Raw genomic sequence first — 230,686 nt, 5'->3', positions numbered from 1 at the left:
TTCAGATGGATGTGGAAAGTTTTTTCAAATTGTTTTTTGCGCATGCGAAAGGCCATGGTATGGGGAATACCATGGCCTTCCATAACGCTTATAAAAGGAAAGAGTATCTTCACCTCGCGGACAAGCAAGATGAAGAGTAGTAAATAACTAAGTCAGATTATCCCTTTACACCACCGAGCGTAACACCGCCGACAATGTGTCTGGATAATAAAAGATAAACAACTATAACAGGGAAGATAGAGAATGAAATCATTACATATACCTGTCCCATGTCAAACTTAAGCCAGTCTGCACTTCTGAGCTGAGCTATAAGTATAGGAAGTGTCTTCTTTGTGTCTGTGTGAAGCACAAGTGCAGGAGTAAAGTAGTTATTCCAGCTTGTTACGAAACTGAAGATTGCCTGAACAGCAACAGCAGGTTTCATAAGCGGTACTACAATCTTGTTGAATGTGCCCCACTCTGTAGATCCGTCGATTCTGGCAGCTTCCACAAGAGAAAGAGGAAGTGTAGAATCCATGTACTGCTTCATAAAGAAAAATACTGCAGGTGAAGCAATAGCCGGAACAATAAGTGGTGTAAACTTATCATCCAATCCCATCTTTCCGATAAGCTGCAAGAAACCAAGTGCAGTTACCTGAGTAGGGATCATCATAACCATCAAAATAAATGTAAAAATGAACTTCTTAAGCTTAAAGTCATAAGCGTGTATTGCATACGCTGTCATCGTAGAAAAATATGTAGCAAATACCGCTGTTAGTGTAGCAACAATAAGCGAATTAATCAAGCCATTAAATATCGGCAAAGTTCCATGTACCAGATTATCCCAGTTTGTTCCAAGGAATTTTCCCGGATAAGGCTGGAATCCTCTTGTAAGATCTGCATTTGATCTGGTTGAATTTATAAACAAAACATAGAACCAGAAAAGGCAGATAAATGTTATCAATATAAGCACTATATACGCTATCACGCGTCTAGCGTGAACCGATGCTCCGGTATCACTCTGTCCGGCCATCGCAATTCTTTTTTCTTCCATTGTTAAGCCTCCAAAATCAATCCTTATCCTCGCCTGTCGTGAACTTAAATACGATCAAGCTGAGTATACCGGTAATAATAAACATAAATACCGAAAGAGCACCACCAAGACCAAAGTTCTTACTGAAAAGATGCTTGTTAAGATACATGATCAAGGTCATTGAAGATCTCATAGGATCGCCTGTACCGTTTGTCAAAATCTGAGGTACATCAAACATCTGGAGTCCACCGATCAATGATGTAATCATAACATAAATAAGAATCGGTTTTAACAAAGGCAATGTAACTTTATAAAAAATTTGAGTGGCTGTAGCACCATCAACCTGTGCTGCTTCGAAAAGTGAAGGGTCAATACCCATCATTCCGGCCATCAAAAGAATTGTCGTATTTCCAAACCACATAAGGCAGTTCATAAAAGCAACCAAGCCGCGAACTGACCAAATATGGGACATGAACTGATAAGGTTCTTTTAAAAATCCAATCTGTACCAAAATCGAATTGATAGGGCCTGAATTTGAGAACAATGTGAAAAACAACATTGCAAATGCTGAGGCCATGATCAGATTAGGAAGATAAATAACTGTCTTAAAAAAGCCTTGTGCCTTTAATCTCAATGACGGATCAGTAAACCATGCTCCCAACAAAAGTGAGAGAAGAATCTGCGGAACAAATCCTAAAATCCACATTATCAAAGTGTTCTTTAAATATGTAGGAAGATCTCCGTTTGTAATTATTGTTGCAAAATTCTGTAATCCGACAAAATTCGGACCGATCTGTTTTAATCCCGAGCGATAATTCTCAAAGAATGAATTATAAATTGTTGAAAAAAGCGGTATCATCTGAAATACCAGATAAATTACCACGAACGGAATAAGGAAAATGTAGCCCCATTTATTATAACTGACTACTTTACTCTTCTTTTTCATACCCGTTACCCTTCTAATAAATATTTGTGGAACGCATTGCGAACAATACGTTCCACAATGATAAATCTAAAAACTACAAATTACTTACTGATTACTCAGTCTTTAATTCAGGATACTTCTCAACGATAGCTGAATTGAACATATCAAGAGCCTGGTCGAGAGTAGCGTTGCCGTCGAAGTAGTTCTTCATAGCTTTCTGGAACTCTTCGTTACAACCCTGATCGTATTCGCACTGGTTAGAAAGATCGCACTTCTCAGCACCGTTGCAGAACATTGCAAGAGGATTCTGTCCACCAAGAGGAGCAAATGCATACTCATCCTTAGTTGCTGCTTCTTCCATAGCAGGCTTGTTGTTTACGAAATCGCTATCCTTAGCAACGATATCAAGCATGATATCCTTGTTTGTTGTGAGCTGCTTCATGATATCTGCAACAAGAGATACATTGTCTGTTCCCTGAGCTGCGCAGATCCATGTTCCGCCCCAGAAGAATCCCTGAGGGCCCTCTGTTGCACCCCAACCACCGTCGTGAGCGATTGAGCCTTCTGTATCAGCAGCCATTGAGAAGTTGATCATCCAAGCGGGTCCAAAGTAGCAGAATGTCTTTCCGTCAGGATAGAATCCCTTGCTCCAGTCATCGCTCCAAAGATCTGATGTAGAACCAACCTCTTTAGCGTCAACCATCTTCTTTGTCATCTCAACCCATTTCATGATGCTGGGATCAACTTTAACTACACCATCCTGTACCCACTTAGAAGAAACGTTGTTAGAGAATACACGATAAGCATCGTTAGTTGTTGATGTCATGCTGTAGCCCTTAGCCTTCATCTGCTCAGCTGTCTTAAGGAATGTATCCCAATCAGCTACAGACTTCTGAACTTCAGCAGGATCGTCTGATCCAAGAACTTCTTTAGCAGCCGCACGGTTGTAAATAAGAACACCGGGGCAGCCCTGCCATGAAAGACCCTTGAGCTTTCCGTTAGAATCTGTCATAACATCCTGTGTATATTTGTACTGGTTAGCAATGTCAGCGTCTGCGATACCAAGATCTGCAACAGGCATTGAAACGTCAGCATCTACATATTTAAGTGCGTAGTCAGCCTCTACAAGGAAAATATCAATCTTATCATCAGCAGCTGCATCAGCCTGCTTAAGAAGTGCCTCATCGAGGTTGTTCTGATAAGCATTGTTCTCGTTAGGTGTGATGTTCCACTTTACAGTAACATCACCGATTTTTCCTGAAGTAGCATCTGTCTCTGTATATCCAGGATAGTGATCTGCAACTCTGCTCTTGAACTCTTCGTTCCAGCAGTAAATATTGAGGACTTTACCCTCATCTCCAGCAGCTGCAGGTGCATCTGCTGCAGTTGCATCTGCTGCGTTTCCGTCAGCTGATGCTCCGGTTGAAGCAGCAGTGTTTGCATTTCCGCCACAAGCAGTAAGCATTCCTGCTACCATAGTCATAGAAAGAAGTAACCCAAGTACTCTTTTCTTCATAACCGTACCTCCCATTCTTTTGCGTTAAATAATTGTTGTGTGTATTTAAAATGGCTCAGCCATCTCAAATCTTATTGAATCTTTTTAACGGATTCCCCTTTTTCCAATGTACCTTCAACTACAATCTGCTCAACCAGTGTCCCCTTAGGATTGTTTATAAGGTCGATCAATTTGGTTGCCGCTATTCCACCGATTTTCTCAGAATTCTGCACCACTGTGGTAAGTCTCGGAGAAAGACGCTTTGCAAGTTCAAGTCCATCATATCCTGCAATTGAAATATCTTCCGGTATTCTGAGATTTCTCTGTCTTATAGCATTTATTCCGCCAAGTGCCGCAAAATCATCGGGATAAAGAATGCATGTAGGCGGTTCCGGAAGATCCAAAAGCTTGTTAGTCGCCTCATATGCGGCATCAGTATCTCTATAAGGAGATACAACTACATATTCATCCGGAATCTCTACTCCCAATTCCTGAAGTGTCTTGTAAAAACTTGTAAGTCTGTTCTGTGTAACGGATGAACCCGCACCGTGAACATATGCCACTTTCCTGTGCCCCTGCCCGTAAACATAATTTACAAGCTCTCTCATCCCTTTTACATTGTCAGACACGACTGAAGTCCTGTTAAAAAAGATATGGTCGATCGTGACGACCGGTATATTGCTCTTAATAAGTTCCTCAACTTCCGGATCGGAGAAATCAACACATGCTATAACCACTCCATCAAAGCCTCTGTATATCGCATGTGACAGATAGGACATATTGTTGATCTTCGCCTTACCTCCATTGATGAAGGTTATATCAAAACCGTTCTCCTCCGCAGTCTTCTTAAAACTGTTAAGCACATGATTGAAATAGTCATGTGTGAGACCGCTGTTGGCTTCATCCACAAACAAGACACCGATATTGTTGGTCCTGTTCGTCTTAAGAGCCTGCGCAGCCGCATTCGGATGATATCCGAGCTTATCAGCAACTGCCCGTATATGTTCCTTAGTTTCCTGCCCTATGTCGCTATGATCGTTTAGTGCCTTAGACACTGTAGCTATGGACACTCCACAAGCAACGGCAATATCCTTTAATGAAACATTACGCTTAGCCATAACAATAAATACCTTTGAACTTAATCGTTTTCGCACGATAAATATACATCATAATGACTTTGGAAGCAATAAAAAAATCACTTTTTTTGTGCAAATTATATATCTTTGTTTGTTTTTTACAAAATCTACTCTCTTTTTTCATATATAATTCTGATTTTGGTTACGATTAGTTAATGATTTAGTAAAACGTTTTCGGAATATCATTTATCCCCAGTATCCATCTGCGGTTTTATGCGTGTTATCTCTGAAACGCGCACAGGGCAACGGTTTAAGGGTAATAATATTTGTGATATTTTGTGTTGCAATATAGTGCCTTCCCATATATAATGTCTCTAGTAATTATCTTAAACGTTTAAGTGAACGGAGGTTATATTTATGAAATTCGGCTACTTTGATGACAATGCATGTGAATACGTCATCACTACACCAAAGACTCCTCTTCCCTGGATCAACTACCTCGGAAACAAGGAATTTTTCTCATTAATATCGAATACTTGTGGCGGATATACTTTTTATAAGGATGCTAAGCTTTTAAGACTTACAAGATATCGTTATAACAATGTGCCTTATGATAACAACGGCAAATATTTCTATATTAAGGATGAAACAGATAAAGCAAATGAAGTTATCTGGAATCCCGGATGGCAGCCTGTAAAGACAACTCTTGACAGCTACGAGTGCCGTCACGGATTAGGTTATAGCAAGTTTTCATCATCAAAATCAGATATCAAAGCCGATGTGTTAACTTTCGTTCCTATGAATGACAATTGTGAAGTTTCCAAGATCACAATCACGAATAATAAGAAAGAAGATGCTAAGCTCGTTCTTTTTTCATATGTAGAATGGTGTCTGTGGAATGCAGATGACGATATGAAGAACTTCCAGCGTAACCTCAGCACAGGTGAAGTTGAAGTAACAAACGACGGAGCAACTCTTTTCCACAAGACAGAGTACAGAGAGCGTAGAAATCACTATGCAGTTTACGGCGTAAATACAAAGGTTGACGGCTTTGATACAAGCAGAGACGCATTCCTCGGAGCATACAACGGACCTGACAGCCCGGATGCCGTTGCTGCCGGAAAGTGCACAGGTTCTGTTGCAAGCGGATGGTCTCCTATCGCCGCTCACCAGATCAACATCAATCTTAAGCCCGGCGAATCCAAGACATTCATCTTCACACTCGGATACATCGAGAACCCTGAAGATGACAAGTGGGAATCACACGGTGTTATCAACAAGAAGCCTGCATACGCACTTCTTGATGCTTACAAGACTGAAGAAGCTTTCGACAAGGCACTTGCCGAGCTTAACGATTACTGGAAGAATCTTCTCGGAATCTATCATGTATCTTCTTCAAATGAGAAGGTTGACCGCATGGTAAATATCTGGAACCAGTATCAGTGTATGGTTACATTCAACATGTCCAGATCTGCTTCTTATTATGAGTCAGGTATCGGCCGTGGAATGGGATTCAGAGATTCTTGTCAGGATCTTCTCGGATTCGTTCACCTTATTCCCGACAGAGCAAGACAGCGTATCATCGATATCGCTTCTACTCAGTTCCAGGACGGAAGCGCTTACCATCAGTACCAGCCCCTTACAAAGAAGGGTAACTCAGACATCGGATCAGGATTCAACGACGATCCGCTCTGGCTCATCGCAGGTACAAGCGCATATGTAAGAGAAACAGGCGACCTTTCTATCTTGAAAGAAATGGTTCCTTTCGATAATGATATGAGCGTTGCAAAGACACTTATGGATCACCTTAAGTGCTCATTCAACTTCACTGCTACTCACAAGGGTCCTCACGGCCTTCCTCTTATCGGACGTGCGGACTGGAACGACTGCCTCAACCTTAACTGCTTCTCAGAGCATCCGGGTGAGTCATTCCAGACATTCGGTCCTTCGGAAGGTCCTGTTGCCGAGTCTGTATTCATCGCAGGTATGTTCGTAAAATACGGCGAAGAATATGCACAGCTTGCTGAGCTCCTCGGCGATGATGCTGAAGCAAAGAGAGCAAGAGAAGAAATCAAGAAAGTTTACGATGCAGCTTGCACAGCAGGTTGGGACGGCGAATGGTTCGTAAGAGCTTACGATGCTAATTCCAACAAGGTTGGTTCAAAAGAATGTGAAGAAGGTCAGATTTTCATCGAGCCTCAGGGCTTCTGCGTTCTTGCAGGAATCGGCGTAAAAGAAGGTCTTGCAGAGAAAGCTCTTAAGAGCGTTGAAGAAAGACTTGATACAAAGTACGGCGTAATGATCTTACAGCCTGCTTACACAAAATATCATCTCGAACTTGGTGAAGTTAGTTCATATCCACCTGGATACAAGGAGAACGGCGGTATCTTCTGCCACAACAATCCTTGGGTATCTATCGCCGAGACAGTTCTCGGACACGGCGACAGAGCTTTCGAGATCTACAAGAAGACATGTCCTGCTTACATCGAGGATATCAGCGAAGTTCACTGCACCGAGCCTTATGTATACTCTCAGATGGTTGCAGGAAGAGACGCTAAGTTCTTTGGTCAGGGCAAGAACAGCTGGCTTACAGGAACAGCTGCATGGACATTTGTAAATATCTCCCAGTACATCCTGGGTGTATATCCTACACACAACGGTCTTTCAATCGATCCTTGTGTGCCCGCAGATTTCGGTGACTTCACTCTCACCAGAAAATACCGCGGTGCTACTTACAACATCAGCGTTAAGCAGAACGGTGCTCAGAAGGGTATCAAGAAACTTACCGTAAACGGAAAAGAAATAAGCGGAAATATCATCCCATACGAAGAAGGCGTAAAAGAATACACAGTAGAAGCTGTTATGGGTTGATCATAATTATACTCCTATTCTTCAGGGCCTGCGAAAGCGCTATTTATCTGCGTTTTCGCGGGCCCTATTCATGTAAAGTTGCACGATTGACCGATTATATGTTAAAATACAGTGTCTAAGTCGGAGGTGAATATGAGTACTATTAGTAAGCCCAGACAGCAAAGGTACCACAGAAAACACAGACACAAGCGAAGTTATACATTTATGGTTATTTCCGGAGACTCTGACGGTGTAACGAAGCGTCTCCATCTGAATCATTCCCAAACACAATGGTTGGCATACTCAATTTTTGCTTTTGCATTATTTTTAGGATGCTACATTATCTATAGTATTATGACCATTTCTAATTTGAAGGCTATACAAGCCGAACAGAAGCAAGAAATCTCAGATCTTCAAGAAGAAAACAGTAGTCTCGCAGCGTCATACGAGAGCGCAAGTTCCAATTCGGAACATATTCAGGCTGCCCTCAGTGAAAGACTTAAGAACGAGCGTCAGGCTAGTGAAGAGGCTGAAAAGTTGGCAGTTCCTTCAGGCTTTCCTTTGACAGGAACCACACCGCTTCCCACCCAGGCAGTGGATGATCCGAATGCCACCAATATAACCAAGCTTACCGACAAGAACAAGGATACCGCAACAGGAAATCCTCTGGTTCTATTTACAGCAGCTTCCGGAAGTAATATTATAGCTACCGGAAACGGAAAAATTATGACCGTAACTTCAGACGCGAAGTTTGGACACATTGTTTCCATCGATCATGGAAACGGATATATTTCAATTTACCGAAACGAAGGCACACCTGTTGTTTCGGAAGGCGATACCGTTGACAGGGGCGACCTGTTATACGTTGTAGGCAGCCAGAACAAAACTTTAGGATATCAGATACAGAAGGATGAGAAATACGTAAATCCTGAAGATGTAATGGATATCAAGGGTTAAATGGAGGATTCATTATGTTTGGAAACACTAAAAAAGATTCTACCAATGCAACTGACAATGAAATACTTGAGCAGGTAGGAACTATTATCGGTCCCGGTGCCGTAATCGACGGCCCACTTACTACAAAAGATTCAACAAGGATCGATGGCACTATCAAAGGCAACGTTAATATTAGCGGTGCTCTCATTGTAGGTCAGGAAGGTAAAATTTTTGGAACTGCTTCCGGCGTAAATATTTATGTAGCCGGCGAAGTAAACGGAAATCTCTCTGCTCCGCAGGGAAAAGTTGAGATCAGCGATACCGGAAAAGTTGTCGGCGACGTCATCTGCAAAGGTATTATTATCGATGAAAATGCTATTTTCCAGGGCAGATGCGAAATGACAGGTCTTGAGAGAAATTCGGCGGATATCGCAAAAGAAAGAGCTGCTGCCGTAACAAGTGATGCAGAAAACGATTCTGAATCAGAAACTAACGAATCTGACGAGAAGAAAGTAATTTAAGTAAATATTTAGATTAAATAAGCGCTTCGGTTCAAGCCGAAGCGCTTATATTTTTTTGACTCAATTTTAATTTCGAAATTACTCTTGCAATCTATCGAATACGAGCTCATATCCATCATCGCCATAATTCAGTGAGCGATTTACTCTGCTGATGGTCGCTGTTGATGCTCCTGTCTTCTCTGCAATCTCAAGGTATGTCTTGTGCTCTTTAAGCATTGAAGCCACCTCAAATCTCTGAGAAAGAGATAAAAGTTCGTTCACGGTACAAAGATCATCGAAAAAACTATAACATTCATCTTTATTCTGAAGGCATAGAATTGCGTCAAACAGATGGTCTACAGCATCTGTTCTAATCTTTTTGTTCATTTCGCCATCCCTCCGATTTTTCTAACACAAAAAGGTAAACTATATTTCGTTAACAAAAAACCTCTGTGCTTATATATTTTATCACTTTAAAATCTTAAAGTAAATAGGAAGATCTACTTTACTTTTTTAGCTATTTATGCTATTGTTAGTTTGTTGTCATGGACAACAGAACGATTATTTTTTTATTTTTTAGTGGAGGTATTACAATGAACAAAGGTACTGTTAAGTGGTTCAACAACCAGAAAGGTTATGGCTTTATCTCTGATGAGGCTGGAAACGATGTATTCGTACATTATTCAGGACTTAACATGGAGGGCTTCAAGTCTCTCGACGAAGGCGCTTCAGTTGAGTACGATGTAATCCAGGGCGAAAAAGGACCTCAGGCCGTAAACGTAAACAAGCTTTAATTAATCAAAAAGTTGAAGCTAATTAATCAGACTACATGTCGACTTATTCTTAAATATAAAAATAAATATTTAGAATTTGCAATATTGTATAGATGATTAATCAACAGAGCCATCCAACATTTGTTGGATGGCTTTTTTGTTTATCATTCACATATATCAACTATATCTTTTATCTTAAGATTACCGCCGAAAATCTCAAGGGCACTTCCTATCGTAACGTCCACTCTTCCCTTTCCGATTTCCTTAAGCTCTTTTACATCATCAAGGCTTCCTGCTCCTCCGGCATAGGTAACGGGTATCTTTCCCCAGTCTCCGAGGATCTTTGCCACGTTCTTCTCTATACCTTTTTGCTTGCCTTCTACATCGGCAGCATGAACAAGAAATTCATCGCAGTACCCGGAAAGCAGATCAAGCGTTTCCTCATTTAGCTCAACATCAGTAAGCTTCTGCCACCTGTCTGTTACTATGTAATACTTTCCGTCTACATTTTTGCATGAAAGATCAAGAACAACCTTCTCTTTTCCAACTGCCTCTTTAAGCTTCTGCAGATTGGCGTAATTGATCTCTCCGTCTTTAAATACATAAGAAGTGACAATAACGTGAGAAGCACCCGCATTTATAAATTCTGAGGCATTTTCAGCCGTTATTCCGCCACCGACCTGCATGAGTCCGGGACAAGCCAAAAGAGCCTCTATAGCCTGTTTTTTCGTCTTCTCATACAAGGGGCTTGTTATAGGATTAAGCAATATTATATGCCCGCCCGAAAGTCCCATCTCTCTGTACATTCTGGCGTAGAATACAGCATCCTGTGAAGCAACATAGTTTTCTTTTGCCTCATCGTTCTTATCACGAAGGCTGCTCCCCACTATCTGCTTCACTTTGCCGTTATGAATATCAATACAAGGTCTGAATCTCATACACTTCTCCTCAGGTGCCGATTCCGATCAGTCAGGCAAGAACATCCGACATGTCATACAATCCCGCAGACTTACCGGCAAGGAACTTAGCTGCCTCAATGGCGCCCTTTCCAAAAATCGCTCTTGAATAAGCTCTGTGCGAAAGAGTTACAACCTCGTCGTGACCTGCAAAGATAACATCATGGTCACCTACAATTGTTCCTCCGCGTACAGCAGAGATTCCGATTTCCTTCTGAGGTCTCTTTTCTCTTCTTGTGCTTCTGTCGTATACATAATCCATCTCATTATTAAGAGATTCGTTAATGCTGTCGGCAAGTGCGATTGCTGTTCCACTGGGTGAATCAAGCTTCTGATTATGATGCTTTTCAACTATCTCGATATCAAATCCCGCAGCCGCAAACATGGGAGAAACTTCCTTCAGCACCTTAATAAGTGCATTTACACCAACCGACATATTTGCCGACTTAAGAACCGCTACCTTTGAAGAAGCTTCTTTTACCATCTTAAGCTGATTCTCAGAAAGTCCTGTTGAGCAAAGAACAACCGGAACATTCTTAGCCGTGCAGTAATTAAGGAGTCCCTCTACTGCTGATGCATTCGAGAAATCAACGATAACATCGGCATCTGTAGTACATTCATCAAGACTTCTGTACACGGGAAAATCGTAGTTGTTATCGCCAAAAGCATCTACGCCCGCTACTACTTCTATATCATTATCTTCCTTTACAAGGTCGATGATAACCTTGCCCATACGGCCGTTACAGCCGTGCATGATCATTTTTGTCATCTGTGTTTCCTTTCCAAATCTGTGTAATCCTAGCTATTTAATCTAAGAAACATCGTTTTTGCCAAGTATCCGTCAGATAAGTCCGAACTTCTTCATCTCTTCCTTAAGCTTAGCGCAGTTCTCGGGTTCCATCTCTGTAAGAGGAAGGCGAAGCGGACCTGCTGCAAAACCGATCATCTTAAGCGCGCTCTTAACGGGAATAGGATTAACCTCTGAGAAAAGAGCTTTTACAAGAGGATATGCCTTGAACTGAAGCTTTCTTGCAGTCTCATAATCTCCCTCAAGACACTTCCGGCAGATCTCATGTGTCTGAGCCGGAGCAACGTTTGCAAGAACCGAAATTACTCCGAGGCCGCCGACTGACATAAGAGGTACGATCTGATCGTCATCTCCCGAATAAAGATCTATACATCCGTCTGCAAGCTGCATCATCTTGATAGTCTGTGACATGTTTCCTGTAGCATCCTTGATGGCAACAATATTCTTTTTCTCCTTGCAGAGCTTAACAGCTGTCTCAGGAAGAATGTTACATCCTGTTCTGCTCGGTACATTGTAAAGAATGATAGGAATATTTACTGCGTCAGCAATTGCAGAAAAGTGTGCAAAAAGACCGCCCTGTGTTGCCTTATTGTAATATGGTGTTACGCACAAAAGCGCATCCGCACCGTAGCTTTCAGCAAGCTTAGAGAGCTTAATTGCTGTCTCTGTGCAATTTGATCCTGTTCCTGCAATAACGGGAATTCTTTTTGCAACTTTATCTATACAGAACTTAACAACATCCATGTGCTCTTCTTCTGTCATGGTTGCTGCTTCGCCTGTTGTTCCGCAAACGATGATCGCGTCTGTTCCGTTCTCGATCTGGAACTCGATAAGACGTTCGAACTCCTCGTAATTAACCTCTCCGTTTTCCTTAAATGGTGTTGCGATTGCAACTCCCGCTCCTTTAAAAATTGCCATTTTTTCCTCCTTAATAAATCGCGCCGGTTGAAGCATCTTTCATCGAATGGAATTTGTGTCCAACAAAAAACCGACTCCATAATGGGAGCCGGTAACATAATCTTTTCACTATAAAAAGAATAATGTTGATAGCGCCCCATCCTTAGATGACAGTCATACGGTTCTTAACCGTATGCCCAAGCAATTGACCTTCAGGGGGTCAACCCTTTCGGCGTATTTCCCTTTCATGCCGCTTCATCTGTGCCTGTCACATCTGCGACGTTACTTATTAAATACGCAACCTCTATCCAACTGTTTCTTATACTGATACTACACCAGCGTCAATAGGCTGTCAACACACAAGCATTTTTTACCATAAACTAAGCATTATCTAAAAAAGCTTTAAGCCCCAGCAATTGTGACGTTTTCAATCTTTATAACGCTGGGTACGAGATAATTGTCATACTGACGAAGTTCCTTTGAAAGCTTAACATCGCTGATGAGCTCGGTAAGAGTTCCCGTTACGGATCCTCCGCACACAGGTGTAACCTTATCTCCCTCATGCCAGTAAGCAAGTCTGATCTCTCCTGCGATCTCTCCGGTGAAAATATCTACACTGAAGTCCGAAAACTCAACAGGCTCAAGATATGTGCCTGTTCTTATCTCGCTCTCCGAAAGCCTGCCGCCCTCAACCTTAAAGTTTGTTGCAATGAAGGAATCCTCAACTCCGAGATAATGACGGAACTGAACGCCGCCCCAATAGCTTACGGGAACATTGTCCTTAATAATAGCCATATCCCTGACCTCTGCACCTTCAGCATCAACAGGAAAGTTCTTGGAGGAATTGGCAAGCTCTTTTACCGCACTGATCGTGAAGGTGTCGCCCTTAACATCATTGCAGATTGCCTTGCCGATCTCCCAATCAGACATTTCACGGTACTTCATGGATGCCATCATCTTATCAACGATCCACTCGTAGATCTGAACACAGTCCTGTGTAGGAAAAAGAACTGCTGCCTTATAGGCGGCTGGTGTCGGTTTTGCCACAAGTCTGTCCTTACCATACTTAAGAGTATCCGAAATTTCTTTTATCAGATTCTCTCTGTCACATGTTCCTGCAGTATACATGCGGTAAAGCTCGATCTCATGCTCATCGTTTCTTGCATTGACAACAACTTCCACGGTTGAACTCGGGTAAGAGATCGTAACATCAATGCCCTCAGAGTTGACGTATCTTCTCTTGCAGTTCTCAGCAAAGATCTCATAGGAATTGATGTCCTCGCCTGAAGTCTCGGGAATATGCTGCATAGCTTCGATATAATCCTTTGCCATCTGCTGTGGATCAAAGTTCTCATCCACTCCCTTAACAGGCTTCTTATTGAGCTCGTAGTATGGATTCTTAACATAGGAAGCTCTCTCATAAAGGTCGTCGATAATCTTTTTAGCCTCGGCTTCCGTTGCTGTCGGCGCTATCTCCTGCGATGCGCTTCCAAGGAACTTGCCGTCATCCAGCTTTCTGTGAACAATTACCTCTATGTGCTCAACGTCGCGAACTCTGTTCTGATCAAGCCTGTGTCCGATGAAATAGAACTCCCAGCCCTCTGTACATGTATCTGTAACTTCCCAGGCATCTGCGCCTGAGTTTTTCAAAAGTTCAATTATCTTATCTGTCATCTTCTCATCCCCTTTATCCAAGTCTTGCCACCGCCTTCAGGTATGGGCCGCCGTCCGAAACCTTAACCCATTCCTTATGGCCTTTTCCGCAGGCTCCGTCTCCGAATGATATATAGTCGTTGCTGGCCATGGAAATGGATCCAAGAAGATCGGGCACATAGCCCGTGAGAACAACAGGAGAAACCACCTTTCCGGTGAGTTTTCCGTCGATGATCTCGTAGCCCCTTGCTATGATGCACTGGATTCCCCAGTGCTTTGGATCCTCCATTCCGGCATCAATTCCGTCTAAAAGATATCCCTTCTTAACCGAAGCGATCATCTCTTCTTTTGTGGATGTTCCCTTATCAAACATTGTATTTGTCATTCTTGTATAAACCTTGTGCTCGAAGTTCTCTCTCTTACCGTTACCGGTTGGCTTTGTTCCGAGTCTGAGAGCTGCCAGGGCATCGCATATACCTGCCTTAAGGATACCCTTTTCAATCTCGATAACATCGCCCGCCAGAGTTCCTTCATCGTCAAATGCATAGCTGGATACGTCTTTTACGCAGTTTGCACCTTCATGCATGGTAACAAGATCCGATCCAACCCTCTTATCAATATAATCTGCTCCGAGAGCTCTTTTCTTAACGAACATATCCATCTCAATGCCGTGACCGAATGCCTCGTGAGCGATAAGTCCCGAAACGTCGGGAGCAGTGATGATCTCGTACTCTCCGGGAATCACGTGCTCAGAACCAAGGCTGTCCTGAAGTTCCTTGAAACTCTTATTGACGAGGTCTCCGAGTCTGTCAAAGATTTCCGGACCTTCTCTGTCAGAAATTCCGTTGATAGCCTGATTGCTATTACCATCACGGTCACCGATCATGTACACGAAACCTTCTGAAATTACATAGCTCTGTCGAAGGTCCTTATTTGGTGTAAGGAACATCTTGCAAATGTGGGTTGACTGAGCCGCACAGGTGCAATCAATGACTTCATCAGAAAGAGCTGCTCCCTCGTCGCTGAGCTTCTGAAGCTTACCGACAAGAGCCGAAAGATCTGTCTCTTCAGGAAGTTCGCCCGTCTCCATCTCCACAAAGAGCTCCTGCTTCTCATCCTCGAGCTTTGGCGTATTGTAGATTTCTGAATTTGTCTCTTTTAACACTGCAAGCTGACGATCAAGAACTCCCTTAGCCTTGGCTGCCATAGCTACGGTATCGCCCTCAAATCTGTTAAAAGAATATTCGCTGTACAGACCGTCTTTGTAAACCCTTATAACGTTTCCTCTCTCTGTTGTAAGTGTTGATCCGGCAATAGTCTTAACGTGCTGAGATACTCTGACATTGAAACCTACAGAGTCAGTTGAAAGAACGCTGACATAGTCATAGCTTTTTGCAAGCTCTGCTATCATCTCTTTCAATTTCAACGCTATGTCGTTTAAATATATAGAAAATTTAGCTTTCATTATTATCTCCTTTCATAACTTTATTTGGGTCATATCTTCGCAGCTACGCTCTATTCTAACACAGAAGGTCAGTTTTTCTGTGAAATTTTATGGTTGAACATTAAAAATACGCGTGCTATAATTCCTTAGTTTGAAATGGATGTGTTTTTTAAGGAGACAAAAGATTTATGAAGCAGACAAGAAATGATGTTAGAAACGTTGCGATAATTGCACACGTTGACCATGGTAAAACAACTCTGGTTGACGGACTTTTGAGACAGAGCGGTGTATTCCGTGAAGGTCAGGAAGTTGTAGAGCGCGTAATGGATTCCGGCGATATCGAAAAAGAGCGTGGAATCACGATCATGTCTAAAAATACGGCTATTACTTATAAAGATATCAAGATCAATATCATTGACACTCCCGGTCACGCTGATTTCGGCGGCGAGGTTGAGCGTGTTCTTAAGATGGTTAACGGCGTTATCCTTGTTGTTGACGCTTTCGAAGGTCCCATGCCCCAGACCAAGTTCGTTCTTGGAAAGGCTATGTCTCTCGGTCTTCCCGTTATCGTATGTGTCAACAAGATTGACAGACCCGAAGCAAGACCTAACGAAGTTATCGATGAAGTTCTTGAACTTCTCATCGACCTTGGCGCAGATGACAACCAGCTTGACTGCCCGTTCGTATTCGCTTCCGCAAAAGCAGGAACATCATCTCTTTCACTTGATGAAGCAGGCAAGGATATGAAGCCTCTTCTTGATACGATCATTAATTATATACCCGCTCCCGTCGGAGATCCCGATGCGAGCACACAGGTTCTTATCAGCACTATCGACTACAATGAGTACGTAGGACGTATCGGTGTAGGTAAGGTTGATAACGGTGTTGTTAAAGTAAACCAGGAAGTTATCGTAGTAAACCACCACGAGCCTGAAAGACGCGTTAAGACCAAGATCAGCAAGCTCTATGAGTATGACGGTCTCGGAAGAGTTGAGGTTCAGGAGGCAAAGATCGGTTCAATCGTTGCCATCTCAGGAATCGAAGATCTTAAGATCGGTGATACAATCTGTTCCGTTGATGAGCAGGTTGCAATTCCTTTCCAGAAGATCTCAGAGCCAACAATCTCCATGAACTTCATTGTAAACGACTCTCCTCTCGCAGGTCAGGAAGGTAAGTATGTTACTTCACGTCACCTCAGAGACAGACTTTACAAAGAGCTCAACACAGACGTTTCTCTTCGTGTAGAAGATACAGATACAACAGAGACCTTCAAGGTTTCAGGTCGAGGCGAGCTTCACCTCTCAGTTCTTATCGAGACAATGCGTCGTGAAGGATTTGAGTTTGCGGTAAGTAAAGCTGAGGTTATCTATCATACAGATGAAAACGGCCAGAAACTTGAGCCTATGGAAAAATGCTACATCGACGTTCCCGACGAATTCTCAGGAAGCGTTATCCAGAAGCTTGGCGAAAGAAAAGGTGAGCTTGTAAACATGGGTGCCGGAAACGGCGGATATACACGTATTGAGTTTAACATCCCTTCACGTGGACTTATCGGTTACAGAGGTGAGTTCATGACTGATACAAAGGGTAACGGAATCATCAATACAATCTTTGACGGATATGCTCCTTACAAGGGAGATATGAACTATAGAAAGACCGGTTCCGTAATCGCATTTGAGACAGGTGAAGCTACAGCTTACGGTCTCTTCAATGCTCAGGACAGAGGTCAGCTCTTCATTAAGACAGGTGACAAGGTTTATTCAGGAATGGTAATCGGAACCAGTGGAAAGAGCGAAGACGTTGAAGTTAACGTATGTAAGACAAAGCACCTTACAAACACAAGAACTTCATCTTCAGACGAAGCATTGAGACTTGTTCCTCCGAGAATCATGTCTCTTGAGCAGGCAATCGAATTCATCGATAACGATGAGCTTCTTGAGGTTACACCTACAAGCCTTCGTATCAGAAAGAGAATTCTCGATCCTACACTTCGTAAGAGAGCCGGATTTAAAAAGTAAAAATCATAGTTCAATATAAAAAGCAGATATATGATGCATCGCTCCGATTGTGCGCAAAAAACGCGCACAAAATCGCGATTCATTCATATATCTGCCTTTTTATATAGTATGACTCCTGAACTTCATGTTCAAGAATGCATGATTTTTTTCCTTAAGCTCTTACATTCCTACTCTTCTTACATGAGGTAGTATCCCGCATCGCCTTCGGTGATGGTGATCTTTCCTTCACACTTCTGGATGAGGCCTTCGGTGATTTTTTCTTTATCTTCTTCTTTTACGCAAATATCGTATTGAACGTTTTCTGTATACCTTGGATCGCTTATAGAAATTTTATTTTGCTCAAGGAAATATTTTACGTTATTTATCATATTATATGCGACTTCTATCGTGAGCTGTCTGGCATATACCATCTCTCCCGTTTCGGAAGCTGCAATAGCGGCCTGGGCGGCCTGTGTATAGGCTCTCACAAGGCCTCCGGTACCAAGAAGAACTCCTCCGAAATACCTTGTAACTATCACAAGTGTATTGGTAAGTCCCGCCCCCGTGATCACCTCAAGTATGGGCTTTCCTGCAGTTCCCGACGGTTCTCCGTTATCGCTGCATCTGGTATTCTCGCTGTTTTTACCTATTACATAGGCATAGCAATTGTGGCGAGCATCCCAGTACTTTTTTGACACCTCTGCGATCTTCTTTTCTGCATCTTCTACGGACTCGACTATATAGGAACCACCTATAAATCTGGACTTTTTCTCGACAATCTCGCCCGTTCCCTCTTTTGTTACTACTTTGTACGTTTTAATCTCACTCATAAAGCCATAATAACACACTTTCTTTATAATATCTTCAATTAGTGGTATACTAACATACATTATAAAAGGAATAAAAAGAGAGGTTGATATATGAATTATGGTAAACGAGGTATCGTGTCTCAAGCCCGAGTGCTAAGTTCCGGTACCGATAAGTGGGGGAAAAAATTTGGACTGTTAGGTTTTTACTCTCTGATATCAGGAGTTTTAGCCGTAGCGATAATAGGTGCCAGCGCCGGACTCGGCGTTTTTATGGGTGTAAAAGATCAGGCGAATGATTATGCAAGTAAGTTGGAGACTCTTGCTACTCCCAAGGGCTTTTCTACATTTGTATACGATCAGGATGGTAATCAGATTGCAAAACTTGATGCTGCTGATTCAAACCGTGTAGTTGTAACCAAAGATAAGATTCCGGAGAATATGTCAAACGCTTTTGTCGCCGTAGAGGATGAACGTTTCTACGACCACAACGGAATTGATATTCACGGTATTATCCGTGCCGGATTCAAAGCACTTTCATCAGGTGATATGTCACAGGGTGCGAGTACAATTACACAGCAGCTTATTAAGAACACTGTATTTAGCGAAACCTGGACAAACGAATCCAAGCTTGAAAAAATTAAGCGTAAGATTCAGGAGCAGTTCCTTGCGGTTGAACTTGAAAAACAACAGAGCAAGGAAGATATTCTTGTAAACTACATGAACACAATCGCCTTGGGACAGAGTGTCTACGGCGTTCAGGCAGCTGCCAAAACTTATTTCGGAAAAAATGTCGAGGACCTCGACCTCTCAGAATGTGCCGTAATTGCCGGAATCACTCAGAACCCCAGCAAATACGACCCTCGTAGACATCCTGAGAACAATAAAGAGAAAAGAAATATCGTCCTTGATAAAATGCTCGCTCAGGGCTATATCAAACAGGATGAATATGACATTGCAAAATCAGATGATATATATGACCGCATCAAATCTGTGAATGAAGAAACAGAAGAAAACAAAAAAGTTAACTCTTACTTTGTTGATGCCCTTATTGAAGATCTTATTAACTCACTTATGGATGAAGAAATAATGGGTGATAAAGTCATGACCAAACAGGAGGCGATAAACGAAGTTTATTCCGGCGGTCTTAAGGTTTATTCATCACAGAATACAAAAATACAGAGTATCTGTGATGAAATATACAGTAATCCCGATAATTATCCTAAGGGAACAAAGATATATCCTCAGTATCTTTTGACTGTTCATCACAAAGACGGTTCGGTTGATAACTATAACAGTATTCACCTGGATAAATTCATGGGCGGCAAAGAAAAAATGATCTTCAAATCTCAGGAAGATGTAGATGCAGCCATTGCAAAATTCAAAGAATCTGTTATTAAAGAAGGTGATGAAGTAAATGAGAATGACGAATCTCTTGAATACGTTCCTCAGCCTCAGATTTCATTAACAGTTGCAGATCAAAAAACCGGTCAGATTGTTGCACTTATAGGTGGACGCGGCGAAAAGAAGCAAAACAGATCACTTAACAGAGCAACAGGGGCTAAAAGACAGCCCGGTTCAACATTTAAGGTTATTGCGTGCTTTGCACCCGGAATAGACCATGGAGACCTCACCCTTGCTACTACCTTCAAGGATGCAGAATTCCGCTATGACAACGGACGAGGCCGAGCTGTTAAGAACCACTGGGGTGCCGAATACAGAGGTCTTCAGTCTGTACGATACGCTATAATCAAATCTGCCAACGTTCTTACAGTTGAAGCATACACATACATAACTCCTGCAGTTGGTGCAGATTACCTTAAGAATAAATTCCATTTCACAACACTTACAAAAACTGACCTTGAACAGCAGGCAACCTGCCTTGGTGGTGTTGAACATGGTGTATATTGCAACGAGCTTAATGCAGCATATGCCACTATAGCAAATGGCGGTATATATTATAAACCACATCTTTTCCAGAGAGTTGAAGACTGCAAAGGAGAGACGCTTATCGACAATACAGCGCCTGAAGGCGAACGTGCCCTCAAAGAAACCAGCGCTTATCTTCTTAAGAGCGCAATGAAAGACGTTGTAACAAAAGGTACAGCTACATCAGTCAACTTCGACAAGAGCAGAGATATTGCAGGTAAAACAGGTACAACAACCGGTAACGTAGATGTATGGTTTGCAGGTTTTACAAACAACTACACCGCAACATCCTGGGCAGGTTACGACAACAATTATCCTTTGCCCGGCAGCGGCGCTGAACATGATCTTGCAAAATCCATGTGGAAAAAAGTAATGCAACAGATACATGCCGACTTAGAGCTTCCTGCAGAGCAATTCGAAGTTCCGGACGGCATTGTAAAGATGGATGTATGTTCCAAGTCAGGTCTTCGTCCGACAGGTGGATGCGGAGACCAAGTAATAAATGAAATTTTCGATAAAGATAATGTTCCCGGCGAAAGCGAAATGTGTGATGTGCATACCGGCGGAATGGGGCCAATGTGTCTTATCGATCATAAGCCCGCATGCCCGACTTGTCCTTTCCAGATAAACGGCGAAAGAGACCCTATGAGACTTGAAAAGATCAAGGACGGCTTTGCTCAGCCACTTAATTTGGGCGGCGACAACACCGGCGGCGGTGGCGGTGGTTTTTTTGATGGCTTTTTTGGCGATCACTGTCATCATGACGCAGGATTTATGGCGCAGGGAAATATAGCTGAAATACTCACGAATGAATTGGTACAAAGCGGAAATCAGGATAAGGTTGAAGCATACCAGCAAAGCTGGCAGAACAATAACGTTTTCGAACAATGGTTCAATGGATTTATGGGAGATCACGACGGTGGTGACCAGAATGGTGACAACCACGATGGCGACGATCACGGCGGTGATAATCATGGCGAAGACAATGGCGGTGACCAGAATCACGATTGGCAGAACAGCCAGGATAACACGCCACAGCCACAGCCACAACCTCAACCGGACCCGCAGCCTGCACCGCAACCCGATGACAACCAAGGCGGTGACAATCAGAATAACTGATACTAAAGGAGAGGTCATTTTATGGACTTTGGAAGAAGGGGTATTGTAGCGCAAGCAAAGTCACTTAGCGCACGTGCCGACAGATGGGGAAAGAAATTCAGTCTTTTCGGCTTCTACTCTCTCATCTCAGCAATTTTAGGTTCTATCATAATAACTGCAAGCGCCGGAATCGGCGTGTTTATGGGAATCAAGGATCAGGTCAACGAAAAAACCGATCAGCTTGAGAACCTCGCTAAACCCACAGGATTTTCTTCTTTCGTTTATGACATAGAGGGAAATAAGATTAAGAAGATCGACTCAGCTGATTCAAACAGACAGACCATAGCCAAAGAAAACAGGGATAAGATTCCCGAAAATCTGACAAACGCTTTTATTGCTGTAGAAGACGAGCGTTTCTACGAGCATAACGGAATTGATATTCACGGTATGATCCGTGCCGGATTCAAAGCTTTTTCATCAGGAGATCTGTCTCAGGGTGCAAGTACAATAACCCAGCAGCTCATTAAGAACACGGTATTCAGAGAGACCTGGACAAAAGAATCCAAGCTCGACAGAATTAAACGTAAGATTCAGGAGCAGTTCCTTGCAGTAGAACTTGAGAAAAAGATCAGCAAGGAAGATATTCTTTTAAACTACATGAATACCATCGCCTTAGGTCAGAGTATCTATGGCGTTCAGGCTGCAGCAAACGATTATTTCGGCAAAAAAGTAGAAGAACTTGACCTCTCGGAATGTGCAGTAATTGCCGGAATTACTCAGAACCCAAGTAAATACGATCCAAGAAGGCATCCTGACAACAATAAGGAAAAAAGAAATATCGTCCTTGATAAGATGCTCACGCAAGGATACATCACACAGGAAGAATACGATATTGCCAAAACCGATGCAGTATATGACCGCATCAAAGCAATCAATGAAGAAGCAGGAACCAAAAAGCCCAACTCTTATTTTATCGATGCACTTATTGATGACGTAATTGCCTCACTTATGGATGAAAAACTTATGAGTCAGACCGGTAATAAGCCGATGACCAAATATGAGGCTGAACAGGCAGTATATTCCGGAGGACTTCAGATTTATTCCTCTCAGGACAGTCATATTCAGAGTATCTGCGACGAAGTTTTCAGAAACCCCGATAACTTTCCTAAAAATACAAAGTTATTTCCTCAGCTTGCCATCACTGTTCGTAATGCCGACGGTTCGGTAAAGCAAAACTATGACAGCTATTCAATGGATAAATTTGTAGGTGGCAAAAACAATATGATCTTTAAGTCAAAGGAAGACGTTGATGCCGCTGTTGAGAAATTTAAAGAATCTCTTATCGATAAAGAAAAAGGTGAATATGTAGGCGAGAAAGATATTTTCCTTGATTACGTTCCTCAGCCTCAGGTATCAATAACAATCTGCGACCAGCGGAACGGCCAGATAGTTGCGCTTATCGGTGGACGAGGCGATAAGAAATTCAACCGTTCACTTAACAGAGCCACAAAGTCTCCCAGACAGCCCGGTTCTACATTTAAGGTTCTTTCAACCTTTGCACCGGGAATCGACCACGGTGACCTCACCCTTGCAACAACATTCAAGGATGCAGAATTTCATTATGATACCGGTCGACCTGTAAAAAAACCACTGGGGTGCTGAATACAGAGGCCTTCAATCAGTAAGATATGCAATAATCAAATCAGCTAACGTTTTGACAGTTGAGGCATTTACTTATATAACCCGTATAACTCCGGAAATTGCTTCCGATTATCTTAGAGATAGGTTTCATTTTTCTACACTTACTGACAATGACTGTCATCAGCAGGCTACTGCCCTTGGAGGTATTGCAAAAGGTGTATATTGCTCGGAACTTAATGCCGCATATGCCTCTATAGCAAGCGGCGGCATGTATTATAAGCCACACTTGTATGTGCAGGTTCTTGACCATGACGGAAATGTTCTTCTTGATAACATTGCTCCCGAAGGCGAGCGTGCTCTTAAAGAGACAAGCGCTTATCTTCTTACAAGCGCAATGAAAGATGTTGTGACAAAAGGTACCGCTACATCTGTAAACTTCGGTAAAACAGATATCGCAGGTAAGACCGGTACAACAACCAGCAACGTAGATGTTTGGTTTGCCGGATATACCAACTATTATACCGCAACAACATGGGCCGGTTATGATAATAACGTACATTTGCCCGGTAGCGGTGATGAGCATAACCTCGCAAAATCCCTGTGGAGAAAGACCATGGAGAAGATACATGAAGATCTCGATCCGATGCACTTTGAGCAACCTGCAGGTATTGTTACCGAAAATGTATGTGCGCTTTCGGGTCTTCTCCCCTTCGAAGGATGTGGTGGAGGAATAAGTGAGATTTTTGATAAAGACAATGTTCCAAGTGAAATATGTGACGTTCACAGTCTGGGAGAAATATGTCAGCTCGATCACAAATCCGCATCACCTGAATGTCCTTTCAAGACTATCGGTTACGGCGGAAGAGATCCAAAGAGACTTGAGATAATTGCAGATGGCTTCTCGGGCGGCGTAAGCACCGGCGGTATGTCAGGCTCATGCCATCACACCGCAGAATTTATGTCTCAGCCGGGTATTGAAGGCATACTCGCAGCCGAAAGAGCTCAGATCGCTGCAGGCGGTTGGGGAGGCGGAGGCCAGCCACAACCACAGCCTCAAGACGGTCAGAATCAGGGCGACCAGCCACAACCTCAACCTGATCCGCAACCACAACCTCAGCCCGAGCCGCAACCTCAGCCGCAGCCGGAACCTCAACCACAACCTGAGGGAAACAATGAAGGTGGCTAATTACGTGATCATCGTAGCAACAACTGGTATATAAATCATGAATATAAATGGAGCGCAGCCCGATACATTTACGGACTGCGTTTTCTTTTTTCTCTTGCAAAGCCATTACAACATATGTATAATCATTTTGTTGTCGTATTTGACACGTGCGGATATGGCGGAATTGGCAGACGCGCTAGATTTAGGTTCTAGTGTCTTCGACGTAAGGGTTCAAGTCCCTTTATCCGCAGGCAGTTTTTAAGGCTTTTCATGTGTATGCATGAAGAGTCTTTTTTATTGAATCGGAAACTTCTGTTCAACAGAAATGCTCACGTCTCATTGTTCTTTGTAATATTTTTCCCCAGCAAATATTACAGTTCTATGCTTCGGATGTACGATTTTATCTATATAATCACGATTTAATTATTTTACAACTCCTGCTATAATATCTGCTGTAAATATTTTTATGAGGGACTTTTTTCTATGAACAAAAAGATTGATAATTCGATCATTACAGGGCCTATTCTGGGAAGTATGCTTATGTACTTCCTTACTCTTCTTTTGGGCTCTTTTTTCCAGCAACTCTACAATATATCCGATACTCTGATAGTAGGTAACGTACTGGGTCCGGAGGGTCTTGCGTCCGTCGGTGGATCTTCTGCGATCATCGTAAATATCTTTGTGGGAATCTTTATGGGACTATCGTCCGGTGCAACGGTCATTATTGCGCAATTTTACGGTGCTAAGAGGCACGAAGAAGTGTCCAAGGCAGTTCATACCGCAATCGCTCTTGCAATCGTCGGTGGGCTTATTATTACGTATTTGGGGTATACCTTTTCAAGACGCATAATCATCCTTATGGATACAGCTCCCGATATCATAGATTCTTCCGTTACATATCTTCGCATATTCTTTATGGGAATGGTATTTAACTTTGTCTACAATATCGGAGCCGGCATATTAAGAGCTGTCGGTGATTCCAAGAGACCGCTCTATGTCTTGATCGTAAGCTGCTTTATAAATATCTTTCTCGATATTCTCTTTGTGGTTCATTTCAAGATGGGTGTTGCAGGTGCCGCTATCGCAACAATAATCTGTCAGTTTATAAGCGCCTGTATCATTATCTTTTTGCTTACTAAGGCAACCGATTCATATAAGCTTATACTCAGCAAGATACGCTTTGATGTGCTCATTTTACTTAAGATTATCAGCATCGGTTTTCCCGCTGCAATTCAGTCCACAATGTACACATTCTCAAACCTGCTCATACAGACATCTATAAACGGTTTCGGACTTAATTACATCGCAGCATGGGCAGCGTATGGAAAGCTTGATTCAATATTCTGGATGGGCATAAATTCGCTCGGAATTGCCGTTACAACGTTCTCAGGACAGAACTACGGTGCAGGAAAACTTGACAGGGTAAAAGAAAGCACAAAGTGCGCCTTTGGAATCGCGCTTTCGATCACGATTCCCATAACACTGATCTTCTACATCTGGGCTGCACAGCTGCTGTCATTCTTCACACCTGACAGTCCCGAGACAATTGCTATCGGTGTTCAGATGATGCACTTCCTTGCCCCGTTCTACTTCACATTCCTTGGTGTTGAGATTTTCTCAGGAACGCTTCGCGGAATGGGAACCGCTATTATTCCAATGATCATTACGCTCTGCGGAATCTGTGCTCTTCGAATCGTATGGATAAAGGGAGTATTTCCTTTCTACCCTCAGATTGAGACAATAGAAGCAAGCTACCCGATAACATGGATAACCACTACTATTCTGTTCCTATTCTATTACACGTATTACATGAAATTTAAAGCGACGGGCTTATCCCGTTGATAGCTTGATCTATATATTGGACGCCCAGCATCTCTCGAGTGTGTTTCACTTTAATATAGGGCGTCCGACATCTCTTGATTTTATTCTTTACTATTATCAGTAACTTAGATTCAACATTTTTTGAATATTGCGCTGTTGAGCGAACAAATACCACACAGATTGTTCTCTTCACTACCTGTACGGTGCTGAAATTATAATATGCACCGCACAGATTATTCTCTTCGCTACCCGTACGGTGCTGAAGCAAAAATATGCACCACACAGATTATTCTCTTCACTACCTGTACGGTGCTGAAGTCAAAATATGCACCACACAGATTATTCTCTTCACTACCTGTACGGTGCTGAAGCAAAAATATGCACCACACAGATTGTTCTCTTTGCTCCCTGTACGGTGCACTTTACTTTCTAATACCATACACGTTTCAAAGTATGACACGCGTATAAAAAAGATCGCTCAAACGTACTGTTTAAGCGATCTTCAATAATGAGACATGGGGGATTCGAACCCCCGACAACTTGATTAAAAGTCAAGTGCTCTACCACCTGAGCTAATATCCCATGTAAATATTATGTAATTTTGCGACGAAACATCTCACCGCTAACTGGGCTAGCCGGATTCGAACCGTCGTATGCAGCAGTCAAAGTGCTGTGCCTTACCGCTTGGCGATAGCCCAAGATTGTAAGAGCTTAACGCTATACTCCGCTGTAGCAATTACAAAAGTTTGTTCCGAACTCACACTATGTGTTTGTCAGAACTAAGTAATACACAAAAGTAATTAAGTGATTACTTAGGGTGGCTAGAGGGACTCGAACCCTCGGTCTCCAGAACCACAATCTGGCGCGTTAACCAACTACGCTATAGCCACCATATAAAAATGTGCCCGAAGGGATTCGAACCCCCGACCCACGGCTTAGAAGGCCGTTGCTCTATCCAGCTGAGCTACGGACACATGTTTTAGAAGCAGTGCACTGATTTGCCGAACTTGACGTTAATAAAAAGGAACTTCCGCTCTCGCATTCGCTCGCCGGAAGACGTTCGAACTAGCTTCGGTAAAACCTCAGCAAGTTCTCTCAGCTCGCCAAGTGTTCTGCTCAAAGCGGGTGATGGGAATCGAACCCACGTATCTAGCTTGGAAGGCTAGTGTTCTACCATTGAACTACACCCGCACATATACAATATTCAGATAATGTTTAGCTTGTCCCCTGATCGGGGTGACAGGATTCGAACCTGCGACCCCCTGCTCCCAAAGCAGGTGCTCTAGCCAAGCTGAGCCACACCCCGTCTTGTTCGCATTAAGGTCTAAGCCGTAACGCGAGATTTATTATATAATAGTCTTTCGGGGCTTGTCAACATTATTTTTTCTTATTTTTTAAATATTTTTATGTTGCAAAATCCCGTATTTACAGGTATTTTATTTCATATTTTATATCATCTTTTTCGATGGTCAAAATGAGGTAACTTGGCCGTCTTCCTTCCTGTCTGGGATATGCGAGACTTCCGGGGTTGAAGATGTAGACACCGCCCATAGTTTTCGCAACAGGCTTGTGTGTATGTCCGTAAAAAATAAGCTCTGCGCCTCTCGAAATTCCTTCACTTCGAAGATTCTCAAGATCCATACTCACAAGATACTGATGTCCGTGCGTAAGAAACGCCTTATGCCCGTCAAGTGTAAATGTCAGCTCTCTTCCAAGCGATGAAAAGAAGTCGTTATTTCCCGCAACAAAGTACACGGGACAATCGGCAGCCAGCGCAAATTTCCCTTCAGAGCCTTCAAAATCTCCGCAGTGGATTATTCCGTCAACCGCTCCTTCTATGTCAAGAACTTTATAAAAGTTGTCATCTCTCCCGTGAGTATCACTCACCACCAAATATCTGTGCATCAATCAGTCTCCCGTACCAAATATGTATAGCGCATTATTCGAAATAACAGGAAATCATCCTATCCTGCCATCAAATGACAATTATGCCAATTCTTCTTTCAGAAGTTTAGCCATCTCTCTGAGCGCTTTTCCTCTGTGACTAATTGCATTCTTTTCATCCGCCGATATCTCAGCACTTGTCTTCTTGTATTCGGGAAGATAAAAGATCGGATCGTAACCAAAACCGTTTGCTCCGGCAATCTCGTAGCCTATTATGCCTTCCATTGTTCCGACTGTAGAAAGTTTTTTTCCGTCAGGGAGAACAGCTGAAATGGCACATACAAATCTCGCGGTACGCTCGCTGTCGGGAACTCCGTTTAATCTCTCTATGAGATTGTTGTTCTTCTCGGTATATGATGTTTCTTTTCCCATATATCTTGCCGAATATACACCCGGCTCGCCGTTTAGATAGTCAATCTCAAGTCCCGAATCATCAGCAAGAACTATCGTCTCTTCCGCTTCTTTCGGGAACTTATCCTTAATGATCTGTGCAATCGCAGATGCCTTGATCATTGAGTTTTCCGCAAACGTCTTACCGTTTTCTTCCACGTCTTCAAAAAACGCCTGCTTCTTTCATCGAGATGATCTCTATATTCAGAGTATCCAAAATCTCGCGTATTTCCTTCAATTTGTCGTTATTTCCGGTTGCAAATACTATTCTCATTCCATCTCCTTATAGCCGTCTAAAATCGCCTGATAGATGCCCTCAGCGGCCTTTTGCCTGTAAGAGCCCGTAGCAAGCTTCTCCGCATCCTTATTTCCCGTCAGATATCCCAATGAAATCTTGGCGGAAGGAACTCCGGAGTTTTTGATAAGAGCCTCGCTCTCGTCACATTCATATATTCCAAGCGCCGTGTTTCCCGTATTGTCTGCGCAGCTACGCTCCACAATATCGGCAAATCTCACGTTGCTAAGATCTCTTATAAAATAAGTTCCGTTGTAATATGTTTCTATTCCGTTGTTGTCTTTGTCTTCAGAATCGGACGTAGCTATCTTGACAGCCATATCGGCGCAAGATTCTTTGATCAGCAGCTCTTTACTCTCATCCGAAATATCGGTATCCGTCATATGGGTAAAAAAGAACTTGACCTTGTTCTCCACATCTTTTTCCGCGATACTGCGAAGTCTCTGCGCAACATCAAGCGTGACCTCATTTTCGGACAGACCTGCTGCCGACAAAATTCCGCCAAACGTCGTGTTTATCTCAGGATCAATAAGGACAACTTTGTCATATCTTTCCTTTGGTTTAAAAAACTCGACCTCAATCGTACTGTGATCGGTAAGCGCGCTCTCATTTGCATAAAAGCCGTCAAGTTTAAAATCAAGGCACACTCTGCCCGCATCGTTTTCTGTATGGCAAACGGCGCTCTCCAGAATATCGTTATCCGAAACAATCGCATTGTCGCCGTAAAACCCCTCTTCTCTACAGTCAACGTAGATAAGAAGTTCATGGTCGGAATACCTGTCTTCAAGCTTGATATCCTCAGAACTTACGCTCTTTGCAAGAGGAATGATAAGTTTCATCTTTCCGTCTTCCGACTCTCCTTTTTGGATCAGCAGGTCAAAAGATTTTCCCGAATTAACACTACTCACGGGCATTTCTGCGGCATCCGTTATAAGTATATGTTTGGTTGCGGATCTGTGAAGCATAAGCGTGATAGAAACAACGCCGAATACTGCTGTCAGAACCGCTGCTTTTCTCATTTCCTCTTTTTTCATGACAATGGCTCACTCGCTTCTTCTTGGAGGCTTGGGTCCCATAAACTGATAAAAGTAAGTCTTGATCATTCCGTTATAAATTTTTCTGTTCTTATCAGCTTTTTTGCCTATATATTTTTCAGCCTGCTCATAGCCTGTTATAAGGTACATCGACCACGCGTCAAGGCTCTTGTATCTTTCTCCTATTGTCTTGTAAAGCTGCGGAAGGATTTCTTTTTCACCGATTCTCTCACCGTACGGAGGGTTCGTGATAATAAATCCGTATTTCTTCCTGTGGCTTAAATCCGCTATATCTCTGGTCTGGAAGTGGATCATGTTCTCAACACCCGCTTTTTTGGCGTTGATCCTTGCAATCTCAACCATCTCGGGATCAAGATCGTAGCCCTGAATATCGACATCAATATCTGTGATTATCTCTTCCTGAGCCTCTTCTCTTACATCCTTCCAGTTCTGAGGTGTAATAAGATGTGTCCAGCTCTCCGCGGTAAAGTTCCTGTTCATTCCGGGAGCTATATTTGCCGCCATCATCGCAGCTTCAATAGGGATAGTTCCGCTTCCGCAAAAAGGATCCACAAGTATTCTGCTGCCATTCCAAGGTGTCAGCATAATAAGCGCAGCCGCAAGATTCTCGGCGATAGGTGCCTTGGATTCAAGCTTTCTGTAGCCTCTTTTGTGAAGGGAATCACCTGTCGTATCAAGCGCCACAGTGACTTCGTCCTTCATAATAAAAACTCTGATCGGATAGCTCTCCGCATCCTCCTTAAACCAGTCTGTGTGATAACTGAGTTTAAGCTTTTCAACTATAGCTTTTTTAGTAATTGATTGAATATCTGAAGGGCTAAAGAGTTTGCTCTTAACGCTTGATGCTTTTTTTACCCAGAACTTTCCTCGCTCGGGGATAAACTCTTCCCAAGGAAGTTCCTTGACTCCCTGGTACAGCTCTTCGAAAGACTCTGCGCGGAATGCTCCTACTTTTATGAGTATTCTCTCCGCAGTTCTAAGACCAATATTGGCACGGCATACTGCATCCGCATCGCCCGCGAAAGTTATCCTGCCGTCCGAGACCTCAGTTATATCGTAGCCAAGATCTATTATTTCTTTTTTGAGTACCGCCTCCAGGCCAAAGTGGCAAGGGGCTATCAATTCCATCTTTTTCATACCAAATTAGTATACCAAAAAGAAAAAAGCGTATCAATCCGATACGCTTTTAAGTAGTAATGTGAGTGACAAGATTCGAACTCGCGACCTTCTGGTCCGTAGCCAGACGCTCTATCCAGCTGAGCTACACTCACATAGTGTCGCCTGCGGCAACAAACTATATTATATGTACCGCAGGCGTCTTTGTCAATAATATTTTTTTCAACTTCCGTAAGGCGAATAGCTGTTTTTCTCTGCCGCTTCGGCGGCTTTGGTCTGAGCAACAAGCTTTTCCATATCGGGTCTCGCAAATTCGAAACAAGCAAGAAGCTTGGGTGAGAACACACCGCATTCGCCGTCCTTGATCATCTCATAGGCTTTATCCACAGGGTATGCGGATTTGTATACACGATCGCTCACAAGCGCGTCATATACGTCTGCAATGGCTGTGAGCTGAGCTCCTATAGAGTTCTCTTCGCCCTTGAGTCCGTCGGGATAGCCTCTTCCATCATATCTTTCGTGGTGGTGTCTGCAGATATCAAGGCATGCTTCATAGTATTCTTTATCCTGAATATCTTTGAGCTTCTCGATTATCTCGCACCCTCTTGTCGTGTGAGACTTCATTACTTCAAACTCTTCCGAAGTAAGTCTTCCGGGTTTAAGAAGGATTGAATCGGGAACCGAGATCTTACCTACATCATGCATGGCGGAAGCCTGTGTTATTACCTCTATCATGTGAGGTGTAAGACCGAGCTCCGGATAATTGTTCATCGCCGTAAGAGCAAGTATTCGCACGAATCCTTTTATTCTCTTAAGGTGATAGCCCGATTCCATATTTCTGAACTCAATGATCGTTGCTATTGTATCTATGACTTTTTCGTTACTGTAACGAAGTTTTTCTTCCTGTTTCTTAAGGTAGATGAACTGCTTTTTCAAGACTCTCGTCTGATCGTCCACCTTGGTCTCAAGATTGTTCTTATGATCGTATAACTCAATCGCTTTCGAAACGCGCCTGTCTACGATGACAGGATCGAAAGGCTTATGGATCACATCCGCCGCGCCTTTCTCATAGCTGGTCCTTTCTGCCTCGGTAGACGTATCCGCAGTGATCATGAGCACGGGAATTTTCTCGTTTAAGTTATCCTGGCTTACCATAGATTCCAGAACAGCATAACCGTCCATTCCCGGCATGATAACATCAAGCAATATGGCAGCAAGCTTTGAGCGCTCCTGATTGATAAGTCTCACAGCTTCACTTCCGTCACTCGCCTCTATGATGTTGTACTTATCTTTAAAAATCTCTGCAAGGATACCTCTGTTAATGTCATTATCATCAACAAGCATAATTGAACGATCAGCCATCAAAAGCCTCCATGAGTTTTAAGTCATTTATCGCTCTACAATTGCAGCGCAGCCCATTCCACCGCCAACACAAAGAGTTGCAAGTCCCTTATGAACATCTCTTCTCTGCATCTCATACAGAAGTGAAACAAGAATTCTGTTTCCGGAGCATCCAACGGGATGTCCGAGTGCAATTGCTCCACCGTTTACGTTAAGTACATCTTTGCTGAATCCGAGGTCATGCTGAACAGCCACTGACTGTGCGGCAAAAGCCTCATTTGCTTCGATAAGATCAAAATCACCGATTGAATATCCGGCTTTTTTCATAACTTTCTGAGTTGCTGCTACAGGTCCGATTCCCATGATGCTGGGCTCTACACCTGCAAGCTCTCCGGCAATCCATGTTCCGAGAGGCTTAACACCAAGCTCTTTTGCCTTCTCTTCACTCATAACGATTATTGCCGATGCGGCATCGTTGATTCCTGAAGAATTCGCTGCTGTAACCACGCCGTCTTTCTTGAATGCGGGCTTAAGATGTGCGATACCCTCTGCTGTAACGCCCTTTCTTGGACCTTCGTCCGTGTCAAAAATGATTGTCTCTTTCTTTTTCTTTATCTCTACAGGAACGATCTCTTCCTTGAATTTTCCGTCTGCGATTGCTTTCTCAGCCTTGTTCTGAGACCATGCTGCAAACTCATCAAGCTGCTCTCTTGTAAGATGCCACTGTTCTGCGATATTCTCAGCTGTGATACCCATGTGATATCCGCCAAAAGCATCTGTAAGTGCGTCTTTAATCATAGCATCCTGAAGTTCTCCGGATCCCATACGATATCCGTATCTTCCCTGCTGCATAAGATAAGGAGCCATCGACATGTTCTCCATTCCGCCTGCTACGATGATATCAGCATCTCCCATTCCGATAAGTTTTGCTGCAAGGTTAACGCAGTGAAGACCCGATCCGCACAATACGTTGATTGTTGTAGCGGGAACCTCAACAGGAATACCTGCGTTTAATGCTGCCTGTCTTGCGGGATTCTGCCCAAGTCCTGCCTGGATAACACATCCCATATATACTTCATCAACCTGTTCAGGTTTAACTCCTGCACGGTTAAGTGCCTCTTTGATAACAATAGTTCCAAGTGCCGGAGCAGGTGTTGTGCTAAGTGCTCCCCCCATTGTTCCGATTGCTGTTCTGCATGCTCCTGCAAGTACTACTTTTCTCATGTGTCTACCTCCAAAATATACACTGTATCAATTATTATTTTATCACTTTAATGATAAGCTCTCAACGCATTAATGTATACACTTTTTCTCATTAAAGTCCATGTTCCTCTAACAGCTTTTCGTCTCCGAGAACATCTTCCGTTCTTCCGTCGGCAACTATTGTTCCCTCGTCCAAAAGAATCGTTCTCTCACAGGTATTTCTCACAAAATCAAGGTCGTGCGAAGCTATGATCTTAAGCCCGCCGATTCCCGTGAGCACCTTGATAAGATTTTTCCTGTTCCTCGGATCCAAGGCTATCGAAGGTTCATCCATAATTATTATATCGGGTTTCATCGAAAGAATCGTTGCTATCGCCGCAAGTTTTTTTTTCACCGCCCGACAATTTGTATGTCTTATTATTTCTAAGCCGCTCTATTCCCACAAGTCTAAGCGCCTCTGATACCCTTTCTTCAACTTCTTTCTCAGAAAGCCCGTAGTTACGAGGGCCGAATGCCACATCGTCTTCGACCGTTGACAAAAAGAGCTGGCTGTCCGAATCCTGAAAAACATAGCCGATATGCTCTCTTATATGGTCGAGATTTTTTTTGCACATCTTATGTCCCGCAACGGTTATGTCACCCGTGTAGTTCATATACAGCCCGACCATGAGCTTCATTAGCGTCGATTTGCCGATTCCGTTCGCACCGACAAGCGCGATACTCTCACCGTAGCATGCCTTAAAAGAAATGTCTTTTAAGACCACATTGTCTTTTTCATACGAAAAGCTCAAGTTCTCTATATTCAAAAGTTCACCGTTTACTCCGGTTTTCATAACGCACCTCACTCAAACCATTTTTACCCATCATATTCACAAAGCTTATGCGCCAAACACATGAAACCTTATGAGCAAAAGAACTGTTGCCCAGACAAGCGGATATATCACATCAAGTTTTTTTTACCCCCTTTTTCTTAGGGATAAAATCGCCCCTAAATCCGCGAAGGAGCATACTCTCATATACAATCTGCGCCTTGTCCATGCTGCGAAGAAGCCACTGTCCGACCAGAGTGCCCCAGGATCTGTATTCGATGCCTTTTTGCCCCGGCGCCCTTAACCTGTACGCAGTGTATATCCTGTCCGCTTCGCCCGCCATAACATCAATATATCTGTATATCAGCATTATGACAATAACGATTATCTTGGGCACCTTGATGCTCCTAAGCGCGTAACAGATATCATCTATGGAAGTCGTCGCAACAAGAGCATAGACCGCAAACACCGTGTACAGTCCTTTGATGACAAGCGTGACCATTGATACTATCCCGCCGCGCACCGCAAAGCCCGCGACCGGCACGCTGCTTTTGTCAAAAAAAGGATTGAACACTCCCACAAACATTACAAGCGGCAAGATCAGTCTCATTCTGTAGATTCCCTCTTTTACCGAGAGTTCGCCAATGATAAAGGTAAAGATAACGTACACCGACATAAGAATAAGCGTGACCAAATCGTACTTTCCAACCGACGTCACCAAAAAAATGTACATAATGCTAATAAGCAGCTTTCCCAAAGGATGAAGGTTATTCATCCAATGAGAACGCTGCTGAATGTCTTGTAGTCTGTTCAGTTCTAAGATTTTTTTTCTCAATACTGTCCATTAAGCTGTCTGAGTCTCAGTCTTTCTTCTAAAGAATCTGAATGCATAGCAGCAAGCTGCTGAAAGTCCGGCAACGATAAGCGCTCCGACAATTCCCGAAAAGCTTGTTCCCGCTGCCGCTTCGCTGTCGGGGAATGCATAATCGGGCAAAAGAGATGTCGTCTCTTGGATTGCTTCCGCTGTCTCGTAAGCCTGTCCCTGAGCTTCAAGCTCTGTTGTTCCTGCAACCTGCTCCATGGACCACTCAAGTCCGTCAGGGAATGCAGATGCAAAAAGTGAAACAACGCCGCCGCAAAGTGCTGCTGCTACCGCTATCGTAATGATTGTTTTCTTAAATGAAAGCTTAGCATCCCTTTTCTCTGTGCTCTCGCCGATTCCCCAGAGAAGTTCAGGTCTTGCTTCATGTATAAATATAAGAACCGCAGATGTGATAAGCCCTTCCACGAATCCTATTGCAAGGTGGATTGGCTGCATTGTTGCAACAAAAGTCGAAAAAGGAAGTTCAGTGATTCCCGATATCAATGTCTCCATAGTAACCGAGAATGCTCCAAGCTGCAATGTCAGAACACATCCAAGTATCGATGCAAGTGCAATTTTTATTTTCGTAGCGCCTTTCTTCATGATGGGACGCCATATCAAAAAAGATCCGATAAAGCACCCGTAGAACGCCATATTCCAGATATTACATCCAAGCGCCATCAGTCCGCCGTCTGCAAACAACAGGCACTGAACCAGCAGCACTCCTATCATTGTAAGAAATCCCGCGAATGGTCCGAGCATCGCTGAGAGCATCATACCTCCGCAAAGATGTCCCGATGAACCTGTACCGGGGATTGTGAAATTAAGCATCTGTGTAGCAAATACGAATGCTCCCATAACTCCCATTACCGGGATCTTGGATTCATCACTTTCCTCTCTTACCTTCTTTACAGAAACTCCGGCTGCTCCTGTAGATAATACATACATCGTTCCGGCAACCGCCGGAGCAACCAATGCGTCCGCCATATGCATAGCCATATCCTCCAATACTGTTATTTTTTTAACACCATAAATGAGTATACGGCAGAATAAAAACGCTCCACAAGCCCCCTAGGGGGTTCGTGGAGCACTTTTTTACTTGTTTGCAAGAGCTTCCTTAATCTTCTTTGTGAGTACAGGAAGGATCTTGTTAAGATCTCCTACTACACCGTAATCAGCTACGTCAAAGATAGGAGCATTCTCATCTTTGTTGATAGCGATGATGATGTCTGACTCTTCCATACCTGCAACGTGCTGGATAGCACCTGAAATACCAATTGCAAAGTAAAGTGCGGGACGAACAGTCTTACCTGTCTGTCCAACCTGAAGATCCTTGGGCTTCCAGCCTGAATCTACAACGGCACGTGAACATGATACTGTTCCGTTAAGAACCTCTGCAAGGTCATCAAGAAGCTTGAAGTTCTCTGCAGAACCAACTCCACGACCACCTGATACGAGGATCTTAGCAGCCTGGATATCAGCTACGCTTGTAGCTTCCTTTACGATCTTAACGATCTCTGTATAGCAATTGTTCTCTTCGAATCCGGGATTGAATTCAACAACTTCTGCCTTAGCACCCTTGATAGGATCAATCTTCTGCATAACGCCCGGACGTACTGTAGCCATCTGAGGGCGGAAGTCAGGACATGCGATTGTAGCGATTGTGTTTCCACCGAATGCAGGACGTGTCATAAGAAGCTGTTTGTGCTTCTGCTCCTGATTCGGAACAGGATTGATCGGGAAATCACCGATCTCAAGACTTGTACAGTCAGCTGTAAGTCCTGTATGTACTCTTGATGATACTCTGGGACCAAGATCTCTACCGATTGCTGTAGCACCAACAAGGAGGATCTCAGGCTTGAACTCATCGATAACAGATGCAAGAGCGTGTGTGTAAGGCTCTGTTCTGTAATCCTTAAGAGCAGGATCGTCAACAACGATAACTCTGTCAGCACCGTACTGTGCAAGCTCGTCAACAAGACCCTTTACTCCACTTCCAAGTAATACTGCAGTAACTTTCTTCTCATCAAGATCTTCTGCAAGATTCTTTGCTTTGCCCAGAAGCTCAAGTGCAATGCTTGAAATTTCATTGTCAACCTGCTGAGCAAAGATAAATACACCTTTATATTCTTCTAAAGACATGACGCTTCTCCTTTTCCTATGTTAATTAAACGATATGCTTCTCTACAAGCTTACCCATCAGATATTCAACTGCTTCATCAGCAGAGTCAAGAACAACCTTCTCTCCCTGACCCTTCTTAACCTTGTCAGAAGCCTTTGCAATCTGTGTAGGTGATCCCTTAAGTCCAAGGTTAGAATCATCAACGTCCTTAAGATCTGCTCTGCCCCAAACTGTTACTTCCTTCTCGAAAGCATCGAAAATTCCGCCGGGAGTCATATATCTGGGCTCGTTGAGCTCTGAAAGAGCAGTTACAAGGCAAGGCATCTTAGCCTTTACAATGTGATATCTGTCTTCGAACTGTCTCTTAACTTCTACAGTCTTAGCCTTCTCATCAACTTTGATCTCTTCTGCGTAAGAGATAACAGGAAGGTTAAGGTGCTCAGAGATCTGAGGTCCAACCTGAGCTGTATCTCCATCGATAGCCTGACGGCCTGTGATGATGAGATCATACTCAAGGTTTCTGATAGCACCTGCGATAGTTGAAGATGTTGCCCATGTGTCAGCACCGCCGAGTACTCTGTCTGTTACAAGGATTCCCTTGTCAGCGCCCATAGCAAATGCTTCTCTAAGTACAGCCTCAGCCTTGGGAAGTCCCATTGTAAGAACTGTAACCTCTGCGCCGTACTGATCTTTTAATCTAAGTGCTGCTTCAAGTCCTGCCTTATCATCAGGGTTCATGATTGCAAGCATAGCACCTCTATCCAATGTTCCATCGGGTTTGAATTTAACGCCGCCCTTTGTATCGGGAACCTGCTTAACGCAAACTACAATTTTCATTATTTTTTCTCCTTATTTATTTTGTCACAATACCATATCAAGGAAGTTATACCTCGTTTTCACTCGGTATAACACGTTCGAACCAGACTCAAAAACACTTCGTCAGGTTCTCACAGCCGATAATACCTCACCAAGTGATTACTTAAGTAAATCGCCAGAGATAACCATTCTCTGAACTTCTGATGTTCCTTCGTAGATCTCAGTGATCTTAGCATCACGCATCATGCGCTCAACTTCGTACTCTCTGATATATCCGTAACCACCGTGAAGCTGTACAGCCTTTGTTGTAACATCCATAGCAACTTCAGCAGCATAAAGCTTAGCCTTAGCAGCTTCTACGCCGTAGTAAGACTTATTCTTCTTTGCATCAGCTGCCTGATATACAAGAAGTCTTGCAGCTTCGCACTGTGTAGCCATGTTAGCAAGCTGGAACTGTGTGTTCTGGAAAGCGCCGATTGATCTGCCGAACTGCTTTCTCTCCTTAACGTACTCAACTGTTCTGTCAAGTGCGCCTTCAGCAATACCAAGAGCCTGAGCAGCGATACCGATACGTCCGCCGTCAAGAGTGTGCATTGCGATAGGGAATCCTTTTCCGCGAGCACCAAGAAGGTTCTCTGCAGGAATATGGCAATCCTGGAAGATAAGCTCGTATGTAGAAGAACCACGGATACCCATCTTGTTCTCTTTTGTTCCGAATGTGAATCCGGGAGTTCCCTTCTCAACGATGAATGCTGAGAACTTCTTCTGCTTTCTTCCCTTCTTATCTTCTACGATATCTGTGTAAGCGATGATGATGTAAACATCAGCAACCTCACCGTTTGTGATAAAGCACTTAGAACCGTTAAGGATCCACTCTTTACCATCTTCTGTAAGAACAGCCTTAGTCTGAACACCCTGAGCATCTGTTCCTGCCATGGGCTCTGTAAGACCGAAAGCACCAAGTTTCTCACCCTTTGCAAGGGGAACAAGGTACTTCTGCTTCTGCTCTTCTGTACCATATGTCATGATAGGGTCACAGCAAAGTGATGTGTGAGCTGATACGATAACTGCTGTAGTACCGCATACTTTAGCAAGCTCCTCTACACACATAGCGTATGTAAGGGGATCACATCCCTGTCCGCCGTACTCCTTGGGAATCGGAATACCCATGAAACCGAATTTCTGCATTTTCTTTACAGTTTCGATAGGGAATTCCTCTGTCTCATCAACGTCTATTGCATGTGGCTTAACTTCTTTTTCTGCGAATTCTTTGAAAAGAGCTCTCGCCATTTCATGTTGCTGATCAAGCTGAAAATCCATTATAATTTCCTCCAAATTTTTTCTTTAAATAATAATTATTTTTCATAATGAGGTTCTGCTCTCGTGCTTACAAAAGCAGAGGTTCTGCTCTCATACTTAAAAAGCAGAGGTTCTGCTCTCGTGCTTCGCACTCGCCAGAACAATAATACTCACTAGCTTCGAAAAAACCTCAGCAAGTGATTATTATTTATCAGTAGGAACCTTGTTTCCGTCTGCATAGTTGTAGAAGCCGATTCCTGTCTTAACACCGAGCTGCTTACCACGAACCATCTTACGAAGAAGAGGGCAAGCACGATACTTAGAATCGCCTGTCTCTGAGTAAAGAACATCCATGATAGCAAGAACGATATCAAGTCCGATGTAGTCACCAAGCTCAAGGGGTCCCATAGGATGGTTACATCCAAGCTTCATAGCTGTGTCGATACCCTGGATATCTGAAACACCTTCTGAATATACGAAGATACCTTCGTTGATCATAGGAACAAGAATTCTGTTAACAACGAATCCTGCTGCCTCGTTAACCTGTACAGGAGTCTTTCCGAGATCCTCAGAAATCTTCTTGATCTTATCAACCATATCTGCAGGTGTGTTTGCACCCTGGATAACTTCAACAAGCTTCATAACAGGAGCGGGATTGAAGAAGTGCATACCGATGATAGGCTTTGTAAGTCCCGATCCGATCTCTGTGATTGAAAGCGATGATGTGTTTGATGCAAAGATGCAATCAGGATTCTTAACGATGTTATCCTGAAGCTCTTTGAAAAGGTTCTTCTTGATATCCATAACCTCAAGAGCAGCCTCAACTACAAGATCAGCATCAGCACAGATGTCGTTAAGACCTGTCTGAATCTTTCCTGTGATCTTGTCAGCCTCTTCCTGAGTCTTCTTTCCCTTAGCAACCTGCTTATCAAGTCCCTTCTTGATCTTAGCAAATCCGCCTTCTGCAAACTCAGTCTTGATATCGCAAAGATATACTTTCTCTACGCTCTCAGCCTGAGCAAATGTCTGAGCAATTCCTGAGCCCATTGTACCTGCGCCAATAACAGCTACTTTCATTATAAAATCCTCCTATATATAAATTATTATGTGTGTATACTATTTCCCTATCGGAAGTTCCGCTCTCGCTTCGCTCGCCGGAACAAAGTAGTACACTAGGCTCGATAAAACCTCGCCAAGTGATTACTTTATGCATTTTTAAAATCTACAACTTTAACCTTCTTCGGATCGTCTTTCTTTCTGAGGAAGTTAGCCATTCCCTCTTTCTGATCCTCTGTCTCGAAGCAAGAACCAAAGAGCTTCTCTTCGATTACAAGTGCAGCATCGATATCTGTCTGAAGTCCATCATTGATAGCCTTCTTGCAAGCACGAACAGCGATAGGTGCATTTGCAGCGATCTGTGATGCCATCTTCTCAGCAGCTGCAAGGAGCTCTTCCTGAGGATATACAGCATTAACAAGACCGATTCTGTAAGCCTCGTCTGCCTTGATGTTACGTGCTGTGTAGATAAGCTGCTTAGCCATTCCTGCACCGATAAGACGTGCAAGTCTCTGTGTTCCGCCAAATCCGGGTGTGATTCCGAGACCAACCTCAGGCTGACCAAACATAGCATTCTCTGAGCAGATACGAATATCGCAGCTCATTGAGATCTCACATCCGCCGCCAAGTGCAAATCCGTTGACTGCAGCGATAACAGGAAGAGGGAACTCTTCGATCTTACGGAATACGTCGTTACCCTTCTTACCGAAAGCTTCACCCTCAGCCTTTGTGAGGGTGCTCATCTCTCCGATATCGGCACCTGCAACAAAAGACTTTTCGCCTGCACCTGTAAGAACAACAGCTCTTACAACATTAACGTCGATGCTGTCAAAAGCAGCATTAAGGTCATCAAGTACCTGTGAGTTAAGTGCATTGAGTGCTTCAGGACGATTGATTGTAATAACAGCGATCTTGTCTTTAACTTCGCAATTTACAAAACTCATGTCTTTATCTCCTTTGAATATTCAATTTATATTTTTTCGTGATATACGCGGTCATCAAATGTATAACGACTGCTCTGTGCAAGCACAGCAGTCGTCACACATTTTCTTCCCTAATATTACTCGTACTTTTCAACTATTGTAGCGCAACCCATTCCGCCACCGATGCAAAGAGTTGCAAGACCCTTCTTAGCATCTGCTCTTCTGCCCATCTCGTGAAGAAGAGTTACAAGGATACGGCATCCTGAAGCTCCTACGGGATGTCCGAGTGCGATAGCGCCACCGTTTACATTAACCTTGTTCATATCGAATCCAAGGTCCTTAGCTACTGCAACAGACTGTGCTGCAAATGCCTCGTTAGCCTCGATAAGATCGATATTGTCAAGTGAAAGTCCTGTCTTCTTAAGAACTTTGTTTGTAGCTGCAACAGGTCCGATACCCATAACCTCGGGCTCAACACCTGCAAGTGCTCCGCCAACCCATGTAGCCATAGGCTTGATTCCGAGCTCTTTAGCCTTCTCTTCGCTCATAACAACGATTGCTGCTGCACCGTCGTTGATACCTGAAGCGTTACCTGCTGTTACAAGTCCGCCTTCCTTACCTGAGCAGCATTTAAGCTTTGCAAGAGACTCAGCAGTTGTTCCGGCACGAGGGCCCTCATCAACCTTGAAGTCTACGATTTCTTTTTTAACCTTAACGGGAACGGGAACGATCTCGTCGTTGAACTTGCCTTCAGCCATAGCCTTCTCGCACTTCTGCTGAGAATTTGCTGAAAATGCGTCAAGCTCTTCTCTTGTAAGGTTCCATCTGTCGCAGATATTCTCTGCTGTTATCATCATGTGATAGTGATTGAATGCATCTGTAAGAGCATCGTTTACCATTGTATCTACAACTGTTCCGTTGTTCATACGATATCCGAAACGTGCATTGGGAAGTGCGTAAGGAGCCATAGACATGTTCTCCATTCCGCCTGCTACTACTATATCAGCCTCACCTGCCTTGATAAGGTCAGCTGCCATATTGACACAGTTAAGACCCGATCCGCAAACTACGTTAAGAGTTACAGCAGGAGTCTCGATAGGAAGTCCGGCTTTGATTGAAGCCTGTCTTGCTACGTTCTGTCCAAGACCTGCCTGGATTACGCAACCCATAAGAACTTCATCAACCTGTTCAGGCTTAACACCTGCACGGTTAAGTGCTTCCTTGATAACTATAGAACCAAGCTCTGCTGCCGGTGTGCCGCTGAGTGCTCCACCCATCTTGCCGATAGCTGTTCTACACGCGCCCGCTAATACTACTTTCTGTGCCATAACGTATTACCTCCATTTTTTGAAAAAATTATCTGTCCGTTATTCGATTTTTCTTAATAAAACCCTTGATTGACAAATTTTTGTCAGAACAGGTTTATTGTAGCATACCCCCTTGTCAAATGCAATAAAAAGAAACTTCCCACAAACGTTTTTATTTAGCAAATTGCCAAACCGTCGCAGGAAGTTTCCTTCATGATTTTTAATTCTCTTTTATATCTTTTTCAAGCATTTTAAGGACATATTCTTTTCGGTTTTTAAAAAATGAGTCAAGCGCCGCAAGATCTTTCTCATACTCCTTTTCAGAGTATCCGTCCTCTTCAAACCTTCTTATCGTCTCGATGTTCTGCTCGCGGTATATCTTGTCCCACTCAGCAAGCTTCTTACTCAGATGCTCGTAGGACAGCTCATTCTCAGTAAGCTCAACCATCCTGTTGTAAAAGAGCTCCTTAAATCCAGGTCTTTCATAGAAAAATCCCGGCATAAACATCTTTTCATCAAGTTCCCTGTAATATGAAACCGTATCCGCTTCCACATCCTCACAGGTAATATCAAGATCGTACGCAGCAAAGCGCCACTTGCCGTCACCGTAACCGCCGTATCCCGGCTCTTTTGACCTAAACATAAATCTGTTATGCTCGCCGTCGATGTCGGTATCGTTAAAGAATAAGAGCATGCAATAATAATCGATCATATTGTCTATATCAATCTCGCTCTCAACTTGCGAATAAACCGCATCATCACTCATATCGCCATTCATCATCACATCATACAGCGCCTTGTAATTCTCATCCGTCTCCGGATCTCCGCACTCGACTGCGCTGTTTTTCTCAGTCCATAACATATCTTTCGGAATGCCGTAGCGCTCGGCAAAATAGTTATCATCGTACTGTTCTCTGAGATTGTAAATTCCCCAATACTCGCCGTTTATAAAGACAACTTCAGGGACGGAATTCTGGAAAGGAATTCCCGTTTCTCCTATCACGGACTGAATGAACGGCTCCTGATATATTATCCTGCCATCGCCTTTTCGAAGTCGCACTTTCTTTTCATTGTTACAGACAAAACTCTTAGCAAAGTTTTTTTGCCCATCATAAATATCTCTCGCAAACAGGTTGAGCGCTTTCTGATACACGAACCTCGTCGACTCGCCCGATATCCTGACACCTATATCCTGGGAAAAGAAATCCTTATGAGCGGAATCAAACGCAGTCATATGCGCTTTTCTCTCCCACTCTTTTCCCGAGAACTCCGAATTAGTGAAGTAACTTCTATAATACACTTCTCCGTTATCATCCGTGAAACTTCCCGGAACTTCATCTTCAGGCAAATCCGTAAATCCCCCGAGTTCCTTGTACTCATCATATTTCTTGCCCAGAGTATAGATTCCTCTGTCATGGTCAAAAAGATCCGCAGGGTCAAAGACAAGGGACATTATCTGTTTATCCTTGTATTTTTCCTTCTTATCATATCCGACAAAATACGTGTGCGTCACAACTTTGCTCTTCTTGCCCGTAAGCTTATTTATCGCCACGGCACTGATCACATTCGCCTTGTCAATCTTGTAGCCGGGCGGATTGTAGGTCGGGTACATTATCTCATTCGCATACACATTTTCTTTTGCGGACGCGTCGGTAAGAGTAATCTCGCCCTTGTATTTCTGTGAATTCTCATCGGGAACACTTCCGTCGTCGGTGTAAAAAATATTCACCCACGGCGAAGACGAGATCTTTAATTTGGTTCCCTCGTCATAGAATCCGTCTTCTATAGAAAAAAACAGGTCCTTCGATATAAGAATTATCAATATGGGAAGCACCGCTGTTTGTCTCTCCGGGAGTTGCCGAAAGAGATGCGAACTTACCTTTACCGTCTTCTTCCCTAGAATAAGTCACATCATAGGAAAGTCTCGGAAGAGTCACGGCATCAAGCATATTGCCGTCCTCATCACTTAGATAGATCGTTTCTCCGTCTTTGCTAATGCCAAAGCCGTTCTCCGCATCTTTGGAGATGCTTGCCACAAAAAATCCGTTTGCAGGAATCGCCTCTTCTATTCTGAATTTCTTCAGGTCCTTTCTACTATCGGAAATATATAATCCTGAAACTTCCGAACCGGACATGTTGTAGAGCTCCACATAATCCGTGTACTCTCCGGCATCATTTCTGTATGCGCCGAAATTATCCGCACACACTTCATTTATAACGACCGTTCTGCTGTCTTTTACAAGCCCGCAACAAAAAAGGGTTGCTGCGCTGACAGCCAGCAACCCTGTAAATACTATGGTATATTTAGTTTTGCCAAAAAAGAATTCTCGTATCATACTTCAGGCTCTATCAATCCGTATGTATTTCCCTTTCTCTTATAAACTACATTAACCATGTCTGTTTCTGCATTAACAAATACAAAGAAGTTGTGTCCCAAAAGTTCCATCTGAACGCATGCGTCTTCTGCATACATAGGCTTGGGATCGAATTTCTTGATCCTCTCGATGCGGATAGTCTCCTCATCCATGTAATCAGCCTCAAGATATTCTTTCTTGAAGTTGCTGACTTCAGCCTGCTGCTTATCAACGATCTTACTTCTGTATTTCTTAAGTTGTCTCTCAATAACCTCCTCTACCAAGTCAATCGATACATACATGTCATTGCTGACCTGCTCTGCACGGATAATTTTGCCCTTAACGGGAATGGTAACCTCGATCTTATGTCTATCCTTATCAACGCTGAGGGTAACATTGGCATCTGTATCAGAGGTGAAATACTTCTCGAGTTTTCCGATCTTCTCTTCTACCGCTGCCTTAAGTCCGGGTGTTACATCAATGTTCTTGCCTACAATAGTAAATTTCATGCAATCATCCCCTTTGCTTCGACCCGTGTAATGTTTCATCAATATTAAGATTTGACGCTCACTGCACCTTGGCCGTTATTTATATATGTACAGTATACCATTTTGAGCCCGATAAGTACATTTTATAAGCGAAAATTGACCCACCTCTTTTGAAATTTTCGCTTTTTTTGTGAATGATGCACAAAATTATTTCATGATTTTTAACGTGGAAAAATCAATTAATCCTTCATATTTTCGTGGATAATGTGGATAACTTCGTGTATAAGTCCATTTTTTAGACAATTTTTCTCACATCCTGTGGATAACTTATTAATCTTTTGTTCTCAAAAAATAATCTTTTTGTTATTGACTTTTGTTATTATGTGCACTTTATTGAAAACATGAACAAGGAGCTGAATAATCAGCTCCTTGCTAAAGTCTAATTCAATATTCAATTACAAGATTCTTCTTACTGCGAGTACCTTACGGTAATCAGCGTTAGAAATCTTAATACCTGTCTTAGCTGTTGAAGCATGTACAATCTGTCCGCCACCAATATAGATAGCAACGTGACCTGAGTAGCATACGATATCACCGGGCTGTGCATTTGCAAGTCCATCGACTGCAGCTCCCTGTGTTCTATCAGCAGATGAACTGTGAGGAAGACTTACACCGAAGTTCTGATATACACTCATTACGAATCCTGAGCAGTCAGCACCGTTTGTCAAACTTGTTCCGCCGTAAACATACGGGTTACCAACGAACTGTTTAGCGAACTCTGCAACCGCAGATCCGATTGAGCTTGTCTCTGTTGTATAAGAAGCAGCTGACTTATAGTCCTTACCTACAGCCTTATCGGATGTATTCTTACTAGCAGCTTTCTTATTGGCATCAGTCTTAGCTTTTTCTTCTGCGAGACGTTTCTTCTCAGCGTCATTAGATTCAGCCACTTTATAATCGAGCCAAGGTTTAACGTATTCAGCACAAATGTATACGTCACCTTCCTCCATACTTATCTTATACCATTTCTGGCCTGAGCTGTCTTCTTCTTCAGCAAGAATAATAACCTGTTCATCAGGAGCAACATAACCCATTACGTCAGCATCTGTGCCGGGTTCTTTTCTGGTCTTAAGAACACCTTCCTGTGTATTAACAGTACCCATCTGGGTAGCAACATCTTCTGCATACTCGGCAGCTTCCTGGCCAACGATACAGTACTGAGCCTTAACCCAACCTGTTACATCGCCTGATTTAATCTTATACCAGCCGTCTTTTTCCTCTAAAAGAGTACCAAGGGCTTTATTAGGCAGTTTACCAATTTTTTCAGTGTTAGTTTCACTCGGGTTATCACGAATGTTTACATAACCTTCAACTTTGGCAACTACGAAATTGTCAACATTCTGTTTTTCTGAATCATCCTGGGATTGTTCATCACTACCTGACTCGTCTCCGCTTGCGGATCCGGTCGCATTCAAAATATCACGCAGAAGACTTTCTGTAATATTTGAAGCATTTGGTGTCGCATCGGTAACGGCAGAACTTAATTCGATCTTATCAGCAACAGATTTGCTGATAGTTGAAGAATCCCCATGATTCCCCGACTTCCCCGATTTCTTGCTCGATCCTTTACCTGAACTACTCTCTTCTTCGTCGATACTGTTCTGAAGAGTTGAAAGTGATACTTGATTATCCCCTAGAGCGTATGTAAAACCTGCCTGAGGCAAAACGCTCGTTACTCTCCTTGAAGGTGCAGCATGTACTAAAACACTATTCATGTTGGAAATTGTTATTGCAGCTACAACACTAGCGGTCATAATCTGTTTAGCAGTTTTTTTCAAAAGAAACCTCCGGTTTGTTACATTTTTGTTACGCATATACAAATATACGCTATTTGCTTCCGTTTGTCAACTTTTGCAACACGTTCACCAAAATTTCAATATTCCCAGAGTATTACTGAAAAAAATATACAACAAACAAATTTTGACCAAATTTTTTGTATATATTTTTCACAAAAAATTCGTATTCCGGTTATTATTAGGATATAACGCATTTATTTACACTATAAGGTAATCTTGTGCCGCAGTTACGGCATTTGCACCATCTGCCACCGAAGTAACAATTTGACGAAGCCTCTTCTTCCTGCAATCCCCCGCAGCAAAGATTCCGGGTACATTTGTTACACAATCTTCTCCGGCAATCACATATCCGTTTTCGTCACATTCGACAATATCTGCAAAGATTTCTGTAGACGGATGTATACCGATTGCCACAAAAATACCGTCAACATTAAGGTCAGAGACTTTATTTTCTTTAATATTCTTAACTCTTAAATTTGTAACTTTGCCCTCTCCCTGTATTTCCTGAACTACGCTGTCCCAGATAACTTCTACATTCGGAAGGCCAAAGAGCTCATCCTGCAAGATCTTCGCAGCACGAAGCTCGTCTCTTCTGTGAATGAGATAAACTTTCTCACAGAACCTTGCAAGGAATATCGCATCTTCAACAGCTACGTCTCCGCCACCATTAACCGCAGCTACCTTTCCCTTATAAAAAGCCCCGTCGCAAGTTGCACAATATGAAACTCCCTTTCCGATATATTCCTCTTCTCCGGGAATCCCGAGCTTGGAATGATGTGCACCTGCAGCTATAAGAACTGTGCGCGTCTCATAGCTCTCATTCTCTGTATTTACTTTAAATATAGGTTTTCCTTTTTCATCCGTAGAACTCTTCTCGATTCCCGTAACTATTCCGTCAGCAAACTCTGCACCCAACTTATCGGCATGCTCCCTGAATTTCATTGCAAGATCAAATCCGTTAACACCGGGAATTCCAAGATAATTGTCCACTTCATAAGTGTCGATTATCTGTCCTCCGCTCACAGGATTTTTTTCTATAACAAGCATATTAAGTCCGGCTCTCTTTGCATATACCGCAGCCGAAAGCCCTGCAGGGCCGGAACCGATTATTATAATATCAAACATTTGTATTTCCTCCTAAACTATAAAACTCAAAAGCACTCCTCTATATCCGCATAAAAAGAAAGAGGATTAGATTGTGCACAACCTAATCCTATCACTATTTCGAATATTTTAAAAGTAAAATTTTTATAACCAATTAAACCGACTATACAAGCTCATACTTTTTAAGCGCATTCCAAATTCCGTCATCCTCAAGATGAGTTGTGACAAAGTCCGCTATATCCGCGATCTCATCAGCGCATCTTCCCATTGCAATAGCCGTTCCTGCAGTCTGCATCATTTCCATATCATTTACGCTGTCACCAAAAGCGAAAGTGTTTTTTACATCTTCAGATAAGAGTTCACAGACTTTCTCAATTCCCGTACCCTTATTAAAGCCCTTGGGAACCATCTCTACAACATGCTCGTTGTGGATCATGTAATCATAAAGATCTTCAAGCTCAGCAAAACAGCTCTTGGTATCACATCCCGTCGTCGCGCATGACAATTTGTTGATCTGCCAGTTTCCCCAATTATCATTGATACCGCGAAGTCTGTCTCCCATATCTGCCATAACTTTTCTGCCGTACATATCATTTTCAAAATCTTTTCTTTCCATATAGAGATATTCCGGGCCTTCAAGGATTGGTCTGAATCCATATCTTTGAACCGTTTCCACAGTTCTTATCGCATCATCTTTATCCATAATTCTGTTGTAAATAGTCTTTCCGTCGTATTCGATCATACATCCGCACGCCGAAACGATACCGTCAAAACCCATTCCCAATAGTTCTTGATTGCTTACAAAAGATCTTGATCTTCCTGTATTTATAAAGCACTTATGCCCGTTCTTCTTTGCCTTCCTTATTCCTTCTTTTGTGCTCTCCGGGATGTAATTCTTGTAGTCCCAAAGCGTTCCGTCAATATCAAAAAATAGAATCATTAATCTTTTCCACCCTAAATCCATCCTCCATCGAGGGTTATTATCTGTCCGGTCATATATTCGGGCGAGTCCGCAAGCATGACCGCAAGCTTGGCAACTTCTGTAGCTTCGCCCATTCTTCCCGCGGGTATCTCATCTTCAAGGGCACTCAGGTCCTCCTCCGTCAGATGCTCTCTGTTCATCGCGGTGTCAATGACTCCGCACGCAATGGCATTTACCTGAATGTTGCTGGGCGCAAGCTCTTTTGCCAGCGCTTTGGTAAAAGCATTCACGCCGCCCTTAGATGCGGAATACGCAACTTCACAGGATGCTCCGACGGAACCCCACACTGAAGTTATGTTTATTATCTTACCACAATGTTTCCTCAACATGACAGCAGCAGCTGATTTGCATGTAAAAAAAACTGAATCAAGATTAGTGCTCATTACCTTTCGCCAATCAGCGACACTCATATCGGTAAGGAGCCCTATATGCGCTATTCCCGCATTGTTTATGACAACATCAATGTCTTTTATCTTCCTTGCAAAAAGATCCGTCACCGAATCATAATCAGCGGCATCGCAAGTGAAACTGCTGCATTTTATACCGTACTCATTTCGAAGATACTCGGCAAAACCGGCCAACTGCTTTTCGCTCTGCTTACAGGTCAAAAAAAGTTCATCTCCCATTGCAGCGAAAGCTTCCGCAATAGCCTTTCCTATTCCTCTTGATGCACCGGTTATAAGGACTTTTCTGTTCACTTCGCGCCTCCTTTATATTAAATCAAAATGCGCTGCCCCCATAAAAGAGCAGCGCACATATTCTGTCTTGTATTAAACGATCAGCCTTGCAGATCACATACAGCCATTAGCAGCAATGTGAAAGTGCATCGATAACAGTTTCTTCAACAAAAGGCTTTGCAACAAATTCTGCTGCTCCGAGCTTAACCGCTTCCATCATCTTATGCTTCTGTCCTGCAGCTGTAATCATAACAACCTTTGCATTGGGATCAGCTTCTCTGATAAGCTTGAGTGAATCAATACCGTCAAGTACAGGCATAGTGATATCCATGGTAACAATGTCGGGCTTAAGTTTCATGTACTCATCAAAACCTTCCTGGCCGTTAACAGCTTCACCTACAATTGAATAGCCGGCTCTTTCCAATATATCTCTCAAAACTTTTCTTGAAGTTCTGGAATCATCTACTATTAAAACGTTCTTCATTTTCTATATTCCTCCAACCTATTACATGGTCGTTATTTTTGTGTCTTTTGATACTGCAATGAGATATTTAACCTCACCACCACAGATGTAAACAGGCATTACCATGATCTCATCACAGCTAGCTTCTGTTTCTGAAACAGAGAATGCAGGGGGCTCAAGCTCAATGAACTTTGATTCCTTACTCTGTTCTGTTACATATAAACCGTTGATACAATTTATAAGTTCGCAAACCGCGTCAAGCGCGTCTTCTCTTGTTTCAATAAATTCTTCCTTAGTGTACGCTTTAGCCATTCTCTGCACATCTTCAAACTTGCCTGAAATGCCTACAAACGCATTCTGATCTCCATGGAATTTCTGATAGCCAAGGACTTCATCCTTGATATTTTTTGTCGTATATGCCTTTCCGACAAATACATGACTATCCACGAGTCTGTACATATTCTTAATACCCATGGAAAACATTCCTCTGTACATCTGGTCTTCAGTCTCAAGGAAAATAGGCACGATCTTTTCAACATCACCGGACTTAAGTGTTGCCATATCCGACTCTGTGAAACCGTGAAGTTTCTGATATTCTTCCTCCACCTCTGCCAACTTACTCATGGAAATAGCTCCCATATCCGTAAGTGCCTGAATAAATGCGAGATACGGATTTCCCTGCAACTCCACAAGACGGCTTACCTGGGTATCTGTCAAGTACCCACGCTCGATGGCAATATCACCAAAACGCTTATCCATAGATGCCTGCATGGCATTTACCTGTTCAGCCTGTGCTATAGTCATAAGCTTCTCTGCAACAGCTATAACACCAAGCTTAGCGCAATTGGATTCTTGTATCTGATATGCCTTCTCAAGCTGACTCTTGTCGAGCAAGCCTTTCTCAACCAAATATACACCAATTAGACGATCGAACATTGCTGTAGCTCCTATACATAAAAATTTGTTTATAACTTACAGTACCATTTTAGACCATTATCCGTATATAAACAAGACTATTTATTTCGCTACATAACAATAAATTGTACACCAAGGAGACGCTGAATCATTCATCGTTCACCCGGCATACAATTTCCCGGAACGTTTTATTATATTTTTCTTAATTATTTTCCATATGCGCCATCGCGCCATTCACAGCCCTCTTTACAGCGTTGTCGTCATCAGCTCTTCTGTTCTGCTGTGCCTTTGTCTCTCTGTAAGCTCTGTTGGCGCTGTCTATCGCAATTATCTGTTCCTTCGGCATGAAAATCCTGTGTCCCGCAGGATTGATCGCTACGCCGTCCTTATCTCGGATAAATCTTGCAATGTCGCTAAAAGAAAATACTGCGGCATTCCACTCATGTCCGAGCTTCATTTTCCCAAACTCGAATCCGTCGGTGAATACCGGCATAAAGATCTTATCATCGGCAGTCTTTACCATGAAGAATGTGAACTTTGTATCTTTTCCCATTCTCACTCTGCCGCTCTCTGTCTTTTCAGCATGTCCCTCATACTGCATGGGAACTATATATTTTCCGTTAAAGAGATTTCCGATCATTCTCTTTTCTTTAAGAGCAAGTATCTCATCTCTCTTCTCATATTTTACGGGCCATCTGCGCTCTTCAAGCATATCGAGCATTGAGAAGCAAAGCTGCGGATTTACGGGAGCATCTTTTATAACTCTGTTCCACTCGCCGGGAGCAGCTGAGATCTCGTCTCTCTTAAACTTCACTCTGTAAGCGCCGTTGTCTATTATCAGATCCTCAAGGCCGATGCAGTAAAGGAAATCAAAATATCCTTTTCTTGCCGCACCTTGTTCTTCCTGCTGCGGTTCAACCTCTATCTCTTTTACCATAACCTGACGGTACTGCTTCTTATAAAGTTCTGCAGCTTCTTCCGCCATCTCTTTTCCAAAATACAAAAGACCGTATCCATGATCGATAAACGGATATCCCGTCGACTTATCATAGATCACATATAGAATTTCAGCGTCTCTGACCCTGCGGATTATTTCGTTGTAAACTTTTCTGCGATTTCTCTCGTAGTCGGGAATCGGAACCTCTCTGTCAAACTCATCAAAAGTCGTAAGAACAAACAAAAGCTCCTGATCGTTAAGCTCCCTAAGTTCATCTATCGAAATGTCATCCTCATATATTATCTGTCCGATATCATCCTTGCGTTCCTCGGATACAGTCTCAGCAAGACAGCACTCGACACCCGGAAGATTCACATGATTTAACTTCGGTATTGTCGGCCAGTCAAGGGCTGCATGAGCTTCTCTTACTTCCTCAAGTTCCCTCTCTCTTGCTATTCTGATTTCTTCATCAAGTTGTCCGGGCCGGAGCGCCTTCTCTTTTTTTCCCCCCAACAAACTAAATAATCCCATCTATATCCCTCTTTCGTCTGATGCTGTAGTCAGCTCTCGTAAAATGTTTTTGATACCCCTGCAAGATACTCGGGGTCACGGCTTCCCGCGGATTCATAGGGCGAATGCATTGCAAGCTGGGCAAGTCCTATGTCCACCGTGTTAACAGAAACCTGCGATGTTGAGATATTACCGAGCGTTGAACCTCCGGCAATATCCGAGCGATTGGTAAATGTCTGATAGGGAACATTCGCCTTCTCGCAAATAAGTTTAAATGTGGCTGCGGATACCGCATCCGTCGTATATTTTTGATTTGCGTTATATTTAATAACGATTCCGCCGTTCATAAGCGGTCTGTTTACAGGATCCGCCTTTTCCTTGTAATTGGGATGTACGGCATGTGCGTTGTCGGCGGAGATCATGAAACTGTTTGCAACAGCTGTGAAATACTGCTGTTGCGTTCTTCCAAGGCCTTCATTTATCCTGATAAGCGTATCCTTCAAAAATGTCGAATCCGCTCCCTGCTTGGTTCCGCTTCCGACTTCTTCATTGTCGAAAACGCAGTGCAAAACAACATTCTCAGATTCTTTTGCTGTAATAAATCCCTCGAATGTGGCATATACGCACTCCTGATCGTCAAGTCTCGAACTTGCGATGTACTCATTGTTTGCGCCCCAAAATGTGGGTTTCACCCTGTTGTACAAAAAGAGATCATGGCTTAAGATGTCTTCTTTTTTCACCCCTGCAGCCTCTGCAACCACTTCAAAAAAAACTGCCCTTGGAGCTTAAATCTCCAAAAAGCGGTATGCAATCGGTCTGAGGATTGTACTTGGCTGAGCTGTTTGCATCTCTGTTCATATGGATAGCAAGTGAAGGTATCATCAAAAGATCTCTGTCCACATTTACGAGTTTTGATACAAATCCGCCTTTTCCATCTCGCACGATAAGTCTTCCCGCAACCGAAAGCGGTCTGTCAAACCAAGGTGCGCAGAGCATTCCGCCGTACTTCTCGGTATTTAATTTTACATATGCCGAAACTTCCTCCATCTCAGGATTCTCTTTTATCTTAAAAGAAGGAGAATCACTGTGACTTGCGATCACATAAAAACCTTTGAACTTCTTATCGGGTATCCTGAAAGAAATCACAGAAGAATCGTTTCTTGTAACAAAAAACTTTCCGGGCTTAAGTTCCCACTCCTCAGATTCCTTCAGTTCCACGTACCCCCTGTCGTCAAGCTCTTTCCTAAGATTGTCGACCACGTGAAAACATGTAGGTGATGCGTCAATAAACTCAAGCATTTTTTCTGTTATATTCTTCATATTACTTTTCCGCCTTTTATCATATTCATTGCAGTTTATGTAAACTACAACCAAATATAATTATAGCCTAAATTTGTTTTCAAAGATATGCGATCATCCTGTTATCGTCATATTAATTATATAAATAAAGCATTAACATTCTAGCACGCACAGGCTCAATATATCAAGCAGTTTTCATAGAACTATATGTAAATTTTTTTTGAACTTTTCTATTCCTCTTAAACCGCATAAAAAGAGGGCTCCGACTCTTTGGATAGTCGAAAGCCCTCATGGTCACTACATTTTTATCATATTAGATTTACGCATATACAAACCAAATGAAAAGATATCCCACTAACACTGCAGTTAATGTAAACGGAACTCCTATCTTCATGAAATCACCGAAAGAAACTTCGTAACCTTCTTTTCTAAGCATTCCCACACCGGCGATATTGGCGGAAGCACCGATAGGTGTAAGGTTTCCGCCAAGTGTTGCACCGATCAAAAGTCCGAAGTACAAAAGAAGCGGACTTGCCGACATCACGGCAGACAGACTTCCAAGTACCGGAAGCATGGTCGCAACATACGGGATGTTATCGATAAACGCCGAGATTGCAACAGAACCGAAAACTATAACCGTGTACAGCATAAAGACATTTCCTTTTCCCGCATCGGCTATGATATTTGCAAGTTCGTCAATGATGCCGACATTGGTAATTCCGCTGATAACGCAGAACAGACCTGCAAGAAGGAGCATAGTATCGTAGTCGATTGCTTTGAGCGAATGCCACATGCTATCTGTTCCCTTTGAAAGAAAAATCTCCCAGATGATATTGATGATTCCGCATACCATGCATATCACACCGTTTGTGATCTCAGGCTTATTCTGGAAAAAGGATGCGATAACAAGAAGCACAACGTGCCCAAGCATCATTATCGTAGGAACATAATCGGTTACAACAGTCTTCTCATCTGAGCTTACGGGTTCTTTGTCTTTTCTGAAAAGAACCATCATGATAGGAACCGTAGCAAGCGCTCCGAGCTCAACAGCAAAGAAAATTCCAAGCTTTCCGTCCATCCAGAAGAAATCGTTAAAGTCCATCCCTGCAGCTCCTGCGAGCATGATGGATGTCGTATCTCCAACAAGTGTCGCAGCTCCCTGAAGGTTTGATGAAACCGCGATACAGATTATCATCGCAACCGGCGAGATCTTGAGTTTTTTGCAGATAGCAAGTCCGACAGGTGCAACCATAAGAACCGTCGCAACGTTATCGATAAATGCAGAAATGATTCCCGAGAAAAGAGACATCGATATCGTAACCCACAACACATTCGGCGCAACATTAAGAATCTTGTCCGCAATGTAATTGGGCATCTTGGATTCTATGAAGTAATCAACGATTACCATAGTTCCAAAGATCATCATAAGGACGTTCCAGTCTATTGCCGAAAACACCTGATTAAACGGAAGAATTCCCGTGATCACAAAAATAAGCGCCGTAGAAAGCGCAACGTATGCTCTTTTCTTAGGCAGAACCACCATAAGAACATACATTATTACAAATAAAACAATGGCTAAAGTTTTCAAGTTTCTTTACTCCTTCTGTTGAAAAACTTTTATCACATATAAAACCTGATCTTCAGGTCATGCACATCTTCCGCCGCTTCCCTGCAAAGCCTGCAAAGCGCATCAAAATATTTTCCGAGCCTGTACTGTGCAAATTTGGCATTGTAAAAAATAATATTCCAGCCGTCGCCGCTCTCCGTAAGAACATCATAGAGCGCGTCAAGATTTTGGCCGTAATAATCCGGAAGAGGGAGCTCTTTTACAAGCTCTGCCTGTAGTCCCTCCGGCGTTGCAACTTCTGCTAAATCAATATAAAAAACCTTATCCATAGTTTAATACACCTGCTCAAAGTTTTCATAATGATCGTCTGTATAATACACACTTCCGTCGTCTGAGTAAACTATACGCTTTGCTCCTCTTGAATCGGCACCCAGCGTATCTATATCACATTCTTTGTACTTCTTTCCATCGGGGAGCTTTCCCTCGTTGTTGCCAAATCTGTCTCCGCCTATGCACTTTCCTTTGGCGAATTCATCGAGCCCTCCGCCTGTCCAGCCAAGCTTTTTGGCCTCATTCTTAGTGATGAAATTGGAAGGAAGTTTGCCGTAAGTGTGGATATAAAGAGCCACATCATCTTTTGATGTATACGTTCCGTCTTCAGAAACCGCAGATGCCTTCTCATTATCACCTGCTGCCGCTGCATCGGAACCCGCAGCATTTGAAGCTTCTTCTCCTGAATTACCGCTCTCCGACACTTCACTTACAATATCGGACGCAAGCGCATCACCGTCCAAAGTTATCGCGTTGCCCGCTCCGTCAGTAAAAAGAATCGACAGATCCTCGGCAGAAATATCGCTTATTCCTGAGTTATCATATGAGGATGCATCCTCGCCGTCCGTTATACCGCGCGCTGCGAATATTCCGGAACCAACCGTCGTCAAAACCATAAACAACAGCATTATAAACGCAACTATCCTAACGCTGTTCTTACCTTTTTTCTTAAAAAAATTCACTTGTATACCTCTTTTTAATTCAATAACTTTTCATCCGATCGTCAAATATACATGTTCTCGGCAAGTTCTTCCCTTGAAAGGAAAGGCGCAAGATCTTCAAGCGGAGGACTTGAAAGACTTCCGTCCGGCTCTCTTCGCGCCGAGCTCTTGGGTGCCCAAACCTGCTCAGTATCGGTATAAACTTCAACGAACACTGGACTCTTGGCATCTACCGCCGTCTTCATCGCATCTTCAAGCTCATTTCCCGTGATCACTCTGCTGTAGTGATAACCGAACGCTTCCGCAATCTTTTCAAAAGACGGGAATGCGAGATCTCCGCTCTCGGGGCCGATTCCGACTTTTGAATACTCTTTGAACAGATTGTTCTGAGTAAGTCTGATTGAATGATAGCCATCATTGTTTATGAGAAATACCTTGATAGGGAGCTTGTTTGTGATAACAGTCTGAAGCTCCTGAAGGTTCATCATTATACTTCCGTCGCCCTCAAGACATATTGTTTCTTTTCTTCCTGCCGCGATGCAAAGACCTATCGCTGCGGGAAGACCATATCCCATGCTGGCTACCGCGTTGTTTATTATAAATCTCGTGCCTTCTTTTACTACCCAGCTCTGGTGGCCCGCTACGCAGCACGCGCCGTTACTTACTGCAGTAAGACTTCCCTTAGGAAGTGCCGCAGAAAGAGCTTTGATAAATCCGTATACATTAACCTTGTTATCGCCTGTATGGAGCTGACTTTCCGATACAACGGGATATTTTTCTTTCCATGCCACGCACTGTTTTCTCCATGCATCGGCAGGAGAAACGTAAGTCTCGCCACACTTATCTGCTGCCGCATAGAGCTTTTCAAGAAACTCTTTTGCGTCAGCGTGAATCTTCATATCAACATGAACAGTGTGTTTCTCCATCTCGGCAGGTTCAATGTCGACCATTACGACCTTGGCAGCTCTTGCCCATGTTCCCCATGTATAGCCTACCTGTCTGATTGAAAGCCTGCTGCCTATGACGATGACAAGATCCGCATTCTGTATCGCAAAGTTCCCCGGTCTGTCACCCATATTACCGCCGCGGCCGCAGTAAAGCGGATTGTCTGTTTCTATAACATCGATTGAATTCCAGTATGTACAAACGGGAACTCCGAGTTTATCCACAACTTTTCTGAACGCGTCAAAACCACCTGAAATACGCACTCCGCCGCCTGCATAGATGACGGGACGCTCAGCTTTTTTGACCATCTCTATTACTTCGTTTATTGTTTCATCAGAAACTTCCGGAGTCTCTTTTTCATAAGAAGCTGCTTCTTCCTCGCTGTAGCCTCTGAGCGAATCGGGATCGATCTCAGCGCCCTGGAAATTAACGGGAACATCGATCCACACAGGTCCCGGTCTTCCGACGTTCATAAGATGCCAAGCTTTTTCCATGTGATATCTTATGTCTGCGGGATCTTCAAGCATAACTGCGTACTTGCACATGTGCTCAGTCATGCGGGTTATATCGTACTCCTGATCTCCGAGAGAACGAAGTCCCTTGCGATCATACTCTTTTCCCATGAGCTTATGCTCATATCTGACTGTTGTGTCATAACGAACCTGCCCGCTCACTACGAACATAGGAAGCGAATCAAGCCAGCCTCCGAGCACTCCCGTTATCGCGTTGGTTCCGCCGGGGCCCGAAGTCACGCAAAGAGCCGCAACTCTTCCGTCATATCTTGAGTAGCTCTCAGCAGCTATGGCCGCGCCCTGCTCATGATGGAAGTGCGTGCATGTCATTCCTGTGGTATGGCCAAAAGAATTATTCAAATACATAGCGCCACCGCCTACTACAGTGAAACAGTCGGTGACGCCCTTTTTTACCAAAAATTCTGCTATATAATCAGAAACTCTCATATTTACCACCTTATCCAAGGTGCTCTACCTGTTTCAACAAGTTCCGTAAGTTCATCTCTTTCTCTTGCTGTATCCATGCACTTCCAGAAGCCGTCATACTTGTATGCGACCATCTCGCCGTCTTTTACGAGGTTGTGCATAGGTTCTTTTTCAAAGAATGTCGCATCGCCCTCGATATAATCAAAAACTCCGGGCTCAAGAACCATGTAACCGCCATTAATTCTGGCGCCGTCCATGCTTGCTTTTTCTCTGAAATCTTTAATGGTAGAACCATCACCTTTATCAATGTCAAACACACCAAAGCGCTGTCCTGCAAGAATCGCAGTCACGGTCGCAAGTTTGCCGTTTTCCTTGTGGAACTCAAGGAGCTTTGTCATGTCTATGTCACACACGCCGTCACCGTAGGTCATGAAGAACGCCTCGTTTCCGACATGCTCTCTTATCCTCTTGATACGTCCACCCGTCATGGTGCTGTATCCTGTGTCGACAACGGTTACTTTCCAGGGCTCCGCCTTCTGTGAGTGGAACGTTGTCTTATTCTCGTTTGCAAAATCGAAAGTCACATCGCAGTTGTGGAGATAGTAATTTGCGAAATACTCTTTTATAACTTCCTGCTTGTATCCCGCGCATATAATAAACTCATTAAATCCGTAATGTGAATATTCTTTCATGATGTGCCAAAGGATCGGCTTACCCCCGATCTCGATCATTGGCTTTGGGCGAAGATGGCTCTCTTCACTGATTCTTGTTCCGAAACCTCCCGCTAAAATTACAACTTTCATCTAATCTCTCTTTCCTTCCCGTTGGGTTACATAGTGCCACCAAATTGATACTCAGTAATATACTACTTTTTGAAATTTTTTTGTAGTCCATTCTAACCAAGTGCCTTTAGCCTGTCGTTTGCAGGCCTATATCCGGCGCACTTTTTATAAAAATCTTTTGCCTTTAAAATATTTCCTCTGACTTCCTCTATAACTCCAATATTATAATATGCTTTAAAACTGTTAACACCCTCTACCGAATAAATCTTTGCTTTTGTCGCTTTCAAAAAAGCTGCTGTCGCATCGTCGAAAAGAGCATTATTCATATAGATAAGTCCCATCATAAACATATAATCCGCGTTGCCTTCAAAAAGATCCGTAACCCCTTCAAGACACAGTGCATCCGGAAATCTTTTCTGCGCCATTAACCCATATCCGTATGAAACCATCATGTCTTGAATATAGGAAAGCTCTGGATTTATCGTCTGTTCCATAACCTGTTCGTAATAGTCTGTTCCCTCTTTATAGTCCTCCATTGCAATGCAGCATTTTCCTATCTGGAACAAAACATACGGATCTTCAGGATTATCATTAAGTGCCTTAAGCAAAAGCTTTTTATTTCTCTCAGCCTTACTCTTTCTTAATTCCGGAGTGTCATATCCGACATGATCAAAAGAAAGCGGCAAATCGAAATATCCGTTTTCATCATCTCTGTCTATAGTTCGAAGATTCTCATGTATGTCGCCAAAAAAGCTGTACACTTTCCTATTGTAAAAACGCCCTATCTTGTCGCGTGATCTAAGTTCTTCACCATTTTGTACATACGTACTTGCAATCGTGGACATCCCTATTTTTCCGGGATTTGCCATAACCGTTTTCATAAATTTATCAGCAAGCTCCGTAGAATAATCCTCGAGAAATTCATCACAATCAACAGATAAAATATAATCATTTACAGCCTTAGAACACGCATAATTTCGTGCTTCTGCAAAGTTTCCCATCCATTCAAAGTTATATAGCACAGCACCTTTGCTTTTGGCTATCTCAGCCGTATCATCGGAAGAACCCGTATCAACGACAACAACCTCCGAACCGTCAAAATACTTTACCAAAGGCATTATTGAATCAATGCACTTCCCGATATTCTTCGATTCATTTTTTGCGATCATGCACACTGAAAACGAAAACACACAAACCTCCTCAACGCCCGCTTATGTTTATACATTCACATCTTCGAGCATTACGGGAATTTTCATATCAACACACTTTCTGGCAACCACTCCCGAATCGCCATAGTAACCATTCCACCTGTCAATGAACTGAAGCGAACGGTTTTCCTCGTCATAGATACATCCTTCCGTATCCTTAACCTTATCAACAAAAGCGATATACCTTTTTCTTACTGTTCCATCAACAATATCAAGATTCGCCGTCAGATAATCCTGAGGAACAAATAAAACAGTCATTCTGTCTGTATGCTCTGAAAAAATCTGAAGCGCCCGTTCAAATTTATCAACCGCCTTTTCTCCGTACTCCATCAAAGTGCTGATACTAAAGTAATAAACAACAACCTTGCGTCCTTCATACTTACCAAGAAACTCATTCCACTCGCCTTCATCGCTCGTAAAGGTATCTATATCAGATTCCTGCTCAGCAGCAAAATCCGAAACTTCTATCTTTTGCTCCCAGAAAGCCCTCGTTTCTTCTCCTGTCAGCCCAATTAATTTCTTTAGATACAGCTCTCTTTGTTTTTCGGACTTAAGAAGAACCTTATCCGCATTTACCACCGCAGGCTGCTCCGCAAGAATTTCTATACACCTACATGCCTTATCATCGTCATCGACAGGATCGTCGATATCATAACAAGGCACATAAATAAGCTCATCCGTCACATTTAAAAGATTCCCCGAATAAAAGAATTCATGTACGGTAAACGCTGTATTCCAGGCATCATACGGCACCTGTATCACAATCTTATCGGGATGAATTCCCGCATAGTCAAACTTCTCGCAATCCTCAGCACCCAGATAATCAGGAAAAAGAGCTCTCTCATCATGCATCTCCCCGACCTTTCCCGTATAATCACAATCATAATAATTTATCGGAAGCACATGCACCTCGTGTCCTTCAGACTTATACTTGCGCCACAACCCCTCAAGAGTATTCCACAACTTCACCCTGCACGGAAGGAAAACAATCGTCATCTTTTCTTTCTCCTGCACAGGCATAAGCATTCTGCCCATATACCTTTTGACAGAATTCAAAAGTTCATTGGTATCAAGCGTATATCTATAGGGATTGTGTCCCAACTTTTCCTTCAACAGATTTTCCTGACTGATATATATGGGATATTCATGCATACCGCCGCTTTTGTGTATTTCCATATAGTTTCCGTAGTTACTCGATAATATCCTGTCATAGTAAGCTGAAACTTTGAGCATAGTATTCTCAAACTTCATATCAATAGAACTTTGGAAATATTTTTTGGGAAAAATGTGATTACCATACTTAAGATAAAACGGCATCAAAGCAACATTATCCGCTTCGGATACAGGACATTCCATAAATATTTTATCTATGAGAACTTCCATTTCATGCAAGAGCTTTTTTCCTCTGTGAAAATGAACGTTATTCTCTTTTTCCACATCTATTAAAAGGCTCTCGATTTCATTTGTGTATTCCCCAAGAGAATCTTTTTCAGAAATCGCATCATGTGCAGTTATGATCCTCCTAACACGCTCCTGACGTTCCTTCTCTTTCTCCGCATCATTATATACACCGTCCATCGGAAAAATATCGACGCCCACAGTGTACGGACAGCCACTGAACAAATCAAGATGCTCCTTGCTGCAATCAATAGCATGACTGTTTACTATTCTTCCAAGAAAATTATTATATTCATTCTCTATATCATTAAGCGTGAGTATTATATAGACACTCGGTAATTCTTTTCTTGCGATCTCGAAAAAGCGCTCATAATCATCCCTGAGCATGCATATATCAAAATCGTCATCCCATGGAATATATCCGCCATGACGCACCGTTCCGATAAGAGTACCGTATTCGGCAAACCACTTGATATCATGTTCTCTGCACAACTTATCAATATCTGCCAACATCTGAAGCTGTCCCGCCCAATAGCGCTTCATCATCGTAGAGATATAAAAAACCGTTCCTGACTTCCGGTCTGAAAAAAGCCTCGGGAAAACTGATATTTTCAAGCGGTACCATATTCATTTCATCGGAATTATTGTTGATCATTTAATTTACACAGACTCCTTTTTCAGATATGAAAAATCCAGTTTCCTTATTGCCGGTATGATATCAGCATATTCAGCTTTTTTCCCAAACAGAAGTGTTGTTCCAAGAACAAAGCCATCCATTTTCTTGGGAGCATATTCAAGCATCCTCTCTGCTCCGCACGCTCCGTCCCAGTAAAGTTCAAACCCCATCTTTTTACGAAGATGAAGAAGTACATCAATCTTCTCACCGACAAAAGGAAGAAACATCTGACTGGCATTACCGGGATTAACAGCCATAACAAGAACTCTGTCAACTATGCGAAGCTGTTCTTTTACCGATTCAACACTTGTTCCCGGATTTATTGCTATTCCCGGATGCATTCCGTGATCAATTATCTTCTGTATTGTCGCAGACGGATGATACTCAGCCTCCGGATGGATATATACGGTATCTCCTTTTCTGAGATATCTTAGAAAAAGATCTATATTATTCCTTGGATGTTCGATCATAAGATGCACGTCGAGAGGCTTATTGCTCACACGCGCAATTACTATCATGTCATAAAGTGACATGGCGAAATTATTAACGTAACGACCATCCATAATATCAATGTGAAAAGAATCTATTCCGGCTGCCTCAAGCGCTCTGACTTCCCTTTCAAGATTCCCAAAATCAGCGCACATCATAGACGCCGTAAGCATAAAATTATTCATAATACCCCCCTGCATTTCATATATGATCCGATTATCCGAATCATCCAATAAGCAGCTTACCTGTATCTTTTACATACAGTGAAAGCTTTTTTCTCCAAACTTCTTCATCTTTACAGTCAATTACCGACGTATCAAGAATCACATAGTCATATTTTTCATTCGGAGAAAAATCTTCTTTTAAAAGATCCACACACTCAATATCGAGTTTATTCTTACCAAGCGTCGCAATCTTTTCGTAACTTTCAATACCTTTAACTTCAGCAAAAGGATATATCAATTTTATTCTTGAAAGCATCTCTCCAAAACCGCATTGAACTTCAAGAACACTGAACTTCTCATCAAAGTTCCTTTTTATCTCAGCCAAATGTTTTCCTTTAAAGTGCATGCTTCTCTCGGGAGTAAATCCCCATTTATCAATGAATTTAATCCTGTTTCTCTCAAGAAGCTCTCTGTACTTATCGGACATCTTTCCAAAGCTTTTGCTTCCATAGTGATAAACAAAAGCATTCCAGCACATAACGCTCCTAAAACCGGCTTCCATAAGCCTCATTCCGTAGTCGTCATCTTCGTAATTACCTGGAGTATATCTCTCATCCAGTTCTCCCACCTTATCGTATGCATCCCTTTTTATAAGCATAGCAAACATTACAAGCTTCGACTTAAGTTCAACGATATTTTCGGCGGGAATATTGGTAACACGCGCATATTCCGTATATTCAGGCACCGTATTCAGAGGAATATTAACCACCTGATTGTTCGATGCATTATTCGTAGAAGCTCCGCATGCACCGATCTTTTCATCAGAATACAATGCCATGCGCATCATATACAAAGAATTCGGAAGCATAAGTGCATCACTGTTTAAAAGAAAAATATCATTATCCGGATTTGCTGCCTTTATTCCTATATTGCAGCCTCTCGGAAATCCTGTATTTTCCTTATTTCTAACAAAAACAATATCTTCCTGTTCTTCCAGCCACTTGACACTTCCATCACCGGAATTATTGTCAACCACAACTATCTCTACCGCACCATCATAGCAGTTTGCGCGCACAGATTCTATACATTCTCTCGTATATTCAAGAGAGTTATATGACAATATCACAAAAGAAACGTTTCTTGCATTGACCTTTCCCGACATCTTACTCTTACATAAGACATCCTTCATAGAAGTTGCCTCATTGCTACCAACACCATATTTCTTGCATGCCATACAATATGCATTTTCATAAGACAAAAAAGCCGTATTAGGATTTTCCTTCAGATAATAATTTCCCAATTGATAATATAACTCATAATCTTCGGAATTCTTTTTAAACCCGCTTTCTATCTCAGATAAAGACTTCTCCCGTAAATACTCTTTTACAAAAATGTCTTTATAGTAATCGTATCTTCCAAGCTCAGGCATACCAAAATCATGAAATATCCACGGCGTTTCCATATATGGAATGATTATCCTATAACCTTTTTGCTTAAACTCCATACTTTGCGAAGCGTCGTAGAAATCGAATCCGTCGAAAATATCTTCTCTCCACGGAATATCCTTGGACGTAGCAATAAAGCAGCCGTCCACAAGCGACACATCTACGCTTTTACTATCGGGATACGCAAGCGTTATATTGTCTTCTCTGTAATTTAAGATCTTGCTTATCCTTGCTTCAACAATATTCCCATACTGCCTGTCAGACCACATGACTCCGTCATTCGGAACCTCTTTAGGTCCAACCATTCCAACCATACCTATGGATTCGTCCTTAAATATATCGATAAGATCGTACAGTAAATATTGATTTATTATGCGAACATCATGATGCATATATATCTTGTACTTTACTCCAAGTGAAGCTGCATACTCCATTCCCTCGTTATAGCCGCTGCACATAGATCTTGCATCCGTTATCTCAAGAACTTCTACACCGCATCCCTCCGGCACATATAATCTGTCTATCCACCACTTTACTTCATCAAATTCATCTTTATCATTGGAGCATATGATAAACGCGAACTTTTCAGGCGCATAATCATCACCCTCGCATATCCTGCTCTTTATATTCGCATCATTCGTGTTGTTACCAGCTTTGCTGTCTCTCGTCCAAATACTGTGTAAAAGAAGTATCTCATTGGAGCTTGCTCCTACAGACAATGCATAATCGCCTGCATCGTCCACGGAAAACTCCTCTGCCCACTCGCTTCTTATCATGAAATTCTTTAGTTTTTTTTATTATCCTTACTGCATTTTCAAAATTCCCCGCTGTGCTTATTATCCCGTCTGAAACATTGCCTGTAATATCTTTTTCCATATCATAAATAAGAAAAAAATATGCAAGGTCAGCATCGTTTTTCTCTGCCTTCTCATACTCTTTCCTTATCTGAAAGAGCCGCTCAAAATCTCTGTTACCAAGCGCCTTATCTATTGAACGTACTATATCGGTCTTATCCATATAAAATGATCAGTTCCTTTCAAAGCCTGAATAAACTCCTATAGAAATTCACATAAACCTTCTATTCAAAAAATCGATTCCTTGCTGCGAAAGCATGCCCGCATCAAGTTCTGTCCTTAAGAAATTCAGTGCATTCTCATCTCCCAAAGCCGCCCTTCGCATCTGAAACTTATACTCATTAAGCCTTCCGACTATTTCGCCGACACTTCCTCCAAATTGTGAAAAAGAAACGACTCCGCCATTTATTTCGCACAGCTCCCTTACATCCATAAGAGCATTAAGTTTATTATCAAGCTTCCGCCTATCCTTAAGCTCCGCAAGCACTCTGTATACAAATTCGTAATTGCCCATACCAAGCGCTTCTTCAATCGTTTCAAGAAACTGCAATCCAAGCTTATACATTTCTTCCTTTTCGGATGACACTGTATAATACTCATCAAATCTGTATTTATCGCTATATTCATTGCAAAACTTCTCTCTGTAACTATCATAACTTGTAAGCTTACTCAGCCCGCAGTCATGCATACACCAGGGCTCGTCCTGCATTATCACGCCCACCTTGCGCCCTCTTCTCTTAAATTCTTCACATTGGGATAAATCATAGAAATCAAATCCGTCAAAAATGTCTTCTCTCCATGGAATGTCCTCATTTGTCGCTATAAACATTCCATCAACCGCATCTGTCTCGGCAACAGCCTCTTCCGTCATCCTTTTAAATCTTAGGTCAAGGTTCTTGTCTTCATTCACCGCATAAGTTGCGCCAACGGTCCAATGATCCCATCCTGATCCGTTTGGTGGAAGGAAACCTCCGATTACGCCAAGAAGCCCATATTGCGCATTTTCTTCAAAAACTCTGACCAGGTCTATAGGAAAATCCCTGTTCAGAATAAAAACATCCTGGTGGATATAGATCTTATAATCAGCATCTGTAGATCTCATCGCCGCATTATAGCCGGCGCACATCGAGGGGGCATCCTTGATAGTGATAAAATCAATCTCCATATTTTCAGGCACATTCAGCCTGTCAATATACCATGCGCACTCACTTGCCGCCCGGTCATCGTTTACACAGGCGATAAAAGCCATCTTAATTTTATCCTGCATGATTCGCAATCCCCCAAAATCCCCGAAATCATAATCAAATTATACCTAAATATTCCCACACATTCAATTAAACCAATGGTATGATAGTAATAACTATACCAAATACCAATCTTTGGAGGACTGACATGAAAGTTCTTTTTCTTGATATATCAATTTTTTTCGCAAATATGGACATGCTGGACGCATTGGAAAAGTACACGGATAGTGAAGGAAATCACCTTGAAATAGTAAAATATCCATATGCCTATGAAGAAAAAAAAGCAACAAACGATCCCGATTTTGAAGCAGACTTTCTTAAAACCATCAGGGCGACGGATCCTGACTTCGTCTTTTCATTTAATTTCCTGCCGGTAGTTTCCAAAGTCTGTAATATTGACGGCGTTAAATATGTCTCTTGGGTCTATGACAATCCGGAAGTTTTCCTTTACTCATGTCAGGTCATAAATCCCTGTAATATAGTTCTTATGTTTGATTCCAAGGAATTCGAGACATTCAGATTAGGCGGCATAAAAACCGTACATTACCTTCCTCTCGCCGCATCAACAAGACGCCTTGATAAAATGGTTCCGGGTAAAAAAGAAAAAGAAAAATTTTCGGCAGACATCTCTTTTGTCGGCTCTTTATATACAGAAAGAAAGCAATACTATGATGAGATTGCTCCCAAATTAAGCCCATATTCACTCGGATACATTGACGGACTTATCCGCGGTCAGCTTCAGGTCGACGGAATAAACTATATAGAAGAATGTCTTCCTCAGGAAATAGTCAATGAGATCCAGAAAGTAAGCAACATATATCCTTATCCCGACAGCGCCGAAACACCTGCATACCTCTATGCAAATTACATAATAAACAGACAGGCAACCATCATCGAGCGAAGAGAAATCCTCACAATGATAGGTGCGCACCACGGCATGAGGCTCTATACTTACGGGCAAAACAAAGCTTTCTGCCCCAAAGGTGTTGAAAATATGGGTGCAGCGGACTATTTTCTTGAAATGCCTTATATCTTCAAACTTAGTAAGATCAACCTCAACATAACTCTTAGGAGTATCCAGAGGGGAATCCCGCTAAGAGCCTATGATATCCTCGGCGCAGGTGGTTTCCTTTTATCCAACTATCAGGTAGATCTCGCCAATATCTTCGTTCCGGGAGAAGACTTTGTGTATTACGAGGATAGAAAAGACCTCCTTAACAAGATTGATTACTATCTTGCAAACGAATCCGAGCGCAAGCAGATTGCTCAAAACGCCCATTACAAAATTCAAAAAGAGCACTCCTTTGATGTACGTGTAGGACAGATAATTGACATCGTAAAGAGTGTCTAATACGAGGTAATTACTTATGATACTTCGCCCTACAATAGATATAACAAAATATCAAGACAGTAACGGCAATTATACAGAATCAGGGCGCCGTGAAATGATGGCTGATACCGCCAAAGACTATGAAATCTTTTCAGAAAGATACAGTGAAGATGTGCTCTCTCATCAAAAGTTACTGGATAAAATAAACTCTCTTCTTTCGGAGCGCACAGATACTGCTTATGCAGAGATATGCAGCATTTGCGAATCATATGAATACCACAAACTGTCTAAGATTTTTACCGACTTCGACAGATTCTTGTCCGCCCATATAATCTATCAGACAGAAAAATCCGCAGGGATACAGGGAAATATTTTTTCTCTTATAGGTTCTGTAGATGACTACGTTAGTTTAAAGCAGATGACTTTTTATTTATTCAGGAGAATACAGATGTGCTTCCCTGAAGATGAAACTTACGCATTTTTTGGCAACATTCTGAATATAAATCCTTCTTTTTTTTACATTCTTCAGATGCTGGATGAATCGTGCACAGGTAATAAATTCGCAGTTGCAGAAAAACTTTCGCATTACTACGAAAAATCGGGCTACAAAAATGAAGCCCTGCTGATAAAATCTTTTTCCGAAAAAAAATATGAATATATTCCAATAAATAAGCAAAAGATTTATCATCCGGATCGTTCATACAACCATCCCCAAAAGATCTGTTTTATAACCTGCGTGAATAACAGTCTTATGTACAACGAATGCTGTTACTATATAAGTAAATTACTTGTCCCCGCAGGATTTGAAGTAGAAACGATTTCAATAAGCAACGCATCAGGTATGGCCGAAGGATATAACATGGGGCAATCCAAAAGCGGAGCCGATATAAACGTTTTTCTTCACCAAGATGTCTGTATATTGAACCCGTTTTTTCATTTATGAAATTGCTGATATTTTTGAATCTGACAACGCTGTCGGAATGATAGGCCTTGTAGGAAGTCCTGCGCTTCCACCGGATGCGGTCATGTGGCATGACAAGAGAGTCGGAAATTTATATTCTTTATCTCCTGATAACCTGTCATATGACTATAATCCCCAAAAAAACAGTTCAAGCGATTACTTCGGTTGAAGCAATAGATGGATTTCTTATGATCAGTAACAAAAGAATAGAATGGCGAGATGATATCTTTGACGGTTTTGATTTTTACGATATTTCCCAGTGCACCGAATATCTGAAACTCGGTTACAAGATTGTTGTGTCCAATCAGTCATCTCCCTGGGCAGCACACGACGACGGAATAATGAAACTTGGTCTATATAATAAATACAGACTTTTGTATATAGACAAATACAAATCTTAATAAGAAATTTCAAAAGAAAAAGGGCTCCGTTTCCGGAGCCCCCTTTGGTAGTTGCAATTATGCAAATGACCAAGTTTTCTTGTGAACCATCTAAGATTATCCGAGAAGTGAAAGAACACCCTGGTTTGTCTGGTTAGCCTGAGCCAGCATTGACTGTCCAGCCTGTGCAAGGATGTTGTTGTTAGAATACTTAACCATCTCGGTAGCCATATCTGTATCACGGATAGCAGATTCAGCAGACTGTGTGTTCTCAACAACGTTATCAAGGTTCTTGATTGTGTGCTCAAGTCTGTTCTGGATAGCACCGAGATCAGATCTCTGCTTTGAAACCTTCTCAAGGCATCCCTTGATATTGTCGATAGTTTCTTTTGCATTCGTAGCATCAGTTCCTGTAACATCTGCGCTAAGTCCCAATCCGGTTGCAGTCATCTTATCGATGTCAATCTTAATCTGGTTCTCAGCAGATGTCTCAGATCCAACCTGAATGTTCTTATTCTTGAATGTTCCATCAAGAAGAGCCTGGTTGTTGAACTCTGTAGCAGCACCTGTACGATTGATCTCGTTTGTAAGTGCATTAAGCTCTGACTGGATGTACTCACGATCTGTTGTCTGAAGAGTGTCGTTAGCTGCCTTTGTAGCAAGCTCGTTCATTCTCTGAAGCATATCGTGTACTTCGTTAAGAGCACCCTCAGCTGTCTGAACTGCAGAAATACCATCCTGAGCGTTAGCTGAAGCCTGTGTAAGACCTCTAACCTGACGTCTCATCTTTTCGGAAATTGCAAGACCTGCTGCATCATCTGCTGCTCTGTTGATCTTGTAACCGGATGATAACTTCTCACTTGACTTAGCCTGAATTCCTGTTGTGATTCCAAGCTGTCTGTTTGCATTCATTGCTGTAATGTTGTGTTGTACTACCATAATATAATTCCTCCTTGAATTTGTACGGTGGCATCCTTGCCACTCGTTTGCTCGTTTCGAAATAGTTCTTAGTGCTGGCCTAAAAACCATCTCTGTTTTGTTTTTACACTTTTATTATCGACTATAAATCTAAAAAAATAACCCCTTTTTTAAAAAATAATGTATAAACTTTTTATAAACAACATTTTTTATCCAAAAACGTCCACATAACATCATAATTATCCCATTTATGGTAGAATGAATTTATGAATATAATATTTTACAGATATGACAGCATATGTGAGCCCGATTATATTGACGCACTAAAAGCTGTCGGCCTAACAATAATTGAAGACAAACAGGGATTATCGGAAAACACCCTTTATGTTGACAGCAAGATTGCCCATCTTGGTAATCTCATTGCTGATCATAAGCCTTTATTCGTTTTCTCTATAAATTTTTTTCCATTTATTGCAATGGTATGTGAAAGGATCAAACTTCCTTACGTCTGCGTTTCAGTAGATTGCCCCGTTCTTGAAATATACAATAATGCGATCAAGAGCCCTTATAACAGAGTTTTTCTTTTCGACCAAAAACAATATGAATCTATAAAAGACGCTAACCCAAGCTGTATCTTCCACTTGCCGCTCGGTGCCGCAACAGCCAGACTGGATGCTACAATAGGCGATACTACAGGTTATGACTATGATGTATCTTTTATAGGATCTCTTTATACAGAAAAAGATCCGTACGGCGAGTTATCTTTGCCTTCGGAAATCAGCACTTCTCTTGAAGAAAAAATGCAGTGTCAGCTCCAGGAAAGCATATACGGGCTTGAATATATCGAAAATACCATTACCGATAACGAAATACAGTGTTTAAAGGATACCGATCCAAATTTCTATTCTTCAGCGCTTAGTATCAGAAATCTAGACAGGCAGATTGCAATTGATAACTATATCGGTTATCACATTACAGCTATGGAACGCATAAAACTTATGAATTTTCTTGCAGATAATATACAGCCTTTTAATCTCAACCTTTTTACGGGAAGTGACACAACAGTTTTATCTAAGCATGTACGTAAACGTGGTTTAGCCAAATCATTTACAGATATGCCTGTGATATTCAAGAAAAGCAAGATCAATCTCAATACGACAATGAGGTCTATAAGATCGGGACTTCCTCAGAGAATATGGGATATCCTTGGCTGCGGAGGATTTCTTTTGACCAATTATCAGCCGGAACTTGATATGTTCCTGACTCCCGGCGTTCATCTGGAGACATACCGTTCTCACGATGAGCTGATAGAAAAAGCCAATTATTACCTGACTCATGATAAAGAACGTGAAGAAATCGCACTAAACGGTTACAGAAAAGTCTGCGCGGAAGACACAGTTCTTCACAGAGTCATTGTGATTATCAAAACCATTATGGAAAACATGGAGAACAATTCATGAACGTATACATTCTCGCACCTGCAAACAGGACAAGCGGAGGTCCTGAGCTCGCACATCAGATGTGCCACAGAATAAACGAGCTCTCACCGGGTACGGCGTTTATGATATATGTTGATCTGAATCGCCCTGTCGGAGAGGATTTAGGTGCAGATGTTCCTGCACCTGAAGCTTATGCGATATATGATACCGAACACATTTCAGATTATGCTGCTGCCGATACTCCCGATAACGTATTTGTATTTCCCGAAGGGCTTACATTGTCTCTTCCTTTTATCAAGAATGCAAAAAAAGTTTTATGGTGGATGAGTGTAGATAACTATATCATTTCTACTAAAGAATCAAACCTAAGCCAAATAAGAAATGAAGTTTCCCTACATCTATATCAATCTTATTATTCCAAGGACTATGTAGAGAGTAAAATTCCGAATGCCAACGGGATGTACTTATCCGACTATATAAACGATGCTCATGGGCAATTTCTTTTTCCCGCACATCTAAGACAGGATATTGCGCTATACAATCCGGCTAAAGGTTATAACGAACTAAAACCTCTTATAGATAAAGCTTCCTGGCTTAAGTGGATCGCACTTACAGGTCTTGATGTTGAACATATGGTATTTATGATGCAGAATAGCAAGATTTATGTAGACTTTGGCGAGCATCCGGGTAAAGACAGAATCCCCAGAGAAGCCGCTGCAAACGGTTGTTGCGTAATCACAAACAAAAAAGGCGCTGCCGCCTTTTCTAAAGATGTTCCGATTCCGGATAACTACAAGTTTGAAGTTCCTACTGATTCACTTGATGAGCTTGATTCGCTTCTTCACGATATTTGCGATAACTTCAAAGAACATCAGGATAAATTTGCAGATTACAGAAAAATGATTGCATCAGAAAAGAGCTCTTTTGAAAAAGATTGTGATAAGTTCCTTGAATGGTGCAAAAAGAATTAAGTACTAATGTATCTTTTTTATTTCCATCCAAGGATTTAAATATACCGAAAGGTCACACAGATCAAATAAATATCCGTCTTTTTGACATACATAATCAAAACTAATCTGATCCCTTCTGTGATCATAGGCCATATATTCATCCCACCAATCCTGCATCACTTTCTTAAGTGCCTCATCATGGTGGTCCCTTACTATGCAGCCAAGTTCCGCTATATATCCCTTTGATGTATAGCCGCTTACCATATAATTTTCTATCTGCTTATCAAGTACTGCCTTGTCTGCTTTTCCGCGCTCAACCAGCAGCTTCGCTTCATCAACTATACTTTTGGAACTAAAATGCGGAAACATCTTGGGATACCTTGAAAAGCGCACGTTGTCAAGATTGTCCGGATTGTCGATTATCCTTATTTCCCATCTTCCATTGTAATCAGGTCTTTCCTTATCTGTCAGCAGAATATATGAAAGCTCTGAGTCTCCAACCTCAGGTTCATTTATAGCATCATAGTCACCTGTTATAACGGTATAAACAACACCTTTTCCTTTGAACTTATCCGAAGGCTCTGCATATCTTAAATGATAGCGCGTCCTGATATAGTCAATCTGATTGACATAGTCCATCACATTGGCAATCTGCTTATTTTTCTTATCAAGCTCACTTGCCGCAAGTTTGAGACTATCCTCAACTTCCTTGGTTATTTCTCCACTTCCGTCGGCACATGCGTATTTTATGATCGCATCCATCGCCAATATTCTTAATCCATCAATATAGTTGATGTTCTCATTAACCGCTTTGTACAGCATATTCAACACATCTTTATTCTCTTGACATAACAAATTATCGCAAAGCGTCTTATGTACAGATAAGAAGCTTTCTCTTACAGCATCTTCCTCCATATTTTCAGCATTATTACAGATATATGCAAGTATTTCATTAATCTGCTTTATAAGTTCCGCATTATGCATATAATTCTCCAAAACGTAATCAATAAATATTAGCAATCAAGTCGCTTCCAGTAATCAGCCGACAACTTTGTCTCTAGATTTTTATTGTTCATCAGAAGCTGAATTTGTAGCATTTTCTTCATATGCCGGCGGCTGCATGCTTTCTGATGTGTCAGTACTCTCTTGTGTCTTCGGCTGCTCAGTATCACGCATTGCAGTCTCTTCACCCTCAGTTACTTCCTCTAACTTTTCTTCTACAGGAGTAATTACGCTTGCAGCTGTACTTGCCTGCTCAGTATCTACCTGCTCACCCAGAACAGGTCTTTTTTCTGCAACCGAAGCTCCGGTAGACGCTGCGTCAGTCTTTTGCTCCGTAGTTTCGGAGTTATTCTGTTCAGCTTCTTTTACTCCGGCTTCAGAAGTATCAGATTCAGGCTCTTTGGCCTCCTCTTGCTCCTCAGTCTGCTCACTGCTTGCTGCAGTTGCAGCTTCTTCAAATTCTTCCTGTTGTTCCGGCTCCTCCTCTTCTTCAGACAGAACAGGCTCAACCTTCCAGGTGACCCTTACAACCGGATGTACGGAAATGTCCTGCCAGTTTCCGTTGGGATTACAATATCCCGTAAGGCCAAAAGAATACGAATCAAAATCTATCTCTTCAGGAGACCTTGAAAGCTCGTAAGAATAGCTTCCGCTCTCCTCATCAATCCTGTAAACATATGCATCATCAGGCGCCTTGCGCATTTCGGTACTGATCGATATCTCACCATCCTCCGAAATAGGCTTTTCATTACCCTCATCATCCACAACGGCAAGATACATGCCGCAAACATCAGAATCGCCAAAGTCTGTACTTCCGGCAATCTCTATGTCTCCGAGATCCTCTATACTTGCCGTTACCGTGACAACGACAGGCACGTTACTTCTGTTTTTTACCGTAAGGCTGTCACTTCGCCTTGAGAAATCATATTCTCCTTCATGATTCCTAAACAGTATCGTTGCACCCTCTTCGACCTTTCCTCCACCATACTTGGCTGCATCGGTCGCAAAAATAAGGCCCTGCGGATCTATAACAAAATCAAAAGGAGACTCACCGCCTTCGCTGATGACAGGTAACGCTACAGACACTACATCTTTCCCATATACTTCAAGCGGAAGAGTCACCGTATCAACTGCCAACGCATCAACGGAACTGATGATCGACATGACCACCATACAAATCCCTGTTAATAATGCAGTTGTCTTCATCCTTTGCATCTTCATAAACCAAAATCTCCTGTTATATATCAGAAATATCTATATGGTTTTTCGACATGTTCTTGTATAAATATAATACCATAATTTAAAAAGCATGCAGTAGTTGAAAGAAAGGTCTGAATTGATTTTCTCAACTCAGACCTACTAATTCGTTCGTTTTTTCACTTACATCACCGCTGTATTATACGGATGAATCATTTTAATATCATCCGCCATAGATATTCTAAGATTTCTTATATCTATATCATTTTGGATGTCTAAAAAATATCGATCCGACACCCCAAAAAATCTCGCCAATCTTAGAGATGTATCAACAGTCACTTTCCTTCTATCATGAAGAATATCTTGAATTCTTGATACAGGAACATGAATAGCCTGTGCCAGCTTATAAGCAGATATTCCTAACGGTTCCATGAATTCTTCATACAATATTTCACTCATCGTTGGAGCTTCAATAAATCTTCCCATAACAACTCTCCTATTATTAAACACACGCATACATCGCAACAATAATTTCATTTAATGGTAATCAACTATTTCAACATTATAAAAATTATTTCTATCAGCAACAAAACATATCCGATACTGATCATTAATCCTAATACTATATTGTCCTTCCCTATCACCAACAAGCTTCTCAAGCCTGTTGGAAGGAGGAATCCTAAGGTCCTCCACGCCCTCAGCATTATCAATCATAATCAATTTTCTTAAGGCAACTCTTTGAATATTCTGTGGCAATTTTGTTGAAAAAAACTGATTATAAACCTTTTCAGTTTCTTTGTCAGCAAATGTCTTTATCATAATTATATTATACATGCAAAGCATGTGCATGTCAAACAGGTAGTTAGTATGCAAAATTACTTATGATCTATATATTCTGTCCTTTATCCACAATAGATTCCGGTTATATACTGATAAATTCGGTATAAATGTGCTACAATTGAACCACACAGATCTTGCAACAGAAGAAGATATCAGCAACAATCTTGTGTATTGGGCAAATCTTTTTAAAGCAACCACTTGGGAAGAATTCAAAAAACTTGCCAAGAATCATCCTGACATCGAGGAGGTAGGTAACATGATCTTCGAACTTAATTATGACAATCAGGCAAAAGAGATTCTTGAAGGCCAGCGTCGTTACAGAGAGCAGATGAACTCTCAGTATACCGCAGGTTACACTGATGCTGAAGAAAAGTATGAAACCGTGATTGCCGAAAAGGATAACATGCTTTCCGAAAAAGATGCCACAATTGCCCAAAAGGATGACATGCTTTCTGAAAAGGATGCCACTATCGCTAAAAAGGATGGCCTGCTTTCTGAAAAGGATGCCACTATCGCTAAAAAGGACTCAGAAATCGCTCAATTACGAGCCGAGCTTGAAAAATACAAAAACATGAATAAGTGAGTTACATCAGGGCTGAATTGATTCTTCGATTCAGCTCCTTCTTTCATCATTTTTACTCCCGTCTATTCGCACATCACCCAATCACATCCCTTATATCCGTCATACTCCCAAAAAACGGACCGTTAAAAACCGATGCGATCAGCATTCTGACTTTAACTCTGCCAGAATAGCTCTTTATCTCACACATACATCTTGCACTCTTTATGCGCAATCTTCAGCATGTCTTTATTCTTCATAAAATACAATGTTTCCAGTGTCTCTCCCATATATCCGATGTAACGATCGGAACGTTCGCTTCCTTTTGGGATAGAAAGCTCTTCCACACGTTCCAATATCGGAAATAACCATTCACAATAATCTCGAAGCACCTGTTCCTTAGCAATAATTACATTATAGTTATACATGCACTGCTGCCTTAGCACATCACAAAAGAAATCAGCGTACTCAGGCTGAAGCTCTTCCAATGCCGCCAAAAGAGCCTTCCAATCCCCATCCTTCAAATATCTTTCGTGATGCATATTGATATCGGGTTCATATATAAGCGGATATGGGAGCAAAACATCTATATCATTAATTACAAACCTGTCTAAATCATCTTCTGTAAGTTCAAAACCACGCCTATACTGCGCAAATCCTAAATATTTAGTAGCATCGTCATGCTTGGATTCTGTAACGCTACCACCATCACATATATTGTACGTCTTATTCTTCCAGACCCAATAAAGCCCAGTCAGCTCACAATAATTTCCATTCTTTGTCGAGATATTATCTCCCTGGTCATCAACAATATCCGCAATCCGATCATCTGTATTAGCTGCACCAACCTGAATCGCATGCATATAATCAGGCCTAGCAATATCACTCCTAAGTGCCTTATCCTTATGTGATCTCGCGTAAAAAATATTTATATCACATCCAAGATTACCACTGCCGCATACTCTTCTCTCTTCCTCGCCATCTTCAAGTACTCTTAACGGCATGAAATCCTCGTTCTTTGCATAGAGCGCATCCATCAACTCCCCCCAACGCTCGGAAGTCACCCTGCTATGATTAAAAAAGCCATATCCATCAAGTGTTCCTTCTATCTCCTGCTGTATATTCTCCGGCGTAGCGATTATAATCTCTAAATCATTCTTCTCTTCTTCCGAATAAAACTCCGCAACATCAGATATAACCTTTACAGGAATTCCGGCAAGATTGTCAGTATTACCTTTCATCGATGAAACAATAAAAAAAGGAATTTTTTTTTCCGGATATAAAGTTTTCATAGCCCTGTATGTCCCCAGTGCATACCCTTGGGCACCATAAATTGCACTCTTCATAAAAAGCCCCTAACTAATCTTTATATACTTCTTTATATACTGATAAATTCGGTATAAATGTGCTACAATTAAACCACACAGACCTTGCTACAAAAGAAGATGGCAACAACAATCTTGTATACTGGGCGAATCTTTTTAAAGCAACCACTTTACCACAATAAGTCTGCTTTTTTCCAGTCGTATTTATAATCCCTTCCCCTCATCGTTTTTACAATCAAAAGGCATATAATATCGTTTCATTATCTTTATATGAATAATGCCTTATATAGAATTTATATTCCGAATTATATTCTAATATCAATTCCGGTATTTCCCAAATATCTTGTGGCTTGTGATACACACAGATTGCAAGTTTAGGTTTCTGATGACTAATTATTTTTTGCGCACCCTCAAGTGCTTCAAGCTCCGCCCCTTCAATATCCATCTTAATAAAAGTAACTTTCTTATCAAGCAGAACATCATCAAGTGCGACAACTTCTATAAAATTATCATTATCCTCATTTCTATTATCTGAAATATGAGAGACACTATTACCCGTTGAAACAAATCCAAGGCGTCCTCCACTGCTCCAAACTCCTTTATCGATAAGTTCATAATTAGAAATGCCTTTATTTTTTAATACCCTATGTATTCTGTCAATATTCGTCTCATCAGGTTCAAAACAATAAGAAAAGCCCTTTCCGTCGCACCACTTATCAAAGAAAAAAGCAGAAAGCCCATCATAACATCCCACATCAGCGAACACTTCCCCATTCACATCATGTGGCAATTCCAAAAGATCAAAATATTGCTTCCCTTCAGACATATCAAATAATATTGCACCATCAATTATATTGGCTTCTGAAACGCCTTTATCAATCAATTCAGAACAAATTTCTTCATAGTATACTCGAGAAGAAATGACAATAGTGTAATCTTTTCCAAACTCCAAAAATTTGTCTGTACAAATCAGCGGAATCCCACAAAACATTTCTCTATTTGGCTTTTTATCAACAACATACTTCCATGAAATATCTTTTGTATGAAGCAATAACTCACGTCCCCAATATCCGGCTGAGTACAATACAATCTTCTCCCCGATTGATTTAAGCTTTTTATAGAACGTCTTCCATTCATCAGATTTCAGAACATATTCCTCATACTCTTTTCCCAGTTCAAGTAAGTATGATTCATCCCCCGTCAAACTGTACATTAATCTTTTTTCAAAAATGTTTTTTGATTTTTTATCGGACAACTTATCATAAATATTCTTAAACCTATTTATCATAGCCGTTCACCTAATCCTATCTTTCCATTTTTCATAAGACATTCTATTAACCCTATGATGTTCAGGATTAATCTTATGTGCAGATATAGTTTGGTCAGTATAACAATCGTCCATTCCGGCAAAACAGATTGGCATAAATAACTCTCGCGGAAAGCAGATCATATCACAAATCCTTTGATAACAATTCACCATCTTATATCCGTTATCAATAAAACACTTCGTCTCATAATATGTATTAAAGACTCTTTTTGGCTTTCCTTCAACATCCCAAAAATGTTCCTCAACATAGCAATCCATTAGTTTTTTTATCATAGGATGTCCGGAAATTGCTCCAATAGCAGAGCCTGAGTTTAGTTGCGCATTTTCCTCTATGCCGATAAAAGCCTTGTTATATAGTAATTCATCAAGCGGTTTCAATAATTCAACGTCAGTATCCAGATATATGCCACCATATCTATATAGAATATCCATTCTGGCATAATCAGTTGCATACATTAAGTTCACATCACCTGACAGATATGCCTCTTTCATGTATGGCATTGAAGTAAAATCATAATTTTCCTCATTCCAACAGTAAATCTCATATTCCGGATTCAGCTTTCTCCACCCTTCAATATTTCTTCTATATTCATCAGGTAAAAGATTTCCTCCAATCCAAAAATAATGAATCTTCTTAGGAATCAAGGCGCATTCTTCGCTTTTTATATTAAAATGTTCGGAACATTGATTGTGACATATCATCGGAAGCAGATAAATTATCGCCCCATCAAATTTCTCCACTCTATCCAGTTGTTCAACAATCAAACTGGAAAAGGCAGGTGTAAGCAATAACACTATTTGTCCACTTTCATCTCGCTCATCAAAAAAAGCTTCAACATCCTTTATCTTTATCGTATCTGTACCAATATTCACACTTGTTCCTGATAGTTCTTTATTGGCATCGATTATACAATTCACATGCCCTTTCAATACATCATCCCAAAACGAGTAAAGCAACAACTTACACGATGATCCAGCCCCATACAGGTAGATACTATCATGTTTATGAACAAGTTCCTCAATAGAAGATACATCATTATATATCTCTACCATGGCACATAGCCTCGCTCTCTATATATTATCGAACCTTGTCATATAACGAACACAATCTCTCACCGGAAGATTCAATTGTATATCCGGCATCAATCAAAGCTTTCTGCGTATCAAGTCGTATATATTCATCACTATACTTTAATATAGCATCTCTCCATACATCTCTTTGAAGAGGTAAGAACACCACATCTCCTGTGATATTTACTTCAGAAGTAACACAATCAGAGACAAGACATCTTAATCCTGCTGCCTGTGCCTCAACTACCGATATGGGAAGTCCTTCAAACTTAGATGGAAGGCAAAAAACATCAAAAGCCTGTAAATAGTCGGATATATTGTTTTCCCATCCAAGGCATAAAATATTTTCTACCATATCAAGCTCTTTCACATATCCCTTTATCTTCTGTATATTCTCCCCCTGTCCAATCAAAATTAAGAATAAACTCTTATTCTTTTTATAAGCTTCGCAAAAACAATCAATCAAAAATCCCTGATTTTTGGTATAACTATATCTTCCAACATGCCCCAATACTGTCCTTTTTTCAATTCCATATTTTTTTCTTACTCTAACTCGAATTGCCTCATTGAATGCATATTTTTTTGCATCAATAGCATTGGGCATAATTTTTATAATATCTCTGGGAATTTTGTTTGGAAAAAGCCAATCAGCGGCCAACTTAGAACATGCACATAAATCCGTTGCATATTTCAAATCAAATAATTCTTTATAATAAACATGATCTTTATATATCTTATTTCTCTCATCTTCATCTTCAAAATCAATACCCGTACTATGCGAATGAACAATAACCTTCTCTATTCCCATATCCATGGCTATCTCTTCAATAAGAAATCCCCTCCACGAACTGGTATGAAGATGAATTACATCAAAATCTTCACTCAAAATAGATCTTATTTCGCGTTCGAAAGCCTCCCTTCCGTCTCTTTGAACACCATTAAGCTTATAAACCGGAAAGTTATAGATTTTATACTCCGGTGTAGCCATAAGATCTTCAGCATTTTTTGTCAAAAAGCAAAATTTATACTTTTCTTGATCAATTACAGGCATATGATTAAAGATATATCTATATACACCATTACTCACTTCCGGAGGCGTCATATGAAGTATTCTTTTCATTGTGCTTCACCTCTTTCTTATTACCGCGGCAATAATTACCTGATATCGATCATCCAGATAATCCAATTCTTCTTTTTTCAATTCATCATAACTAAGTCCATATAAAAAAGCTGTTGCAGATTTGACATTTCCATATACCTTAGTTTCAACGCTCTCCACTTCCGGGTGTGCCTGAAAAGCCTTAGACAATGACATATCGGTAAAGTTCCAAAAATGCCCAAACTTTCTTCTTTCATAATCTATTATCTGTGAAATTCCTCCAACTGTGACAAGAGCCACTCCACCTTTTTTAAGAACTTTAATTATATTATCTACAACTTTCTCAACATCATAAATAAACTGCAGTGTCTGAGTACATATAAAACAATCTATAGTACCATCAGGAATACCTTCACCTGTTTCAAGATTCCCCTTAATAGTATCATCTGAATCACCTGCACTAAGAACATTAAGTACTATAGCCCTCTCCACATCTCCGTCAGAATACTTTTCAGTATAACTTCTATCTCCAACTTCCAAGACATGTCCTTTTATATAATTCCTATTACTATCAAGAAACTGCTCAATGTAATAACGATCTACAGGAGTTCCTCTATTAAAGCCATATGTATCATCAATCGGAGTCAGTTGAAGATTATCCAGAAAATCTTTTGAAGAATGATACATATCTGTATTTTTCAAAACATCTACAAGTCTTTCCAAATTATCGTCATCGGTCTTTTCTTCTATTTCATAAAGCTTATTAGCATAAACCACATCATCGCCATCAAGAATCAGTTTTCCGTTCCCCTGAGAAAATAACATCTCTTCAAAAGTATTATATGGCGCCATTTGCGGTCCCATAATTATTCTTTCAGATGATACTCCACTTTTAAGAAGCTGCTTAGCCATCGATCCAACTGCATATGACAATATCACAACCTCTTCATTAGAAAAATCCCCAATATACTTAGGATTATATACCGGTATTCCGGTTTCCGAATCTACCTCTTTGTCTTCAACATGGTTATCTAAAAAACAAATTACATTGTAATCCTCAAATATTTTTTTCTTTTTTCTCTGATATACATTTCCTCTTCCAAACAAGATAACATCATGCAATCCCATTTCATCTACTCCGGTATTTGTTAGTAAACACTTTTCTGGTTCGTTTTGCAGCAAACGCTTCTGCCAATGAAGGTTCATAGTATTTATAATCGATTACTTCATAGTCCCCAACCTGATTATACGTATGAATTCCCAGCACTTCATGTTTAGTATCAATTACGACATTGCTTGGTGAAAGCTTCTTAACTACATGTTCTCTGTACTGAGGTTCAACACTATCAACTTCACTGATCACAACTGCCTCACCATATGAATTTTGGCAATTCTGAGAAACTCTGTAAAGCTTCCCTGCTTCAAAATAAAAATTGCCTCCGGGTCTTGCAACACTTTTATCTTTTGAAATATCCACTCGATCAGAATATTTCCCGTCATTACCCTTCGTCATCATTAATAGAGTTCCTTCATCTTTATCAAACCTAGGCTCAAACGAAAATAAATAATCCTTATCGTTATATTTCAAAAAAGTCGAATCCACCCATTTCACATTTGATATAAGCGTTTCTCTCTGGATCCACTTATCTGGAAGTTCCATAAGCTGATATAAGCCAACCTCTTTTTTTTGATAGGACTCAGGACACATATAAAGTTCACCATCATCCATAAAAACATTTGGATATGAAAGATGCCAATGTTCGTCCATACTTACTATCCACTCGCCAAAACAGTCACCTTTATATTCGCAATATCCTATAACTCCATTTCTTTCCGACTTATATAAAAACAATTCAGCAAAAAGAAGTAACTTCCCCTTATACTCAATCAAGAACGGGTCCGCAGCCCATGCATAATCAGGATTAGGAACAGGAGTAAATTTCTCTTCACCTTTTTTTCTATACGCAATCTGCCAGTGCATATAACGCAAATTTCTCTTTATTCCCCAAATCATACTTCCCCTCGCATATAATGATCCAGTATATAGTCCACCACCTGTTTCGATGCCGTGCCATTATCATAGTTACCCATCTTCTGCATAAATCCCCTTAAGTGTTCCTTGTATGCTACTTCATCAAACGCCTTTATGTTATCTATCAATTCTCTGTTTGATTTCGAAGTAATATATGGTAACTCATCCATTGGAATATAAAAGTCTCTGTCTTTTATATATTCCTCATAATCAGTCTGAAAAAGAAATATCGGTCGTTCTGTATATGAAAAGTCATACATACACCCTGAATAATCGGTTATGAGTACATCAACCGCAGCAAGTATTTCTTCAAAATCCTGCTGCCAGCCAACCTCTATATACTCCACGCAACTATTAAAATTGTAGCTGATATGATTTACAGGATGTCTGCTGACAAGCATCTTAAAATCTCGTCCAAACTTAGCCTTAAGCGTTTCAATCACTCCATCTAAGTTAAGATCATAACATCCTTCATGATAATCACTTCTAAATGTAGGTGCATATAGTACTGTCCACACATCTTCAGAAATCTGATATTTAGAATAAATTTTTTTTCTTATATTATGCGTATTCCAAAAAACATCTTGCCTCGGAAGTCCGGATTTTAAAATTTCTCCGTTATACCAAAACGATTTTCTATACAGCTCCGTGTAAAACTCGCTTCCTGAAATAAATAAATCCGCCATCTCAGAATCATGTTTTGCGCCCTCTATATAGAAATCTTCAAGCGAACTTATAGCATCTGCCTCAACTTTTTTTATCGGGGCAGCCCCATGCCAAGCTTGTATATATACCTGTCCATCGCGTTTTCTGATCAAGTTAGGCTTACGTTCATTATCAATCCATATATGCGACGTTGTAAGTTCCTCATAGTATTCATAACTTCCATATATTACTTGCCTGACATACTGAGGTATTTCCGAATCATACTCAGAAACACTCCATACAAGATCAAGTTTATTGTCTCTATCTTTCCTATGTAATTCCTCAAATATATATTTGGGATTATCCCCATATCCTGACACACACTGGTTCTGCCCCAAAATTTTGTATCTATTAATAGGTTGTTTGTTCAGTTTTTCATAAAACTCATCTACTATAGTTTTAGCATCTACACTGTAATACTCTATGCCTTTTTTTCTTTTTACAATTTCCTCTATTTCTTTCTGGATTTTCTTTTGAGCGGCTATGAAAATCACGCAGTCTCTCTGCTTGCCAAAATACGATTCAAATTCATATACCGGCTTGCCAAATTTCTTTACATTATCGCCAACCAGCTTCGTCAGCACGAATGCATCTATGTTCTTCTCATATCCGTTTTGACATAGATAATAAAAGAAAAAATCAGCAACTGTTCCCGCTCCGTAAATAACTATTTTTCTGCCTTTTATAACATCCAATTCTTTAGCCATTATTCTCATCCCAGAAAGCAAAATAGTTGTAACCTTTATCATCAAGTTTTTTGGCAATATTTTTAATAGCATCTATATTTGATACTGCGATAATCACTATATCATCATGGCCAAGGTTTTCTTCTCCATATTTCAATACAGAGAGCTGCACATTCTTATTATCACTTTCTTCGGAAACAAGAAACGCCTTTGGACTATATCCCATAATCCGAATAAGGTTTAATAGTATTTTCCCCCAGTACCCCGCTCCATATAGATAGATATCTCCGGCTTTCTTGCATACCGCTTCCAAAGAATCATATCGTTCTAAAATCTCCATGCACTCCTTTGCAGAGCTAATTCCAATCAATTTTGAGAGAGTTTTGGAATAAATAACACATAAATCCTGTGATATCGCAGTCTGCTTTTTTGCATACTCTGAAGTCATAAGCATTCCTGTTTTATAACCGGCATCCTGCGCAACATATGGAAAAATTCTTTCCACACCATAACTCAGATAATCACCACCATTCGCCAGCTTATCATCATCGAAATCCGAATACTTCCAATCATATGAAAACAATTTATTTAATGCAGGAACTCTAAACCATAATGCAGTGCCTATAGAAATAGGCGGTTTATCTAAAGACATTTCACATTTTAACGATAATATATCAGCAAGCTTCCTCGTAGCATCATATGAGCCATACCATCCCTTACCTGCCCACGTATCATAATAATATCCTATAGGTTCAGGAGGCAAAAGAACACCAAGCTCATTATTATCCTCAAATAATCCAATAACATTCTCCAAATACTTCGGGCTTTTTCCAAGCATATTGTCCCAAATATTTGCAACCCAGAAATCTGTTTCGTACTCTCTCTGCGGATTCTGATGTTCTTTTTTATCATGCACAAAACAAACATAATCTGCATTTACGATAGATTCCTTAGCTTCAATAAGAAGTGCACTTACATCTCTGCCTTCATTAGGTTTTTTAATCAATTTGACATCTTCAAACTCTTTGCATTCCTCTATACTTCTTATTATAGTTTCATTTGAAGAGATGATTATCTTCTCAACGTATGGAGGAATAGCACTTATATACCCAATCCATCGACTAAGCATATCAGGATAGTAAAGATACATGATCACAGCAATTCGATTATTGCGCTTATCTTCCTGCTTAATTGTTGATTCACCCGAAGAATCAACAATATAATAGAGTTCTTCTTCTCGCCGTATATCAAATACATTCTCCATCTGTTTTCGCTGACCTCAGTATTTTACGTCTATTCATTTCTATACTCGCTCTAAAAAACACATCATATTTTTAGGCTACACTTATTTTTACTATGTGGAGTAACTTTTAAGTACTCGTTATCTTCAATAAATAAATCACTTATATCGGGTAAATAATTATTCTTCCAACACACATATGGGAATGATATCTGATCTCTATGTGTATAATTGCTTATATTATCCCACCATTGCTTCATCATTATATATACTTTTTCATCTGAAAAGTCTCTATAAATGCATCCCGTATCATACAATCCGCAATCATCCTTAAAACCTTCTAAAAGGTATGTTCCTGTCTGAATAATTAGCTTTTCCTTGATATAAGGATACATTTGCACCAATACGCTCATCTCATCACATACATTGTTTCTAGAAAAATGTGGAAAACAAAGAATTGAACTTTTTCGCAAATACCTTGAAATATACTTCCTTAAATCCGAAAATATACTATATTTCGCATCAACCCATAAAATATTCTTATCTATATCCATAAATTCAAATGGTAATATTTTTATCTTCCTTGCAAGTTGTACATCGGATAATGAAGAATCCGACACATATCGTATCTCCCATTTATCAGAAGACAATTGCGGATTATTTGTAAAACATATATATTTAACATTAGGATCTATAAATATAGGTGATTTCAAATCATCATAATTCCCTGTGATAGCAGTATATATAATTAGCGGATTCGTTTTCATAAATGCATTACCTGGAATGCACTTTTTATATTCTCCATACCTTTTTTTATGCTCAGCAATAGGATACAAAAACATGTAAAACCTTGTTTTATTAATTATGTTACTTTCATCACAAAAGTTGTTTTTAAGGATCTGCTCCCTTATTTCATAAAAATAAATATCTGAAGAAATACATATGAAATCAAAATCCATTTCTAATAAATCTGATGGAGCTATTATTGGTATTTCATTTATTTCTTTCCCCACCATCTCCGGATTACTATCAACAATTGAAACAATATAATCATTGGGACAGAGCTTTATTTTTTCAATGTATTTAAGCAAATCACATAAACCTCTCCCAGCCCCCCAAACTATTGTTTTTTTCATAGCTGGTCTCCTTTGCACTCAATTATGAGCAAATAATTCAGACAATGCCTCTATATATAGTTATCCCAACTAAAACTCATCCCTTCTGCACTACATATCTCTGATATCTCGAAGTAGCTCCCAAATCTCTTTTTCACGTTCTTCATCTTTACAATTGTTCTTTCTTAAGAATATACAATATAGATAATACTCCAAAAGCACATATGTCAGCCTAGCACGCCTCAATTCTTGCTGAGATGGAATATAACCATAGTAAATTTTGAAAAAATCTCCCAGACTATATCTCATTGCAGTTCTATTTTTTAAACTACTGTATAACATGCATATATCCCACATAGGGTCAGACATCCCAACCCATTCCCAATCAATAAGGACAATTTCGTCTTTATACATAGCGAAATTATCAAGGTGTACATCTCCATGACATACAGATGTTACACCAATATTACTCAACTCACCAAAACATAAATAATGGATATGAGCCGACAACTTCTCAGGTAAATATCCATTATACTGAACAATAAATATTTCATTACTTAACACCCTGTCAATCGGAGCCCATTTATTTTGCAAACTAATATTGCTGCCATGAAGCAATCGAAGTTCTCCTAAAGCACTTCTCACAATTTCTTCATTATTCCAATCAATGCAATCAGTTTCTGCATACTTTTCTATCTCTATTCCTTCATCATCAGTATATACACAGAGTTTATCCAAGTTTCCCAATTGCATTCTGTCTTCATACCGTATAGCAGTACTCCTTGTATTAGATGGATTATATTCTTCCCTATAATTTCTAACCGGAATGTGCACAATATACTTCCGTACATTATTTTGCCAAACAAGAAATGTCACCCTGGTTGCTCCATCCAACGGACTAAATGCCAGTTCATTCAGATTTTCTGAAATATATTCTTTTATTTTCTGTAATACTTTGTTTTCTATACTTTCCAAGCATAACGATAGATTACCTTTTGCAATAGCATTTACCATTATCGGATCCTTGTATAACAATTCTTGTAAGGATGTATACTGCCTGAAAAAGTCACTTTTCTTTTCGCATATAAGATATCTCTCTCCATACAATTCATGAATATTCTTTTTTATTTCATCCCTATAATTGGTACTTGTAATCATGATGAAACAGCAATTTTCATCATATTCCTTTATGGCATCAGGTTTTTCTATAACATACTCATCTCCAAGCAAAACTACTTTTTTTTGCCACATAGAGGAAGATGAATCAACAACACAAGCAATGCTATCAATCTGCATTGAATAACAAAGCGGCCTCAAATTCCTTCCTGCTCCCCAAAGAATCACTCTTCGGCCGGTCACATCAGCAAAATTTCCATTGTTCTTTATTAATAATTTAATAGATCCCATTTGATTCAACATTTATCAATAATCTCTTCTATAGAAATAATAGGACAGCCAACTTTAGTCTCCATATGCCGCTTTATATCATCAAAATAATAAATTGGAGTAACAACAATCGCATCAACTTTATCCAGTAAGTCATCCGGATAGTATACTTCAATACTAATTTCTTCGCTCGACTCACCGCTCTGATCTATAGCATATTTAACCTTTACTTTTTCAGCATCCAGCTCACCCAAAAGTATTTGCCCAACTTCCTTCATCCCATATATTGCAATTTCTTTAAATCCCATGGAATACAAATAATTAGTTATATTCTTTCCTTGTTGTTTTTTTACCATCCATTTAGCCAACAATTTATAATAATCTTCATATTTCCTGGCATCGGATTTGCTCTTATTTCTAGCCATCTTACACATTTTTAAGCATATATAATTGAAAAACGCTGCGATAAGAAGTCCGAATATTGGCAACTTATCACTCTTCTTATTCTTAGTCATTTAATTTCCCCTTCCAGCAATATAACTAATAAAATCGCACAAAGTTGAATTTCTCTCCATAACGAATCCTTCGTCCAAAATAGTCTCTATTGGTTCAGCAATCATAAAGTACTCTGTCTCCATTCCGTAACTAACAAAAGCAAATCTATCATCGCTCCAAGGCAAAAGATATACCCCTTTATCCGACGCAATACTCTTATTCACATCAAGGTTTATATCTGTCTCAAAAATCTGTCCTTCTGATAATACTGAATTCTTACCACATTTTGAATATAGATAAATGTCATCTCCAAGTAATGCTATTCTGAAATATGGTTCATTACCTCCATCTGATACTCTCTTAAAATCTCCAGATAGCATATTCCACACAAAAATTTCCCTAGTATCAAATGGAATTAAATAGCACAGGTCTCCAATTATCTTCATATCATAATATGGATATTTCTGCGGAACATGCAAAACTTTTATCTCATTAGTTGAAAGATTAACCCTGAGCACACAGCAAATATCTGTATACAAGAGATAAACAGATGATTTATGTCTATAGCTTCTTCTTGCTGTTGATTTTTCATATATACTTTTAGCCTCTTCTGAACAATCAAATTTTGGTAATAAAAAAACTCTGTTTCTTATATCAAAAACGACCGTTCTGTCCAGATTGTTTTTGGGAAATATGTATATGCACGTTCCCATCAATGTAGCACATGTGAACTCCGCTGAACTATCAGCGGCAAAAGTTTCCAGATTTTCATTTCTGTCAACATGAAAACAACTGACAATTGCGTTCTTTAGGCTAACGCAATACACACTATTCTCATAAAAAAACAATTCCTTTACAGTGCCTCTAAACTCGACTGGTAACTTAAACATAACCTGTGCTGTTCTTTTTTTTAAATCTAAGGAATATACTGAGCATCCATTTTGTGGCGCGCATATAAACGTATCTTTGAATTTTAAAGCACTTTTAATTCCAACTATTGTTCTATCCTCCCTCTGCCAAACACGACTACAGTAAACTCCATATTATAGTTTTTATTTCTAACAATTCGTCCGCATATGGTTTTGTCGCATCAATCTCCACAACTTTGGCACCTGCATAATTAATTCTTTTTAATGACTCAATTTTATTCATAAAAGTAGTTCTCTTATTCGTGTGCTCACTCTTTCTATGAATACATGTGTCAATATCTATGTTTAAACGAAATATAATGTCCGGTTGCATTGAAATAGCCTTAACTAGGTTTTTATATTCTGCTGCAGCCATCATATTTTTTATGCGATTTTTCCCGTTCAAATTCCCAAGCTTAGGACCATCATTCTCATTATTTATTTCAAGCTGGGGAAATCTGTCCATAACACATATCCCACCTGCCTCAACATATTTTCTTACTCTCTGAAGTATTATTTTGTTTCTTTCAGTAGTGCAAAGAACTATGCTTCCCTTTAAGATATCATGAATATCATCTCCTATTTTCGTTTTCTCCTCCCCACCGTTACACCATAAAGTCTTGTCATAATTACGCGAAAGCCATTTTAAGGCTCTTATATCCTTTGTAGCATTATCACCCGTACCTAAATATACAAGCTGTGAATCAATTTTTTTTTGATAACCAACTACATATATCCTGCGTCACTCGAGTCTTTCCAGAGCCATCTACCCCGACAAATGCTATAGACAATCCTCTTCTTCTGTATCTGGCCTTTTTCGTTATGTAAAAGCCTCCAAGTGATTTATTTACCTTACCATTTTTTTGAATACATTCCTGCGTCCAGAACAATCTCTCTGCATTCAAAAAAGAAAACCTTCTATTACCTGAAAAATGCTCCCTAAAAGAACTGTAAAGTTTGAGATACTGATCATAACCAATCCCCGACTTAAAACATTTTTTTACTTCAGCAGTAATATCCGCATCAAAGATTTCCCTGCATATCTTTTCTAATTTCGCAATATCTGATCTATTTTTTAAATAGTTAAATTCGTCATAAAAGCCCTTGTCAAGTACCCATTTTCCACTGTGAGCTCTGGCAAAATCTTTTGGTGTCCCTTTCAATGCTAATCGAATCATAAGAAGCAACAACTCATATTCTGCTTCAGGCATCTTTACATTATAATCCGAATTTACATATGAATTATCCAAAAGAATTTTTTCCAATCCAAGTTCATACTCTTTTGCATGTGTTGTCCCTGTTATGAGTGCATAATGCAAATGAATATGATATATATTCCCCGTAGCATCATCAAAACATAACCAATTTTCAACGTCCGGATAATTATTTACTACCGGTGATTCAAAACGTTTTATCCCATAGTTAACAAAAAAAGCGTTGACTCGCGCTTTATCCTTTTTGTCAACAAGCAAATCAAAATCTGAAGCAGCAGCAAAGCTTTGTCTGATATGCTGATTGCTTTTAAAATGACAATATCGTATTTCTGAATTATTTAAGTCATTGAACAATTTAAACATTATATTATTGTAATATTTCATACCCTGCAAGTCCTTACACCCTAAAAAACGGGGAGGCGTATGCCTCCCCGCACTTTCTGAAGACTATTTTTTATGCTATCGTAATCTTGATTATATAGTCTGTTCCTGAAATCTTAACTTTAATATATCGTACATCGCCTGAGTTAGCACTGCCCCAGTTGCTAGCTGCAATTGTAACTGCACCATTGCTTACAGTAATATTGCTTGAAGCAGCATAACCACTATCTACTGTCTTAGACCATGTCGCTTCTGTCAATCCTGTTGCGGCCATTGTAAGAGCTGATCCCTTAGTAAATGTTGCCGTATAGTTCCATGCCTGGCCTGTTGCCTTAGTTGCATTTGAAATTACAGGAGTTGATCCACCCCCTGCTAATTCCTCTTCGCTAGGTGCAAATTCACTCTCAATTGTTACACCATCTGTAGTTTTATCACCATCAACCTTTGCAGCCCATGAATATGTAAGCTTAATTCCGGGAACGGTCTTATCTGTAGCAAAATTGGTAATTGAACCCTCAAAACTTACAGGAACAGCATTCCACTTGAGTTCTCCACTCTTCATAACATATTCATATCCACTTGCTCCATAGTTGTAATCATAGTTTGCAGAATTGCCGGCTAAAACAACTTTCTTTGTTAGTGCCTCACTAGATACCGCTTCTGCCGTAGCTCCTTTTCCTATTTTTGCTCCAATATAAAGCTTAGCAGCTGTAGGATTAGCAGCCTCAACATTAGTCTTAGAATCAAATGGAATATCTGTATCAGGTGTCGCAGTTGGTACAGCCTCAACTGTGATTGTAAATGTTACATCTCCAGTTCCAAGGTTCGCAATATTAAATGTACCGCTATTATTTGTATATGTATTTTCTCCGGTCAAGAAGTAAACACCTGAATCATCCTCTGCTTCAGGCATAGTCCAATCAGGATGGGCTGCCTTAGATGTTCCCGAAATAAGACGCTGAGGATCTACATGGAATGATAATCCCGCATTTATAGTCTGTTCTGTAGGGACAAGTACTTTTGGTACCATTGTATCAACATATCCTTCGCTTGTAGGTGTACCTTTACCCGTACCTGTACCTGTTACTGCTGAAGTATCAGGATCATCAGCAAATGCTGTAAGCGTGCTTCCAAATACCATAGTTGCTGAAAGTGCTACTGCTAATATTCTTTTTGTGTTCATAATAAAAATCCTCCTTGATTTTTAATGACCATCCGCCCCGTCATGTTGCGGAAGTTATCATATCATTGCTCAACCTCAATAGTGAGCCCAACTCTTACTGTACTCAACGTGTTCTGTTCTTCATCTACAAGATGATAGATCATAACACAATCATAAGTACCTTGTTTCAATTCCGTATCCAATTTAATCTTGTTCAGTTCACTTCCAAGCGGAATCACCGGCGACTGATAAATTGGATTACTTTCATCTTCTGACAAAAACACATCAAAAAATACATCATTTGAATTTGCTTTGTCATTTGCAACATAGGCATCTTCCGACTCAGCATCTCCGGTCTTAAAATGCCAAACATTGCTCATAGTTGCACTGAAATATCCCGGAGGAACATATTTCTGACTAAAGAAATCTTCAGCTACCTCCTTGACATTATCTTCAGTGACAAGTACATTTCGTTTGTCCTCTTCCTGCGTTACCTCCTTTTTACCCATTTCCCCGGTTCCTCTTGTAAGCAGTAAGACAACCACAGCAACCAAAAGGAGTATGATCACTGCAATTCCAGCAATAATAATGTTCTTTCCCGCTTTAGAGGAGCCTGTGTTATTTCCGTTAGTTTCTGACTTATTAGCCATAATCCCTCCGACAATACAATTCTCATTAAAAAAGGTTTGCAAGCAACAAAAAACTAGAAATAATAAACTTCTTTTTCATGATATCGTTAATTGTAACAGATACATCTCCTATTATCTATTAAATAAACATTAAATCTTTTTATTACGTTACCAGACAGCGCTATCTGAAGATAAAAGGATTCTTCTGTTGCCTTTGACGATATATATATCGGCTTGGCAAAGTGAACGGTTTATAATACAATCTATAAACTTTTTATAAACATAAAAATAATCCCGTGGAATCCATTAATACGTAGATTCCACGGGATCTGTCTCCATACACTCTATTCATTTTTCTGTTTTGCCACATTCTTAATGCAAAATTAATCGAATCATCAATCACGCATTTTAACCAATGCCTCTGCATACCCAAGCAATCTCGATTGCTGAGCTTTATCCATTGAATTGAATGCTTTTATAAGTTGTCCGCTTTCTGTCAAAGCATCAATCGCATACCATTCACTGGGCTTTCCCCTATCACCATGCGTTTCAATTCCGGACAAAAGCCACTCGGGTGTAACATCCAGCACTTTGCATATGATCATAATTTTCTCTGCTGTAGGATTGGTATTCTTCTTACGCCAGTCGCTTATCGTGCTCTCCGCTATTCCCGTACGCTTAGCAAATTCTTTCTGTGTTATCTTCATTTCCTGCAGCTTATCAAATATGCGATCTCTTATTGTCATATCAATTATATACCTTTTTCATCATAGCTTTAAAATCATCAATTGATACCCCTGCCCTATCGGCCGCAATTTCGACACTCAACAAACCGTCATGTACCAAAGCTATCAGAGTATTATCCCTGCCTTTCTCTATTCCTTTCTCTATTCCTTTCTCTATTCCTCGTGTTTCAATCTCATCAAGAACAGTACACATACTAACCCGCTCCTTTCCTTTTATATCATCATAAACATCTGTAAATCTGCTATCATCTGTCAATGCGCTCATTAAACTGAGCATCTCCTGAACATGAACTATCTTCTCATTCGGCGCAATATACTTTCCTGTCTTACGCATCTGAACAAAATAATCTGCCACGAACTTAAAATCACTCTGAAATTTATCTACAACTGAATCCTCAAGATATGCTATCTCAAATAAATTCATGCCATAATCAAAAACATATTCTTTTAACTTATCCGGCACTTCCAATCTGTCATATAGAGTTTTTGCCTTACTCCATTTCTTTTTGTAACCATAGTATAGCACAAGTGATACAACAGGGTAACGTCCATCATTTCCATTGTTTATCTGAGCTCTGTAACCTGCTGCATCATAGTTCATAACCCTAAGCGGCATGTCCTCTTCTTCCTTAGTTTCATTTTCAAAGCCGATTGCTGCCAATCTTAATCGATTATGCTTCCAATACTTGTAAATATCACGTTCCTGGCTTCTTATCTTTCCATTCTCTGTGTAGTTACTATATGGACTTCCCTCTGTCAATTGATCTTGCCTAACAACCTCCTCTCCATTAAAAAGTAGGACATTTACAATGTCTGCAAACACATCATTATAGTCCTCAAGTGCTTTCTCTGTAATATCTTTTGTACCCATTTCTTTCAAAACCGCCTTTATATATAAATACTACTATGCGGATTTTAATCATAAAAGAAAAATATGTCAATATGGCTAACATATTTCGTCATATAAAGTATTCTGATTATACAATGTTTTTCGTAACATCCCCTGTGATAGGTCTTCTCTTTCACGCCAGTAGAGGACTTACTAATTTACATATCGGAAAAAGTGTTAGAGATATTTGTAGTATTGCGTTTGAATTTATAATTATTTTATATTTGATTGGGAGGTTAGATTCCTTCGCGGTTGGAGGCAAAAAAAACCCGCAGAGCTGGCAAATATGCGGGTTCCGCGGGAAACAATTTACGTATATTCAGTTATATTATGATATCTGTTCTACATTATTTATCGCCGTAATGTGTTCCACATTGAACTATCTCAATTATGTCGTCAACTATTCGAAAAACGATTCGATTTTTTTCATCAATCCTAACGCTCCAAAATCCTGCCCAATCGCCGGACAGTGGCTCCGGTTTGCCAATGCAAAGATAGCCATTACGGTCTATTTCTTGTAAAAGGCGGTTAATTCTCTTGAGTGTCTTCTTATCCTTACTCTGCCACTCAATATATTCCTCCCATGCTCTATCATGCCATATTTTCCGCATTAATCCACCTCAATCAAATCATGTTCATGGATATTACGGCCTGCCTCTATATCATCTATACGCTTTTTTAATTCTGCCATATTCTCACTACTGTAAAATGGATCAGCAGATACTTCGAACGGTATCCTTCTTTCTCGTCCAACTTTTTTTGCAAAAATGGTAAATGCTGCGCTCATAGACAATCCCATATCTGCGCAAGCTCTTTCCATACTTTTTTTTACATCCGGGTCCAATTTAAAATTAACATTCACTGCCTGTGCCAATTATATCACCCCTTTCACTATATCTATACCTAAATTATATCATGATAAAGAAATTTGCAATCGTTTTTCTTTACTTTTTATTATTTATTAAGAATTATTCAAAAGATACATATCCATTCAATGCCTTTTTCTATTCCTTTTTAGTCAACGCCTCTGCATACCCAAGCAATCTAGATTGCTGAGCTTTATCCATTGAATTAAATGCTTTTATAAGTTGTCCGCTTTCTGTCAAAGCATCTATCGCATACCATTCACTAGGCTTTCTGCATGTAAATGTCACGTTCCTGGCTTCTTATCTTTCCATTCTCTGTGTAGTTACTATATGGACTTCCCTCTGTCAATTGATCTTGCCTAATAATCGCAAACTTGTTTGTACATCTTGAACATATATGTTTTTAAGATTCCAATAATCCCGCATTACTGTCATTGGATGTAAACGAAGGAATTACAAGTATTATTGAGCAATTTGGTGATACTGATTATGGAAAAATAAAATATTCAAAAAGTGCATTATTCTGGATTGGGTATATGTATCGATATATATCATATACAAGAGAAATATCCACAAAATTCATCCTAGATATATTTACGTATAAGCAGATGAACGATGTATATTTCTCATTTCACACTCAAGCCCCGGAATGGTGCATTAATAGTTTGTTAGATATTAACGGAATAGATGATAGCATTTTTGACAACAATCTTCGGTTAAAAAAAAATAATTAAGAAAAAAGGGAAATATTAACTTGTTTGTTCAAATTGTACAAACAAGTTTTATTTCTATCTTCCTATACTATAAAATGGATCAAGATACGGCACTTCATCTCTTTTTACAATTCTCGATCCCTTCTGCTTGTTACAATGCTTGCACATAGGAATCAAATTGCTAATCTCATCCGTTCCTCCTCTGTACTTGGGAATGAGGTGGTCGATGGTTGCCTTTTCGAGCAGAAGTATCTTGCCACACTTAGCGCAGACACCACCGGTCTTTGCATGGATTATGCGTTTTATGTTTCGCTTTTTTTGCTTCTGTCCCCTCATATGTTTTCTCCGCATGTTATATGTGACAATATTGTCATATCAGTTATATACCTTTTTCATCATAGCTTTAATTATGATGTTTTTATAACAACCTTTTTCCCAGAAAAAGCCATGCCGAATCTAATAATTTCTTTCACACCCTCCTCAAGCATTTCATGAGCATAGCGCTTGGATTGAATCTGTTCAAGAGCTTCGTCGGCAAGCTTTGAAAGTGCCTTTTCATCAAGGTTTTTTCCCCATTTTAATTCTATAATTATTCCGGCGTGCTTGCCGTCTTTAGGGAAGAGACTTACATCATATCTTCCATCCCCCGATTCGCGGTTGGAGTTAATTTTATATTGATTGTCCATCAAAGCTATAAGTCCAAGAATCAAACCGTGATAGAACCCTTCAGCACCGGCATCATAGAAACTTACAGACTTAGTCATATAGTTGCTGACAGCTTTTTGTAATTTCCCAATATCATTTGAATACAAGCTCTCAGCAATCATGTTTGCTGTCGTTTTTTGAATTGCTCCTGTACCAATCAGGTAAGTCAGTATCTCACTTTTATACACAGCAGCTATTTCTTTATTGGGAATCGACACTTCACAAAGGTAGCTTCCGTCGTCTTGTAAATGTTTGTTAGTTGTTTTCAAATAACCTGCAACTAATAAAATGCTATATATATTAGAAGGATCGTCGGTAAGAAATCTGTAAACGGTGGATTGATCAATCTTTGCGATAACAGTTTCTCCCTGAATAAGGGAAAACAACCGTTCATTGATATCTTCTGACGCGATATTCATAATACCTTCCAGAATTTCGTTTTTTCCGGTATTAACCCAATAAGCCTGAAGCGTACAACCTTTGGCAATATAGTTTATAACAGACCACGGATTATAAATTTCTTTTTCTCCAAAATAATAACCGTCATACCAGGATTTGAGTTCGGACTCTTTGTCTGTACATCCATAGTATGTCATAATTTTGTGTACTTCAGGATAAGTAAAACCAAAATATCCATCGTATTCTTTATCCAGTACAGAATTAACAGTCAGGTTATTAAGCCCACTAAATATACTCTCTTGAGCTATTCTCAAGATACCCGTCAAAAAGCCGTATGACAGATATTTATTATCCTTAAAGGCCCCGGAAAAGAAATTACGCATAAAGCCAATAATCTCATCGTAGAAGTTTTTAGAATATCCTTCCTGAATAGGCGTATCATACTCATCAATTATTATTATTGGATTAATGCCATAGTGCAGGTACAACATTCTTGAAAGATTTTCAAGTGCTGACGAAAGTTCAACTTCATCTAAAGAGCCGCTCAGTATTCTTTTATAATACTCTCTTTCAAATCCGGCTAATTTTAGGCTGTTTTCAAGTTCCGAATGGCGATTATACTCTGCCTGAAGAAGTCCGGAAATTTTTGATAGTGTCGCATTCCATGAATCAAATTTTACATCTTTAAATGTCAGAAATATGACAGGATATTTACCTTGGTGTTTAATATACTCTGCACCACATTTCCAGATATCTTTATCTTTGAAATAGATAGAGGTATCTTCTTTCGAGATTTCAAAAAATACTCTTAGCATATCCATATTGAGCGTCTTGCCAAATCTTCTTGGTCTTGTAAATAATGATACAAGCGGTTTGTTATCTAAGAATTCTTTGATCAACAGTGTTTTGTCCACATAGTAATATTCCGACTGTGCTCGAACATAGTCGGATATGCCTATTGGAAGAGGCTTTTTGACGGCGTTATTATTGCTTTTTATATATTTCCCGGTTGATACTCGGCCATCTGCAGGTTGTACTGCATCATCGGGAATAAGCCATTTTTTTCCATCTTTATATGCTCCTCTAATCTTGCCTGAATTACATAGGTTCACAACGGTACGCTCAGCAATATTCCATTCAGTTGCAATTTCTTTACATGTTTTCATATGCTATCTCCGTATATTTTTCTGATACTATTATATATAATTTGCGGCAAGATATCAAAACGAATTGACATCTTGCCGCAAATTATCATCACTAATCCTACATTATAATTCCTTCCGAAATAAATATATTTTTAATTATTATAATTAAAAATATATCTCCTTTCCAAAAGAGCATGTTATATTTGACGCGCGTCAAATAGAAAAATAACAGCGCAACGTTTGAACACGACAAACATTGCGCTGCTGTCTTTATCTTATTATCTTCTCAAAATCATCCTTAGGATGCTTACAGATCGGACAGATATAGTCATCGGGCATATCTTCGCCGACATATTCAAATCCGCATATTGTGCATCTCCATATTGTCTCACCTTTCGGAGTCTCTCCAACCGGCTGAGGCTTTGGCTTGATATTATTCTGGTAATATTCATAAGTACAGGAAGGTGTATCTGCAAGAACGTCCATAAATACAGGTTCACAGATGAACAGCGTATGTGAACCAAGGTCGACTTCTTTTTCCACATTCAGAGAAAAGTATGCATTAGTCCCTTTTGTTATATAAGGAATACCGTTATCAGCAAGCTTATAATCACTAAATGATGCAAACTTATCCACATCTCTTCCGCTCTGGAAGCCAAAGTGTTTGAAAAGGTCAAATCCCGCATCGTTGCCGATAACAGAGATATTGCACTTTCCTGCTTCTTTCAGCATGTCATGAGTGAGATTTGCCTTGTTGATCGCGATTGAAATCCTGTTAGGATCCGATGCAACCTGAACAGCAGTATTGGTGATACAGCCGTTTTTCTTATCACCGCTAACCACCGTACATACAAATAAGCCATAAGATAACTTATACATTGCCTTAGTGTTCATAGAAGATTCTCCTTTCTTCCAATAGAAACATTCCGTGCCGCCTACCTGTAATAATTATTTTAGCATACCTTTTTAAACATAATACTATCAAAAATAAAGATCGCCCCGGATTCTTCATCCGGAGCGACCTTATATATTAGTGGGTTATGTTTTCTAATATTTATCTTACTGAAGGAGTGAGAGAACACCCTGATTTGTCTGATTAGCCTGAGCGAGCATTGACTGACCTGCCTGAGCAAGGATATTGTTGTTAGAATATCTAACCATCTCCTCAGCCATATCCGTATCACGAATCTGTGACTCAGCTGCCTGTGTGTTCTCAACGACGTTATCAAGGTTTCTGATTGTGTGCTCAAGTCTGTTCTGAATAGCACCGAGGTCAGCTCTCTGGCTTGAAATCTTCTCAAGTGCTTCTTTAATCTTATGAATTGAGTCCTTAGCGTTTACGCCGCTTGTTCCTGTAACATTAATCTTTGCTCCGTCGATCTTAAGACCTGAAGCAGTAAGTTTTTCAATATTGATTGCAATCTGGTTATCGGGATCAGCCTCTGAACCAACCTGAATACTCTTATTCTTAAATGATCCGTCCAAAAGTTTAGTATTATTGAATTCGGTAGCTGTTCCGGTTCTGTTAATCTCATCTCTGAGAGCATTAACCTCTCGCTGAATGTACTCACGATCTGATGTCTGAAGAGTATCGTTAGCTGCCTTAACTGCAAGTTCGTTCATTCTCTGAAGCATATCATGTACTTCGTTGAGCGCACCTTCAGCTGTCTGTACTGCTGAGATACCATCCTGTGCATTTGCGGAAGCCTGTGTAAGACCTCTTACCTGACGTCTCATCTTCTCAGAAATTGCAAGTCCTGCTGCATCATCTGCTGCTCTGTTGATTCTGTAACCTGATGAGAGTTTCTCACTTGACTTAGCCTGTACATCTGTTGTAATTCCAAGCTGTCTGTTTGAGTTCATCGCTGTGACATTGTGCTGTACTACCATATTATAATCCTCCATGAACGGGGCCGCTTCCCTGCTGCCTTTTTCATCCTTTTAATATTGTGCAGCTTACGCGGACTCCCTTCCATGGCTGCTTGTTTTTTTGTTTTACACTATTATTATCGGCTGTGATTCCGTTTACTTAACCCTTTTTTTTATTTTTTTCAAAAAAACATACAATAATGAATTTTTTTCTACTTTTTTCGTTTTTTTGCTAAAGTAAAAGAGATCGCTTGCCGATATATGGCAGCGACCTCTTTGTAACGGTCTTATACAAAAATCAATTTTTCTTATCCAAAAACTGTGGTGGAATCTCCTTGAAGTTATTCATGGTCCTGTAGTAATTAAATGCCACGGCAGATGACTGCTTACTGGTATTCATCTTGCGACGTGCCGCGTCAAAATATTTCTCGGCAAGCCTTTTGTTTCGATGTTCCGCAGCTTCAATCGATGCGCTCCTTGCAGTGATATCACGAATAAGATCCTGCATGCGGCGTATCTGATCTGCGAACTCATCTTTATTGGCATTAACTTCTTCTTTTACCCTATCAAAAAGAGTCTGGAAACCATCATCAAGAGAAATAAGTTTATCGATAAGTTCACCCTTTTTATCAACAGTACCGTCAAATGCGGTTTCATCAACATTATCGGGATCGGAGAGAATTTCTTTTTGTTTCTCATTCTCTTCCTCAATCTTTGACATAATGTCGATCTTCTTAATAAGACTTTCTTCCAGCATATCCATACTTGAAGATAACATCTTTTATGCCTCCTTAACGGCGATGTTGTTCGCCTTCATGACTTCTACCCAGTTGTCCCTGATGGCATGCATATGCTTATTGACCTCAGCGACTATCTCTCTGTCTTTACTCATATTTGCTTCGACAAGTCTTCTTCCTATATAAGAATACATATTTTCAAAGTCCTGTGCAACAGCATACTTCATATCAAGAGTGCTTCTGAGATAATCTATGATACGTTCCGTCTTCATAATGTTTTCATGTGCCTTTGGCACATCGTTATTCTCAATCGCATAATCCGCGATATTGAGAAACTTTATTGCCCCGTCATAGAGCATAAGTGTAAGTTCCGGGCCGCTTGCACCCATTACCTTATTATTTTTATACTGAGCATAAGCTTTCTGTTGAGTTGTCATTACCGGCATATGTGTTCCCTCGCATTCTGTAAAAAAATATCCGTATAATCATAAGTCTTCATTTTATGCCATTACTGTCCTCCACCAAAGAAGCCTGCCAGAGAAGAACTGCTGCTGTTTATCTTTGAAAGAGCCGTCTCCATAGTAGAGAACTTCTTGTAGTACTTATCCTGTGCAGCCTCAAGTGCTTTCTGTGCATCTGAGATCTTGGTCGTATAAGCACTGTACTGTGAAGCCATCAGCTTATCTTCATAAATTGTAAACGCACTGCTGTATTCCGTACCCCTCATAAGATTAAAGAGCTTATCTGAAAGAGCATTCGACAACTGCATAAAAAAGCTCTGAACCATGTCGGGATCTGTTGATATTGCTGCACTTAGAAGGTCCGGATTTCCGCTGCTTGCAGAGTCATCTTTGTCACCGTCTATGTGAAGCACATCTCTCTCATTCTCATCTGTTGCAAAGTAGCTTCCCGTTGCAATACCAAATGTTGCAAGAGTGATCTTACTTGTCACTCCATCCTTTGATGTTACTTCAAAAGCCTTACTCATAATATCTTTAAGTGCATCTTTTACATTACCGATTGTCTCATCGCCGCTGAGGATTCCGTCTTTGATCTTCTTCTCCCATTCCTCAACCTCTTTATCAGACATTGCATCTTTCTGATCATCGGTAAGCATTTTGTACTTCTTGGCTTTATCTGCATTATAAAGAGTAGCAAACTCCTTCATAAGATCGTTGTACTCTTTGAGCATCTTCTTAATATTGTCGTAGATACCGCTTGTATCCTGTTTAGTCGAAAGAGTTATTCCCTTAGCTTCCTCATTAACGGTAATTGTAAGTCCGTTGATCTCAAAAGTATTTGAATCGGAATAATAATCTTCTCCGTTAAGAACTATATGAGCCCTGCTTCCCTCGATATAATTCTTTCCGTTATTAACAAAGCCCAGCCTGGACATCGCATCACCTTCGGTAACTTTAAAAGAAGCAGCTTCGCCCATCTCTTTTGATGCTACATAAAATCTTCCGTTTCCTTCGTCGTAGTTGAAGTCAAGCCTTGTATGTGTCTTGGAAGAATCTGCACTTTTGAGCTTACTGAGAACACTCTCTATAGTATCATTCTTTCCGATTGTAACTTCGATATTATCCTCAGAATCTCCGCCTATTTTAAACTTAAGTGTCTGAGTTGCAGATTCATCACTGTCCTCGGAAAAAATACCAAGTTCAGTCATAGTAGTTGTCTTAGCCGCATTCTTATTGCCGACCTGAACCTTCTCGCCTGTCAGATATGCAGCCTTTGCAAGACTCGTAACATCAAGTGTCTGAGTAGCGTTCATTGCACTTTCGCCTGTTACGATTGTTACAGCATTTGCATTTGAAGCAGTTGTAACCTTCTTTGAGTAAGCAGCCGAAAACTTCATGCTGGTCAAAGTACCGTTATAAAAATCGGTAACCTTCTTATTAAGCGCTTTTAAAGTATCCTGCTTCCAGGTAAGCTTCTTCTGCTCTCCGGTATAAGTATCAACCTTATCTTTCTTTTTCTGCGTAAGAGCTGTGATAATGCTCTCTGTATCAAGACCTGAGTTCATTCCTGTAATTCTGATAGGCATAATGTTTCTCCTTTCTCAATCCGTGAGATGTAATCGGAAATCCTTTTCCTGATAGAGCCGTTTTGTACGACTTACTATGTTACCTCTTCTCGTCAACCAAGATTCCCGCGATTTCCCAAACCTTGGCGATCATATCAAGTGTCTCATCCGGCGGAAACTCTTTTATAACCTTCTTTGTTTCCTTGTCCACCATCTTGATAGTCACTCTGTTGGTCTTCTCATGAATTCCAAAAACAGCTTCAGCGTTGGACTGAACCTTCTTGGTCATCTCAGAGATTGCCTTCTTGATCTTGGCGTTATCAGCCTGTATCTGCTCCTCTGTCTCAGCTCTCTTGCTCTGATTGCTTGCAAAATTCTGAGCAGATGACTCGTTTTTGGAGCCTGCAGTATTGTCTGCTGCCTCAACCGTAAGATCCATGTTCTGAGCTGCCGCATTTACTTCATAATCCGCAACTTCGCTCTGAGCCTGGCTCTGATTATTTACCTGTGTTTTTACCTGTGGCTGTACCTGCTGAATAAGCGGGCCAAATCCGTTAATTCCATCCATTCCCATAATCCTATACCTCCATGTCAGAATCAGGAATCACCTGTATATATCAACATTTACGTGCGTCACAAACTCGTTCCGTTATAAACATAGTATTTCTTACTGATTATATCGGCCGAAGTGCTTTATTCTTTAGTAATATGGAAAAGAAAATCGTAAATTTTAGAAAATTTTAAGACTTTCGGTCCGTAACGATCATATTTCCAGTATCTTCGGCAGTAATTTCGTATAAGCAAATTCCTCAAACACCTTTTTCTGCCCGTTTTCCGCGATAGCTTTCCTCTCATCCTCATGTTCAAGATAATATGCAGTAAGTTCAAGCATCTCTTCAGGCGTATGCGCGATCACAAGCTCTTTTCCATTCTCAAAGTACTCATCTATCTCTTTCTGGTAAGTTGTGATAAGAAATCCCCCTGCCGCAAGAACATCGAGTACACGAAGCGGAACCCCCGAGATGATGGACCTCAGCGTAATATTGAGGTTAACTTTGCTTCTCCTGAATACCATCGGCATTTTGGTTGAATAATCCGCAACTCCCAGATTGCTGACTCCTTCAATGGGCTTTGCATCAGGCATTGTATACAAAACGGTATCGAATCGCTCGCCCATTCTTTCGAGAATATGTCTTCTTTCGTTGACCGTGACCTTTTTTCGCAGCATATCACGAACAATTCTGTCATAGTCAAGATCATAATTCCCCGTATCTTCGAACTTTATATACTCGCGAAGCCTCTTTATGTGCTCAGGCGTTATCGCCTTTTCATCAGTAAAAAGATCGTGTCCGTATATCTTCTCCTGAAGAGTTATAACCGTATCTATATACTCTTTAAGACTTGGCGGAAGATATTCCACCTGATCGTAAAAGTTAAATTCGTTGTCGTAGAGATTTCCCAAAAAACATACATCATGCAGATATACTATCCTTCCGCCCGTTTCCGCATCAAGCTCCTTACAGAACCCCAAAAGCCTCTTCTCATTAACACCAAGAGGCGAGTACTTAACGGTCTCTATTCCCTTGGCTCTCATCTCATCATAGGTCCCCCTGTCAAAAACATAGACTCTGTTCACAGGATTTTTTATGGTATGTGAATCAAGCGTATAATGCGGACAGTCAAATACCCACGACACGTACGGCGTATCGTACTTCTGGCAGGCATCGGAAATGCTCGGATAATAGCAAAAGCTGTAGACTATGTCGTAATATCTTTTGCCCTCTTCTTCCTTGGTCAAAAGAGCTCTGAATTTAGCATCATCTTCATCTGTAAGTTCATAGCCACTTAGCTTGAACTTTATCACATCAACCTCGTGCCCCAGTCTCTTCATGGCGTCCATGCAGTCTTCGCCGTTAAATTCATCCCAGTAGTAGTATAGTATTCGCATTCCGTCCCTCGAATTTCCCATTCAATGAAAAAGCAATTTCCTGTGATATATAAAACTAACGGCTGCCCCTTTCCGGTAGCAGCCGCTGCAAATTCACTTTGATCAAAGCAATTTCTTGAGTTCCTCGATTCCGGATACATCTGTTGCTTCTTTATTCTCATTCTGAATCTGGATATATACTTCTTTTCTGTAAATCGGGATATCCTTGGGAGCCGCGATTCCGATCTTGATCTGGTCTCCTCTGATATCAAGTACTGTAATCTCTATATTGTTATTAATAACGATAGCTTCGTTCTTTTTTCTTGATAATGCTAACATATCCTTTCCCTCCCTATAGTATGATTAAGCTTTAGCTGCTTTGTTATTCTGCAAAATCTCATAAATAGGGAACTTAACAGGATATTCCTCATTATCAATGATTGTCTGAGAAGCCTTCATCTCTTTTGTATTGATGATAAAGGGTCCCTTAAGGTTTACTGTCATCTGCTTAAGATCATGCGGAACAGTAACCGTTACAAGCACGAGCATATCCTCATCCTGCAGATCTCCGATGTCAGCTACAGCTTCCTTATCTACCATAGGCTGATAATCCGGGCAAACAAAGAGCGGATCCATAACGGGCATTGCAAATCCGGGTTCCTCTACTGACTGCAACCACTTAATAGTGTTTGTTCCCTGCTCCTCATCGTGCATAAGTGTGAATCTCTTAAGATCAGGAAAACCGATTATTCCATTTGGAAAAGAAATGATCTTACTATCTTCAATCTCAACCTCTCCAAAGATTCTAGTGTTTAATTTCATGCTGTAACCTCCATAATCCTGATAAAAAATGTTATTTATCACTATTTAATTATATACGTAAAAACGTACAATTACCATACTTATTATAATCTTGATGATATAAGAAATTCTTCATCAAATATAATTCATAAGCGATGTCTGGCTGATCTTACCTGTCGCCATAAGGCTCGCCTCATATGTCACCTGTGCGGATGTAAGCTGTGTGACCGTAGTTGCAAGATCGATATCCTCGTTCTCAGACTGAAGTGACTGGAATGTCGTTGTCTGTGTCATAAGTCTTGAATTTACAAGGTCAAGTCGCTTAGATCTTGTTCCGTTGTCGGTAACGGCTATATTTGCGGTATCGAGAGCTCCCTGGAGAGATGTTATCTTGTGCTCAAACTCTTTCTGAATACCCTCTCTCTGATAGTTATATGCCTTTTGAGCTGCTGAAAGCTCTGCGTCTATCTTATTCCATTCAGCAGATTCTTTGGCTGCACCGGACAACTTTTCTTCAAGTGTCTTAATTGTGGCCTTTATCTGTTTGAGTGTTCCGAGCATATTTGAAAGATCGTCGATATCTCTTTTTACACCTGTTGTGAAAACCGCATCTGCTGTGGTATTGACAACAACCGACTGTGCGAATCCCACGTCATAAGCGATGTCATGGGCTGCCGATCCTTTATTATAAAGTATTTTCTTACCATTGTCATCGGTATATGTACAGTTGAAGAGGTTCTGAGGTCTTATGTCTCCGCTGTCCCACTCTTTTTTATCATAGACAACATTGATCGCATTGGCGTTGATAAGTTTGGGCAGTGTTGCAAGCTTATCGGACAGCTCTTTATTCAAAAGAACTTCTCCCGTAGCCGCATTCAAATATGCCACTGAACCGGTAGGTGTAGAGTCGATCGTCTTGTAAACCTCATCAATATCTTCTTCGCTTGTAGTTGTGTAGATTATGTTTGATGAAGGTATCTCAAGTGTTGTCTCTTTATATGACGAATACACACTTCCGTTTGCTGTAACATTGATTATGTTTCTTGTGACTGTTCTGTCGACATTATTTGTGACGCTTCCGTCAGTAACAGTATATGTGCCGTCACTGTTAATTACCGCAGTTGCAATCCTTCCGTCATATTCAAGTTTCATGTTGTAAGTCTGGCCAATTGCATCAACCAAAGGAAGCTTAAAGCTGACTCTTTCACCCTGTTCATTTGTAAATGTAAGTGTTGTCTTCTGAACCGTCTCTGTCGAAGCAGTACCGGATTCGATATTGGAGCTCTGATGAGATGTATCATAAACTCCGTTCTTGTCTACAACAAACTCATATTCAGTGACGCCTTCAGTTGCCTTTATGTTATGAGATCCATCGGCGTTACTTGTGACGTTATAAACAATACCTTCACTTGTGACCGTATATGATTCACCTTTTTCAAGTCCGTCAAGCGTCGGAAGCGATACATGATGAGTTGCCCCAAGTGCTGTTGTATATGTAAGCTTTATAAGCTCTGCATTTCCGTTTACCGAACTTGTTGCGGGCTGCTTGAGATTCTCTCTCCACTTAAGTGAAGGTGCCGAGAAATCATTGTCGCCGCTTCTGTAATTCAGGTTATCGTAGGAAAGCCTTATCTTACCGACATTGTACTCAACAATATTACTCTCCTCTACGACAGCCTCTGTACTCTGTGCCAAAAGATTTGTGGACTCAAGCTTGCTCATTCCCGCCACTCTGCTTGAAGTTGAAACGTCTGTAGCGTTAAACTCATCATTTATGCCTGTGTAATCAGCAGTTGTAGTTGTAGAAAAAGTAAGCGATGTATCTGTTCTATAACCTGTAAAGATATATCTTCCGGCATAGTCCACATTACCTGTTGCATAGTATTCTTTCGAAAGAGCCTCCATCTGCGCAACAATCGTATCCAGATCGTCTACCGTAAGATCCTTGTTGGCTCCCTTTGTTGCCTGTTTAACGGCATCGGTAAGTACCGAAGTAACCGTAGACAAAGCATCTGCTGTTACATCGAGCCAGCTTTCTGCATCTTTTGCATTCTTCTCATAATATTGTGAAAGCTGAGTAACATTGCTTCTAAGGCGCAATGCTCTTATAGCGATAACAGGATCATCTGAGGGTCTTGTTATCTTCTTTCCGGTTGCAAGCATGGTGTTGAGCTGATCCTCAGTGATCTTGTTGTTATTGATATTATAAAGTGAATTATTCTGCATTATCTTATTCGTAATACGCATGGTAAAAAAGACCTCCGTATGAAGACCATCCTTAGTCAAAAACAATGCGCATCCGTGCAGCATCTCACTTTGTATATTAGTTCACTATGAATATCGGCAGGCACACCGCATTTCTTAATATCTATTAATGAAAAAAAGCTAAAGCCGGCCTGCTTTAGCTTTTTTATTATTCTTAAACTCCTGTCTGGAGTATCAGTCTGTCATAGATCTCTGTAAGCGTCTGTATCATCTTAGACGAGAGATTGTAGGCATTCTGAAACTTAACGAGGTTTGCTGCTTCCTCGTCTTCATCTACTCCGGAATCGGAATTTCTCTGCTTATCGATAGTCGTTTCGAGAGCAGTGTAGGTTTTTTCAAGAGTTCCCGAATTGCTGGTATTGAGCGCTACATCGGCAAGAACTTTTGTAAGGAACTCTCCTGATGTGGCTCCCCTGAATATCTTTGCCGTGTTGAACATATCTCTTAATTTCGTGAGGTTTCCAAATTCTGATTCACCCTCAGTAACGTCGGCTCTTGTCGCAAGTCTGCCTGCATCCTTAAGGAGAACACCATTCACCTCAAAATTGCCTCCGCGAAGCATGTAATATCCCTTATTCTCAGATTTTTCCGTAAGCTGATCGTATGAATACTGTGCTGCCGAATTCATATCGATTCCTCCGGTAAGAAGGAATTGTCCGGGTTTCTCATCGGAATCTGAAGGATAACCCGTGGTCATTATCCCATTTACAGCCGATGAAAACTGTCTTATCCACTCATTCATCTGAGAGAGATAATAAGGAATTCCCTGATAGTCGTTAAATTTGCCAACAGACACTTTTCTGTGCGCTTCAGGCATGCTCTTTAGCGTGTCACCGTCTATTGTAAATGTATATGTATCTTTTCCGTCATATTCCCAACTGTCGTATCTGTAATCCTGATCTCCGATATGAATCGCGCCCTCAATGGGAAGCGTGCACTTAGTCATATCCATAAGGTTCTTGTCGGTAACTTTTACGGTCACCTTGACGGGACGCGACTCGCCGTCAACAACCGTGCAGTCTCCGTTGAAGTAATGGCCGTTATTTCCGTCTCTTACCGCAAGAAGTCCCTGAAGCTCTCCGCCGATAAGCATTGAATCAATTGCAAAATCAGAAAGTTCCGCTATGTTGTCTCCATCCTTATAGCTTGCACTTCCCCACTTAATATCATAAAGTCCGTCAATATCATTCTGGTTCGTAGATCCGTCCGACGGTCTCGAAACACAGACCATCTGTCTGAATTCGTAAGTATCAACGAGTTCATATCCGCCGGCAACCCAGACCTGGTAACGTGTTGCGCCCGTTTCTCTGTCAGGCTGTGTATCATCGACGATAGCTGTTTCTTTTACTTCTACCGATACCAATTTGGAAAGATCGTCTATAAGAACATCTCTTTTATCCCTGAGTTCGTTTGCGGTCGTTCCCGTCATCTCGATTACGTTGATCTGCTTGTTGATGGAAGCAACTTCCTGAGCTATCGATGTGATTCTGTCAGCACAGAGTTTGATTTCAGCATTTACGTCAGCCTGTGCACCCTGAAGGTTATTATATGCATTGTTAAAGTACTCGGTGATACTCTGCATTTGTGATATAAATGTACTCTTTGACTCTGTCGTTCCCGCTGCAGTCATTACCGACTGAAGTGAAGCACTCATCTTGGTAAAAAGAGATGAGAAGCCGGTCGTTCCGTTGTCATCAAGGTACTGCTCGATAAGCTTGTTGTAATAGTTCTTCTGGCTCACATTTCCAAGGAGCTGTTCGTTATTTCTGAACTTAACATCATAGAAACTGTCGCGGATTCTTTCAATCGCTATAGTATCAACACCTGCACCTGCACAGCCATACTTTGCAAATACCCTGATAGCATCTGAAGCTTCCTGTTTAACCTTCTGCCTGCTGTATCCATCGGTATTTACATTAGATATGTTGTTTGCTGTTGTGTTAAGTGCTGCATTTGCGGCTCTTAGTCCGGATGCTGCAATATTAAGTCCAAAAAATGTCGATGTCATAATCTCTTCCCTCCGACATATTTACCATGTGTGCCAAAATTACCGTCAAAGTCACGATCCAAGTGTTGATACCAGGTGTTCAAGCATCTCACTTACTACGTTTATGTATCTGCTTGATGCGTTGTATGCGTTCTGAAACTGGATCATAAATTCAAGTTCCTCATCACTTGATACGCCGACGATCTGCTCTCTTGCGGCAGATATAGATGAAACGGTCTGCTCCTGAGCTTCCGCAACGCTTTTAAGCTTATCTCCCGTGTTGGCTATCTGTGAAACAAGGCTATTGTAATACGACAGGATGTCATTTCTTGTATAAACATTTGGATTTAAAGTATAATCCGATTTTGTAAAAGCTTCTTTTAAAGCCGTAACAGTTGCTGTATCTTCGTTTCCCTCAACTGTTCTGTATGTGAATGTCGTGGGATCCGTCAAAAGAATCGGATTAACCTGTGCATTCTTTATAGTAAATCCTGTCTTTATACTTCCTGCAGGATGCTTGTCATCTATCTTGTAGGCCAATGCATCTTCTTCGTTTGATACTATGAACATCGTGTAATCCGACGCTCTTCCGAGTGAATTGTCCATAGTCGCAGGATTGCTCTCCGCATCTTCCATGACTTTATTGATCGCAGTCATAACATTGTGTATCAGCTGATCGAATTCCGCTTCTACATTCATAATGACCGACTGTGAAATATTGCTTTTATAATAATCTGTGCTCTCTACAATGTCGTGATAAGACGCATGGTGATCTCCTCTTGCAAGAAGAACCGCTTTGAGCTTACCTATATCGGTATCTGTGGCTGTAGAAACCGGCTGAGTCAGGTCAAAAAGATGTGCTCCCTCGATTGAAGTAACAATTTCTTTTCCCTCTCTGTCATATTCCTTGACCGCAGCATACTCCCAATAAGGTGTGGCATATCCCACGCTGCTCTCGAGCTTAACATCGATTCCTATATGATTTACATGATCGGTGGTTATGAAACTCGATCCTTCAAAAAGAACCGATACATTACCGAAAATGTCTTCCGAATAATCTATTTTTCCATATTGACCGAGTTTATCGAGAAGATTGTTTCTTGTATCTCTAAGGTCATTTGCCTTTTCTTCTCTTCCGGATTCAATATTTACAATCTCTTCATTTAAAGCCCTAATCTTATCGCCAATATCATTTATATTTTTAACTATGTCGGAAACAGAGGCATCCAGGTTGTCCTGATATGAAACAAAGCCGTCATACACGCTCTTTGCTTTTGTCAGAAACTCATTTGCCCTCGTCACAAGCGCACTCTGCGTAACCGCTGATGTAGGATCCTTGGCAAGTTCCTGCACGGATGTCCACAGATTATTTAAAGATTCACTGAACTCTGTTCCGTTCATCTCCTGAAGCTGATCTTCTATCTCTTCAAGAGCTTTCTGAGAAATATCGTAATATGAGTATCTTCCCGATTCTTTTCTGTAAGCTTTGTCAAGGAAAACATCCCTTACCTGCTTACAATTATTATATTCAACGCCTGTTCCTATCTGCTTCCAGGCAATACATTCATTTTTCTTCTCAAGAGTCTGATATGCCCTTGTTCCCTGTGATATCTGCTGTCTTGTATATCCTTCGGTATCAAGGTTTGCCATATTGTGTGCAGTTGTATTAAGTGCGTTCTGCGATGTCTGCAACCCTGATGTGCCGACATATAAGTTCGCCATGAGGGACATATATCTTTCCTCCTGATCTTTATAGGTCTTTTAATGCATTTTTTTGCACAAAAAAGACACTACAGTTTTTCATTTAGTTACCAAAGGGGGTTATCTACATGCATCTGTACCACTTTCATGCTCATGTGATACATTACTGCTTTGCATCAAACCCGCCCGATGTGTAACCAAGACATTCACCTGTAGTGCCTAAAGCTCTTGAATAATTTGCTGTTTCCGGAGCTCTTTTTGAGGCCTGGATGATATTCATCTCGAATTGGACCATCTCAAGTGAACTGCGCAGCAGCTCCTGATTCTGTCCGTTTACACGTCTGACATCTCCTGCAACACCAACGAGCCTATCGCGTTGCACTGCCAGTTTTTTCTGATCGACAGGTCTTTTTTCCAATACTTCGATCAGATCGGTCAGTTTCAATGAATTAACATCCTTGTTAAGTACGTTTGCGATATCCTTCATTGCCTCTTCGCGCTTTTTCTCAAGAGACTGGATATTACCTATTACGCACTGCTCCTCATCCGTGATTTTCGCAAGTGCCTCAAGATTTCCTTCGATTATTATGGAAGTCTTTTGGCTAGATAACCCCAGTAAATTTTCGTACATTGTACACTCCTGCTCGAGCACGTCGACCAGATTTTCCATTAAGCTTGCCACCGGAATCATCCTCCTGGATTATTTGTATTTAATTATAACAAGCCATTTGCTTCTTCAAATTTAGCGAGTAATTTGTCAGCAAATGCTTCTCCGCTTACATCATAAGTGCCGTTCTTTACAGCAGCCTTAAGCGAAGCAACCAGATCTTCTCTGACATCAGGAGTAGCCTTAACAGCCTGCTTAGCAACCTGAATATCTTTTCCTATAGAAGAAAACGAAACAGTATCTCTTACATCGCTTGTCTTCTTAGTCTGCTGAGTCTTGTTTACTTTGTTGTTTGAGTAGATCTGCTGAACTTGATTGTACGCTTCTATACGCATATCTTTTCCTCCTTCCTTGGAGCATTTTGTACTTCTTACTACATTTATCGGAAGAAGTTTCCATAACTTTAGTTCTGAGTAAAAAATAATTTTCCCACGGAATTTTTGTAAGTTATGGTTCAAACGCCCAAGGTATGCACCCTTTTTCACCCTACATTAATTTTATCGGACATATTACGCAAAACTTTAGATTAATTTTATAAAAAAGATCAAAAAACTTCAATTAAATTGCCGAGAGCGAAATAACCATCTCCGCCGTCTCTTTTAGATTGGTTCCCGAGTCCATTGCGCACTTCTGGAGGTATCTGTGCGCTTCCGGCTCTGTCATATGGTGCCTGTCCATCAGAATCTCTTTTGCCTGATTTATTATCTTCTTGTCCTCATCGGACCTGCCCTCTTTCTTTGCCTTCTCTTTTGCCTTTTTTCTACTTCTTGTAACGCCCTCAAGCATGAGTTCAAGGGTGGAAAAAAGATCCGACTTCTTGAGCGGAGTCGGCAGATATACCAGTTTATCTCCGCAATTATCAAGTGGAGCCTTGTCAGGCGATGCTATCATCAGCATCTGAAAGAACTTGGGAAGATCGACGGCAAGCTCCGAATAGAGCATGTCACTTAAGCGGTAGCCACTGATAACGACTCCGCTCCCCAAATCTTCCATAGCAGAAAGAGCCTGCGCTCCCGAAGTGCAGGTAACCATTCCGTCATATCCGCCACGGCTTAATATGCTTTTGAAATTTTGCGCATCTTCCGATTTCGCAAACACAATGATTATATTCACAAATAAGCCTCAAGTTTCCATAAATTAATATTTTTACGAACCCCAAATCTATTATCAGAAGATGTTGAGGTATCTTCCAATCTCCCACTGGGTTACGCATGTGCGGAAATCTTTCCACTCTTTGCGTTTTGCATCAAGCATTTTATTAAATATGGAATTGCCGAGAACTTCTTTTACAAATTCATCATCCTGATAAGCGTCAATGGCTTCACCGAGTGTCATAGGAAGTGTCTCAAGTCCGCTCTCTCTGAGATCGTCATAGGTCGCGTTCTTGAGATTATCACCAAGTTCTTCGGGAGGAGTCATCTTCTTTTCTATACCATCCATACCCGCTGCGAGAATAAGCGCGATTGCAAGGTAAGGATTACATGTAGAATCGGGATTTCTGAGCTCGATTCTTGTATCCTGTCCGCGCTTTGAAGGTATTCTGATAAGAGCGCTTCTGTTGGCGCCCGAAGAAGACCATGAGATATTGACGGGAGCATCGTATCCCGGAACAAGTCTCTTATATGAATTGACGATAGGATTGGTAACAAGTGTCATTGCCTTAACATGGCTGAGAACTCCTGCAATAAAGTATTTGGCTATATCCGAAAGCCCACCGTTGTCATCTACAAATATGTTATTGCCGTTCTTGTCATGCGCAATGATATTTATATGCATGCCCGATCCGCTGATTCCCTCTGTAGGCTTGGGCATAAAGGTAGCGTAAAGGCCATGCTTCTTGGCGATTGTCTTAACTGCCATTCTGAAAGTCATGATCATATCTGCTGTTCGCTCTGCATCCTCTTCTCTAAAGTCGATTTCATGCTGTGCCGGCGCAATCTCATGATGCGAAGATGAGATATCAAAACCAAGTTCTTCCAGGTTAAGGATGATGTCTCTTCTTACGTTCTCACCCTGATCTGCGGGAGCAACGTCGAAATATCCGCCTTTTTCATGTGTCTTGTTTGTCGGTCTTCCCTCATCGTCATAATCAAATAAGAAGAATTCCGGCTCAGGATTGAGTTTAAAGTTAAGCCCCATTTTCTCAGCTTTTTTTACCACTTCATGAAGAACATTTCGTGAATCTCCCATGAAAGGTTTTCCGTCAACCGTATAGACATTGCAGAACATCCTCGCAACCTTGCCCGCCTGCGGTCTCCATGGATATATCTCAAAGCTGTCAAGATCGGGATATAAGTACATATCACTCTCGTCACTTCTGACAAATCCTTCAACCGATACGCCATCAAACATGCACTCGTTATTAAGCGCGCATTCAAGCTGACTTGCAGCAATGGCGATGTTTTTGGGAATTCCGAAGATATCACAGAACTGAAGCCTTATAAAAGCTACGTCCTCTTCCTCAACGATACGGAAAATGTCTTCTTTGGTATATTTGCTCATATTGTCCTCCATTATAAAAAGGGCACCTCAAACAGCGAGCTCTCCTGCTCGTGTTAAAGGCGCCCTTGCCGTTCACATTTACTTCCTATATATTAATATTCTTTGGTTTGATGTGTCAATCGATTATTTTGAACCAAAACTATCGCATCCGATATCTGCCTGTTATCTTAATTTTATTATATATTTGTACGAATTCCCTAATATAAGCCTGCGTCCTTACCGATATATATTGTGAAATATCCACGCGCCGGTGCAATAACGGCACGCGGCATATTGAGCTACGGAAAGCATGGATCTTCAAGGAGGATTGTTAATCTTCAGCTTTGGAGGTTCACTTTTTTTGCGCAAAAAGCATGAACCTTCAGGCTAACAAACGGAGGGAAAGAACCATGAAAATTGCACAAAGTAACGTAAACCTGATGTCGAGTTCGTCATACAGTGAAGGGCATTCTGTGAGTGTGTCAATAAGCACTGTTCCACGCGGAAGTTTCAGCGACAGCCTTGAATCTCAGAAACAGAAAGTTACATCTGATGATTTTTCGACATCCACCGGCGAATTTGCCTTGGGAAGTGAAAACTACAACTCGCTGAAGCCTTCAATGACGAGAAGCCTGAACACAACAACCGGCTCTCTTGAAGATCAGCTGATGGCCATAAGGACTTCACTTCTCGAACGGATTCTCCGCTTCATGAGGATTCTTGGCGGCGATGATATGAGTGAAAGCTTCGGTCAATCATTAGATAATATGTCGGGAATGATCGGAGCCGGCGGATTTATGTCCGTAACGACCGTGACCGAGAGCCATTTTGAAGAAGAGGCTGTATCCTTTGAAGGCACGGGAACCGCTCTTACAGAAGACGGCCGAAGTATTGATTTTGGAGTTAAATTCTCCATGTCATCAAGGTTTGTACACGAATCCGGCATAAGCATCGCAAGCCCCAAAAACTTCCTGGATCCGCTTACGATCAATGTCGGCAGCGAAGTAACATCAATAAGCGATCAGACCTTCTTCTTTGACATTAACTGCGACGGGAAAGAGGATAAAATTTCGAATCTGCCAAAAGGTACAGGTTTCCTTGCCCTTGATAAAAATGGCGACGGGCATATAAACGACGGCTCGGAACTTTTCGGCGCAAAAAGTGGAAACGGCTTCAAAGACCTGTCCGCATATGATCATGACGGAAACGGTTGGATTGATGAAAACGACGATGTATACAACGCTCTCAAAGTCTGGATTCGTAACGAAGACGGTACCGATACGCTTCTTTCGTTAAAAGAAGCCGATGTCGGTGCAATTTATCTTGGAAGTGCCATAACAGACTACAGCTTACGGGACAGTTCTTTTAACACAGCTGCAAAGCTACGCGCAAGCGGTGTATTCCTAAAAGAAAGCGGAGGCGTGGGAGTCGTCCAGCAGATTGATATGGCGACTCACGAAGAAGCTTTAGAAAATCGATCCATTTCATAAAACAAATACGGAGGCCGGTTCAGTGTCTTACCGGCGCTCCGTATTTTTCATTAATTCATTTTGGTTCCGTCCGAGAGCTCACGCTCTCTCTTGCCATATACCTCTCCGCTTAAGAAATGACGTCTGCAAAGTGATACGTAGGATTCATTTCCTCCTACCATAACCTGCTCGCCTGTTCGGACGATCTTGCCGTCACTGACTCTCGCATTGAAGTGTGCGCGGCGTCCGCACCAGCACACGGTCGGAACTTCTTCAATATAGTTTGCTATTTCCATGAGTCTCTTGGATCCCGGGAAAAGATGACTTGTAAAATCGGTACGAAGTCCGTAGCAAATAACAGGAAGATCGTATCTATCAACAACTTCCGCAAGAATATCCACCTGTTCTTCAGTAAGAAACTGCGCTTCATCAACAATCACGCAGTCAAGCTCTTTCCAGCCTTCCGCTTTTCCCGTAAACCACTCATTTTTTACTTCATCAATGAATTCTTCTACAAATGTCGCCTCAGCGCTAAGCCCCATTCTGGACTTGACGATTTTTTCTCCGTCCCTGTCATCGGTCTTAGGCTTTAGCAAAATACATTTTTGCCCCTTCTCGATGTAGTTGTACTGCACCATCAGCGCATTGGCTGTCTTTGAGCTCCCCATTGCCCCGTATCTGAAATATAACTTTCCCATACCTTCTCCCGTGTCTATGTATAATTGCGCTATGCCTTTGTATCACGCTTTTTTAGCTTTTATGCGCATCAGTTTTGTTTCTCATTTGAGTTGATAAGAACAAGTTTGTTGTAAGGAATCTCGATTCCCGCTTTTGCAAATCTCTTCATTATCTCTACAAGACAGTCAGAGCATGCCTTCGGGTTATCCTTGAAATCTTCCGTCTCAACGAGTGCCCTTAATGTGACGCCGCTATCATCGCAGCTCTTACACAAAACCGTCGGTCTTCCTCCATGATGCACCGGATGCTCAACAATAACGTCAGCCATGATATCCATAGCCTTCTGCATATCCGTTCCATACGCCACAGAAATCACTATCGGAAAAGAAAACGATTCTTCCTGAGTGTAATTGATGATAGTCGCCGAACCAACTGTAGAATTGGGAATGTAAATAATCTCGTTCTGATAAGTCTTGATAACCGTGTGTCTCAACGTGATGTTCTCAACATAACCGGGATCGATAGAGTCAATCTTAATCCTGTCTCCGACATCAAAGGGTCTGGATCTCGATGCCGAAATCGCAATACCTGCAAATACATTGGCAAGTGTTGACTGGGCTGCAAGACCGAGGACAGCGGCAATAAGTGCGGATGATGTAGCGACACCTCTCCAGATCTTGGAAAATGCCGGCACATTTCCAATAACAGTTGTTAGAGCAAGTCCCCATATGACCGTAGTTATAATACCTCTCAAAAAAATAAGATGAATTTTACCGCGAAGTCTTTCCTTACTGATATATTTATTGAGTAAAAGATTTATGACATAAGCGCATAGGATCGGCAAAACATACTTTGAACCGTATTCAAGTATTTCCATCACCCATTTAAACTCGTCTTCTTTCCCCTGCCCAACAAACTCTAAAACACACTCAAGCATCTTCATCATCCATCTCCTCAAATGCGATCATAGAATCGATAATGTCTTCAAAGTCCTCTCGCAGTTCTTCAAGAGTGTCACCTTCATATGTATAGGTTTTTCCGTCGATTACAACTTCACCTGTATAGTAATCGCAGTTTTTGTCGTAATTAACGGTACCTGTATATCCTTCATATTCAAATTCTTTTTCCATTTATTATTCGTCTCTTTCTTTTTTCTTAGCAAATTACTATAAGCATTGTAAATCATTCATAGCCGAATTTAAAGAATATCATGGAAAAATCGTGATTTCGAACATGCTTGCCTTCATTAAGTCATAAGTACCGATTTTACTCATGAGAAAGTTTTTTGCAAAGTATGCTTGACATTTTATGCAAAGTAGACTATGCTAAATATGCAAAGCGAGCTTGGCAAAAAGTAATGAGGTATCAATGAAGAACAAAATAAAAGAATTGCGAAAAGCAAATAAGCTATCACAATCAGAACTTGCCGACATTGTCGGAACAACCAGACAGACAATTACTTCCATTGAAGTTGGCAAATACACTGCTTCATTGGGACTGGCATATAAGATAGCGCACCATTTTAACATGACAATTGAAGAAGTATTTGATTTCAGCAGCTTGGAGGATGAAAACTTATGACTAACACCGGAAAAGAAAGAATCAAAGCATCAATAAAGAAAAAAATCACTGCATATGCATTAGTGGCATTTTTAAGTAGCGCTTTACTCATTATTTCCCAAAGACCATCTATAGCTTCGCTTTATGCAAAATCAGGGCATGCTGATTTTATGCAGGGTTTTGTGGTCGGAATGGTTATCGCCATAGAAATAGTATGCGTTTATCAGATTTCTAAATATATAAATGCTCTTAAAGATGAAAAAAAGCTTATTAGAATCTACAATGAGCTCAACGATGAACGTTTATGTCAGATTGAATCATTATCCGGCAAATCCGCAGTTGAATTTACCGCAATTGTTCTTCTGATCCTTGCGCTTATTGTAAGCTTCATAAGCTTCGAAGCTACAATCGCATTTTTAGCTGCATTAACTATTCTTTTTATCACAAAGAAATCATGCTCAATTTACTATACAAGAACTTATTCAGGCGAATAAAATAGTTGTTCGCACTCCATAAAATATCCCGGCATTCTATTTGAATCATAGAATGCCGGGATATTTATTACTTCTTATAATCAATCCTTAACCTCGATCTTCACAGCCTCCTCTTTCTCTGGAATAGCTTCCTTCTTGGGGATGTTGACCGTAAGAACACCGTTCTTGTACTGAGCTATGATATCTTCAGGTTTAAGTCCCGGTGTACGGAAGGATCTCTGGTACGAAGAGCTTCTTCTCTCACGACGGATGTACTTGCCGTTCTCATTCTTCTCATCCTTGTTCTCATTATGTGTAGCACTGATGGTAAGCACTTCGTTCTTAAGGTCGATATTGATATCTTCCTTGTTAAATCCCGGAAGCTCGGCTTCAAGCTGATAACTGTTATCTTTCTCGATGACGTCAGTCTTCATAAGACCTGATGCCGGCTCGAAGTTCTTCTCAATAAGTCCGGAATCATACATGTCACCGAATAATCTGCCACCAAAGAAGTCATCCATCTCGTCAAACAAATTATTGTTACTCCATAACATAGGCATCAACATAAGTCATCACTCCTTTTATAAAAAATTTTTGTTGTAGTAGTTTGTGCAACCTGAGATGATGTATTAGCACTCTCATCTCTTGGCTGCTAATTTTCTTTACAAGTATGTTATAGAACAACTAGAACAAAAAATCAAGTACTTATTTATAAAAAAAATATTAATTCCCATTCAATAGAAAAAGCTTTTGCAAAGACTTATTAAATCTCTGCAAAAGCTCTTTATCCTGAATAAATATTAACTTATACGAATATCGAATCAGTCAGACTATCCGATCAATAATTCTCAGCCTTCTTCTCGAAGTAGCTCTTGGGATGATTACAAACAGGGCACATCTCGGGAGCCTTAGGTCCTACTACGATATGACCGCAATTTGAGCAGATCCAGATAGAATCGCCGTCTGATGAGAATACAAGATCTTTCTCGATATTCTCAAGGAGCTTTTTATATCTCTGCTCATGCTCTTTCTCAATTTCAGCAACCTTTTCAAAAAGAAATGCGATATCATTAAAGCCTTCCTCACGTGCTTTAGCTGCGAAAGAAGGGTACATCTCCTGCCACTCGTATGACTCTCCTTCTGCTGCTTCCTTGAGGTTTTCTACTGTTGAACCGATTCCGGTAAGAATCTTGTACCACATCTTGGCATGCTCTTTCTCGTTATTGGCTGTCTCTTCAAAGATCTTACTGATCTGAACATAGCCGTCTTTTTTTGCCTTTGAAGCAAAATATGTATATTTATTCCTTGCCTGAGACTCACCTGCAAATGCAGCAAGCAAATTCTTTTCTGTCTCTGTTCCTTTAAGTTCATTTTTTCTGGGTTCTAAATTTGCCATATTTTAATCTCCTTTTCCATTTTATTTGTGGATAAATACTCACAGCCAACCTGTAATCGTATTTTAACATAGAGAATATGCATTAAAAAGACTATTTTGTATTTTTGCATAAAGCTTTTTCACCAGAAAAAAGAGATATAAGTAAAATGCTCTCTACAGCATAAAATATCGCATTAATCTTTATCATCATATCGTGTCTTGGCATAGTAACTCCACCTGTTATAACATCTAACATAGACTGCGTAGTTGCTTTCCCGGACATAATATCAAGCGGCGATTCTCCGGGCAAATAGTCCGGAAATATCTTGATCACCTGAGCTGTCGCAATTATATAACAGGCTACTGCAAGTAGCATTGCCAATATAATAAAAAGATTTTTTCCACTCTTCTTACCTGTATGCTTGGCAGCAATCAAAAACACACTTCCAAAGCACGTAAGACACTCAAATCCATAAAACACATAGCATGCGGAATCAGAGATATTATAAAAAAATCCGGCAACAAAGTACTCTGTAAATGTCCATATCGCCATCCATGCCACAGTACAGATAGCAGTCATTTTTATTATGTATTGAGATTCAGCACCGCCCCATATAAAAATATTGGCAAAGATCACAGCCCAAATTGCCGCAACAACAAAACCTCTGTAGCTCAGATTCGTTAACGACATAATTCCAAATGAGCCCAATGCGATATACATGATTGCCTGAACCGCAACTGCACTATATAAAGCAGACGTCTTTCTCATAGCTTTTCACCTTCTCTATATAAAAAACATTTTTTATTCAATAAAAAAATATGGATGCCAAAATCTATTTTGACATCCAACAATATAAGAATCAATATTATTTAATTATCTTGCAGGAGCCCATGTTACTCCGTAGAGCTGCTCCATCATCTTGCGGAGTTCTTCCTTCATTTTGTCACATGCGGAAGCCTCGTCAGGGAAGTTTATAACCCCGATTCTCTCCTTCTTATCCTGAAAAAAAAACAGCCCATCCGTTTTCTGTTTTATCAAGACATACACGATTTTTGTGATGTCCTCCAACTTTATATAATTTCGAAGGAACGAGATGCTCCTTGAAGAATTTCTTTAATTCCTTAGTATTCATGGTGTACCTCCCAACAAGTTGATACTAATAACTTTTGATGTAGTATTGATTACTACATGAAGTATACCATCATATCTTCTTCATGACAATAGCAAAAAATTATACAAAAAAGAAGAAACGCTAAAACAAATAGCATTTCCTCCATATACTTTCTTTTAACGAATTACGGAAAGCGCCGCCAAAGCGGCTCCCTGCCCCCAGGGATTATTTCCGTAGGTCTGATAATGCACCGCAAAATCATCGCAGGAGCTGAGTGCATCAAGTACGATTCCCTTATCCGAATGAGCATAAATGCACTCTTCTGCCTTCTTGAGCGCAGCTCTTATCTTATCCGGAAGATCTGCTTCACCGAAAACATCGTTGTTAACTGCATATCCAAGTGCATAAGCTATCATTCCCGTTGCGGACAGATCGATATGTCCGTCTAGAGCCTGCAACTGCCAGCTCCAGCCGCCGTCTGCTCTTTGGTACTTAAGTGCCGACTCACACAGACTTTTAAATTGTGAAAAAGACTCTTCATCCGATTTACCAAGTGCAGCATTTACGCTTGCTCCCATGATAAGCCATCCAAACGCTCTTCCCCAACACAGAATTCCTTTCTTATCGGAAACATAACCATTCTTTGAGGAATCATTTCTATCAGCGGCAATTCTGTCATCGTTATCAGCCTTCTTAAGCTCATACCCGTGGTAGCACAGCCCACTCTCTTCATCCATTCCATATTTATAAAACAGACGAAGCTGCTTATTACTGTCAAATGAATCATCTCCACAAGCTGCCATAAACATCGAGACCTGCCCGATTCCATCTACAAAAATATTTCCGCTTCTTCCGGAATTGTAAAGAATTGCTCCTTCTGCATCCCTTCCGGCGTTTCCTATATAAGTCTTCACTGCATCTGCAGCTTCTCTAAATTTCTCGTTACCAGTTATCTCATAAGCCCTGACAAGTGCAAATCCTGCAAGTGCATCGTCAACAAATCCGGCCTTTCCGCCTGTCTTTCTTATCCACAGATTGACATGCCCCTCCAGCGAAGCAACTATCTCATCTCTTATTTCCTTGGCATCATCAACCTTCTCAAGACACTCAAGCGCCGAAACCAGGCCGACCATAAGCATCCCGGCATGCCAAAAAAGCGGATCTTTTGTCCGCACGCTTCTGCCAAGTGCCTTTTTTACAGCATCTTTCATCCTGTCCGACAGGCTGACATTCATAATATTATTAAGCTGTTCTACGGTCTTGCCGACCACTTCATAATATGCAGAGTTGTCCACAATTACGCCTTTCTGGCCTTGAGTTTTCCACAAAGATATTTGAATTCTTCACTTCTTCCGTATAAAAGAAAATATACTCCGTTAAATACAACGGTAATAATAACTACCATTGCTGCAAATCCAAGTATCGTAGGCTCAGGCATTACAAGTTGCCTGATAAAATAACATATCCCCATGACAAATGCCATGGAAGCAATATACTTGAATGAATCAATAAAATAACTCACAGCGCTTTTATCAAAGCAGGCTTTATAAATAATTACCGGCTTTGTTATGTTTGCAATAATTCCCGATACAACTGTTCCGACATATATACCGGTAATCCCAAGTCTCGTTTGAACTAGCCATATTGAAAGAATAAGATTGACAATTCCCTGAATAAGCGCAAGATATTTATCCTGCTCATAAACACCGGCTGCCGCCTGGTAATTCGAAAGTACTATCCTTTCGCCCTTAAAATAATAATCCGTAAGGATCAGGAAAACCGCTAAAGCAGGCAAGATCCAAAAATCTGTCCACTTATCTCCTTTGGAAATCTTAGTCCACATCTCCACAAGCGGTGTCAAAAGAAGCATGAAACCAACACAGGAAAAACCATATACCCATGTAGCAAAAAACCTGTATACCTTGAACATGCTATACTGCTTATCTCTGTCTTCTGTTGCGATCAGGTTTCCAAAACTTGAAATTACGGAATTAAAAATAATATTTACAAAACTTGAGACCGCTACTATGATCATGTTGTAATTTCTTACAACTGCGACAAGTGCCGCTCCAACTTCCGATAAAGATGAAATTATAAGAGTATCTGTCTGAAGTCTGAAGACATCACCAACCTTGTGAAATACAAGCGCCTTAGTCTTAGTCCAAACAATTTCTTCATCTTCCTTGGCAAGCTTTTCAATATTCTTTTCCTTAAGATATGGATACATATTATCAAGATATCTTGAAACAAATATCTTCTGAATAAGCTGAATTACCGCATCAGTAATAAGATAAAAATAATAATTCTTAGTAAGAGCCACAACAATAATCTGGAAAACCGATGTAACAATCTTTGTTATAGCAATTATATTGGTCTGAATATAGTTCTTTTGCTCTGCATTAACAAGGCTATACTTGTATGCAACAAAATATGAACTGACAGTATTAAAGAGGAAGATCAGATAAAAAAGAACAAGATCTTTTTCCGAGACACCCGGATTTTTTACAAGGTATTTTAAAAATGGCGCAAGAATAAGGCCTACTATACCCACTACACCTGCAATATAATAATAAGCCCTTCTATACATTTGCATATAAGACTTAATCTTTTCTGTATCACCTTCTGCAACAGGTTTATAAAGGCTAAAATTCAGAGCTGTGCCAATGCCCAGCTCTGCCATATTCAGAAATGACAAAACTTCTATAAAAGTACCGTCAACTCCAAGTATCTGTTCGCTTATATAACGCATACAAAAGGTACGAAGAACAAAGGCCATAACCATAGTTACAATCTGCCCTACGTACCCGAACAATATATTCTTCTTCGCCGCCTGAACTCTTCCCATTAAACTATATTTCCCTTATTGTCCATGAGAATCCAATTCTTCCAATAGTCATGCATTGTCTCGGGATCTATCGGCTGATTGTTCCTCATCTTGTATGTCCTGATGACCTCGTGATCCGGTCTCTTGTTAAGCCTTGCTCCCCAGAAGCTGAATGTGGAGTTGGCGCAGATATTGCCTCTGCAGTGGCTCATGAGCATGAGATCCTGTATGCTGTCTTTGCCGTTGTTCCATTCAACGATCGTATATCTGGAGATATCGCCATAGTGCTCTCTCGCGTAATCGTGATCGCTTGTAAAGATATAGAAATGCGTCTCAGGATCTTTTTTCAAAAAATAATCCATCGCATTCTTGTAGTAATCATCAGAAGCAATATTTCCGAGAATATTTACATTTGCCGGATCGAGATAATCTCCCCTTCTCAAATGTACACTGACAGAAGGAAATCTTTCCATCTTCTCAGAGATGATCCTGTTTCTCATTGCGAGATCCGAATCTCTGTGAGGAGGGAATACAAAGAGTTCCCTGAGTTCATCCATAATATCTTCATAGTATTTCTGACATAAGAAATAACCTGTAATATACTTATCTTCAAACTCAAATATCTCGGGGTGATACATCTTAGTCTCAACAAACACATTTGGATTTGAAGATGCAGTAAGTCCAAGTTTCTTGGTTATTTTTCCTTTGATCGCTGAAAAAAGATTCTGCTTTAAAAATCTGTCTCTCTCTTCATCGGTGCAGACTTCGAAAGGAAGATCTTTAAAAAGAGGAAGCTCAAACTCTCTGGGAGCAAGCATCTTCTTCTGTACTTCTTCACTGAACCAGGAAATATCCAGCTTAACTTCTTTTCCGAGACTGAGGAGTTTTCTATATAGCGCATATTGCTGCATTTGGTTTCCCAAACCGCCCGCAATCTGAATTATGATCATTGTATTCCTCCTTGTGCCTCTGCTTCTGTATTTTGCTTTTCCATAATACGCATATATGCGTCAACAAGCGCGTTTTCGCTTGCCAGTTTCTGAACAGGAAGGACATAGTCCTTGTATGTTCCAAAAAGATCTTTTGCAATTCCCTTACTCTTTACCGAATATCCTATAACAAGTGTAGGAACATTACTACTGTAAGCCGCAATTGTACTGTGAGTTCTTGCTCCGACAAAGAAACTGCACTTTGATATATAGCCTTTCAGCTTCTCAGCGGGCATATCATCCAGCATAACAACTCTGCCCGTGTACTTATGTATATCGTAAAGCTCTTTAAGCGGCTTCCTGTCATCATTGTTTTTCCACACAACATGCGGAATAAGCGCGATGTTCTGATGAGTATTCCTAAGAATAAACTCAATAAAATTACTGTAGTTCTTCATAGTAATACCCGGTGTTTTTTTCAAGATTACGAACCATCGGGCTTAAGTTTATTCCGACCGTATTGCCCGGAAGAAAACCGTTGATTCCGGGAACCTTCGCTGTATCAAGCCTGAATGCCGGATCTTTTTCAAAAATAAGCTTATCCTTATCAAAACCTGCTTTAACAAGCGCATCGTAAGTAATGGACTCTCTTGCATAGATCATGTCATAAGCCTTCAGATCCTTAACAAGCTTATTATCCTTAAGAGATTTCGGCTCAATAGAGCATCCCCAAAGTATCGTCTCAAATCCTCTTTTAATAAAAACCTTGTGCGCCAATATAAGATCGGGAACTAGGCTCTTATAACAATAATTATCTCCGCCTATAGAAATGGCAAGCGGTTTTGCACCTTTCCCTTTATTGGCTTTTCCGACAGCGTTGTCAAACTCTTTAAACGCGTCCTTATATCTGTATCTCAAAAAAGACTGCTTATCCCTTGTGACAAGTCTCCACAAATAGTAGATTACATGAGGAATAAAGTGTCTGTCTATATGTCTTTCTTCAACAATAGTACAAAGTCCCTTTTTTTCAAGAATTCCAAGTGAATATTTTCTGTCCTCCGCGCAGCTGTTGGTTACAACAAAAAGCGGAAGATCCTCCTCAGCCCCGGTCTTCTCTCTCTGCTCGGCAATATACTTAACTGTAGTATTGGCTATCGCCTCACAACCATGGTTCCCCGAACCTGCGTGCATATATAAAATTATCGGTCTGTTAAAATCAATATTCATATATATTCACCTGTCCTTATATCTTGCATACATCTTTACATAAAGTTTAGGACTGATCTTAAATACAATAACTTTTATCTTATGTCCAAAAGACAATGCGGCAAATGCTCCTCTTGTCTTCAAAGCGTGCCTGATTCTATCGCCTGCGGCATTAACCGCTTCCCTTGCAAGGTCATTATCCCTCTCACTCTCAGGAATGACAGATACCTTTCCGATAACAAGAAGTGCCGTAAGTATCTGTGAAACAGCAACTTTTACAAAAGAATAAACCGAAATATACTCATGAACTTCTTTAAGCTTATCCTCAGCAATTTCCCAACATGTAAGCTGATCCAGAAAACTTTCTTTAAAAGCGGTTTTCATGGCTCCGTTCTCGTTATCTGTATATCTGTAATCATCAGCTTCCACAGGAACGACCTTTACGCCTTTTTTCTTTCCTTCGGAAAGTGCCACATCAAGTAAAAAAAGCAGGTCTTCTCCGATAGTGAGCCCATCTTTAAAATGAATGTGTGCCTCGGAAAGTCTTTCACGTAAAAAGAGCTTTCCCCATACATGAGTGTTACTCTCAAGAGTATAGTTTTCAATGTACTGATAACCGCTTAACACATAAGGCGAATCAAGGTTCTTGCATCCATCCGCCAAAACAGTGTTTTCATCAACGTATTTTAGCATATTTGCGATGCAATACTCAGATATTGTATCATCTGCGTCAACAAAATACACATATTTTCCCGTTGCCATCTCAAGCCCGATATTTCTTGCTCCCGAAACGCCTCTGTTCTTTATGTGCTTGACCTTTATCTTATCCTGCCCGTATTCTTCGGCAAGTTCATCTGCAATCTTTGCGCTGTCGTCCTTGGAGCCGTCATCCACAAGAATAATCTCGTAATCACCAATTTCAATCCCTTTCTGGGTAACACAAGACAAGACGCACTCTCTGAGCGTGCCTTCTGCCTGATATATGGGGATTATGATGCTAACAAGTATTTCTGTGTTCAAAACTTTCTCCATGGTACTGCGGGTAAAACTATCTTTACTTTTTCATTATGGTGTGCGATATTAAATCCCACATAGAATATTCAGGATAATCCGTCCAGCCATCCCTTTCAACTCCTGTAATGCTGTCAAGTCTAAAGTGGCATGCATATGTATAATAATTTGAATTGTAACCGCGCTTTTCACCGGTTTCAAGATCGATAACGCCATCACCGAGAGCAATGTCGGAATCATATGCCATCTCGGTATATTTGCATTTCCACTGCGGTCTGAGTATCGGAACTACTACATCAGTTTCTCCTGCCTTCGCCTGCTCCTCAAGATAAAGATATCTCTCACTATATTCCCTATAAACTCGCGCAACAAACGCACCCTGCGTGATATAAGTAAACGAAAGCCAGATTCCGACAGCAGCGATCACTGAAGTGTATAATCCCTGAAGTAGTTTCTCAAGCTTATCATTCTCAGCAGATACGGTCAGATCGGTCATATTCATCATAACAGCAATACCGTTTAACACCGCAATCATAAAGAAGATGCTCGCACCATAGTAAGCTCTAAGCTGCGGTTCATCAGGCACCAGAATAAGAACAACTGCCGAAGCAAGCGCTATAAAAGCCATGAGTCTCATATACGCTGTAACTTCTTTATATTTTTCCTCAGAAGCACATATACTGCGAATTATGATGATCAAAGCCACAAACATAAGTGTAATAACAATATAATGTTCCTTTATATTCACGATCATCTTAAGAAATCTTGCCATAATTCCCAGAAGACCCGTATGTGCTTCTTTTGAAGCTCCGTCTTCCGCTCTTGAGAAATTTGCGGGATTCAAAAACATTACCATAAATGAGGCAATGCTTCCGGCAAGTCCGCAGATCATCCACGGCTTAACAAAGGAAAGGCTCCTCTTCTCCCTCCACTTAAGAAATAGAATCATCAATATAAACAATATAGCTCCGCCCGATGTATTCTCATTACACCAGCCGGCAAGAATTCCCAATACAGTAACCGAGACGATCACTCCGGGCGTACTCTTTTTTTCAAGATTCATACATTTCCTGAAATATGTGATGAAACCGAGGATTATCGTCGTTGTGAAGAGGTAATTACACGCTCCGTCCTCCCAGAATACCGTGTTACTGATCGCAGGATCGAATATCCACAAAAAGCTTATTACAAGCGCATATACTCTGATGTCATACTTCTTCATATCAACATTCGCATATATAAGAAGTGTCTGAATCATAAATACAAGCGCAGAAACTACATTGAACACCCACTTTGTTCTCATGAACAAAAAAAATTCTGAGTATAAAATGAGCAACGTTTCGTCCGCTATGATCCAGATAATGCATGTATTCAAGCTTAAACAGATCAAAGAAACTATTTGCCAGTTTTGTTCCGTAATCGTCGCGATCCCAATAAACAAGATCATCCGACATATTAGGAGTCAGAAACGCATAGATAAGCACTGACAAAAAAGCTACAGCCATCAATATATAAAAAATCTTTTTTCTTAACTTCTCAGACATTCTCCATCCTTTTTTCTATTTACAAACTCCCCGAGATAAACTCCTATTACAGGGAGTATGAACAACCTACCTATATACTCCGATACAAATGTCGCTTCCACAACCGTATAGATTGAAAGCGATAAAATTACGATCAAAGTCCAAACATCTTTTTTCTTATAACAAATATATATGATCAGAACAATAAGCGCCGAGATAACAATAGCCGGGATTATCCCGTACCAGTAAAAAATCCTTACCCAGCCCATGTCAAAGGTCTCTTCGCTATTGCCATCGGAAAAGAGCTTCCAAGTCCATATTGAACCTGCATGTTTCTCAGTTTCCCTGTACAGATCGTGTATTCTGTTATTAAGCTTATCGTCAATCCATTCGATCAGATCATAATGTTTGTGCTCAAACTCATACCTTGGCACCTTACTTACAACAGCCGACCAAACGGAAAAAGCCACACAAAAAACCGGTGTCACAAGCGCCGTAAGTACATAAACAATCTTGCACTCTTTGATCTTCTTATAAAATCTTGCCAAAAATCCCACACCGAATGTCAAAACGCTTACAAGCATTCCTGTCCTGGTTGCCGAAACCACGCTTGCCATAAAGTTGAGAGCAAATACAAGCAGCCACTCCCTTAACGAAGCAGCTTCGCCGTAAATCCACATCCAAAGTAACACAAATGCATAAACACTGCCATAGAATGTATTGGCATGACCAAATCCAAACTCATAACGCACTTCTATGTCGCCTCGTCCGTAATCTCTCGGAGGTGGTGCAACAACTCCCAGTTTCCCGACAACGGATAAAAGTGCTATCAATGCATACCCTGCTACCGATACGTAAAAAATATACTTCATAGCCTTCTTAAGGTCGATATCTCTTGCAGCCATCATAAATACTGCATATCTAAGCAGGTCATTCTTACCTGAAATCCTGTAACTCACAAAAGTAAACAAGCATACCGCACCTATTACTATCCATTCTTTTTTGTCATGCTTCATTAAAAGCACAACAATAAGCGTCAAAAGAAAGGTCACACGATACACATAACTCTGGCAATCATGCAAAGGAATTACAGTCTTTTCCAACAGCATTATACCAAGCTCAATGCTGAGCGCAACGTAAAATAAAACTTCACTAAGTTTAGCCCTTTTTTCTTCACTTAAAAAGTTCATGTTATCTACCTGCTAAGAATTCTTTTTATCTTGCGAAAAGCTTTTCTCATAAATCTTCCCGCCGTAATATCCAAGTAGTGGTAAAGCTTTGATACGGCTGTGATCTTAGGCATTACAAGATGCCTGTATTCATCCATATGCTCAAGAAGATATGCGGGATAAGTCTCGTCTACCTCGCCTCTTTCAAACTTCGCTGCTCTGCCGAAAATATCCTGTCCGAGAACCAAGTGATCCATGGTCTCCGCAAGAACCTCTTTGTCATTGTGCTCCTGATGTGCTGCAGCCTTAACCTTGATTCCTATCCTCTTTGCGGGATTGGTCTCTTTGTAGCCGCCCATATATCCAAAATGCCAGCCGCCGTTCGCAACTCGCACAGACCTTTCGTCCGTTACGGGAATGATATCACGAAGCCTTACAATTCCTTCTTTAGGTATATTATCAAGTGACGTGATCTTGGTTCCTAGCCACTTTCTGTCTTTTTCAGCTATCTCAGGAAACTCTCCCGTTATGGACAAAAGCTTTCCCGACTTCTCTTCCATGTTCATGTATACATAGAAGTTTCTCTGAGCCAGATGATAAACCTTGTTCTTGTCAAAATTTGCAATGATGTTCTCAAGAACGGACGGATTCGGAATCTCATCGACATCTCCGAAGATAAGCACATCGTCTGCCGTCGCGCCCACTTCTTCAAGTCCGCGCTTTAAGCAGTTCTTTTGATAATAATCTCTTTCATGCGTTGAGATATCCATAGGTGTATCATCAACGGTTATATAAACTATCTTGTGAAGATAATCCTTAAAAAGCTCTCTGTTCTTATCAAAACAAAGTTCCTTGGGCTCTCCCGAAAAAGTCACCGTAGCTTCTTCAATAATGAATTTATCCACGTACTTATCGAGAATTCCGAGCCTTAGCTTTAATATATCAAGTTCGTTGAAAAATGGTATTAAATCATAAACCATCTGTTATCTCCTACCTACAATCCTCTTGATCGCAGTCTTAACAGTACTGACAAAAGCTTCTCTGTACAGATTCTTTCCGCCGTTTACAGTCATAAGACCGTGAACGTATATGTCCTCTTCGGGCGCAAAGCACGGAAGATCCGTCTCAAAATACTTTTTGTAAAAATCATCTGAAAACAATTCCGAAAGCTTTCTCTTCTTCTGCCCATAGGACAATCCTGAGTAAACAATCTTTGCCACCGCAATGGCACAGGTAAGGGATTTTCTCTTATCAAGAACATCAAAGAGATCTGTAAGCCCCCATTTATCGCCCATTCTGTCGATTTCTCCCCAAACGATCTTCTGGTTATCAAGAAAAGCTTTGTTATAACTCGCAGTCAGACTCTGCTCGTTTCTTCTGTAATAATAAAGAATCTCATCTATGTAGGCTATCCCGTCGGCTCTGTCGACATACTCCGCGGTCTGCAGAAGATCTTCGCCGTAGTTAAGCCCGATTCTCTCTACATCTATAAGCGCAATATTCTTGTGAATACACTTTATCCACATGGCATTCAGGTAATCACCCTTTAGTACAAGCTCTTTAAAAGCACGCTTCTCATCTCCGCTGTAGATTTTTCCACTTGTAAAAGAAAAATCTTTAAGCCTTGTATTATCGCCGTCAAGCTCTGTCGCATTGAAAAAAATCAGCTCGGGAGCATTTCCTTTTTTCTCATAATCCCTGATAAGACCTGCGAGCTTTGACAACATTCCCGGAACAAGCTTATCATCCGCATCGAGTGCAAGAATATAGTCGCCTTTGCTGACCTTTATTCCCTCCTGCCTTGCCTGATAAAGCCCTATCTTTCCTTTGTGGATGACGGAAATATTATCGTTCGCAGCGGCGTATTCATCGCATATCGCAGGAGTTTTGTCACTCGAACCGTTCTCGGAAAGAATGATCTCAAACATATCCTCGCTATTTACTTTTTGTGCAAGCGCAGAATCAACCGCCTCGCGGATATACTTCTCACCGTTGCACACGGGAACTATGATTGAAAAGATCATGTAATGTTATGCTCCTCTTTCCACTTTTTGGTCTTTCTCCAAAACAGGAACGGTCTGACAGCCATCTTAAAGCGCTTCTTCGGGCTGTAAAATCTGGGATAATCCGCATTTTCTCCCCACCACTTGTGGAAGACAAACGGCTCTATGCCCTTATTCTCAGATAGCGGATGCTCTCTTCCGAATGTAAGTGCAAGTTCAAAAGGCGCCCACTTAAAGCCCTTTTCTTCCATTGCATTCTTGGAATGACAGCAGATAAAAATATCTTCGTTGTAAAATCCGTCGTCAACCCTCTCCCACTTAAGGTTGTATTTGGAAGGAAACTCCAAAAGTCTCTTAGACCTTATGGACACGCTGTTTCCGACTCTGCATATCGTGCCCTTGCTGTCCCTGTAAGCGTAATCATTCTTGGGAAGCGGCCAGGGAGAGCCGATGTAGTCGTACTCAAGAAACTCATCATTCCAGTTCTCGGGATGAATAACAAATCCGTCCGCATGAACAAGCAGCACAAAATCTGTATTTATATGGTCTTTAAGTTCATAGACCATTTTGTAATTGAATTTATCGATACTGTCGAGCTTTGAAGTATAGCTGAATCTGATATTCTTTGGCAGATAAAAAGGCTTTTTATCCGATACCAGAACAACGTCACCAAACTCGATTTCCCTCATGCTGTATTTAAGCGCCTGCACAGTCTCATAGACGTTGACACTCGTCATTGCGCAGAGCGTAACCTGAGGGAGCTTAATCTTTTTTCCCATTTTGTTCCTCTGTTTATTTACCGCGATCATTTCTTTTAACCTGCTTATTGACACATATAATGATGCAACAAAGTTATTTATGATCCGGTTAATTCAATAACTGAATCTCTTGATTATTCCGACTCTTTTCTCTAAGCTCCTTACGATTTTCTTCAGGTAAAAGACACCGTACAGGCTCTTCCTTCTGATTATCTGGCAAAAGAGCCTTATCTTGCCGGGCCTTATATTTCTTCTTGCATAGAGCGCAGATCTCTTTTTATATTCTTCAAGTTCTTTTCTGCACTCGTCTGCCTCAAATATACGACCTTTTTTGTCCTGATAATGCAAAAAACTGTATATATTCTGCTCGGAAGACCAGAAACCATCCGAAATATTATGTCTTGCCCAGTACTTCGGCGCTATCGCATACTTAAGCTCAGTACTTGAAAGAACCGGCATTATGGAAAAAGATGAATTCGACAAGATCAGATATCTCGCATTCTTCAAGGTAACGTAATCTTTTCCCATATCAAAATGATGACATTCGTACTCGGGAAGCACTTTTCTTGCGGCCTCCTCATCCTCAGTTACCACCATGAATTTCATATCTGGATTTATCTTCTTCATATGCTCTATCGCATTTAAAAAGTATTTTCTGTCAAGATAGAGCTCGGGATGATTTGTATACTCGCCGCCTCTTATGTTGATAATGCAGAGATCGTCGCTTGTATATTCATATGACTCAGCCTCGGGCTTAACCTTGAGCCAGTCTTTTATCTTGTCCCTATATTTCTCAAAATAACTCTCATCCTGAAGATTTCCATAGATAAGAGTATTGTCCTCAATCTCAAAAAGTCTTTTGTCCGCACCGCTTATGTAACACCCGTTACTCATGTCGTGCCTTGAATTGCCCATGTATAGGCGATCGTCCTGCTCATTGAAGATTGTATATTTATCTCTGTCCTCAGGTAGTATCTCTGTTCCAAGGTCAATGTCCATAAAGTACATTCCCTTGTTTGAGTGAAAAACATTTCCCACCTGACCGGGATTTATGAAACCGAAATCCACACCTTTTTCTTCCGCCATGCACCTTGTCACGACATAGAAAAAGAGCTGGTTTCCAAGTCCGTACCCTTTTATAAATTCTGTTCCGATCATAATATCTTATCCTTCTGAAAAGAAAGTATCTCACTGTGAAATGTCGACTCGCAAATAACATTACGAAACAATTATCTACAATCACATAAATCAAGCCTCATTTTGCAATATCAATGAATAACATTCCTGCCCTCGAGAGTAGTCTGCGTGATTTTCTCGTCCTTGACCTCATAGATTATGTCGCAGTTCTCAATAGTATTGAGCCTGTGAGCTATGATGATCATTGTCTTCTTGCCGTGGAAGCTGTTGACAGCCTCCATAACGGCTGCCTCTGTCTCATTATCAAGAGCACTTGTAGCCTCATCAAACACAAGTATCTCAGGATTATGATAAAGGGCTCTCGCGATTCCTATACGCTGTCTCTGTCCGCCTGAAAGTCTCACACCTCTGTCACCAATCTTCGTATCTAGTCCTTCGGGAAGGCTCTTAACAAAGTCAGCAAGCTGGGCTTCTTCCATAACTTCCCAGATCCTGTCCTCATCAATCTTGTCTGCATCTATACCGAATGCAATGTTCTCTCTTATAGACTCATCAACCATGTAGATTGTCTGAGGAATATAACCTATCTGCGCAAGCCATGAATCGTAATTACTGAATATATTGCTTCCGTCACAGAGAATCTCACCGCTCTGCACGTGCAAAAGACCCAGGATAATATCTACAACCGTCGACTTACCGGCACCCGAAGGTCCGATGATACCGACAGATTTTCCCTTTGGAACAACCATACTTGCCCCGCTAAATATATTTGTTTCAGAATCGGGATAAGCAAATGTAATATCTTTTATCTCAATCTCTTTTTCCAGATGAAGCTCAGGGCCTGCAATCGCAGCTCTCTCTGCCCTCATAGCCTTATCCATCTTCATTGAATCGGTAAGATTGTTATAAACAAAATCAAGGCTGTACTGGTTGTAGGCAATCTCGGCAATATAAGTATTTATCCTGTTAACCGCGGGCATAAGCCTTGTAGCAACAAGTCCGAGCGCGATTATCAATTTATCAACATCGCCTGCATTTTGTACACCGTTTGAATTCAACTTAAAAAAGAGAACATACAAGAGGACAACAGCTACAAACACGGTCTCTATAAGAGTTCTCGGCATATTATTAAGTACGGAATAATCCCTTGCCAGATCCGCACCGACTTTACCGGACTCATAATAATTTCTTATAAAGAAATCCTGTCTGTTCAGAACTTTAACATCTTTAAGACCATATATTGCCTGCAGTCTCCACTTTGCAATCCTTGACTGGGTTTCCTGATTCTCTTTTCCCGTCTTATTAAGCTTAGGCTTTAAAACTTTGGTATTAAAAAGAGTTAATGCAACAAAAACAAACACGCATATAACCGTCAAGATCGGATCGGTTATAATAAGCACCATTCCAAGTCCCATGGAAACGACCAATTCCGTAGAAAGCGATAAAAGCGATAACATAAGCGTAAATGTTCTTGGTATATCACTGTCTGTAATTCTAAAAACAGTCGGAATATCTGCACCGAGATAATCCTCATAAGGTCTGTTCAAAAATTCCCTCATGACTCTGCTTATCATGTCGTTTCTTGCTCTTGTGATAAAGGTATTCTGCCTGTAGATAAGAAATATCTGATATGCATTTTTTACCAGGAACAAAACAATCAGACAAACCGTCAATTTAGCAGCCAGTTCGGATCCCGTACCGAGATTAAGACTTTCTGCAATAATTCTTAGAACTTTGTTATCCTCAATGGCACTTTGGAGCTTATCCTGATTGATAATGCCTGCCATAACAGGAATCATCATTGAAATACTAAATGTTTCAAAAATACCCCCAATGAGTATAAGGACAGCCAATACAACCAACTGTCCCTTCTGCTTTCTATCAAATATATATCTGAGTTTTGAAAATAAACTGACTTTTTTATTATCGGTATTACTCATAATCTGTACGTTTTCTTATATCCCTCTTTTGTATTTTTCCTGAATGATATGTAGATTGCTCCGTATCATTTAATTCCGCATTGCTCAGATCGCAATCTTTGTCATTCTGTCCGTATAGACATCATCCATATCTTTGTTGTTTATCCACTTGGAAGGAGCAAGTACCAGCTTGTCAGGTGCATCATTAAGCCATGCAGCCCACCAGCTGAATGAACTGTTCGCTATAATATGGTGCTTGCATCTGCTCATAAGCATCATCTCGGCTATATCAGTTCCTTCGCCCTCTTCAAGTTCAACAACATTGAAATTAGGTCCCTTGAAGTGCTCTTTACACCACTCTTTGTCATCGGTAAAGATAAAAAATACAGCGTCGGGATACTCCTGCAGTATCTTGTTTACCGCATCTTTGTAATATTTTTCCGAACACAGATTGTGAACATGCTTATGCTGCGCATCTATATAATCGGTTCTTCTCACATGAAGGCTGACAGACTCACAACATTCTATCTGCTGAAGCACTGACCAGCTCACAGCATCGCTCATAAGTTCCTGAGGTCTCTTCTCAAAAGCATGTCTGATATCCCTGATATCACTCTCCTGCGAGAAATATTTATCGCTCTGCCAATATCCGACAAGATAGGCATTTTCAAGCTCAAGTATCTTAGGATCGAATCTTCCCGATACTTCATCTATTCTAAAGGTTTTCCTTCCGGTAAGTTTCCTTCTGATACGGCTTATGATATCCATCTTGGAATCCGTAAGAGCAACAACTTCTTCCTTAGTGGCCTTATCATAATCAATCCCATATCCGGCAAGAACCGGAGTCCTTAGCTTGTCATTTACAAATCCCGTTTCATCATCAATCTTTACGGTCTTGCCTCTGTTTTTCAGCGCTATATACAGCGCATATTGGAACATCTGGTTACCCAGACCGCCCTTAAGTTGAATGATAATCATACACCCTCCGAATGAAGTTCCCCGTATAGCATCTATTTTATCGCATACACTACATCATTATAACCCAGAATGTATATATACTCAAACATCTATGAATGTCCTGACATTTGCGGTCATCCGGTGATTTGACTTTTAAGATAGAGATTCCCATTAACTCCGGTCATAACAGGCTCTATGTTATGCTGCTTAACCAGATACGAAAGATTCTGCCTTGTACACTCAAGCAGCTCACATGCCTTGGTCGTATCGACAATATTTTTTCCTATAAAGGTAATAAAATCCTCATAGGAAATATCAATCATACGCCCTTTCTCATAAAGAAGCCATGAAGGAATATCTATGGAATCGTTGAACGTAACATAATAACCACCCCAACCGAGGCTACATGACTCATAAAGGTCTCTGCTTGCGATCACCTTATTTACTCCCCGTAAATCCGAAATGTCTGAAAGGGATATTTTTTTTTACTGTTTTATCTTTAAAAAAGCACAGCAAAAAATCTCCTGCAAGCGCTGTACAATCAACCAGATTATGCGCATCCCTCTCCGCAACAAATTCAGGGAACTCATCTATCTTCCGTATGCACAGCCCATCCTGCGAACACCGCCCTTGCGCCAATTCCAAAAATTTCATTTCATCATACTCTTTCAGCTTGTGAGTAGACAATATACTGCCTATATTCTGCCTTCCTATAGGAATAACACGTTCTCTCACCCACATTAAACTCGCATCCCTTGGGATCGTATAGATTTCTTTTTTTACAAAACTCGCAAAAAGAAGCGGCGCTGTCCACTCATCAAGTTCGCTTCTAAGCTCAATCATAAACGACTTGCTCTTTTCATGGTACAGTAAAACGCCTATATCAAGACTATTATCTTCATCATAGATATCATAGATTTTCATAAACCTTGTACCTTCCATAGATCATATTCCAAATAGTATCAATAAAAAAGTCTGACAACACCCCCTCCAGATCCTTGAATATCTCTTCTTTATGCTTAGCCTCAAGTATTCCTTTCAGCGTTTTTCCTTTGGTGGATAAAAGAGACAGATTCTCAAAAGTTGATCTGCTGCCTATGAAATTATTGCATTGTTTATCTCCCATTATGTCAAATTTTTTTGCATCGTCATCCGACGAACAAGAACATAACAGAGACAATCCATGATCGAACAGAGGCGCAACCCTAACGGTATGCGCTCTTGCATTTCTCAGCACTTCGATGTTAGCTCCATGTCTATCTCGATTAAGGATAAGATAATCAATTACCAGCATATTCTCGATATACTCTCTCCATCCCATCCTAATGCAGAAATCATAATGTGATTCTCCGGGCTGCGCATTAAGTCTGTAGAAATCATCAAGCGAAGCCTTACTCTCTCCACGCTCTTTGAAATCATACGATGCACAAAGATATGTGTTATATATATTTCCATCGATCTCAATATCAGCATTTATCAGTTCATACTCGAGATGCTCCACGCCAAGAATATCAAGAAGTCTATCCACTATTATTTCATTTATACACTCATGTCCTACTATCCCCTTTTCCAAATCAAAGTTTGAAAGCTTATAATACTTCTTGTGGCCGCCTATGATCGAACTCGATTTCAGATAAGTCCCTGCTGTTCCGGAAGAATTCCGCACATGCGACCAATTTAGATATGTAAGATCCTGAGTTTCTCTTATTACCTTTGCCATATTACATCCTTTGTTTTTTATTTGACGTGCGTCAAATATTTTTCTATATTATAAAATTCTATTTGACGTGCGTCAAATAGAATTTTTGCATTTAACCCCACACAAAAATCTACCATATACATAAAATCTTAAGAAATTTCGACGGTATTTCTTAAGATTTATCTGATATCATTATTCAGTCGACGGCTTTTCAACAGCCATTCAATGCCGACAACAGGGCATAATGCCTATTCTATTTTAAGCGGAGAAGACTATTCTCTTATAAATCCCACCACACTGTTTTGCATCACCGATCAAAAGCTTCTTCCAAATGCTCCTTTATACGTCTCAATCTTCAGCTCCATTTAGTGAACCCATAAGTTCTTCAAATCTCATAGTCCCTTCAATTTGCTCAAATCTATATTTCTTGATTTTATTCACTTCTGCGATAATCTCTTCATCGGTCATTTCTTTCTCAGTACAATTATGATACTTCTCCGCATCTTCAATTTCATAATCCGGTACCAATTCGCCCTTGGCTCGTTTTGACATATATTCCTCATATGAACCTGACATACTGCCATCTTCTGCATGATATATACCCTTCCCAGGGGCATATTGGTATCCCGGATTCCCTCCCATACCATATCCCCAATGATTCATTAAACACCTGGCATGACCGTTTTCATACGTATAAAGAGACATGAAAAAGCCGGGATGATCAACTACCAGTTCCGGAATATCATCATCGTCAGCATATATAAGATTATATTTCCAATAATTCCAATCGATGTCAAAATAATACTTTTTGGCAATTGCCGTGTAGCACTCTTCATAGCTACTGTATACACCATCTATACCGGAAAAGATATTCTTCATGCTTTCAACAGTAAAGTCTCCTCCAATTTTAGACATTGTATTTTCATCGATTATCCATTCAGGCTCAAAAGAATCTTCATTACGCTGTATGAACGTAGAAAGAGATCCTGTACTGTAAAGAAGAACCTGTTTTCCGAATTCGCTGTCCGCGATAATAATAATATCTTTTACCCCATCCTCATCAAAATCAAAAAACCAACGTCAATAATATTTATTAAACGAGTTTCTTTCCACGATGATTTTTCACAGCTCATCTTAAGTTCTGTAAGAAAACAGTTATTTTTTGTGAGAATAATAGATACTCTGCCGTCTAATTCCGCAGGATACGTGATAAGTTTAATCGGCTCGTTAAATTGAACTCGTGACAATTTTACCTCATAGCAATGCTCTTTGTCACAATGATCATCCCATTGAATAGCATTAGATTCCATGAGAAAGTCTTCATCCGATTTAGTAAAAGAAATGACTCTGTCGGCAAAAAGTCCATAATGCTTGTCTGAATCAGAGTTTACCTGAAATCTCAGTACATAATGATCTCCTTTTCTCTTTCCCGCTGTGCATGTATATGTGTTTTTTAAACTTGCTAAATGTTCAGAATAAAAAGAATCAATTTCATCTTGTTTGTTAAAAGATTTCTCGAGAAAACCCTTGTACTCATCTGTATTAAACGCTTCTGTAAATCTCTTTAGCTCTGCCTTTGACAACGTAATTTCTTTGTCGCTTTTTTTCGAGAGTATATTACTTGATGCTATGTAACTGCATCCCAACACAAGTAATATTATTGAAATTATTGTTATTATTTTCTTTTTCTGCATTTGATTCCAAATATCCTTCATAGTACAATTTTTCACGGCTTTTATTATACATTTTAGTCTGCAAGGCCATTGTGAATTCTTTGTGATTTAACCCCGCATAATCAAAATAAGTCCTACAAATGAGTTATACTGTATAATGCGATTTAATGGGGGAGCGCGCACCGACAGGAAGACTGTAAACAATGCATAAGCCGGATACTAAATTGATTCCCATTTAGGAGATTTTTTTATGAAGAAGAAAGCATTTATAATACTGATCTGCATAACAGCTTTGCTTGCAGGATGCCAAAATACAAAAACCGATATAGCAAACGACATATCCACTGATGCCGGCTCTACTTCTACGCACGATGAAGATATCGCATCCATTGGTATTTCCAACGATGGCGACGGCGATGGCTCCCTCGAGAATCAGTGGATATTTGGAAAAGGGTTTTCTTCATGGCAAGAAGGATATAAAGCATACATTGAAACCGCCCCAGATTTCCCGCGTTATAGGCTCATTTATGTAGATGACGATGATATTCCCGAACTTGCTATTGAGGGTTATTGTGAAGCAGACGGATGTCTGATTGTTTCATTTCATCATGGAGAAGTAAACATACTTCATACGCTTATGTTGGGTTTTTCGTATATTGAAAAAAAGGACTTCTATGTAATTCGAATGGGTGGCAAGGACAATATTATGATATAGTTTATTCCCTTTCGGAAGGAAAATGGAAATGTATTTTTTCAGGCGGAAGATATACATATGATCTTGGCAGTTGGGATGACGAAGCAGGAAAATTTCTTGATTTTCACTATGCCATAGACGATGTAGAAGTCGATGAAAAAACATATTATGAAAAACTGAAAAAAATATATGACGAAAAAGCAGCTATATATTCATTTTGCGACGGTTGTAACAAAGAAGAATTTATTACTGCTCTAAGTGAATACTGATTTAATACCATTTTCTTTTTAGCTGTTTTTGAGCACGTCCCTTACAAGTTCATAGAATTCATCACAGGGCATGGATGAACCATCATCGGTTATAATTTGATTATGCGATATTTTCCCGTTATATCTGACATATTTATCTTCAAACATGACTCTGTCCTGAATCATTCCTATAAAGCCATCTCTATCATAACCATAAGAATTAATATAATCCTCTATTGTATCAATATTTTCATATTCATTGATATAAATACAAACCGTCATTGTCACATCACTTAAAAGATGTGACATTTCCGACGAGATATTCTTCGTAGAATAAATTTTACTGTTCATAAATACCATTTCACCAACAGATCGCCATGTGAGTTCCTCTAGCCAATTTTCTCCATCATGTGACTTTACGAGATCCGCATACTTAAGTCCAAGCTCATTCATTACCAGACCGCCCTCTCCTTTAAAATATTTAAAGTCAAAGTCATAATCATAATCGCTATAATCCAGTGATGAATGCATATAATTTGGATTACCATAACAATCTTCGTAATCATTAATTTTATGAATATTAGGAACACCGCCTTCTTTTAGAATATAAAGATCCCAACAACTACCTCTGTTCGATTCATAATTCCCATTAAGATATGCAATGATTCCCATATCATTTATTGCCGGCTCATAATGAGTCAGTTCTGTGAAACTTCCACCATCGGCCATTGTAATAAAATATCCGTTTCCTACATGTTTGGAAGGCAACGGTCCATAATTTTGAAGCCACCCGTAGGAACCTGATTTATTATATTTTCCATTAACTTCGGTAATAACAAAATAGATTCCCTCACCATCTCCAATAACAAGCTCATCAGAACCATTTTTATCAAAATCTACATAAGTAAAAAGAAAACTCGGCATCCATAGTTGCCCCCATAAATTTGAAGCCGTATCTACAAATTCTTTTTCAAAAAATGATCTATACCTCTCGTCATCTTCTTTTTCACTGCAAGACGGAGCAATTGGATTATCCAAGTTCGTTCGTACAGCCTTATATGTATTTGTTGCCTCCTCGATCGATACGTCACTGCAAATATCACCTGAAACTGGTTCTTTATTATCACCGCATGCTGTCAGTAATAAACACAACATTACTAAAAATATTTTTCCTACCTTCATTCTGCCTCTTCATTCTCGTCATTTACTTCCGATCTCCAATAATCTCCGTTCGCGATTCGTTCACGGATCTTATCTTCACCGAGAGAGAGTTCTTCCATCCAGAGGTCATAAGACTTCTTCCAGGAATTGTAATTGCGGCCGTGTCTTCTGTCGTGCTTGCCAAGTTTGCCTGTCTGAACATAATTCTCTGACAGGTAATCTTCAAACCAAACCGTCACTTTATCGGCGCCGACGATATTCACATGAGTTCCACCGTCCTTGTAATCGGTAGCCTCATCAAAGCCAATCTCATCTAGATGCTGATTCATATCAAGGAAATTGTAGCCTCTCTCTGTCACATAATCCCTGATGTAATTGATCTTCTTTTGCTCCTCTTCGCTTACGGTAAACGGAGTGATAATAAAGAGCGCATCCTTATTATGCTTCCTAAGGCATGAAATAAGATCCGCCAAATATTCTTCCTGCTCAGCAGGCATCTTCTCCACACCGGTAACGCTGCTGAAATTTCCTTTTTCAGCAGGTCCTACTTCATCGGAAGGCGTAAAACCTTTCAGATCATCAGGATACTCATAAAAAAACGTACGTAGCTGGCTCCACATTACAAGTGTCTTCCAATTTGAATGATACTTAAAAATATCAAAGTAAAAGTTAATGCGTTTCATATCCTCATTAACTTTGCCATCATCGCCACTCACAGCATTCTCTGCATTATCTTCATCATTCTCAGAATCTTCTGCATCATCTGCATAATCTTCATCTACCATCGCATTGATGGCGCGAATCCTGTTAAGAGAATACTTCATATTATCCGTAACTTCCCTTGTGTGTCCCATGTGCTTATCTTTATCTAAATTTATAAGTTGCTCATCCTCTGCCTGCCACATCTTCATCTCAAAGATAAAAAGATCCGGATCCTGCGTCTTAAGAGCCTCTTCCACAAGATACTTTGCTGCAACCGGTCTTTGCATGTTTGTAGAAAGAGGATACATGGTTATCCCCATATCCCCGTAGATTCTTGGTGTAGCAATACAATAAGGAACAGGACTTGAACCGATAACAACAGCATCTATCGTATTCTTTTTTTCCGCATAAAAACCGACAAACCTGTCCTTCGCATCACTGGGGGTTCTGATACAGTAAGTGATATGAGGGATAAGCCACATAACCGCCACTATGAAAATTATTATCTTAAATATCTGTTTCTTACTCATAGTTTTTTATCTGAAATCCTTATAAACCAACAACCTATAATACTTCCCTTAATCACATGCAAACCGCACTATTAAAACTTAGAAGTCATCATATATCGAATCCGCAGGATTAAATCCCGGTCCGTACTCGGCAAGTAAAAGCACTGTAAAAAACAGCGCAAGATACACAATCCATCTGATCACAAGCTTCTTGGATGCAATGTACTCCCTTAAGCTTGAATATCCTTCAAACCTGCTGCCTGTGATCTTACCGTCACGTGATAGCTCCATTCTGTACTGAATAGTTGAAACCGTAATGAGCACCGCAAGTGATACAAGCAGTACTCCCCACTCGTAAATACTAAGCCCGAGGTTCAGCAAGCTACCGTCAATAAAGATCTGCGGATTAAACGCACTCACGCTTCTTTTAAGCAATCCAAGCGCATGCGGAATACTCTTTGATCTAAAAAACAGATCTCCGATGCATACAAAGAAAAATGTTCTCACAACCCTGAATCCGTTTGCAAATTTACTCTGCAAATTGATGTGCATCTTCTTTTCAAAAATCCATGTAAAGAACGGAAGTGTCACTTCTCCGAGCACGATATATGCCCAGTGCAAAAGACCTGAACCGATAACAAAAGTTGCCCCTCCTCCGTGCCATAAACCTACAGAAAACCATAAGATGAACATTGCAACGTAAGTAGTTAGCTGCTTACCTTTCTTTTTACCAAAGACTTTCTTAAGCTTTTTTCCAAGCCCCATTATCATCTTGGTTCTAAGAAGCGGGTAAAAGACATTGTCCTTCATCCAGATTCCGAGCGTAGCGTGCCACCTTCTCCAATACTCGCTTATGTTCTTAGCAAAGAAAGGAGTCGTAAAGTTTTCTGGAAGAATGATTCCAAGCATCTCGGACAAACCGATCACAATATCTATTCCACCCGAAAAATTCGTATATAACTCAAAAGCAAAACACACAGTCCCCACCCAGACATATGCTCCCGTGTACTCTGCATCAATGGCGTAAATCTTATCAACAACAGTGCGAAGTCTCTGCGAGATAACAAGCATCTTAAAGAAGCCCCAGAGCATTCTCTGCGCTCCGAATGTAAGATTCTTAAAATCAGCTTTGTGATATTCAAACAACTGCCCACTGTGTTCACGGGTTTTTATAATAGGTCCCTGAACCACAAGCGGAAAGAACATACCGATGAGAGTTGTCTCAAGAAGGCTGTCCCTTCTTACTCCGATGCCGTTATAAACTTCAATAAAGTATCCCAAAAGAATAAAAGTATAGAATGAAAGTCCCGTAGGAGGTGTAATACCGCCACCTGTTATGAACTTATAGAACTTAAACACGATAAGTATTCCAAGAAGAACAACAAGCTCCGCAACAAGAATCAGCCTTCTTTTTAGAAGCTCTTTTTCTTCTGTCCCGGCCAAAAGCTTTAAAAGCCCCCATGTCGTAAACGAGGCTGCAAGCGGAAATACAATCTGCACATAGTTCCCATTTACGGAAAACAAATAGAAGATGATGCTCGCAAATAAAAGCACCACCCACTGACCTCTTTTTTTGAACAAAAGAGGAATCGTATAATATGCAATTAACACAAGTGCAAAAAAGCACAGAAAATAAAACGAAGTTATACCCATAAAAAATCTTTCATATAACACGCACCCTTCTTATAAAACAGGCGCCTGCCACTAAATATAATTCTTTTATTACTTGATCATATACTCTTTTTCATACCACTGCTGGAACATAAGGATATACCATATCTGTATCCTGTAAATTCCGCGCTGTGTGAAGTCGGTCCAGATTTTCTCTACAACATCGGGATCAAGTATACCCTGCTGCCTTATCTTATCTTTATCAAGAAGAGCTTCTGCCCACTGCCTTATTTTATCATCAAGGAGCCATTTGTCTATCGGAATCGAAAAACCTTTTTTCGGCCTGTTGACCATCTCCTTGGGAACGTACTTATAGAGCACGTTTCGAAGAACCTGCTTTCCGACATTCCCTTCTCTTAAGTAATTCCTTGGAAGGCTCCACGCAAATTCAAGTATATCTCTGTCCAGCATCGGCACTCTGGTTTCAAGAGAGACCGCCATTGCTGTCCTGTCGACTTTGACAAGTATGTCATCCGGATGATAAACAAGCATATCCATAAGCATCGCATTGTGACAAGGATCTGCAAGTAAATTCGTATCCATCTCCGTATATTTGTAAGAAAGAGGCTTTGCTCCGTTCTTAAGCGCAATCTTTTTTACAATCGGGTCACCCTCATGTTCAAGCCTGTGCACATCTCCGGGACCTTTTGCTCCCATGTACATGGCCTTTGCCATCCCCGCTTCGCTCTTTGAATATGGGCTGTTAAGCATAAGGATTGATGCGGGTTTTCTTATAAAGTACGGAAGTTTTCCAACCTTCCCCCACACTCTTTCAACAGACTCATAGGATCTGTATCCCGCAAAAAGCTCATCTCCGCCGTCGCCCGAAAGCGATACGGTAACATGCTTTCTTGTCATCTTACTAACAAGATATGTCGGAATCTGTGAAGAATCCGCAAAAGGCTCACCAAACATAAAGGAAAGCTGCGGAATTACTTCTTTTGCATCCTTCTCTGTTATATATTCCTCGGTATGAATTGTTCCCAGATGCCTTGCTATCTCGCCTGCCTGCTCGGCCTCGTTGAACTTCTTATCTTCCATTCCGACGGTAAATGTTCTTACCTTGCCGGGCGCAACCGACTGCATAAGTGCAACGATCGTGCTACTGTCTATTCCCGCTGACAAAAAAGCTCCCAAAGGAACATCGGCAACCATCTGGCCTTTTATCGATTCTTTCAGAAGTCTCTCAAGTTCTTCCGCCGCCTCTTCCTTGCTACCTTTAAAAAGATTGCGCTGCCCTTTTACGGCAGTTTCCGTCATCGAGAAATAGCTCTTTGTCTCGGAAGAAAGATCGTCGACATTTACGGTCATGATACATCCCGCTTCTAGCTTATAGATGCCCTTGTAAATCGTATAGGGCGCAGGAATATATCCTTCCGTAAAATAGATATCAAGAACCTCTGTGTTTATCTCATTGTCAAAGCCGTCTATCACGCGAAGGCATCCGATATCCGAAGCAAATGCAAAAGCTCCGCCAACGTTTCCGTAGTACAAAGGCTTTTCTCCGACTCTGTCACGCGCAAAGGTAACAGTGTTTTTGTCCATATCATAAACGGCTATTCCAAACATTCCCTTGCACATGGTCAAAGTCTCTTCCATGCCATAAGCATCTATCGATTCTATAAGAATTTCAGTATCGGAAGTTCCGTTAAATTCAGTAACTTTCCCCTCCGCGATAAGCTTGTCTTTTACCACGGATGCATTGTAGATCTCGCCGTTATATGCGATAACTTTTCGTCCGGAATGTGACATCATGGGCTGAGCGCCCTTTTTGGATAAGTCCACAATAGAAAGGCGCCTGTGCCCAAGCGCCACTTTTTTGTCATCACTTATATAGATTCCTTCATCGTCGGGGCCTCTGTGAAGCATCCTGTGATTCATCTTCCCGATGTTTTCCTTAAGGTCGCCTCTAAACCCGATAAGTCCTGCTATTCCGCACATACTGTCTCCACGTCTATAACGTTGTTTTTATTTGTATATCCATCAAGATCAAGCTTGTAGGTCTTATTCCCCTCTTCATCTTCCTTCACAAGATCAAATCCCTGAAGTGAATAGAAGTCCTTGACCATCTTGTTCTTGGCTGTGGGGTAATAATATCCGTAGACAGTCTTTATTCCCCTCTCACTTGCTTTCTTTGCAAGCGTATCCATCATGGCAAATTCCATATCTCTTTTCAAAACTCTGCAGCTCATAAGCCAGAGGTCGATATGAAGCTCTTCGCCATCCTGCTTGCCTATTACAAGCGAAACTATTCCGTTATCCCCGAACTTATCCTCAAGACGGCCGTAAAGAGTGATGTTACTGCTGTCGTTTGCGGTCTTCTCGATATCATCGGGAGTATATCTCTTTGTTGTAAGATTAAACTGATTGCTCTTGTTTGTAAGCTGGGCAATCCTTGGAATGTACATCTTTTCAAAAGGAGCTATGACAGCCTTCATCTCAAGAGACTTAAGGTACTCGCTGTAATCCTTGAAGCTCTCCTGAAGCTCTGTCCTCTTCCTGTTTGCCATGTACATCTCATTTCTTTTCCTGTCATCCTCAGAAATGGATGTTGTCTCAAAAAATCCCGAGTGATCGAGAATTCTTATATAGTGCTCGGGAGTATCGATCTCGGGCGCATTCACCTTAGGAATCTGTCCCGTAACAATCGCTCTCTCAGCCGGATTGTCATCCACAAAGACAAGTGATTCCGGAAGCACATTGAGCTCTGAAGCAATCGCCTTCATATTCTCACTCTTGGGTTCCCAGTTTGCCTTTATGAATACAAAATCATCGGGTTTAAGCGCTCCGTCGGGATGATTAAGCCCCGCAAGTGCATTCTCTTCATCGTTCTTGGAATCAACCGCAAGCACGATACCAAGCTCCTTCTGAGCCTTGATATAATTCTGGAATTCAAGATAAACCTGACCTAAATTGGTCTCCTGTCCTATCTCGATTCCGTCCGGACCGTCGTCGCCTACAACGCCGCCCCACAGTGTATTGTCGAGGTCAAGAACAAGTCCCTTCTTGTTCTTTCCGTAAATCGACTTGATTATATTTGCCACATTAAAACTGAGCGTAGGTATAGCCTGAATGCAGAGCGCATACTTGTACATATGCCATGCAAGAGGATCTGACCACGCATCAAGTCCGTAGCAGGTTGAAAGATAATTTATATCATTTATAAAAAAGCTTCCTTCATCTCCCGAAGCCTTTCCTGCATACTCGGAAAACATGAAATTAAGCCTGTTGATAAAAGAAAGCCTTCCGTGAATGTCATATCCGTCCCTGTTTCCCATAAGCCTGTAAAAAGGCGCCTCAAAATTATTCTGGATAATCGGACAATGATAGAGTTCATGCAGATTGTGCCACATCGTCTCAAAGTGCCTGAATGTATTATCAAGCTTATCCTGTACCGCTGCCTCGCTGTCATCCATAGTAGGATATTCGATAATATTCCTGTTACTTGTGTGAATAAAGATAATGTCAGGAGCAAACTCTTTTAGCTCATCCGAAGGAAACATGGCATCCTGCCAGTACTGTCCGTACTCCGACTCATAGAAAACAGGCTCTATATCATAGTTAAGCAAAAAGAGCTCCAGAATCCTAATGATATCGTGAGTTGTGGAGCCTCCGAGCACCGCTATCTTTTTCTTTATCCTGTCCGAGCCGTCGGCAAGAAGAGCCTTCTTTATCGACTTGGACTTTTTCATTATGTAACTGTTGTCAAATGGATATTCCAGTTCTTTCATCATAAAAAACTTATCCTCTATTATCCTTCCATTATCTTATCAAAATACTTTCTCCACTTGGCATTGGTAACATCGGGACTGCAAATCTCCTGAATCTTGGTAGCCTCTGCTCCGAGCTTCTCAGATAGTTCCTTATCTGACAGTACCTTTGTAATGGCACGTGCCATAGCATCTTTGTCTCCAACGGGAACAAGAAGTCCGTTTACCCCGTCATCAATTAGGTCTCTCGGTCCGCCGCAGGGACAATCCGTCGATATACAGGGAAGTCCCAGTGACATCGCCTCAATAAGAGAATTCGGCATACCTTCATGGTTGGATGCAAGTATGAAAAGCGCAGCCTTCTCGATATGCTCCGCCACATTGCTTACATTTCCCTTAAACTCAACTCTTTTTCTTATCCCAAGTTCGGATGCAAGCCTCTGAAGCTTGATGCTGTCCGGACCGTCTCCGTAAAAAACAAGTGAATAATCGGGAAAAGCTTCGCCTGCTGCGTCTTTAAACGCCCTCATTACCATTTCCTGATTTTTATTGCTGTTAATCCTTGCAACCATCACAATCTTCTTCTCACGGTCGCCGATATAGCGCTTTCTGATAAAAGAAGGATTGAGGGAGTTTGGAAGTATTATACATTTTTTTTGAATATATTTGGGGAATTTGGCCTTTGCGCCCTTAGACTGAACAACAACTCCCGCCGCTTTTCCGAAAGTCACGAGCATGGCCGACTTAAGCCCCACAGTACCGTATTCCATATCAGGATCGGCACGCACGGATACAACAACTTTGATTCCTTCCCTTGTCGCGGTTGAAAGAGCCATTATGTTGTTTTTTCCAAGAAAACTCAGAACCAGATCGGGTTTAAGGTCTTTCCAGATATTACGGAGTTTCTCGTATCTGTTCTTTAGATTTGCCGCTCTGCCTGCCTGTTCTTCTTTAAGAAGTGCGGAAAAGACTCTTCTGATACCGCCCTTTTCTCCGCCTTCAAGGTCAACCCACACAGGGTTTTCATCAAGATCTGCGACATGGACTGCATTGGGTGCCCCCGCGGGAACACGCTTCCATGCTGCATGTTTTACTTCATATTCATTTGCCGCCAGATATGTAGTAACGAGAGTAACTTTATAACCCTGCTCAAAAAAATAATCGGCAAGATTAGACATTACTCTCTCCGCTCCGCCCTTTTCGAGCGAACCTATATACATGGCGATATGTTTTTTATTCTCAGAATTCGACAAGTTCGATTATCCCCATACTGATATTATTCAAAAAGGCAACTTTCTTGCCGTCTATACAAGGCGCGATAGTAGGCTCATGTATGACGGTGTAGTGTTTGCTCTCAAGCTCTTTTACAGCCTTGTCCATATCTTCCACTTCATAGCAAAAATGATAAGGGGTATTCTTAAAGCGCTTCAAAAGCGGATACATCGGGGAATTCTCTCCCATGGGCTCAATGAGCTCAACTCTGTAATCTCCGTTTTTCAGAAACTCGATCTTAATATCCCTTATCTCATCGTACTTGGTGGCCTGTTCAACTTCATAGCCAAGCTCAAAAAATTTCTTTTCCGTCTTGTCTATGCTCTTGGCAAGGTATCCTACATGATGTATTTTCATCTTATTATCCCTGTAATTTGCTGATGATAATGTCTGCCATCTCACCTACATTTTTCATGGATACGATCTGTCCCATGTTGAATTTGATATCAAACTCCTGCTCAATGGCATTTATAAGATTGATGTGCTCAAGTGAATCCCATCCGTCTACGTCTGCTGCCGTTGTAGCATCTTCAACGGTGATGTCGTCATCTTCGAAAACATCTCTGAACACTTCGTTTAATTTCTCAAATACTTCTTCTCTTGTCATTTATTTCTCCTCTTTTCACTTCTGTCAGATCATGTGGAAATTATACCACTGCTGGAATATATAGAATGACCACGCAATCTTGCTGTAGTTAGCTCCCGTTGCGGGGCCTCCGTCTCCTTTTACAACATAATCGTTTATAAAGTTTGAAACATAGTTTACATCAAAAATATCCTGTTTGCTAAGGAAAGATGTGCTGCTGTAATCAAGAAGCTGCTCTCTTAAAGGTCCGCGAAGCCATTCATCCATAGGCACGCCGAAACCTGTCTTTGGTCTTTCCAAAAGCTCTTTAGGTATATAGTCATAAGCAATATCTTTTAAGATATGCTTCTTATCGCCCCTATTATACTTGAATCTGTGAGGTATCCTGAACGAATACTCCATAACCTCCGTATCCATGATAGGACATCTTGCTTCAAGCGAATATTTCATGGACGCCCTGTCCATCTTAACCAGAATATCCTCGGGAAGGTATGTATCCATATCAAGAAGCATTCTTCTTATCTGGAAATTATTTACTCCGTAAAGGCTCTCCACAGGATACAGAACAGGCTGCATATTGCTTCCGACATTGTAATCCGTCGCAAGATACTGAGCCGCACTCATCGGGATATCCATGTCCTCATTGCCTGATATAAAGGCATGCGAAGCTCTTACATATCCTTCTGATACAAGCTGTGTCTTGGTTTCGGGATCTCTGTTGTTTGCAACAACCTTAACCCTGAACGGCATCTTATCAAGGAGCGTTCCGTCTCCGCTCTTAATACGCGAAAGACTGTGTACAATAGCTCCCGGAATATCAAGAAGCTGCGCCGTTCTCACGTTATCATATACATTATATCCGCAGAAAAACTCATCTCCTCCGTCACCCGAAAGAGCTACGGTGACATCCTGTTTCGCAAGTTTACTTACAAGCATCGAAGGAATCTCTGAGTTATCCGCAAAAGGTTCGTCGTAGTACTGCGGAATACTACTTACAAGCTCGAACATCTCTTTTTCTGAAATATAGAGCTCTGTGTGATCGGTTCCAAGGTGTTTTGCGATTTCCTTGGCATACTCCGCTTCATTATATCTGGGAACATCAAAACCTATGCAGAATGTCTTTACCGGCCTGTCTGAATGTTTCTGGGCAATTGCCGTTATAAGAGATGAATCATATCCGCCCGACAAGAAAGTTCCGAGAGGAACATCGGCTATCATTCTGGATGCAACGGACTTCTTAAGTCTCTCTTTCAGTCCTTCCTTTGCTTCCGCATAGCTTCTTACGGGATCTTTCGACATCTCTTTGTATACTTCTTTTATATCCCAATACTTCTTCTTGGTAATCTTACCTGCGCAAAACTTAAGATATGAACCTGCCTCAAGCTTATACACATCGGTAAAGATAGTATCGGGAGCAGCAATATACTGCTGAAGAAGAAATCTTGAAATAACCTGTTTTCTTATCTCCGGCTTAAATCCGGGGCACTTCATAATAGGCTTAAGCTCTGAAGCAAAAACAATGTTTTCTCCGTCAAACCAGTAAAAAAGCGGCTTCTTACCTATTCTGTCTCTTATAAGATAAACATCGGATGTCTCTCTGTCATATATTGCAATCGCAAACATTCCGTGGATGTGATCCACCATATCTATTCCCCACTTGAGGTACGCAGCGATTATGACTTCCGTATCACAATTCGACTTAAACTCATAGTCAGAGAGTTCTTCCTTGAGTTCACGGTAGTTGAATATCTCTCCGTTATAGACAACAGATAATCTGCCGTTCTCGGAGTGCATCGGCTGATGTCCCAAAGGAGACAGATCCAGGATTGAAAGACGTCTCTGAGCAAAGCCTATGACATAATCATCTGCTCCTGAATAGATCTCAACACCGCTGTCATCGGGCCCTCTGTGATACATGGTATCATTCATGATCCTCAGCTGTTCTTCAGTTATTCTCTTTTTTGAAATATATCCGCAAATTCCGCACATTATTTATATTTACAGCTCCACAGGTAGTTTTTCGAAGTTATCGCGAAGAGCACCGAAATCCTTGCACTCATTATCAATAGAATCGATAAGCTCGACATATTTCTCATTAACAAGTGTCTTATAGTTCTCAAGATTGTCATATCCCTTCTTTGTCCATGCAAAAGGATGTGTCAGAATCTGAACCTTATCATATTTATTTATTGTTTCTTCATCGGGATAGCCGTATCTCCAAACATGGTTGGCATCAGACATATACTTTACATCAAGATCTGACTCGGGTGTTGCCTTCGGATCAAATGTAAAGAAATCATCCTGATATGCGTTGATAATTCCTGAAATCTTGATATTCTCAGCAAGAACGTCAGGTGACGGTCTGTGAATGGAAAAAGAGTTGATCTCAAAGCCGAGCATATTGCTGAGCATATCGATTTCCTGCTTAATCCTCTCTCGTATAACTCTCATATCTGTCATTCCGTTTAATGCAAAGTGAAGACCTATATGCTGGCCTCTCTCATGCATATCGGAAAGAATATCCCTGTTTTTTCTGGACAGGATATTATATGAATTATTTGTCCACTGGAAAAAGAATGTAGACCTGAAGTCCATACTCTCTTCGACCTTGGCAAGAGCATGCGCTCTCTCAACCGAATACTCAACGTCGTGTCTCATAATGACAAAGCTGTCTTTATCAAGTGCTTCTTCATATGTGGCATAACGGCCCGTAGCTTTAATGGCACGGACAATCTCTCTGTAATCATCAAATGAAAACATTACCCTTATTCTCCTGTTATTTTCTAATAATCTTCTCTAAATAATCTCTCCACTGCACAAATACAGCTTCGGAATTGGCAATCTGTTCTATCTTGGAAGCTTCATCTCCAAGGCGCTCCGCAAGTTCTCTGTCCTCGATAAGCTTACATATACCCTCGGCAAGCGCATCAGGATCCTTTATCGGAACAAGAAGTCCGTTCTCACCGTCTCTTATAACGGTTCTTGGACCACCGCACGGACAATCCGTTGCAACACAGGGCATTCCCATCGCCATTGCTTCAAGAAGCGAATTCGGAAGTCCTTCCCAATCCGATGAAAAGGCATAAACCGCGCCCTTTGGTATTTCTTTTTCGAGCTCATCGCTTCCGCCCATGAGAAGAATGTAGTCTTCCGCGTGGTTATCCGCAATGATCTTATCAAGTATCTCTTTTGTCCCGTCAAATGAATCGGGTCCGTAGATCTTAAGAACATAGTCGGGGTGCTTCTCATGCACCTTAATAAAAGCTTCGCACAGCATAGGCTGATTTTTGAAGTCTACAAGCCTAGCGTGATGTACCACCGATTTATCCCTGCTCTCAGGCTTCTTAAGGCCAAAATACTTGGGATTTATCGGATTTAATATAATGGCTGAATTATCCTGAAGGTATGGTTTAAAGAACTCCTTCTGTCCGGTTGTCTGGAATACACAACCTGCTGCCCTCGGGAACAACCACTTTATCTGTACTTTATCAGAAAATGCGTCATAATGTCCAACCGGGTCTGTCCTTATGGATATTACGACAGGCACGTCACTTTTGCCTGCTGCCATGAGCGCTCTGTAATTGGCTCTCTGCGCAAATGCTATAAGTACATCCGGATGATAATTTTTCACAAATTCTTTGAGATATTTCACACGTAAAAAGAACTTTGTTATCCTGTTCTTTTTCTCATCGCCTTCACGAAGACCTACGTGCACTCTTGTGACTCTCTCATCAAGAGCAAACTCATTCTCATCCACCCACTCAGTGGCGACATACACTTTATAGCCTTCCTTGGCAAATTGATTGGCGAGGTTTGATACCACGCGCTCGGCACCGCCCTGTACAAGGCAGTTCAAGTGAAATGCTATTGTTTTCATAATTACAAAAGTACCGTTCCTACTTTTAATTCTGCTTCAGATTCATATCTGTCTATTCTTATGGATCCGTCAACTGTGCGGACAATCGGCTTTCCGTCGAACATATCCACGATCTCACCGGGAGCAAATCCGGAAAAATCTATCATCTCATCAAAAGGATGTGCTTCCCAGACAGTAACCTTATTCTTCTCATCCTCGGATCCCGCATAGCAGAATGCTCCGGGGAAAGGTGCCGCAACGCCCCTTATAAGATTATAGATATTTCTTGTTCTGTCTTTGAAATCAATCTTTCCGTCTTTGGCGGTACGTTTATTGTACCATGAATCATAATCTTTTGAATCAGTGTGAATGGGAATCTCACCTTTTTCCATATATGTTGTGACAAGCTTTCTGATAAGATTCTTGGAACAGATCATATTCTTGTACTGAGCCGTTCTGATATCGTCGTGCTCATTTATCTGGAACATCTCCGTTGCAAATACATTTGGGCTGTCCGCATGCTCATCATATCTGAAAAGATTGAGATTAAATCTCGTATCTCCGAGAATAACCGACCAGTTAAGGGGCGATCTTCCTCTTCCGAAGGGAAGATATCCACAATTTCCGTGGAAACCGTATATTCCGCTCTTAAATGCATCAAGAACTTCCTTGGGAATAAGTCTCTGCCATCCCATTACGATTCCGAGGTCAAAAGTATTTTCCTCAATAAACTTCTTTGTCTTTTCATCGTTAAGGAAATAGCTCTCTGCTTCGAAAACTGGAATTCCGTACTTCTCTGTCAGGAAGCTGAGTCCCTTGAATCCTGAAACCTGATTATGTTCAAGAACCTTGGGTGCAATGGTCATTACAAGGTCAACCTTGCATAGTTCTTTTTCTATGAAATCTATTATGTTCTCGGATGTATCTTTTACACCGAAGACTACAACTTTATAATGCATTATTCATACCTCTTGAAAATCTCATGTATACTTTCTTTATATTTTTCGGGCGCGTAGAACATCGCTCTCTCATAGGCTTTTTCTGCATATCTTGAAGCTTTGTCCTCATCATCCAAAAGGCTTATTATCTTTTCCGCAAGGAGTTTTTCACCCCCTGTTATGTTATTTGGATCCATATCCACATTTTCGCCGAGATCGGGCACCAGTATTCCGTATGTTCCCTCAATCGCGTCTTTTGTGCTGTCTCCGTTTGGTATCTCTTTTATAAGCTTATCGTACTCACTCTCGCTCAAAAGAATCTCTCTAGGGCCCGTCTTACAGTCTGCAGAAATAACAGGTTTTCCGAGCGCCATTGCTTCAAGTACCGCATTGGGGAATCCCTCATGATTGGAACTGCACACGTAAATATCTGAAGAAGATACATAAGAAAAAGGATTCTTTTTTACTCCGGGGAAACAAGCTTTCCCTTTAACTCCAAGCTGTTCAGAGAGCTTTTCGTACTCTGACCAATTTCCCGCGCCAAGAACTATAAGTCTTGCCTCGGGATGCTTTTTATAAACAAGTGAAAAAGCTTTTACAAGATGCCATACACCCTTTATGTAATCGTTTCTCACCATACAGGATATGGTCTTTACATCTTCTCCCTTAAAAGGCATATCCGCTATCTCTTCACTGCCCTTTGCCTTTACATCCTCAACATCAAGTGGGTTGTAGATGTAAGTACTTTTATTATAATCAAAGTCGCGAAGAAGCTGCCTTACGATCTCTTTTGAACAGGAAAGAACCTGATCTGATCCGTTGCAGAACATCTTTATCTTCTTTGGACTTTCCATATCAGTCTGACAACGAAGTCCGGTAAGCACTCTTTCTTTTCCCTTTGAAAGAACATTTACATAATTCGCTGTACTTCCGAAACTGTAGGCAATGTCGATTCCAAGCTGTTTCTTAATCTTTCTTGTCTTGATGACTCTCTTTATTACATTGAATACTTTATTTATCGTGCCCTTCTTAGCCGGCACATCAATATCGATCACTTCAAGTCCCGTTACGTCAAAGTTGATATCTTTGGAGCTGAATATAAGTATGTATACGTTGTAATACTCCTGCATCAATCTTGCAGTCTTTATGCAAACACGCTCAAATCCGCCCTGATGAAGCATGGGCACCATGAGCATTAGTTTTTTCTTTTTATCTGCCATTAAAAATTTCCTCTTTCATAAAAATATGCCATCTGTTTTGCCTGTAACTTCACGTCAAATCCGGCATCTCTTAATTTATTCAAAATATAATCGGATGTTCCTTCTCTGTCTCCCAATGAGCAGCCGCCTGCACTGTTACCTGTGGCTACAAGTGACTCATATCCGGCATCTGCCTCATCGTCGGAATCATTGTCGTCAAGGATAAGGTCATCAAGTATTTTCTTTGACCATTTCTTTGGATCGTCATTGATGCTCATCATGGTAACAAGTTCCGTCACGTCAACTTCAGGTGTCACAGAATCTGACACAACGCACTGAAGCCCCGCTGCCTGCGCCTCTATAACACTTCCGGGAAGTCCCTCATATCTTGAAGGGAAGCAGAAATAATCCATCGCCTGATAATAATCTGCAGCATTACTCTTATTTCCCGCAAAGATACATTTGTCATATATCCCAAGCCTGTCCGCGAGCTTCTTCATATCATCCATTAAAGGTCCCGTGCCAAGCATCAGAAGTTTCATGCGAATACCGTGAAGCATGCAGTATTTGTTATCCGCATCATTTTCAAGCATCTTACAAATACCGAAAAAGACCTGAAGCAAAAACTCGTGGTTCTTGGCATATCTAAAGCTACCTACGTGTCCTATAACAACAGCGTTGGACACGCCGAGTTCTTTTCTTATCTTATTTCTTTTTTCTTCATCGTAGGCAAAGTTCTTTAAGTCAATTGCATTGGGGATGATCTTTACTTTCCCCTTCTCCATAAGTGTATTTCCAAATACCGCTATCCCTGCCTCTTTCGAACAGGCAAAGTTATAATCGGTAATTCCTTCTTTGCGAAGCGGAGTTCTCAAAAAGTTTGTAGCAACGCCTTTCACGCCCTTATCAACGCCCGCGCTCCTTGCGTGCGCAACGAGGATGGGAATCCCGGCTTTCTTTGCGATTGGAAGGTAGATAGCCGCGGTACTCGTCATATGCCCCTGCACAACTTTCCACTCATCGCGATGCTCATTAAAAAATTTCTTGATCGCAGCTTTGTAATCAAGCAAATTGGTTCCCACAAATTTTGGAAGACAGAATATTCTTCCGCCCAATGAATATACCGTATTATCAAAATAGTCCGGCTCTCGAACTGCCATCAGTTCATCAGAAGTCGGACTCTTTTTCCCTGTCTTATCAGGCGAATAATGGACAAGGAAATCAAACTGGACCCTGTCCCTATTCATATTACGATATAAATCCATTATGCGACATTCAGCTCCGCCTACTCCAAGTCCCCCTAAGACATGTAAGACTCTTATCTGTCCATAGTTATCTTCCATAACTCCTCACTTTATGTTTCTGCTTTTCTTCAGATTAACAACAGTGTATTTGGCCTTAGCTAAAATATACTCTAGAATAAACCTAAGTATTCCCTGCTCTGTAGCTCTCATTTCCATAAGTTCGGAATACGACACAACCTGTGCTGTATTAAGCAGATTGTCTAATTCTTCAAACTCTTTTTCATCCATTGTATTGGTATGATATACGAAAGTGGTTATTCCGTCCCGCTTATCGGAAAGAGTCTTCGCTCTGCTTATCGAAATCGGGTAAAAAATAAGTCCCGACCGCTTATACGGCGCTATCCCAAAGCCGTCCGTAATCTTGAAAAAACCATTTTTCTTAAGAGCTTTTATCGTATTCCTGTCAAACGAATGTGAGGGTGCCATAAAAACATCCGTCATTATCTTATTTTCTCTCAGAATACGACTTCCCATCATGATCATTTCATCCTGCTTGTAATAGGGAAGGCCTGCAAACTCAGACTTTCCTCCGATGGGAAAAACTCCTGCTTCCTTGGTGGTGTAGACATGATTAAAGCCGTGCATTGCAACTGCCCAACCCGAATCCTGAAGGTCTTTTACCATCTTCCAGAAATCTTCCCGGGGTTCGGAAACATTGACCTTCTCATCTTTACAATCGGGAATAACCCCGATAAGCGGCTTGATTCCATGCTTATCGAGTATTCCTTTAAATCTGTCAAATTTCTCCCAATCCATTGCAGGAGTTATGTCGTCCATTCGAATTACTATTTTCATAGATTCTCTTTATACCAGTTGATTGCAAGTTCAATTCCTGCCTTGAAATCGTAAGAAGGATCGTAGCCAAGGTTCTGTCTTGCTTTTGAAATATCAGCGTTTGAATCTCTGATATCACCTTTTCTTGCAGGTCCGTAGTTAGGCTCTACATCAAGACCGAGCGCATCTGTGAGGTGATGATATACATCGATAAGATACTCTCTTCCGCCTGCTCCGATATTGTAAGCCTCTCCTGCTGCCTCTGATGATGCAAGACAAGCTCTTAAGTTACCTTCAATTACATTATCAACATAAGTAAAGTCACGTGACTGCTTACCGTCGCCGTTTATAGTAGGAGTCTCACCATTCATAAGCTGCTTAAGGAACTTGGGAATAACTGCAGCATATGCGCCGTTGGGATCCTGTCTTCTTCCGAATACGTTGAAATAACGAAGTCCGTATGTATCAAGTCCGTAAAGCTTCTTATAGAGCTTTCCGTACTCTTCATCTACTTTCTTTGTAAGTGCATAAGGAGAAAGAACATTTCCTTCCTGTCCTTCTTTCTTGGGAAGAATTGTTGAATCTCCGTAAACAGATGAGCTTGAAGCATATACAAACTTCTTAACTCCGTTCTGTCTTGATGCTTCCATCATGTTAAGTGTTCCTCTGATATTGATCTCCTCGTAAAGAAGAGGCATCTCAATACTTCTGGGAACGCTTCCCCATGCAGCTTCGTTCAAAACATATGTAACACCTTCAGTTGCTTTCATACATGCATCAAGGTCTCTGATATCGTCCTCAATGAAGGTGAAATTCTTGTTTTCCATTAAAGGCTGAATATTCTCAATATGTCCTGTTGAAAGATTATCAAGACATCTTACCTTGTAACCCATATCAAGAAGTGCTTCGCAAATGTTGGAACCGATGAAGCCTGCGCCTCCGGTTACCAAAAATAAACTGTCGTCGTCAAATTTAAGCTCTTTAAAACCCATTTAAAAAAGTCCTCTTTTCAAATAATAAGGAGGTTCCGCTCTCGCTTCGCTCGCCGGAACGACTTTCGCACTAAGCTCGTAAGAACCTCGCTAAGTGCTCAAAGTCTCCAATAATCATATTCAGGCGCGGTATATTCGCTCATATCATAGATTCCCTTAAGATCCATGAACACCTTTGTCTTATGTTTTGCATTGAAGAATTTTGCGATATCTGCAGGCTTGTAGCTCTCGAATTCCTTGTGAGCAACAGCAACGATAACCGCATCCATATCCTTAACGGCATCCAATGAATCAAAATCGATACCGTAAAGTCTCTTAGCCTCGTCGGCATCAGCTTCGGGATCAACCACTACCGGAGTGATTCCGTACTCGCCAAGCTCGTTGTAAATGTCGATGATCTTGGTATTACGTGTATCAGGGCAGTTCTCCTTGAATGTGAATCCAAGAATAGCAACCTTCGCATTCTTAACCGCGATGTCGTTTGCGATAAGGTTCTTTACGCAAGACTCTGCGATATATTTACCCATGTCATCATTGATTCTTCTTCCCGAAAGAATGATCTGTGAATGATAACCGAGTTCTTCTGCTTTGTATGTGAGGTAGTAAGGGTCTACACCGATGCAGTGACCACCTACAAGGCCGGGGAAGAATTTAAGGAAATTCCACTTTGTTCCGGCAGCCTCAAGAACGCTCTTTGTATCGATATCCATCTTGTGGAAGATCATTGAAAGCTCGTTCATAAATGCAATATTGATATCTCTCTGGCTGTTCTCGATAACCTTTGCAGCCTCGGCAACTTTGATAGACTGTGCCTTATAAACTCCGGCAAGTGCAACAAGACTGTATACGTTTGCAACTTCCTCAAGAGTCTCTTCATCCATACCTGAAACAATCTTTGTAATGGTATCAAGTCTGTGAACCTTGTCACCGGGGTTGATACGCTCAGGTGAATATCCTACCTTGAAATCAACGCCGCACTTAAGTCCGGACTCCTTCTCAAGAATAGGAACACAGATATCCTCTGTTACTCCGGGATATACTGTTGACTCATATACTACGATACTTCCCTTTGTGAGGTACTTACCGAGTGTGTGGCTTGCTCCCTCTACAGGTGAAAGATCGGGTGTGTGATCGTCATTTACAGGTGTAGGAACCGCAACTACATGGAACTTACACTCACGAAGTTTCTCGGGATCTGCTGTAAATTCAACACTTGTATTCTTAATAGCTTCATCGCCGACTTCTCTTGTAGGGTCGATTCCCTTCTTATAAAGTTCAACCTTGGCAGCGTTAAAATCGTATCCCACTACCTTTATCTTCTTAGCATATGCCACAGCAATAGGCATACCTACATAACCAAGTCCAACCAATGACAGTTTTTCTTCTCCGGCGAGAAGTTTCTCATACAAACCCATTTGAATCCTCCAAATCATTAACATTTCAATGTTAAAGTTTTTTACATAATTATAGATTCTTAAATAAAAAATTCAAGAACACATTTATTATACTACGCCTGTCAAACATCTGTAAAAATCACATTTTTACAGTTCTTTAAGCGTTTGCTCATAAGTTGAAATGACAATTTTTCTGTCATAATTTTTCTCAATAAACAATCTGGCTTTTTGCCCCATGCTTTTCCTGTCATTCTCGGAAAGTGCAAGTATTTTATGTATAGCATCCGAAAGTGCCGAAGCATTTCCCGGCTTAAAGCCTATTCCCGTCACACCTTCTTCAAATGTTTCTTTACATCCGTTTACATCGGTTGCAAGAACAGGTCTTCCGCACGCTCCCGCTTCGAGAAGCACATTTGAAAGTCCCTCATGGTATGAAGGATGTACTATAACATGGCTGTTAGCCATTACAGGTTCTACGCTGTCCAGATGCCCATGATACTTTACCACGCCTTTTTCTTCAAGCGCCCGTATCATAGGCTCATACTTTTCCCTCTCGTCCTCTTCGTATTCTCCGACAAGATCAAAAAAGACTTTATCATTTGCGGAAGTTATCTCTTCCGCAGCCTTAAGATACTCCTCAATTCCCTTATCTTTCATTATCCTTATGACCGCAAGAAAACGTATACCGTCTTCCTCCGAAGGATATTCCCTGAAAGGATGATCCGTAAGATTTACTCCGGATCCGGGCAAAAGAGCCGCATTCTTTTTTGCAACACCTTTATTCTGCATGAATTCAAGGTTTCTCTTATTCTGAAAAAAGACCTTTACCGCCCTGTTCATTGAAAAAGAATACATCTTCACAAGAATCTTACTGAGCATCCCGCCGCCTTCTATCGCAGTACCGAGTCCGGTAACGTTGCAGATATAAGGGATTCTCAAGAATTTTGCCGCGGATGCCCCGTAAATATTGGGCTTTATCGTATATGTAAGAACCGCGTCAGGTCTTGTCTTCTTCATTATTTTCATGTAACTTGCAAACAATTTGAGGTCTTTTAGCGGATTCATCCCGTGTCTTTCAAGATGAGTGTCCACAAGTTCCACGTTCATATCCGTAAGCTTGTGCACATTCTCATCGAAAGGAACGGAAACTATCACCTTGTGTCCCGCATTTTTAAAGGACTCAAGCAGTTCTTTTCTAAAAAGATAAAGACCGTTTGCATAGTTCGCCAAAATCAAAATTGTCATTATCAGATTTCTCTCATTCGATCCTCAAGGTTATCCAATGTATCTATGACAACACTGTCATACATCATCATAACGACGTTCTCGTCATACTGCCCGATCTGCTGAGCGTTTTCTTTTTTCTCAACAACATTTCTGTAAATGAATGACGGGAAATCAACTCCCGCGCCGTAGGCATGAAGATAAGCTCCTCCGAATCTCGGATTGATCTCAGAAAGATAATACTCACCGTTCTGGTAAAAGAGATCCATATCGAGAGGTCCGTTGAACTTAAATACCTCAAGCGCTTTCTGTGCAAATTCAAAGAGTTTCTCATCCTTGAATGATATTGTCTTGTTTGCTCCACCGATCGTAGTAGAGATTTTTTTTCTTGGAGAAAACCGCAACGGGCTTGTGGCTTATTGTATCGACATAGATATCTGCATCCATATCTTTTCCCGTCATAAGCTCCTGAATAATAAGCCCCGGATCTTTCTCGGTAACTTCCTTAAGAAGTTCATATGTATCAACCTTGCGTGCTCCTACGCTTCCGCTTCCGGTTCTCGGCTTAACGAAGACAGGAAGATTTATCTTGCCTTCGTTGTAATCCTTGTCGAAATCATCGAAACAGCCGTAAGTCTTTACCGTGTTGATTCCTTTTTCCATGAGGTACTTGTACATCTCAAATTTATCAAAGCAAAGCTTTGCAGTTTCCTCATATGGAGCAAGCACTTCAACACCGAGTTCCTCAAACTCTTTTCTGTGAGCCGAAAGAATTGCGATCTCAGGGTCGATAAGTGTCGTTACCGCATCAATCTTTTCTTTCTTGCAAATATCAAGAATTGTCGGGATGTACTCAGGCGCCGTTATAAGCGGAACTCTATAGCAAACATCCGCAAAAGCGGGAGCCGGCGCATATACGCTGTTATCCGTAACAACCATATGAACCTTGTCCCCAAGCGTTTTTCTAAAATCTTTTAAAAGTTCACAGCGTCTTCCGACACTGCAAAATAAAATATTCATTTTACTGCTCCTTTGGTTTTGTACCTGTAAATGCCTCCATTGTGGCATCTGTGGCACTGTTTATGTCATCGTGCTTAAATACTACAGCGATGGTCATGAAAAAAATCTTGAGATCGAAAAGGAATGATATATTTCTTGCGTAATATACATCTTTCTCAAATCTGTCTTCCCAGCTGAGAAGATTCCTTCCGTTAACCTGTGCCCATCCCGTAAGTCCCGGTCTTACATCATGTCTGTGCCTCTGTTCCTCGTTATAGAGGGGAAGGTATTTGACAAGAAGGGGCCTGGGACCTATGAAACTCATGTCACCCTTTAAAATGTTTAAAAACTCAGGAAGTTCATCAAGGCTGGTCGCTCTGAGCTTTTTACCAAACTCGGGAAGTCTGTCTTCATCGGGAAGAAGATTTCCGTTTTCATCCTTTGCATCAGTCATTGTCCTGAATTTGTAAAGGTTAAAAACTTCTCCGTCCTTGCCGGGCCTCGGCTGTCTGAAAATAACAGGACTTCCGAGCTTAACTCTTACGAGTATCGCAAGTATAAGGTACAACCAGCAAAAAGGTATGAGTACCAGTAAAGACAGTATTATATCTATCAATCTCTTAATAAATTTTGAATAAATCATTCGTCACTCCGAAATATGCCGTGTCCAAAGCATTATTAGTCAAAGCATCTTCTTATGATCTCAATGATCATATCCTGCTGCTCTTTTGTCATCTTGATGTCACTTGGAAGGCATAAGCCTCTGTTAAAGATATCGGCTCCGACATCCTTAAAGCCTTCCTCTTCAATGTAAGCATTGCTGCGGGCTCTTCCGTTTCCGTGCTTTGTGATAAATGCGTTTGACCTGTAGATAGGCTGCATATGCATCGGCTTCCAGATAGGACGTCCCTCTGCGTTATTCTCAGCGATAGCACTAAGGATCTCTGTGGGACATGTCTTTCCGGGCTCGGGATTGTAAAGAACTTCTTTTTCTCCGCGAACCTGTCTGCACATTACATCCTCATCTATGATCATGCATGAAAGCCAGAAATTCGGCTCACTGTTCTTCTTATCGTAAGGATTCATCTTTACGGGAAGTCCCTTGAGGCCTTCTTTGTAACGCATATAGATTTCTTTTTTCTGAGCGACATGCTCTTCAAGATAAGGAATCTGTCCCCTTACAACTCCGGCAATAACGTTGCTCATTCTGTAGTTGTAGCCAAGTTCCTCATGCTGATACCAGGGTGCATCCTCTCTTGCCTGAGTGGACCACTTACGCACCTTGTGAGCATCTTCTGTACTGTTTGTAAGGAACATTCCTCCCGCGGAACCGGTTATGATCTTGTTTCCGTTAAAAGAGAGAATGCTGTAATCACCAAAAAGTCCCGTCTGCTTTCCCTTGTAGGTTGCACCGAGAGATTCAGCCGCATCCTCAACTATAAGTGCATTGTGCGCACGGCAGATTCTCTGGATTCCGTCTATCTTTCCGGGTGTTCCGTAAAGATGTGCAACGACTACAAGTCTTACATCGGGATATGTCTCAAAAGCTCTTTCCAGTGATTCGGGATCCATATTCCATGTATCTTCTTCCGTATCGATAAATACAGCTTCACCGCCCTCATAAGCAATGGGATTTACTGTAGCATCGAAAGTAAGATCGGAACAAAATACTTTCTTTCCCTCAAGTGTTCCGTGTCCGATCTTAGGCTGACCGTAAAGTCTTTCACCTGCAAGTTTTATCGCAAGATGAAGCGCAGCTGTTCCCGATGAAAGTGCAACAGCCTCCTTGCATCCGATCTTTTCACATATAAGTTTTTCAGCCTCGTTTATATTCGCTCCGACAGTTGACATCCAGTTGGTGTCATATGCCTCCTGCACGTACTTGATCTCATCACCGTGCATTGTCGGGGATGAAAGCCAGATTTTTTTCTGAAAGGGTCTAATTTCCACGATCATTCCTCCGTATTGATTTTTTCAGCTAGCTTTTTAAGCATTTCTTTGTGTTCTTCCGTACTGTCCGCTTCGTTATTGGCGGGATGGTATGTTGTAACTATCTCTTTTACGAGAGTTCTTATCTCAGGTGATTCCTCTTTTGCCGCAACATTAAGTCGCTCGAGCCCCGAGAACAACTTCATCTCATCAAGCTCAATAGGCTTTCCGATATGGATCATCTTATTCTCTGTATCCTGAAGTCCTTCTTCATCCATGAGCATCTCTTCGTAGAGTTTCTCACCCGGGCGAAGTCCCGTAAATTCAATTCTGATATCCTCTCCGACCTTGTATCCGGAAAGTTTTATGAGGTTCTCTGCAAGATCGAGTATCTTGACGGGTTCACCCATATCAAGTACAAATATCTCGCCGCCCTTTGCAAATGCTCCTGCCTGAAGCACGAGGGAAACCGCCTCTGAAATTGTCATAAAGTATCTGATGATATTAGGGTCTGTAACCGTAACGGGTCCGCCTGCCGCAATCTGTTTCTTAAAGAGCGGGATAACAGAACCGTTTGAACCAAGTACATTACCAAATCTGACCGCCACGAATTCCGTATCGTAGTGCTTATTCATCGTCTGAACGATCATCTCGCAGATTCTCTTACTTGCACCCATTACGTTCGTGGGATTTACAGCCTTATCGGTTGAGATCATAACAAACTTCTCGGTGCCGTTCATAGCTGCTGCCATAGCTGTCTTCCAGGTTCCGAATACATTATTCTTGATAGCTTCATTCGGGCTGTCCTCCATAAGAGGCACGTGCTTGTGTGCAGCTGCATGGTATACGATCTCAGGCTTATACTTTTCGAATATCATATTGATCCTGAGTGTATTTCTTACTGACGCAATGAGAACAACAAGGTCAAGATCGGGATATTTTGTCTTGAGCTCCTGCTGAATGTCATAGGCATTATTCTCGTAAATATCTACAATTATAAGTCTCTTGGGCTTATGTCCGGCAACCTGTCTACAGAGCTCCGATCCGATAGATCCGCCGCCACCTGTTACCATAACGGTCTTTCCGCTGACATAACCTGCGATGGAGTCGATATCGACCGCAATTGGATCTCTTCCCAGAAGGTCTTCTACTTCAACATCGCGAAGTCTCGATACGTTAACCTCGCCGCTTAAAAGCTGGTACATTCCGGGAAGCGCACGCATCTTACAATGTGTATTTTTACAGATATCAAGTATCTTCTTAAGTTCCTGTCTTGAAACAGAAGGAATGGCAACAATAATCTCATCAATATCATACAGATCCGCGCATTCTACAATCCTGTCTCTTCCGCCGACAACCCTGATTCCCTGAATATATCTGCCCCACTTGTCCGAATCATCATCGATGATACATTTGATGGACATTGTGTTGTAATTGCTCTTGATAATATCTTTAATGATAATATTGGCAGCTTCACCCGCTCCTATTACCATTATTGCTTTGGCATTTTTGTTCTTCTCCGCATGGTGCTTGGCACTTCGCAAAAATCTGTAAGAAAATCTGCTTGCAAAGATCAGTGCAATAAGCAAAACCAGATAGAGGAAATAATAGGTCTTTGGCTCAGCCTGATGTCCCGGAACTTTGAAAAACTGAAGTCCAACTGCCGTGATACCGCTTGAAACGGCACATCCCATTACAAGGTTCTGCAGCTCTCTTTCTCCGGCATATGCCCATAAGCTGTCATAGAGCTTAAAAACATAAAACACAATAAGGGTTACGATAATATTTATAGGCAAATAAGTAATCGTAGTTGTCAAGAAGTGTTCTTCAACCTGATCGAGATCAAGATCGTATCTCATAAGTACAGGTATAAAGCTCACCAGGATTATACTTATCACATCGTAAATAACAAGTACCGCACGCCTATACAATTTTTGATAATTAAAAGGTTCTTTTTTCTTCTTTTCCATAGCCATTCTCTGTTGTTAAGATATCATTTGTTATTCTGCATCAAAGGAAAGATTGAAAGCATAAGTGCCGGTGTCATCGGATAGCTGAATTCAAATACCGATTCACTCATTCCGGCAACCATGAATCCGATTGCAATTACAAAAGGAACAAGTGCAAGGGGCTGTTTTTCTTTATTATTCTTAAAGAACTTAAGTCCAAAAACAATGCTTCCAAATACAAACATCACAAACATTATTCCTGCAGGAACTCCCCTGTCATACGCAACCTGAAGATATGTATTGTGCGCATGATATGCAACCATACCATCAGGTAGTATAGGCTGTTCCGCATGTCCCGTCAGGTTCATTTCTTTTAAATATGTTCTATATATAGTAATCCTGTTATTGGAAATACTATCAAGCTTATCAAGCAGAGTGCTTCCTTCTTCGGACTCCGCATCTTCCGCTTCATTCTCATCACCGTCTGTCGCTGTAAGAAGCATCATTGCCTCTGCATTTGTAAACTGCGTCGAAGCAAGCATATTGTCAGTCTCAGGTGCAGACATTCCAAATGATTCATTCTTTTCAATGTCATCAACGGGATCTCCGTATTCATCCAAATATGGTTTGCCCGTCTCGGGATCGTAATTATATATATCATGCGGATAATCATATGTACCCACATCAAGCCCAAGAATCTTGCTCGCAAAGAGGTTGGCAAATCTCTCCACGCACATGTAGTTGGGACTTCCCCAGGCAGCTCCGCCTCTGACAAAAGGATCCGTGTCATCATTTATCATAAGCACAGGATTTCCAACCATTGCAGGAATAATCCTCTGAAGCGTAAATACCGGAGAAAAGCAAACAACTACCGAAACGATCATAGCGATCAATATTTTGCCAAATCTCTTTTTGTAGCACATAAGCACGCAAAAAGCACAAATGAAAAGAGAAACATAAGCTGTTCTTGAAACGGTAAAGATTGCGTAAACCGAGATCAGTCCGAACAGTATAAGCTCTTTCCACGCTGTTTTTATAAAATCTTTTACTCCATAATTCTTAGGAAGGGCAACAATCTTTACAGCCAAAAGAACTGCCGCTACCGCTCCCATAACCGTCAAATATTCGGCTGTTACCGTCTGCGTATGGAACAAAAAGCCGTATCTTCCGCTTACATATCCCGCAAAGCATCTGAACATAAGGCAGTAAACAAAAGAAATACCAAAGTTAAGCATAAGACCGCCCGAAAGAATACTCAGCCAGTCTTTTCTTCCCTTCCATACAAGTCCTCTTAAATACAGGCATGAGAATGTCGCCGCAAGTGCAACTCCCCACCAGCTGCCGTTTCTCATAACTATGAGTACAACAAAGAAAACGTATACAAAAATGCCGAAACGTGAAATGCTTGCACGTTCTTCACTGACACGAATATTCTTATTAAGCTTCTCATGAATGTAACCTGCAAAAAGTTTAATAAGATTTATGGCCAATATGCCGCCTAACATGAAGATTATCACGGCATATTTTATAGCAGTATTTTTTTCAACAAAATCAGGTTCCGTTTCAGGGAAAAGATTCTGTTTGTAGTAATAAACTCCGCCTATCCCCGAAGCAATAAGCCACACAAGATTGAGTGCATTAAACACCTCTTTGGCTGAAAATGTAAGAAGCATCATTACAATGAACGAAATTGCCATTTTTCTCTCGGAAAGATGCCTGAATGTGTCATAATCGTCGTTCATGCAACAACATGAGTACCACATTCCTATTGCCATAGAAAGCATCACAAGAAAGTATCTCACCCTATTTCCGGCATCTATTCCGTCAATAAATGAAATACCCACTTCACTTTTTACAACTTTATGGTTAATGGCATAGAAAGTTATTCCCGCTGCCACGATAAGTCCTATTTCATAAAAGACAATGTCCACTGCCCTGGTGTCAAACACCTTAAGCGGAAAGACCATTATCATAAGTGCAAGATAGAACACTGTGGCAATTGGATTTGCTACAAATTTTACGCATCTCTCGACAGTTATGATACTGTTTCTTCCGGGACGCTTTGAAAAATACAGTCCGATAAGCCCGTACAAAAGCGCAGTGATTGCTGCTATAACCGCAATAACGGCAAGCGAACTTTTCTTTGACATTGGAATTCTGTAGTTATATCCCGCCGCAATGTGCATTCCGGGAACCTCTGTGATACTACTTCCTTCGCTGAAAAAACAGTGTTCGTACATGCTTCCTACATATTCCGGATTATCAGGTACAGTCTCAAAGTTGATATCAACCTTAGATCTGCAGCCCCTTACATATAGGATATACTCTTTTCCAACTTCAACATTATATTCAAGTGTCGCCCTGACATAGCCCGGAATTACCTTATCTCCGGTATCTACCAGAGTCTTTATAAGTTCCCTTCCGCCAAGGTCACAAACGGTAACGTCAAAGTATCTTCCCTTCTCCACTTTGGAGATGTATATATCCACAGAACTTAATCTGTCATATCTTGCGACAAATTTCTGTGAATAAAAACATTCAACATTTACGGCCTTGTCTTCTTCTATCCTGTTTCCACCGGCGGAAGTCTCCATAACCTCCGTCCAAAGGCGTCCCGGCCAGATACTCAAAACTGCTACCAGGGCAATAAGAAGCACTACCGCTCTATACGCTGTTTTTCTATCTATTATCTTTCTCATACAAGTATGTTTTTCCCTCTTTTGTTAGGCACTAAGCCAAGTTAAATATTATCATACCTGCCCCCCTTAATCAAACAGACTATGCCTGTGAGACATCATTTAAAGGTGCAAATAACAGTGGCAATGCATACCACAATATTGCCACGTACCTGACAAGATATGTAGGTCCCAAAAGAACCGTCATCCATGTCAGTATTAACGGTAAAAACGGAAGGACTCTGCCAAACTTTCCTTTTGATAAGCGATACAACATAACAAAAAGGTATATTAACATGCAAAATCCGGGTGAAAACAGCAGTGCCAATACCGGTGCATCCTTATGGAATGTTCCGATGGATATATATCTGTATAGCTTGTCTATCGCAGGAATATAGCTGTTCCGCTTTCCCGGCTGCTCAACTTCGTAGCCAAAGTACGAACTGTCGGTGTATGTAAAAGTAAATACCGATGTTCCCTTATATACGTTGATAAGTGCCGGCGGATACCAGTATCCATAAGAAGTCAGAAACCATGAATTCAGATATGCAGCCGGATGTCCCGCACCAAGCTTTGCCCAGAGCTTCCAGAAATCTCCGCTGTTTTTTTCATACAATTCGTTGTTAAAACCATACTTCACAAGATCTGACACGCGTGGCGTATAATTTGCAAGATTTTCTTCCGGTATATAGGCCTTGAGCGTATCGATATCTTCAAGTGACATCGAATCTTTTTCATAGGTATACACCCTTGCCATCTGCATTATAGGTACCGTAAGCATCTCCTGATGATCGGTTCCTTTCGAGGAAAAAGCTGCTCCGAGAGCAGTATTTATCACAAGATATGCCACTACCGGCACGGTCAGAACAAGCGCCAACCGCTTCGCAAGCTCTTTTCTGAAATATATAAATGCAAAAGGTAAAAACACAAGATAAGCATAAAATCCGTTGTGCCTAAAGAGCGGCATGAGAACAGCCGCGATGACAAAGCTTATAACAGAAAATCTGCTCTTTAAAAAGGCTTCCCTGTTCTCAACAAGTTTTATAAGTGACAATGTCACATATAACAAAAATGCAGTAAAAAGCCCGTCTTTACTTGAGCAAAGATTGTACATAACAATAACCGGAAACACTCCGTAGTACAGCGTCCAGGCTATAAGCGAACGCTTTCCGATTCCTTTTTTCCTCAGATAATCCATGACATACGAAAGGATAAGCGTGATCACCAGCATCTGAAAAATAGTATAAATAAATATTCCGCCGTTCCAACTACCTGTGAGTTTATGAAAGACCGCTATCGTGCCACCAAGAAGAAGCACGTGCAAAAGAGGATGATGCGTCGAAAAAGTTCTGGTAAGGACTTCATTAAGTTCATCCTGCGCATCATAGACAAAAAACCCCGGAAACTCAGCAAGAATGACGATAGTATTAAGAGCTACCATGGCTGCCCAGCTCTTAAACATGAAATTCTTATCCTCATTCGGCTCTGTTTTGCCACTAATAGTCACAAAGCCAAAGAGTTTTTTTCCCCTGCCTTGCCCCGTCATAATTGTTCCAGACGTAATATACATCTATTGTAAGAATGAACGCAAAACACAAAATAAGAGCATAAGTTCCGGCATCTTTAAAGTTCACATTATCATATTTTTCAAGCTGATATCCGAACACCAGAAAAATACCCGATAAAATGCCAAATAAGCCTGACATAAGCCAGGCTGTTAAGTTCTGTTTTTGATTATTATTTTCAGGCCCCATATTACTCTTTATCATCACGTGTTGTCTCTCGAATTACATACTGAGGATTCTTGTTCTGTGCAATATATGTCCTTCCGACATACTCTCCGACCATGCCGAGCATAAAAAGTATCATTCCACCGATAAACACTAACGCGGACATAAGAGCATAATATCCTTTATAATTTGATGCATACGGATAAACAAATTTCAAAATAATCGTATAAATACCGAACAAAAATCCAAGTACGGACAAAATAAATCCAACCATAGTCGCAAGTCTCAAAGGTTTAATACTAAACGCCGTGAACCCGTTTATCCACAGCATAAAGAGCTTTCCCAGATTATATCCGCTCTGTCCGACTTCTCTTTTTCTGTGATTAACGTCAACGTTTACAACATTGCTTGTCGTCCTAAGCACAAGTCCGATAACATAGGGAAAAGAGCTGTCATACTTTATCATCTCGTTAACAACAAATCTTCTTACTCCGAAATAGCTGGACACAAAGAGATCCTTTGGCTTTCCAAGCATCACTTCCGCCATCCACTCATTCATAGCCGTTCCGAAATTTCTGAAGCTGTTGTGCTGTTTGTGCGCATATCTCGCATATACGGCATCAGCGCCGTCTCTGAGTGCATTAAGGAGCTTAAATACTTCACTTGCGGGAGTCTGGCCGTCATCGTCAAGGCATATTACATAATCGCCCTGAGAAGCGTTAAGTCCAGCCATAAGAGCAGCATGCTGTCCGAAATTCTTGGCAAAATTTATTCCCGTAACAATGTCGGAATGCTTCTTTGCAATCTCACCTATCTTTCCCCATGTATTGTCGGGAGATCCGTCATTTACAAGCACGATCTCATAGATATACTCGTCGGAATCCTTCATTGTATCTACAATTTCATCCACAACCTCACTAAGAGTATTCTCAGATCTGTAGCAAGGGATTATGAAACTTACTGATTTCTTCTGCATTCTTATCTAAAACCTTTCGACTTATGTGTGAAAACGCTGTTTATAACATTTTTTCCATAAGTATCATATCACTTTTTTGACCGTCACTGCACTCAACCTGCGCAAGATCTTTTGTCTTTACAAATCCCGCATTTGAATAGCTCTTTATTGCAACTTCATTATAGGCAAATGCCTTAAGGAAAACTTTTTTAAGCCCTATGGTCTCTTTGGCATACGTAAGCGCAAGAACCGCGGTCTCATTGCCGTAGCCTTTGCTTATCGCGTCATCCTCACCGATAAATATGCCATATTCCGCAGATTTTTCTTCCTTGTCGATATCCCTAAAGTACACGCTTCCAACGGGTTTGTTGTCATTATCGTTCTCACAGATAATAAACTGCTCAACAAGTCCCGTCATAATCTTTGTCTTAAACCAGTTTTCATGCAGTTCTTTTGTAAACACTTCTTTGAAAACGAAATTATTCCTGACTCTCTCGTTATTTCTCCACTTTACGATAAGATCTGTGTCTTCCAAGGTAATCTTTCTTAGAGATACCTTTTCTCCGCGGATTACAAAGCCCTGTGTTCCTCTTTCCATAATTATTTCTCCCTGACCGAGTATATTGCAAAAGCATCATCTATAATTGTCTCGCGGTCAACCGTAACCTCTATGCCTTTATCTCTGTAATAATCAATTATCCAGTCAATTCCGTCTTCATCCGACTGTGTCTGGACCATATATGCATTTTGTGCCAAAAGTCCCGACTGCATATCGCTGTAGCCGGCTCTTGAAAGCTTCTTCACCGTAAGAGGACTCTTTACTCCCCATCCTCCCAGCAGATCATGGTTTGCGTAGTCATTATTAACTCTGTCAAAAAGCTTCTCCGAAAATGTAGCCTCGCCTTCTTCCATATCATTTTCGCATGAAATGGATGTATACACATCAATAAAATAAAAATTGTCACTATTTTCGGCAAAGTAGTCATAAAGCGCATCATAGTGCTTTCGCATAAGCTCCCTTGCATGAAGTTCCGAATCGATCACCTTTTTCTGATTGGGAACAAATAAAAGAGAAATCATCATAATTACGAATACTATCTTGTACGGCAAAACGCTGCTCTTACCCGCACGTCTTAAGAGAATCGCAAACAGCACCAGTATCTCTATAAGATAAAGCGGGTGTGTGATCCTTATAGGCACTCTGCGTCCCATTATGATATAAATCCACAGAGTTGTCCTGCACATGAACAACAAAGCAAGCGCGCCAATTACGCGGAGAGTTTCCTTTTTGCTGCTGTCCTGTCTTGGAAACATGTAGGAAATAAGAACTCCGAGGTAAAGTATTATCACTATCAGATTCCAAGGACAATAATTCTCCGAATCCATCTCATAGCTCTGCGGCATACTGAAATTATGAAGTCCGTATATATACTTGGAAAATGCAGCCTTCAATCGCTGAGCAAAAGGCTCCTCATCGGATCTTAACTTATCTGCATACTCCGCAACTTCGTTTAATACCTTTGCATCTATCTCATCGTCCAAACCAATATTATAGTTTTCAAACGTGATCAGCTCATACTCACTCTTATCAATGCCAATACTGTCGTAAAAATCCTTATTTGCCTCATATTCAGGAACGTACTGAAAATCATACAATTGCGTTCTTGCATCAAAAATGTCGTTATATTCCTTCCACTCGGGCAACGAAAACGCAAATTTATGTATGCCCATTGCAACCGCAAGTGCCGCAACGATAACGCCAAACAGCTTAAGGCAGTCCAAAAACTCTTCTTTGTTCATATTCAGCATCCATCTTATAAAGATGGCCACACATACCATGGGAAGCGTTAAAAGAAGCATTTCAGACCTTAAAAGAAACGCTGTCAGAATAAGCCAGAAAGCAATGCCAAAGTTTTTATCAACTTCTTTTTCATGCGTAAGAATAAGAAATGCCGCAGTCGCAGACAAAAGGCCGCATGTAAATGTATATTGAACAAAAAGAAAATGTGCGCCTATCACTCCAATTGAGAAAAACAGCACAAACAACGTCACCAGGATCTTATGCTTAAGTTTCGGGCATACCTGAAGCGCTTTGTAGGAGATAAGAAACACGCACATATACTGACAAATGCACAAAAAAATACCATACCAGTCAAAGCCTCTTACCACTCTGTAGAACATCGAGATAAAAGCGCTTATCGGATACAGCATTTGTATATTGTGAGCTTCGGGAGCACCCGTATATGCTCCCGAAAGCATGTCCTTCATCAGAACATCATCATTTAGATCAAAATAGTAATCTCCGATAAATCCCATGAAAAGAACTGCAATAAGTATCAAAACCAAAGAAATTATAAAATTGGGTGTATTTTTAGTTTTTTTCATACCGGGCTCCGTTTTTTATCAGTTAAATTTGTAATACTCCTTAACCCTTGCAATAACTTCTTCCTGATCGTTTTCTGATAATTTGTAGTACATGGGAAGGCGGAGAAGTCTCTCACTCTCCTTGGTTGTATATTTGTCCTCTCCACTAAATACACTGTACTTAACTCCTGCTTTTGAGGAATGAAGAGGAACATAATGAGAAGCGGGAAGTATATCGTTGGACATAAGATATCCGATAAGTCCCTTTCTCTCTTCAAAATCTTTACACTTAATATAGAACATGTGCGCATTATGAACACACTCTTCCGGAATATAAGGAAGCTCTATAAGCCCTTTTTCTGCAAGGGGTGTAAGTTCCTCATAATATCTGTTCCAGCTCTTTAATCTGTCGTTGTTGATCTCATCCGCCATGTTGAGCTGTGCATAAAGATATGCAGCGTTCATGTCACTCGGAAGGAATGATGATCCGGGCATTATCCAGCTGTATTTGTCAACTTTACCAAGCTTGTAGAGAGTACGGTTTGTTCCTTTCTCTCTGATGATGATGGCATCGTCAACATACTTCTCATCTCTTAAAAGAAGTGCTCCGCCTTCGCCCATGCTGTAATTTTTAGTCTCATGGAAACTGTAGTTACCGAAATCACCGATTGCGCCAAGTGCTTTTCCCTTGTATGTAGACATTACGCCCTGAGCAGCATCTTCAATAACAAGAAGGTTGTGTCTCTTAGCGATATCCATGATGGTATCCATCTCACATCCGACACCCGCGTAATGCACAGGTACGATGGCTCTTGTCTTAGGTGTTATTGCCTGCTCGATAAGCTTCTCATCAATATTCATGGTATCGGGCCTGATATCAACGAATACGACCTTAGCTCCTCTAAGAACAAATGCATTTGCAGTTGAAACAAATGTGTAAGAAGGCATGATAACTTCATCGCCCTCTTTTATTCCCGCAAGAATTGCAGCCATCTCGGTTGCATGTGTGCATGATGTGGTAAGAAGTGCTTTTGAAACGCCCGTCTTTTTCTCAATCCACTCATTATCGAGCTCTGTGTACTTACCGTCTCCGCAGATTTTCTGTGCTTCGACGCACTCTTTTATATATTCGAATTCTTTGCCCGTATAAGGGGGCACATTGAAATTTATACGCATAGCATGTAACCTTCTTTCCCCAGTCCTTGTCCTTAATCCTTCTTTTCAAGAAAGATTTTTCTTGTTATGAAATTATAAACCATTACAATTGCAGTGGCAAAAATCTTTGATATGGTATACATAAGATTATGTCCCACATGTGCGTTCAGCCATGCAATATTTTTGTAGAAGTAGCTTACTCCGAGATAGATGATAGCACTGTTTATTCCCATGCCGATAAGAGAAAGAATGACAAAAGCTACAAATTCTGCTTTTCTGTCAAGATCTTCTTTTCTTTCAAATACAAACTTAAAGCTTAGAACATAATTTGCAATAACAGATACTATAAAGCCAAGTGCAGATCCGATAAGAGATGCCACCTCGAAGCTGTCCTTACCGAATATTGCAACAATAATGTTCATTGCAATAAGCCCTACAAGATAATCAATAAAAAAGCACACAACTCCTACTATTCCAAATTTGAATATCTGATAAAGAAGCTTATGTCCCTCAAGCCACTTTCCCAATGCAGATTCATTAAAACCGTCCATTTTATTCCTCACTTTCATTCTGAGCAGAATATACTACGAAATTCTCACTCTCGAAGATTATATTATAATCATGTTTTTCGATATAGTCCAATAACATCTCATTTTTAGCTTTAATATTGGGATTATCAAGCATGACCTCGTCAAGTTTTCCGATTATCACAACAGGCTTCGGATCATCTGACGCAATAAGCTTATCAAGCGAGTCTCTGAAACTGTTGATTGAATAGCTGTCAAGGTCAGGCCAGGTCGTATCTATAGCAGGTTCCATATCAAAAATATACGAAAGCCCCGGAACATTGCCAAAGAGTAATGCCTTACCCTGAATAAGCCCATTGTCCTCAAGACAGGTCTTTAGTTCAGAAAGCGAATTGTAATTATCCTTTGTTGTCACAAGTCCGTTTGCTTTGGAAATATCAGTAACCTTAGTGTCCAGATTTAATTCGGGTGTAGCCTCATTATGATCTGCAAAAGAAAATCTTGCATGGAAAATCGCTCCCTGCACCAGAAGCACAACAATAACTCCCGTTATCATCGCCTGCCATGCAAAATTCCACTCATTATCCACAAACCTCTGCATAAATCTTTGTATTATCCACAATCCAATCGGCGCAACGAGGAAAAGGCAGTTTACAAGCGGCATTGTTCGATTATTACTTCCGATCGGCAGAATAATTATCAACATAAGAGCCGCACACGAAAGCGTTCTTTCTTCATTCCCACCCTTAAGAAATCCACATGCTCCCGCGATCGTAACGATAACGATTATTATCAAAAGCATCATTGCCGCCTGGAACATTGATTCATAGTAATAATAGTTTCTTGAGAATACATCTTTTTTTACATAGTACACAGCAAGTAAAAGAAGCCCTGCCACGTATAAAGCTTTTTTAAGTAATATATATTTCTCTTTTGCCACACGAAACATGATGATGCCTGCGATAAGGCACGGGATCATTATGAGCATGTTTCCAAGTGTATGCGTATATGCCTCAAAAATATCCGCAAGCATTCCACCCGACGAGTAATCGGTAGCTTCGCCGGTCATGGCAAAAAGCTTACCTATCGCATTTGGATATGTATCAAAGCCGTATATCAGCGAAATAAGAAGCAGCGGCACTCCAAAACCCGCAGCATAGCCCGCAATACAAACGCCTGTCTTTTTCGCGGCATCAGCAAACTTCTCTTTTGAAATAAACGAGTTGAACCACAGGATCAAAATGAGCATGCAGTCAAGAATAGCCGGAAAGCGCATCAATATATTAAGACCAAGACACGCTCCTGCCGCAAACAGCAAAATGTTCTGTCTTTCTTTTGAAAAAATACCAAGGAGAAGAAAAAGAGTCCCCAGCGTCACCATAAGATACGGGAGATAATGGTACAGGATCACTCTCGGCGCCCAGCAAAGGCTTTCAGCGATGAGTTCCCCGACAAATATCATCCATCCCGGCATCCACCTCTGAAGCAAATAGTATGACACAAGCGCCATCGCACTGATTATGAAAGTGCAATAGACAGAAAATCCAAGCATGGTTCCGGCGCCCGGAAATTTCATGATGATACTTCCGACAAGATTTGAAAGAAATGTTGAAAAGAGCCACATCGGATCAACACTTCTCATAAACTCATAATTTCCCAGGTTGTACGTGGTATCAACAATATCAAGTCCCCTGGTTATACCAAAAAAGGGATATAACAACAATACCACCGGAAAGAAATATCTTTCCAGCGGCTGCCTAAATCCCTTTAATTTCATAAAATAGCTTCTGATATCATTTAACATAAGTCATCATCCACACGTTTTATCAGTCTGAATAAACCTGTATCACCAAGCACTCTTCCGATGAAATTGAAAATATATTTTCTGATCCAGTCCACAAAGATTCCCGCGAAGAACACCATAAGAACAGAAATAACCAGATGAATAAAGAATGTAAGAACATTATCAAGCGGAGTCTCTCCGATAATCTGCTCTATCCACTCAACCCATCTGTCCGCAATCTCAAAGTGCATGTGAAGAAGATACACGCCAAGAGTATATGGCGCTATTATCCTGATCACCTTGGCAAAAAGATTTTCTTTTAACCGCATAAATCTAAAGACTGAAAACAGTCCAAGTGCTCCGGTAAGGGCAAAAAAGAAATTGTAGTGGCAAGGAACTCCCGCATAATATTGGAATTTGCCTTTATATATATAATCGCCTATTTCTTCAGAATAAATTCTTGTAGTCGTATCAAAATTGATCTTATAAAAAATAAAGCCGATCGCAGCTATAACAATAACCGATACAAGATAAACGAGCGCACTTCTCTTTGCATCGCGGAAAAGGACAACATTATATTTCCTGATATATGCCGCGATAAGGTACAGGCAAATGAACCATCCGAAGTCATATCCCATTCTGTCAGTGCCAAACTTTGCGGGAACAATGCTCTTGATAAAACAGAACCACGTAAGAAGTCCTATTATGACTGTCTTAAGCTGTTTTCTCTTAAGAGTATTAACCGCTGCATTCATAACAGGCGCCAGCACATACATGATCACATACGCCGTCACAAACCAGTAATGCTCGCTAGATATCGGGAAAAGATATCTCAAAGCCCTGTCAAGCTTATCTTCAGGCTTAACAGAATATGCTCCGACAAACATCATTGCGCCTGAAATAAGAAGTGTATAGAAATAAACCTGCAAAATAAGGAGTAATATCTTACTGAATTTCACCTTCGAAGAAGACAGATAGTATCCACTGATAAGCACATAGACATTAACCCCCGTGATGGCAATTGCTTCAAGTATCGTTGCAAAAATCTGCACACTAGAAGCAGGCTCTCCAAGTTCAAGCAGTGCTTTTGACTGATTATTAAAATGGAGAGTTATGATCATAAGCATTGCTACGATTCTGAGAAGTTCGATATTCGCATCCCTCTTTTTTTTCGTAATACTCTGACTGTCCATTGCACCTCCGTTTATATTTCCATAGTCAAACCGGTCATATTACTGCTCCTGTCGATTGCTAATTTGCCTTTATCTGTCTGCGACAGCTTTGCCATCTTTAATGCTGTAAACCATATCGCACTTCTCGATTGTCTGAAGTCTGTGCGCGATAATAACAAGTGTTTTTCTTCCATGGAGCTTGTTTATTGAATCCATGATAGCTGCCTCAGTCTCATTATCAAGAGCTGAAGTTGCTTCATCAAGAACAAGTACCTCCGGATCTTCGAAAAGAGCTCTCGCGATACCAATTCTCTGTCTCTGTCCGCCTGAAAGACGAATTCCTCTCTCACCGATCTTGGTATCAAGACCTTCGGGAAGAGATTTTACATATTCATCAAGCGATGCTTCTTTCAGTGCCTGCCATACTTTGGCATCATCAATATCTTCATCGGCATAGCCGAAAGCAACATTCTTTCTTATTGTTGAATCTATCATAAAGATTGTCTGCGGAATATAGCCGATATTCTTGAGCCATCCGCTGTAGTTCTCCATTACATCAACACCGTCGGCATAGATATGTCCGCTCTCTGTCTTAAGAAGACCGAGCATAACGTCTACAATCGTAGTCTTGCCCGCACCTGAAGTACCAACGATACCTACGGACTTTCCTACAGGGACTTCCATGTCCGCATGATTAAGCACATATCTGTCAGCACCCGGATATTTATAAGTGATATCCTTAAGTGAAATGGTCTTATTAACGGGAAGCTTCTTGGTCTCAAGCTTCTTCCTGTAATCCTCGCTGTTGTATGAAATAGAGCTGTCGTTGATCTCCTCCTGAAGATTGTCGCTTACGTTCATGAGGAACGGCTCAAAGTAAGCAATACTTGTGAGGTAATTGTTTATTCTGTTGGCACTTGGAAGGAGACGTGCTGCGGCCAGACCCAGAACAGAAAACTGAGCAAACAATGTTGCATCATTTGTTCCGCAAGCCATTGCAAACAACATATATCCAAGCATTCCCGCAATAGCAATAGTCTCAATCAAAAGTCTGGGCGTTGAATTGTAAAGATTGTACTTCTGAACCGCATTGACATATCCTGCGCCACAATTTGCATATCCGTTAATAAAATAGTTTTCTTTATTGGCAATCTTTATCTCTTTTATTCCTGTGACGGATTCATCAATCCACTTATACAGCCCGCTGTAATAATCCTGATTTTCTTCTCCCGCTTTTGTCATAACAGGCTTAATAACATACTTGATAACCAGAAGCACAACCACAAGAAGCGATGCTATAGAAACGGTCATTACAGCATCCTGAGTCAAAAGCATAATAACAAGACAAGCAAAAACAATAATCTCACTTATAAGCTGCAAAGAACTCAGAATAAGCCCGTACATATTATTTACATCAGACGTTATGTTTCTCTGGATAACACTGGTATCTGCATTTAAATAGTACTCGTAAGGACGCTGCATAAAATTGATCATCATTCTTCTTGAAGTTGCAAACTGATTTGTGTATACGAACTTAAGTTGAACTTTGTTCATAAAGAAAAGAAAAATGTTCTTTACAACAAAAACAATTATCATGATCACCATTATGATTGCAACAAACACTCTGGGACCATCCTCAGCTCCGCCAAGATTAAAAACCGTATAATATACATATGAGAGTTTCTCACTCTTATCTATAAGATCAGGCCTTATCAAAATTTCCATGATGGGAGCGATAAGAGCAATTCCTAATGCTTCAAGTATTCCTCCTATAAGCATCATGAAAACAATGCCGACCATCTGCTTTTTCTGTCTTGCATCGAGCAAGAGCATCAGTTTCTTATAAATCTTACGCATAAAATCAATTAAACCCTTCCGACTTATTTACATTATGCTTTAATCTGTTATAGCCTCATTCTGTCTGTGAATCTCGGGCGCTTCGTACTTATCCATGAAATCGTCCCCAAGATACAGCTTCTCTTTTACAAAACCGATAGAATCCACAACAGTATACACCGACACAAGTCTGTCAAATGAGAGCCCCTCTATAAAGTTAAGCATCTCCATAGGGAAAGATCCGTCAAGCACGATTGCATCGGGAAATGCCTTTGTATAATCAAGGTAATCTCTCGGGTGCTGCTTTATCATTACCACAGCATCCCTTCCATCTATATTACCATAGGCGTCAATAATGTCTCTGAATATACGCTCTCTGGTCTCCAGATCGCACAGAGGCTCTGACAAAACAAGAAGTGTCTTTCCGTCTTTTTCCTTAAAGAGCTTATCCCTAAGTCCCTTAATATCATCGACAAAGAGTTCCAGCATCTTCTCTTTTTCCTGCGAAGTAAGTCTGTCCGTGAGCATCTTCCTCGGAAGTTCGACATATTTTTTACAAGGGTAAGGAAGCACCGATATGTTATTAACTTCCATGTCTATGCAATATCTTCCGTAGCCGTTCTGGATATGAATAAGTCCCAGAGATGCGATAAATGCTTTGATCTTAAAATGACCTCTGTTATCATAACGAGCCGTATCATAATATCTTATACAGTCCAGCCCGTCCTCAACGGCGTGATATCGTATCTTCTTGTAGTTAAGATAATATCCTATCGGATCGGAATCGCAGAATACATAGATATCCTTATATTTCTTAAAATCAACGGGAATGTACTGTTCCTGAAGTTTTCCGAACTTTCTGCAAAACTTTATTCTCTTTATCATGTTTGACACGATATTTCCGGAATCGGTCTTAAGCTCTTTGAGCTCAGGGAAAAAAGAATCTTCCTTCTCATCATACTCAAAAACCTCTTCAAAGATATCGCTTTTCTTCGCTCTCTCTATCATGCCGCCAAATTTATTCGACATCTTTGAAAGAACAAGCGAAGCCTTTTTTGCCGTCAGCAATATAAAATTCTTTTAAGCATGCCACATACACATGGTAAAAAGTGTGACAGACATAAATTCTATCGAACATCTCTTATCTTCCGTTCCTTAGATCTCTGTAAAACCACAGCAGTCTGTAATAAATATAAAACAGAAGGTGTGACTTCATCTGCATTTTAATAAGCTTCTTTTCTTCCGCATGGACTTTCTCGATATAGTATTTGTTGTTCTGAAAATCAGGGAAAGTCTCTTTCATCTCTTTCGCAAGCTTCTTTGCAAAGCCGTAGCTGTTCTTAATCCCTGATTTCCTGGGCATTACGGAGAAAAGTGTGTTCACATAAAATAGCACTGTATATTGAAATTCAATCTCATCTTTATAATCGTCAAAGTAGCCGTTTTCCTTAGCTTCTGTAAGTATCTGTCTTCCGGCGGTCATTCGGTCTTCGAGGTTCTTCTCGGAAATACTGTGAACCGTCGAAGCATTGTGCTGATAATAAAAATAAAGCGGCTCTTCAATATATTCGAAATGCTTGGATCTTATCATCCAGGTATTACTTACCGCATTGTCTTCGTAAAAAATATCTTCGGGGAAGATATCAAGTTTTTCTTTTGTTCCCGGAACATAATCGCCGACTATTATTTCTCTCTTATAAACCTTCACAACAAGACTTCCGGTCTCTATGAGAAGATTCTTGTAGCGCTGCTTATCCATAATGCCCGTTTGGGAAAAATTGTTGTTGTGGACTACCTTTCCGACTTCGAAGGTATGTTTATCCACAAAACAATAGTCGCATCCGACCATGTCAGCTCCCGTCTCTTCGGCCTTCTTAATAAGCCTTTCGTAGTAATCGGGAACAATCCAGTCATCGGCATCTATAAATCCAAGCCACTCGCCCTTTGCAACGGCAAGTCCGATATTCTTGGCTCCGCCCTGATGGTGATTAACTTCGGACCTTATGGCAATGAAATTCTCCGGATACTTTTTGCTGTAATCAAGAAGTATATCATAAGAATTATCCGTCGAGCAGTCATCGACCGCTATAATTTCAAAGTCCTTGGGCTCAAGCGTCTGTGCCACAAGACTCTTTAAACAATAATCAAGTTTTCCGTCAGCTGCCATGTTGTAAACAGGCACTATTATACTCAGTTTTTTCATGTAAGCTCCAAAATTGCCTCAGCTATCTTTTTGGCCCCGTCTCTTCCGACTATGCTTCGGGCCGAGTCACTCATCTTCTGTCTAAAAGCTTTATTATCCACTGACGCAACGCCCCAGGTCACGATCTTGCGCAGCACCTTGTCATCCTCGCGCACATCTCCCGCGTATTTGGCCGCTCCGACTTTGTCAAAGCCTTTTACAAATTCCATCTGATTGTCTGCCATACTGAACACTACTGTCGGAACGCCGATCGCACACAACTCGTAAAGTGTTGTCCCACCTGCAGTTACAGCAAAATCAGCTTTTTCCATAATTTCCGACATATCCGTCACACATTCATGAAGCGTAATCTCCGAATGCTTACCGGCAAGTTCTTTTAGTTCCTCTTTGTAATCGTCTTCAAAAAGAGCTCCCACTATAACATCACATGAAATATCCGTCGCAAAACACGGCACATTACTGCCAACTTCCCGCTCTTCATAAACACTCTTAAGCATAGTTCCGATAACGCGATAAGGATCTGTTCCTCCCGTAGAAAGAAATGCTCTTCCCGCAATATCTTTTACATTGTAATCAATGTCTGAAAACTGTTTTCTCAAGGGTGCATATTCTCCACCCAGAAGTTTTACAGGTGCACTGTACATGTTCTCATCAAAGATCAGATCGTAATTGACAACCATGTCAACCGGATAGTCAAACTTGCAAAGATCGTCAATATAGCCGGTCTTCGTGCTTGGACTGTTCTCTTTTATAGACTCGTTCAGAAGATTAAAATACTCTTCTGTCATAAAATATGAATCTATCAGGAAAAAATCCGGCTTCTCATCTCTGAGCATCTCGTCCATTACAGGAAAATCCGTTAGTGGATCCGAAAAAACAGAGTGAAGTATCGTTGCATTGTAGAAAACTCCGTCCTCCTCAGACAAGGTCTTTAAAAGATCCGCGCTGCTTTCGTCAGATAAGATAAACTCCACATCTGCCCCAAGATCCGACAGCTCTTTTGCGATTGTCATACACCTGCGTATATGTCCTGTCGCTATTATTCCGTTACCGTTTGCCTTGATCCAGACTTTTTTTCCCATTCTGTCCTCCCGGCATTAAACATAAACAGTTCATATCCTTAGTTAAAATCTTCGTACTTAAGCGGTTCGCCTCTGTACAGGTCATGCGAAGCTCTCTTTCCGACAATATTGTCATATTCTATAGGCGGAAGCCCGTTACCCGGACGGATCGATCTGATATTCTCAGAAGTAAGCACTTCGCCCTGTTTGATGTCTTTTACAATAAAAAGAGATCTTGCTCCTTCTCGCTCCGTCTCCTGAACGGGAGTAAGCTTGTATTCCTTGCTTCCAAGCGCTTTCTCAACCATTCTGACATTCTTAACAAGCTCTGCAAACTCCTGCGGTTCCATTGAAAAAGCTCCATCAGGACCTCCGTCACTTCTCTTAAGTGTGAGATGCTTTTCTATCATTCTTGCACCGAGCGCAACAGAAGCTACCGCAACCGCGCTTCCCATAGTATGATCGGAAAGTCCCATAACACAGCCGTATTCCTGTGCAAGCGTAGGTATCATATTAAGATTTACATCTTCATAAGGTGTTGGATAAGCAGATGTGCATTTCAACAGGATAATGTCCTTATTGCCCTCTGCAAGACACGCCTCTATTGCAAGCCTTATGTCGCTCTCCCTTGCCACTCCAGTAGCGATGATCATCGGCTTTTTCTTTGATGCGCACTGCCTGATAAGCGGAATATCCGTTATCTCATAAGAAGCGATCTTGTATGCGGGCATATCCATCTCTTCCATGAAATCAACAGCCGTGCTGTCAAAAGGGGATGAAAAGCAATCAAGTCCCAGCTTTTTTGCCTCTTCGCAGAGCTTTGGCTGCCAGTCCCAAGGGGTGTATGCTTCCTCATAAAGCTTATGAAGAGTTGTACCGTCCCAGATAGTTCCGCCCGTAATCTGAAAATAGCTCTTGTCAGAATCGATTGTTATCGTATCAGCCGTGTAAGTCTGCAGTTTTATGGCATCCACGCCCGCCTCTTTTGCAGCATGTATTATTTCAATCGCTCTGTTATAATCCTGAAGATGATTGGCTGACATCTCAGCAATAATATAGACAGGATCGTCAGCTCCGATGTAGTGATTTGCAAGCTTGATCCTCCGGTTAAGTTCAAACATAGACATTTCCTATGTCCTCCAAAAAATTACTCAAATCTGTTTTTTGCCATGTACTCATCATTTGTCCAAGGCTCTCTTGCAACAAAAAGACTTCCGTCCTTTTTCTTTACATAGACAGCCGGAAAATAATGTATGAACAGAGGAGTCAGGCAAATCGTGTATCCGCCTGCATTTGTAAAGACTACCCTGTCCCCCGGCTCAAGCTTACGCTCATTCTCTGCGGGGAACAATCTGTCATATTCCATACAGGTAGCGCCGCATATGGTCTGAACAGGCACGATATCTCTGTTCTCTTCGTTTTTATATTCAAATCTGTGCAGGTACTGTCTTCTTGTGACCTGCGGATTCAAGTTAACTCTGCTTCCGTCTATCACCACGTAAGTGTGCTCTCTGACCTGCTTTGTATCAATAACGCTTGTCACAAAATCAAAACTTGATGAGACCATGGAAACTCCGGGCTCCATAATGAGCTTTGTCTTGCTCACATCAAACTTCTCAGAAAGAACCTCCGCAATAGCCGGAACATAATCCCTAAAGTCAGGCTTTCCCTTTACTCCGCCGTAGTAGCCGCCGCCCATATCGACATATTCAAGATTGAGATTATACTCATCTGCTACTATCACTGCCACTCTTGCAAGCGCCTTGAACGCGTTAATTGTTCTCGACTTTGTTGAGGAATGGAGGTGAAGTCCCACTATCTCAACATTTGCGTTTTCCTTAAGCTTTTCTATCACGTTCTTAAGCGCGCCGTTTTCGTAGCAATATCCGAACCTGCTGCCCTCTTCATCTGCCAAAACCTCATCCGGTATCAGCTTCTGAAGGTCGTAGTTTACTCTAAGCCCAACTTTGAGCTTCTTGTCCTTATTTGCCGCAGCGACCTCTTTTACCCACTCAGGTTCATAGTTTGAATCAAGATTCACTATTCCGCCGCCAAGAAGAACTTCTTCAAACGATTCCCTGTCTTTGATAGGTCCGTTGTATATCACGTGATCCGATGTATAGCCAAGTCTCTTTGAGATTTCATACTCTTCCGCCGAAACAACTTCAGCATAAAAATCATTATCTTTTAAGTGCTTAAGAAGCCACGGAAGGGAATTTGTCTTTACGGAAAAAGAACAGATGTAATTATTCCATCCCTTCTTCAAAGCGCCTTTCAGCAATTCAATATCCGCATCTAGTTTACTCTCGTCAACTCTGTAATACGGAGTTTTGAGAGCCGTATCATCAAATTTGGAAAAAGAATCTTTTGCCGTCAGACTTCTTTTTCCCTCGGCGCAAAGCCTCTTAAACTTCTCCTCAGCTATCTCCCAATCCTTAGGAGTATCTATATCCTGAACTTCGTCCTCATCAAGAACGATCGGAACCATATCGTCCACATCTGTTGTTCCGTCTCTGAAAAAAGCATCAGTTCTGCAAGCATAGAACTGGCCGCTGTCATGATAAAGTTTCTCAAGATCCTGAGATCTCACCGTGGCAAATTCAGGATATCTCCGCACAAGTCTGCCGTTTTCCACAACAAAACCTCTCTGCGGAGGATATGAAAACAGGCAAACAGGCGTTACCGACTCATGCTCATCAAGCTTAACCATCGCTTCTTTTAGCCTATCAGCCGTTATGAATGGAGCCGTTGGATATATGCAGCAGAACTTATCAAAGTTCTTTCCGTTTTCCTTATATGTATTAAGTACTTCCGCTATAACCTGATCGGTTGTCGCATAGTCACCTGCTGTTTCGTCAGATCTGAAAAAAGGAATCTCGGCACCTGCTGCCTTCGCTATCTCAGCTATCTTCTCATCATCCGTAGACACCATTACCGTATCAAATGCACCACTCTCTATCGCAGCGCTTATTGAATAAGCAATTATTGGCTTTCCGCAAAAATTCTTTATATTCTTGCCCGGTATTCTTTTGCTTCCGCCTCTTGCGGTAATTATCGCAACAGAGCTCATCTGTTATCCTCCAGCTCAAATTCACTAAGTATTGCATCTGCGTATCCGTCAAGTTCAAATGGCGAATCCGCTTCAATGCAGAAATATCCTCTTCCCATGACTGAAGCTCCGTTCGTGACTTTCCCAAGAAACATGCCTTTTTTGAGATTACAGCACCACGCCTTTAACGGATATTTCTTGAAAAGCTCCTTCTCATCGGGAACTTTATTAACTCTGACATTTTCAAAATCAAAATATCTGATGAGCATGTTCTTTTCCACATCAGGCTCAAAAGAATATGATTTATCAAGCGCAGGAACTGCAAATTTAATAAACTCCGTGACTTCATCGACACCGCTTGCAAGTGGTGTGAAAAGGTTATGAAGGTTATGTCCCGAAGGTCTTGCGGAAATTTCAATTATAAAGGGATTACCGTCATTGTCCTTGATTATGTCCGCGTGAATGATATTGCTCTTAAAGCCTATCGCATCTCCTGCTCTGGCGATAAGCTCTTTTGTCTTTTTGAAAAACTCTGCATTCTTATCGGTTTCGATAACGGAATAATATCCGATGCACTCTCTGTACGGTGGCGGGGTATTCTTTTTTCCTCTGAGAAGAATAAGTTTAAACTCTCCGTCCACAAAAACTCCGTCCACGCCGTACTCGGTTCCTTGAACACAGGTCTCAACGCAATAATCCTCATCGTAGGGCTGACCTGAAAGGAATTTCTCTTTAAGTTCCTGTGGAGTATTGAACATCTCTACTCCGCGGCTTCCCGATCCAAATCTGGGTTTTACTATCACGGGATAAATCGTGTTAATCTCATCAATATCGGTATTTTCTTCTCCTGCCGGAATCAGGTAAAGTTCTGCATTTCTAAGTCCTTCTTCCGCGAGTATCTTATGAAACTCGTATTTATCCGTGCATACATTTGCCGCATCAAAAGAAACACCGCAAAGATTATATTTATCATTAACGGCACCTGTCGTAGTCAGATATCTACCGATTGGAACAGGCAGAACCACGTCAGGCTTATTTCCATCCCTATCCAATATCTCAAAAACCTTCTGCGGATCTCTTATATCTACAACAAAGGAAGCATCGGCCGCTTTAAGACCAGGTGCTTCCGGGTTTCCGTCAAGAGCTATCACTTTAAGGCCCAGCTCTTTTGCCTTATTTATCACATAAATTGATTCGGAGCTTGCTCCGATTACTGCTGCTGTCATATGTTTACGCCTCCTTCAAAAGGTGCTAAATCGCGCATATTTAGACGTATTGATTATAATATATGGCGGGGCAAAGGTCAAAAAAATGGGGGGCTTTACATAGTGGGGGTATGCGCTCATAAAGCGATTTTTCACACCTGTTATGCTCGTTGACATTCAATGCATAAAAAAGCGGAAAGATTTATTCTTCGCTCCAAAACTCGCCCATAAATGGGCTCAAACAGTTGGAGCGAGACAGAATAAATCTTTCCGCTTTTTTATACTCTTGAATGTTACAACTCACATAAATGGTGTGAAAAATCGCTTTATGAGCTATATACTTCCACTGTGTAATAGCCGGTACTTAATCATCCTCACCGACCGGCTTTACTCCCAAACTGATATCCAACAGCAAAAACCATTAAATAGGTTAATGCACATAAACATATCAACAATGTAAAATTGACATTTTTGATGAAATACTTAGCATAAATATGCCCCAACGCACTTATTCCTATAACTACGCCTCCACCTGCCTCCATATATAAGTTATTCCCTACTCTGAAATGACCTAAAGCAGCTCCGACCATAAAGAATACAATCATTAAAATCACAATGACAGGCATATAATTTTCGATATCGTACATTGTCGTTTGGTGATATGAAATAAAGAGAAACAATATACAAAACAAAACCGAATCTATTCCCAAGAAAAGATTAAACTTAAATTCCGCTATATCCTTTTTACAAAATATCATCCCCATAATTACTATTGGCACCAGCACTATTGCATCCGTCATTATATATTCTTCAAGTCTATTGCTTTCGACAGATATCAATGTTAGCAAATCTATTATTATAAAAAGAAACGAAAGTATAATATATGATGTAAATATTTTGGAATTCAAACGTATCATAATAATTTCCACAATCTGTTTTTTGTTATCCTCAGACCTATTTTTTGGCAAAAGTCATCTCTAGTATTTTGTCCCATTAACCAGCTCTATAAATTTTAATACGCCTTCTTTATGATATTGTGTGAGTTTATTCATTTGCACTTCTTCAACAACGTTACTCACTACAATACTTTCACTTTCTTCAGTTACTTTAAATACGCAATCATGTGTACTGTTATAAAAGCCAATTTCTATTTTATTACATCAAATTTTAGCAACTGAATCATCTTCTTTTAACTTATAAAATAAATCATCATATCATCTCAATACTCATATGCTTTTGTAATTCACTAAGAATCTCAGAACTCTGATCATAATTTTCAAGTTTTATCTTATTTGATTTACCTTTATTAATCACGCATATGCTATCTTGGACACTGTCATAAAAGCAAGTTTCTATTCTATCGTAATAGAAACGCTTTTCACCTATTATTTTCTTTTCGACAAAATAATCAGTATTGATTATTATCCTTTTTATCCCTAATAGGCAAGCCAGCAACAATATCAATACAGCAAACACTGTCACAACAAAAATCGTGCCAAAATTTTCCTTGATACTTATGTCTCTTATAATGAAAGTTCTTGATACTGTCACCAAACCTGCCGGCAGTGCCATAAGGATTAGAAGCATCTTATTTTTAAATCGTTCTTTATATATCTTTGTTCCCATTATATCAACACTCTCAAAACAGTTTATTTTCGCGGACAATTCTTAGAAAGATAATATAATAAAAGATCATAATTCTTATATGTTCCATTACTTATATAAATTGATTCACTATCACAAAACTTAATTGCTATTTCACTATACCTATTCATTCTTGCAGTTTCTATAGTACTAGAATAGGAAACAATCTCATTTGGAGTTATCTCTTGTTTCTTCTTAAATGCTCTTTTTATAACTATCTTATTATTGTCTACAATTATCCTATCTGATATTAGATGCGATAATTTCCAAAATATAACTCCAATCAACGCGATAGGCATAAATAATAAAATATATACTCCTATACTGTTTTCGCCTGTTCTAATATATTCTACTATCAAACAAAGGAACAACATTAAGCACATCATAATTCCAAAAACACAGGTAACCGCCTCAAATATCCCTTTCCAATTTAATACAACCTTAAAGGAATCTATTGCTTTATTTTTCATCCTTCACAAGCCTCCTGCCAATCCAAATACGCATTTTCTGTATCGGATAATCCTTTTATTAAAAAATCAGTAAAGACTTTTCCTGCTCTTCTTGCAGGTGCCATATTAATTGCTTCCCATTTAGTCAGCTTATTACTCAACTGGCGCCATTCACACTCTAAAGCTCTAATACGTGCTTTACTTTTCCCTTTTAATCGTGCACGCTGTAAGTTTGCTTGTGCATTCTCAATATCCTCCATTAAATCCATATACCCTTTTTGCTTTTTCAAATCAATATTCTTTAACTTAATTCCTGCTGAAGCCACAAAAGCAGCCCCTTCAGCAACTCCATTCGTTATCAAAAAACGCTTTCCATCTTGTAAACTCTTAGAAAATGAAAACTCCCCCTTCCAAAAATCTATTACAGAACTGGTGGCAGTATCCATCCCCGTTGTAGTTCCAATACGTAATAATGGATTTATAACTTTTGCAGCTTTACCCGCATTTTTAATGTAAGTAGCATCTCCAAGCATTCCACTTAATGCACCTCCACCTGCAGATACTCCGACTTCCACCCAGTCAACGTTTGTACCATTTTGAGTTATTTGTGTTCCTAAATCAACTAATGCGCCTCCAACCGCGCCACCTAATGCTGGATTTATAAACGACAAACCAACCCCTGCTCCAACACCAATAACCGAAACAATAGCGCCTGCCACTTCCTTATTATCATTAACCCACTTTCCAACGCTCGTTGATGCAATTTTATTATTTAAACTTGCCTGCACACTATTAATAGAGTTTTGTAGATTGTTAGCGGCATCCCATGCTTTAACAGCTCCAATAGAAAGTTCAGCCGCAACCCTAGTAATAAAACTAGGCTCATTTCCATCATTATCAACAAGATTCACCGGATTGCTCCAGCAATAGCCATAATGATTGATTGTAAACGGGCTATCAATGAACCCCTTTACATTATCTTCAGACTGGAACCTTCCATTATCAGCACTATAAAATCTTGCCTGTGCAAATTTTAATCCCGACACTTCATCTTCCTGATAGCCTGTGAATGCAAACGGCTGTATGATGTTTCCGTTTGTCGTGTAAGCATGCTTCTGATTTTTGTCTCGTCTATTTCCTGTGAATGGATCTATGTTTCTTCCAAAGTCATCAAAAGCATATGAGCTTACAGCCATTCCGTCTGTACCTGTCATGTACATAGGTGATCCAAGTTCATCCTGAAGGTAATAGAAATTATTACCTTGCTTTGACATAGAGATCACATTATTATCATAAACAAAACTCTCTGTCTCACCGTTCACTGTTCTCTCAAGAAGGTTATAGTAATCCTTTGAAAGATCGCAGAGGTACTCGATTTTCTCTTCAGGTCTTGTGGATTCTACTCTGAATCCAAGTCCGTTATAATGGTTCTCAAGTTCGCCCTTATCCTTATCAACTACCTTTGAGAGCATATTTGTAGCATCAAAAGTAAAGATCTTCTGTAAAAGACCATCTATGAACTCTCTTGTCTGGTTGCCACGCTTATCGTAATCGTAGGTCTTGAGGATAGCCTGAGAGTTATTAAGCTCCTTAGCTTCTACAAGTCTGTCAAGAACATCATATGTATAAGATGTCTTTGTCTCTGTTTCAGACATACTTGTTCTGTTGCCAAATGCATCGTATTCGTAGGAAACTTTTGTTATTCCATCGTGCGTTGTCTTTGTAAGACGTCCGATAGCATCATAGCTGTATTCATATCTTCCAGATACCTTTTCAAGACCTCGTCTGTTTCTATCGATACCAGTGATAAGGCCAGAATTATCGTATGAATAGAAATACTTATCAAGTACGCCCTGTTTATCGGTACTTGTCATACTTTCAAGATTTCCACCGGGCATGTATGTATAAGCCTGGCTTACGCCGTTAGCGAAGTTCTTGCTTACAAGTCGGCCTATTTCATCATAAGCATATGTTGTCTCTTCACCATTTCCGATTACGCTACTGAGCTGAAGCTTATTGTCGTAATTATAAGAAACCACTTTTCCATCAGGATATGTAAGCTTTGTTCTCTCACCTGTAGCGCCGTACTCATAAGCTACAGTCCTGTTCTTAAAGTCTGTTACCTTTGTAAGTCTGCCAAGGATATCGTTCTCAAGGATTGTATTTCCGTACCAGTCATTTATCTGACTTAACTGGTTAAGCTCGTTATATGAGAATGCAACACTTCTTCCGTCAGCATATCCTACCTTTGTTACTCCACCGGCATTATTATACTCATATGTTGTTGCATAGTTATCCCTGTCAGTCTTTGTCTTAAGGCGTCCATACTGATCGTACTCATAAGTTTCCTTCTGACCAAGAGCATCTGTTACTTCCGTAAGCTGACCCGAAAGATCATATGAATAGATTGTTACACGTCCGTCTTTACCAACTGTAGGGAATACGTCTCCTGATTTCTCTTCATTGCTTACAAGCCCTTCTGCCCTGTGCACGCTCTTAAGATTATCAAGGGCATCATAAGTATATGCTGTCTCATTTCCAAGAGCATCTACTACGCTCTTAAGACGCCCTGTAGCTGTATATGTATAAAGAGTTGTACTATTCCCGTCAATTACCTTTGTAGCTCTTCCAAGTGCGTCATACTCATATTCAACACATCTTCCATCCGAGCCTGTTACTTTATTTACTCGGCTAAGAACATCATAGCCGTAATCAATCTCATAACCGTCAGCAAATTTTCTTGTCTTAACTCTTCCTGCTCCATCGTATGTAAGTTCCTGCTCTGTCACACCACAGAAGCTTACCGATGTAAGTCTTTTTCCTTCTGTGTAAGTGAACTTACGAACTCTTCCTGATGCATCAGTAATTGAATCTATAAGATCCATTTTGGTGTATTTGTAAGATACTTCATTTCCAAGAGCGTCCGTTTCCTTTGTCACTCTGTTTAAAAGGTCATACTCACGCTTTGAAACATTTCCGAGAGTATCTGTAACTTCCGTAACGTTACCTGCTTCGTCATATGTATAGCCTGTCTTATGACCAAGAGCATCTGTCTCTTCCGTGACTCTGTTAAGGGCATCATAAACATAGCTATTTATTCTGATATCGCCAAGATACTCAGCCGTTACATTTCCGTTCTTATCATAATCATAGCCTGTTGTTCTTCCCTCGGGATCTGTGACTTTAATAAGTCTCATAAGAGGGTCATACTCATACTTTATCCGGCCGCCGTTTGGAAGTGTTACAAGTTCCTGCTTACCCATCGCATTATAGGTTATTTCGGTACTTCTTCCTTCTTCGTCGGTTACCTTTGAAACCCTTCCCATAATGTTAATGTCAAAGTTTTTTTGTGTTCCGTCAACTTCTTTAACAGAAGTCACTTTTCCTGACTTATCATATCCGTATTCCCTTGTATTTCCGAGGGCATCTGTTGTCTTTACGATCCTGTCAGCGTTGTCGTACTCGTATGATGTTGTGGCTCCGTCTGCTGCCGTGGAAGAAATAACTCTATTAAGTTCGTCATACTTATAGCTCGTCTTTACTCCGTCAGGATCTGTTACTGTAGCGACATTCCCTCTGTCATCGTAAGTAAAGTTTGGTCCTATTCCTCTATCATCAAAGATTGCTTTTATATTTCCTTCACTGTATGCAAATATAAGGGCGTTTCCTCCGGGAGCTGCAATCTCTTTTATTGTGCCGTTTTTGTTGTAAAAATATTTGTATGTGTCATCTCTTGGTCCTTTTACGGTATGAAGCTTTCCGTCTGCCCTGTAGGTAATGTTGGTCTTATTTCCAAGCGCATCAATAACCTGGGTTACATGACCTCTGTTATCATAAGCGATTTTGGTCGTATTGCCGTTCTTATCGGTAATACTTGTTTTAAGATTCATGCCATTGTATGAATAAGTTTCCTTGCCGTCATAGTAGGCTGTCTCTATATGCCTTCCGAAATCATCATGCGTGTAAGTAACCTTATTGCCATTCTGCTCTGTAGCAACCGTTATCTTCTTCTCGTCGTCATACTCATATGTCATCACAGTATTGTCAGGAAAACTCTGCTTTACTGTTCTTCCCTGCTCATCATACTCATTTGTGATAGATGTAATTCCTTTTGGATTAATTACATCCTTGATTCTTCCATCTTCCGTGTATGTAAACTTCCTTACTGCTCCGTCAGTTCCTTTTATCTCTGTGAGCCTGTCATCGTCATAGGTATAAGAAACACACCTGCCCGCCTGATCGGTAACAGATGTCATAAGAGTAACTCTTATTTTTCCAAGTTCATTGAAGATACATTTTTCAATATACTCAAATGTAAGAGTGTTTCCGTTCTTGGTACTTATATGTGTAACACAGCGCTTGCCTCCAACGATATCGTATGTAAAAGATACATTATCGCCGTCGAAATCTCCAAGCGCTACAAGATATCCCCTGTCATCAAATCTCTCATATGTGCCGTCATCCTGAGTGATAACATAGCCGCCTGTGAGCTTTTCAAGAAGTCCAGGTTCGCCTTGAGTTTCGAAATAAAGGTCTTTGTCATATACATCATCGATCTTTTTATACTCGCCTTTACTTCCGTCAGACTTTTCTATAGTTATTTTTCCGTCTTCTTCCACAATGCGCTTTTCAAAGGTATGCTTCCAGCCTTTTCCGAGACGTCCGCCCTTTTTGTCCATTGCATTATAGAATCTTCCAAACGAAAGAGGATATTTACCTCCAAGTTCAATGTCAACGTGTTCGTTTATATAGTTTCCACTGCACATGTTTACAGGGTCATATTTAATAATCGTACTGAGCACGTTCTTACCGAATTTATCTACAAAACTTCCTGCCCCCTGCGCTCTGTTTACACTATCCTCAAGGAAATCACCAAGCCTTTCGATAACACTCATCTCAATGTTGCCGTCACCATTTACAAGCATACCCTTGCAACTTCTAAGCTCTTCGATCTCCTGTTTTAACTTGCCTATTCTATAGGGATAACTAACAGATGAGATCTTGGCAGCCTGCTGATTATCGAAGTTGGTGAACCTGTTAATAAGGTCAAGAATCATTCCGTCTTTTGATGCATTTCCGCAAAGATTTCCGTAAGCATTTGATGCCATAAAGAAGTCATATTCATCGCAGTTTCCGTACTTACTTCCAAACCTGCTGTGAATATTATCCTTTAAACACTCCATGCTGGTTGCCCATGTTTTATAAGTAGAAGCACAGCCGTGAAGTTCTATGTTAAGTCCTTCAAGAACGATCGTGCTTATCTTGGCATCATCAGCTTCATCAACCGCAGCTTTAAAGCCTTTTACATAATCCGTAAGAAGCGCTCTGAAGTCCCTTTCAATCCTTAGTATTTCATCAAGCTTTGCCTGCTCAACTGTTCCTACAAGGAGTTTTGCCTTATCAGCACTCTTTCCTTCCCAGTTTGCTTCCCCTGTAAAGCTGTCCTGCGCTTTCTTATGCGCTGCAGCTTTTTCTTCATATTCATCAATAGCAGAAAAAAGGTCACTTATGTAAGCATTGAATTCCGCCATGTTTATCCATTTATTTTCCATAAGTATTAACCCTCTTCCCTATCTATTTTTGCGGCAATATCAATATCTGTTTCAACTATCTTGCCGGTACTTTTATCCAGAAGTGTTGCAGTATCAATACTTACAACATCCTTATATGTTGCCGTCAGATCTTTCTGACGTTCAGCTATGTATTTGATCATGTGAAGTGAGGCATCTTCGCCGATGAGTCCGGCTTTTGCCAAAGCAGAATCTTTAATCTCAAGAACGTTTGCAGAATTCTTAATATCTGAAATAAGCGCATCTACCGCCTGTTTCCCCAACTGTATCTTTTCACCTTTACCACTCATTGTTTACCATCCCCGTTATCCTTAATTTTGAGCCTGTTCACGTTCACGCTCTCGCTCGCGCTCACGTGCACGTCGTTCCTCTTCTTCAATTCTTTCTATCTCCGCTTCAAGCTCTGCAATCTGAGACTCGGCTTCTCTTATCATCTTATCTATGGCACTTCTAAGCCGCGTACACTCGCCCTTTGCTCCGTCCATTCTAAAAACGCAGACGTTCTTAGCCTTAACTGCGTTCTGCTCGTTAACGCCAATCCACTCGCCTGCTCTGCTTAAATCTATTCCATCAAGTGTATCTTTCTGGGTCTCAATCTGTCTGATATAGCCGTCGATAACTGTCTGTTTCTCCCTCATTGCTCTGATGTCTTTTCTGATTTCTTCAATCTTTCTTCTGCAATCCCCGATTCTACTCACTATAACCTCCAATACGTTGTTGTAACATATTTTTTACATAGCAAATGTGCCACATGCAAGTTTTTGCTGTTTTTGTGAATATTAATTTATTATAGTTCAACAAATATTCACAAACATTATTGCATAATCCGGATAAGATGTAAATCAAAACAACCCTGACTAGAAAAAGTATACGCTTACTACTAAATACTCTCAAGAATCAATTCTCTAAGACACAGAAAAAACAATATTCCATGCTACCATTGTATGAGTACACGTAAACAATATAGTATTTCTGAGGGTTCACAGAGAAAGGAAAAATGACATGAAGAAAAAAACAGGCACTTGCAATAATTATTGCATCTTCTATGGCACTCTCGATTGTAGGCTGTGGTGGTGCAGAGATGAGCGCTTCCGAAGGAAGCAGTGAAATGGAAGTAACTGAAGAAGAAAAAAGAGAGATTGCGAAATCAGAGATGGTCGCAGCTGTAGATGCATCTTCTGTAGCTTCATCGGTTGAAGAAGCTGCAACAGCCACATCATCAAGTGAGCAGACCGCTGCAACCACTGCAACATCAAGCAACGCAGCTACAACTGCCGCTTCTGCCAATAAAGAAGCTGCTCCTGTAAAGCTTGCAGATCACGAACTTATGTACAACGGCAAAGTTCTTTCTGTATTAAATGATGTAGGAAAGACATTTGAAGATCTTGGTGTTTATGATAGAAAAATAACCGATCTTCCGAATGAATTCTTTTATGTTTATGATACGCCGGGTATCGAATTTGCAACTTATCCTGCCGAAAAAGATGTGCTTCCTTTAGCGATTGATGTCAGCAAGCCGGGTGTTACAACATCTCGTAATATCGGAGTCGGCAATACAAAAGACGAGATTGAAGCCGCATACGGAAAGCCTTCTGAAAAGAACAATTATACAGGTCAGACAGGTAAAGAGTATTACTACAAATATCAGTTTGATAAATTCTCTGTCTGCTTCTATTTAAACGCAAAAAGCAATACCGTAATATGGTATGAAATTGATAACACAGCAAATGTGGAAGCAAAAAATAAGGCATCAAAAAATGCTGAGAAGGCAAAATCTGCAGAGACTGCGGCTGCAACAGCTGCTTCAACCGAGGCAACTCCTCAGCCCGCTGCAACTACTGCTTCAACTACAGCAACTCCCCAGCCTGCTGCACCAACAGAGAATAAGCAGACAGCTCACAACGAGGAGAAGTTTGGAAGCTGCGGAAAAGCATTTGCCGAAGTTGCAAAAAAATCGCATGATGCAAACAGCAACGCCAAATATGCTCTTCTTTATTTAACCAAAGATCAGACACCCGAACTTGTTGTAGACAATCCGGGAAAATCTGTTTCTTTGTATACTTTTGAAAACGGAAAACTTATTACCATGATTTCAGATTGGCGTTATGGTGTAAGCTCTCAGGGATATGGAACAACATCATATTGCTACTTACCTTATGAAAACAGATTCCTTGAGAACACCAACAACTGCCTTGCATACATTGATCACTATGCCGGAGAAGAAACGATTATTTGTGATTGTTCGTATAACTTCTTACCGTTCTGGCCTAAAGTAGCTGAAGTAGTACCTTCAGGAGATGCAGATGCTCCGCGTCGAGAAGCGAATATGGGCGAGAGTTTTCGCAGATCAACTAGCGGAGAGAATAATTATATGGCGCTGTCACATTCAGGACTTACAGAGGAAGATGCCAATAGAATATTGGCAGATACACACTGGGAGAAGCTTGAAGGTAGCATGGACTACGACACAATACTTTCAAAAATCGAAGCACTCGGACTGTAATATAATATCTAAGCCATATCAGAGTTTATAAAAATAGAAGGTACCTCCAACATCTAAACTGTTGAGGGTACCTTTTTTCATGGCATATGCAATTTCTATGCGGTTGCGTCAGCTGTTATCTCAGATGCAATTTTACGTTTTCTATGAAGTGTTACAACCTGATATATTATCATACCGCAGATCAGCAACACAGAGACACATCCAAATGCAACACGATAAATAAACAGCTTATCCTGATATGGTATTGCATCATGAAACTGATTAGCTTCGTTAAATCTACCGGCCATATAGATTACATATTCAACAAATTCTTTTATGGCATCGATCATTTTCCATACCGAAACTCCTACAAGCATAACAGATACAATGACTTTCTCATTTTTACGAATAAAGTATAAAACTGCTGCCACCGCTCCTATTATTCCCAATAAGCAATCAAAATAATACGGTACAAAATTAGGAGTTCCGACCATAGAAGCGCTGTTTCTTTGAACCATCGTTATATCATTAGTTGCAATCACAAGACTTTCAATAAAAAAGATAGCATAATACGCCGCTATGACCGCTCCTATCTTCTTGGGCGAAAGAGTAACTTTTATAGAATGAACCAATCCATAAGTAAAAATCAGCACTTGTAAAGTTCCGCATACTATTTCACATACAGTCCTGACTACCGTCGCGACGTCATTACATCTTACGGCCCATCCGGTTATATATTTCCAATCTGTAGTCAAAACTTCCCTGCCTATAATTGAAACCAATGAAAATATTATTACCGCGTAAAAAAATATCATTACATTATTCGCTACTCTGTTCTCTACTACAGGATTTCTTTCAACAACTTTATCCATTTCATTTTCGGATAACAGGTCGTCAAGGCTCACCTCCAAAATATCTGATAATCTCTTTGTCGTAAGAAGGTCGGGATATCTGTCACCGCATTCCCAGTGCGAAACCGTCTGCCTTGTTACATATAACTTTTCCGCCAATGTCTGCTGTGTCAGTCCCGTCTTCTCGCGGGCCCGTCTTAACTGCTCGCCAAATTCGACCATATTACCTATGCTCCTTTCAAAGTGTCACCTGCAAGTGTAATTTTAGTATCCGATATGCCCGCAGAAACTACAAGCAACACCTCGAAATTCCATGTCGCTCAAATGTTGCCCCCCATAAAAGAAAGGAAAACGCCGGTAAAATCAGCATTTTCCTCTCCGTATTATTCTCTCGGTGTATCAAAGCGATGCTCTGTGATACCGCTTATCTCACAAGTGGTCCACATGTCTTCCGAATCAACTTCTCTTATAGAATCAAGTTTTTCACAACTCTTGACGAGGTTACAGATCGCATCATTCTTATAATCATCATCCGCAACATAAAGCACGATCTTTCCCGCATTCACAACGCCCTGCTCTGTAAGCGGATCAAGATTTTCCTCATTCATGTAAAAAACTCTGTCATACTGCAAAAGTTCATCTGTAAGCCGCCATACATTGTGAGGCGTTGCGGGATTGAACATTACAACCGCAACTTCGCCGCTATTCGCCCGGGCATAATTTATTTTATCCACGTCCTCTTTGTATAAAAAGAGAACATTATTGCCCGTAACATGGCCTTTTATAAGAAAAGCAAGCATAACAATCGTTACGATAGGAACGCATACCCTGTCTTTACCAATCTTCTCAGCAACATAGTAAAGAGCCCACATCACAAGTAAGATTATAAGTCCGTATATAGGCATCTCGTATCTGTTTGAAGCACTTCCCACCAAAAGAGCCGCCTTAGTCGTAAGGAAGAAATACCCTGCCGTTCCGGCCGTAAGAATAGCCACTTCAGCACTTATATCAAAACGTATTTTATCAAAACGTTCCTTGCGGGTTGCAACAAGATACGCAACTCCCACCGCAAGCATTATCGCAAGAACTGTAAGCCCTCCGCCGAAAACAAAGTCGTTCAAAAGTCCTGTAAAGAACGAAAGACGCATGAATGTGTTCTTTACATCAAACATACTTCCCGTTGCTCCTGTCCCTCTGTAACCTCCAAGAAGGTGATGAAGCATAGCGGGATATGTGATAACCGCAAGCACCATACTAAGACCACATCCCACAACATACGCAACGGTATTTCTGAAATCTTTTTTCCTAAAGAACATCCACACTGCAAGGGCAAAGCCTATGCAACCAAAAAAGAATATATAGAAATACTGAATCAGAACTCCAATGTATGAAACCACTGCGATAGGAAGCAACAGTTTAACACAGAAGTTTTTCAGATCATCTTTATACGAATCATATTCCTGAATGAATCTAACATGCAGATATGCACAGATGAATACTGCCGCCGTGAGCCATGCATACATCCTGATAAGCATGTTACACGAAACAGTCTGAGGGTTGAGCCCCCAAAAGCCAAGTACGAACAGCATCACATAATATGGAAGGCGAAGCCTCTTCATCAGAGCAAACAACGCCAAGAAAGAAATAACAAACGCAATTAAATTGGTAATAAGTCCCGTCCACTTGGTAAATGTGGAAGGGACCATTGAACACACGGTATGAAAAATGAAATAATATATCGGAGGATGAACGTCCCATGACTGAACAAGTTTAACGAGTCCGTAATTAAAGCCTTCCCCCGGCTTTACACTAAACTCATCAAAGATAGTCTGCTTGTCCTGCCACTCTCTGTCCGGCTGATAAAGTCCCTGACTTCTGTTCGATGAAAAATATGTATAATACTCATCTTCATGGAAGCCCGACTTCTGAAAGCCAAAGAAAACACTGAAAAGAACAGATACGATCAAAATTATATATACTATGCTTTTTTTCATAAACCTCAAAGTCCTCTTAATGCTGCATGAAGGCTGCGCACCAAACGCGGTGCAGGTGCGAGTATGCACAGGTAAGCCTTATTTTTTCCGGTCAAATACTTATTAGTAATAATACCAAGTATATTCTTTCTGATATTTTTTACAACACCAATATAGAATAAATTATCGCTTGTCATCTTACTTACGGGAATATGCAAGAGATAATCAAGCCTTTGATAATAACCGAATCTCTCAGCAATAGGTATAAGATTCTTATAATTTTCTTTTACAATATCAAGTGCTACGTCTGCGTTGCGCACTATATCTGTAAATACGGAAGGAAAATAATCTTTGTCTTCCGCTTTTTTTCTCGAATTACTTCCGAGTCTGTAGAACACATGATAGTACTGCTCGGGAAGAACGATAAGCTTGTTCACCTTTGGAAGCACATCTATCATAAGCCTGAAGTCTTCATTAAGCTCGCCTTCAGGAAATTTAAGTCCTTCGGAAAAGACACTTCTCCTTGTTATCTTGGTGCAAAAAGAGGCATCACCCGTGTGAAGCAAGAGTTTTTTGAGCTGTTCTTCAGGTGAAAACTCAGTCACTTCGGAAGGTGGGATAACAACATCGGGAAGTCTCTTACCGTCTTCCGAGATCTCATCTCTTGAAATCTGCACCATATCTGCGTCATATTTAACGGCAGCCTCTGCAAGCACTTTGTACATACGGGGATCGACATAATCATCACTGTCTACAAAGCCGATATAATCGCCTGTTGCATGCTCCATACCAAGATTTCTGGCACTGCTTGAACCACCGTTTTCCTTGTGAAGCGCAGTTACGTTCTCATACTTTGAAGCAAGTTCATCACAAAGCGCACCAGTGGAATCCGTTGAACCGTCATCCACAACTATTATCTCAAATTTATCCTTGGGATAATCCTGCTCCGCAACGGAATCCACACACTTCTCAAGAAGCTTTTCAATATTATATGCAGGTATAACAACCGTTATCTTTGGTAAAGACTCAGCCACTGGTAACCTCCGGCTCTCTCATCTGAAGATAGAGATCGTATCCTACAACCATGATCACTACAAGCATTGCGATCGACAACGGCCAAAGTGTAAGGACTGTCGAACCAAACAGATATCTTGTATAAGTGATCATTGTTATCACCTGCAGCGCCACGCATACAGGAACACGCTTAATACTCAGGATTGCATAAATAACCGCAACAACTTCAGGAATATAACCGTATCTCTCATGCATTGCAGGAAGGCAGAAGCAGCATATCTCTGCAGTAAACACGACGAGAGTTACCATGTATTTTCCGGTCACTTCAAAGTTCTTTTTGTAAACGTAATAAGCAAGTACTCCCATGATTATTACTGTTGCCATAGTTCCCGCGGAAATCAGAATCTTCCTTCCCGCACTGCTTAAGTCTCCTGAAACAATCGTATAGATGCTGGGATAGTTCATTGTAAGCCTTGAGAACATCTGAACCTGCCTTCCGTATGTACCAAGAAGGTCTCCCCAGCTTCTTCCCGCAATTGCAGCAGGAACCATCGCAAGTACATGTACAACGGGGATCCATAAAACGTATCTGATCTTGACCTTATTTTTTAACCACATAAGGACAATAAAAGGCACAAAGAATATCGCCTGTTGTTTAAAACTGTAAGCAAATGCCATATAAATAAAGGCTCTGTTATCATTTCTCTTCATAAAATGAAGGAGTGAAAGAAGAACAAACGCTGTATAGATTGAATCGTTCTGTGCCCAGGCAGCGCTGTTAAGTACAGCTGTCGGAAGAAACATCATAACACCGTAAGACATCATTGCTTTAGTGAGGTTCTTGTCGGTAATATGATATACAATCCTGAAAACAGTGATCGCGCAGATAAAGTCAAACAACACCGGAACGCTCTTTACAAGATATATATCGGGAATACTGCCGCCGATATAGTGAAGAATAACTATTACATACTGAAAAAGACAGTTGTAGTCAAATGTACTTGCCTCAGACACACCGGGCTTTATACCAAGATAAGCAAATCCGCCGGCAGCGTGGCACTCTCTCATCCAGTCCGCAAATGCCTTCACATAGTCACCTGACCTTATACCAAAAAGTGACAATCTGAAATAAACTCCCAAACATGACAGTATGGTAAAAAACAGCATGTCAAAGATGGGAATTTTATGCTTAAATATTTTTATTTCTGTTGTAAAAAAGTCATCAATAAATCTCATGTTTTCCTCATTCCAGGCAATCCCCTTCGGCCATTGCACGAAGGATGCTCTCAGGTTTTATAATTTCCGCTTTACTCATAGGTCCGATATCTGCAGGTCGCGGAACAGCTCCGTCAATATACTCTCTGCAAAATCTGACAAATTCCATAGATGCATTTTTTGCATTCCAGACCTTTTCTATAGTATCATATCCATTTTTCGCGAACTGCAAAATTTTATACTTTTCTTGAAATAAAGACAATACCTTTTTCTTAAACTCATCGCAATCGCCATTCTTGTAAGTAAGCCCGTTTTCTCCGTCCTTTATAAGAAACGGTACGGATCCCGCCTCTTTTGAAGCAACGACGGCGCATCCGCATTGCATGGCTTCATTTACAACAGCTCCCCATCCTTCCAGATAGTTACTTGTGAAAAGAAAAATATCCGAATCTTTCATATGTGTTGTCACTTCTTCAGGTTTGAGATTTCCCTGAAAGCTGACATTCGCTGAGAGCCCTGCATCTGAAACGGCTTTTTCAAGCTCTGCTCTCATATATCCGTCGCCTATCATTTTAAGCTCGTAGTCATATCCGAATTTCTCCAGCTCTTTGCATAGTTCAATCGCAAACTCGGGATGTTTTAGTTTTATAAATCTTCCCGCCCAGCAAAGCCTTATCTTATTGTCAGTCTCGCTCACTTTGAAACTTCTGTCTTTTACATCCGGATAATATCCCCACTTCAGCATCTTACGGGGATATGCATGAATAAGCTTAAAGTCCGCAGAAACATAAGCTCCTGCGCACAAGAGATATACAGGCTTTTTACGGTATCTTATATGCTCGTCATACTTTTTCAAAAGCCCTCTCGGAGTAAGCCACTTTATCCTGCTTCCTCTGTAGATTCTCTCACTTACGCGAAAAGACAGCTTACCTGACGCAAGTCTCCTTCTCTCAAGATCTGACGTGATTCCTTCCGTCCATCCAAAGATCACAACATCACTGTTAAGAATAAGATCTTCGCAGTATTTTTTATCCTCGTAGAAAAGGGAAACATACGGATAGTCCTTTGGATTCACAGCCCATCCCATGGTGATTCTCTTTTCCTCCATGGGCATCGCCTGGACAAAGTGAAACTCAACATCCTCAAACAGGCTGCTCATAGCATCGCAAAAGGGAATCTGATGATGATTTATGTAGTTTGATACAAATGTTATTACCACAGATCTCTCCCTTATTTTCTGCAAATTGCATCGTAGATTTCAAGAAGTCTCTTGTAATTGGTATCGGCGTTGTGGGTCTTAGCGGCGCGCTTACTTGCATTGTCTCCGTAAACGGCTGCAATAACGGGTTCATCCCACATCTGCAAAATTGCTTCCGCAAGTTTCTTGTAGTCCATATTATCAAATATAACGCCGTCCATTCCATCCGTGATCATATCCGGAATACCGCCGGCGTTGGCCGCAACGACAGGAACTCCCAGAAGCATCGCTTCTCCGACGGAATTGGGCGAATTCTCAACAACAGAAGCACACACAAACACGCTGCTCTTCAAAAAGCGGTTCTTCATTTCGACATCCGACAATGTACCGACCATCGTAACTTTCTTTCTGAGCCTGTTCATCGCGATAAGTCTCTTAAGATACTTGCCGTAAGCACTGGCGCGCATAAAATACGGATACTTGCTCTTACCTCTGCCGATTATGTTATTTCCCGCAACATACACATGCGCATCGGGATATTTCTTAAGTATGATCGGCATTGCCTGAAGTAAAAAGTGAAATCCCTTAAGCGGATAATCTCCCTGTGAAAGGAAGATGCTGTGAGGAATAGTCTTCCTCTCTTCCCATTTTCCCGAATAAAAGCAGGGTCTCATGGTCTCGTTCATGGCAAAATACTCTGCACGCGGATTGATGCTGTGCGACGCCTCTTTGTCAAACGTCGTTCTTCCCGTCACATTTCCTGTGAGCAAAAGAATTTCCTTCTCATTTTCGGCTCTTAACTTGAATTTCTCCTGCTGCTGAATAAGCGAATCCTCTTTCAGTCTGTCTCTGAAAGTTGTGGACTCCTGTACTTTCTTTGGAAGCCCCGCCATATAAGCTTTGGCGATCTCCGTACATACGCCCTGTATCCCTACAAGACTTCTCTCCGGTCTTCCAAAGGTTCTGAGCGCCGCAAGAGCGTGCGGAAACTCGGTTCCGAAAACATGAACAATGTCAGGCACAAAATCTTCGATTATCTGCTTAAATCTTGATTCCAGGCTTTCATCGTAGTTTTCCGGATGTCCAAGGTCCTCTTTAAATCCGTAATAAGTTATTCCCTCAACAGTTTCTTTTCCCTCGGACACAGGTCCTTCCGAAGGAAATGCAATACCGAGAGTTATCTTTCCCCCGGCTGTCGTGCTTTTTTCTTTTTGAAGCCTGTCAAGGCAGCCTGTAAGCCATCCTTCCCTGACCGAGTATTCAATTCCATGCGCCTTGGCATAGGCAGGGAGCATGATATTACAGACCCATAATATTTTCAAATTTATTTCTCCTTAAGCCTGTATACTGCACTTTTTATCTTATTATATATACCGGCTGTAATTTTATTCTCCGCAATGGCAGTCCTTAACTTAGAAAGAGTGAGCACTCTTATAAGGTCGTACTTCCTTATCTGCGCACCTGTGAGATAGAGCTTTATGATCTCTTTTCTCTCCTCTTCGGAAAGCTTCTTGTTCTGATCTGAGAAACCTCCGCCTTCATAATCGGCAACTATGCGCGGAATGTAGAAAGTGCTTGCTTTGTCTCTGTAATAGCACCTAAGGAACTGCTCATAATCCGCTCTAACCTTGTACCTGAGCTCAAAAGGATTGTTATATACAAGCCTCTCATCATAGAAGCAAGCCTGATGAGAAGGCAGATTCCTGTAACATGCATGATCGTCGATCTTGGGGTTTGAATGAATCCTGTTACCTGTCGAGCAGTCAAATATATCACCATAGTAAATCGCAGGAAGAGTCGTGCCCTCTTTGGAATTTCTGTCTACGATCGCATCATGTACATCCCTGAGAACGTTCTCGTCCCTGAACGTATCTCCGCAGTTCAAAAAGAAAATATAGGCAGGTTCTTCACCCGCTCTAAGAAGCTTAACTTTGTCGGTATTCTCCGCATCCTGATCGATCGCGCGCTGGTTTATTATCTTTTCCTCAAGATAAGATGCAGCAATATTCATCGCATGATAGATCCCGGAATCACAGCTTTCGACAAGAATCAGGTCTTTGCCGATATCGTACTTAGCCTTTAATTTCTCTATCGAACCGTCCGTGGACATTCCATCCTTGACAAGGATGCGATACCCTGTATAGCTCTGCCTTCTGACGCTCTCGATCGTATCGATGAGCTTGTCTCCGGCGTTATATGAAACCACTATTATATTAAAAAAAGTTTTTTTCATTTCATTCATACTCTTTAATACCCTGTCTCAGAAAGAATCGGTGGCATATCATCAAACATTATCGTCGTATACGGAAGTATTCTCGTTCCGTTCGCAGGCGCTATCCTCTTCATAAATATCACAAAATACATAAAGCATCCCGCAAGCACCAGCATCGAGCAGATCTTTCTTTTCTTAGGATCCTTGATACCAAGCAGAAGCGCCGGTACAAACAATACATGTGTTATCGTAAGATAATAAGATATTCTCGAAATCACTTCATCCGTCAAAAACGCCGCAAACACATAAAGCGCAAGTGACATTACGTTGCAGTGGAAAAAGAAAATGTTCTCCCTGTTACCTTTTATCTCATCCTTGTACAAGTAGATCGATGCCGCAAGGATAAGTGCACACCTTGCAATACTGATATAACTGTAATGTATAGGGCCGGCGATCATCCTGTCATAAGTTGCCGTTCCCTGATAGTCCGAATAGATCTTAACCGCAATCTTCGCATAAATCGGTCTTAAAAAGAAACACGAAGCTCCTAAAGCAGCTCCCAAAGCATACATCCATTTCTTCCAGTTTATCACCGCGATCGGATATAGCACCAAGATTATCAGAAGAGATTTATGAAAAAGAGCTCCCACAAGGATCATAAGTACAAATCTCGGAAAATCTTTTTTCACCAAATATTCTATTGAAAGCAAGGCTATTCCAAGCCCGAAATAATAACGAACGGTACTTAATGACTGAAAATAAAAGCCCAGCAACATAAACATTGCAAATGACAATTCAAACCACTTACTCTGCCTCCATATCCCTTTCATAAAAAAAAGAACTGTAAGAAAAGCAAATATGCCAAATACCAAAACATAGTTCTCAAATCCGCAGAGCTTATAAATAACATATGTTAAGGCTTTAAACCCCTCTTCTTCCGGAACTTTCGGAATCCATCCGTCCGATTTTGAGTTGATAAGATGCATATGCTCAACATACGTTGCGTAGTCGTTTCCTACGTTCAGCCTAAGCGCCGACACAGCAAACAGCCCCAGAAATATTGCCGCAAGTACGATGGCATTTATGGCATCCTGCCTTGTCATACCTCTGTGAAATCCGATACGTCCGCAGCCCGCACATTCGGATACGGTATTCTTTTTTACCAAAAGAAGCAGCGCAAGCACAGCTACTGTCAATGTAAAATATACTATCATTTTGCCTTCTTAAGTTCCCTTCCCTTTCCGATGCCGTCGGAAAGAAGCCTGAAACACTTAAACAATCCTTTCTCCGCACACATTTCTTTTCTATATTTGAAAAGAAATCTAAAACCGAGAATATCAGCGAGGCTTCCGTACAAAAACGCATACAAGACACCTCTGTCATAAAAAAACTTATCCGTATATCCCTTAAACCAGGTGGACTCACCCGCTTCTTCATGACCGAGAACCACAGTAGTCCTGTATATCTTAAGTCCCGCTTTTAAACAATCATGTAAAAAAAGGCTGTCCTCTCCGTTCATGTAAGGCGCTCCGCCTCCGAATAAAAGGGAATACTTAACTCCGTTGTTTATTAGCTTTTCTCTTCTTGCAGCGATCGCATACGCAGGATATCTGCCGTAGTTCTTCCATGTAACGGGGGCAAAATCAACATTCCAATATGTTTCTCTGCCCTCCTGAGCCTTTACGTTAAAAAGAATCATGTCGGCCTCAGGGTGATCGTCGAACTCTTTTACGATCTTATCCGAATAGCCCTTGTCATAGATAATATCATCATCGCCAAAATGGATCAGTTCGCTGTCAGCCTTGGATAAAGCGGTATTTCTCGAAAGTCCTACACCTTTTTCACATCTTATAAATGCGCGTATCATCTTTGTTCCCGCTTCGAAGGTCTCATCTTTTGATTCCCCTTTGGCTCCAACAAGCTGATTTACTATTACTGCATCCGTCTCAATATTCATTTTATCCGGGAGCTCGTGCACATCCTTATTAACGGATGACACCAATATCTGCAATCTTCCTGACATAGTCTCTTTCGCTTAATTCATATATCATACGGTGTCAAAATTTACTTTTTGCCACCTTCATCATTTGATTCCGTAGTATCTCTTAATAAATTTAAGATCCGCACGTGTAAATACAATTCCGAGCACCGGGCATTCAATCTTTTTTAGCTGTGAAATCAAATGCTCAGTCATTGCCGCATTTTTCTTTCCATAGGGAACCGCGAGTATTGCGCCTTCTGCTGCCCCTATATCCGAAGCCGAAATTGCTTTTATCTTGGAAAGCTTTTCATCATAATCACTTCCGAGAGTCTTCTTAACCGATTCAAGGTCTTTTTCGGAAAAAGATGCATTATCTGCCGCATCGGATGAGATCAAAACTATATTCTCTTTATCTGCAACATATTTATCGTAAAGTTTGGCAAGCTCGCCTCTTAACAGGTCACATGCTTCATTTCCCTGAAATACGGTTCCAAGCACTCTTATGCCGTATCTTTTCTCGCATTCTTCGGGTACGTAGATTGCTTCATCAACGGCATCAATCAAAAGAATTGCCAAAAAAGCCAAAACAGCCGCAAGAATTGCTCCAAATATAATCGCTACCGCAATCCTGTTATCGGTCTTCTCAAGATAAACATCACTTTTTGATGTACATACTATAGATTCAAAAGCCTTTGACGCATTGTATGTCGGGTAGCTTTCAAGACTTTTGATAAATGCATCCGTCAGCTTTTCCACGAGTTCTTTATCAGTCTCATTGATCGTAACAAGGAGAAAACGCTCGTTTGAGATTATGTCTCCTTTTACATTGATCTTGGACTCATCCTTTATCACATCAACTCCGACTTCTTCCAAAGCCTGTAACTGATTGGATATATCCGGTCCGCCGGCGGCTTCAAGGACTTTCATCCTTTCCTGCGATATATCCACTCCCTCTTCTTTCATAGTCTTAACAAGTTCAAGAAGGAAATCGTGGTCGTTAAAAATAAAATTGGTCCATGTAGCTCCGTTATACCAGTCAAGGACTCTCTCACCCTCAGCATTTCGAATATACGCATCATCTGAGTAAGTCAGATAGAATCTTGCCTGTGCCTCATATCTTCTCTCCGGTCCAAAAGTTACCGTCACAAGATAATAGATTCCTCCTGCAATGATCGCACCGATAAGCGCAGCAACCGGAAGAATCCATATTTTTTTTTAGGAACCTCAGGTAAAAACTCCTAAGGTTCAAGCTTTCATCTGTATACTTAACTTTTTTTGTGTCCATGTATTTTTGTCTCCGTATGCAGTTACACAATCTGCCCTGTAATCCGCAGTTTCTCTGCGCATTATGAGTTCTTCATAGCTGTTGTCTGATCATCCTCAATACCTTCGGTACTGTCCGGCGTAAGCATGATCTTTGGAGTAAGCAGTAAAAGCTTAATATCAAGCCAGATAGAATAATTCTCTATATATGTAAGGTCAAGCTTAAGCTTGTCATAAGGCGTAGTGTTATATTTGCCATAAATCTGCGCATAACCCGCAAGTCCCGCTTTTACCCTTGTTCTGAAAGCAAACTCAGGCATATCCTTAAGATACTGATTTATAATCTCAGGTCTCTCAGGTCTTGGTCCAATAAATGACATATCACCCTTAAGAATATTAAATAACTGAGGAAGCTCATCCAATCTGCACTTTCTGATGAAGCTGCCTACAGGGGTTATTCTTGAATCGTTCTTGGAAGCAAGTCTTGCTACACCGTCTTTCTCAGCATCAACACGCATACTTCTGAATTTCATGATTTTAAATTCTCGCCTGTTAATGGTGCATCTGACCTGCTTATAGAGGATAGGACCTCCGTCATATGCTTTTACGGCAATAGCGGTGAAAAGCATAAAAGGTGAGCTGATAATTATGAGTACAAGAGCAAGCACAATATCCATAACTCTCTTTAAAAATCTCTGCTCCACCTTAATGGAATAATCTCTCAAAAGGAAAACCGGTGAGTCAAAAAGATGAAGCTGCGTCGAGCCTTTAAGAAGAACATCTGTTATCTTAGGCATGACATAGACTCTCTTGTTATTTCCGTAGCAGAACTTAACAAGCCCGTTTCTGTACTGGTTTGGAACATCCCAGATAATAACTCCGTCATAATCTTCAAGGCACTCTTTATATATCTTTTCTATGCCCTCAGAAATATTCATCTTCTTGATGATCCTGTATTTATCTTTTCTTGTGTTGAATTTTGCAATGATATCATCAGCCGCATATTCGCCATTTACGAGAAGAAGCTTTCTCGGCGGGAATATCGACATGTAAATATAGTTTGTGATGTATGCCCAGCCAAAAGAAATAAACAGCTGAACCAGAAATACTCCCAGTAACGGTAATACATCAACATATTTGACCTCGATGATCAAAAACAGACAATAAGTAATGATATTTACTACCAGAAGCGTGAAAGCCTGTGACATAAATACATCCATCGGCTTCAGATAGCCTATCTTAAGACCGCCATACGCATTAGCAACAATTACCAATAATGCAAAATAAAGAAGTATGGTAAATATATGTCCCCAAAAGCTATAGGTAATACCTCTACCCATATACTCATCACCAACGTATTTACCATCTATAAAATTATATCTTCTCCAATCATGTAAGATTGGGTAATAAACCATATACCAAGACCACGCATACACGGCAGTCTGCATGGCAAGTCCTACTGCCCCCAGCAATAAAACCATAATTCTTTTTACAGATTCACTATGTTTCATATCTTTTACAGACAATCAAAGCCTTCTAAGCGTTGCTCTGAGCGCCCATCCTCCAAAATAAAATAATGACTCCAAAACCGACAGATTAGCTATATTCCTGTACAGGAACCAGATTCTCTCTATTGCAATAAACTTATTAGATGAAAGCGACTTTGGTGGTCTTCTGTATATTGCAAGATTCTCATCAAGTCCGTAACCGACTATTCCACTCTTAAGTATTCTCCACCATGTGGCTGTGTCCTCACTCGGAACATCCGGCATATGTATGATCTCCATGTCGATCTTTTCCGTATCGAACATGACAGTAGTTGTAAATATAACCGTTCTTGAAAGTGCCTGTCTGAAATTCATTGTCTCGGGAACATGAACTATCTTTCCCGTAGGTCTTGCAAGTCCGTCGCCAAACTCATATGAATGAAAAGCAAATGCCGCTCCCGTTTTTTCCATGAAAGCAATCTGTTTCTCCAATTTATCCGGCATCCAGACATCATCCGCATCCAAAAATGCGATATATCTTCCAGCGGATGCATCAATTCCCGTGTTACGGGCTTCTGCAGCTCCGGCGTTTCTCTCTTTTCTGATAAGTCTTATTCTCTTTCCGCTTGATTCTATTATATCGGATATGATCTCCGCACTGTTATCAGGCGATGCGTCATCAACAAGGATGAGTTCCCAGTCCTTGTAGGTCTGCTCACATACCATGTCGATAGTTTTCCTGATATATCTCGCCGCATTGTATACGGGTACTACTATACTTACCATTAAATTTCCTCTTTAACTATATATAAAGGACGCTTTTTCACCTCGGTATAGGTCTTGGAAAGATACTGACCTACAATTCCTATGCAAAAAAGCTGTATTCCGCTTATAAGTGAGATTATACACACAAGCGAAGGCCATCCGTTTGTTTCATCGCCAAATGCCAACTTTCTCCATATCGTAAATATTATGAAGACAAAAGAAAACAAACAGAAAAACAATCCCGTAAATGCCGCAAACGAAAGCGGTATCGTTGAAAACGCCATTATTCCGTCAACCGCATATATAAAGAGCTTCCAGAAAGACCACTTAGTCTCACCCTTTCTTCTCTCCACATTTTCAAACTCAATCCACTTATTCTTAAAGCCTACCCATCCGAATATTCCCTTGGAAAAACGATTATATTCCTTAACAGACAGCACCGCGTCAACAAACTGCCTTGTCATAAATCTATAATCTCTTGCACCGTCAACAATCTCAGTCTTGGACATTCTGTTTATCATCTTATAGAACATCCTTGCAAAAAATGATCTGATCGGAGGCTCACCTTTTCTGTTTACCCTCCTTGTAGCTACGCTGTCATATCCTTCTTCCTCAACAGCCTTATACATTTCAGGCAGAAGCGCCGGCGGATCCTGAAGATCGCAGTCCATTATAACAACGTAGTCTCCCGCCGTCTTTTCAAGTCCCGCATATATAGCCGCCTCTTTTCCAAAATTCCTTGAAAAGCTGACAAGCTTAACACGTTTGTCCTTATTATTGAGCTCTTTTACCATATCTACAGTCTTATCCGTCGAACCGTCATTTACATAGACAAGCTCAATATCGACATCCCGCTCTTTGAAAAAAGCTTCGTTCTTCATTAGTTCGTCGTAAAAATCCTGTATGTTTTCCTGCTCGTTATAACAAGGAACTATAACGCTCAAAAGTTTCATAATTTTTCTCCAAATCGTCCTGTCTTAAAAATGTATAAATGCGCAGTCCTATTCAATATTTTACACTTAAAGCGCCTGTCTTTCAACGAACAAAAATTTGATGTCCCATGTTAAAAAGTGATAAACTATGATAAAATAAACACTTAATAAGAAGAATTTATCATAAAATTTAGGAGTACACATGGGTAAAACAGCACTTATTACAGGTATAACAGGACAGGACGGTTCTTACCTTGCAGAATTTCTTTTGGAGAAAGGATATGATGTGCACGGAGTCATCAGAAGATCTTCTGTAGATTTTCGTGAAAGGATCGCGCATCTTGAAGGAAAGCCTCACTTCCATCTTCACTACGGAGATCTCGGAGATTCAATGAGTATCCTTGGCGTTGTTTCTAAAGTAAAACCTGACGAGATATACAATCTCGCAGCACAGTCACATGTGCAGGTATCTTTTGATTCGCCTGAGTTTACGGCAGATGTTGACGCTACCGGCGTATTAAGAGTTCTTGAAGCTGTACGTCAGTGTGGTCTTGCAGATACATGTAGAATATATCAGGCATCAACTTCAGAATTATACGGAAAGGTTGAAGAAGTTCCCCAGAATGAGAACACTCCTTTCCATCCATACAGTCCATACGCTGTTGCCAAGCTTTACGGCTACTGGATCGTAAAAGAGTACAGAGAAGCTTACAATATGTTCTGCTGCTCGGGAATCCTCTTTAATCACGAATCAGAGCGCCGCGGAGAGACCTTCGTTACACGTAAGATCACTCTTGCCGCATCACGTATCGCTCAGGGTAAACAGGAAAAGCTCTATCTCGGTAATCTCTCAAGCCTTCGTGACTGGGGCTACGCAAAAGATTACGTAGAATGTATGTGGCTCATTCTTCAGAATGACAAACCCGAAGATTTTGTTATCGCAACAGGTGTACAGCACTCAGTCCGTGAATTTGCACAGCTTGCTTTCCACTATGCAGGAATCGAGCTTGAATTTAAGGGCGAAGGCGCTGAAGAAAAAGGTTATGACAAGGCAACAGGCAAGGTACTTGTTGAAGTATCACCCGATTTCTACAGACCTACAGACGTTGTTAATCTCTGGGGCGATCCCACTAAGGCAAAAGAAAAACTCCACTGGAATCCTCAGACAACATCTTTTGAAGAGCTCGTTAAGATCATGGTTGAACACGATATGGCCAAAGTTGCGGTTGAAAGAGCCAACGAGCATGTTGAATTTAATCTCGCAGAGTTTCTTGAAAAAGGTATTGATAAGTAATCAAAGAAAGAGGCGAATAACATGATGGAGAAAAATGACAAAATATATGTTGCGGGACACAGAGGAATGGTTGGTTCCGCAATTGTCAGAGAGCTCAAAAACCAGGGCTATTTCAATATAGTTACAAGAACCCACAAAGAGCTTGATCTTACAAGACAGGATGCTGTTGAAAAATTTTTCGAAGAAGAACAGCCCGACTACGTTTTCCTTGCAGCTGCCAAAGTTGGCGGAATCATGGGTAACTCCGAAGCTCTCGCAGATTTCATGTATGAGAACATGATCCTTGAGATGAACGTTATACACGCAGCATGGAAGAACGGATGTAGAAAGCTTGAATTCCTCGGATCATCCTGCATATATCCCAGAATGGCTCCTCAGCCGATGAAAGAGGATTGCCTTCTGACATCTTCTCTTGAGAAAACAAATGAAGCATATGCTCTTGCTAAGATATCCGGACTTAAGTACTGTGAGTACCTTAACAAGCAGTATGGAACCGATTATATTTCCGTAATGCCCACAAACCTTTACGGACCTAATGACAACTACCATCCCACTCACTCTCATGTTCTTCCGGCACTTATCAGAAGATTCCATGAGGCAAAGGAACAGAATCTCCCCTATGTAACATGCTGGGGCGACGGAAGTCCTTTGAGAGAATTCTTATATGTAGACGATCTCGCAAACCTCTGTGTATTCCTTATGAATAACTACAGCGGCGATGAGACTGTCAATGCAGGTACAGGAAAAGAGCTCACGATAAAAGAGCTCACAGAGAAAGTTGCTTCAATCATCGGCTACACAGGCGAGATCAGATGGGATCCTTCGAAGCCGAACGGAACTCCCAGAAAGCTCCTTGACGTATCAAAAGCAAAAGCACTTGGCTGGACCTACAAAACTGAGCTTGATGACGGTATCAAGCTTGCCTACAAAGATTTCCTTGAAAATCCTATGCGCGCAGAGCGCTGATGCTCGCCGTGACAGGCCACAGGTATATTTATCCGAATGCTCCCATATTCGGATAAATGTACCTGTGGCTATTCTATAGCCGGGCATTCAGCTTACCATAATTCTTATTTTTTCTCGATGCTTAATTTGCTTTTTTGAATCCGTCTTCTATTCTGTCTCCTCTGAATTCCAGCTTTCCTGTGAGGTTTTCAGGGGAGGACGGGAATGGCTCGTAGCCTACGCGGTCGCCTTCTTTCGGATAATAGAATGTGACTCCGTTTACTTCGTAGGGTTTAACTTCGTATACTCCGTAGTCCTGTTGTTTTAAAAGATACAAAGGATTAAATCTTTTTTCTGCTTCAGCGACGAGGTTGACACCTTTGAATGTAAGCCATAAAAGTACTACGGCGGTGAAGCTCTTGAAAAAGACTTCTTTTTTGCGCTTATCGAATTTATTTATGATAAGGATAACTACTCTTCCCAGAATGACTACAGCTGTAAGTAGCGCGAATACAATACCGTATCTTATAAGCGGAGCACTTGCCATCCAGAAAAGGAAGCACGTTATCATTGTTCCGCCGATAGCGAAAAAGTCACCTGTCCTAAGCATGCTTCGCATTTTGATATCAAATATTTTTCCGGTGATTTTTTTATCACCAAGTGCTCCTTCCCTGGCATCCACCAGAATATAGTGGACTGAAAGAAGTACATATATAAAAATAGCCACAACATCCAGAATAATGACCATTTTATTAAAGGATGAAAGATCAGAAAACCACTTCGGAAACCACTCTGTAAATGACATATGCACATGATTCGGCACATCCGAAAAGCCTCTTCCGAATGTCTTTATCTCAAGCGCGTCATATTCCGCAACGCCCTTTGGAATCTTCCAGTCAACGTCAAAAAGATCTATTGCAGTCACAGGATACATCAGCCATCCCGATATGATCACATTTCTCACAAAAAACGGAACAGCAATGATAAGCGCCCCCAGAATTGATGAATAGAAAACCTGAAGTTTGTGTTTTGTCCTGTTGCTCAAAAGTCTATATATCGGAATGGTAGCCACCAGCATAAGCGGAGCCGCTACCAGCTTTATAGTTGTTGCATAGACGCTTAAAAAGGTCAGGAAGATATACGGCACATATGAATGCTCGTGTCGCACATACAGGTCAAGCCATTTGATCACTATATAAAATACCAGCGTTGCAACAAAGTAGTCTGATGCAGGCGCGACCATCTCATCAAATATTCCAAAAAGATAATAGATCGCAGCAAGTCTTGCAAAATCGGATATTATGATATTTCCTCTCCGTATAATGCTCTTTAACTCAACACATTCCCACGCAAGGACAAGTGCAAAGAATCCGGCCATAACATGATAAGACCGGTCAAGTTGCAGAAATTTCATGCTAAAGAGCGCAGAAAGCGGAAACGCAGCACTGTTATATGCAAGTCTTACATGAAGATTTCCAAGTCCTTTTACCACTCCGTACTCTTCTATCCACTTAATAGCCTGCGCATGATAAAGGTCGGAATCATAATGCATGATTCCGCTTGAAGTTCCGTAAGCCATCAAAAAGAAAACGACCAGGTAAAGTATTCTGCTTTTGTATGAACGGATAATTCGAAGAAGCATCCTGAGTTCTTCACTCATTTTATCCCTGTAAACAACACCAAAGATACAAGCGAAGAACATTAGAAAAACATGACAATTCAACTCGACTTTGTCAAATATACTCCAGATCTGTGCATAAACTGTTGAAATCAAGACACCGCTCATTATGTAGCCGGTGTGAGAATGAAATCGGTAGGCTTTTTCACCGCCTTTTTGCATAGCTTTACCACGCTTTGAAAAAGGCAGCATAATATTTATGAAACCATATCCTATCAGGTATGTTGTTACAATGACATACAACCAAATAAGAACAACTGATAACATGCTGCAACTAGCCCCCGATCCATTAGATAATCAAATAGTCATCAAATAGCCTATCAATGTTCCAAGTAAAGCTCCAAAGAGAACCTGCATAGGAGTATGTCCGACAAACTCCTTGAGCTTCTCTTCTACAGGTATATCCTTATCAAGCTGAAGGAACCAATCCATCATATTGTTAATCACCTTAGCCTGAATGCCTGTCTCCCATCTTACTCCCATTGCATCATGCATTACGATAAGCGCAAGAACTGCCGAAATAGCAAATTCAAATGAACTTGCTCCGTACAACACGCATGTTGATGAAACGACTGCCATGACCGTCGCGGAATGTGAACTGGGCATTCCTCCATCACCCATAAGTCTCTCGGGATTAAAGCTCTTATTTACAATCACATATAATATTGTTTTAAGTACCTGTGCAACAAACCATCCGCTACAAGCAGCAACCAATACTTTGTTACCCAGTATGTCATTCCAAAACTGCATTCAAACCTCTATTTTGCTTAATTTTACTATTATTACAAAAGTTCCTTAAGGTACTGCTCAATTGCATCGTGCCAGTCTGCAAACATGAAGTCTGTTGTAAGTTTCAACATATAATTCTCCAAAATGCTGTATGCCGGCCTGGGGGCGGACTGAGGATTCTTTGCCTGATATTCCGCTGTGGTCACATGATTGACCTTAGTTTTCTTTCCTGCAATTCTGAAAATTTCTTCTGTGAAATCAGCCCAGTTTGTATCGCCTTCACATGTTCCGTGGAAAATTCCGTAGTTCTCCGTATTCATAAGATAATGAATAGCTTTTGCAAGCTCAGTCGTACTTGTAGGATTACCAAGCTGATCGTTTACAACGCTTATCTCGTCGTGATTCTCAGACAGTTTAAGCATTGTCTTTACAAAGTTCTTGCCGTCTCCGTAAAGCCATGCGGTTCTGATAATAAAGTAGTTTTTCGCAAACTGCTTTACAAACTCTTCTCCGGCAAGTTTTGTCTTACCATAAACACTCACAGGGCCTGTGGCATCAAACTCTGTGTACGGTTTTGTTGCGTTTCCCGCAAATACATAGTCGGTAGACACATGTACAAGCTTTGCACCAACCTCTGTTGATGCTATAGACAGATTTCTTGGTCCAATGGCATTAATCTTGTATGAGAGGTCAACATCGCTCTCCTGCTTATCTACTGCGGTATATGCAGCACAATTTATCACTGCCTTGGGCTTAACGTCCTTAACAAGCTTAATTACGGAATCAACATTTGTAATGTCCAAAGGAATAATTCCCTCTCCCTCAAACACATCGGTATTTACGATCTCATATTTTCCTGTTGCTCCAAGTTCCTTATTTATCGCTCTTCCAAGCTGTCCATTACATCCCGTAACAATTATCTTATCCATCGCTACTCCCTTTTACTTCCTGTATATATTAATCTTGTAGTTAACTTAGCAAACGGACGGCATAACTGCCGTCCGCCTTATATTCTTGTCAATCTGCGCATGTGACATATATTATCACATGTACGGCTTATTCGCCAAGTCCTCCCTCGATTGCTTCAACCATTGCACTCATGGCTTCTTCTTCATCGGGGCCTTCACAATTAAACTCAAGTTCGTCGCCGCATTTAACGCAAGCGCCGAGAACACTCAAAACACTTTTTGCATTGGCAACATTGTCACCGTACGAAAAAGTTATATGTGATTTAAAATTCATAGCCACTTTACAAAGATTTCCCGCAGGTCTCAAGTGCAAACCTGTAGGGTTTGTAATGACTACCTTCTTACTAACCATTTATAACATAACCTCCTCGATCAACTTCGCAAGCTTTTTAGCTTCTTCATCAATCTTAGTCTGCTCCTTACCTTCGATCATTACTCTTACAAGCGGTTCTGTTCCCGAAGGTCTTATAAGCACTCTTCCGTCTCCCGCAAATTCTTTTTCAAGTTCTGCTATAGCACTTGCAATCTCCGGATATTCCATGAACGCATCTTTCTTGTGTGTAGGAACATGCGCGTTTACCAATGCCTGAGGCATTACTTCCATGACCTGTGAAAGTTCTGAAAGCGGTTTGCCTGTAACTACCATAACTTCAAGAAGATGCAAAGCCGACAACAGACCGTCTCCGGTAGTATTGTCATCAAGGAAAATGATATGTCCCGACTGCTCTCCACCAAGGTTCGCACCGATTTCTTTCATATGCTCAAGCACATAGCGGTCACCGACCTTAGTCTTATCCACCTGGATGCCTTCTCTCTCTGCCATCTTAAAGAATCCAAGGTTACTCATTACAGTGGCAACGATTGTATTCTTGGCAAGTTTACCGTTATCCTTCATAAACTTACCGATAATAGCCATTATCTCGTCACCGTCGACCATCTTACCTTTTTCATCAACAGCAAGGAATCTGTCAGCATCTCCGTCGAAAGCAAGTCCGATATTTGCCTTCTCGGTAACAACTCTTCCCATAAGCTCTTCCATATGAGTTGAGCCGCATCCCGCATTAATGTTGGTTCCGTCCGGATTGTTGTGAATCACTACAACTTCTGCGCCTAACTGTCTTATTGCCTCAACAGAAGTATAATACGAAGCACCCTCTGCGCAGTCCATTACGATCTTCATTCCTGCAAGGCTGATATCAACTGCTCTAAGATTGTGATTTATATATTCTTCTTTTGCATCACTTCTGTTCTTGATCTTGCCGACTCCGGCACCTGTAGGCATCTTAACGCCTTCCATATTGTTCTTTATAAGTGCCTCAATCTCATCCTCAAGTTCATCAGGAAGCTTATAACCATTTGCATCAAAAAACTTTATCCCATTAAATTCCATCGGATTATGTGAAGCCGAAATAACTACACCGGCATCAACTCTGTATTTTCTTGTAAGATATGCAACGGCGGGAGTAGGGATAACTCCTACATTTACTACATCTGCACCTACAGAACATGCACCTGCCATAAGTGCACTTGCAAGCATATCTCCCGATAATCTTGTATCACATCCCACCATTATGGTTGGTCTGTGGTTAACTTCTTTTGAAAGAACATAGGCTCCTGCCTGTCCAAGCTGCATTGCAAGAAGCGGTGTCAACTCATCATTTGCTACGCCTCTTACACCATCTGTTCCAAATAATCTGCCCATCGAAATAACCTCATTTAATTAGTTTTATTAACACGAACGTATACTTCAACGTCGTCCGATGCTTTAACCCCTTCAGGAAGGTTGTTCCATTTAACTTTTGCACTGTAAACACCGTCTCTCAGTGTTTCTGTGCCGTTTTCTTTGACTAACTGCGTAGCGTCAACGGAACCTTTCAAAGCATTCTCATCAACAGCCGCAAGCGCAGAATCCAAACCAAGAAGAGTAAGCGCTACGGAATCATATTCATTGGTATCAACTTTAATATCATATCCCTGAACAGGGTTCTCAACACCAATATTCTTTATATCAACCGCAAAGTTTTTGGATGATAACTTACCGATACTTACCACTACCGTTGCTTTTGCTTTTGAATCCTCTCCGAAACGAACGCCGTCGGGAAGATATTTATCAAGTTCCACGGTATAGTTAAGATCCTGTGTCCTACCCGCTATATCAAGCTCAGAGTCGTTTATCGTGATCTCTTTTATCTTAGATATAACTTTTGAATCACCTGCTATCTGAACCTTATCAGGCGTGCTCACTGTTCCGGTAACCGCATAACCGTCTGCAGGTTCTCCCGATACAACACATCTGATCGGCACAAATTTACCTTCAAGTATCTCAACTTCCGCCCTTACAGTGGGTTTTCCATTATTATTTATGATCTTTACACGTGAAGCATCAGCATCATTTGTCTCGACAACTTCATCATTCTTATCACGAAGTACGATATTGGCGGTTACGTTCATTGTACGTGTAAGTCCCGCTACATCTATCTCCGCTGTTGCTTTCGTAACATTGTTGACCACCGATTCGGGGCCTTCTATCTTAACCTGATCAAGCTCAATTGCTTTATCACCGACAATATATTTATCATCGGGATGTCCGATCTGAACAGGCTTGAGTTCAAGCGTCTTACTTATCTTCTTTTCAACGTTGTACTCCAACTTATCGTTGCTTAATTCTATATCTACGATATCAGTACCGTTGTTGTTCTCTACCACCGCTTCAATAGGTATTGCTCTTACTGTGCTGTCGGTACCTTGAACAGGCAAATTTTTTAAATCCGCTACCAGTTTTATATCATTGTTGGTCAATGTATCAACTATAGATTTCTTTCCTTTGACCTTTACGCTCTGGCTAAGATCTGATGAATCCACTGCCCATCCGACAAGATTATTATTCTTTAAATAGTTACTGTTATCGACAATCTTGACCTGAACATCTCTGATCTGCCTTGAAATCTGAGGGTCCTGATTATTTGTCACAGACAACCATATAACACCAGCAAATACCAGCGAAGCAAGCTTAAGCCCAAAATTTGACATGATCTTCTTCATCTCTTCACCCTGGCCTTTCTGGCAAAGTGCTTAATATGCGTTTCTTCCGCATGCTTGTTCTGCAAAACCTTAAGCCTGTCTCTTAGTCTGTCACTGTCAACAGATTTATCGAGTTCGCCTTCATATGCAACGCTTATCTTTCCTGTTTCCTCAGAAACAATGATAGTAAGTGAATCAGTCACTTCAGATACACCGATACCAGCACGGTGTCTGGTTCCAAGTTCTTTACCAATTCCCATGTTGTCTGACAAAGGAAGGTAACATGTTGCGGATACAACTCTGTCTCCGCGTATTATTACAGCACCGTCATGAAGAGGTGTGTTATGTTCAAAAATATTTATAAGAAGCTGACTCGTAACAATTCCGTCAACAGCTATACCCGTTCTCTCAAATTCAGCAAGTGAAAAATCCTGCTGAATAACAATAAGTGCTCCCGTACGAACTTTTGACATTTCGACACAGGCCCTTACAATCTCATTAAGTGTCTTATCAGAAAAACGCTCCTGGAACTTCATATCTCCGAAGAAGAATGCATTGGAGAAGAAGTTTTTTCTTCCAAGTTCTTCCAACGCTCTTCGAAGCTCAGGTTGCAATATAATAACTACTACTATGATGATAACGTTAAAGAAATTTCCAACAATCCACAATATTGTATTCATCTGGAAAAATTCCGCAAACAAGATGAATGCAATAATGACTATTACGCCTTTAAGCATTGACCAAAGTCTGGAGTTTTTTGCCCACAACAAAACATGATAAACCAGAAACGCGATAATAAGTATCTCCAGAATATCAGTAGGTCTCACGGAAGGTATACGAAACGCTTCAAGATCAAAAAACTGCTGAACTGTTTCCATATCAATCCTTTAAAAATCACCTGTGCTGATCCATTGCACGGTTGATCTTCTTAACCTTCCTTTCCGGCGTAGAAACTGTAACCTTTGGTACCGCCTTTACATAATAATAATATTCATCATCTTCAAACTGAACTTTCTCAGTCCTGCTGTAGTCCAGATTGAATGCAAAAAACTCAACCACAAACATAAGAAGTGCGGAAATAATTGTTCCGACAACAACTCCGCCGAGCGACATCTGTGTATCATAGATAAGATCTCCGATCATAGTACACATAATAAGTGAAACTGCTCCGGCAATAATTGCAATCTTCCATGATTTATCAACAGAAGATCTGCGGATAGCGTATACAATAGCGATAGTTATTGAAAATGCAACTATCGAAACGAGCATTGCTTTATCACCCAACAATCCTGTTATTACAGACTGGAATGCATTTGCAGCTTCCTCCACACCCTCACTTCCGAAAGACTGTGAGTTCTTGGAGAAGAACGCAAGCATATATGAAATGATAAGTCCGAATGATACGGATACCATTGATGTAGGTCCACCCAAAAGTCCCATAGCCAAAGGCATCACATACGGTATATGCATAAAGAAAAACAGCGGGGTCAAAAGAACCGCAAGTGTATCTTTAGGCGAAAACCTGAAATACAACAGAAACATAAGCACAAACACTATAAGTGCGAAAAGTGCACATTCCGAAGACAATTCAAAAAGATGTCCCGTGATAAATAACGCCGCGATAAATACTATGCAATTAGGCGTGAGAATAGAACACAGCAGCGATGCCATCAGAACTATCACAAAATTCTTAAGGCTGTCCATATATCCCAATTTGCTGTTTATTATGCAGATTGTGATAAGTGCCAAAAGGAATTTCCACGCGTAGCTAATGTAAACCTCGTTTTTAATATAAAATTTTTTGATATAAATCTTTAATTCCAATAATGAAGTCATGTCACTGTTCCTTTTCGTACATTCTTGCCAGTTTCTTTAAATTTTCATAATATGCTCTCATACTCCTTCGCATTCTGGAATAGCGATAAGAATATATTATATATGAAGCAAGCGAATACACGCCAACAAGCAGGAGGTAGTATATTAGCCACCTCCTGCCGGTTGCAATAAGATTTTCCGTATTATATACATCAGATAACACTTTTTCAAAATCGTATAAAACATATGCAGCGATAAAAACTGCGAAAACAATCGTTGCACTAATAAGCGACTTTATAACATTAAAAGCCACGTAATCACTCTTAAAATAAGAGTTTATCGCGTCATTATTTTTTCCTTCACGATCAATAAATGCAGCCATCTTGGTCATCAAAATGACTTTCTCTTCATTTAACATCTTTGCTCCTTAAGTATCCAGGAAACGCATTCCGGCTTTGTTGTCTTTCTTAATCTGCTCCTGCATAACCTGTTTAGGCTTTGAGAAGCTGGTCGCCAGATTGTTTGCCATTGATGTCTTACATTTAGCACAGAATCTTCCTGTTAAAATTGACGCTCCACAATTCTCGCATTGAAGCTGAATTGGTGAGTGTTCTGAAAACATAAGCCTCTCTTCACGTATCCACTGCTGAATCTGCTTAGAGGAAACCTCATTATCGTCTGCGATCTGCCTGAGACTGGCGGTGGGATTATCCTGGATGTACTGCTTAACCTTCTGGAAATCCTCTTCAATAGCCTTCTTACACTGATCGCATATCGTAGGACCACCGATATGATTGAACATTTTGCCACATCTGGAACAATTTCGTAAGTTCATATACATAACCTCCGCTAGACTATGTAGTTTGCCCGATTGCGAGTGTTAAAAAATAAACTTTTTCAGCTCCGGCCAATCTTAACAAACGGGCAATCTCATCAATGGTACTTCCCGTTGTGTAGATGTCATCGATAATAAGTATGCACTTAAATTTTACATCATTTCGTTGTATATTAAAAGCCTTTTTCAAATTATTGCGCCGCCCGCGGACATCCAGATTCTTCATGGGCAAAGTGTTTCTGGTTCTTTGTATGAGGTCTGCTTTCATTGGTATATCAAGCATTTCAGACACTTTCCTTGCATAGACCTCAGCCTGGTTGTATCCTCTCTCTGCCTCTTTGCGCGCGTACATGGGAACAGGCACTATCAGATCTATGCCAAGACCGGAAAGCTTCTTCCCAAGAGCCTTTTGGGTTGCCCTTGCATAAAAATCCGCATATTCCTGCCTTCCCATATACTTGAATCTGTAAACAGATCCGGAAACACTCCTATATTGAAAAAGAGAAAAGCCTCTGTCGTACGCATGCTTCATTTTTGCGCAGTCATCGCAATACTCTCTGTCAGCATCCGCACCCGTAAGTCCTTTTCCGCATTTTATGCATGTCGGAGTTTTTACAAACTTGATCTTTTTTATGCAGTCTTCATGAATAAGACGCCCTCTTTTTATCCTGCCGTTTCTAATCTCAAAAGTATTTAATATTCCGTCGCATACAGGACATCTTCCGGGGTATACAATTTCTTTTACCACACAAAATATGTCTTTTATTTCTTTAGTTACTGTCTGCATCAAATATTTCTTTTATCCTATCCGCAAGTCCCGTATATCTCTTAAGCTGCTCTTCATTTTCCGTCATTTCGCAGAGCGTCTTACTGCTTCCGAGGACGCAGACCGTGCTCCTTGCTCTTGTAACAGCCGTATAGAGAAGGTTCCTGTTAAGAAGCATCCTGGGTCCGCCGAGAATAGGCAAAATGACCGCCGGATACTCACTGCCCTGGGACTTGTGTATCGTTATTGCATAAGACAGTTCTATTTCATCAAGCTCGGAAAAAGGATACCTTACTCTTCTGTGTTCGTCAAATTCCACTACGATATCCTGAGAATATTCATTTATTTCTTTGACAATTCCCATATCTCCGTTGTACACGCCCATTCCGGAATCGACAGGAATATTATATTTGCCGACAACTTCCCACTTAGCCTGATAATTATTCCTTATCTGCATTACTTTGTCGCCCTCTCTTATGATGAGGTCACCGTATGCATGCTCTTTCTTGGAAGAATCAGGCGGATTCAGATATTTCTGAAGAACGAGGTTAAGCTGTATCGCACCGAGCGGACCTTTTTTCATCGGCGTAAGAACCTGAATGTCGTATGGCGAAGCTTTGACATATCCGGGAAGTTTATCCCTTATGAGCTGGATCATATGCTTATATATGACATCGGCGTCATTTCTCTCCAAGAAAAAGAAATCCTTACTCTTATTATCCAGAACAGGCTTCTCTCCTCTGTGGATTCTGTGAGCGTTCATTACAATGTCACTTTCTTCCGCCTGTCTGAATATCTTCTTAAGAAAGATCGTAGGAAACTTGCCGCTTGATATCAGATCCCCGAGAACCTGTCCCGGTCCTACGCTCGGAAGCTGCGAACTGTCACCAACAAGTATCAGGTGAACTCCGGGCACAAGCGCCCTTAGAAGTGCGTTAAAGAGATGTGTGTCAACCATGGACATCTCATCGATTATAAGCGCATCCGTTTCAAGCGGATTATCTCTGTTCCTCTCAAACTTTACGCCCTGACGCCTCTCGTCATCATCCTCGACCTGACCTGTAACTTCGAGAAGTCTGTGAATCGTCTTAGCTTCGTAGCCCGTAGCCTCAGTCATACGCTTAGCTGCGCGTCCTGTGGGTGCTGCAAGCATGATATCGAGTCCATCCGAAGCATAGTAGTTTATTATTGTATTAATAGTAGTGGTCTTACCTGTTCCGGGTCCTCCGGTTATTATTACCACTCCGTTTGCAATACTCTTTATGACCGCATCTCTCTGAAGGTCGTCGAGCTCGATTCCCTTTTTGTGCTCAATTTCCAAGATGCGTTTTTTATAAAGCTCCTCTTCCTGAGGGCCGATCTTTTCCGATATATTAAGACCGTGCAGCATAGCCGCACATCCCTGTTCCTCATAGAAATAAGACGATGCGTACACATTGTCTTCACCCTTACACACAAGCTTTTGGTCCATGATAAGGTTTTGGATCTGCGTCATTATGTCATCCGTATCAATTACATCCTCCGGACTATTCTGCAAAAGAAGCGATGTCTTATATGCAAGCTCTTTCATAGGAAGATAAGTATTTCCATCCATCGTCCCCTGTAAAAGAGTGTACATGATACCGCTCCTGATCCTATACTCTGAATCTACGCAAATGCCAACTTTTTCAGCAATATCGTCTGCTATTTTAAATCCAATTCCGGCTATGTCATCCGCAAGCTTGTACGGATTTTCTTTAATAATCCCGTAAATCTGAGTTCCGTACCTGTTGTATATCTTAACTGCCATAGCATTTGTTATTCCATACTGCTGCAAAAAGATCATCGCATCGCGCATCTCTCTTTTATCCGCCATCTGGATAGATATATCAATTGCCTTCTTCTCGCTGATTCCCTTGATCTCAGCAAGTCTTTCAGGCTCATCTTCTATTATTCTGAATGTATCCGATCCGAATTTTTTGACGATCCTTGCGGCAAGGGCTTCTCCTATTCCCTTTATCGCTCCGGATCCAAGATATCTCTGCATTGAGACCGCGTCGTCAGGTACAACTATCTTATAAGAATCCACTTTGAGCTGATGGCCGTAGACAGGGTGTTCAACATACACTCCCTCCATCTCCAAAGTATCTCCGACATCCGCATCCTTGAAATTCCCTATGCAGGTGATCTCATCATCTTCCGTGACAATATTAGCCACCGAATATCCATTTTCCGCATTTCTGTAAATAAAATGCTCAATATATCCCTTAACGTTTTCTTTTTCCATAGTGAATAGTATAGCATAAGAAAAAGGATCCGATTCTTAAGATTTCTTAAGAATTGGATCCCTCTGTCTTATTCTCAGTCGTAGCCTCCGGAATGTCATAATTTCTCTTGAGATTCTCATAGAGCATCTGGGCAAATCCGTTACTCTGCTTATCAACGGATGTCGCACATACATCCTGAAGTGTCTGATCCTTGAAAAAATCAACCAGAGTAGATGTTGAATTATCTGACTTTTCAGGTTTAAGAGCATCTACAGACTTCTGCATCTCCTTAAATATCTGCTCTAAGAAATATGACTCGAAGCCTTTACATGCAGCCCAAAGTTCGTCATCGGAAGACTTCTCGTTTGTCTGCTCGAGCTTATTCTTAAGAGCTTCTGTAGAGGCATTCTTACTCTCACGCATCGCATATTCAGTTATGCCCGTTGCATTTATACCACTGATATCAAATCCTGCCATGGCTATTCTCCATCAATTATCTCTTAAGACCATTTGCAGTCTGCATCATTTCGTCTGTCGTCTGGATTGCTGTTGAGTTCATCTCGTAAGCTCTCTGTGCAACGATAAGATTTACCATCTCTGTTGCAACATTAACGTTGGAGCCTTCAAGATATCCCTGTTCAATTGTGCTAAGCTTAACCTCTCCGGCTGCCTCAGCTTCAAGAATAGGTTCTCCGCTTGCTGCAGTCTCCTGCCAAGCTGCTCCGCCCACTCTCTCAAGGCCTTCCCTGTTACGGAACTGCCAAAGGCCAATCTGAGGTCCGATTGCCTGAGGAACGCTCTCATCATCGGGATAATAGATCTTACCGTCTCCGCCAATCTCAATTCTGCTCGCTAAAGCATTTCCGTCAACCACGATAGGATTGCCGTCAATTCCAAGAACCGGATTACCTTCAGCTGTTGTAAGCTCAAGAGTTGTTCCGCCTGTCTCCTGAAGAGCCCATGTGAAATTACCGTTTCTGGTGTACTGAACAGTCTCTCCGTCAGCTGCTGTGTAAGCGAAGAAACCGTCACCGCTTATAGCAAGAGCTGCAGGATTTTCGTTGTTCTGCAAAGATCCCTGTTTAAAGAACTGATTTATTGAAGATGTACGGGTACCAAGACCTACCTGTGAATTGGTTGGCTTAGGCTCGCCGTTTGCTGTAGTTGTAACTGTCTGAAGCTCCTGATACAAAAGAGACTTAAACTGTGCTCCCTGAGCTTTATATCCGACTGTATTAACGTTTGCAAGGTTGTTCGATATAGTATCTACGTTTGTCTGCTGGGCATTCATTCCTGTTGCCGCTGACCATAAACTTCTAACCATAGACATACCTCCCTCTCTTTGGTATGTATCGACACAAAGGCCGTGATACTTTATAAAAAAAGTATAAATTTTTTAATCGATCAAAAAATTATGAAAGTCTGCCAAGCTGATTTGCAGCAATATCAAGTGTATCATCGATTGTTGTGATCATTCTCTGGTTTGTATCGTAGTTTCTCTGAACCGCGATCATGTTTACCATCTCATCAACAACAGAAACATTTGACTGCTCCAAAAATCCCGAGTAAACACGTCCCGTTCCCTCTATAGGATTGGCTCCGTTTACGGGAATATACATATTTTCTCCGTAGTGCTCAAGATTGTCATATGAGATACGTCCGTCAGGATATGTTGTCTTCTCAAAATCAAATATTCCAATCTGGGCAACAACCTCACCGTCCTGCACGATATTACCGTTCATGCTGACTTCTACGGGAAGTGACGGATCAAGTTCAATATGTCCTCCGTCCTGTGAAAGCACAAAGTCCCCGTCCTGAGTAACAAGCTCTCCCTCAGCTGTAACCGTAAAGTTACCGTCTCTGGTATACATTATATTGGTCTGATTCGGAAGATCTCTCTCAATATTCTTAGCCTTGTTCGTATATTCGATTCCAAAGAAACCATATCCGCCGATAGCCATGTCATATTTGTTTCCGGTCTCTTTCATAGGACCTTCGGACCAATCAACATAGCCTTCGCCAATCTTTACACCGGGATTAATAATGCCCAGTCCACGCGCAGTGAACGGGGCATCAGTATAATCTTTAATTTTAAGCGCAAGCTGATCACTGAAAGACTGTGATGTTGTGCCTTCCTTCTTAAAACCGTTTGTGTTGGCATTGGCAAGAT

General features: G+C 40.8%; 215 protein-coding genes, 8 tRNA genes, 2 pseudogenes and 1 riboswitch (1 of these 226 only partly in view). Of the genes and pseudogenes, 24 read left to right on the top strand and 201 right to left on the bottom strand.

The window, feature by feature from the left end; all coding sequences use genetic code 11:
* Positions 1-157 precede the first annotated feature (157 nt).
* The 4 genes from CD00_RS0115530 to CD00_RS0115515 all read right to left on the bottom strand — a co-directional run bounded on the left by CD00_RS0115530 (position 158) and on the right by CD00_RS0115515 (position 4,550).
* Complete coding sequence (locus tag CD00_RS0115530; RefSeq protein ID WP_026656794.1) at positions 158-1,012, bottom strand: ABC transporter permease subunit; 855 nt, start codon at positions 1,010-1,012, stop codon at positions 158-160.
* A 37-nt stretch (positions 1,013-1,049) separates the two neighbouring features.
* Entirely contained in the window at positions 1,050-1,958 is a 909-nt protein-coding gene (locus CD00_RS0115525) for a carbohydrate ABC transporter permease (RefSeq protein ID WP_026656793.1), read from the bottom strand.
* A 91-nt stretch (positions 1,959-2,049) separates the two neighbouring features.
* Positions 2,050-3,453: an ABC transporter substrate-binding protein gene (locus CD00_RS0115520; RefSeq protein WP_026656792.1), complete on the bottom strand. Its 1,404-nt coding sequence runs from the start codon at positions 3,451-3,453 to the stop codon at positions 2,050-2,052.
* Between the two features lie 71 nt (positions 3,454-3,524).
* Complete coding sequence (locus CD00_RS0115515; protein WP_026656791.1) at positions 3,525-4,550, bottom strand: LacI family DNA-binding transcriptional regulator; 1,026 nt, start codon at positions 4,548-4,550, stop codon at positions 3,525-3,527.
* 375 nt (positions 4,551-4,925) lie between these two features.
* Between CD00_RS0115515 and CD00_RS0115505 the strand changes: the two genes are divergently transcribed.
* The 3 genes from CD00_RS0115505 to CD00_RS18750 all read left to right on the top strand — a co-directional run bounded on the left by CD00_RS0115505 (position 4,926) and on the right by CD00_RS18750 (position 8,815).
* Positions 4,926-7,379: a GH36-type glycosyl hydrolase domain-containing protein gene (locus tag CD00_RS0115505; protein WP_026656789.1), complete on the top strand. Its 2,454-nt coding sequence runs from the start codon at positions 4,926-4,928 to the stop codon at positions 7,377-7,379.
* 132 nt (positions 7,380-7,511) lie between these two features.
* A complete protein-coding gene (locus CD00_RS0115500; RefSeq protein WP_081811946.1) occupies positions 7,512-8,315 on the top strand; it encodes a murein hydrolase activator EnvC family protein in 804 nt (267 codons plus the stop codon).
* A 14-nt stretch (positions 8,316-8,329) separates the two neighbouring features.
* Positions 8,330-8,815 (top strand): bactofilin family protein, encoded by a 486-nt coding sequence (locus tag CD00_RS18750; protein ID WP_051594252.1) that lies wholly within the window; start codon positions 8,330-8,332, stop codon positions 8,813-8,815.
* Between the two features lie 78 nt (positions 8,816-8,893).
* On the opposite strand, the gene CD00_RS0115490 is transcribed toward CD00_RS18750, so the two are convergent.
* Complete coding sequence (locus CD00_RS0115490) at positions 8,894-9,181, bottom strand: YerC/YecD family TrpR-related protein (RefSeq protein WP_026514625.1); 288 nt, start codon at positions 9,179-9,181, stop codon at positions 8,894-8,896.
* 206 nt (positions 9,182-9,387) lie between these two features.
* Here CD00_RS0115490 and CD00_RS0115485 point away from each other — a divergent pair, with 206 nt between their 5' ends.
* On the top strand, positions 9,388-9,588 hold the full coding sequence (locus CD00_RS0115485; RefSeq protein WP_022755461.1) for a cold-shock protein: 201 nt from the start codon (positions 9,388-9,390) through the stop codon (positions 9,586-9,588).
* Positions 9,589-9,731: 143 nt separating this feature from the next.
* Here CD00_RS0115485 and hisA read toward each other — a convergent pair whose 3' ends face one another.
* The 5 genes from hisA to CD00_RS0115460 form a co-directional block, all read right to left on the bottom strand.
* A complete protein-coding gene (gene hisA, locus CD00_RS0115480) occupies positions 9,732-10,505 on the bottom strand; it encodes a phosphoribosylformimino-5-aminoimidazole carboxamide ribotide isomerase (protein ID WP_026656787.1) in 774 nt (257 codons plus the stop codon).
* Positions 10,506-10,536: 31 nt separating this feature from the next.
* On the bottom strand, positions 10,537-11,292 hold the full coding sequence (dapB, locus tag CD00_RS0115475; protein WP_026656786.1) for a 4-hydroxy-tetrahydrodipicolinate reductase: 756 nt from the start codon (positions 11,290-11,292) through the stop codon (positions 10,537-10,539).
* A gap of 72 nt (positions 11,293-11,364) precedes the next feature.
* Complete coding sequence (gene dapA, locus CD00_RS0115470; protein ID WP_026656785.1) at positions 11,365-12,249, bottom strand: 4-hydroxy-tetrahydrodipicolinate synthase; 885 nt, start codon at positions 12,247-12,249, stop codon at positions 11,365-11,367.
* A gap of 121 nt (positions 12,250-12,370) precedes the next feature.
* A riboswitch (Lysine riboswitch) is annotated at positions 12,371-12,543 on the bottom strand.
* Between the two features lie 87 nt (positions 12,544-12,630).
* Positions 12,631-13,902 carry a metallopeptidase TldD-related protein gene (locus CD00_RS0115465; protein ID WP_026656784.1) on the bottom strand — a complete coding sequence of 424 codons (1,272 nt, stop codon included), beginning with the start codon at positions 13,900-13,902 and terminating at the stop codon, positions 12,631-12,633.
* 13 nt (positions 13,903-13,915) lie between these two features.
* On the bottom strand, positions 13,916-15,346 hold the full coding sequence (locus CD00_RS0115460; protein WP_026656782.1) for a TldD/PmbA family protein: 1,431 nt from the start codon (positions 15,344-15,346) through the stop codon (positions 13,916-13,918).
* 167 nt (positions 15,347-15,513) lie between these two features.
* Between CD00_RS0115460 and typA the strand changes: the two genes are divergently transcribed.
* Positions 15,514-17,343, top strand: a complete 1,830-nt coding sequence (gene typA / locus CD00_RS0115455) for a translational GTPase TypA (protein ID WP_026656781.1) — start codon at positions 15,514-15,516, stop codon at positions 17,341-17,343.
* 176 nt (positions 17,344-17,519) lie between these two features.
* Here the strand turns inward: typA and CD00_RS0115450 are convergent, their stop codons facing one another.
* Complete coding sequence (locus tag CD00_RS0115450; RefSeq protein ID WP_034462166.1) at positions 17,520-18,152, bottom strand: YigZ family protein; 633 nt, start codon at positions 18,150-18,152, stop codon at positions 17,520-17,522.
* 90 nt (positions 18,153-18,242) lie between these two features.
* Here CD00_RS0115450 and CD00_RS18745 point away from each other — a divergent pair, with 90 nt between their 5' ends.
* The 5 genes from CD00_RS18745 (at position 18,243) to CD00_RS0115430 (ending at position 25,803) form a co-directional block, all read left to right on the top strand.
* Positions 18,243-21,176 (top strand): transglycosylase domain-containing protein, encoded by a 2,934-nt coding sequence (locus CD00_RS18745; RefSeq protein WP_081811945.1) that lies wholly within the window; start codon positions 18,243-18,245, stop codon positions 21,174-21,176.
* A 21-nt stretch (positions 21,177-21,197) separates the two neighbouring features.
* Entirely contained in the window at positions 21,198-22,817 is a 1,620-nt protein-coding gene (locus tag CD00_RS20925; RefSeq protein WP_051594250.1) for a transglycosylase domain-containing protein, read from the top strand.
* A 52-nt stretch (positions 22,818-22,869) separates the two neighbouring features.
* Positions 22,870-23,982 carry a penicillin-binding transpeptidase domain-containing protein gene (locus tag CD00_RS20920; protein ID WP_051594249.1) on the top strand — a complete coding sequence of 371 codons (1,113 nt, stop codon included), beginning with the start codon at positions 22,870-22,872 and terminating at the stop codon, positions 23,980-23,982.
* Positions 23,983-24,130: 148 nt separating this feature from the next.
* A tRNA-Leu gene (locus CD00_RS0115435) sits at positions 24,131-24,211 on the top strand.
* A 233-nt stretch (positions 24,212-24,444) separates the two neighbouring features.
* Positions 24,445-25,803 (top strand): MATE family efflux transporter, encoded by a 1,359-nt coding sequence (locus CD00_RS0115430; RefSeq protein WP_026656779.1) that lies wholly within the window; start codon positions 24,445-24,447, stop codon positions 25,801-25,803.
* Between the two features lie 488 nt (positions 25,804-26,291).
* Here the strand turns inward: CD00_RS0115430 and CD00_RS0115425 are convergent.
* From CD00_RS0115425 to CD00_RS19610, 46 genes and pseudogenes are all read right to left on the bottom strand, one after another.
* Positions 26,292-26,364 (bottom strand) — tRNA-Lys (locus tag CD00_RS0115425).
* A 44-nt stretch (positions 26,365-26,408) separates the two neighbouring features.
* Positions 26,409-26,480, bottom strand: a tRNA-Gln gene (locus tag CD00_RS0115420).
* Between the two features lie 118 nt (positions 26,481-26,598).
* Positions 26,599-26,672 (bottom strand) — tRNA-His (locus CD00_RS0115415).
* 10 nt (positions 26,673-26,682) lie between these two features.
* Positions 26,683-26,756: transfer RNA gene (locus CD00_RS0115410), tRNA-Arg, on the bottom strand.
* A gap of 146 nt (positions 26,757-26,902) precedes the next feature.
* Positions 26,903-26,973, bottom strand: a tRNA-Gly gene (locus CD00_RS0115405).
* A 40-nt stretch (positions 26,974-27,013) separates the two neighbouring features.
* A tRNA-Pro gene (locus CD00_RS0115400) sits at positions 27,014-27,088 on the bottom strand.
* Between the two features lie 119 nt (positions 27,089-27,207).
* A complete protein-coding gene (locus tag CD00_RS0115395; RefSeq protein WP_026656778.1) occupies positions 27,208-27,687 on the bottom strand; it encodes a metallophosphoesterase family protein in 480 nt (159 codons plus the stop codon).
* An 81-nt stretch (positions 27,688-27,768) separates the two neighbouring features.
* Positions 27,769-28,390: pseudogene (locus tag CD00_RS18735) on the bottom strand (XTP/dITP diphosphatase).
* A complete protein-coding gene (locus CD00_RS0115385) occupies positions 28,387-29,445 on the bottom strand; it encodes an N-acetylmuramoyl-L-alanine amidase family protein (RefSeq protein ID WP_026656777.1) in 1,059 nt (352 codons plus the stop codon). Before CD00_RS0115385 ends, CD00_RS18735 begins: the two are co-directional and overlap by 4 nt.
* Before the next feature lie 9 nt (positions 29,446-29,454).
* Positions 29,455-30,603, bottom strand: a complete 1,149-nt coding sequence (locus CD00_RS0115380) for a THUMP domain-containing class I SAM-dependent RNA methyltransferase (RefSeq protein ID WP_026656776.1) — start codon at positions 30,601-30,603, stop codon at positions 29,455-29,457.
* A gap of 60 nt (positions 30,604-30,663) precedes the next feature.
* A tRNA-Arg gene (locus CD00_RS0115375) sits at positions 30,664-30,737 on the bottom strand.
* Positions 30,738-30,804: 67 nt separating this feature from the next.
* Positions 30,805-31,944, bottom strand: coding sequence for an HD domain-containing phosphohydrolase (locus tag CD00_RS18730; protein ID WP_034462165.1), 1,140 nt, complete (start codon positions 31,942-31,944; stop codon positions 30,805-30,807).
* 27 nt (positions 31,945-31,971) lie between these two features.
* Positions 31,972-33,147 (bottom strand): acetyl-CoA C-acetyltransferase, encoded by a 1,176-nt coding sequence (locus CD00_RS0115365; protein WP_026656774.1) that lies wholly within the window; start codon positions 33,145-33,147, stop codon positions 31,972-31,974.
* 91 nt (positions 33,148-33,238) lie between these two features.
* Positions 33,239-33,460: a hypothetical protein gene (locus CD00_RS21280; protein ID WP_330370462.1), complete on the bottom strand. Its 222-nt coding sequence runs from the start codon at positions 33,458-33,460 to the stop codon at positions 33,239-33,241.
* A complete protein-coding gene (locus CD00_RS18725; RefSeq protein WP_330370461.1) occupies positions 33,453-33,959 on the bottom strand; it encodes an energy-coupling factor ABC transporter ATP-binding protein in 507 nt (168 codons plus the stop codon). Before CD00_RS18725 ends, CD00_RS21280 begins: the two co-directional genes overlap by 8 nt.
* 112 nt (positions 33,960-34,071) lie before the next feature.
* The gene (gene cbiQ, locus CD00_RS18720) at positions 34,072-34,668 is read right to left on the bottom strand and encodes a cobalt ECF transporter T component CbiQ (RefSeq protein ID WP_242838989.1); all 597 of its coding nucleotides are present in this window, start codon (positions 34,666-34,668) and stop codon (positions 34,072-34,074) included.
* A gap of 111 nt (positions 34,669-34,779) precedes the next feature.
* Complete coding sequence (locus CD00_RS0115350; protein ID WP_026656773.1) at positions 34,780-35,790, bottom strand: energy-coupling factor ABC transporter permease; 1,011 nt, start codon at positions 35,788-35,790, stop codon at positions 34,780-34,782.
* Between the two features lie 102 nt (positions 35,791-35,892).
* Positions 35,893-36,939 (bottom strand): electron transfer flavoprotein subunit alpha/FixB family protein, encoded by a 1,047-nt coding sequence (locus tag CD00_RS0115345; protein WP_026656772.1) that lies wholly within the window; start codon positions 36,937-36,939, stop codon positions 35,893-35,895.
* 25 nt (positions 36,940-36,964) lie between these two features.
* On the bottom strand, positions 36,965-37,756 hold the full coding sequence (locus CD00_RS0115340) for an electron transfer flavoprotein subunit beta/FixA family protein (RefSeq protein ID WP_026514598.1): 792 nt from the start codon (positions 37,754-37,756) through the stop codon (positions 36,965-36,967).
* A gap of 138 nt (positions 37,757-37,894) precedes the next feature.
* The gene (locus CD00_RS0115335) at positions 37,895-39,055 is read right to left on the bottom strand and encodes an acyl-CoA dehydrogenase (protein WP_026656771.1); all 1,161 of its coding nucleotides are present in this window, start codon (positions 39,053-39,055) and stop codon (positions 37,895-37,897) included.
* A 183-nt stretch (positions 39,056-39,238) separates the two neighbouring features.
* Positions 39,239-40,111 carry a 3-hydroxyacyl-CoA dehydrogenase family protein gene (locus tag CD00_RS0115330; RefSeq protein ID WP_026656770.1) on the bottom strand — a complete coding sequence of 291 codons (873 nt, stop codon included), beginning with the start codon at positions 40,109-40,111 and terminating at the stop codon, positions 39,239-39,241.
* Between the two features lie 128 nt (positions 40,112-40,239).
* Positions 40,240-41,034 carry an enoyl-CoA hydratase-related protein gene (locus CD00_RS0115325; RefSeq protein ID WP_026656769.1) on the bottom strand — a complete coding sequence of 265 codons (795 nt, stop codon included), beginning with the start codon at positions 41,032-41,034 and terminating at the stop codon, positions 40,240-40,242.
* A 116-nt stretch (positions 41,035-41,150) separates the two neighbouring features.
* Positions 41,151-42,341, bottom strand: a complete 1,191-nt coding sequence (locus tag CD00_RS0115320; RefSeq protein WP_026656768.1) for an acetyl-CoA C-acetyltransferase — start codon at positions 42,339-42,341, stop codon at positions 41,151-41,153.
* A 199-nt stretch (positions 42,342-42,540) separates the two neighbouring features.
* Positions 42,541-44,142, bottom strand: a complete 1,602-nt coding sequence (locus CD00_RS0115315) for a CotH kinase family protein (RefSeq protein ID WP_026656766.1) — start codon at positions 44,140-44,142, stop codon at positions 42,541-42,543.
* Positions 44,087-44,656, bottom strand: a complete 570-nt coding sequence (locus tag CD00_RS0115310; protein WP_026656765.1) for a lamin tail domain-containing protein — start codon at positions 44,654-44,656, stop codon at positions 44,087-44,089. The genes CD00_RS0115315 and CD00_RS0115310 overlap by 56 nt, the downstream gene beginning before the upstream one ends.
* Positions 44,653-45,183: a ribosome hibernation-promoting factor, HPF/YfiA family gene (hpf, locus tag CD00_RS0115305; RefSeq protein WP_026656764.1), complete on the bottom strand. Its 531-nt coding sequence runs from the start codon at positions 45,181-45,183 to the stop codon at positions 44,653-44,655. Before hpf ends, CD00_RS0115310 begins: the two co-directional genes overlap by 4 nt.
* A 434-nt stretch (positions 45,184-45,617) precedes the next feature.
* Positions 45,618-47,000, bottom strand: coding sequence for a C40 family peptidase (locus CD00_RS0115300; RefSeq protein ID WP_026656763.1), 1,383 nt, complete (start codon positions 46,998-47,000; stop codon positions 45,618-45,620).
* Between the two features lie 216 nt (positions 47,001-47,216).
* The gene (gene trxB / locus CD00_RS0115295; protein ID WP_026656762.1) at positions 47,217-48,143 is read right to left on the bottom strand and encodes a thioredoxin-disulfide reductase; all 927 of its coding nucleotides are present in this window, start codon (positions 48,141-48,143) and stop codon (positions 47,217-47,219) included.
* Between the two features lie 142 nt (positions 48,144-48,285).
* Positions 48,286-49,062 (bottom strand): Cof-type HAD-IIB family hydrolase, encoded by a 777-nt coding sequence (locus CD00_RS0115290; RefSeq protein WP_034462164.1) that lies wholly within the window; start codon positions 49,060-49,062, stop codon positions 48,286-48,288.
* Positions 49,063-49,076: 14 nt separating this feature from the next.
* Positions 49,077-49,802 (bottom strand): elongation factor P 5-aminopentanone reductase, encoded by a 726-nt coding sequence (gene ymfI / locus CD00_RS0115285; RefSeq protein WP_026656760.1) that lies wholly within the window; start codon positions 49,800-49,802, stop codon positions 49,077-49,079.
* A 106-nt stretch (positions 49,803-49,908) separates the two neighbouring features.
* A complete protein-coding gene (locus CD00_RS0115280; RefSeq protein WP_026656758.1) occupies positions 49,909-50,265 on the bottom strand; it encodes a response regulator in 357 nt (118 codons plus the stop codon).
* A 21-nt stretch (positions 50,266-50,286) separates the two neighbouring features.
* Positions 50,287-51,180, bottom strand: a complete 894-nt coding sequence (locus CD00_RS0115275) for a chemotaxis protein CheX (protein WP_026656757.1) — start codon at positions 51,178-51,180, stop codon at positions 50,287-50,289.
* Positions 51,181-51,361: 181 nt separating this feature from the next.
* The gene (locus CD00_RS0115270; RefSeq protein WP_026656756.1) at positions 51,362-52,627 is read right to left on the bottom strand and encodes an SseB family protein; all 1,266 of its coding nucleotides are present in this window, start codon (positions 52,625-52,627) and stop codon (positions 51,362-51,364) included.
* A 29-nt stretch (positions 52,628-52,656) separates the two neighbouring features.
* Positions 52,657-53,926: pseudogene (locus tag CD00_RS21430) on the bottom strand (M18 family aminopeptidase).
* A 298-nt stretch (positions 53,927-54,224) separates the two neighbouring features.
* On the bottom strand, positions 54,225-55,493 hold the full coding sequence (locus CD00_RS0115260; RefSeq protein WP_026656755.1) for an SLC13 family permease: 1,269 nt from the start codon (positions 55,491-55,493) through the stop codon (positions 54,225-54,227).
* Positions 55,494-55,525: 32 nt separating this feature from the next.
* A complete protein-coding gene (locus CD00_RS18710; protein WP_034462162.1) occupies positions 55,526-55,801 on the bottom strand; it encodes a barstar family protein in 276 nt (91 codons plus the stop codon).
* Between the two features lie 3 nt (positions 55,802-55,804).
* Complete coding sequence (locus CD00_RS0115245; RefSeq protein WP_242827231.1) at positions 55,805-56,485, bottom strand: ribonuclease domain-containing protein; 681 nt, start codon at positions 56,483-56,485, stop codon at positions 55,805-55,807.
* 41 nt (positions 56,486-56,526) lie between these two features.
* Positions 56,527-58,368, bottom strand: coding sequence for a thiamine pyrophosphate-binding protein (locus tag CD00_RS0115240; protein ID WP_026656753.1), 1,842 nt, complete (start codon positions 58,366-58,368; stop codon positions 56,527-56,529).
* Positions 58,369-58,370: 2 nt separating this feature from the next.
* Positions 58,371-59,150, bottom strand: a complete 780-nt coding sequence (rfbF, locus tag CD00_RS0115235) for a glucose-1-phosphate cytidylyltransferase (protein ID WP_026656752.1) — start codon at positions 59,148-59,150, stop codon at positions 58,371-58,373.
* 92 nt (positions 59,151-59,242) lie between these two features.
* The gene (locus CD00_RS0115230) at positions 59,243-60,319 is read right to left on the bottom strand and encodes a glycosyltransferase (protein WP_185750475.1); all 1,077 of its coding nucleotides are present in this window, start codon (positions 60,317-60,319) and stop codon (positions 59,243-59,245) included.
* Between the two features lie 27 nt (positions 60,320-60,346).
* On the bottom strand, positions 60,347-62,281 hold the full coding sequence (locus tag CD00_RS0115225) for a LicD family protein (RefSeq protein WP_081811942.1): 1,935 nt from the start codon (positions 62,279-62,281) through the stop codon (positions 60,347-60,349).
* Positions 62,232-62,390 carry a hypothetical protein gene (locus CD00_RS20255; protein WP_185750474.1) on the bottom strand — a complete coding sequence of 53 codons (159 nt, stop codon included), beginning with the start codon at positions 62,388-62,390 and terminating at the stop codon, positions 62,232-62,234. Before CD00_RS20255 ends, CD00_RS0115225 begins: the two co-directional genes overlap by 50 nt.
* A gap of 5 nt (positions 62,391-62,395) precedes the next feature.
* Positions 62,396-63,085, bottom strand: coding sequence for a ribulose-phosphate 3-epimerase (locus CD00_RS0115215; RefSeq protein WP_027209329.1), 690 nt, complete (start codon positions 63,083-63,085; stop codon positions 62,396-62,398).
* Positions 63,086-63,125: 40 nt separating this feature from the next.
* Complete coding sequence (locus CD00_RS19615) at positions 63,126-65,285, bottom strand: glycosyltransferase (protein ID WP_081811941.1); 2,160 nt, start codon at positions 65,283-65,285, stop codon at positions 63,126-63,128.
* Positions 65,203-65,526: a hypothetical protein gene (locus CD00_RS0115205; RefSeq protein WP_026656747.1), complete on the bottom strand. Its 324-nt coding sequence runs from the start codon at positions 65,524-65,526 to the stop codon at positions 65,203-65,205. The genes CD00_RS19615 and CD00_RS0115205 overlap by 83 nt, the downstream gene beginning before the upstream one ends.
* Before the next feature lie 48 nt (positions 65,527-65,574).
* The gene (locus CD00_RS19610) at positions 65,575-66,630 is read right to left on the bottom strand and encodes a glycosyltransferase family protein (protein WP_051594245.1); all 1,056 of its coding nucleotides are present in this window, start codon (positions 66,628-66,630) and stop codon (positions 65,575-65,577) included.
* Between the two features lie 125 nt (positions 66,631-66,755).
* Here CD00_RS19610 and CD00_RS0115195 point away from each other — a divergent pair, with 125 nt between their 5' ends.
* From CD00_RS0115195 to CD00_RS20450, 4 genes are read left to right on the top strand one after another with little or no spacing between them, the layout of a single operon-like run.
* A complete protein-coding gene (locus tag CD00_RS0115195; protein ID WP_026656746.1) occupies positions 66,756-67,958 on the top strand; it encodes a CgeB family protein in 1,203 nt (400 codons plus the stop codon).
* A gap of 16 nt (positions 67,959-67,974) precedes the next feature.
* Positions 67,975-68,880 (top strand): glycosyltransferase, encoded by a 906-nt coding sequence (locus CD00_RS19605; RefSeq protein ID WP_026656745.1) that lies wholly within the window; start codon positions 67,975-67,977, stop codon positions 68,878-68,880.
* A gap of 37 nt (positions 68,881-68,917) precedes the next feature.
* On the top strand, positions 68,918-69,067 hold the full coding sequence (locus tag CD00_RS20455) for a glycosyltransferase family protein (protein WP_242838988.1): 150 nt from the start codon (positions 68,918-68,920) through the stop codon (positions 69,065-69,067).
* A gap of 19 nt (positions 69,068-69,086) precedes the next feature.
* Positions 69,087-69,299, top strand: a complete 213-nt coding sequence (locus CD00_RS20450; protein WP_207640522.1) for a glycosyltransferase — start codon at positions 69,087-69,089, stop codon at positions 69,297-69,299.
* A gap of 96 nt (positions 69,300-69,395) precedes the next feature.
* Here the strand turns inward: CD00_RS20450 and CD00_RS0115180 are convergent, their stop codons facing one another.
* A complete protein-coding gene (locus tag CD00_RS0115180; RefSeq protein WP_026656742.1) occupies positions 69,396-70,217 on the bottom strand; it encodes a flagellin N-terminal helical domain-containing protein in 822 nt (273 codons plus the stop codon).
* 245 nt (positions 70,218-70,462) lie between these two features.
* Between CD00_RS0115180 and CD00_RS0115175 the strand changes: the two genes are divergently transcribed.
* Positions 70,463-71,656 (top strand): CgeB family protein, encoded by a 1,194-nt coding sequence (locus CD00_RS0115175; protein WP_026656741.1) that lies wholly within the window; start codon positions 70,463-70,465, stop codon positions 71,654-71,656.
* Complete coding sequence (locus tag CD00_RS18690) at positions 71,653-72,606, top strand: hypothetical protein (protein ID WP_034462161.1); 954 nt, start codon at positions 71,653-71,655, stop codon at positions 72,604-72,606. Before CD00_RS0115175 ends, CD00_RS18690 begins: the two co-directional genes overlap by 4 nt.
* Positions 72,607-72,609: 3 nt before the next feature.
* Here the strand turns inward: CD00_RS18690 and CD00_RS0115165 are convergent, their stop codons facing one another.
* The 4 genes from CD00_RS0115165 to CD00_RS0115150 form a co-directional block, all read right to left on the bottom strand.
* Entirely contained in the window at positions 72,610-73,569 is a 960-nt protein-coding gene (locus tag CD00_RS0115165; RefSeq protein ID WP_026656740.1) for a glycosyltransferase domain-containing protein, read from the bottom strand.
* An 81-nt stretch (positions 73,570-73,650) separates the two neighbouring features.
* Positions 73,651-74,808 carry a hypothetical protein gene (locus CD00_RS0115160; protein ID WP_026656739.1) on the bottom strand — a complete coding sequence of 386 codons (1,158 nt, stop codon included), beginning with the start codon at positions 74,806-74,808 and terminating at the stop codon, positions 73,651-73,653.
* Positions 74,809-74,967: 159 nt separating this feature from the next.
* Positions 74,968-75,270, bottom strand: coding sequence for a HigA family addiction module antitoxin (locus tag CD00_RS0115155; RefSeq protein ID WP_034462160.1), 303 nt, complete (start codon positions 75,268-75,270; stop codon positions 74,968-74,970).
* A 51-nt stretch (positions 75,271-75,321) separates the two neighbouring features.
* Positions 75,322-75,603 carry a type II toxin-antitoxin system RelE/ParE family toxin gene (locus CD00_RS0115150; RefSeq protein WP_026656737.1) on the bottom strand — a complete coding sequence of 94 codons (282 nt, stop codon included), beginning with the start codon at positions 75,601-75,603 and terminating at the stop codon, positions 75,322-75,324.
* A gap of 139 nt (positions 75,604-75,742) precedes the next feature.
* On the opposite strand from CD00_RS0115150, the gene CD00_RS0115145 reads away from it, so the two are divergent.
* Entirely contained in the window at positions 75,743-76,207 is a 465-nt protein-coding gene (locus CD00_RS0115145) for a hypothetical protein (protein WP_026656736.1), read from the top strand.
* 179 nt (positions 76,208-76,386) lie between these two features.
* Here the strand turns inward: CD00_RS0115145 and CD00_RS0115135 are convergent, their stop codons facing one another.
* From CD00_RS0115135 to glnA, 38 genes are all read right to left on the bottom strand, one after another.
* On the bottom strand, positions 76,387-77,424 hold the full coding sequence (locus CD00_RS0115135; protein ID WP_242838987.1) for a DUF4422 domain-containing protein: 1,038 nt from the start codon (positions 77,422-77,424) through the stop codon (positions 76,387-76,389).
* A 319-nt stretch (positions 77,425-77,743) separates the two neighbouring features.
* On the bottom strand, positions 77,744-78,796 hold the full coding sequence (locus CD00_RS19595; RefSeq protein WP_051594244.1) for an FkbM family methyltransferase: 1,053 nt from the start codon (positions 78,794-78,796) through the stop codon (positions 77,744-77,746).
* 6 nt (positions 78,797-78,802) lie between these two features.
* Complete coding sequence (locus tag CD00_RS19590) at positions 78,803-79,888, bottom strand: glycosyltransferase family 32 protein (protein WP_051594243.1); 1,086 nt, start codon at positions 79,886-79,888, stop codon at positions 78,803-78,805.
* A 25-nt stretch (positions 79,889-79,913) separates the two neighbouring features.
* Positions 79,914-81,008: a glycosyltransferase gene (locus CD00_RS19585; protein ID WP_330370488.1), complete on the bottom strand. Its 1,095-nt coding sequence runs from the start codon at positions 81,006-81,008 to the stop codon at positions 79,914-79,916.
* Positions 81,009-81,032: 24 nt separating this feature from the next.
* Positions 81,033-82,133, bottom strand: a complete 1,101-nt coding sequence (locus CD00_RS19580) for a methyltransferase domain-containing protein (RefSeq protein ID WP_051594241.1) — start codon at positions 82,131-82,133, stop codon at positions 81,033-81,035.
* Between the two features lies 1 nt (position 82,134).
* Positions 82,135-82,986, bottom strand: coding sequence for a glucosamine inositolphosphorylceramide transferase family protein (locus tag CD00_RS0115110; RefSeq protein WP_207640514.1), 852 nt, complete (start codon positions 82,984-82,986; stop codon positions 82,135-82,137).
* A gap of 29 nt (positions 82,987-83,015) precedes the next feature.
* Positions 83,016-84,449 (bottom strand): CDP-glycerol glycerophosphotransferase family protein, encoded by a 1,434-nt coding sequence (locus CD00_RS0115105; protein WP_026656732.1) that lies wholly within the window; start codon positions 84,447-84,449, stop codon positions 83,016-83,018.
* On the bottom strand, positions 84,442-85,692 hold the full coding sequence (locus tag CD00_RS0115100) for a rhamnan synthesis F family protein (protein ID WP_026656731.1): 1,251 nt from the start codon (positions 85,690-85,692) through the stop codon (positions 84,442-84,444). The genes CD00_RS0115105 and CD00_RS0115100 overlap by 8 nt, the downstream gene beginning before the upstream one ends.
* Positions 85,693-85,754: 62 nt before the next feature.
* Entirely contained in the window at positions 85,755-86,804 is a 1,050-nt protein-coding gene (locus tag CD00_RS19575) for a nucleoside-diphosphate sugar epimerase/dehydratase (RefSeq protein WP_051594240.1), read from the bottom strand.
* Positions 86,805-86,894: 90 nt separating this feature from the next.
* Positions 86,895-88,190: a phosphotransferase gene (locus CD00_RS0115090; RefSeq protein ID WP_207640513.1), complete on the bottom strand. Its 1,296-nt coding sequence runs from the start codon at positions 88,188-88,190 to the stop codon at positions 86,895-86,897.
* 5 nt (positions 88,191-88,195) lie between these two features.
* Positions 88,196-88,684, bottom strand: coding sequence for a hypothetical protein (locus tag CD00_RS18660; protein ID WP_051594239.1), 489 nt, complete (start codon positions 88,682-88,684; stop codon positions 88,196-88,198).
* Positions 88,685-89,554 (bottom strand): hypothetical protein, encoded by an 870-nt coding sequence (locus tag CD00_RS0115080; protein ID WP_207640512.1) that lies wholly within the window; start codon positions 89,552-89,554, stop codon positions 88,685-88,687.
* Positions 89,555-89,690: 136 nt separating this feature from the next.
* Complete coding sequence (locus tag CD00_RS0115075) at positions 89,691-90,038, bottom strand: hypothetical protein (protein WP_026656728.1); 348 nt, start codon at positions 90,036-90,038, stop codon at positions 89,691-89,693.
* A gap of 238 nt (positions 90,039-90,276) precedes the next feature.
* The gene (locus tag CD00_RS0115070; protein WP_185750470.1) at positions 90,277-91,170 is read right to left on the bottom strand and encodes a hypothetical protein; all 894 of its coding nucleotides are present in this window, start codon (positions 91,168-91,170) and stop codon (positions 90,277-90,279) included.
* Between the two features lie 70 nt (positions 91,171-91,240).
* Positions 91,241-92,350 (bottom strand): hypothetical protein, encoded by a 1,110-nt coding sequence (locus tag CD00_RS0115065; protein WP_026656725.1) that lies wholly within the window; start codon positions 92,348-92,350, stop codon positions 91,241-91,243.
* A gap of 62 nt (positions 92,351-92,412) precedes the next feature.
* Complete coding sequence (locus CD00_RS0115060) at positions 92,413-92,979, bottom strand: hypothetical protein (RefSeq protein ID WP_026656724.1); 567 nt, start codon at positions 92,977-92,979, stop codon at positions 92,413-92,415.
* A 374-nt stretch (positions 92,980-93,353) separates the two neighbouring features.
* On the bottom strand, positions 93,354-93,704 hold the full coding sequence (locus CD00_RS0115055) for a helix-turn-helix domain-containing protein (protein WP_026656723.1): 351 nt from the start codon (positions 93,702-93,704) through the stop codon (positions 93,354-93,356).
* Position 93,705: 1 nt separating this feature from the next.
* Positions 93,706-94,575: an Rpn family recombination-promoting nuclease/putative transposase gene (locus CD00_RS0115050; protein ID WP_026656722.1), complete on the bottom strand. Its 870-nt coding sequence runs from the start codon at positions 94,573-94,575 to the stop codon at positions 93,706-93,708.
* Between the two features lie 365 nt (positions 94,576-94,940).
* Positions 94,941-95,204, bottom strand: coding sequence for a Txe/YoeB family addiction module toxin (locus CD00_RS0115045; RefSeq protein WP_026656721.1), 264 nt, complete (start codon positions 95,202-95,204; stop codon positions 94,941-94,943).
* Positions 95,204-95,467, bottom strand: a complete 264-nt coding sequence (locus CD00_RS0115040) for a type II toxin-antitoxin system RelB/DinJ family antitoxin (RefSeq protein ID WP_026656720.1) — start codon at positions 95,465-95,467, stop codon at positions 95,204-95,206. The genes CD00_RS0115045 and CD00_RS0115040 overlap by 1 nt, the downstream gene beginning before the upstream one ends.
* A gap of 780 nt (positions 95,468-96,247) precedes the next feature.
* Positions 96,248-96,508, bottom strand: coding sequence for an HNH endonuclease (locus CD00_RS18655; RefSeq protein ID WP_051594238.1), 261 nt, complete (start codon positions 96,506-96,508; stop codon positions 96,248-96,250).
* Positions 96,509-96,579: 71 nt separating this feature from the next.
* Positions 96,580-98,442 (bottom strand): AAA family ATPase, encoded by a 1,863-nt coding sequence (locus CD00_RS0115025; protein ID WP_026656718.1) that lies wholly within the window; start codon positions 98,440-98,442, stop codon positions 96,580-96,582.
* Positions 98,443-98,691: 249 nt separating this feature from the next.
* Positions 98,692-99,315, bottom strand: coding sequence for a flavin reductase family protein (locus CD00_RS0115020; protein ID WP_026656717.1), 624 nt, complete (start codon positions 99,313-99,315; stop codon positions 98,692-98,694).
* A gap of 165 nt (positions 99,316-99,480) precedes the next feature.
* A complete protein-coding gene (locus CD00_RS0115015) occupies positions 99,481-100,311 on the bottom strand; it encodes a flagellin N-terminal helical domain-containing protein (RefSeq protein WP_026656716.1) in 831 nt (276 codons plus the stop codon).
* Positions 100,312-100,588: 277 nt separating this feature from the next.
* The gene (gene flgN / locus CD00_RS18650; RefSeq protein WP_051594237.1) at positions 100,589-101,068 is read right to left on the bottom strand and encodes a flagellar export chaperone FlgN; all 480 of its coding nucleotides are present in this window, start codon (positions 101,066-101,068) and stop codon (positions 100,589-100,591) included.
* A 3-nt stretch (positions 101,069-101,071) separates the two neighbouring features.
* Complete coding sequence (fliS, locus tag CD00_RS0115005) at positions 101,072-101,464, bottom strand: flagellar export chaperone FliS (RefSeq protein ID WP_034462578.1); 393 nt, start codon at positions 101,462-101,464, stop codon at positions 101,072-101,074.
* Between the two features lie 71 nt (positions 101,465-101,535).
* Positions 101,536-103,074, bottom strand: coding sequence for a flagellar filament capping protein FliD (gene fliD, locus CD00_RS0115000; protein ID WP_026656714.1), 1,539 nt, complete (start codon positions 103,072-103,074; stop codon positions 101,536-101,538).
* A 79-nt stretch (positions 103,075-103,153) separates the two neighbouring features.
* On the bottom strand, positions 103,154-103,627 hold the full coding sequence (locus CD00_RS0114995; RefSeq protein ID WP_026656713.1) for a flagellar protein FlaG: 474 nt from the start codon (positions 103,625-103,627) through the stop codon (positions 103,154-103,156).
* Positions 103,628-103,816: 189 nt separating this feature from the next.
* Positions 103,817-105,001: a CgeB family protein gene (locus CD00_RS0114990; protein ID WP_092337250.1), complete on the bottom strand. Its 1,185-nt coding sequence runs from the start codon at positions 104,999-105,001 to the stop codon at positions 103,817-103,819.
* A gap of 102 nt (positions 105,002-105,103) precedes the next feature.
* Positions 105,104-105,319, bottom strand: coding sequence for a carbon storage regulator CsrA (gene csrA / locus CD00_RS0114985; protein ID WP_026656710.1), 216 nt, complete (start codon positions 105,317-105,319; stop codon positions 105,104-105,106).
* A 24-nt stretch (positions 105,320-105,343) separates the two neighbouring features.
* Complete coding sequence (gene fliW, locus CD00_RS0114980; RefSeq protein WP_026656709.1) at positions 105,344-105,802, bottom strand: flagellar assembly protein FliW; 459 nt, start codon at positions 105,800-105,802, stop codon at positions 105,344-105,346.
* A gap of 114 nt (positions 105,803-105,916) precedes the next feature.
* On the bottom strand, positions 105,917-108,028 hold the full coding sequence (locus CD00_RS19570; protein ID WP_051594236.1) for a flagellin N-terminal helical domain-containing protein: 2,112 nt from the start codon (positions 108,026-108,028) through the stop codon (positions 105,917-105,919).
* A gap of 172 nt (positions 108,029-108,200) precedes the next feature.
* On the bottom strand, positions 108,201-110,054 hold the full coding sequence (locus tag CD00_RS19565) for a flagellar hook-associated protein FlgK (protein ID WP_026656708.1): 1,854 nt from the start codon (positions 110,052-110,054) through the stop codon (positions 108,201-108,203).
* A gap of 51 nt (positions 110,055-110,105) precedes the next feature.
* The gene (gene flgK / locus CD00_RS0114965) at positions 110,106-111,764 is read right to left on the bottom strand and encodes a flagellar hook-associated protein FlgK (RefSeq protein ID WP_026656707.1); all 1,659 of its coding nucleotides are present in this window, start codon (positions 111,762-111,764) and stop codon (positions 110,106-110,108) included.
* A gap of 133 nt (positions 111,765-111,897) precedes the next feature.
* Complete coding sequence (locus CD00_RS0114960) at positions 111,898-112,425, bottom strand: flagellar protein FlgN (protein ID WP_242838986.1); 528 nt, start codon at positions 112,423-112,425, stop codon at positions 111,898-111,900.
* Between the two features lie 23 nt (positions 112,426-112,448).
* Positions 112,449-112,736: a flagellar biosynthesis anti-sigma factor FlgM gene (flgM, locus tag CD00_RS0114955; RefSeq protein WP_026656705.1), complete on the bottom strand. Its 288-nt coding sequence runs from the start codon at positions 112,734-112,736 to the stop codon at positions 112,449-112,451.
* 223 nt (positions 112,737-112,959) lie between these two features.
* Positions 112,960-113,514 carry an ANTAR domain-containing response regulator gene (locus CD00_RS0114950; RefSeq protein ID WP_026656703.1) on the bottom strand — a complete coding sequence of 185 codons (555 nt, stop codon included), beginning with the start codon at positions 113,512-113,514 and terminating at the stop codon, positions 112,960-112,962.
* A 54-nt stretch (positions 113,515-113,568) separates the two neighbouring features.
* A complete protein-coding gene (gene glnA, locus CD00_RS0114945) occupies positions 113,569-114,903 on the bottom strand; it encodes a type I glutamate--ammonia ligase (protein ID WP_026656702.1) in 1,335 nt (444 codons plus the stop codon).
* A gap of 389 nt (positions 114,904-115,292) precedes the next feature.
* Between glnA and CD00_RS19560 the strand changes: the two genes are divergently transcribed.
* On the top strand, positions 115,293-116,372 hold the full coding sequence (locus tag CD00_RS19560) for a hypothetical protein (RefSeq protein WP_051594235.1): 1,080 nt from the start codon (positions 115,293-115,295) through the stop codon (positions 116,370-116,372).
* 50 nt (positions 116,373-116,422) lie between these two features.
* Here CD00_RS19560 and CD00_RS0114935 read toward each other — a convergent pair whose 3' ends face one another.
* The 3 genes from CD00_RS0114935 to CD00_RS18630 form a co-directional block, all read right to left on the bottom strand.
* Complete coding sequence (locus CD00_RS0114935) at positions 116,423-117,049, bottom strand: thymidine kinase (protein ID WP_026656701.1); 627 nt, start codon at positions 117,047-117,049, stop codon at positions 116,423-116,425.
* 68 nt (positions 117,050-117,117) lie between these two features.
* On the bottom strand, positions 117,118-117,975 hold the full coding sequence (locus tag CD00_RS0114930; protein WP_081811933.1) for a mechanosensitive ion channel family protein: 858 nt from the start codon (positions 117,973-117,975) through the stop codon (positions 117,118-117,120).
* Entirely contained in the window at positions 117,959-118,159 is a 201-nt protein-coding gene (locus CD00_RS18630) for a hypothetical protein (RefSeq protein WP_034462158.1), read from the bottom strand. Before CD00_RS18630 ends, CD00_RS0114930 begins: the two co-directional genes overlap by 17 nt.
* A 238-nt stretch (positions 118,160-118,397) precedes the next feature.
* On the opposite strand from CD00_RS18630, the gene CD00_RS0114920 reads away from it, so the two are divergent.
* Complete coding sequence (locus CD00_RS0114920; RefSeq protein ID WP_026656699.1) at positions 118,398-118,610, top strand: helix-turn-helix transcriptional regulator; 213 nt, start codon at positions 118,398-118,400, stop codon at positions 118,608-118,610.
* Positions 118,607-119,083, top strand: coding sequence for a hypothetical protein (locus CD00_RS0114915; protein WP_026656698.1), 477 nt, complete (start codon positions 118,607-118,609; stop codon positions 119,081-119,083). Before CD00_RS0114920 ends, CD00_RS0114915 begins: the two co-directional genes overlap by 4 nt.
* A gap of 80 nt (positions 119,084-119,163) precedes the next feature.
* On the opposite strand, the gene CD00_RS0114910 is transcribed toward CD00_RS0114915, so the two are convergent.
* The 24 genes from CD00_RS0114910 to CD00_RS0114795 form a co-directional block, all read right to left on the bottom strand.
* The gene (locus tag CD00_RS0114910) at positions 119,164-119,622 is read right to left on the bottom strand and encodes an Hsp20/alpha crystallin family protein (protein ID WP_242838985.1); all 459 of its coding nucleotides are present in this window, start codon (positions 119,620-119,622) and stop codon (positions 119,164-119,166) included.
* A gap of 278 nt (positions 119,623-119,900) precedes the next feature.
* Complete coding sequence (gene rbr / locus CD00_RS0114905) at positions 119,901-120,458, bottom strand: rubrerythrin (RefSeq protein WP_026656696.1); 558 nt, start codon at positions 120,456-120,458, stop codon at positions 119,901-119,903.
* 91 nt (positions 120,459-120,549) lie between these two features.
* The gene (locus CD00_RS0114895) at positions 120,550-121,206 is read right to left on the bottom strand and encodes a hypothetical protein (RefSeq protein ID WP_026656694.1); all 657 of its coding nucleotides are present in this window, start codon (positions 121,204-121,206) and stop codon (positions 120,550-120,552) included.
* Positions 121,207-121,311: 105 nt separating this feature from the next.
* A complete protein-coding gene (locus tag CD00_RS0114890) occupies positions 121,312-121,476 on the bottom strand; it encodes a hypothetical protein (protein WP_207640511.1) in 165 nt (54 codons plus the stop codon).
* A 249-nt stretch (positions 121,477-121,725) separates the two neighbouring features.
* Positions 121,726-122,844, bottom strand: a complete 1,119-nt coding sequence (locus CD00_RS0114885; RefSeq protein WP_026656692.1) for a glycoside hydrolase family 88 protein — start codon at positions 122,842-122,844, stop codon at positions 121,726-121,728.
* A gap of 2 nt (positions 122,845-122,846) precedes the next feature.
* Positions 122,847-124,394: a lipopolysaccharide biosynthesis protein gene (locus CD00_RS0114880; protein WP_026656691.1), complete on the bottom strand. Its 1,548-nt coding sequence runs from the start codon at positions 124,392-124,394 to the stop codon at positions 122,847-122,849.
* A complete protein-coding gene (locus CD00_RS0114875) occupies positions 124,394-125,323 on the bottom strand; it encodes an alpha-1,2-fucosyltransferase (RefSeq protein ID WP_026656690.1) in 930 nt (309 codons plus the stop codon). Before CD00_RS0114875 ends, CD00_RS0114880 begins: the two co-directional genes overlap by 1 nt.
* Positions 125,320-125,760 carry a polysaccharide pyruvyl transferase family protein gene (locus CD00_RS20915; protein ID WP_051594234.1) on the bottom strand — a complete coding sequence of 147 codons (441 nt, stop codon included), beginning with the start codon at positions 125,758-125,760 and terminating at the stop codon, positions 125,320-125,322. The genes CD00_RS0114875 and CD00_RS20915 overlap by 4 nt, the downstream gene beginning before the upstream one ends.
* Positions 125,744-126,529 (bottom strand): polysaccharide pyruvyl transferase family protein, encoded by a 786-nt coding sequence (locus CD00_RS20910; RefSeq protein ID WP_051594233.1) that lies wholly within the window; start codon positions 126,527-126,529, stop codon positions 125,744-125,746. Before CD00_RS20910 ends, CD00_RS20915 begins: the two co-directional genes overlap by 17 nt.
* A gap of 6 nt (positions 126,530-126,535) precedes the next feature.
* Positions 126,536-127,528, bottom strand: a complete 993-nt coding sequence (locus CD00_RS19550) for a glycosyltransferase (RefSeq protein WP_026656688.1) — start codon at positions 127,526-127,528, stop codon at positions 126,536-126,538.
* 34 nt (positions 127,529-127,562) lie between these two features.
* Positions 127,563-128,822: a DUF3329 domain-containing protein gene (locus tag CD00_RS0114860; protein ID WP_207640510.1), complete on the bottom strand. Its 1,260-nt coding sequence runs from the start codon at positions 128,820-128,822 to the stop codon at positions 127,563-127,565.
* Positions 128,743-129,063 (bottom strand): DUF6056 family protein, encoded by a 321-nt coding sequence (locus CD00_RS20905; protein WP_026656686.1) that lies wholly within the window; start codon positions 129,061-129,063, stop codon positions 128,743-128,745. Before CD00_RS20905 ends, CD00_RS0114860 begins: the two co-directional genes overlap by 80 nt.
* Positions 129,048-130,232 carry a hypothetical protein gene (locus CD00_RS0114850; protein ID WP_026656685.1) on the bottom strand — a complete coding sequence of 395 codons (1,185 nt, stop codon included), beginning with the start codon at positions 130,230-130,232 and terminating at the stop codon, positions 129,048-129,050. Before CD00_RS0114850 ends, CD00_RS20905 begins: the two co-directional genes overlap by 16 nt.
* A 5-nt stretch (positions 130,233-130,237) precedes the next feature.
* Positions 130,238-131,191 carry a glycosyl transferase GT17 family protein gene (locus CD00_RS0114845; protein WP_026656684.1) on the bottom strand — a complete coding sequence of 318 codons (954 nt, stop codon included), beginning with the start codon at positions 131,189-131,191 and terminating at the stop codon, positions 130,238-130,240.
* A 3-nt stretch (positions 131,192-131,194) separates the two neighbouring features.
* Complete coding sequence (locus tag CD00_RS19545; RefSeq protein WP_051594232.1) at positions 131,195-132,235, bottom strand: glycosyltransferase family 2 protein; 1,041 nt, start codon at positions 132,233-132,235, stop codon at positions 131,195-131,197.
* Entirely contained in the window at positions 132,232-132,993 is a 762-nt protein-coding gene (locus CD00_RS18610; protein WP_242827217.1) for a DUF5672 family protein, read from the bottom strand. The genes CD00_RS19545 and CD00_RS18610 overlap by 4 nt, the downstream gene beginning before the upstream one ends.
* A 93-nt stretch (positions 132,994-133,086) precedes the next feature.
* Positions 133,087-134,130, bottom strand: a complete 1,044-nt coding sequence (locus CD00_RS0114830) for an alpha-1,2-fucosyltransferase (protein ID WP_026656683.1) — start codon at positions 134,128-134,130, stop codon at positions 133,087-133,089.
* A 110-nt stretch (positions 134,131-134,240) separates the two neighbouring features.
* Complete coding sequence (locus CD00_RS0114825; RefSeq protein WP_026656681.1) at positions 134,241-136,049, bottom strand: ABC transporter ATP-binding protein; 1,809 nt, start codon at positions 136,047-136,049, stop codon at positions 134,241-134,243.
* Positions 136,050-136,133: 84 nt separating this feature from the next.
* Complete coding sequence (locus tag CD00_RS0114820) at positions 136,134-137,006, bottom strand: alpha-1,2-fucosyltransferase (protein ID WP_026656680.1); 873 nt, start codon at positions 137,004-137,006, stop codon at positions 136,134-136,136.
* Between the two features lie 113 nt (positions 137,007-137,119).
* Positions 137,120-137,422, bottom strand: a complete 303-nt coding sequence (locus CD00_RS19540) for a hypothetical protein (protein ID WP_051594231.1) — start codon at positions 137,420-137,422, stop codon at positions 137,120-137,122.
* Position 137,423: 1 nt separating this feature from the next.
* Positions 137,424-137,909, bottom strand: a complete 486-nt coding sequence (locus tag CD00_RS0114810; RefSeq protein ID WP_026656678.1) for a hypothetical protein — start codon at positions 137,907-137,909, stop codon at positions 137,424-137,426.
* Positions 137,896-138,705 (bottom strand): hypothetical protein, encoded by an 810-nt coding sequence (locus CD00_RS0114805; protein WP_027209156.1) that lies wholly within the window; start codon positions 138,703-138,705, stop codon positions 137,896-137,898. The genes CD00_RS0114810 and CD00_RS0114805 overlap by 14 nt, the downstream gene beginning before the upstream one ends.
* A gap of 327 nt (positions 138,706-139,032) precedes the next feature.
* The gene (locus CD00_RS0114800; protein WP_185750467.1) at positions 139,033-139,599 is read right to left on the bottom strand and encodes a hypothetical protein; all 567 of its coding nucleotides are present in this window, start codon (positions 139,597-139,599) and stop codon (positions 139,033-139,035) included.
* Positions 139,600-139,730: 131 nt separating this feature from the next.
* Positions 139,731-140,378 (bottom strand): hypothetical protein, encoded by a 648-nt coding sequence (locus CD00_RS0114795; protein ID WP_026656675.1) that lies wholly within the window; start codon positions 140,376-140,378, stop codon positions 139,731-139,733.
* Positions 140,379-140,607: 229 nt separating this feature from the next.
* On the opposite strand from CD00_RS0114795, the gene CD00_RS0114790 reads away from it, so the two are divergent.
* Complete coding sequence (locus CD00_RS0114790) at positions 140,608-141,072, top strand: hypothetical protein (protein ID WP_026656673.1); 465 nt, start codon at positions 140,608-140,610, stop codon at positions 141,070-141,072.
* Positions 141,073-141,338: 266 nt separating this feature from the next.
* Here CD00_RS0114790 and CD00_RS0114785 read toward each other — a convergent pair whose 3' ends face one another.
* From CD00_RS0114785 to CD00_RS0114560, 46 genes are all read right to left on the bottom strand, one after another.
* Positions 141,339-142,481, bottom strand: coding sequence for a hypothetical protein (locus tag CD00_RS0114785; protein ID WP_026656672.1), 1,143 nt, complete (start codon positions 142,479-142,481; stop codon positions 141,339-141,341).
* Positions 142,478-143,692 (bottom strand): hypothetical protein, encoded by a 1,215-nt coding sequence (locus CD00_RS0114780; protein WP_026656671.1) that lies wholly within the window; start codon positions 143,690-143,692, stop codon positions 142,478-142,480. The genes CD00_RS0114785 and CD00_RS0114780 overlap by 4 nt, the downstream gene beginning before the upstream one ends.
* 78 nt (positions 143,693-143,770) lie before the next feature.
* A complete protein-coding gene (locus tag CD00_RS0114775; RefSeq protein ID WP_242838984.1) occupies positions 143,771-145,282 on the bottom strand; it encodes an MBOAT family O-acyltransferase in 1,512 nt (503 codons plus the stop codon).
* A 111-nt stretch (positions 145,283-145,393) separates the two neighbouring features.
* Positions 145,394-147,283 carry an asparagine synthase (glutamine-hydrolyzing) gene (asnB, locus tag CD00_RS0114770; protein ID WP_026656669.1) on the bottom strand — a complete coding sequence of 630 codons (1,890 nt, stop codon included), beginning with the start codon at positions 147,281-147,283 and terminating at the stop codon, positions 145,394-145,396.
* Complete coding sequence (locus CD00_RS0114765) at positions 147,271-149,076, bottom strand: HAD-IIIC family phosphatase (RefSeq protein ID WP_330370452.1); 1,806 nt, start codon at positions 149,074-149,076, stop codon at positions 147,271-147,273. The genes asnB (CD00_RS0114770) and CD00_RS0114765 overlap by 13 nt, the downstream gene beginning before the upstream one ends.
* 17 nt (positions 149,077-149,093) lie before the next feature.
* Complete coding sequence (locus CD00_RS0114760; protein WP_034462570.1) at positions 149,094-150,272, bottom strand: glycosyltransferase; 1,179 nt, start codon at positions 150,270-150,272, stop codon at positions 149,094-149,096.
* A gap of 19 nt (positions 150,273-150,291) precedes the next feature.
* Complete coding sequence (locus CD00_RS0114755) at positions 150,292-150,681, bottom strand: VOC family protein (protein WP_026656665.1); 390 nt, start codon at positions 150,679-150,681, stop codon at positions 150,292-150,294.
* A gap of 4 nt (positions 150,682-150,685) precedes the next feature.
* Positions 150,686-150,931 (bottom strand): acyl carrier protein, encoded by a 246-nt coding sequence (locus tag CD00_RS0114750; RefSeq protein WP_026656664.1) that lies wholly within the window; start codon positions 150,929-150,931, stop codon positions 150,686-150,688.
* A 24-nt stretch (positions 150,932-150,955) separates the two neighbouring features.
* The gene (asnB, locus tag CD00_RS0114745) at positions 150,956-152,899 is read right to left on the bottom strand and encodes an asparagine synthase (glutamine-hydrolyzing) (protein ID WP_026656663.1); all 1,944 of its coding nucleotides are present in this window, start codon (positions 152,897-152,899) and stop codon (positions 150,956-150,958) included.
* A 9-nt stretch (positions 152,900-152,908) separates the two neighbouring features.
* Entirely contained in the window at positions 152,909-153,670 is a 762-nt protein-coding gene (locus tag CD00_RS0114740) for a hypothetical protein (protein WP_026656662.1), read from the bottom strand.
* A gap of 16 nt (positions 153,671-153,686) precedes the next feature.
* Entirely contained in the window at positions 153,687-154,787 is a 1,101-nt protein-coding gene (locus CD00_RS0114735; RefSeq protein WP_026656661.1) for a glycosyltransferase, read from the bottom strand.
* A 2-nt stretch (positions 154,788-154,789) separates the two neighbouring features.
* Positions 154,790-155,725, bottom strand: a complete 936-nt coding sequence (locus CD00_RS0114730; protein ID WP_026656660.1) for a methionyl-tRNA formyltransferase — start codon at positions 155,723-155,725, stop codon at positions 154,790-154,792.
* Positions 155,725-156,924: a glycosyltransferase gene (locus CD00_RS0114725; protein WP_026656659.1), complete on the bottom strand. Its 1,200-nt coding sequence runs from the start codon at positions 156,922-156,924 to the stop codon at positions 155,725-155,727. The genes CD00_RS0114730 and CD00_RS0114725 overlap by 1 nt, the downstream gene beginning before the upstream one ends.
* Positions 156,924-158,246 (bottom strand): glycosyltransferase, encoded by a 1,323-nt coding sequence (locus CD00_RS0114720; protein WP_026656658.1) that lies wholly within the window; start codon positions 158,244-158,246, stop codon positions 156,924-156,926. The genes CD00_RS0114725 and CD00_RS0114720 overlap by 1 nt, the downstream gene beginning before the upstream one ends.
* Positions 158,247-158,252: 6 nt before the next feature.
* Positions 158,253-159,002 carry a DUF2334 domain-containing protein gene (locus CD00_RS0114715; protein ID WP_026656656.1) on the bottom strand — a complete coding sequence of 250 codons (750 nt, stop codon included), beginning with the start codon at positions 159,000-159,002 and terminating at the stop codon, positions 158,253-158,255.
* Entirely contained in the window at positions 158,999-159,973 is a 975-nt protein-coding gene (locus CD00_RS0114710) for an SDR family oxidoreductase (protein ID WP_026656655.1), read from the bottom strand. Before CD00_RS0114710 ends, CD00_RS0114715 begins: the two co-directional genes overlap by 4 nt.
* A 98-nt stretch (positions 159,974-160,071) precedes the next feature.
* Positions 160,072-161,388, bottom strand: a complete 1,317-nt coding sequence (locus CD00_RS0114705) for a nucleotide sugar dehydrogenase (RefSeq protein WP_026656654.1) — start codon at positions 161,386-161,388, stop codon at positions 160,072-160,074.
* A gap of 126 nt (positions 161,389-161,514) precedes the next feature.
* Entirely contained in the window at positions 161,515-162,612 is a 1,098-nt protein-coding gene (locus tag CD00_RS0114700; RefSeq protein WP_034462156.1) for a glycosyltransferase family 4 protein, read from the bottom strand.
* A 2-nt stretch (positions 162,613-162,614) separates the two neighbouring features.
* A complete protein-coding gene (locus CD00_RS20445; protein WP_207640509.1) occupies positions 162,615-162,995 on the bottom strand; it encodes an ATP-grasp domain-containing protein in 381 nt (126 codons plus the stop codon).
* Positions 162,922-163,611, bottom strand: a complete 690-nt coding sequence (locus tag CD00_RS18605) for an ATP-grasp domain-containing protein (RefSeq protein ID WP_207640508.1) — start codon at positions 163,609-163,611, stop codon at positions 162,922-162,924. Before CD00_RS18605 ends, CD00_RS20445 begins: the two co-directional genes overlap by 74 nt.
* A gap of 1 nt (position 163,612) precedes the next feature.
* Positions 163,613-164,233, bottom strand: a complete 621-nt coding sequence (locus tag CD00_RS0114690; RefSeq protein ID WP_304412729.1) for a sugar transferase — start codon at positions 164,231-164,233, stop codon at positions 163,613-163,615.
* Between the two features lie 35 nt (positions 164,234-164,268).
* Positions 164,269-165,546 (bottom strand): DegT/DnrJ/EryC1/StrS family aminotransferase, encoded by a 1,278-nt coding sequence (locus tag CD00_RS0114685; protein WP_034462155.1) that lies wholly within the window; start codon positions 165,544-165,546, stop codon positions 164,269-164,271.
* The gene (locus tag CD00_RS18600; protein WP_034462153.1) at positions 165,543-167,489 is read right to left on the bottom strand and encodes a polysaccharide biosynthesis protein; all 1,947 of its coding nucleotides are present in this window, start codon (positions 167,487-167,489) and stop codon (positions 165,543-165,545) included. The genes CD00_RS0114685 and CD00_RS18600 overlap by 4 nt, the downstream gene beginning before the upstream one ends.
* Before the next feature lie 23 nt (positions 167,490-167,512).
* The gene (locus CD00_RS0114675; protein WP_026656650.1) at positions 167,513-170,167 is read right to left on the bottom strand and encodes an O-antigen ligase family protein; all 2,655 of its coding nucleotides are present in this window, start codon (positions 170,165-170,167) and stop codon (positions 167,513-167,515) included.
* 79 nt (positions 170,168-170,246) lie between these two features.
* Entirely contained in the window at positions 170,247-171,650 is a 1,404-nt protein-coding gene (locus tag CD00_RS0114670; RefSeq protein ID WP_207640507.1) for a DUF6020 family protein, read from the bottom strand.
* Positions 171,640-171,912, bottom strand: a complete 273-nt coding sequence (locus tag CD00_RS0114665; RefSeq protein ID WP_026656647.1) for a hypothetical protein — start codon at positions 171,910-171,912, stop codon at positions 171,640-171,642. The genes CD00_RS0114670 and CD00_RS0114665 overlap by 11 nt, the downstream gene beginning before the upstream one ends.
* Complete coding sequence (locus CD00_RS0114660; protein WP_026656646.1) at positions 171,899-172,849, bottom strand: glycosyltransferase; 951 nt, start codon at positions 172,847-172,849, stop codon at positions 171,899-171,901. Before CD00_RS0114660 ends, CD00_RS0114665 begins: the two co-directional genes overlap by 14 nt.
* Positions 172,850-172,889: 40 nt before the next feature.
* On the bottom strand, positions 172,890-173,426 hold the full coding sequence (locus tag CD00_RS18595; RefSeq protein ID WP_051199168.1) for a GNAT family N-acetyltransferase: 537 nt from the start codon (positions 173,424-173,426) through the stop codon (positions 172,890-172,892).
* Between the two features lie 2 nt (positions 173,427-173,428).
* Positions 173,429-175,213, bottom strand: coding sequence for a hypothetical protein (locus tag CD00_RS0114650; RefSeq protein WP_026656645.1), 1,785 nt, complete (start codon positions 175,211-175,213; stop codon positions 173,429-173,431).
* An 18-nt stretch (positions 175,214-175,231) separates the two neighbouring features.
* Positions 175,232-176,368, bottom strand: a complete 1,137-nt coding sequence (rffA, locus tag CD00_RS0114645) for a dTDP-4-amino-4,6-dideoxygalactose transaminase (protein WP_026656644.1) — start codon at positions 176,366-176,368, stop codon at positions 175,232-175,234.
* A 32-nt stretch (positions 176,369-176,400) separates the two neighbouring features.
* On the bottom strand, positions 176,401-176,898 hold the full coding sequence (locus tag CD00_RS0114640; protein ID WP_051199169.1) for a GtrA family protein: 498 nt from the start codon (positions 176,896-176,898) through the stop codon (positions 176,401-176,403).
* A 1-nt stretch (position 176,899) separates the two neighbouring features.
* Positions 176,900-178,678 carry a hypothetical protein gene (locus CD00_RS0114635; protein ID WP_026656642.1) on the bottom strand — a complete coding sequence of 593 codons (1,779 nt, stop codon included), beginning with the start codon at positions 178,676-178,678 and terminating at the stop codon, positions 176,900-176,902.
* Positions 178,672-179,850 (bottom strand): acyltransferase, encoded by a 1,179-nt coding sequence (locus tag CD00_RS0114630; RefSeq protein WP_026656641.1) that lies wholly within the window; start codon positions 179,848-179,850, stop codon positions 178,672-178,674. Before CD00_RS0114630 ends, CD00_RS0114635 begins: the two co-directional genes overlap by 7 nt.
* Before the next feature lie 69 nt (positions 179,851-179,919).
* Complete coding sequence (locus tag CD00_RS0114625; RefSeq protein ID WP_026656639.1) at positions 179,920-181,686, bottom strand: ABC transporter ATP-binding protein; 1,767 nt, start codon at positions 181,684-181,686, stop codon at positions 179,920-179,922.
* A 39-nt stretch (positions 181,687-181,725) separates the two neighbouring features.
* Positions 181,726-182,733 carry a glycosyltransferase family 52 gene (locus CD00_RS18590; RefSeq protein ID WP_051594230.1) on the bottom strand — a complete coding sequence of 336 codons (1,008 nt, stop codon included), beginning with the start codon at positions 182,731-182,733 and terminating at the stop codon, positions 181,726-181,728.
* Between the two features lie 73 nt (positions 182,734-182,806).
* Positions 182,807-183,868: a glycosyltransferase family 2 protein gene (locus CD00_RS0114615; protein WP_026656638.1), complete on the bottom strand. Its 1,062-nt coding sequence runs from the start codon at positions 183,866-183,868 to the stop codon at positions 182,807-182,809.
* Positions 183,865-184,950 carry a UDP-2,4-diacetamido-2,4,6-trideoxy-beta-L-altropyranose hydrolase gene (gene pseG / locus CD00_RS0114610; RefSeq protein ID WP_026656637.1) on the bottom strand — a complete coding sequence of 362 codons (1,086 nt, stop codon included), beginning with the start codon at positions 184,948-184,950 and terminating at the stop codon, positions 183,865-183,867. Before pseG ends, CD00_RS0114615 begins: the two co-directional genes overlap by 4 nt.
* A gap of 38 nt (positions 184,951-184,988) precedes the next feature.
* Positions 184,989-186,056 carry a pseudaminic acid synthase gene (gene pseI, locus CD00_RS0114605; RefSeq protein ID WP_330370450.1) on the bottom strand — a complete coding sequence of 356 codons (1,068 nt, stop codon included), beginning with the start codon at positions 186,054-186,056 and terminating at the stop codon, positions 184,989-184,991.
* Between the two features lie 20 nt (positions 186,057-186,076).
* Positions 186,077-187,999: a pseudaminic acid cytidylyltransferase gene (pseF, locus tag CD00_RS21265; protein WP_081811931.1), complete on the bottom strand. Its 1,923-nt coding sequence runs from the start codon at positions 187,997-187,999 to the stop codon at positions 186,077-186,079.
* Positions 187,996-189,204 (bottom strand): ATP-grasp domain-containing protein, encoded by a 1,209-nt coding sequence (locus CD00_RS0114590; RefSeq protein ID WP_026656635.1) that lies wholly within the window; start codon positions 189,202-189,204, stop codon positions 187,996-187,998. The genes pseF and CD00_RS0114590 overlap by 4 nt, the downstream gene beginning before the upstream one ends.
* Before the next feature lie 353 nt (positions 189,205-189,557).
* A complete protein-coding gene (locus tag CD00_RS18580) occupies positions 189,558-189,983 on the bottom strand; it encodes a hypothetical protein (RefSeq protein WP_185750465.1) in 426 nt (141 codons plus the stop codon).
* 409 nt (positions 189,984-190,392) lie between these two features.
* Complete coding sequence (locus CD00_RS0114580) at positions 190,393-190,809, bottom strand: hypothetical protein (protein WP_026656634.1); 417 nt, start codon at positions 190,807-190,809, stop codon at positions 190,393-190,395.
* 23 nt (positions 190,810-190,832) lie between these two features.
* Complete coding sequence (locus tag CD00_RS0114575; RefSeq protein WP_026656633.1) at positions 190,833-191,297, bottom strand: hypothetical protein; 465 nt, start codon at positions 191,295-191,297, stop codon at positions 190,833-190,835.
* On the bottom strand, positions 191,294-196,828 hold the full coding sequence (locus CD00_RS0114570; RefSeq protein WP_026656631.1) for a DUF6531 domain-containing protein: 5,535 nt from the start codon (positions 196,826-196,828) through the stop codon (positions 191,294-191,296). The genes CD00_RS0114575 and CD00_RS0114570 overlap by 4 nt, the downstream gene beginning before the upstream one ends.
* A 5-nt stretch (positions 196,829-196,833) precedes the next feature.
* A complete protein-coding gene (locus tag CD00_RS0114565; RefSeq protein ID WP_026656630.1) occupies positions 196,834-197,136 on the bottom strand; it encodes a hypothetical protein in 303 nt (100 codons plus the stop codon).
* A 21-nt stretch (positions 197,137-197,157) separates the two neighbouring features.
* Entirely contained in the window at positions 197,158-197,544 is a 387-nt protein-coding gene (locus CD00_RS0114560; protein WP_026656629.1) for a DUF5082 domain-containing protein, read from the bottom strand.
* Between the two features lie 347 nt (positions 197,545-197,891).
* Between CD00_RS0114560 and CD00_RS0114555 the strand changes: the two genes are divergently transcribed.
* Positions 197,892-199,349, top strand: coding sequence for a hypothetical protein (locus CD00_RS0114555; RefSeq protein ID WP_185750464.1), 1,458 nt, complete (start codon positions 197,892-197,894; stop codon positions 199,347-199,349).
* A 95-nt stretch (positions 199,350-199,444) separates the two neighbouring features.
* On the opposite strand, the gene CD00_RS19535 is transcribed toward CD00_RS0114555, so the two are convergent.
* The 13 genes from CD00_RS19535 to CD00_RS0114485 form a co-directional block, all read right to left on the bottom strand.
* Positions 199,445-200,401: a helix-turn-helix domain-containing protein gene (locus tag CD00_RS19535; RefSeq protein WP_051594229.1), complete on the bottom strand. Its 957-nt coding sequence runs from the start codon at positions 200,399-200,401 to the stop codon at positions 199,445-199,447.
* A gap of 161 nt (positions 200,402-200,562) precedes the next feature.
* A complete protein-coding gene (locus CD00_RS0114545; RefSeq protein WP_026656627.1) occupies positions 200,563-202,173 on the bottom strand; it encodes a hypothetical protein in 1,611 nt (536 codons plus the stop codon).
* A gap of 5 nt (positions 202,174-202,178) precedes the next feature.
* Positions 202,179-203,186 carry a glycosyltransferase family 2 protein gene (locus CD00_RS0114540; RefSeq protein WP_026656626.1) on the bottom strand — a complete coding sequence of 336 codons (1,008 nt, stop codon included), beginning with the start codon at positions 203,184-203,186 and terminating at the stop codon, positions 202,179-202,181.
* Positions 203,179-204,402: a hypothetical protein gene (locus CD00_RS0114535; protein WP_026656625.1), complete on the bottom strand. Its 1,224-nt coding sequence runs from the start codon at positions 204,400-204,402 to the stop codon at positions 203,179-203,181. Before CD00_RS0114535 ends, CD00_RS0114540 begins: the two co-directional genes overlap by 8 nt.
* A gap of 7 nt (positions 204,403-204,409) precedes the next feature.
* Entirely contained in the window at positions 204,410-205,600 is a 1,191-nt protein-coding gene (locus CD00_RS18570; protein ID WP_051594228.1) for a glycosyltransferase family 4 protein, read from the bottom strand.
* Positions 205,601-205,611: 11 nt separating this feature from the next.
* Complete coding sequence (locus CD00_RS0114525; RefSeq protein WP_026656624.1) at positions 205,612-206,901, bottom strand: glycosyltransferase family 4 protein; 1,290 nt, start codon at positions 206,899-206,901, stop codon at positions 205,612-205,614.
* 2 nt (positions 206,902-206,903) lie between these two features.
* A complete protein-coding gene (locus CD00_RS0114520; protein ID WP_027209189.1) occupies positions 206,904-207,812 on the bottom strand; it encodes a glycosyltransferase in 909 nt (302 codons plus the stop codon).
* A gap of 14 nt (positions 207,813-207,826) precedes the next feature.
* The gene (locus CD00_RS0114515; RefSeq protein ID WP_026656621.1) at positions 207,827-209,005 is read right to left on the bottom strand and encodes an EpsG family protein; all 1,179 of its coding nucleotides are present in this window, start codon (positions 209,003-209,005) and stop codon (positions 207,827-207,829) included.
* On the bottom strand, positions 209,002-209,814 hold the full coding sequence (locus CD00_RS0114510; protein ID WP_026656620.1) for a glycosyltransferase family A protein: 813 nt from the start codon (positions 209,812-209,814) through the stop codon (positions 209,002-209,004). The genes CD00_RS0114515 and CD00_RS0114510 overlap by 4 nt, the downstream gene beginning before the upstream one ends.
* Positions 209,815-209,874: 60 nt before the next feature.
* Positions 209,875-210,918, bottom strand: coding sequence for a hypothetical protein (locus tag CD00_RS0114505; RefSeq protein ID WP_026656619.1), 1,044 nt, complete (start codon positions 210,916-210,918; stop codon positions 209,875-209,877).
* 200 nt (positions 210,919-211,118) lie between these two features.
* The gene (locus CD00_RS0114495) at positions 211,119-212,516 is read right to left on the bottom strand and encodes a sugar transferase (RefSeq protein ID WP_242838982.1); all 1,398 of its coding nucleotides are present in this window, start codon (positions 212,514-212,516) and stop codon (positions 211,119-211,121) included.
* Between the two features lie 45 nt (positions 212,517-212,561).
* On the bottom strand, positions 212,562-213,308 hold the full coding sequence (locus tag CD00_RS0114490) for a glycosyltransferase family 2 protein (protein ID WP_026656617.1): 747 nt from the start codon (positions 213,306-213,308) through the stop codon (positions 212,562-212,564).
* Positions 213,308-214,240 (bottom strand): glycosyltransferase family 2 protein, encoded by a 933-nt coding sequence (locus tag CD00_RS0114485; RefSeq protein WP_026656616.1) that lies wholly within the window; start codon positions 214,238-214,240, stop codon positions 213,308-213,310. The genes CD00_RS0114490 and CD00_RS0114485 overlap by 1 nt, the downstream gene beginning before the upstream one ends.
* Positions 214,241-214,421: 181 nt before the next feature.
* On the opposite strand from CD00_RS0114485, the gene gmd reads away from it, so the two are divergent.
* Both gmd and CD00_RS0114475 read left to right on the top strand, forming a co-directional pair.
* Positions 214,422-215,513 (top strand): GDP-mannose 4,6-dehydratase, encoded by a 1,092-nt coding sequence (gene gmd / locus CD00_RS18565; RefSeq protein WP_051594227.1) that lies wholly within the window; start codon positions 214,422-214,424, stop codon positions 215,511-215,513.
* A 24-nt stretch (positions 215,514-215,537) separates the two neighbouring features.
* On the top strand, positions 215,538-216,479 hold the full coding sequence (locus tag CD00_RS0114475; protein WP_334291141.1) for a GDP-L-fucose synthase family protein: 942 nt from the start codon (positions 215,538-215,540) through the stop codon (positions 216,477-216,479).
* Between the two features lie 121 nt (positions 216,480-216,600).
* Here CD00_RS0114475 and CD00_RS0114470 read toward each other — a convergent pair whose 3' ends face one another.
* From CD00_RS0114470 to CD00_RS0114400, 15 genes are all read right to left on the bottom strand, one after another.
* Positions 216,601-218,403: an LIC_10190 family membrane protein gene (locus tag CD00_RS0114470; RefSeq protein WP_026656613.1), complete on the bottom strand. Its 1,803-nt coding sequence runs from the start codon at positions 218,401-218,403 to the stop codon at positions 216,601-216,603.
* 30 nt (positions 218,404-218,433) lie between these two features.
* Positions 218,434-218,886 carry a divergent PAP2 family protein gene (locus CD00_RS0114465; RefSeq protein WP_026656612.1) on the bottom strand — a complete coding sequence of 151 codons (453 nt, stop codon included), beginning with the start codon at positions 218,884-218,886 and terminating at the stop codon, positions 218,434-218,436.
* Between the two features lie 32 nt (positions 218,887-218,918).
* Positions 218,919-219,794 carry a dTDP-4-dehydrorhamnose reductase gene (gene rfbD, locus CD00_RS0114460; RefSeq protein WP_026656611.1) on the bottom strand — a complete coding sequence of 292 codons (876 nt, stop codon included), beginning with the start codon at positions 219,792-219,794 and terminating at the stop codon, positions 218,919-218,921.
* 127 nt (positions 219,795-219,921) lie between these two features.
* Positions 219,922-220,185 (bottom strand): HPr family phosphocarrier protein, encoded by a 264-nt coding sequence (locus tag CD00_RS0114455; protein WP_026656610.1) that lies wholly within the window; start codon positions 220,183-220,185, stop codon positions 219,922-219,924.
* A complete protein-coding gene (gene glmM, locus CD00_RS0114450) occupies positions 220,186-221,535 on the bottom strand; it encodes a phosphoglucosamine mutase (RefSeq protein ID WP_026656609.1) in 1,350 nt (449 codons plus the stop codon).
* A 14-nt stretch (positions 221,536-221,549) separates the two neighbouring features.
* Complete coding sequence (locus tag CD00_RS0114445; RefSeq protein WP_207640506.1) at positions 221,550-222,863, bottom strand: CdaR family protein; 1,314 nt, start codon at positions 222,861-222,863, stop codon at positions 221,550-221,552.
* A gap of 8 nt (positions 222,864-222,871) precedes the next feature.
* Entirely contained in the window at positions 222,872-223,732 is an 861-nt protein-coding gene (gene cdaA / locus CD00_RS0114440; RefSeq protein ID WP_026656607.1) for a diadenylate cyclase CdaA, read from the bottom strand.
* Positions 223,733-223,748: 16 nt separating this feature from the next.
* Positions 223,749-224,603: a hypothetical protein gene (locus CD00_RS18560; RefSeq protein WP_242838981.1), complete on the bottom strand. Its 855-nt coding sequence runs from the start codon at positions 224,601-224,603 to the stop codon at positions 223,749-223,751.
* 88 nt (positions 224,604-224,691) lie between these two features.
* Positions 224,692-225,087 carry a hypothetical protein gene (locus CD00_RS0114430; RefSeq protein ID WP_026656605.1) on the bottom strand — a complete coding sequence of 132 codons (396 nt, stop codon included), beginning with the start codon at positions 225,085-225,087 and terminating at the stop codon, positions 224,692-224,694.
* Between the two features lie 9 nt (positions 225,088-225,096).
* The gene (locus CD00_RS0114425) at positions 225,097-225,504 is read right to left on the bottom strand and encodes a flagellar protein (protein ID WP_026656604.1); all 408 of its coding nucleotides are present in this window, start codon (positions 225,502-225,504) and stop codon (positions 225,097-225,099) included.
* 19 nt (positions 225,505-225,523) lie between these two features.
* Positions 225,524-226,291: a ComF family protein gene (locus CD00_RS0114420; RefSeq protein WP_051594226.1), complete on the bottom strand. Its 768-nt coding sequence runs from the start codon at positions 226,289-226,291 to the stop codon at positions 225,524-225,526.
* On the bottom strand, positions 226,275-228,536 hold the full coding sequence (gene recD2 / locus CD00_RS0114415; protein WP_026656602.1) for an SF1B family DNA helicase RecD2: 2,262 nt from the start codon (positions 228,534-228,536) through the stop codon (positions 226,275-226,277). Before recD2 ends, CD00_RS0114420 begins: the two co-directional genes overlap by 17 nt.
* A gap of 46 nt (positions 228,537-228,582) precedes the next feature.
* Positions 228,583-228,993 (bottom strand): hypothetical protein, encoded by a 411-nt coding sequence (locus CD00_RS18555; RefSeq protein ID WP_051594225.1) that lies wholly within the window; start codon positions 228,991-228,993, stop codon positions 228,583-228,585.
* 16 nt (positions 228,994-229,009) lie between these two features.
* Positions 229,010-229,840 carry a flagellar hook-basal body protein gene (locus CD00_RS0114405; RefSeq protein ID WP_026656601.1) on the bottom strand — a complete coding sequence of 277 codons (831 nt, stop codon included), beginning with the start codon at positions 229,838-229,840 and terminating at the stop codon, positions 229,010-229,012.
* Between the two features lie 88 nt (positions 229,841-229,928).
* Positions 229,929-230,686 carry the 3' portion of a flagellar hook-basal body protein gene (locus tag CD00_RS0114400; protein ID WP_026656600.1) on the bottom strand. Its footprint extends 73 nt past the window's final position, so the window shows 758 of its 831 coding nt (coding positions 74-831); the start codon falls outside the window, past its right edge — the gene reads right to left on this strand; it ends in the stop codon at positions 229,929-229,931.

Source organism: Butyrivibrio sp. AE3003, assembly GCF_000686065.1.
Taxonomy (GTDB): Bacteria; Bacillota; Clostridia; order Lachnospirales; family Lachnospiraceae; genus Butyrivibrio; species Butyrivibrio hungatei_A.
The sequence above is the reverse complement of the archived record's forward strand: the minus strand, read 5'-3'. Positions and strand labels throughout refer to the sequence as shown.

Coding starts and splice junctions, on each gene's coding strand:
- CD00_RS0115530 (WP_026656794.1), bottom strand. CDS start 1,012: ATGGCCGGACAGAGTGATACCGGAGCATCGGTTCACGCTAGACGCGTG.
- CD00_RS0115525 (WP_026656793.1), bottom strand. CDS start 1,958: ATGAAAAAGAAGAGTAAAGTAGTCAGTTATAATAAATGGGGCTACATT.
- CD00_RS0115520 (WP_026656792.1), bottom strand. CDS start 3,453: ATGAAGAAAAGAGTACTTGGGTTACTTCTTTCTATGACTATGGTAGCA.
- CD00_RS0115515 (WP_026656791.1), bottom strand. CDS start 4,550: ATGGCTAAGCGTAATGTTTCATTAAAGGATATTGCCGTTGCTTGTGGA.
- CD00_RS0115505 (WP_026656789.1), top strand. CDS start 4,926: ATGAAATTCGGCTACTTTGATGACAATGCATGTGAATACGTCATCACT.
- CD00_RS0115500 (WP_081811946.1), top strand. CDS start 7,512: ATGAGTACTATTAGTAAGCCCAGACAGCAAAGGTACCACAGAAAACAC.
- CD00_RS18750 (WP_051594252.1), top strand. CDS start 8,330: ATGTTTGGAAACACTAAAAAAGATTCTACCAATGCAACTGACAATGAA.
- CD00_RS0115490 (WP_026514625.1), bottom strand. CDS start 9,181: ATGAACAAAAAGATTAGAACAGATGCTGTAGACCATCTGTTTGACGCA.
- CD00_RS0115485 (WP_022755461.1), top strand. CDS start 9,388: ATGAACAAAGGTACTGTTAAGTGGTTCAACAACCAGAAAGGTTATGGC.
- hisA (WP_026656787.1), bottom strand. CDS start 10,505: ATGAGATTCAGACCTTGTATTGATATTCATAACGGCAAAGTGAAGCAG.
- dapB (WP_026656786.1), bottom strand. CDS start 11,292: ATGACAAAAATGATCATGCACGGCTGTAACGGCCGTATGGGCAAGGTT.
- dapA (WP_026656785.1), bottom strand. CDS start 12,249: ATGGCAATTTTTAAAGGAGCGGGAGTTGCAATCGCAACACCATTTAAG.
- CD00_RS0115465 (WP_026656784.1), bottom strand. CDS start 13,902: ATGACAGATAAGATAATTGAACTTTTGAAAAACTCAGGCGCAGATGCC.
- CD00_RS0115460 (WP_026656782.1), bottom strand. CDS start 15,346: ATGAAAGCTAAATTTTCTATATATTTAAACGACATAGCGTTGAAATTG.
- typA (WP_026656781.1), top strand. CDS start 15,514: ATGAAGCAGACAAGAAATGATGTTAGAAACGTTGCGATAATTGCACAC.
- CD00_RS0115450 (WP_034462166.1), bottom strand. CDS start 18,152: ATGAGTGAGATTAAAACGTACAAAGTAGTAACAAAAGAGGGAACGGGC.
- CD00_RS18745 (WP_081811945.1), top strand. CDS start 18,243: ATGAATTATGGTAAACGAGGTATCGTGTCTCAAGCCCGAGTGCTAAGT.
- CD00_RS20925 (WP_051594250.1), top strand. CDS start 21,198: ATGGACTTTGGAAGAAGGGGTATTGTAGCGCAAGCAAAGTCACTTAGC.
- CD00_RS0115430 (WP_026656779.1), top strand. CDS start 24,445: ATGAACAAAAAGATTGATAATTCGATCATTACAGGGCCTATTCTGGGA.
- CD00_RS0115395 (WP_026656778.1), bottom strand. CDS start 27,687: ATGCACAGATATTTGGTGGTGAGTGATACTCACGGGAGAGATGACAAC.
- CD00_RS0115385 (WP_026656777.1), bottom strand. CDS start 29,445: ATGAAAAAAGAGGAAATGAGAAAAGCAGCGGTTCTGACAGCAGTATTC.
- CD00_RS0115380 (WP_026656776.1), bottom strand. CDS start 30,603: ATGAAAAAGATGGAATTGATAGCCCCTTGCCACTTTGGCCTGGAGGCG.
- CD00_RS18730 (WP_034462165.1), bottom strand. CDS start 31,944: ATGGCTGATCGTTCAATTATGCTTGTTGATGATAATGACATTAACAGA.
- CD00_RS0115365 (WP_026656774.1), bottom strand. CDS start 33,147: ATGAGAAAAGTAGTACTTGCAGGAGCATGCAGAACAGCAATCGGAACA.
- CD00_RS21280 (WP_330370462.1), bottom strand. CDS start 33,460: ATGGATGAACCTTCGATAGCCTTGGATCCGAGGAACAGGAAAAATCTT.
- CD00_RS18725 (WP_330370461.1), bottom strand. CDS start 33,959: ATGAAAACCGGAGTAAACGGTGAACTTTTGAATATAGAGAACTTGAGC.
- cbiQ (WP_242838989.1), bottom strand. CDS start 34,668: ATGTACATTTTTTTGGTGACGTCGGTTGGAAAGTACGATTTGGTCACG.
- CD00_RS0115350 (WP_026656773.1), bottom strand. CDS start 35,790: ATGCATATGGCGGACGCATTGGTTGCTCCGGCGGTTGCCGGAACGATG.
- CD00_RS0115345 (WP_026656772.1), bottom strand. CDS start 36,939: ATGTCTTTAGAAGAATATAAAGGTGTATTTATCTTTGCTCAGCAGGTT.
- CD00_RS0115340 (WP_026514598.1), bottom strand. CDS start 37,756: ATGAAAATTGTAGTTTGCGTTAAGCAGGTTCCCGATACAAAGGGCGGC.
- CD00_RS0115335 (WP_026656771.1), bottom strand. CDS start 39,055: ATGGATTTTCAGCTTGATCAGCAACATGAAATGGCGAGAGCTCTTTTC.
- CD00_RS0115330 (WP_026656770.1), bottom strand. CDS start 40,111: ATGAAAGTAGCTGTTATTGGCGCAGGTACAATGGGCTCAGGAATTGCT.
- CD00_RS0115325 (WP_026656769.1), bottom strand. CDS start 41,034: ATGAGTTTTGTAAATTGCGAAGTTAAAGACAAGATCGCTGTTATTACA.
- CD00_RS0115320 (WP_026656768.1), bottom strand. CDS start 42,341: ATGGCACAGAAAGTAGTATTAGCGGGCGCGTGTAGAACAGCTATCGGC.
- CD00_RS0115310 (WP_026656765.1), bottom strand. CDS start 44,656: ATGATACGAGAATTCTTTTTTGGCAAAACTAAATATACCATAGTATTT.
- hpf (WP_026656764.1), bottom strand. CDS start 45,183: ATGAAATTTACTATTGTAGGCAAGAACATTGATGTAACACCCGGACTT.
- trxB (WP_026656762.1), bottom strand. CDS start 48,143: ATGTTTGATATTATAATAATCGGTTCCGGCCCTGCAGGGCTTTCGGCT.
- CD00_RS0115290 (WP_034462164.1), bottom strand. CDS start 49,062: ATGATTCTATTTTTTGATATTGACGGAACGCTTTGGGACTACAAGAAT.
- CD00_RS0115280 (WP_026656758.1), bottom strand. CDS start 50,265: ATGAAGAACGTTTTAATAGTAGATGATTCCAGAACTTCAAGAAAAGTT.
- CD00_RS0115275 (WP_026656757.1), bottom strand. CDS start 51,180: ATGTTCGATCGTCTAATTGGTGTATATTTGGTTGAGAAAGGCTTGCTC.
- CD00_RS0115270 (WP_026656756.1), bottom strand. CDS start 52,627: ATGGGATTATTTAGTTTGTTGGGGGGAAAAAAAGAGAAGGCGCTCCGG.
- CD00_RS18710 (WP_034462162.1), bottom strand. CDS start 55,801: ATGGATAAGGTTTTTTATATTGATTTAGCAGAAGTTGCAACGCCGGAG.
- CD00_RS0115240 (WP_026656753.1), bottom strand. CDS start 58,368: ATGAGAGTTTCTGATTATATAGCAGAATTTTTGGTAAAAAAGGGCGTC.
- rfbF (WP_026656752.1), bottom strand. CDS start 59,150: ATGAAAGTTGTAATTTTAGCGGGAGGTTTCGGAACAAGAATCAGTGAA.
- CD00_RS0115225 (WP_081811942.1), bottom strand. CDS start 62,281: ATGATGAAGCGCTATTGGGCGGGACAGCTTCAGATGTTGGCAGATATT.
- CD00_RS20255 (WP_185750474.1), bottom strand. CDS start 62,390: ATGATCAACAATAATTCCGATGAAATGAATATGGTACCGCTTGAAAAT.
- CD00_RS0115215 (WP_027209329.1), bottom strand. CDS start 63,085: ATGAATAATTTTATGCTTACGGCGTCTATGATGTGCGCTGATTTTGGG.
- CD00_RS19615 (WP_081811941.1), bottom strand. CDS start 65,285: ATGATAAGAAGCGAGTGGGCAGAGGAGTTTTCCGTGGACGATGCAGGC.
- CD00_RS0115205 (WP_026656747.1), bottom strand. CDS start 65,526: ATGGATAAGACCGATATAGTACGTTCAATAGATAAGGCGCTTGGTAAC.
- CD00_RS19610 (WP_051594245.1), bottom strand. CDS start 66,630: ATGCAGGATAAAATTAAGATGGCTTTTATCGCCTGTGTAAACGATGAC.
- CD00_RS0115195 (WP_026656746.1), top strand. CDS start 66,756: ATGAAAGTTCTTTTTCTTGATATATCAATTTTTTTCGCAAATATGGAC.
- CD00_RS19605 (WP_026656745.1), top strand. CDS start 67,975: ATGATACTTCGCCCTACAATAGATATAACAAAATATCAAGACAGTAAC.
- CD00_RS20455 (WP_242838988.1), top strand. CDS start 68,918: ATGATAGGCCTTGTAGGAAGTCCTGCGCTTCCACCGGATGCGGTCATG.
- CD00_RS20450 (WP_207640522.1), top strand. CDS start 69,087: ATGATCAGTAACAAAAGAATAGAATGGCGAGATGATATCTTTGACGGT.
- CD00_RS0115180 (WP_026656742.1), bottom strand. CDS start 70,217: ATGGTAGTACAACACAACATTACAGCAATGAATGCAAACAGACAGCTT.
- CD00_RS0115175 (WP_026656741.1), top strand. CDS start 70,463: ATGAATATAATATTTTACAGATATGACAGCATATGTGAGCCCGATTAT.
- CD00_RS18690 (WP_034462161.1), top strand. CDS start 71,653: ATGAACGTATACATTCTCGCACCTGCAAACAGGACAAGCGGAGGTCCT.
- CD00_RS0115165 (WP_026656740.1), bottom strand. CDS start 73,569: ATGCATAATGCGGAACTTATAAAGCAGATTAATGAAATACTTGCATAT.
- CD00_RS0115160 (WP_026656739.1), bottom strand. CDS start 74,808: ATGAAGATGCAAAGGATGAAGACAACTGCATTATTAACAGGGATTTGT.
- CD00_RS0115155 (WP_034462160.1), bottom strand. CDS start 75,270: ATGGGAAGATTTATTGAAGCTCCAACGATGAGTGAAATATTGTATGAA.
- CD00_RS0115150 (WP_026656737.1), bottom strand. CDS start 75,603: ATGATAAAGACATTTGCTGACAAAGAAACTGAAAAGGTTTATAATCAG.
- CD00_RS0115135 (WP_242838987.1), bottom strand. CDS start 77,424: ATGAAAGGTAATACTGACAATCTTGCCGGAATTCCTGTAAAGGTTATA.
- CD00_RS19595 (WP_051594244.1), bottom strand. CDS start 78,796: ATGATAAATAGGTTTAAGAATATTTATGATAAGTTGTCCGATAAAAAA.
- CD00_RS19590 (WP_051594243.1), bottom strand. CDS start 79,888: ATGGTAGAGATATATAATGATGTATCTTCTATTGAGGAACTTGTTCAT.
- CD00_RS19585 (WP_330370488.1), bottom strand. CDS start 81,008: ATGACGCCTCCGGAAGTGAGTAATGGTGTATATAGATATATCTTTAAT.
- CD00_RS19580 (WP_051594241.1), bottom strand. CDS start 82,133: ATGGGATTGCATGATGTTATCTTGTTTGGAAGAGGAAATGTATATCAG.
- CD00_RS0115110 (WP_207640514.1), bottom strand. CDS start 82,986: ATGCACTGGCAGATTGCGTATAGAAAAAAAGGTGAAGAGAAATTTACT.
- CD00_RS0115105 (WP_026656732.1), bottom strand. CDS start 84,449: ATGGCTAAAGAATTGGATGTTATAAAAGGCAGAAAAATAGTTATTTAC.
- CD00_RS0115100 (WP_026656731.1), bottom strand. CDS start 85,692: ATGGAGAATGTATTTGATATACGGCGAGAAGAAGAACTCTATTATATT.
- CD00_RS19575 (WP_051594240.1), bottom strand. CDS start 86,804: ATGAAAAAAACAATAGTTTGGGGGGCTGGGAGAGGTTTATGTGATTTG.
- CD00_RS0115090 (WP_207640513.1), bottom strand. CDS start 88,190: ATGGGATCTATTAAATTATTAATAAAGAACAATGGAAATTTTGCTGAT.
- CD00_RS18660 (WP_051594239.1), bottom strand. CDS start 88,684: ATGACTAAGAATAAGAAGAGTGATAAGTTGCCAATATTCGGACTTCTT.
- CD00_RS0115080 (WP_207640512.1), bottom strand. CDS start 89,554: ATGTTTAAGTTACCAGTCGAGTTTAGAGGCACTGTAAAGGAATTGTTT.
- CD00_RS0115075 (WP_026656728.1), bottom strand. CDS start 90,038: ATGGACAGATTTCCCCAGCTTGAAATAAATAATGAGAATGATGGTCCT.
- CD00_RS0115070 (WP_185750470.1), bottom strand. CDS start 91,170: ATGAAATATTACAATAATATAATGTTTAAATTGTTCAATGACTTAAAT.
- CD00_RS0115065 (WP_026656725.1), bottom strand. CDS start 92,350: ATGAACACAAAAAGAATATTAGCAGTAGCACTTTCAGCAACTATGGTA.
- CD00_RS0115060 (WP_026656724.1), bottom strand. CDS start 92,979: ATGGCTAATAAGTCAGAAACTAACGGAAATAACACAGGCTCCTCTAAA.
- CD00_RS0115055 (WP_026656723.1), bottom strand. CDS start 93,704: ATGACAATAAGAGATCGCATATTTGATAAGCTGCAGGAAATGAAGATA.
- CD00_RS0115050 (WP_026656722.1), bottom strand. CDS start 94,575: ATGGGTACAAAAGATATTACAGAGAAAGCACTTGAGGACTATAATGAT.
- CD00_RS0115045 (WP_026656721.1), bottom strand. CDS start 95,204: ATGCGGAAAATATGGCATGATAGAGCATGGGAGGAATATATTGAGTGG.
- CD00_RS18655 (WP_051594238.1), bottom strand. CDS start 96,508: ATGAGGGGACAGAAGCAAAAAAAGCGAAACATAAAACGCATAATCCAT.
- CD00_RS0115025 (WP_026656718.1), bottom strand. CDS start 98,442: ATGAAAACATGTAAAGAAATTGCAACTGAATGGAATATTGCTGAGCGT.
- CD00_RS0115020 (WP_026656717.1), bottom strand. CDS start 99,315: ATGAACACTAAGGCAATGTATAAGTTATCTTATGGCTTATTTGTATGT.
- CD00_RS0115015 (WP_026656716.1), bottom strand. CDS start 100,311: ATGGTAGTACAGCACAATGTCACAGCGATGAACTCAAACAGACAGCTT.
- flgN (WP_051594237.1), bottom strand. CDS start 101,068: ATGTTATCTTCAAGTATGGATATGCTGGAAGAAAGTCTTATTAAGAAG.
- fliS (WP_034462578.1), bottom strand. CDS start 101,464: ATGACAACTCAACAGAAAGCTTATGCTCAGTATAAAAATAATAAGGTA.
- fliD (WP_026656714.1), bottom strand. CDS start 103,074: ATGCCTATCAGAATTACAGGAATGAACTCAGGTCTTGATACAGAGAGC.
- CD00_RS0114995 (WP_026656713.1), bottom strand. CDS start 103,627: ATGGGAATGGATGGAATTAACGGATTTGGCCCGCTTATTCAGCAGGTA.
- CD00_RS0114990 (WP_092337250.1), bottom strand. CDS start 105,001: ATGCGAATACTATACTACTACTGGGATGAATTTAACGGCGAAGACTGC.
- csrA (WP_026656710.1), bottom strand. CDS start 105,319: ATGTTAGCATTATCAAGAAAAAAGAACGAAGCTATCGTTATTAATAAC.
- fliW (WP_026656709.1), bottom strand. CDS start 105,802: ATGAAATTAAACACTAGAATCTTTGGAGAGGTTGAGATTGAAGATAGT.
- CD00_RS19570 (WP_051594236.1), bottom strand. CDS start 108,028: ATGCGTATTACGAATAAGATAATGCAGAATAATTCACTTTATAATATC.
- CD00_RS19565 (WP_026656708.1), bottom strand. CDS start 110,054: ATGACATCGACATTTTTTGGACTTAATATTGCAGCATCCGGACTAAGA.
- flgK (WP_026656707.1), bottom strand. CDS start 111,764: ATGTCCCTCATGGCGAACTTATATGTCGGCACATCAGGGTTGCAGACA.
- CD00_RS0114960 (WP_242838986.1), bottom strand. CDS start 112,425: ATGATTCCGGTGGCAAGCTTAATGGAAAATCTGGTCGACGTGCTCGAG.
- flgM (WP_026656705.1), bottom strand. CDS start 112,736: ATGCGTATAGAAGCGTACAATCAAGTTCAGCAGATCTACTCAAACAAC.
- glnA (WP_026656702.1), bottom strand. CDS start 114,903: ATGAGCAAATATACCAAAGAAGACATTTTCCGTATCGTTGAGGAAGAG.
- CD00_RS19560 (WP_051594235.1), top strand. CDS start 115,293: ATGAAAATTGCACAAAGTAACGTAAACCTGATGTCGAGTTCGTCATAC.
- CD00_RS0114935 (WP_026656701.1), bottom strand. CDS start 117,049: ATGGGAAAGTTATATTTCAGATACGGGGCAATGGGGAGCTCAAAGACA.
- CD00_RS0114930 (WP_081811933.1), bottom strand. CDS start 117,975: ATGATGAAGATGCTTGAGTGTGTTTTAGAGTTTGTTGGGCAGGGGAAA.
- CD00_RS18630 (WP_034462158.1), bottom strand. CDS start 118,159: ATGGAAAAAGAATTTGAATATGAAGGATATACAGGTACCGTTAATTAC.
- CD00_RS0114920 (WP_026656699.1), top strand. CDS start 118,398: ATGAAGAACAAAATAAAAGAATTGCGAAAAGCAAATAAGCTATCACAA.
- CD00_RS0114915 (WP_026656698.1), top strand. CDS start 118,607: ATGACTAACACCGGAAAAGAAAGAATCAAAGCATCAATAAAGAAAAAA.
- CD00_RS0114910 (WP_242838985.1), bottom strand. CDS start 119,622: ATGCCTATGTTATGGAGTAACAATAATTTGTTTGACGAGATGGATGAC.
- rbr (WP_026656696.1), bottom strand. CDS start 120,458: ATGGCAAATTTAGAACCCAGAAAAAATGAACTTAAAGGAACAGAGACA.
- CD00_RS0114895 (WP_026656694.1), bottom strand. CDS start 121,206: ATGAGAAAGACGTCTGCTTTATATAGTGCAGTTGCGGTTCAGGCAATC.
- CD00_RS0114880 (WP_026656691.1), bottom strand. CDS start 124,394: ATGGGAAGAGTTCAGGCGGCGAAGAAGAATATATTGTTCGGGTACGTA.
- CD00_RS0114875 (WP_026656690.1), bottom strand. CDS start 125,323: ATGATCATAATTCAGATTGCGGGCGGTTTGGGAAACCAAATGCAGCAA.
- CD00_RS20915 (WP_051594234.1), bottom strand. CDS start 125,760: ATGAAGAACTACAGTAATTTTATTGAGTTTATTCTTAGGAATACTCAT.
- CD00_RS20910 (WP_051594233.1), bottom strand. CDS start 126,529: ATGAATATTGATTTTAACAGACCGATAATTTTATATATGCACGCAGGT.
- CD00_RS0114860 (WP_207640510.1), bottom strand. CDS start 128,822: ATGAGAACAAAGTGGGTGTTCAATGTAGTTTCTGCGCTTGTATTTATG.
- CD00_RS20905 (WP_026656686.1), bottom strand. CDS start 129,063: ATGTCTGAGAAGTTAAGAAAAAAGATTTTTTATATATTGATGGCTGTA.
- CD00_RS0114850 (WP_026656685.1), bottom strand. CDS start 130,232: ATGAACTTTTTAAGTGAAGAAAAAAGGGCTAAACTTAGTGAAGTTTTA.
- CD00_RS0114845 (WP_026656684.1), bottom strand. CDS start 131,191: ATGGTTTATGATTTAATACCATTTTTCAACGAACTTGATATATTAAAG.
- CD00_RS19545 (WP_051594232.1), bottom strand. CDS start 132,235: ATGATCTTTTCAATCATAGTTCCCGTGTGCAACGGTGAGAAGTATATC.
- CD00_RS18610 (WP_242827217.1), bottom strand. CDS start 132,993: ATGGGAAAAAAGATTAAGCTCCCTCAGGTTACGCTCTGCGCAATGACG.
- CD00_RS0114830 (WP_026656683.1), bottom strand. CDS start 134,130: ATGATCGGAACAGAATTTATAAAAGGGTACGGACTTGGAAACCAGCTC.
- CD00_RS0114825 (WP_026656681.1), bottom strand. CDS start 136,049: ATGAGTAATACCGATAATAAAAAAGTCAGTTTATTTTCAAAACTCAGA.
- CD00_RS0114820 (WP_026656680.1), bottom strand. CDS start 137,006: ATGATTATCATTCAACTTAAGGGCGGTCTGGGTAACCAGATGTTCCAA.
- CD00_RS0114810 (WP_026656678.1), bottom strand. CDS start 137,909: ATGAAAATCTATGATATCTATGATGAAGATAATAGTCTTGATATAGGC.
- CD00_RS0114805 (WP_027209156.1), bottom strand. CDS start 138,705: ATGGCAAAGGTAATAAGAGAAACTCAGGATCTTACATATCTAAATTGG.
- CD00_RS0114800 (WP_185750467.1), bottom strand. CDS start 139,599: ATGTCTAAAATTGGAGGAGACTTTACTGTTGAAAGCATGAAGAATATC.
- CD00_RS0114795 (WP_026656675.1), bottom strand. CDS start 140,378: ATGCAGAAAAAGAAAATAATAACAATAATTTCAATAATATTACTTGTG.
- CD00_RS0114790 (WP_026656673.1), top strand. CDS start 140,608: ATGAAGAAGAAAGCATTTATAATACTGATCTGCATAACAGCTTTGCTT.
- CD00_RS0114785 (WP_026656672.1), bottom strand. CDS start 142,481: ATGAAGGTAGGAAAAATATTTTTAGTAATGTTGTGTTTATTACTGACA.
- CD00_RS0114780 (WP_026656671.1), bottom strand. CDS start 143,692: ATGAGTAAGAAACAGATATTTAAGATAATAATTTTCATAGTGGCGGTT.
- asnB (WP_026656669.1), bottom strand. CDS start 147,283: ATGTGCGGAATAGCAGGACTTATCGGGTTTAGAGGCGACCTTAAGGAA.
- CD00_RS0114765 (WP_330370452.1), bottom strand. CDS start 149,076: ATGATGAAAGAACTGGAATATCCATTTGACAACAGTTACATAATGAAA.
- CD00_RS0114760 (WP_034462570.1), bottom strand. CDS start 150,272: ATGTATATAGGTTCGCTCGAAAAGGGCGGAGCGGAGAGAGTAATGTCT.
- CD00_RS0114755 (WP_026656665.1), bottom strand. CDS start 150,681: ATGAAAATACATCATGTAGGATACCTTGCCAAGAGCATAGACAAGACG.
- CD00_RS0114750 (WP_026656664.1), bottom strand. CDS start 150,931: ATGACAAGAGAAGAAGTATTTGAGAAATTAAACGAAGTGTTCAGAGAT.
- asnB (WP_026656663.1), bottom strand. CDS start 152,899: ATGTGCGGAATTTGCGGATATATTTCAAAAAAGAGAATAACTGAAGAA.
- CD00_RS0114740 (WP_026656662.1), bottom strand. CDS start 153,670: ATGTTTTCATTTGATGATTACAGAGAGATTGTCCGTGCCATTAAAGCT.
- CD00_RS0114735 (WP_026656661.1), bottom strand. CDS start 154,787: ATGAAAACAATAGCATTTCACTTGAACTGCCTTGTACAGGGCGGTGCC.
- CD00_RS0114730 (WP_026656660.1), bottom strand. CDS start 155,725: ATGCATTATAAAGTTGTAGTCTTCGGTGTAAAAGATACATCCGAGAAC.
- CD00_RS0114725 (WP_026656659.1), bottom strand. CDS start 156,924: ATGGCAGATAAAAAGAAAAAACTAATGCTCATGGTGCCCATGCTTCAT.
- CD00_RS0114720 (WP_026656658.1), bottom strand. CDS start 158,246: ATGGAAGATAACTATGGACAGATAAGAGTCTTACATGTCTTAGGGGGA.
- CD00_RS0114715 (WP_026656656.1), bottom strand. CDS start 159,002: ATGAAAATAGTAATTCGAATGGACGACATAACTCCTGCAATGGATTGG.
- CD00_RS0114710 (WP_026656655.1), bottom strand. CDS start 159,973: ATGGGTTTTAAAGAGCTTAAATTTGACGACGACAGTTTATTTTTGGTA.
- CD00_RS0114705 (WP_026656654.1), bottom strand. CDS start 161,388: ATGGGTTTGTATGAGAAACTTCTCGCCGGAGAAGAAAAACTGTCATTG.
- CD00_RS0114700 (WP_034462156.1), bottom strand. CDS start 162,612: ATGACAATTTTGATTTTGGCGAACTATGCAAACGGTCTTTATCTTTTT.
- CD00_RS18605 (WP_207640508.1), bottom strand. CDS start 163,611: ATGAATATTTTATTTTGCAGTGTCGGAAGACGCTGTGAACTTTTAAAA.
- CD00_RS0114690 (WP_304412729.1), bottom strand. CDS start 164,233: ATGATTTATTCAAAATTTATTAAGAGATTGATAGATATAATACTGTCT.
- CD00_RS0114685 (WP_034462155.1), bottom strand. CDS start 165,546: ATGATCGTGGAAATTAGACCCTTTCAGAAAAAAATCTGGCTTTCATCC.
- CD00_RS18600 (WP_034462153.1), bottom strand. CDS start 167,489: ATGGAAAAGAAGAAAAAAGAACCTTTTAATTATCAAAAATTGTATAGG.
- CD00_RS0114675 (WP_026656650.1), bottom strand. CDS start 170,167: ATGAGAAAGATAATAGATAGAAAAACAGCGTATAGAGCGGTAGTGCTT.
- CD00_RS0114665 (WP_026656647.1), bottom strand. CDS start 171,912: ATGATAAAGAGTAATATGGGGCCTGAAAATAATAATCAAAAACAGAAC.
- CD00_RS0114660 (WP_026656646.1), bottom strand. CDS start 172,849: ATGCAGAAGAAATCAGTAAGTTTCATAATCCCTTGCTACAGATCTGAG.
- CD00_RS18595 (WP_051199168.1), bottom strand. CDS start 173,426: ATGGAAAGAGGAACACAGGGCTTTGTAATCCGCGGAGAAAAGGTATCT.
- CD00_RS0114650 (WP_026656645.1), bottom strand. CDS start 175,213: ATGAAAAAAACTAAAAATACACCCAATTTTATAATTTCTTTGGTTTTG.
- rffA (WP_026656644.1), bottom strand. CDS start 176,368: ATGCGTATAAATTTCAATGTGCCCCCTTATACGGGCAAAGAATTCGAA.
- CD00_RS0114640 (WP_051199169.1), bottom strand. CDS start 176,898: ATGGACGGTTTTAATGAATCTGCATTGGGAAAGTGGCTTGAGGGACAT.
- CD00_RS0114635 (WP_026656642.1), bottom strand. CDS start 178,678: ATGTTAAATGATATCAGAAGCTATTTTATGAAATTAAAGGGATTTAGG.
- CD00_RS0114630 (WP_026656641.1), bottom strand. CDS start 179,850: ATGGACAGTCAGAGTATTACGAAAAAAAAGAGGGATGCGAATATCGAA.
- CD00_RS0114625 (WP_026656639.1), bottom strand. CDS start 181,686: ATGCGTAAGATTTATAAGAAACTGATGCTCTTGCTCGATGCAAGACAG.
- CD00_RS0114615 (WP_026656638.1), bottom strand. CDS start 183,868: ATGAAAAAACTGAGTATAATAGTGCCTGTTTACAACATGGCAGCTGAC.
- pseG (WP_026656637.1), bottom strand. CDS start 184,950: ATGGGAAAAAAAGTCTGGATCAAGGCAAACGGTAACGGAATAATAGCG.
- pseI (WP_330370450.1), bottom strand. CDS start 186,056: ATGTCTATGTTTGAACTTAACCGGAGGATCAAGCTTGCAAATCACTAC.
- pseF (WP_081811931.1), bottom strand. CDS start 187,999: ATGAGCTCTGTTGCGATAATTACCGCAAGAGGCGGAAGCAAAAGAATA.
- CD00_RS0114590 (WP_026656635.1), bottom strand. CDS start 189,204: ATGACAGCAGCAGTAATCGGAGCAAGCTCCGAATCAATTTATGTGATA.
- CD00_RS18580 (WP_185750465.1), bottom strand. CDS start 189,983: ATGACGGATGCAATAGTGCTGGTGCCAATAGTAATTATGGGGATGATA.
- CD00_RS0114580 (WP_026656634.1), bottom strand. CDS start 190,809: ATGGGAACAAAGATATATAAAGAACGATTTAAAAATAAGATGCTTCTA.
- CD00_RS0114575 (WP_026656633.1), bottom strand. CDS start 191,297: ATGAAAAATAAAGCAATAGATTCCTTTAAGGTTGTATTAAATTGGAAA.
- CD00_RS0114570 (WP_026656631.1), bottom strand. CDS start 196,828: ATGGAAAATAAATGGATAAACATGGCGGAATTCAATGCTTACATAAGT.
- CD00_RS0114565 (WP_026656630.1), bottom strand. CDS start 197,136: ATGAGTGGTAAAGGTGAAAAGATACAGTTGGGGAAACAGGCGGTAGAT.
- CD00_RS0114555 (WP_185750464.1), top strand. CDS start 197,892: ATGGCACTCTCGATTGTAGGCTGTGGTGGTGCAGAGATGAGCGCTTCC.
- CD00_RS19535 (WP_051594229.1), bottom strand. CDS start 200,401: ATGGTCGAATTTGGCGAGCAGTTAAGACGGGCCCGCGAGAAGACGGGA.
- CD00_RS0114545 (WP_026656627.1), bottom strand. CDS start 202,173: ATGAAAAAAAGCATAGTATATATAATTTTGATCGTATCTGTTCTTTTC.
- CD00_RS0114535 (WP_026656625.1), bottom strand. CDS start 204,402: ATGAGATTTATTGATGACTTTTTTACAACAGAAATAAAAATATTTAAG.
- CD00_RS0114520 (WP_027209189.1), bottom strand. CDS start 207,812: ATGAAAAAAACTTTTTTTAATATAATAGTGGTTTCATATAACGCCGGA.
- CD00_RS0114515 (WP_026656621.1), bottom strand. CDS start 209,005: ATGATAGTATATTTTACATTGACAGTAGCTGTGCTTGCGCTGCTTCTT.
- CD00_RS0114510 (WP_026656620.1), bottom strand. CDS start 209,814: ATGTCAGGAAGATTGCAGATATTGGTGTCATCCGTTAATAAGGATGTG.
- CD00_RS0114495 (WP_242838982.1), bottom strand. CDS start 212,516: ATGGTTTTATTGCTGGGGGCAGTAGGACTTGCCATGCAGACTGCCGTG.
- CD00_RS0114490 (WP_026656617.1), bottom strand. CDS start 213,308: ATGGTAAGTATAGTAGTACCCGTATACAATGCGGCGAGATATATCAGG.
- CD00_RS0114485 (WP_026656616.1), bottom strand. CDS start 214,240: ATGAAACTTTTGAGCGTTATAGTTCCTTGTTATAACGAGCAGGAAAAC.
- gmd (WP_051594227.1), top strand. CDS start 214,422: ATGGGTAAAACAGCACTTATTACAGGTATAACAGGACAGGACGGTTCT.
- CD00_RS0114475 (WP_334291141.1), top strand. CDS start 215,538: ATGGAGAAAAATGACAAAATATATGTTGCGGGACACAGAGGAATGGTT.
- CD00_RS0114470 (WP_026656613.1), bottom strand. CDS start 218,403: ATGTTATCAGTTGTTCTTATTTGGTTGTATGTCATTGTAACAACATAC.
- CD00_RS0114465 (WP_026656612.1), bottom strand. CDS start 218,886: ATGCAGTTTTGGAATGACATACTGGGTAACAAAGTATTGGTTGCTGCT.
- rfbD (WP_026656611.1), bottom strand. CDS start 219,794: ATGGATAAGATAATTGTTACGGGATGTAATGGACAGCTTGGAAGAGCG.
- CD00_RS0114455 (WP_026656610.1), bottom strand. CDS start 220,185: ATGGTTAGTAAGAAGGTAGTCATTACAAACCCTACAGGTTTGCACTTG.
- glmM (WP_026656609.1), bottom strand. CDS start 221,535: ATGGGCAGATTATTTGGAACAGATGGTGTAAGAGGCGTAGCAAATGAT.
- CD00_RS0114445 (WP_207640506.1), bottom strand. CDS start 222,863: ATGTCAAATTTTGGGCTTAAGCTTGCTTCGCTGGTATTTGCTGGTGTT.
- cdaA (WP_026656607.1), bottom strand. CDS start 223,732: ATGGAAACAGTTCAGCAGTTTTTTGATCTTGAAGCGTTTCGTATACCT.
- CD00_RS0114430 (WP_026656605.1), bottom strand. CDS start 225,087: ATGTTAAATGAAGAGAAAGTCATTTTGATGACCAAGATGGCTGCATTT.
- CD00_RS0114425 (WP_026656604.1), bottom strand. CDS start 225,504: ATGAACTTACGAAATTGTTCCAGATGTGGCAAAATGTTCAATCATATC.
- CD00_RS0114420 (WP_051594226.1), bottom strand. CDS start 226,291: ATGCAGACAGTAACTAAAGAAATAAAAGACATATTTTGTGTGGTAAAA.
- recD2 (WP_026656602.1), bottom strand. CDS start 228,536: ATGGAAAAAGAAAACGTTAAGGGATATATTGAGCATTTTATTTACAGA.
- CD00_RS18555 (WP_051594225.1), bottom strand. CDS start 228,993: ATGGCAGGATTTGATATCAGTGGTATAAATGCAACGGGCATAACTGAA.
- CD00_RS0114405 (WP_026656601.1), bottom strand. CDS start 229,840: ATGGTTAGAAGTTTATGGTCAGCGGCAACAGGAATGAATGCCCAGCAG.